Annotated in this window: 152 protein-coding genes and 2 tRNA genes (1 of these 154 running past the window's edge); 43 read left to right on the top strand and 111 right to left on the bottom strand. The window is 35.8% G+C overall.

Annotated features, from left to right (window positions below; all coding sequences use genetic code 11):
• Window positions 1-140 precede the first annotated feature (140 nt).
• Window positions 141-326, bottom strand: coding sequence for a hypothetical protein (locus ACEYOS_RS10935; protein ID WP_373709395.1), 186 nt, complete (start codon window positions 324-326; stop codon window positions 141-143).
• Between the two features lie 154 nt (window positions 327-480).
• Here ACEYOS_RS10935 and ffh point away from each other — a divergent pair, with 154 nt between their 5' ends.
• Complete coding sequence (gene ffh / locus ACEYOS_RS10930) at window positions 481-1,851, top strand: signal recognition particle protein (RefSeq protein ID WP_373709396.1); 1,371 nt, start codon at window positions 481-483, stop codon at window positions 1,849-1,851.
• A gap of 78 nt (window positions 1,852-1,929) precedes the next feature.
• On the opposite strand, the gene ACEYOS_RS10925 is transcribed toward ffh, so the two are convergent.
• The 4 genes from ACEYOS_RS10925 to ACEYOS_RS10910 form a co-directional block, all read right to left on the bottom strand.
• A complete protein-coding gene (locus tag ACEYOS_RS10925) occupies window positions 1,930-2,634 on the bottom strand; it encodes a hypothetical protein (RefSeq protein WP_373709397.1) in 705 nt (234 codons plus the stop codon).
• 292 nt (window positions 2,635-2,926) lie between these two features.
• Complete coding sequence (locus ACEYOS_RS10920; RefSeq protein WP_373709398.1) at window positions 2,927-3,412, bottom strand: outer membrane beta-barrel protein; 486 nt, start codon at window positions 3,410-3,412, stop codon at window positions 2,927-2,929.
• Between the two features lie 427 nt (window positions 3,413-3,839).
• Window positions 3,840-4,448 (bottom strand): porin family protein, encoded by a 609-nt coding sequence (locus ACEYOS_RS10915; protein ID WP_373709399.1) that lies wholly within the window; start codon window positions 4,446-4,448, stop codon window positions 3,840-3,842.
• A 172-nt stretch (window positions 4,449-4,620) separates the two neighbouring features.
• The gene (locus ACEYOS_RS10910) at window positions 4,621-5,580 is read right to left on the bottom strand and encodes a PhoH family protein (RefSeq protein WP_373709400.1); all 960 of its coding nucleotides are present in this window, start codon (window positions 5,578-5,580) and stop codon (window positions 4,621-4,623) included.
• Window positions 5,581-5,709: 129 nt separating this feature from the next.
• On the opposite strand from ACEYOS_RS10910, the gene ACEYOS_RS10905 reads away from it, so the two are divergent.
• Window positions 5,710-6,537, top strand: coding sequence for an S-adenosyl-l-methionine hydroxide adenosyltransferase family protein (locus tag ACEYOS_RS10905; RefSeq protein ID WP_373709401.1), 828 nt, complete (start codon window positions 5,710-5,712; stop codon window positions 6,535-6,537).
• A gap of 64 nt (window positions 6,538-6,601) precedes the next feature.
• On the opposite strand, the gene ACEYOS_RS10900 is transcribed toward ACEYOS_RS10905, so the two are convergent.
• Entirely contained in the window at window positions 6,602-8,770 is a 2,169-nt protein-coding gene (locus ACEYOS_RS10900) for a M12 family metallo-peptidase (protein ID WP_373709402.1), read from the bottom strand.
• 154 nt (window positions 8,771-8,924) lie between these two features.
• Here ACEYOS_RS10900 and ACEYOS_RS10895 point away from each other — a divergent pair, with 154 nt between their 5' ends.
• The 3 genes from ACEYOS_RS10895 (at window position 8,925) to gldG (ending at window position 11,968) form a co-directional block, all read left to right on the top strand.
• A complete protein-coding gene (locus ACEYOS_RS10895) occupies window positions 8,925-9,470 on the top strand; it encodes a CopD family protein (protein WP_373709403.1) in 546 nt (181 codons plus the stop codon).
• Between the two features lie 90 nt (window positions 9,471-9,560).
• On the top strand, window positions 9,561-10,289 hold the full coding sequence (locus ACEYOS_RS10890; RefSeq protein WP_373709404.1) for an ABC transporter permease: 729 nt from the start codon (window positions 9,561-9,563) through the stop codon (window positions 10,287-10,289).
• A gap of 23 nt (window positions 10,290-10,312) precedes the next feature.
• The gene (gene gldG / locus ACEYOS_RS10885; RefSeq protein WP_373747915.1) at window positions 10,313-11,968 is read left to right on the top strand and encodes a gliding motility-associated ABC transporter substrate-binding protein GldG; all 1,656 of its coding nucleotides are present in this window, start codon (window positions 10,313-10,315) and stop codon (window positions 11,966-11,968) included.
• Between the two features lie 190 nt (window positions 11,969-12,158).
• Here the strand turns inward: gldG and aspA are convergent, their stop codons facing one another.
• The 3 genes from aspA to ACEYOS_RS10870 form a co-directional block, all read right to left on the bottom strand.
• A complete protein-coding gene (gene aspA / locus ACEYOS_RS10880; protein WP_373707593.1) occupies window positions 12,159-13,565 on the bottom strand; it encodes an aspartate ammonia-lyase in 1,407 nt (468 codons plus the stop codon).
• 120 nt (window positions 13,566-13,685) lie between these two features.
• Window positions 13,686-14,846, bottom strand: a complete 1,161-nt coding sequence (locus tag ACEYOS_RS10875) for a porin (protein WP_373797573.1) — start codon at window positions 14,844-14,846, stop codon at window positions 13,686-13,688.
• Between the two features lie 19 nt (window positions 14,847-14,865).
• The gene (locus ACEYOS_RS10870; protein WP_373707595.1) at window positions 14,866-16,200 is read right to left on the bottom strand and encodes an anaerobic C4-dicarboxylate transporter family protein; all 1,335 of its coding nucleotides are present in this window, start codon (window positions 16,198-16,200) and stop codon (window positions 14,866-14,868) included.
• Window positions 16,201-16,392: 192 nt separating this feature from the next.
• Here ACEYOS_RS10870 and ACEYOS_RS10865 point away from each other — a divergent pair, with 192 nt between their 5' ends.
• Complete coding sequence (locus ACEYOS_RS10865; RefSeq protein WP_373707596.1) at window positions 16,393-17,040, top strand: Crp/Fnr family transcriptional regulator; 648 nt, start codon at window positions 16,393-16,395, stop codon at window positions 17,038-17,040.
• A 6-nt stretch (window positions 17,041-17,046) separates the two neighbouring features.
• Here the strand turns inward: ACEYOS_RS10865 and ACEYOS_RS10860 are convergent, their stop codons facing one another.
• Window positions 17,047-17,475: a DUF4268 domain-containing protein gene (locus ACEYOS_RS10860; protein WP_373707597.1), complete on the bottom strand. Its 429-nt coding sequence runs from the start codon at window positions 17,473-17,475 to the stop codon at window positions 17,047-17,049.
• Between the two features lie 218 nt (window positions 17,476-17,693).
• Between ACEYOS_RS10860 and ACEYOS_RS10855 the strand changes: the two genes are divergently transcribed.
• The 5 genes from ACEYOS_RS10855 (at window position 17,694) to ACEYOS_RS10835 (ending at window position 22,820) form a co-directional block, all read left to right on the top strand.
• Window positions 17,694-18,101, top strand: a complete 408-nt coding sequence (locus ACEYOS_RS10855; RefSeq protein WP_373707598.1) for an Rrf2 family transcriptional regulator — start codon at window positions 17,694-17,696, stop codon at window positions 18,099-18,101.
• An 89-nt stretch (window positions 18,102-18,190) separates the two neighbouring features.
• The gene (locus ACEYOS_RS10850) at window positions 18,191-18,886 is read left to right on the top strand and encodes a phosphoadenylyl-sulfate reductase (RefSeq protein ID WP_373707599.1); all 696 of its coding nucleotides are present in this window, start codon (window positions 18,191-18,193) and stop codon (window positions 18,884-18,886) included.
• A gap of 18 nt (window positions 18,887-18,904) precedes the next feature.
• Complete coding sequence (gene cysD, locus ACEYOS_RS10845; protein WP_373707600.1) at window positions 18,905-19,813, top strand: sulfate adenylyltransferase subunit CysD; 909 nt, start codon at window positions 18,905-18,907, stop codon at window positions 19,811-19,813.
• 238 nt (window positions 19,814-20,051) lie between these two features.
• Window positions 20,052-21,290, top strand: coding sequence for a sulfate adenylyltransferase subunit 1 (locus ACEYOS_RS10840; RefSeq protein ID WP_373707601.1), 1,239 nt, complete (start codon window positions 20,052-20,054; stop codon window positions 21,288-21,290).
• A gap of 3 nt (window positions 21,291-21,293) precedes the next feature.
• Window positions 21,294-22,820 carry a TSUP family transporter gene (locus ACEYOS_RS10835; RefSeq protein WP_373707602.1) on the top strand — a complete coding sequence of 509 codons (1,527 nt, stop codon included), beginning with the start codon at window positions 21,294-21,296 and terminating at the stop codon, window positions 22,818-22,820.
• 141 nt (window positions 22,821-22,961) lie between these two features.
• Here ACEYOS_RS10835 and kbl read toward each other — a convergent pair whose 3' ends face one another.
• The 5 genes from kbl to ACEYOS_RS10810 form a co-directional block, all read right to left on the bottom strand.
• Entirely contained in the window at window positions 22,962-24,155 is a 1,194-nt protein-coding gene (gene kbl / locus ACEYOS_RS10830) for a glycine C-acetyltransferase (protein WP_373707603.1), read from the bottom strand.
• Between the two features lie 97 nt (window positions 24,156-24,252).
• Window positions 24,253-26,184, bottom strand: a complete 1,932-nt coding sequence (locus ACEYOS_RS10825) for a M1 family aminopeptidase (protein ID WP_373707604.1) — start codon at window positions 26,182-26,184, stop codon at window positions 24,253-24,255.
• Between the two features lie 80 nt (window positions 26,185-26,264).
• The gene (dacB, locus tag ACEYOS_RS10820) at window positions 26,265-27,716 is read right to left on the bottom strand and encodes a D-alanyl-D-alanine carboxypeptidase/D-alanyl-D-alanine-endopeptidase (protein ID WP_373707605.1); all 1,452 of its coding nucleotides are present in this window, start codon (window positions 27,714-27,716) and stop codon (window positions 26,265-26,267) included.
• A gap of 150 nt (window positions 27,717-27,866) precedes the next feature.
• On the bottom strand, window positions 27,867-30,320 hold the full coding sequence (gene priA, locus ACEYOS_RS10815) for a primosomal protein N' (protein ID WP_373707649.1): 2,454 nt from the start codon (window positions 30,318-30,320) through the stop codon (window positions 27,867-27,869).
• Window positions 30,321-30,549: 229 nt separating this feature from the next.
• Window positions 30,550-31,719, bottom strand: a complete 1,170-nt coding sequence (locus ACEYOS_RS10810; RefSeq protein ID WP_373707606.1) for a proline dehydrogenase family protein — start codon at window positions 31,717-31,719, stop codon at window positions 30,550-30,552.
• A 90-nt stretch (window positions 31,720-31,809) separates the two neighbouring features.
• Between ACEYOS_RS10810 and aroB the strand changes: the two genes are divergently transcribed.
• Together aroB and ACEYOS_RS10800 are read left to right on the top strand one after the other, a co-directional pair.
• Window positions 31,810-32,850: a 3-dehydroquinate synthase gene (gene aroB / locus ACEYOS_RS10805; protein WP_373707607.1), complete on the top strand. Its 1,041-nt coding sequence runs from the start codon at window positions 31,810-31,812 to the stop codon at window positions 32,848-32,850.
• 297 nt (window positions 32,851-33,147) lie between these two features.
• On the top strand, window positions 33,148-33,753 hold the full coding sequence (locus ACEYOS_RS10800) for a porin family protein (RefSeq protein WP_373707608.1): 606 nt from the start codon (window positions 33,148-33,150) through the stop codon (window positions 33,751-33,753).
• 65 nt (window positions 33,754-33,818) lie between these two features.
• Here the strand turns inward: ACEYOS_RS10800 and purF are convergent, their stop codons facing one another.
• The 6 genes from purF to purB all read right to left on the bottom strand — a co-directional run bounded on the left by purF (window position 33,819) and on the right by purB (window position 42,825).
• The gene (gene purF / locus ACEYOS_RS10795; protein ID WP_373707609.1) at window positions 33,819-35,309 is read right to left on the bottom strand and encodes an amidophosphoribosyltransferase; all 1,491 of its coding nucleotides are present in this window, start codon (window positions 35,307-35,309) and stop codon (window positions 33,819-33,821) included.
• Window positions 35,310-35,357: 48 nt separating this feature from the next.
• Complete coding sequence (gene purC, locus ACEYOS_RS10790) at window positions 35,358-36,077, bottom strand: phosphoribosylaminoimidazolesuccinocarboxamide synthase (RefSeq protein ID WP_373707610.1); 720 nt, start codon at window positions 36,075-36,077, stop codon at window positions 35,358-35,360.
• A gap of 89 nt (window positions 36,078-36,166) precedes the next feature.
• On the bottom strand, window positions 36,167-36,868 hold the full coding sequence (locus tag ACEYOS_RS10785) for a DUF3307 domain-containing protein (protein ID WP_373707611.1): 702 nt from the start codon (window positions 36,866-36,868) through the stop codon (window positions 36,167-36,169).
• The gene (locus tag ACEYOS_RS10780; protein ID WP_373707612.1) at window positions 36,869-37,525 is read right to left on the bottom strand and encodes a SatD family protein; all 657 of its coding nucleotides are present in this window, start codon (window positions 37,523-37,525) and stop codon (window positions 36,869-36,871) included.
• Between the two features lie 115 nt (window positions 37,526-37,640).
• Window positions 37,641-41,330, bottom strand: a complete 3,690-nt coding sequence (locus ACEYOS_RS10775) for a phosphoribosylformylglycinamidine synthase (RefSeq protein WP_373707613.1) — start codon at window positions 41,328-41,330, stop codon at window positions 37,641-37,643.
• A 67-nt stretch (window positions 41,331-41,397) separates the two neighbouring features.
• Window positions 41,398-42,825 (bottom strand): adenylosuccinate lyase, encoded by a 1,428-nt coding sequence (gene purB, locus ACEYOS_RS10770; RefSeq protein ID WP_373707614.1) that lies wholly within the window; start codon window positions 42,823-42,825, stop codon window positions 41,398-41,400.
• Between the two features lie 171 nt (window positions 42,826-42,996).
• On the opposite strand from purB, the gene ACEYOS_RS10765 reads away from it, so the two are divergent.
• Together ACEYOS_RS10765 and ACEYOS_RS10760 are read left to right on the top strand one after the other, a co-directional pair.
• Window positions 42,997-44,595 carry a GMC family oxidoreductase gene (locus ACEYOS_RS10765; protein ID WP_373707615.1) on the top strand — a complete coding sequence of 533 codons (1,599 nt, stop codon included), beginning with the start codon at window positions 42,997-42,999 and terminating at the stop codon, window positions 44,593-44,595.
• Window positions 44,596-44,652: 57 nt separating this feature from the next.
• Window positions 44,653-46,014 (top strand): aldehyde dehydrogenase, encoded by a 1,362-nt coding sequence (locus ACEYOS_RS10760; RefSeq protein WP_373707616.1) that lies wholly within the window; start codon window positions 44,653-44,655, stop codon window positions 46,012-46,014.
• A gap of 39 nt (window positions 46,015-46,053) precedes the next feature.
• Here the strand turns inward: ACEYOS_RS10760 and ACEYOS_RS10755 are convergent, their stop codons facing one another.
• On the bottom strand, window positions 46,054-46,644 hold the full coding sequence (locus ACEYOS_RS10755; RefSeq protein ID WP_373707617.1) for a thioredoxin family protein: 591 nt from the start codon (window positions 46,642-46,644) through the stop codon (window positions 46,054-46,056).
• 89 nt (window positions 46,645-46,733) lie between these two features.
• Here ACEYOS_RS10755 and ACEYOS_RS10750 point away from each other — a divergent pair, with 89 nt between their 5' ends.
• Genes ACEYOS_RS10750 through ACEYOS_RS10725 form a run of 6 tightly spaced genes read left to right on the top strand, consistent with a single transcriptional unit; the run spans window position 46,734 to window position 52,233 of the window.
• Entirely contained in the window at window positions 46,734-47,609 is an 876-nt protein-coding gene (locus tag ACEYOS_RS10750; RefSeq protein ID WP_373707618.1) for a lysophospholipid acyltransferase family protein, read from the top strand.
• 39 nt (window positions 47,610-47,648) lie between these two features.
• Window positions 47,649-48,611: a glycosyltransferase family 2 protein gene (locus tag ACEYOS_RS10745; protein WP_373707619.1), complete on the top strand. Its 963-nt coding sequence runs from the start codon at window positions 47,649-47,651 to the stop codon at window positions 48,609-48,611.
• Between the two features lie 53 nt (window positions 48,612-48,664).
• Window positions 48,665-49,522: an alpha/beta hydrolase gene (locus ACEYOS_RS10740; protein WP_373707620.1), complete on the top strand. Its 858-nt coding sequence runs from the start codon at window positions 48,665-48,667 to the stop codon at window positions 49,520-49,522.
• A gap of 53 nt (window positions 49,523-49,575) precedes the next feature.
• Window positions 49,576-50,868 carry a hemolysin family protein gene (locus tag ACEYOS_RS10735; protein WP_373707621.1) on the top strand — a complete coding sequence of 431 codons (1,293 nt, stop codon included), beginning with the start codon at window positions 49,576-49,578 and terminating at the stop codon, window positions 50,866-50,868.
• Entirely contained in the window at window positions 50,869-51,636 is a 768-nt protein-coding gene (locus ACEYOS_RS10730; RefSeq protein ID WP_373707622.1) for an alpha/beta hydrolase, read from the top strand.
• 39 nt (window positions 51,637-51,675) lie between these two features.
• On the top strand, window positions 51,676-52,233 hold the full coding sequence (locus ACEYOS_RS10725) for a 3'-5' exonuclease (RefSeq protein WP_373707623.1): 558 nt from the start codon (window positions 51,676-51,678) through the stop codon (window positions 52,231-52,233).
• Window positions 52,234-52,407: 174 nt separating this feature from the next.
• Here ACEYOS_RS10725 and apaG read toward each other — a convergent pair whose 3' ends face one another.
• From apaG to ACEYOS_RS10590, 27 genes are all read right to left on the bottom strand, one after another.
• Complete coding sequence (gene apaG / locus ACEYOS_RS10720) at window positions 52,408-52,794, bottom strand: Co2+/Mg2+ efflux protein ApaG (protein ID WP_373707624.1); 387 nt, start codon at window positions 52,792-52,794, stop codon at window positions 52,408-52,410.
• Between the two features lie 82 nt (window positions 52,795-52,876).
• On the bottom strand, window positions 52,877-54,109 hold the full coding sequence (gene odhB, locus ACEYOS_RS10715) for a 2-oxoglutarate dehydrogenase complex dihydrolipoyllysine-residue succinyltransferase (RefSeq protein WP_373707625.1): 1,233 nt from the start codon (window positions 54,107-54,109) through the stop codon (window positions 52,877-52,879).
• Window positions 54,110-54,152: 43 nt separating this feature from the next.
• Window positions 54,153-56,960 (bottom strand): 2-oxoglutarate dehydrogenase E1 component, encoded by a 2,808-nt coding sequence (locus ACEYOS_RS10710; protein ID WP_373707626.1) that lies wholly within the window; start codon window positions 56,958-56,960, stop codon window positions 54,153-54,155.
• 101 nt (window positions 56,961-57,061) lie between these two features.
• Window positions 57,062-58,099: a polyketide cyclase gene (locus ACEYOS_RS10705; RefSeq protein WP_373707627.1), complete on the bottom strand. Its 1,038-nt coding sequence runs from the start codon at window positions 58,097-58,099 to the stop codon at window positions 57,062-57,064.
• A gap of 83 nt (window positions 58,100-58,182) precedes the next feature.
• Window positions 58,183-59,451: a glucose-1-phosphate adenylyltransferase gene (locus ACEYOS_RS10700; protein ID WP_373707628.1), complete on the bottom strand. Its 1,269-nt coding sequence runs from the start codon at window positions 59,449-59,451 to the stop codon at window positions 58,183-58,185.
• Between the two features lie 345 nt (window positions 59,452-59,796).
• Window positions 59,797-60,036 carry a GIY-YIG nuclease family protein gene (locus ACEYOS_RS10695; protein ID WP_373707629.1) on the bottom strand — a complete coding sequence of 80 codons (240 nt, stop codon included), beginning with the start codon at window positions 60,034-60,036 and terminating at the stop codon, window positions 59,797-59,799.
• A gap of 113 nt (window positions 60,037-60,149) precedes the next feature.
• On the bottom strand, window positions 60,150-60,380 hold the full coding sequence (locus tag ACEYOS_RS10690) for a GIY-YIG nuclease family protein (RefSeq protein ID WP_373707630.1): 231 nt from the start codon (window positions 60,378-60,380) through the stop codon (window positions 60,150-60,152).
• A gap of 104 nt (window positions 60,381-60,484) precedes the next feature.
• Entirely contained in the window at window positions 60,485-60,706 is a 222-nt protein-coding gene (locus tag ACEYOS_RS10685; RefSeq protein ID WP_373707650.1) for a GIY-YIG nuclease family protein, read from the bottom strand.
• A gap of 56 nt (window positions 60,707-60,762) precedes the next feature.
• Window positions 60,763-60,836, bottom strand: a tRNA-Asp gene (locus ACEYOS_RS10680).
• Window positions 60,837-60,906: 70 nt separating this feature from the next.
• Window positions 60,907-60,980, bottom strand: a tRNA-Asp gene (locus tag ACEYOS_RS10675).
• 229 nt (window positions 60,981-61,209) lie between these two features.
• A complete protein-coding gene (trxA, locus tag ACEYOS_RS10670; protein WP_305520091.1) occupies window positions 61,210-61,527 on the bottom strand; it encodes a thioredoxin in 318 nt (105 codons plus the stop codon).
• A gap of 69 nt (window positions 61,528-61,596) precedes the next feature.
• Window positions 61,597-62,772: a cysteine desulfurase family protein gene (locus ACEYOS_RS10665; RefSeq protein ID WP_373707631.1), complete on the bottom strand. Its 1,176-nt coding sequence runs from the start codon at window positions 62,770-62,772 to the stop codon at window positions 61,597-61,599.
• A gap of 39 nt (window positions 62,773-62,811) precedes the next feature.
• Window positions 62,812-63,399, bottom strand: coding sequence for an HAD-IB family hydrolase (locus ACEYOS_RS10660; RefSeq protein WP_373797572.1), 588 nt, complete (start codon window positions 63,397-63,399; stop codon window positions 62,812-62,814).
• 56 nt (window positions 63,400-63,455) lie between these two features.
• Window positions 63,456-64,181 carry an SDR family NAD(P)-dependent oxidoreductase gene (locus tag ACEYOS_RS10655; protein WP_373707633.1) on the bottom strand — a complete coding sequence of 242 codons (726 nt, stop codon included), beginning with the start codon at window positions 64,179-64,181 and terminating at the stop codon, window positions 63,456-63,458.
• Between the two features lie 41 nt (window positions 64,182-64,222).
• Entirely contained in the window at window positions 64,223-65,536 is a 1,314-nt protein-coding gene (locus ACEYOS_RS10650; protein WP_373707634.1) for an FAD-binding protein, read from the bottom strand.
• Window positions 65,533-66,420 (bottom strand): decaprenyl-phosphate phosphoribosyltransferase, encoded by an 888-nt coding sequence (locus ACEYOS_RS10645; protein ID WP_373707635.1) that lies wholly within the window; start codon window positions 66,418-66,420, stop codon window positions 65,533-65,535. Before ACEYOS_RS10645 ends, ACEYOS_RS10650 begins: the two co-directional genes overlap by 4 nt.
• 87 nt (window positions 66,421-66,507) lie before the next feature.
• Window positions 66,508-67,203 carry an OmpA family protein gene (locus ACEYOS_RS10640; protein ID WP_373707636.1) on the bottom strand — a complete coding sequence of 232 codons (696 nt, stop codon included), beginning with the start codon at window positions 67,201-67,203 and terminating at the stop codon, window positions 66,508-66,510.
• A 33-nt stretch (window positions 67,204-67,236) separates the two neighbouring features.
• The gene (locus ACEYOS_RS10635) at window positions 67,237-67,716 is read right to left on the bottom strand and encodes a lipocalin family protein (protein WP_373707637.1); all 480 of its coding nucleotides are present in this window, start codon (window positions 67,714-67,716) and stop codon (window positions 67,237-67,239) included.
• A 93-nt stretch (window positions 67,717-67,809) separates the two neighbouring features.
• Window positions 67,810-69,534: a S8 family serine peptidase gene (locus ACEYOS_RS10630; RefSeq protein WP_373739017.1), complete on the bottom strand. Its 1,725-nt coding sequence runs from the start codon at window positions 69,532-69,534 to the stop codon at window positions 67,810-67,812.
• A gap of 8 nt (window positions 69,535-69,542) precedes the next feature.
• Complete coding sequence (locus ACEYOS_RS10625; protein ID WP_373707639.1) at window positions 69,543-70,154, bottom strand: WbqC family protein; 612 nt, start codon at window positions 70,152-70,154, stop codon at window positions 69,543-69,545.
• A gap of 204 nt (window positions 70,155-70,358) precedes the next feature.
• Window positions 70,359-72,008: a signal peptidase I gene (lepB, locus tag ACEYOS_RS10620; protein ID WP_373707640.1), complete on the bottom strand. Its 1,650-nt coding sequence runs from the start codon at window positions 72,006-72,008 to the stop codon at window positions 70,359-70,361.
• An 82-nt stretch (window positions 72,009-72,090) separates the two neighbouring features.
• Window positions 72,091-72,795, bottom strand: a complete 705-nt coding sequence (gene dapB, locus ACEYOS_RS10615; RefSeq protein ID WP_373707641.1) for a 4-hydroxy-tetrahydrodipicolinate reductase — start codon at window positions 72,793-72,795, stop codon at window positions 72,091-72,093.
• A 30-nt stretch (window positions 72,796-72,825) separates the two neighbouring features.
• Window positions 72,826-73,455 carry a DUF5683 domain-containing protein gene (locus ACEYOS_RS10610; RefSeq protein ID WP_373707642.1) on the bottom strand — a complete coding sequence of 210 codons (630 nt, stop codon included), beginning with the start codon at window positions 73,453-73,455 and terminating at the stop codon, window positions 72,826-72,828.
• Window positions 73,455-74,342 (bottom strand): ParB/RepB/Spo0J family partition protein, encoded by an 888-nt coding sequence (locus tag ACEYOS_RS10605; protein ID WP_373707643.1) that lies wholly within the window; start codon window positions 74,340-74,342, stop codon window positions 73,455-73,457. The genes ACEYOS_RS10610 and ACEYOS_RS10605 overlap by 1 nt, the downstream gene beginning before the upstream one ends.
• A 60-nt stretch (window positions 74,343-74,402) precedes the next feature.
• Complete coding sequence (locus ACEYOS_RS10600; protein ID WP_373707644.1) at window positions 74,403-75,176, bottom strand: ParA family protein; 774 nt, start codon at window positions 75,174-75,176, stop codon at window positions 74,403-74,405.
• A gap of 169 nt (window positions 75,177-75,345) precedes the next feature.
• Window positions 75,346-76,164 carry an energy transducer TonB gene (locus ACEYOS_RS10595; RefSeq protein WP_373707645.1) on the bottom strand — a complete coding sequence of 273 codons (819 nt, stop codon included), beginning with the start codon at window positions 76,162-76,164 and terminating at the stop codon, window positions 75,346-75,348.
• Between the two features lie 231 nt (window positions 76,165-76,395).
• A complete protein-coding gene (locus tag ACEYOS_RS10590) occupies window positions 76,396-77,682 on the bottom strand; it encodes an adenylosuccinate synthase (protein WP_373707646.1) in 1,287 nt (428 codons plus the stop codon).
• A gap of 153 nt (window positions 77,683-77,835) precedes the next feature.
• Between ACEYOS_RS10590 and hpt the strand changes: the two genes are divergently transcribed.
• From hpt to ACEYOS_RS10560, 6 genes are all read left to right on the top strand, one after another.
• The gene (hpt, locus tag ACEYOS_RS10585; RefSeq protein WP_373707647.1) at window positions 77,836-78,393 is read left to right on the top strand and encodes a hypoxanthine phosphoribosyltransferase; all 558 of its coding nucleotides are present in this window, start codon (window positions 77,836-77,838) and stop codon (window positions 78,391-78,393) included.
• 17 nt (window positions 78,394-78,410) lie between these two features.
• A complete protein-coding gene (locus tag ACEYOS_RS10580; protein WP_373739016.1) occupies window positions 78,411-78,989 on the top strand; it encodes an adenylate kinase in 579 nt (192 codons plus the stop codon).
• 84 nt (window positions 78,990-79,073) lie between these two features.
• Window positions 79,074-80,057, top strand: a complete 984-nt coding sequence (gene obgE, locus ACEYOS_RS10575; protein ID WP_373708330.1) for a GTPase ObgE — start codon at window positions 79,074-79,076, stop codon at window positions 80,055-80,057.
• A gap of 91 nt (window positions 80,058-80,148) precedes the next feature.
• On the top strand, window positions 80,149-80,625 hold the full coding sequence (locus ACEYOS_RS10570) for a DUF6438 domain-containing protein (protein WP_373708331.1): 477 nt from the start codon (window positions 80,149-80,151) through the stop codon (window positions 80,623-80,625).
• A gap of 206 nt (window positions 80,626-80,831) precedes the next feature.
• Complete coding sequence (locus ACEYOS_RS10565) at window positions 80,832-82,085, top strand: DEAD/DEAH box helicase (protein WP_373708332.1); 1,254 nt, start codon at window positions 80,832-80,834, stop codon at window positions 82,083-82,085.
• A gap of 223 nt (window positions 82,086-82,308) precedes the next feature.
• Window positions 82,309-83,280, top strand: coding sequence for a methyltransferase domain-containing protein (locus ACEYOS_RS10560; protein WP_373708333.1), 972 nt, complete (start codon window positions 82,309-82,311; stop codon window positions 83,278-83,280).
• Window positions 83,281-83,445: 165 nt separating this feature from the next.
• Here the strand turns inward: ACEYOS_RS10560 and ACEYOS_RS10555 are convergent, their stop codons facing one another.
• The 8 genes from ACEYOS_RS10555 to ACEYOS_RS10520 form a co-directional block, all read right to left on the bottom strand.
• Entirely contained in the window at window positions 83,446-84,210 is a 765-nt protein-coding gene (locus ACEYOS_RS10555; protein WP_373708334.1) for a TatD family hydrolase, read from the bottom strand.
• A gap of 162 nt (window positions 84,211-84,372) precedes the next feature.
• Window positions 84,373-85,323, bottom strand: a complete 951-nt coding sequence (locus ACEYOS_RS10550; RefSeq protein ID WP_373708335.1) for a GSCFA domain-containing protein — start codon at window positions 85,321-85,323, stop codon at window positions 84,373-84,375.
• Window positions 85,324-85,398: 75 nt separating this feature from the next.
• Entirely contained in the window at window positions 85,399-86,370 is a 972-nt protein-coding gene (locus tag ACEYOS_RS10545) for a polyprenyl synthetase family protein (RefSeq protein WP_373708336.1), read from the bottom strand.
• Window positions 86,371-86,475: 105 nt separating this feature from the next.
• Window positions 86,476-87,618 carry an anion permease gene (locus ACEYOS_RS10540; protein ID WP_373708337.1) on the bottom strand — a complete coding sequence of 381 codons (1,143 nt, stop codon included), beginning with the start codon at window positions 87,616-87,618 and terminating at the stop codon, window positions 86,476-86,478.
• Window positions 87,619-87,651: 33 nt separating this feature from the next.
• A complete protein-coding gene (locus tag ACEYOS_RS10535) occupies window positions 87,652-88,290 on the bottom strand; it encodes a DUF47 domain-containing protein (RefSeq protein ID WP_125021678.1) in 639 nt (212 codons plus the stop codon).
• Between the two features lie 171 nt (window positions 88,291-88,461).
• On the bottom strand, window positions 88,462-88,743 hold the full coding sequence (locus ACEYOS_RS10530) for a type II toxin-antitoxin system YoeB family toxin (RefSeq protein WP_373708233.1): 282 nt from the start codon (window positions 88,741-88,743) through the stop codon (window positions 88,462-88,464).
• On the bottom strand, window positions 88,728-88,940 hold the full coding sequence (locus tag ACEYOS_RS10525) for a DUF2683 family protein (protein ID WP_373708234.1): 213 nt from the start codon (window positions 88,938-88,940) through the stop codon (window positions 88,728-88,730). Before ACEYOS_RS10525 ends, ACEYOS_RS10530 begins: the two co-directional genes overlap by 16 nt.
• A gap of 168 nt (window positions 88,941-89,108) precedes the next feature.
• Window positions 89,109-90,929, bottom strand: a complete 1,821-nt coding sequence (locus ACEYOS_RS10520; RefSeq protein ID WP_373739015.1) for a DEAD/DEAH box helicase — start codon at window positions 90,927-90,929, stop codon at window positions 89,109-89,111.
• A 305-nt stretch (window positions 90,930-91,234) separates the two neighbouring features.
• Between ACEYOS_RS10520 and ACEYOS_RS10515 the strand changes: the two genes are divergently transcribed.
• Entirely contained in the window at window positions 91,235-91,900 is a 666-nt protein-coding gene (locus ACEYOS_RS10515) for a DUF2461 domain-containing protein (RefSeq protein ID WP_373709235.1), read from the top strand.
• 206 nt (window positions 91,901-92,106) lie between these two features.
• Here ACEYOS_RS10515 and ACEYOS_RS10510 read toward each other — a convergent pair whose 3' ends face one another.
• Both ACEYOS_RS10510 and ACEYOS_RS10505 read right to left on the bottom strand, forming a co-directional pair.
• On the bottom strand, window positions 92,107-92,634 hold the full coding sequence (locus ACEYOS_RS10510; RefSeq protein ID WP_373709236.1) for a TlpA family protein disulfide reductase: 528 nt from the start codon (window positions 92,632-92,634) through the stop codon (window positions 92,107-92,109).
• Between the two features lie 10 nt (window positions 92,635-92,644).
• Window positions 92,645-94,285, bottom strand: coding sequence for an alpha-amylase family glycosyl hydrolase (locus ACEYOS_RS10505; protein WP_373709237.1), 1,641 nt, complete (start codon window positions 94,283-94,285; stop codon window positions 92,645-92,647).
• Between the two features lie 287 nt (window positions 94,286-94,572).
• On the opposite strand from ACEYOS_RS10505, the gene ACEYOS_RS10500 reads away from it, so the two are divergent.
• Window positions 94,573-96,051: a lipopolysaccharide biosynthesis protein gene (locus ACEYOS_RS10500; RefSeq protein WP_373709238.1), complete on the top strand. Its 1,479-nt coding sequence runs from the start codon at window positions 94,573-94,575 to the stop codon at window positions 96,049-96,051.
• Here ACEYOS_RS10500 and ACEYOS_RS10495 read toward each other — a convergent pair.
• The 11 genes from ACEYOS_RS10495 to ACEYOS_RS10445 all read right to left on the bottom strand — a co-directional run bounded on the left by ACEYOS_RS10495 (window position 96,048) and on the right by ACEYOS_RS10445 (window position 111,105).
• Window positions 96,048-97,106 (bottom strand): hypothetical protein, encoded by a 1,059-nt coding sequence (locus ACEYOS_RS10495; protein ID WP_373709239.1) that lies wholly within the window; start codon window positions 97,104-97,106, stop codon window positions 96,048-96,050. The genes ACEYOS_RS10500 and ACEYOS_RS10495 overlap by 4 nt on opposite strands.
• Before the next feature lie 30 nt (window positions 97,107-97,136).
• A complete protein-coding gene (locus tag ACEYOS_RS10490) occupies window positions 97,137-98,834 on the bottom strand; it encodes an amidohydrolase (protein WP_373709240.1) in 1,698 nt (565 codons plus the stop codon).
• Window positions 98,835-98,842: 8 nt separating this feature from the next.
• A complete protein-coding gene (locus ACEYOS_RS10485) occupies window positions 98,843-99,721 on the bottom strand; it encodes a glycosyltransferase family 2 protein (protein WP_373709241.1) in 879 nt (292 codons plus the stop codon).
• 96 nt (window positions 99,722-99,817) lie between these two features.
• Entirely contained in the window at window positions 99,818-100,282 is a 465-nt protein-coding gene (locus ACEYOS_RS10480; protein WP_373709242.1) for a transposase, read from the bottom strand.
• 205 nt (window positions 100,283-100,487) lie between these two features.
• On the bottom strand, window positions 100,488-103,319 hold the full coding sequence (gene polA / locus ACEYOS_RS10475) for a DNA polymerase I (protein WP_373709243.1): 2,832 nt from the start codon (window positions 103,317-103,319) through the stop codon (window positions 100,488-100,490).
• Window positions 103,320-103,860: 541 nt separating this feature from the next.
• Window positions 103,861-104,451, bottom strand: a complete 591-nt coding sequence (locus tag ACEYOS_RS10470; protein ID WP_373709244.1) for a phosphatase PAP2 family protein — start codon at window positions 104,449-104,451, stop codon at window positions 103,861-103,863.
• A gap of 1 nt (window position 104,452) precedes the next feature.
• Window positions 104,453-104,776 carry a twin-arginine translocase TatA/TatE family subunit gene (locus ACEYOS_RS10465; RefSeq protein ID WP_373709245.1) on the bottom strand — a complete coding sequence of 108 codons (324 nt, stop codon included), beginning with the start codon at window positions 104,774-104,776 and terminating at the stop codon, window positions 104,453-104,455.
• 95 nt (window positions 104,777-104,871) lie between these two features.
• Window positions 104,872-106,095: a TCR/Tet family MFS transporter gene (locus ACEYOS_RS10460; RefSeq protein ID WP_373709246.1), complete on the bottom strand. Its 1,224-nt coding sequence runs from the start codon at window positions 106,093-106,095 to the stop codon at window positions 104,872-104,874.
• Window positions 106,096-106,557: 462 nt separating this feature from the next.
• The gene (secD, locus tag ACEYOS_RS10455) at window positions 106,558-109,485 is read right to left on the bottom strand and encodes a protein translocase subunit SecD (protein ID WP_373709247.1); all 2,928 of its coding nucleotides are present in this window, start codon (window positions 109,483-109,485) and stop codon (window positions 106,558-106,560) included.
• Window positions 109,486-109,806: 321 nt separating this feature from the next.
• Window positions 109,807-110,202: a hypothetical protein gene (locus tag ACEYOS_RS10450; RefSeq protein ID WP_373709248.1), complete on the bottom strand. Its 396-nt coding sequence runs from the start codon at window positions 110,200-110,202 to the stop codon at window positions 109,807-109,809.
• Between the two features lie 255 nt (window positions 110,203-110,457).
• The gene (locus ACEYOS_RS10445; protein WP_373709249.1) at window positions 110,458-111,105 is read right to left on the bottom strand and encodes a tetratricopeptide repeat protein; all 648 of its coding nucleotides are present in this window, start codon (window positions 111,103-111,105) and stop codon (window positions 110,458-110,460) included.
• Between the two features lie 188 nt (window positions 111,106-111,293).
• Between ACEYOS_RS10445 and ACEYOS_RS10440 the strand changes: the two genes are divergently transcribed.
• Window positions 111,294-112,280, top strand: a complete 987-nt coding sequence (locus tag ACEYOS_RS10440) for an SDR family oxidoreductase (protein WP_373709250.1) — start codon at window positions 111,294-111,296, stop codon at window positions 112,278-112,280.
• Window positions 112,281-112,365: 85 nt separating this feature from the next.
• Here the strand turns inward: ACEYOS_RS10440 and ACEYOS_RS10435 are convergent, their stop codons facing one another.
• The gene (locus tag ACEYOS_RS10435; protein ID WP_373709251.1) at window positions 112,366-113,199 is read right to left on the bottom strand and encodes an arsenite methyltransferase; all 834 of its coding nucleotides are present in this window, start codon (window positions 113,197-113,199) and stop codon (window positions 112,366-112,368) included.
• Window positions 113,200-113,264: 65 nt separating this feature from the next.
• Window positions 113,265-113,594 (bottom strand): ArsR/SmtB family transcription factor, encoded by a 330-nt coding sequence (locus ACEYOS_RS10430; RefSeq protein ID WP_373709252.1) that lies wholly within the window; start codon window positions 113,592-113,594, stop codon window positions 113,265-113,267.
• Window positions 113,595-113,857: 263 nt separating this feature from the next.
• Between ACEYOS_RS10430 and ACEYOS_RS10425 the strand changes: the two genes are divergently transcribed.
• Together ACEYOS_RS10425 and ACEYOS_RS10420 are read left to right on the top strand one after the other, a co-directional pair.
• A complete protein-coding gene (locus ACEYOS_RS10425) occupies window positions 113,858-115,249 on the top strand; it encodes a mercuric reductase (protein ID WP_373709253.1) in 1,392 nt (463 codons plus the stop codon).
• A gap of 155 nt (window positions 115,250-115,404) precedes the next feature.
• Complete coding sequence (locus ACEYOS_RS10420) at window positions 115,405-115,773, top strand: glyoxalase (RefSeq protein WP_373709254.1); 369 nt, start codon at window positions 115,405-115,407, stop codon at window positions 115,771-115,773.
• Window positions 115,774-115,878: 105 nt separating this feature from the next.
• Here the strand turns inward: ACEYOS_RS10420 and ACEYOS_RS10415 are convergent, their stop codons facing one another.
• The 3 genes from ACEYOS_RS10415 to prfB form a co-directional block, all read right to left on the bottom strand.
• Window positions 115,879-116,574: a DedA family protein gene (locus tag ACEYOS_RS10415; RefSeq protein ID WP_373709255.1), complete on the bottom strand. Its 696-nt coding sequence runs from the start codon at window positions 116,572-116,574 to the stop codon at window positions 115,879-115,881.
• Between the two features lie 74 nt (window positions 116,575-116,648).
• The gene (locus tag ACEYOS_RS10410; RefSeq protein ID WP_373709256.1) at window positions 116,649-117,617 is read right to left on the bottom strand and encodes a sterol desaturase family protein; all 969 of its coding nucleotides are present in this window, start codon (window positions 117,615-117,617) and stop codon (window positions 116,649-116,651) included.
• 41 nt (window positions 117,618-117,658) lie between these two features.
• On the bottom strand, window positions 117,659-118,771 hold the full coding sequence (gene prfB, locus ACEYOS_RS10405; protein ID WP_373709257.1) for a peptide chain release factor 2: 1,113 nt from the start codon (window positions 118,769-118,771) through the stop codon (window positions 117,659-117,661).
• Between the two features lie 293 nt (window positions 118,772-119,064).
• On the opposite strand from prfB, the gene ACEYOS_RS10400 reads away from it, so the two are divergent.
• The 3 genes from ACEYOS_RS10400 to ACEYOS_RS10390 are packed head-to-tail and all read left to right on the top strand — an operon-like array spanning window position 119,065 to window position 120,083.
• Window positions 119,065-119,289 carry a hypothetical protein gene (locus tag ACEYOS_RS10400; protein ID WP_373709258.1) on the top strand — a complete coding sequence of 75 codons (225 nt, stop codon included), beginning with the start codon at window positions 119,065-119,067 and terminating at the stop codon, window positions 119,287-119,289.
• 47 nt (window positions 119,290-119,336) lie between these two features.
• Window positions 119,337-119,678, top strand: a complete 342-nt coding sequence (locus ACEYOS_RS10395; protein ID WP_373709259.1) for a hypothetical protein — start codon at window positions 119,337-119,339, stop codon at window positions 119,676-119,678.
• A gap of 9 nt (window positions 119,679-119,687) precedes the next feature.
• Complete coding sequence (locus ACEYOS_RS10390) at window positions 119,688-120,083, top strand: T9SS type A sorting domain-containing protein (RefSeq protein WP_373709260.1); 396 nt, start codon at window positions 119,688-119,690, stop codon at window positions 120,081-120,083.
• Window positions 120,084-120,151: 68 nt separating this feature from the next.
• Here ACEYOS_RS10390 and ACEYOS_RS10385 read toward each other — a convergent pair whose 3' ends face one another.
• The 3 genes from ACEYOS_RS10385 to dgt form a co-directional block, all read right to left on the bottom strand.
• Window positions 120,152-120,826: a hypothetical protein gene (locus tag ACEYOS_RS10385; RefSeq protein ID WP_373709261.1), complete on the bottom strand. Its 675-nt coding sequence runs from the start codon at window positions 120,824-120,826 to the stop codon at window positions 120,152-120,154.
• A 144-nt stretch (window positions 120,827-120,970) separates the two neighbouring features.
• A complete protein-coding gene (locus tag ACEYOS_RS10380; RefSeq protein ID WP_373709262.1) occupies window positions 120,971-121,867 on the bottom strand; it encodes an SPFH domain-containing protein in 897 nt (298 codons plus the stop codon).
• A gap of 69 nt (window positions 121,868-121,936) precedes the next feature.
• A complete protein-coding gene (gene dgt / locus ACEYOS_RS10375) occupies window positions 121,937-123,292 on the bottom strand; it encodes a dGTP triphosphohydrolase (protein WP_373709263.1) in 1,356 nt (451 codons plus the stop codon).
• Between the two features lie 50 nt (window positions 123,293-123,342).
• Between dgt and ACEYOS_RS10370 the strand changes: the two genes are divergently transcribed.
• A complete protein-coding gene (locus ACEYOS_RS10370) occupies window positions 123,343-124,440 on the top strand; it encodes a hypothetical protein (protein ID WP_373709264.1) in 1,098 nt (365 codons plus the stop codon).
• A 47-nt stretch (window positions 124,441-124,487) separates the two neighbouring features.
• Here ACEYOS_RS10370 and ACEYOS_RS10365 read toward each other — a convergent pair whose 3' ends face one another.
• From ACEYOS_RS10365 to ACEYOS_RS10250, 24 genes are all read right to left on the bottom strand, one after another.
• Complete coding sequence (locus ACEYOS_RS10365; RefSeq protein ID WP_373709265.1) at window positions 124,488-124,808, bottom strand: type II toxin-antitoxin system PemK/MazF family toxin; 321 nt, start codon at window positions 124,806-124,808, stop codon at window positions 124,488-124,490.
• The gene (locus ACEYOS_RS10360; RefSeq protein WP_373709266.1) at window positions 124,802-125,053 is read right to left on the bottom strand and encodes an AbrB/MazE/SpoVT family DNA-binding domain-containing protein; all 252 of its coding nucleotides are present in this window, start codon (window positions 125,051-125,053) and stop codon (window positions 124,802-124,804) included. Before ACEYOS_RS10360 ends, ACEYOS_RS10365 begins: the two co-directional genes overlap by 7 nt.
• A 94-nt stretch (window positions 125,054-125,147) precedes the next feature.
• Window positions 125,148-128,006 carry an aminomethyl-transferring glycine dehydrogenase gene (gcvP, locus tag ACEYOS_RS10355; RefSeq protein ID WP_373709267.1) on the bottom strand — a complete coding sequence of 953 codons (2,859 nt, stop codon included), beginning with the start codon at window positions 128,004-128,006 and terminating at the stop codon, window positions 125,148-125,150.
• A 402-nt stretch (window positions 128,007-128,408) separates the two neighbouring features.
• Window positions 128,409-129,053, bottom strand: a complete 645-nt coding sequence (locus tag ACEYOS_RS10350) for a DnaJ domain-containing protein (protein WP_373709268.1) — start codon at window positions 129,051-129,053, stop codon at window positions 128,409-128,411.
• 77 nt (window positions 129,054-129,130) lie between these two features.
• Window positions 129,131-129,589, bottom strand: a complete 459-nt coding sequence (locus ACEYOS_RS10345; protein WP_373709269.1) for a DoxX family protein — start codon at window positions 129,587-129,589, stop codon at window positions 129,131-129,133.
• Complete coding sequence (locus ACEYOS_RS10340) at window positions 129,589-130,029, bottom strand: SRPBCC domain-containing protein (protein ID WP_373709270.1); 441 nt, start codon at window positions 130,027-130,029, stop codon at window positions 129,589-129,591. Before ACEYOS_RS10340 ends, ACEYOS_RS10345 begins: the two co-directional genes overlap by 1 nt.
• A gap of 15 nt (window positions 130,030-130,044) precedes the next feature.
• Window positions 130,045-130,470, bottom strand: a complete 426-nt coding sequence (locus tag ACEYOS_RS10335) for an SRPBCC domain-containing protein (protein ID WP_373710058.1) — start codon at window positions 130,468-130,470, stop codon at window positions 130,045-130,047.
• A gap of 20 nt (window positions 130,471-130,490) precedes the next feature.
• Window positions 130,491-131,357: a VOC family protein gene (locus ACEYOS_RS10330; protein WP_373710057.1), complete on the bottom strand. Its 867-nt coding sequence runs from the start codon at window positions 131,355-131,357 to the stop codon at window positions 130,491-130,493.
• A gap of 49 nt (window positions 131,358-131,406) precedes the next feature.
• Complete coding sequence (locus ACEYOS_RS10325) at window positions 131,407-131,820, bottom strand: SRPBCC domain-containing protein (RefSeq protein WP_373710056.1); 414 nt, start codon at window positions 131,818-131,820, stop codon at window positions 131,407-131,409.
• A 64-nt stretch (window positions 131,821-131,884) separates the two neighbouring features.
• Entirely contained in the window at window positions 131,885-132,298 is a 414-nt protein-coding gene (locus ACEYOS_RS10320) for an SRPBCC domain-containing protein (protein WP_373710055.1), read from the bottom strand.
• 143 nt (window positions 132,299-132,441) lie between these two features.
• Complete coding sequence (locus ACEYOS_RS10315) at window positions 132,442-133,653, bottom strand: DUF763 domain-containing protein (protein WP_373710054.1); 1,212 nt, start codon at window positions 133,651-133,653, stop codon at window positions 132,442-132,444.
• Window positions 133,654-133,741: 88 nt separating this feature from the next.
• The gene (gene tpx / locus ACEYOS_RS10310) at window positions 133,742-134,239 is read right to left on the bottom strand and encodes a thiol peroxidase (protein ID WP_373710053.1); all 498 of its coding nucleotides are present in this window, start codon (window positions 134,237-134,239) and stop codon (window positions 133,742-133,744) included.
• Window positions 134,240-134,432: 193 nt separating this feature from the next.
• Window positions 134,433-134,912 carry a thioredoxin family protein gene (locus ACEYOS_RS10305; RefSeq protein WP_373710052.1) on the bottom strand — a complete coding sequence of 160 codons (480 nt, stop codon included), beginning with the start codon at window positions 134,910-134,912 and terminating at the stop codon, window positions 134,433-134,435.
• A gap of 10 nt (window positions 134,913-134,922) precedes the next feature.
• Window positions 134,923-137,079 (bottom strand): TonB-dependent receptor plug domain-containing protein, encoded by a 2,157-nt coding sequence (locus ACEYOS_RS10300; RefSeq protein WP_373710051.1) that lies wholly within the window; start codon window positions 137,077-137,079, stop codon window positions 134,923-134,925.
• Between the two features lie 164 nt (window positions 137,080-137,243).
• A complete protein-coding gene (locus tag ACEYOS_RS10295) occupies window positions 137,244-137,669 on the bottom strand; it encodes an META domain-containing protein (RefSeq protein ID WP_373710050.1) in 426 nt (141 codons plus the stop codon).
• A 209-nt stretch (window positions 137,670-137,878) separates the two neighbouring features.
• Entirely contained in the window at window positions 137,879-138,454 is a 576-nt protein-coding gene (locus ACEYOS_RS10290; RefSeq protein WP_373710049.1) for a pentapeptide repeat-containing protein, read from the bottom strand.
• Window positions 138,455-138,662: 208 nt separating this feature from the next.
• Window positions 138,663-138,848: a hypothetical protein gene (locus tag ACEYOS_RS10285; protein ID WP_373710048.1), complete on the bottom strand. Its 186-nt coding sequence runs from the start codon at window positions 138,846-138,848 to the stop codon at window positions 138,663-138,665.
• Window positions 138,830-139,162 (bottom strand): hypothetical protein, encoded by a 333-nt coding sequence (locus ACEYOS_RS10280; protein WP_373710047.1) that lies wholly within the window; start codon window positions 139,160-139,162, stop codon window positions 138,830-138,832. Before ACEYOS_RS10280 ends, ACEYOS_RS10285 begins: the two co-directional genes overlap by 19 nt.
• A gap of 31 nt (window positions 139,163-139,193) precedes the next feature.
• Window positions 139,194-140,411, bottom strand: a complete 1,218-nt coding sequence (locus ACEYOS_RS10275) for a tRNA modification GTPase (RefSeq protein ID WP_373710046.1) — start codon at window positions 140,409-140,411, stop codon at window positions 139,194-139,196.
• Between the two features lie 140 nt (window positions 140,412-140,551).
• Window positions 140,552-141,415, bottom strand: a complete 864-nt coding sequence (locus ACEYOS_RS10270) for a hypothetical protein (RefSeq protein WP_373710045.1) — start codon at window positions 141,413-141,415, stop codon at window positions 140,552-140,554.
• A 10-nt stretch (window positions 141,416-141,425) separates the two neighbouring features.
• On the bottom strand, window positions 141,426-141,491 hold the full coding sequence (locus ACEYOS_RS10265; RefSeq protein ID WP_373710062.1) for an LPXTG cell wall anchor domain-containing protein: 66 nt from the start codon (window positions 141,489-141,491) through the stop codon (window positions 141,426-141,428).
• A gap of 29 nt (window positions 141,492-141,520) precedes the next feature.
• Entirely contained in the window at window positions 141,521-141,697 is a 177-nt protein-coding gene (locus tag ACEYOS_RS10260; RefSeq protein ID WP_373710044.1) for a hypothetical protein, read from the bottom strand.
• 27 nt (window positions 141,698-141,724) lie between these two features.
• The gene (locus ACEYOS_RS10255; RefSeq protein ID WP_373710043.1) at window positions 141,725-142,399 is read right to left on the bottom strand and encodes a murein L,D-transpeptidase catalytic domain-containing protein; all 675 of its coding nucleotides are present in this window, start codon (window positions 142,397-142,399) and stop codon (window positions 141,725-141,727) included.
• Between the two features lie 14 nt (window positions 142,400-142,413).
• The gene (locus ACEYOS_RS10250) at window positions 142,414-142,932 is read right to left on the bottom strand and encodes a hypothetical protein (protein ID WP_373710042.1); all 519 of its coding nucleotides are present in this window, start codon (window positions 142,930-142,932) and stop codon (window positions 142,414-142,416) included.
• A 231-nt stretch (window positions 142,933-143,163) separates the two neighbouring features.
• Here ACEYOS_RS10250 and ACEYOS_RS10245 point away from each other — a divergent pair, with 231 nt between their 5' ends.
• Window positions 143,164-143,607 carry a PA2169 family four-helix-bundle protein gene (locus ACEYOS_RS10245; protein ID WP_373710041.1) on the top strand — a complete coding sequence of 148 codons (444 nt, stop codon included), beginning with the start codon at window positions 143,164-143,166 and terminating at the stop codon, window positions 143,605-143,607.
• A gap of 50 nt (window positions 143,608-143,657) precedes the next feature.
• Here ACEYOS_RS10245 and ACEYOS_RS10240 read toward each other — a convergent pair whose 3' ends face one another.
• From ACEYOS_RS10240 to rlmF, 6 genes are all read right to left on the bottom strand, one after another.
• Complete coding sequence (locus tag ACEYOS_RS10240; protein ID WP_373710040.1) at window positions 143,658-144,263, bottom strand: hypothetical protein; 606 nt, start codon at window positions 144,261-144,263, stop codon at window positions 143,658-143,660.
• Window positions 144,264-144,318: 55 nt separating this feature from the next.
• Window positions 144,319-144,534: a hypothetical protein gene (locus ACEYOS_RS10235; RefSeq protein ID WP_373797571.1), complete on the bottom strand. Its 216-nt coding sequence runs from the start codon at window positions 144,532-144,534 to the stop codon at window positions 144,319-144,321.
• 61 nt (window positions 144,535-144,595) lie between these two features.
• Window positions 144,596-145,642 (bottom strand): flavin monoamine oxidase family protein, encoded by a 1,047-nt coding sequence (locus ACEYOS_RS10230; protein ID WP_373710038.1) that lies wholly within the window; start codon window positions 145,640-145,642, stop codon window positions 144,596-144,598.
• Between the two features lie 71 nt (window positions 145,643-145,713).
• Entirely contained in the window at window positions 145,714-146,208 is a 495-nt protein-coding gene (locus ACEYOS_RS10225; RefSeq protein WP_373710037.1) for a GNAT family N-acetyltransferase, read from the bottom strand.
• A 165-nt stretch (window positions 146,209-146,373) separates the two neighbouring features.
• Complete coding sequence (locus ACEYOS_RS10220; RefSeq protein ID WP_373710036.1) at window positions 146,374-147,153, bottom strand: tetratricopeptide repeat protein; 780 nt, start codon at window positions 147,151-147,153, stop codon at window positions 146,374-146,376.
• A 20-nt stretch (window positions 147,154-147,173) separates the two neighbouring features.
• Window positions 147,174-148,157, bottom strand: coding sequence for a 23S rRNA (adenine(1618)-N(6))-methyltransferase RlmF (rlmF, locus tag ACEYOS_RS10215; RefSeq protein ID WP_373710035.1), 984 nt, complete (start codon window positions 148,155-148,157; stop codon window positions 147,174-147,176).
• 245 nt (window positions 148,158-148,402) lie between these two features.
• Here rlmF and ACEYOS_RS10210 point away from each other — a divergent pair, with 245 nt between their 5' ends.
• Window positions 148,403-149,689 (top strand): OFA family MFS transporter, encoded by a 1,287-nt coding sequence (locus ACEYOS_RS10210; RefSeq protein ID WP_373710034.1) that lies wholly within the window; start codon window positions 148,403-148,405, stop codon window positions 149,687-149,689.
• Between the two features lie 3 nt (window positions 149,690-149,692).
• Here the strand turns inward: ACEYOS_RS10210 and ACEYOS_RS10205 are convergent, their stop codons facing one another.
• Window positions 149,693-151,249 carry a bifunctional UDP-sugar hydrolase/5'-nucleotidase gene (locus ACEYOS_RS10205; protein ID WP_373710033.1) on the bottom strand — a complete coding sequence of 519 codons (1,557 nt, stop codon included), beginning with the start codon at window positions 151,247-151,249 and terminating at the stop codon, window positions 149,693-149,695.
• A gap of 218 nt (window positions 151,250-151,467) precedes the next feature.
• Window positions 151,468-152,217, bottom strand: a complete 750-nt coding sequence (locus ACEYOS_RS10200; RefSeq protein WP_373710032.1) for a helix-turn-helix domain-containing protein — start codon at window positions 152,215-152,217, stop codon at window positions 151,468-151,470.
• Window positions 152,218-152,406: 189 nt separating this feature from the next.
• Between ACEYOS_RS10200 and ACEYOS_RS10195 the strand changes: the two genes are divergently transcribed.
• The 5 genes from ACEYOS_RS10195 (at window position 152,407) to ACEYOS_RS10175 (ending at window position 161,295) form a co-directional block, all read left to right on the top strand.
• Window positions 152,407-152,805: a molecular chaperone Tir gene (locus ACEYOS_RS10195; RefSeq protein WP_373710031.1), complete on the top strand. Its 399-nt coding sequence runs from the start codon at window positions 152,407-152,409 to the stop codon at window positions 152,803-152,805.
• A 2-nt stretch (window positions 152,806-152,807) separates the two neighbouring features.
• On the top strand, window positions 152,808-153,521 hold the full coding sequence (locus tag ACEYOS_RS10190; RefSeq protein ID WP_373710030.1) for a PspA/IM30 family protein: 714 nt from the start codon (window positions 152,808-152,810) through the stop codon (window positions 153,519-153,521).
• A 10-nt stretch (window positions 153,522-153,531) separates the two neighbouring features.
• Window positions 153,532-154,194, top strand: a complete 663-nt coding sequence (locus ACEYOS_RS10185) for a hypothetical protein (protein WP_373710029.1) — start codon at window positions 153,532-153,534, stop codon at window positions 154,192-154,194.
• 79 nt (window positions 154,195-154,273) lie between these two features.
• Window positions 154,274-156,334 carry a flotillin family protein gene (locus ACEYOS_RS10180; RefSeq protein ID WP_373748039.1) on the top strand — a complete coding sequence of 687 codons (2,061 nt, stop codon included), beginning with the start codon at window positions 154,274-154,276 and terminating at the stop codon, window positions 156,332-156,334.
• 110 nt (window positions 156,335-156,444) lie between these two features.
• The gene (locus tag ACEYOS_RS10175; protein WP_373710027.1) at window positions 156,445-161,295 is read left to right on the top strand and encodes a DNA repair ATPase; all 4,851 of its coding nucleotides are present in this window, start codon (window positions 156,445-156,447) and stop codon (window positions 161,293-161,295) included.
• A gap of 258 nt (window positions 161,296-161,553) precedes the next feature.
• On the opposite strand, the gene ACEYOS_RS10170 is transcribed toward ACEYOS_RS10175, so the two are convergent.
• A protein-coding gene (locus ACEYOS_RS10170; RefSeq protein ID WP_373710026.1) for a histone deacetylase crosses the window boundary here: on the bottom strand, window positions 161,554-162,454 show its 3' portion. It continues 2 nt past the right edge of the window; the window shows 901 of its 903 coding nt (coding positions 3-903); its start codon straddles the right edge of the window (only 1 of its three bases is visible, at window position 162,454); it ends in the stop codon at window positions 161,554-161,556.

Genomic DNA, 162,454 nt, shown 5'->3' with positions numbered 1-162,454 from the left:
AAAACACTTGAAAGCGTAAGAAATAAAACGAAAAATAAAGAAGAAATTCTCTTGTTCATAGGTCAAATTTATCGGTTTGCAAATATATTGAAATTATTAAAACTTACCAATACAAAAAATTGATTTTTATCAGTTAATTTTCAGGAGCGGTTTAAGAATCGTATTACTTTAAAGTATAAGGCAAAAGAAGTCACCAAAAAGATCCCGATTAGAAATAAGAAATTGGTTTGGCTGGTTTCTAAATTAATCAACCAGTACCCTACCCAGATGATGTCTTTGAAAATATTGATGACCAGAAATAACATCGCGGGATTATCGGTTTTCATTAAATACTTTTTGAAAATGTAGAAGAGAATGACATTTAAAAAAGCCGCAGACAGGAATAATAAAGATATATTTACAATATTCATGGTGCAAAAATAAGCAAGTTTATTATAATTGAACGAAATTCCTTATTTTTGCAAATCTTAAAGATAAATTATGTTTAATAGCTTACAGGATAAATTAGATAAAGCGCTTCAGAATATTTCGGGGCGCGGGAAGATTTCAGAAATTAACGTTGCCGAAACGGTAAAGGAAATTCGACGTGCGTTGGTTGATGCCGATGTTAATTACAAAGTAGCGAAAGACCTCACCAAAAGAGTTCAGGACAAAGCACTTGGTCAAAATGTACTGACGAGTTTAACGCCGGGACAGTTGATGACCAAAATCGTTCACGACGAATTGGTAGAATTAATGGGAAGCACCCATGAAGGAATCAATCTTTCTGGAAAACCAAGTGTAATCTTAATTGCCGGTTTACAAGGTTCTGGTAAAACAACTTTCTCTGGAAAACTAGCTCATTATTTAAAACAAAAGAGAAGCAAGAAACCACTTTTGGTAGCGTGTGACGTTTACCGTCCAGCTGCTGTTGAACAATTAAAAGTTTTAGGTGGTCAGGTTGGTATTCCTGTTTATACTGAAGAAGGTGCTTTGAATCCTTCCTCTATTGCTGAAAATGCAGTGAAGTTTGCGAAAGAAAATGGTCATGACGTTATGATCGTAGATACCGCAGGACGTTTGGCTGTTGATGAAGCGATGATGAACGAGATCAAATCCATTCATTATTTCATTAAGCCAGAAGAAACATTGTTCGTTGTAGATTCCATGACCGGACAAGATGCCGTGAATACTGCAAAAGCCTTTAATGATGCTTTGAATTTCGACGGAGTTGTTCTGACGAAATTAGATGGTGATACGCGAGGTGGAGCTGCTCTAACAATTCGTTCCGTCGTTGAAAAACCAATTAAGTTTATTTCGACGGGAGAAAAGATGGAAGCACTCGATGTTTTCTATCCGGAAAGAATGGCGGATCGTATTCTTGGAATGGGTGATGTTGTTTCCTTAGTTGAAAGAGCGCAGGAACAGTTTGACGAAGAGGAAGCTAAAAAACTTCATAAAAAAATTGCCAAAAATGAATTTGGTTTTGATGATTTCTTAAAACAAATCAATCAGATCAAAAAGATGGGTAATATGAAAGATTTAATGGGCATGATTCCAGGAGTTGGTAAAGCCATTAAAGATGTTGATATTCAGGACGACGCTTTTAAACATATTGAAGCGATCATTCATTCGATGACGCCGGAAGAAAGAAGACGACCTTCGATCATCAATACTCAGCGTAAAAACAGAATTGCAAAAGGAGCCGGAAGAAAGATTGAAGATGTAAATGCTTTGATGAAACAATTCGAACAGATGGGTAAAATGATGAAAATGATGCAAGGACCGCAAGGAAAACAAATGATGGAAATGATGAGCAAAGGAATGCCGAAAGGAGCCGGAATGCCGGGCGGTAATTTATTTGGTAGATAAGACATTAAAATTTTTAAAATTGAAAAATCCTGTATAATTAATTATGCAGGATTTTTCTTGATATATAGAAATTGTGTTTTAATTGGATATTTTCTTAATAACAAATTCAGCATGACTACTACTCAAAAGACCTAAGCTTAAGCCTCCACTATTCAACTCAAAGGAGAGACGGTCTCCAGCATTTAATTGATAAACACTATTAATAGAAGTTTCTGACACAATTAAACTCAAGACAAGAGGTACGCTTACGCCACTAAATTTTCTCGAATCCAAAACATTATAGGGACCGCTGGTCGGATGCCGTAAGATGCCGATACTTGGCACTCCACCAAAATTTAAAAGAGATGCCAGCACGCCACTTCCATATCTAAATTGATAATTAATCTCATAGACTCCAGTAGAAGGTATGGTATAAAAATCCGTTGCAGCGTCAAAATTCGCATCTTGATTAATAGGAATATTAGCTGATGCAAAATTTATCTTTCGCCAGCCTGCAAATAAGCTTCCGGATAAAAGGCTCACTCCATTTCGCTCAACTCCTTTTGAAATAGTTTTTTCCGCTGTGACCGTAGCTAAATTACCATTAATTTTATGTACTTCATTGGTAGCATTGTCATGAACTAAAAAGTCGTACGCAGAACTCACAGTTGCGGGATCAACCGTTCGTATAATAACATTACCATTAACATCTAATGTTGATTGGGGATCTGTGGTGTTGATTCCAACTTGTGCATATAATAATACAGTACTTGAAATTGCTAGAAGAGCATACATCTTTTTCATATTTATTTTAATTATTTGGTTGTCGCCTCAAGTTAGAAAAAAACATCTACATAACAAAATCTACAACAATAATTCATTAAATTTAAATTAAAAATAACACAATAGCATTATTAATATTTATAGTTTATTATTAGTGTCTTTTTAACGTAAAATTTGATAATCTAGAAATATTTTAAATTTAATATTGAAAATTTAGAATCACATTCATTTTTTATATTTATATTCTCAGTTTATTCATAAAAAAACCTGAGGAAATTCCTCAGGTAAATTTTACGATCTTAAGTTGCTTACATTAAAATCTAATTCCTAAACCAACATTAAATATATTGAAGGGTAATTTATCACCCGCCGGACTTTTAAAAGCTTCATTTAACTGAAAAGCATATCTTGCTTCGATTAATAGCCCAGAAAATAAATCGGCTCCTAACCCAACAGCAGCACCGAAATTCGTTTTACTACTAGAAGAGCTGTCATTCATTCTAAAAGCGAATTGCGGACCGGCCTGAATATTTACCTTCGGAACAAAATAAAACTTCATCATTACCGGAACCTGGATGTAGGAATCGTCATGAATCTTTACATAATTTAAAGCAGGTTGTACTTTTGCAAAACCAGGAATTCCAATTTCAGAAAACAGACCGACATAATAACCCTGCGTTAAGTTATCCCATTTACTAGATACAACGGCCGATGAAAATCCACCATTGACTCCGAATTTAATTTGCGCATTCATCATTCCAAAACATCCAATAGCAAACGCTAGTACTACTCTTTTCATAAATCTTAATTTTTCACAAAAATATCAAATAATTACTAGACTACACCATGCCTACTGCTTTTTAGCTTAATTTTAAGGTGATTTTTTGTACGAAAAAATTTTATAATAAAACTTTAAACAATTCCTTATAAAAAGTACAGTTTGACATTAAATAATTATTTTACTAAAAAAAAGTAAATAATTCAGTAAACTATTTTTGCGGAAAACGGACCGTTAAGTCTACAATTTAAATTAAGTAAAGCAATCGGGAATATACACCTTTATCTGCCAGCTGAAATCTATTTTGAGTTAAAAAAAGACCTGAAAAAAAGACCAATCCTGACCTAAATTCGATCAAATGATCTTCAATCAGGAGCTGAATTAACAATAAAATCCCTCATGAAAAAATCCCGCTAAAAGCGGGATTAATAAATCGATATATTTTTATTTAGAATTTGTAAACCAATCCTAAAGAAATATTGTTTAGGTCTAAACCAATACCGAAATTATCAGTAGCGATAGCACCATCAACGTCAGGCTTTACAGATGAATAATTAATAATTCCCCAAGTAGCTTCTAAAGCAAAGTTTGGTGAAAGAAAGTAATTAATCCCTGGAGCAAGCGCGACGTTAAATCCATTTGCTTTACTATCAGTTGAAATACTTCCTGCTTTTACTGTATTTTTTGCGTTAGCATAGTTTGCAGCTAATTCACCAAAGATAGAGAATCTAGATGCAGGCATCCAGTAATATCTACCAAATGCTCCGATTGCGAAAGTATTAACCTCATTAGAGAGTTCTACATTTGCTACCGTATTTTTGTCTGTTGAATTTATGTAACCAACTCTTGCTCCAAGCGCAACGTTAGATGTTACAAAATAGCCAACACTTGGCGCTATAGTAAAGGTATTGCTTTTTACATCTCCCGTAGTTTGAGAATTAAATCCTACTGCTCCGGTAATGAATGTATCACCCATATTAAATCCAACTGTCTCAGTTTCCTGTGCATTCATGCCTGCGAAAAGTGCAATTGCACTTGCTACTAATACTTTTTTCATGTTTATTCAAATTATTTATGACGGCAAAAATAATTAAACATACGTTTAAGAACCAAGCGAAACTGATTAGGTTTTTGAAAAACTGATTTTTTTCATATTTGACTTTTTTATCACTGTATAAATTTTTTCTCTATAAATTTTTCACTTAATTGAAAGCTTTTAAAACCTATAACTATTCTTCCCGCTGCCTTTTTTCTTCTGCGCCATAGGCGTGAATAATTTTTCTAACGATTGGATGTCTCACTACATCTTCTTCTGTTAAATACACAAAACCTATTTCATCCACTTCACCAAGAATTCTCATCGACTCTTTTAAACCGGATTTCTGACGCATCGGTAAATCGACCTGACTTGGATCACCCGTGATGATGAATTTCGCATTCATTCCCATTCGGGTAAGAAACATTTTCATTTGAGAATGCGTCGTATTTTGGGCTTCATCCAGAATAACAAATGCTTCATCTAAAGTCCGTCCTCTCATAAACGCAAGCGGCGCGACTTCTATGACCTTTTTCTCAATAAAACTTTCTAATTTCTCATGCGGAATCATATCCCGCAGTGCATCATATAATGGCTGTAAATAAGGATCTAGTTTTTCTTTTAAATCTCCCGGTAAAAAGCCTAAACTCTCACCTGCTTCAACAGCTGGTCTCGTTAAGATGATTCTCTTGACTTCTTTATCTCGCAAAGCCCGTACGGCTAATGCAACACTCGTATAAGTTTTTCCGGTTCCGGCGGGTCCGATGGCGAATACCATGTCTTTGGTATCACATGCTTTCACCAATTTTTTAAGATTCGTGGTTTTCGCTTTAATGATTTTTCCACCAATTCCTTTTACAATAATGTCCTGATCGAAAACCATTTGTTTTTCAGCTTCATCTTTGATATCCAGGATGCTTTCGAAATCTTTTAAGGTAATCGAATTGTTTTTAGAAATAAAACTCACCACATCATCTAACTTAAGCTTCAAGATATCCAACACCTCGCGCGGCCCCAAAGCAAGAATAAAATGATCTCTACCCGTTATTTTCAGCGTCGGAAATTTGGACTTTAATAAATTAAAATATTGATTATTAACTCCATAAAAAGTCTTGGCATCAATGCCTTCAATTTCGTATTTCAGTTCAAACATATATCACCTGTTTTAAATATTTATTTTTATTAAATGTATCGATTTTATTTGAAATAGGAGTTTAACTTTTCCACAATGGTGCTTAAAATATTTTTTTTACGCTAAATTTGTGGTTTCCTAAAAATACAGATGGCAGTTATTACTTTTACTTCAGATTACGGATTGGTCGACCACAGAGTTGCGGCAGTGAAAGGTGCTATTTTAAAACTAAAAGAAGAGCTTACGATTGTTGATATTACGCATCAAATACAAGCCTACAATCTTCTGCAGACCGCTTATGTCGTAAGAAATGCTTATTCATTTTTTCCCAAAGGAACGGTTCATATTATCTCCGTAGATAGCTTTTACACCAAAGAAAGAAAATGTATTCTTTACAAAGCAGATGATCATTATTTTATCGCTGCTGATAATGGACTTCTAAGTTTGATTTTCTATGATATTAAACCAGAAGAAGTGTACGAAATCACGTTCAACAATCGATTTGATGATGAAGTCCGGTTTACGTCCACCGATATTTTTGCACCTGTTGCGGTACATCTTCAAAATGGAGGTTTGCCAGAAGTTATTGGCCGCAAATTTAAAGATCCGAAACAACTTTCTTTTCCAAGGGCTGTATTTAATGAAAGCGAAAAAATGCTGATCGGAGAAATAATGTACATCGATAATTTCGGCAATGTGGTATCGAATATCTCCAAGAAAAACTTTGAGAAAAGTAGTGTTGGATTTGAGAGCTTTATTGTGAAATTTAGAAATTTAGCATTGTCCAGAATTCATGATCAATATACCGACTTGGTGAATGACTGGAATAAAGAACAGGAATTTCATGGAAAAGCGGCTGCCGTATTTAATGATGCCGGTTTGTTAGAATTAACCATTTACAAAGGAAATGGTGAAAGTGGCGCCAAAACGCTATTCGGTTTACAAGTAGGCGAAAGCATCTATATTGAATTTCAATAAAAAATTGACATAAAAATAGCCGACGTTTTAAATGCCGGCTAATTGATATGTTAAAATTCTTCTTTTATTTCTTAATAATTTTCTTGATCACCGTTTCTTTTGCGGTTACAATACTTACCATATAAGTTCCAACCGGTGCAGCAGAAAGATCTAATTTTTCCTGTATGCCCGTAGTATTATTAACGGTTTTAATTAATTTTCCTGACGCATCAAAAACCTGATAAGATTGAATTTGATCTTTAGAAACAATCGTGAAAATTCCTTTGATACCGCTTGGCGAAATTGAAATTCCGTTATTACGCAAACTTTCATTGGTTGCTAAATTTGAACAGCCAAAAGTGGCCACCCAACCTGCGGCATTATTCTGACCGTTTGGCGTAAATCTAAAGGTGATTGCACCTGTTGCATGGGTTGATTCGAATGGACCAGGAATCGTATTTCCGCTGATATTGGTACCACCCGGAAATCTTGGTGAAGCTAAATTGGGTCCATTATAAATAATGACATTATCAGCACCCTGTTCTGTAGCAAATTGAGTAAATGTGAGTTTTAACTTGTCCGTAGAATTAGCTGGATAAAAAGTTTTTATCATTGATTGAGCGTCCAGGTAATTTCCATCTTCGCCACCAGAATCTGTGAATTTCACTACTGAGCACCAATCAGCATTGGTTAACAAAAGTTTTTCTGAGGCGAATGCTTGCGGACCTGAACATGCAGTACCAACAGCAATAAGATAATAAGTATTTTCTTCTAAATTATTAAAGTTAAGCACTTTATCGTTGGATATTCCTTCAGAAACAATAGTTCCATCTGGCTTCGAAAGTCTGTACTTCCAGCTAGTACCAGCATTATCGCTTATGGTTGCGGTAACAGAGGTTTTGGTTGGTTCACTCACCGTTAAACCAGAAATAGTTACTGTACATGAGGAGATACAATCACTACCCAAACATCCACTTGTATTGATTTTATTTCTAATAAGTGCTCCTGGCTGTTCACCAAATCCATTGGCAAAATTAATCCCAACACTGCTTAACAAATGACAGTAACTCATAATCGTTCCGCCTTCTGATGGTAATGGTCCTGTACAACCTTCATCATTCCCTGATTGTGGTCCGCAGCCATCAATTGCCGTATTATTACCATTCCAGAAACAGGCATGGGTGTGTGGAGAACCTAAGCTGTGTCCAAGCTCGTGCGTCATCGCTTCAATATTCCAGGAAAATGTAGGAACATTGGCATAGCTTAAAAATACATCTACATAAGAATAGTTATTATTGGTACACAAGGTATTCAAAAATGCAACTCCACCACTTACGGGACTTTGATATTTTATTAACTGCGCAACATCACCATTAAAAGTGGGTCTGCCAGATCTAAACTGATTTAATTTAGCTAAAGTTCCTGACCCAGTATAAGGATCCGCAGAAGTCCAAACAAAAACTTCGCTTAAGGCTACCGTGATTCCATCATTATTATAAAGCGTCGAAATATTATTATGCATTGCCGAAACCCAGTTGATCACATTAGCGACCGAAGAACCTTTGTTCGTATAGATCGTGTAACCCGTTTCATAATAAATTCTTACACAATTATCTGTTTTTTTAGCAGTCATGATCGCCGGATCATACGAAGGTCCTGGCGAATTTTTATTTTCTAAAATTTCATCTGCTGTACAGGCGAAAGGATTTGAGCCTTTTAATTTTTGATCATTGTAAGAAATAAAATCTTCGGAATGTTTGGCTTTACCTATGACGATATTTCCGACATTTTTAACAGAGGTTACACCAACGACATCATTATTAAAAAAACTAATGGCTACCAAAGATTCATTATCACCCTTTACAATTCCCTGGTAATAAACACCTGGCGTGTAAGCAACATATCCTTTATCGGTATTCACTTTAAAATCTCTGGTGTAAAGATCATTTTTCACCAATTCGAGCGTAATAGTTTTGCCTTCAAACGGAAAACTCATTTCTAAAGCATCAGGTCTTTCCGTTGAAATCCTGTTAATTTCAGATTTGTTGATCGTCATTACCGTGATATCTTCTGCGGCCGCCTTATATAAAGCTTGCTTTTGTGCAGATTGATTCAATGCAAATAAGTCATATTTGACAAATGATTTGTTTGCCATTTTAGCATCTTTAACTTTTTGAGGAATCGGTTTTAAATCTTGCGAAAAACCTAAAGCAAAGAATACCAAACTGAACAACAATTGGAAAACTTTTTTCATAATACGTACTATTTAATTTAATATTTTACAAAAAAACCAAAAAAATTCGGAATTAGCCCTAAATATCGAAAATTTAATTTTAATAAAAAAGTCATCCTACTCCAATTTATCAATTCTGATATAAATCCATTATCTTTGCCTCTAAATTTTTCAGATGCTTTATACCATTATCAAAGCTGTTCACATCATTTTCATGGTCAGTTATTTTGCGGGAATTTTCTATTTGGTTCGACTCTTTGTCTATTATAAAGATACTGATGAGTTTGAAGAAAATAAGAAACAGGTTCTTCGCGAACAGTATGTTTTTATGGCCAGAAGATTATGGAATATCATTACCATTCCGGCTGGCGTAATTATGCTGGTCTCAGGAATCACGTTGATCGTTCTCAATTTTGGTTTGATGAAAACTCCTTGGTTTCATTTGAAATTAACCTTCTTATTAGGACTTGCCGCTTATCATTATTGGTGCTGGAAAAAAATCCTACAGATTAAAAATCTTAATGGAAATGTTCTTCCCATTGAAAATATCAAACTACGTCAGGCGAATGAGATAGCGACTTTTATTTTATTTTCGGTCGTCTTTACCGTTATTTTAAAATCAATGGTGATTGCATTTTGGTGGCAATTAATTGTCGGATTTATCGTTTTGGCAGCTTTAATAATGATGACGGTGAAGTTGGTGAACAAAAAGAAATCTTGATAACTCTATTGTGAATGGTAAATGGTCAATTGTGAAGAGTCAATATCCTTATCATTAAACTAAAACATATTTCCTACAATCTTAAATTTTATGTTTGCACTATTTAAAAAAGAACTTTGGACTTATTTCGGAAACTGGAGCGCCTGGTTGATCATTGGTGCATTCAGTTTAATAGGAACGCTTTTCTTATTTTTCTTTGATAATGATTCAAATATTTTCGAAATTGGATCGGCAACTTTACAGAGTTATTTCGTCTTGGTCCCGTGGTTATTGATGTTTATTATTCCAGCAATTGCCATGAAAACTTTAGCTGAAGAACAACAGTCGGGAACATTGCACTGGCTATTTTCGCAACCGATTAAAATTTCAGAAATTGTTCTCGGTAAATTTCTAGCCGTTTGGTTGGTCGGAATTTTATGTTTGTTACCTTCTTTAATTTATTTATATACTGTTTACGTCTTAGGCGTTCCAGAAGGAAATATCGATTTAGGTGCAACCTTCGGAAGTTATTTTGGCTTAGCGATTTTGATTGCCGCTTTTTCTGCAGTCGGAATTTTAGCTTCATCACTTTCGAAAAATCAGATCATGGCGTATTTGCTTGGCGTCTTCTTATCCTTCTTTTTATATTTCGGAATCGAACAATTAGCGAGTTATAAATTGTTAGGCGGAGCAGATTATATTCTTTCAAATATTGGATTCTATCAACATTTTCTGACCTTTACGAGAGGACTTATTGATACCAGAGATATTTTCTATTTCCTCTTGGTGATTGGAATCTGTCTGTTTCTCGCTAAAATTTTTGTAGAAAAGAAAAAGTAATTGAATTTTTATCGCTTTTAAAAATGAACAAAAAAAACCTCATCTATAGTATTCTTGCGCTCGTTTTGTTATTAGGAACTTTCGGGATTTTTTCTATGCGTTTCGATTTAACACAAGAGAAAAGATATACGCTTTCTGATGCGACCATTATGGTATTGGAATCGGTTGAAAAACCTTTGACTTTTGATGTTTACTTGGATGGTGATTTCCCCGCAAGTTTCCGTCAGTTGCAGAACGAAACGAAATTTATTTTAGAAGAATTTCGAAAAGTAAATCCTAAAATCGATTTTAAATTCATCGATCCCATTAAGACCAAAATGTCAAAAGATACTTTGGCTGCCATGGGAATACAACCGTCGATTTTACCCGATATGAAAGAAGGGAAAATGTCTGAAATCGTAATGTTTCCGTACGCTGCCATTAAATATAATTCTAAAGGAGCTTCGATTCCTCTAATTGTAAATTTATCTGGAATTGATGCTTCTGAACAGCTCAGTAAATCGATTGAAAATTTAGAATATAACTTTGTTTCCAGTATTAAAAGAATCACAGCCGATCGCAAAAAGAATATCGGAATTCTCATTAACCAGGATGAACTTCGCCCCGATGAATTCCGTGGTTTTATGGAAATGGCTTTAGAGAATTATAATGCCGGACCCATTATTCCCAAAAATCAAACAGAACTGACCTACGAAGATGTTCTCCAACTTCATAACATGGATGCTTTGGTCATTGCAAAACCACGAAAAGCTTTTACTGAAAATGAAAAATTAATTCTGGATCAATACATCATGAATGGTGGAAAAACATTGTGGATGATCGATGCCGTGAATGCCGAAATGGACACGCTTTTTCAAGCTAAGAAAATCATGGCTTATCCGATGGAGACGAATCTAACTGATTTCTTTTTTAATTATGGAATTCGATTAAATGCAGGTTTGGTAAAGGATATGAAGAAATCTGCGCTTATCAGGATCGTGTCTGGTGAAGTTGCTGGAAATCCTCAATACAGTAGTTTCCTCTGGCCCTACTTTCCGTTAGGAATTGCTGAAAATAAAAATCCGATCACGAAAAATATCAATCCGGTAAAATTTGAATTTCCATCATCGATCGATACTTTGGGTAGAAAAAACATTAAGACTAAAGTATTGTTTGAATCCAGCGAAAGAACCAACATCAAACAAGTTCCTAATTATGTTGAGTTGGCAGAAATTGTACAAGTCGACTCCCTCAATTATCTGGAAAAGACAGCTGAACCTAAAATTTTCGCAGTGAGCTTAGAAGGAAAATTTAATTCTGCTTACGCAACCAGAAGTGAAAAAAACATATATCCGAATTTTAAGGCACAAAGTCCAGAAAATAAAATGATCATCATCGCGGATGGTGATATCGGTCGAAATCAAATATACAAAGGCAATCCTCTCCCACTCGGCGAAGATCTGCTCACCAAACAATCTTATGGCAACGAACAGTTTTTAAGAAACGCTTTAGATTTTCTTTTAGATGATTCTAATTTAATGGAACTCAGAAACCGAAATATCGAAGCCAGATTACTCGACCGACAAAGAATCGACGAAGAGAAAACCGATTGGCAATGGATCAATTTATTGGTGCCGCTGGCAGTTATTATTCTGTTAGGAGGATTCTTCTACTGGTGGCGAAAAAGAAAATTCGGCTAAATCAAAAACCTTCAAGAATACAATCTTGAAGGTTTTTTTTTCATTTTCGTGAAACATTAGTTTCTACTGAATGAACAAAAATAACGGAGCTAAGGATTTTGTCATGAAAAAAAACAATCTGGGAATACACTTTTAACAAAAAATCTAAAAGCAAACATCAAATCCTAGGCTCCATTATTAAGTTAAATATCTAACTCACTGCATCGTGAGCGCTCAACATATTTTTCGGATCTAGAATTTCATCCAGTTTTTCTTTCGAAAGAATTTTTTGTTCCAAAACTAATTCATACACAGTTTTTCCTGTTTCCATGGCTTGTTGAGCAATCTTTGTACTGGCTTTATATCCAATGTAAGGATTCAATGCAGTTACAATACCGATGCTGTTCATGACTAAATTTTTACAAACATCTCTGTTGGCAGTGATTCCATCAATACATTTTGTTCTCAAAGTATCCATCGCTCTTTGCAAATAGATCATTGATTCAACGATCGAGGCACAAAGTACGGGCTCCATTACATTCAATTGTAATTGTCCTGCTTCTGCCGCAAAAGTTACCGTTAAATCGTTACCGATCACTTTAAAACAAACCTGGTTTACCACTTCTGGAATCACAGGATTTACTTTTCCTGGCATAATAGAAGAACCGGGTTGCATGGCAGGAAGATTAATTTCATTGATACCTGTTCTCGGTCCTGAAGAAAGCAATCTTAAATCGTTACAGATTTTAGAAAGTTTCACTGCCAAACGTTTAAGAGCTGACGAGTATATTAAATAAGAACCCGTATCTGGTGTAGCTTCTACCAAGTTTGGAGCAGATACAAAAGCTTCTCCGGTAAGTTTAGCCAATTTGTCTGCACAAAGTATAGCATATCCCTGTGGAGCATTAATTCCTGTTCCGATTGCAGTACCGCCCATATTGATTTCTAAGAATAAATTAGAAATATTATTTAGAAGCGTAATCTCTTCATCTAAATTAGCAGCGAAGGCTCCAAACTCCTGACCCAAAGTCATCGGAACTGCATCTTGCAACTGCGTACGTCCCATTTTAATGACATCACTGAACTCCTCTCCTTTTTTTCTAAATGAACTATTCAGTTCAGCTAAATGTTTCACCAAAATCTGATTCATTCTGATTACCGTAAGTCGAACGGTGGTAGGATACACATCATTGGTAGACTGCGAAAGATTCAAATGATCGTTCGGATAACAGTGTTGGTAATCTCCTTTTTCGTAGCCCATGATTTCTAAAGCACGATTGGCAATAACTTCATTAGCATTCATATTCACGGACGTTCCTGCTCCACCCTGAATCATATCTACCGGAAATTGATCGTGGAATTGACCATCGATAATTTCCTGACAAGCTTGAGAAATTGCAGCCGTCATTTCATCATCTAAAAGACCCAGTTCATGATTGGTTTGCGCAGCGGCCAGTTTTACATAAGCGATCGCTTTTACAAACTCTGGATACTCTCCCATTTTGTTACCGGTGATGTAGAAATTGTCTACCGCTCTTTGAGTTTGAACTCCATAATAAGCGTCTTTAGGAACTTGTAATTCTCCTAGTAAGTCGGATTCTAATCTATAATTTTTCATAATAATTGATTTTGAAATATTAATATTTATTTATTTATTTTTAATTTTCGTTGATGCTTAAATTGAATTTGTCAGTGTTTGACAGAATTTTTAAACACCTATTGATTTCTGTTTGCTTTTTTAGAAGGCTTTAATTCTATACATCACTCCTAAACTAACTCGATCAGTTCTATAATCGTGTAGAGAAGGAATTGCTTCCGTATACACATATTTTCGACCGATGTAGGCTAAGAAAATCCGTAAGTCTTGATCTTTAAAGGGTAGATATTCAACTCCACCCATGTAACCGTAGGCTTTTCGGAAATCATCATCGTAATTCTCTACGTTTTCCACAGAGGTGGTTTCATACATTCCTTTGGCGAAAATATTCCATTCCGGTTTTGGCTGAAATTCTGCTTTCAAAATCACCGTATTATAAGTAACGTCTTGAAATACTTTCTGATTGTTAAGCGCCAACCATTCGGCTCCATCTTTTGTAGCGATTCCCAATCGGTCTATCTTTTCATCAGCATTCATATAATCTAAAGTTAACTGAAACTGCTTCAGATTATATTTGGTCCCCATGGTAATCATCGAAGAATAATTATTTTCAGCTTCTGTCTGAATACCGTACGCCCATCGGGTCTGAAAACGCTTGTCGAGAAAACTACCATTCCAGTTGACGATATAAGCAAGCGGATTGTGAGACTGTTCAATTCCCTGCGCTGACAAATCACCGTAAATATCATCTAAGTATGAGTTTCTGCTATTGGTAATTTGAAACTGAAATTCTTGATCTTTAATGGGCGTATAAATAATTGCTCCTCCCATCATACTGTTGTCCATTGCGCTAATAAAATCAGCATATTCGTGAACATTGATGGCATTCTGATCAAATTCAAATCCGCCCCAGGCCTGACGCTGTTTCCCAGTGATAATGCTAAATTTATCATTGAATTTATAACCTACATACATGTAATCAGTGGCTTTACCGATATTATCTAAAGACTGTGGATTGGTAGATCTGTTCAACCTTTGTCTGAATCGATAAAATATTTTATCTGTAAGATTACCTTTAATTTCTAATCGAAATTGTCTTGCTTTGAAGGCCATATCGGCTTTTCCATCGTCCTCTGTTATGACGTCAAAACTGGACTGTATATGGAAATAAATATTGAGTTGGTCGTTATGTCTTTCCAGAAAACTAATTTTACTGTCAGCCTCCGTGCTGGTGGGATTATCCTGTGCATAGACGCCCAGAGAGAATAAAGATGCAAGGGCGACTGTTATATATTTTTTCATGATGTTTCTCTTTTAATGTTTACATAAAACTGATGATGAGATATCCTACGGCGATGGCAACTATGGTAGATACAAATCCTGGAATCTGGAACGAGTGGTTGATTACATACTTACCAATTCTGGTGGTACCGGTCCGGTCGAAGTTAATTGCGGCGACTACGGTAGGATAATTTGGTAAGAAGAAATAACCGTTCACTGCTGGGAACATTGCCAGTAAAGCCAGTGGAGGAATTCCTAAAGCCAATCCCAGTGGGTAAAGCGTACGAACCGTCGCAGCCTGGCTGAACAAAAGGATCGACATTACAAATAGGGCAAAGGCAAATAAGAAAGGATAAGAAGTAACTACGCTTTGAATGTGCTCTTTGAAAAATGCGAGGTTACCATTAAAGAACGTATCTCCCATCCAGGCAATCCCGAAAATTGCGATTACTGCCTGCATTCCTGCGATAAATATACTGCCGTTTACAGCTTTGGTGACATCAGCTTTAGCGAATATCAGAATTAATCCAGCGGTAGACATCATCACGATCTGAATGATCTGCGCCATGGTTACTTTCACTATTTCGCCATCAATAAGAAATGAGGGACGTAAACTTGAGATTGAACCAAATAAGACTACAGAAAAAACACCCATTAAAAAAAGTACTACAGCGATAAGCGGACGCGTGTTGCTTCCTTTTTCATCAGAAACCACTGAGTGATCTTTCGTTTCAATTAAACCTTCTTGAAGTCTTTTAAGATAGATAGGATCTTTTTCCAGATCAACTCCTACAAAACTCACAGCAAAAGCTCCTGCAAGAACTCCTATGATTGTTGCTGGTACACAGACCATCAAAATGTCAATCATTTCAATTCCTTGTCCACCCAATAAACTTGTACTTAATAAAGCTGCGGTTGCTGCTGAAATAGGACTTGCGGTAATCGCTTGCTGAGAGGCAATCACCGAAATACTCATCGGGCGCTCCGGACGAACTTTACTGTCTGTTGCAATCTCCGAAATAATAGGTAATAAAGAGTATGCGATGTGTCCGGTACCTGCTAGAAAGGTAAATACATAACATACAATCGGACCTAGGAAAGTAATTGATTCCGGGTTTTTCCGAAGAATTTTTTCAGCGACCTTGACCAGATAATCTAATCCACCCGCTGACTGAAGTGCTGAAGCCGCAGTAATCACTGCAACAATCATTAGCATGACTTCTATGGGAGCTTCTCCGGGTGGAACGTTAAATACAAATACCAGAATGGCCATTCCGATCATTCCAAATATTCCTAAACCGATTCCGCCAACTTTGGCTCCTACAAATATAGCGGCTAACACTACTATAAGTTGTAAATATACTGCGTATTCCATGTGCTTGTTTTTATTTATGTAAAGGTGCGCAGGAATAAATCTGATTCAAATTTTTAGGCTATGAACTATATTTCAGTCGATTGTTAGTTTAGTCACAGAGCGGTGTTAACATTTTTTTTGTTGACTTATCTCACCTCAAGACTTTAAAATTTTTATTTTAATCAGCGTATATTGCTCCCTTATTAAAATACGATGATTGTACCCGAAGCCTATTTAGAAAATCCTATTTTTGATCACTTATCCGATCGCGAAAAGGCGGTTCTGAATTCGAATGCCTCGTTAATGCAATTTGATCAGGAAGAAATGTTTATTAAAAATGAAAGCTTATTGTTTTCAGTATTTTATATTTACAAAGGAGAGGTGAAAATTAAAGACGATAAATGTCGCCTCATCGATCTATATGGAGAGACCGATTTTATAGGATTGCGTTATTTGTTTAATGATGATCCGGTTTTTTTCTCCGCCTATGGAGTAAAAGGCACTCAGGTTATTCAGTTCGAGAAAAATGTTTTTAAGAAATTTGTCACTACCAATTCGAAATTTTTGGTCGATGTTTATAACGAGTCCTGTAATAATATAACTGCACTCACGAGAAATCTTTTGAGTTACAAAGCCCACAAGATCAATGGTGCGCTCGCAGATTTCCTTTTACATTACAATGAAAGAGGTTGCCTTCAGTTTTTGAAACAGAAAGAAATCAGCGAAGTTTTAGGATATTCAAGGGAAAATGTGAATAAATGTCTGAATGAATTTACGTCGGAAGGATACATCAAATACACAGACGAACGCATCGAAATTGTTAATGCGGAAGGATTGAAATCGATTCGGAAATTTGGATAGTTTTAATTAAACATCTTTTATAAAGTCCTCATATTCATAAAAGACTCTTTCAAACCCTTCCATTTTTTCTATAAAAAACTCAAAGATCTCCTGCCATGTATTTTTATTATAAATAGATACATTTTCTTTGGTGATCCAAAATCGAGAAATGACTTTACCGTTTTCTAAAGTATAAAACTCATCCTTGTTAATTTCACCTAATTCCTCTTCCAAGATAGATTCCAGCGACCACATCTTCTCGAAATATGCATTGCGGAAAATCTCATCGTTGATTTCTATATCTAAAGAAACTTCCGCTTTTTTAGCATCAGCATTAAATTTAAAGGAGAAATCTTTAATCTTGGTATTGTACAAAATCCATTTTCTGGGAAAACTTTTCCCAAAGGCGATCCAGAATTCTTTTCTTAATTTTTGTGCTTCTTCTTTGCTAAACATTCCACTGAATTTATGACCTGCGAACTTACTTAAAATATCACATTATAAACAATGCAGGGGGCAATTTTTAAGACAAACCATTTTGCATCTATTTTTCTACTTAAATAAATATTTTCAGTTCTATTTAAATAAATAATATACGTGAATTCGTAGCAAAGTTTGTTGTGTTTAAAACCTTACTTCTCTATCTTCTGAAAAGTTTTACTTAATTTTACATCATGCTTTCTAAAAAATCTCAGTATGCACTCAGAGCGCTTTCCTTTCTCGTGGAGAAAAAGGATCAAGGACCTGTTTTGATTTCAGATATTGCCGCTGAGAAAAAAATTCCGATCAAATTTTTAGAAAATATTCTTTTGGAACTGAAAAAAGCCGAAATCCTGGACAGCAAAAAAGGAAAAGGTGGAGGCTATTTTTTTAATGCCGATCCGAGTCAGGTTACACTTGCTACCATCATCCGTTTGGTGAATGGTCCGATTGCAATGATTCCTTGTGTGAGTCTTAATTTTCACGAACAATGTCTTAATTGCAACCATGAACACTGTGGATTGCATGATGTTCTCATCGAAGTTCGTGATGCTTCGTTAGCGATTTTAGAAAAGAAAACTTTGCTGGATATTACAGATTAAACCACTCGCTTTTTATTTGATTTATTAGTCCACTAATTTGGTAGGGTAATAAATTTATTGCAAATTTGCTGACATTAAATAACGAATTAATGTTCTCAATACCCGAAATTCAGCACATAGAAACCCTTTCTCTCGAGCAAAGTCTTTTTAAAATATGCGAGATGATTCCAGACGGAATAGTCTTTTCAACTTCTTTAGGTCAGGAAGATCAAATCATTACCGATGTTATTTTTAAAAATAAATTACCCATAAAAGTTTTTACACTGGATACGGGAAGATTATTTTATGAACATTACGACCTTCTCGCAAACAACAATTCCAAATACAAAATCAAAACGGAAGTTTACTTTCCGGAAGCACAAGATGTTGAAAAGTTTGTCAATGAAAAAGGAATTAACGGCTTTTTCCATTCTGTAGAAAATAGAAAAGAATGTTGTTACATTCGAAAAGTTAAACCACTCAATCGTGCTTTGGAAGGAGCAAAAGTTTGGATCACCGGTTTGAGAAGTGAACAGTCAGAAAACCGACATTCTTTAAAAATGCTGGATTGGGATGAAACCAGGCAACTCTATAAATTCAATCCACTACTGCATTGGACTTACGATGAGGTTTTAAAATTCATTGACGAACATCAAATTATGGATCTACCTCTTCATAAAAAAGGATTTATCAGTGTTGGGTGCAAACCCTGTACGAGAGCAATTGAACCCGGTGAAGATCCGCGTGCCGGAAGATGGTGGTGGGAAGAATCTCAGAAAGAATGCGGTCTTCATTCAGAAAAATAAAAATTCTAAAACTCAATTATGTCAAAATATCATTTAAATGATCTGGAGCAATTAGAAGCGGAAAGCATTTATATCATGCGGGAAGTTGCGGCTCAGTTTGAAAAACCTGCGCTATTATTCAGCGGTGGAAAAGATTCTATTACGCTGGTTCATTTGGCGATGAAAGCCTTTGCTCCTATGAAAATTCCGTTTCCATTGGTTCATATCGACACAGGGCATAATTTTCCTGAAGCCTTGGCTTATCGAGATTTTTTAGCAAAAGAAATCGGAGCAGAATTAATTGTAAGAAAAGTGGAAGACACCATTCACAAACAAAAACTGACGGAACCAAAAGGAAAGTTCGCTTCCCGAAACTGGCTACAAACCCACACTTTATTAGAAACGATTGAAGAATTTCAATTCGACGCCTGTATTGGTGGAGCAAGACGCGATGAAGAAAAAGCCCGAGCCAAAGAACGGTTTTTCTCTGTTCGGGATGATTTCGGACAATGGGATCCAAAACTTCAAAGACCGGAATTATGGAAAATTTACAACGGACGAATCAACAAAGGTGAAAATGTTCGCGTCTTTCCTATTTCGAACTGGACCGAACTCGATGTCTGGAATTATATTAAAAAAGAAAAAATTCAGTTGCCCTCAATCTATTTTTCACACGAAAGAGAAGTTTTGGAATATGAAGGTCAGCTGATCGCGGTTTCAGATTTCATTCAAATTGATGACAACGATGTTATTTCTACGAAAACTGTTCGATATAGAACTGTCGGCGATATGACCTGTACGGCGGCCGTAGAAAGTAATGCAGCGACTTTAGATGAAGTTGTTCAGGAAATTACCGCTTCCAGAATTTCAGAAAGAGGTGAAACCAGAATTGATGATAAAGTAACCGAAGCCGCCATGGAAGACCGAAAAAAAGGAGGATACTTTTAATGAGAAATTAATATTAAAATTAATGTCTAACAAAATTTGTACAACATATTTTTAACCGCAAAAGAAACAAGAGTATAAGTCTGAAAAAGAAGAAAATCAACAGTTTGCAAAAGTTAGAGGCTTATGTATATTGCTGTTATCAACTTTTGAATTACTTAAAGAATCACTTTTTTCTTTTGATCCTTTTGCGGTAGAAATTTTTTGTAATGTACTAAAATAACAATTGATAAAACAGAAAATGGATATATTAAGATTAATGACTGCTGGAAGTGTTGATGATGGTAAAAGCACTTTAATTGGCCGGCTTTTATACGACAGCAAAAGTATTCTGGTCGATCAACTGGAAGCCTTGGAAAAACAGTCTAAAAATAAAAACTCCGACGGAATTGATTTGGCTATTCTCACCGACGGTTTGCGCGCCGAACGAGAACAGGGAATCACCATCGATGTGGCCTACCGATATTTCTCGACGCCGAATCGAAAATTCATTATTGCAGATGCTCCGGGACACGTTCAATACACGCGTAACATGATTACGGGCGCTTCTAATTCAGATTTGATGATCATCCTCATCGATGCCCGACAAGGTGTTATTGAGCAAACCAGACGTCACAGTATTATCGCTTCTTTGTTGAAAATTAAGCACGTTGTGATCGCTGTGAACAAAATGGATCTGGCGAATTATTCGGAAGAAGTTTTTCAAAATATTAAAACTGATTATCTGCAAATTGCCCAGAAATTAAACCTCAGCAATATTCAGTTTTTCCCGATCTCGGCTTTGGATGGAGATAATATTGTCGATCGATCTACCAAAATGCCTTGGTTTGAAGAAAGTTCTTTATTGGAATATCTAGAGCAAGTCGAAATTAATAAAGAAATCAATCTGGAAGATACACGCTTTCAAGTTCAGTTCGTAATTCGTCCGCAAACAGAAGAATTCCACGATTACCGAGGTTATGCGGGTGAAATCGTAAGTGGAATTTATAAAAAAGGAGATCGGATCAAAGTCCTTCCACAAAATATTGAAACCACTATTTCTAAAGTTGAAACCGGTGGAAAAGAAGTCGACGAAGTTTTTGCACCACAACCCGCGGTAATTCATATTGCAGATGACATCGATATTTCGCGTGGTGATTATTTAGTAAAGGTTGATCAAATTCCGACCGTGGCTAATGAATTCCAAGCATTGGTTTGCTGGATGGATCATAAGGAATTAGTTCTCGGAAATAAATACTTTCTTCAACACAGAAGTAAATTGATTAGAACTATTGTCAAAGAAATCGATTATCAATTAGATGTTAATTCATTAGAGAAAACTCCGACTGATTCGGTAAAATTGAATGAAGTCGTCAAAGTTACTTTAAAAACGGCGAGTCCTTTAGTCTTTGATTCATTCGAAAAAAACAAAGGAACAGGCAGTGCGATTTTAATTGATGAAACCAGCAATTCTACTGTTGGTGCCGTAATGATTCTATAATTCATGAGCGAAATTCAACCTAATAATATGCATCCGCTATTCCTCAATTTGGAACGGATTCCCGTATTATTGGTTGGACATGATGAATTGATTTTCAGAGCCGTAAAGCAAGTCTGCCGAAATTCCATCAATTGCAAAATCAAGATTTTTGATGAAAACATTTCAGAAGAATTAATTGAATTTTCGTCGGACAAAGCCAACATCATGCTTTTCCATCGGAAAATGGGAGAAGATGATCTACAGGATTTTGGCTTATTAATTATTTCTACTGAAGATCACGAATACGAAGAACATCTTCTTCAACTTTCTCATAATAAAAACATACTCATCAATGTTATCGGGAAACCACAGATCAGTGATTTCTCTTTGGTTTCCGTCATTAAAAAAGAAAATATAAAACTGGGAATTTCTTCCAATGATTATTCACCAGAAGTTCAGGAAAGAATTAATAGAATTATCGAACACAGCATTCCATCTGACCTCGAAGAGTTTATTGTAAAGTTGAAATTCGCCCACAAAAATCCTTTAATGAATCGGGAGGAAGAATTGAAAACGCTCGATGCGATCACGGCTAATTATCTAGATCAAAAACATACACATCGACTCGCAGATTCTGAATTCGAAAATTTAGAGAAAATCACGAAAGCGGTTCGCCGTCGTTCTAATATCTATCTGGGAATTATCGGCGTACTGGTTTTAATTGGCGTTCTTTCTTATCTGGTTTTTGAATTTCAATTATTACCAGATATTAATGCATTTCTAAATGCGGACAATCATATTTTCTATAAAATGCTGGCCGTCGGTTTCATCGCAGAATTGGTGGTTGGAAGTACGGGTATGGGCTACGGAATCATTTGTACCACTATTCTTTTAATGCTGAATATTGCGCCACCAATTATTAGTGCAAGCATTCACTCGGCAGAAACATTTACGTCGGCTGCGGGAAGCATCAGTCATTTCCGGCTAAAGAATGTGAATATGAAATTGGTAAAAGCCTTGGCAATTCCTGCAATTATTGGAGCGGTTATCGGCGCATTATCACTCACCTATTTTGGACAACATTATGCGCATATTGTAAAACCAATTATTTCCTGCTACACTTTGTATCTCGGAATTAATATTTTACGAAACGCTTTTAAAAATAATAGAAAGAAAAAACGAATTCAGAAATCTGGTCGAAGTATTAAAGTTTTAGGATTGTTTGGGGGATTTGTTGATTCATTTACGGGTGGCGGTTGGGGACCAATTGTTACCGGAACTTTATTAAAAGACGGACGAACACCAAGATATGTCATCGGTAGTTCTACCCTATCCAAATTTATTTTAACGATTACCAGCGCCATTACTTTTGTAATAACAATTGGGATTCAGCATTGGAATATTGTCCTTGGACTTTTGATTGGAGGAATTGTAACGGCACCATTTGCAGCAATGCTTACGAGCAAAATACCGATTAAGAAAATGTTTGTGGTTATTGGTATTCTTATTATTACTTTGAGTATTATTTCGATTGTGAAATCATTGACTTAACAACATGTATTTTTAAACCACAAAAGTCACAAAAGTTTTTGATCAGTGAAGTTTAAAATAATACTGTTCAAAAGTTTACAATATATGGAACAAAAAAAACCTTCCATGACAGAAGGTTTTAAATATATTCTATAGAAGTTTTTAAATCACTCCTAAATCTTTTCCTACTTTTTCGAACGCAGCAATCGCTTTGTCTAAGTGCTCTCTTGTGTGAGACGCAGAAAGTTGAACTCTGATTCGCGCTTTTCCTTTTGGTACGACAGGGAAGAAAAATCCGATCACGTAAATTCCTTCTTCCATCAAATGTTCTGCCATTTTCTGGGCCAAAGGTGCATCGTATAACATTACCGGAACAATCGCTGCCTCGCCGTCAGGAATATCAAAACCTTTTGCTTTCATTTCTTTTCTGAAGTATTCTGCATTTTCCATTACCTGATCTCTCAAACTGGTGTCGTCAGAAATCATATCTAAAACTTTTATTGCAGCACCAACGATTCCGGGAGCCAAAGAATTCGAGAATAAATAAGGTCTTGAACGCTGTCTCAACATATCGATGATCTCTTTTTTACCAGAAGTAAATCCGCCCAACGCGCCACCTAACGCTTTTCCTAAAGTAGAAGTAATGATATCTACTCTACCCATTACGTCATTCGCTTCGTGCGTTCCACGGCCCGTTTTACCAATAAATCCGGTGGCGTGAGAATCATCAACCATTACTAAACAGTCGTATTTGTCTGCTAAGTCGCAAAGCCCTTTTAAATCTGCTACAATTCCGTCCATTGAGAAAACACCGTCGGTTACGATGATCTTAAAACGGTGGTCTTTTTTGGAAGCCTCGATAAGCTGCTCTTCCAAATCTGCCATATTATTATTCTTGTAACGGTATCTGGCTGCTTTACACAAACGAACACCATCAATGATTGAAGCATGGTTTAATTCATCAGAAATAATTGCATCCTGATCAGTAAACAAAGGTTCGAAAACTCCACCATTTGCGTCAAAACATGCAGCATATAAAATCGTGTCTTCCAAACCTAGAAAACTAGAGATTTTTGCTTCTAATTCTTTATGAATATCTTGAGTTCCACAAATGAAACGTACCGAAGACATTCCGTAGCCATGGCTTTCGATCATGTCCTGAGAAGCTTTCATCACTTCTTTATTATTCGACAATCCCAAATAGTTATTGGCGCAAAAATTTAAGAGTGTTTTTCCGTTGGCTTCAATCACTGCAGATTGCTGTGAAGTAATGATTCGCTCGTTTTTGAACAAGCCGTCATTTTTAATATTTTGAAGTTCGCTCTGTAAATTTTCCAGATAATTTTTAGAAATCATATTTAATTATTTTGAATCGCTAAAATACGAAAAAAAGCACTCTTGCGAGCGCTTTTTTCAGGATGTTATTGTTAACATAAGGTTAAACTTGCCTTGATTATTCTTTGATAAACTTCAAATTCTTGCCAGCAATTTTTAATAGATAAACTCCTTTCGGAAGTGCGCTCACACTGACTGAATTTTTTGATGAAAGAGTTCCCGACTTTACTAATTTCCCCTCAATACTATAAACTTCATACGACTCATCTTTAGTAATTCCAGCTACAGACAGTTGGTCTTTCACAGGATTCGGATAGATTCTAATTTCCGTAGTTGAAACGTCATTAACTGCTAAGATGCCAGTATCTTTCGTTACCGTTGAATTTTTAGTAATGATTTGATTTTCATAATTAAACTGTACTGAAGACACATTGAAAGTAAGCGCTTCAGCAAAATTTTGATTGTTTGAATTATTATTTAAAACCAGATAAGCAACTTCACCCTGAGTTCCGGTTACTTTAATAGGCAAAGGCATTTCAAAGAAACTCACCGATGAATTACTTTGCGTTTGACCTACTTTAAAACGGATAACTTTATCTGGTGTTTGGTTCCATTTAATTTGATAAGTCGGATATCCCTGACCGTAAATCCAATCGTTGAAAAATTCGGTAAAATCTGTTCCTGTAGATTGTAATAATGAAGTCTTTAAATCATCTGTTCTCACATAATTATAAGCAAGATTTGGACGGGCGTGGTAATCTTTTAATGCTTGATAAAACACGGCATCTCCTAAAATCCATTTCATCATTCTTAAAACGTATCCACCTTTTGCATAACTTAAACGTCCACTAAAAACAACATTGTTATTTCCTAAATTAGCATCAGCAACATATACGCTTCCGCCAGTGGAATCGGTAATGTAATTTATTTCTGACAAAAGATAACTCATAAACTGACTGTTGCTCATCAATAACTTCTCATTGGCAAGATGTTGACCGTAGGTTGCAAATCCTTCATTAAGCCAAATGTCATTCCAGGCGCCACAAGTTACTTTATCACCAAACCATTGATGGGCCAACTCATGCGCAATCAGACTTTTACCAAAAGAACCCATTGATGACATGGTCGCATGTTCCATACCGCCGCCCCAGCCAAACTGCATGTGTCCGTATTTTTCGTTTCTGTAAGGATAAGGACCGAAATAATCTTCGAATACCGTCATGATATTTTTGGTCCAATTAATATTAGCCATCGTTGTGCTATTCGCCGCGGTAGAAGGATAAACGTAATTGACAAAGGGGAAAGGCGGACTTCCCATGGTATCATTAAATTTGGAATAATTAGTAATTCCAAGCGCAATCAAATAAGCCGGAATAGGATAATTAGTTTGCCAGAAAGTCAGTTTTTTATTTCCTGGTAAAGTTGTTTCCGAAAATAATTTCCCATTAGAAGCGACATTATATTGAGAAGGTGTTGTGATTTTAATATCCACTTTTTCTATTTTGTCATTCATACTTTGCTTAGTGGGAAACCATTCCTGAGCACCATAAGGTTCCGAAAGCGTGTAAAGAACAGGTGTTCCATTTTGAGTAGAAGTGGTAAATGCATCGCCGGCACTTCCAGAAATATCAGGAGATCCAGAATATTTAATCGATAAAGAATCAATGGTAGAAGCAACCAGCGAAGTTGGGAAATCAATTTTTATTTCCTTGGTTGGCAACTGCGTAAACGTAAGATTGGTGCCGTGGTATTTTACTTCAGAAACCGTCAACACATTAGAGAAATCGAAATAGATACTGGATATATTTTGGTTCGGAACGAAATGGCTTGTCACCGTTCCGCTTACAAAAAATTGCGCTGGATCTAAGTCTAAATCTAAACGTTGGTATTTCAAATCATAATTCAAAGTGTTTGGATTCACATTGTAATTAATCATTTTAGCATATCGTTGAGATTCATTATGAATCATACTCTTTCTTTCTGCTTCTTCGTTTTGGGCGAAAACATGTGCGAAAGATAATATTAAAGCAAGTGTATAAAAATGTTTCATTTCTTCAATTATTAGTGTATAAAGATAAAAAAAACCTTTCAATAATTATCGAAAGGCTATTTTATTTATGAAATAAAGATTTATAGATTCAAGGTCGGCTCCAGGATTTGTTCCATTTTGCTTTTCACTTGATCTACGGAACCTGCATAATTATTAATGAGTAACGAGAAAACCAGGGTTTTACCAGAATTCGTTTTCATATAACCAGCCAAGGTTTTTACTTTATTTAAAGTTCCTGTCTTTGCAAATATCTGTCCGTTTCCGGTATCGTAAAACATTCTTTTTAAAGTTCCGGTTTGTCCACCAATTGGTAAACTTTCCTGAAAAGTTTTGTAATATTTTTCATTCATCAGATTCGCTAAAAACTTCACTTGAGAAATCGGTGTTACCACATTACTTCTCGAAAGACCGCTTCCATCATAATAGTTTAAACCTTCGGTCTCAAAACCAACTGATTTTAAATGGTTGTTCACTACTTTTCTACCAGATTCTAATGTTTGATCACCTAACTTCTGAAATCCAACCATTCTCAAAGTCGCTTCTGCTAGAGCATTATCGCTGTGTTGATTGGTATACATAATGATTTCTGCTAAAGTTGGCGATTGATAATTGGTGATCACTTCTCTTCTTTCAGGATTAGGATCTGTTACTCTCGTTACCACTTTTCCACTTACGGGCAGACCACTTTTTAACATCGTAGCTCTTAAGTTATTAGCTAAATAAGCTGGAGCATCCGGCATTTTTGTAGTCAAATATGCGCCCTCAAATTTATCTGCATAAACCATCTGTCCAATATAGGGAGAGATGTAGTAGAAGTTTTTATTTTCAGAAAACGGATTTGATTTCTTAGCAATCAGTTTTTCATTTTCCGGATTAATTTCGTGAGTTGTTCCAACAGGCAAATAGTAATTTCCGTTTTCTAACCAGACGATACTTTCCGGTAAAAGCTGCGTTTTATTTACTTTAAAAACAGCAGTTTGGATGATGATATCGCCATTAATTTTAGTAATTCCTTTGTCTTTTGTTGCTGCAATAAAATCAGAAATAATTGTTCTATAAGAATTTGCACCTGCTTTATTGGTACCTAATGATGGATCGCCACTGCCAACGATGTATAAATTTCCGTTAAGAACTCCGTCTTCAATCGCTCCGGAGTATTCTAACTGCGTGATCCACCTGAAGTTTTCCCCTAAAAGATTCATGGCCGTTTCTGTAGTCAACAATTTCGTTGTGGAAGCGGGAATCAAGGAAGCGTTTTCGTTATAAGAGCTGATTACCTTTTTGGTTTTCGGATCATAAACTACAAAACCCCAGTTTGCATTTCGCAAAACAGGATCATTCATCATTGAATTCAATTTGATGTCTACGAGTTCTTTTGCACTTAAAAGCTTTTCAGAGCTTTCTTTTGATATACTAGAATTTTGGCTTTCGAAGGATTGAGGATAATTGGAAGAAGTGAAAGTTCCCTGCGCAAATACAAATGAGGACACTGCAACTGCAGAAGAAACTAAGATTTTTTTGATGTTAATCATTTAATTTTATTATTTGATTATCGATTTTATGTTTAGGTAAAGCAAGAAGATCCTGCACAAAACATCTTTTAAACGTTCAAAAATATAAAATATTGTTGGAAGACAGTCCTTTACCCAGTATAAAAAGGTGGTAATAACTGTTAAACTTTGTTAAAAGTCAACGAATATCACCTTTTTCATGGAATTGTACGCCGTGATCTCATCAAACTCTGCTAAACTTTTGGCTACCAAACCTTTGTATTCAGAATACTTTTTTCCTTTTGGTAATTTCAATAAAAGCTGATATTGATACATCAAATTCAGTTTCCCAATTGGAGATTTCTCAGGACCAAGAATACATTCTTCCGGTAAATATTTACGAAGAACAGAACCTAAAAATTGGGAGGCGCGATTTACTTTATCTTCGCGCCGGTGCTTTAATTCAATCATAATTAATTTGACAAAAGGCGGATAAAAAAACTTCTTCCTTTCCGTCAATAAATGTTCATAAATCATCGGCGTATCATGATCTTTCAACAGTTGAAAAATAGAATGCTGTGGATTATAAGTTTGAATTAAAACCTTACCATTTCCAGACAGTCTACCAGCTCTGCCCGAAACCTGGGTGATCAATTGAAACGCTCTTTCTTCCGCCCGAAAATCCTGTACATATAATAAGGAGTCCGCTTTGGGTATTGCCACCAATTCAATATTATCAAAATCTAATCCTTTGGAAATCATCTGAGTACCAACAATAACATCTGTTTCGCCATCTTCGATTTTCTCGTATAATTTCTCGTACGCAAATTTCTTGCGCATGGAATCAACATCCATTCGATCAACTTCTGAGTCTGGAAATATCTTGCAAACTTCTTCATGAATCTGTTCTACGCCAACTCCTCTCACATTCAATTTCTCAGAATGACATTTTGGACAGGTTTTCGGTTTGCCGGCTTTTTGTCCACAATAATGACATTTCATTTCATTATTGTATTTGTGATAGGTCATGACCACATCGCAATTTGAGCAGTAATTGACGTAACCACAGGTTTCACATTCGACGACATTGGCATAACCACGACGGTTATGAAGAATCATCGTTTGTTTATGCTGATCGATTTCTTTTCTTATTTCATCAATTAAATGCAAAGAGAAACTGCCAACTAATTTTTTAGAATCCTGCGCTTCTTTAAAATTAATGAGTTCAAACTCTGGAATTTTCACATTGCCAAAACGTTCACCTAAGAAAACATATTTCAGTTTTTCTTTTTTTGCTGCATAATAGGATTCTACAGACGGAGTCGCAGAACCCAGAATAACATTAGCTTTATAGAATTTAGCTAAAACCTGCGCCGCATCTTTAGCATTGAAAAATGGAGAAGTTTCCCGCGGCTTGTAACTGGAATCGTGTTCTTCGTCAACAACGATCAAACCTAAATTTTCATAAGGTAAAAACAAAGCATTCCGTGTTCCAATCAGAATTTTGATATCATTATTTTTAATTCTCCGCCAGACTTCTACCTTTTCAAAATCGGTTAATTTTTGATGATAAAATCCTAATTGTTTGCCGTATTTTTTTTCTAAACGCTGAACAATTTGTTTCGTTATCGCAATCTCAGGAAGCAAAAATAAAACGTTTTTTCCATCTGCCACGGTTTCTTCAATCTTCTCTAAATAAACGTGGGTTTTTCCTGAAGACGTAACGCCGTGGAGCAAAACATTTTTTTCTTCTTCGAAAGCTTTATCAATTTCAGTTTTCGCTTGAAGCTGAATATCACTCAGTTTTTCTAATGCTTCAGTTTCCCCTTCATAAATTTCCAATCGATCTTTTTGAAGATAATATTCCTGAACCAAATCTTTTTCAATCAATGATTTTAATTGAGCCTGAGCATAATTTCCTTCATGAAAAACATCTGATTTTTTGATTAATTTTTCAGGATGTTCGGTTTGTTTTTCCAGAAGTAATAAAAATAATTCCTGTTGTTTAGGCGACCGTTTTAGTGATAATAGAATTTCCGGTAGGTGAGCATTTTTAATGGTTTCATCGTTGATCTTTAAATAAGCAACTTCCTTTGCTTTGTATTTTTCAGCAACTTTCTCATCAATTTCGATGTATTGTAAATCGATCAGTGACTTGATGGTTTTGACAATATCTTTTTTAGCAATAAAAGCTTCAATCTCGGTCAAATTAATAAGTTGTCGAACTTCCAACGCCTGAATCAGATACATTTCATTGACATCTAAATTCTCGAAATCAACGACAACATTCGGCTTTAATTTTAAGTATGTTTCACTTTCCAGTTTTAAAGAACCGGGAAATGAGAATCGATAAATTTCACCAATATTACAGAGATAATAGTCTGAAAGCCAATTCCAAAATTGAATTTGCTCCTTGGGTAAAATCGGAAGATCATCTAAAATATTGATGATCTCTTTCGGTACAAAAGTTTCTGGTTCCTCATCATGAAGATCGAACACAATCCCTGTATAAATTTTTTTGCCACCAAAAGCCACTAAAACGCGCATTCCAACTTGAATGGAGGACGAAAGTTCAACGGGAACTTTGTAAGTAAAAGTTCCTTTTAAATTTAAGGGAAGAATGACTTGGGCGAAAGTTGGTGTGATGATGCGGTGATTTGTTAATGGGGTGATGTGGTGATGTCTATAATCGATTTACAAATTTAGAAATAAATTTTGGCTAAAGAAAGCAGCATTTATTTAATAAAAAAGGATCGGAAGTGATTCCAATCCTTAAATTTTGTTCTCATCGGAATGAATTCCAACGCTGCAATATCGGTCGCATTGGAATGAATTCCAACGCTGCGATATCGGTCGTTCCTACGGAACTTTGGATTTATTTCCCTCTTCTTCTATCTAATTCTTTTTGAATCAAACCTAATTCTCTACCTGTTTGTCCAGCTACAGAAGTATTTTCCTGCGCTCTTCTGGTCAAGTAAGGAACTACATCTTTCACTGGTCCGTACGGAAGATATTTGCAAACGTTGTATTTTTCAGCACCTAAATAATAAGTGATATTATCGCTCATTCCGTACAATTGTCCAAAATGAATTTGGCGGTGATCATGCGGTAATCCCATTGCTTTCATTTTATCCATCACGAGTTCTGTTGATTTCTCGTTATGTGTTCCAAAAAATCCAGAAACTTTATCAAGGTTGTTTAAAACAAAATCAATTGCTGCATTATAATTATCATCAGACGCTTGTTTAGTTGGCTGAATCGGATCGGGATATTTCATCGCTAAAGCTCTTGCTCTTTCTTTTTCCATATAAGCGCCACGCACAAATTTGTAGCCCAGGAAATAGTTTTTCTCTTTGGCTCTTTCCAGATCTTCCGCCAAATATTCCATTCGTCCGGTTCTGTACATTTGAATGGTATTCCAAACAATCGCTCTTTCCTTATTGAATCGCTCCATCATATCATTCACCAAGTTGTCGGTTGAATCCTGCATCCAACTTTCTTCGGCATCGATCATGATGACAACGTTACGGTCAAATGCCATTTGGCAAACTTCTTCATATCTTTTTACCACTCTTGCCCATTCGTCTTTTTGGGAAGTCGTTAATTCTACATTTCTACCAACTTCTTCATAGATTTCAATGCGTCCAAAACCAGTTGGTTTAAAAACCACAAACGGAATTGCGGGATTGCCTTCTGCAAATTTGATGTTTTGCTTAATTTCGGTACAGGTACCGTCAAAGACTTTCTCTTCTGCTTTTCCTTCAATGGCATAATCGAAAATACTTCCGACGTGCTGTTTAAACATTTGCTTCACCACTTTCATGCTTTCTTCATGGGTTTCGCCACCGCAAAACTGTTCAAATAAAGTTTGCTTCACAATATTGGTAACAAACGGAAAATCATTCTTTACCGTAAAGTTAAGGGCCGAAATTCCAACATTGGTAATCAATGGCTGTTCGATCGCTTTAAACATCCAATACGCTTTTTTCAGTTGAGAATCGGTTTTGTCGGCGAAGGCAATTTGGGTATTATTGAAAATGCTCATAATTAAAATTAAAGTTCAACAAATTTAATATAACTCCCTGAATTGATAAAACTAAATTAAAGTTTAATTTTGTGATAAATTTCAGTACGCATGATTTCAATTTTAGACCAGAATTTCTCCCAACTCAACAACTTTATCGAAGCATTACAACCAACGCAACTTTTAATATTGGTTGACGAGAACACTCATGAACATTGTCTTCCCACCCTTTTAGGAAATTTAGAAACCGAAATTTCTTTTGAAATTATCGAGATTGAAGCTGGTGAGGAAATGAAAACTTTGGAAACTGCAGCGCAACTCTGGGAAATTTTGACTGAATTTGAGACCGATCGCAAAGCTTTGATGATCAATTTGGGTGGTGGCGTTATCACCGATATGGGCGGATTTATCGCTTCAACGTATAAGAGAGGAATTCCGTTCATTAATATTCCGACGACTCTTTTGGGAATGTGCGATGCTTCCATCGGTGGAAAAACTGGAATCGATCATCAGTTTTTAAAGAATATTATTGGGACTTTCGCGCATCCAGAACAGATTTTTGTTTTTCCTGAATTTCTTCAAACTTTACCATTCGAGGAATTAAGAAGTGGTTTTGCAGAAATGTTGAAACATGGTTTAATTACGGATGAAAGTCATTGGAGTGACTTAATTTCAATTAAAGAATTAACTCCTCAAAATATTTTTCCTTTCATTGAAAGATCGATGCAGATCAAACAAAACGTTGTTGAACAGGATTTTACAGAGCAGAACGTTCGAAAGACTTTGAATTTTGGTCATACGATTGGTCATGCTCTAGAAAGTTTATTTCTATTAAAAGGAAAACCAATTATGCATGGTGAAGCTGTAGCTTTAGGAATGATCTGCGAAACCAGAATTTCATTTTTGCAGGATTTAATTTCTGAAGATACTTCCAATGCAATTGTTTCAAATATTCAAAAGTACTATCCACACTTAGATATCAGCGAATTTTCTGTCGAAGAAATCGTTAATTTAATGAAGAACGATAAGAAAAATTCAGCCGGAAATATCAACTTCTCTTTGATAACAGGAATAGGAAGTTCGATTTTTAATTGTTCGGTTAGTCTCGAAAACATAAAAACTTCATTGCTTTATTATCAAAATATAGCTTAAAAACTGTCAAAAACACGCAACAGCATTCCTATACAATTATTGTGTAGGAATTTTTAATTTTTCATAATCACCTGATATAAAGATACTTAAATTAAGTACTATTTAAACCATTGTTTAATTTATAGGTCAAGCATATACTTTTGGCACACCATTTGTAAGTAATCCAAGCGTAAACAAAATTTAAAAATCAATAGTAATCAGGATTAATCGATTTTAGAAATTATTTAATTTCAATTTTTAGAATCAAAATAATTCAATTATTAAAAACGTAAAAATTAATCAGAAAAATTTAAGATTATGAAAAAGTTAGTATTAGGTGCAGCAATCGCAATGAGTTCATTGACATTCGCACAACAATTCGGAGTTAAAGCAGGAATGAATGTATCTTCTTTATCAAGTGAAGAAGGATTAAGCGATCAAGGATCAAAAATTGGATTTAACGCTGGTGTGTTCATGAACGCTCCGTTAGCAGAGAACTTTAGCATCCAGCCTGAGTTAATGTACTCACAAATGGGTGACAAATACAACCAAACAATAGCAGGAACTACCTATGCGAGATCAAGACATCTTGATTATGTAACATTACCAGTAATGTTCCAATACAACGCAACACCTGCATTTTATTTAGAAGCAGGTCCAGAATTCGGATTATTAGTAGGTGCTAAAAATAAATTCACGAATGAATCTACAAACAATACGATCGCAGAATCAGCAAATTACAAAGATGATTTGAACGGATTTAACGTAGGTATCGGTTTAGGAGCTGGTTATTACTTCACTCCAAAAGTTGGTTTGACTGCAAGATATGTTGCTGGATTAACTGACATCGCGAAAGACAGACCAAGTGGATCTGATTCAGTTAAAAACAATGTATTCCAAGTAGGATTGGCTTACAAATTCTAATAGAATACTTAATATATTTTATAAAAAAAGGTTGGGATTAATTTCCCAACCTTTTTATTTTTACTTTATTCGTCTGTATAATCTGGATATGGTCCTGCAGGAACAGGATATTCTTCTGTAAAGCAGCCAAAACAGTGATCGGAACTTCCCAAGATATTTTTAAGATTTTCCATACTTAAAAACTCCAAAGTATCAACGCCGAGGTAAACCCTCAATTCTTCTACACTCATATTTGCGGCAATTAAATCATCTTTCACCGGTGTATCGATTCCAAGATAACAGGGTGCAATAATTGGTGGAGAAACACTTCTAAAGTGAATTTCCTTAACGCCCGCATCTTTCAGAATTTTCACCAATCGTTTCGAAGTTGTGCCACGAACGATAGAATCATCGATGATCACCACTCTCTTTCCTTTGATTTCAGAAATAATTGGATTTAATTTAAGATTCACAATTCGTTCCCGCATTTCCTGAGTCGGAACGATAAAACTTCTACCAATATATCTGTTCTTAATTAAAACCGGCCGAAACGGAATACCAGAAGCAATTGAAAAACCGATCGCAGCAGGAACTCCAGAATCAGGAACTCCGATCACAATATCAGCTTCTACGGGCGCTTGCTCCCAAATTTTCATTCCAGATTTTTCACGAATCTCATGAACGTTAAGTCCTTCCATGATCGAATCTGGACGGGCGAAATAAATATATTCGAAAGCACAGGTTCTTTTCTCACAGTTCTCTCTGGCCATGAAACTCTGTAAACCGGTTTCATTTTCATTGGTATAAATAATTTCTCCAGGTAAAATATCACGGACATATTGTGCTCCTACAGCATCTAAAGCTACAGATTCTGAAGCTACAACATAGGTCTTTTCATCGATTGCTCCTAAGACCAACGGACGAATTCCATAAAAATCACGGAAGGCGAAGAATTTATTTCTGGTCATTCCAACTACAGAATACGCACCCTGAATTTTTTCCATGGTAGTTTTAATCGCCGCACGCAAACCTAAATCCAAGTGTTTCTGAATTAGTCGGAGAATCACTTCAGAATCAGAGGTTGCTCTAAAAACGACTCCTTCTGCTTCCAGTTCTTTTTTTAACTCTGCAGCGTTGGTTAAATTTCCATTATGTGCAATCGAAAGAATAGTCTGATCATATTCATTCTTGGCAAAAAATGGTTGGAAGTTATATTTCTTCTTGTCGCCAGCCGTCGTATATCTGGTGTGTCCGATCGCCGAATTTCCCATAAAGGTTTCAGGATCGCGAATTTCTTTGTAAACATCGAGCACCAAACCCTCATCTTTAATATTGAAGATCTTTCCCTGTTTCATTACTGAAATACCACATGCTTCCTGACCACGATGCTGCAATGCAAATAACCCAAATTGTGACATTGAAAAGGTATCGACATCGTTATTAGAATACAATCCAAAAATACCGCACTCTTCAGAAGGTGAATCAAACGGATCGTCTGTTTTCATCAGATTTCGACCGTAGGTATTTTCCTTGAACTGATTTAAATAATCTTCTCTGTGTTGTTGTAAATCTTTCATTTTTATTCTCACCCTAACCCTCTCCAACGGAAAGGGAGTAAGATTTTTTTATTTGTTAAGAACTTTTTTCAATCGTTCATAAATTTCTACATACGCTTCGGTTACTTCACCCAAATCCCGTCTAAAACGGTCTTTGTCGAGTTTCTTCATCGTATCTTTATCCCAAAGTCTGCAGGTATCCGGTGAAATTTCATCAGCCAGGATAATTTTACCGTCTGAATCTTTACCTAATTCAATTTTGAAATCAACCAGTATGATATTCATTTTATCAAAAAGATCGATCAGAATATCATTGATATCAGACGTCAATTCGTACATTTCATCCAATTCCTCATACGTTGCTGCACCTAGAAAAACGGCGTGATGATCGTTGATCAGCGGATCTCCAAGATCATCTCTTTTATAGCATATTTCAAAAATGGTTACGGGCGATTTGATCCCTTCTTCCACTCCTAATCTTTGCGCCATGCTCCCCGCAGAATAATTTCTCACGATAACTTCCAAAGGAATAATGTCAACCTTTTTGACCAACTGTTCTCTTTCGTCTACCTTTTTGATGAAGTGTGTCGGAATTCCTTTCGTGTTTAGATATTCAAAAATCAAAGTGGTGATGGCATTATTCATTTCCCCTTTCAAATCGAAATTCCCTTTTTTCTGTGCATTGAAAGCGGTGGCATCATCTTTAAAACGAACAATCACCTCGTTGGGATTATCCGTTGCAAAAACCTGCTTTGCCTTTCCTTCATAAAGCATTGCTCCTTTTGTCATTTTTACTTTTTATTAAATTTTACTTTCTATTAATTTAATAGGATTAAAAGCCTATTCTTTTTTAAATCGCCACGTCGTGGCTTGTGGAATTAAATTTTAATTAGAATTCCGGTTAGAACTGCGATGCCAAAACTTAGCAAAGTTCCTATTAATACATACTCTGTAAGTTTTCTCTGTTTTGCTTCAGCCAAATCACTGAATCTGAAAACCGACTTTGCAGCAATCATAAATCCTACTCCTTCCCAATGATCGACTAAAATAAATACGAAAACCAAAAGGCGTTCAAGAATACCAATATATTTTCCCGCATTGACCAGAGATTCTGTTTGTATTTTACTATGTTCTACGGTAACTGGCGTCCAGATCGAGATCACTGTTTTGATTAAAATGGATGATGGAACGGTGAGAAAAACTAAAGCGGTGATGAGTTGCAATGTTCTGGGATTAAAGAGATCTTCCCATCTGAAATAAGGAAAATATAAAATCGATAATGCTGCAATAACCAAAACATGTGCAATTTGATCTATAAAGAACCAGGTTCTTTTGGTCTTGGCAGTTTGAAATTGAAGTTTTGCCCAGTCAATCAAAAAATGGGTAACTCCTATGATTACAGCAACCCACCATAAATTGCGATCCCATAAAAACACAAAAGCAAGAATGGTGTGCAGCAAAACATGAATGTATAAATAAATACTGCCGCCCTTTTTCTTCTCTTTATCAGCCACCCAAGAATTAGGCTGAAGAATAAAATCTCCTAATAAATGTGCTAATATGAGAGGAATAAAAATCATTTACAATTCTGATATTTTTTTTCTGAAAAACTGATCGGTTTCGTGTATCAAGTCAAAGTTTGCTCTCTTAAGTCTTTGACTAACTGAGGATTGCGTAATATTCAATTCTTTTGCGAGGTCATCTTGTGTGAGTTCTGAATTGCATAATAACTGATGAATAATCTCTGCAGTTGCAACGGTCCAGTTATCAAAATCAATGGAAGCCCATTTGAAAAGGATATTCAGATCTCGATTCACTTTTTCATTTTCCGTTTGTATGGCTAATGTTCTTCCCTGTGTTTTGATATCCGTCAGCAATCTTCCCGAATTTACGTAAGCAGAACCATTTGATTCGGTAATTTTTTCAGAGTGAAAAACTTCATTTCCGATCCCGATCGCCAAGCGAACATCTAAATTCTCAAATGTTCTGATGAGTGATTTTAAAAGAAGCGCTCTATGAAACACTTGATCGACACTGCATTTCAATTGAAACTCATCGCCTCGATAGACTTCCCAATTTTCTGGTGTTGTTGACCATGTTCCCATTAAATCTTTCAATTTAGGTAACCATGTTTCAACATCTGATTTTTGAGAATTAATAATATCTCCGGTGATAATCGCAATCATGTGACAAATATAAGCAATAATCCTTATAAACTCTAAATATAAGGTAAACACCTTATAATGTTTTGTTAAAATTTAAACTTAATTATAAGCCAATTCACTAATATCTAATGAATATAAGCAAATTGACTTATAATTAAATCTCCTGTTTCTATAAATGAGAAGAATATTATTTAAAATATTCAACTCCGTTTTTAAAAATATTATGATAATTCGCGGTTGGAATATTCTTCATCAAACCTTCGGAATATCTTTCTGGATGACCCATTCTTCCAAATATTTTTCCGGATTTCGAAGTTAGTCCTTCAATTCCGAATAAAGAATTGTTCGGATTAAAAGGCATTCCGTGTGCGATGTTTCCGTCGTGATCTATATACTGCGTTGCGATCTGACCGTATTCGTACAATTCCTGAATTACCTGTTCTGAAGCCATAAAGCGGCCTTCACCGTGTGAAATTGGAATTGTAAACAACTGATCTTTCATTCCTTTTAACCAAGGAGAATCATCATTGATAACTTTCACATCAACCATTTGAGATATATGACGACCAATTGCGTTATGCGCTAAAGTCGGTGAATCTAAATTTAAATCCCGAATCTCACCATAAGGCAATAAACCGGATTTTACCAAAGCCTGGAAACCGTTACAGATTCCGAGAATCATTCCGTCCCGTTCTAATAATTGATGAACTGCATTTCTCATCTTCTCGTTTTTCAAAACATTGACGATGAATTTTGCAGAACCATCAGGTTCATCTCCAGCTGAAAAACCACCCGATAAAACCAAGATTTGCGATTGATTAATTTCAGAAATCCAGGCATCTAAACTTTCATTTAAAAGCTGATGATTGAGATTAATTAAAGGTAATCCTGAAACTTCAGCACCTTCTTTTCTAAAGGCATTTTGGGTTTCATATTCACAATTCGTTCCCGGGAAAATCGGTGCAAAAACTTTCGGTTTTGCTAATTGATGTTTGTTAAAATGAATGATTCTCGGCTGAATAGAATTCAATTTTGAATCAATTTCAACCACTATTTTCTTTATTTCTGCCGTTGGAAAAAGTTCTTCAAAAGTTCCTTTCCATACTTCAAGTAGTTTTTCGATATCGAACTCAAAAGCACTCATTTTCAAAATATTCAAATCTGATACCTCACCAATAACTTGAAGTAAATCACTTTCTAAATCCTCTGAACTTTCGATGATTAAACTTCCAATATTCTTTGTTAAAAGTAAATCTTCATCAACTTTAATTTCTGCTCCAAGATGATTACCAAAACTCATTTTCGCTAGGGCAACTGCAACTCCACCCTCTTTGATCGTCTTCACCGAAACAATCTTTTTAGCCTTAATATTTTCAAATATGAAATCGAAGATCTGTTTCAAATCTTCATAATTCGGCATTCCATTTTCTTGTGAAATATGGTTGAACAAGTACAATTTATTCCCTGCTTTTTTGAACTCGGGTGAAATGATATTTTTCTTTTCTCCATTCGCACAAGCGAAAGAAATCAAGGTCGGTGGAACATGAATATCCTGGAAACTTCCACTCATGGAATCTTTTCCGCCAATCGCAGCCAATTCGAAATTCATCTGCGCATCATACGCTCCAAGCAAAGAAGCCAAAGGTTTCCCCCACTTCTCAGGATTGTTTCCGAGTTTTTCAAAATACTCCTGGAAACTCAAACGGATATTTTTATAATCACCGCCCATTGCGACGATCTTGGCAACACTTTCAACCACGGCATTCGCAGCACCAACCAGGGGGTTTTGAGACGATATATCGGCATCAAATCCCCAACTCGCAAGCGATACTGTTTCAATATTTTTAGCGTTTAAAATCGGTAGCGTCTGCACACTTCCTTCCATTTCGGTCAACTGATTTTTTCCACCAAACGGCATGGCAACCGTAGTTCCGCCTACAGAAGCATCGAACATTTCTGCCAAACCTTTTTGGGAAGCCACATTTTTACTGGAAAGAATCTTTAAGAAATTCTCTTCGTTGAACTTTATGTTTTGATTTTCAACCGGTTGCAAGTGTGACACTTCCGCATGCTGTGTTTTTGCACAACCATTGGTATCTAAGAATTCCCGACTTAGATCGACAATTTTATTTCCTTGCCAAAACATTTGCATTCTACCCGAATCAGTTACTTTCGCAATTTCTACGGCTTTTATATTTTCCTTTTCACAGAATCTGATGAATTTTTCTTTGTCTTTCGCTTCAATAACCACCGCCATTCTTTCCTGAGATTCAGAGATCGCAAGTTCAGTTCCATTTAAACCGTCATATTTTAAAGGAAGAATATCGAGGTTAATCTCCAGTGAATCAGCAATTTCTCCGATCGCAACAGAAACTCCACCCGCTCCAAAATCATTTGATTTTTTAATTAAAGTGGTGACTTCAGGATTTCTAAAAAGCCTCTGAATTTTTCGTTCTTCAACTGCATTTCCTTTCTGAACCTCTGTTGACAAAGTATGAATTGAGGTTTCATCCTGTACTTTTGAACTTCCACTAGCGCCGCCTACTCCGTCTCTTCCAGTTGCGCCACCTAACAAAATAACGAGATCTCCATTTTGAGGCTGCTCTCTTTTTACCCAGTCTTTTTTCACAGCACCAACGACAAAACCAACTTCCATTCGTTTTGCTTTGTAGCCGTCGTGGTAAATTTCATTGACAGAAGTTGTGGCTAAACCAATTTGGTTTCCATAGGAAGAATAGCCGCTTGCAGCCTGTTTCGTAATCGTTCGTTGCGGAAGCTTTCCCGCTAAAGTTTCAGAAATAGGTTCTAAAACATTCGCCGCTCCGGATAAACGCATCGCTTGATAAACGAAAGCACGTCCAGACAAAGGATCGCGAATTGCGCCACCTAAACAAGTTGACGCACCACCGAAAGGTTCAATTTCCGTTGGGTGATTGTGCGTTTCGTTTTTAAATAACAAGTACCACGGTTCTTTCTTACCATCAAATTCTGCTTCGATCTCAATGGTACAGGCATTGATCTCATCGGAAACCACGAGGTTCTCTAATTTACCTGTCTTATGAAAATATCTGGCGCAAACTGTGGCTAGATCCATTAAGGAAACTGGTTTCGATTCTCTGCCTAAGAATTTTCTCTTTTCTAAATAATCATTAAATATCGTTTCTAAAGTCGATTTAAATGAATCATTAAACTGAATATCAGTCAGTTCAGTTTCAAAAGTCGTATGACGGCAATGGTCGCTCCAATAGGTATCCAAAACTTTTAATTCAGTTTCGGTTGGATTTCTATTTTCTAATTTAAAGTAGCTTTGAATAAAACCGAGATCATCAATATCTAAAGCAAAACCATGATCATCATAGAAGGCTTTTAATTCTTCCGCAGAAAAATCATTGAAACCTTCATGAACAATAACCGGATCAGGAGTTTCTTCAGCCGGAATTTCTAATTTCGACAAATCTTTGACCTGAGATTCCACCTTATTGATCAAATGATTTTTAATGGTTTCAACATCCGAATCAGAAACTCCAAACAATTCGATGAGCTTTCCACTTCTCACTTTCCCGTTCTCATTTTCAGTCAACAATGCAATACATTGCTGTGCTGAATCTGCACGCTGATCATATTGTCCCGGTAAAAATTCGGTTGCAAAATGAAGACTTCCCGCAGGATTATTTTCATGTAAAATATCGGTAACCGGATCTACAAAAGTGTTATTGATGACTTTTGAAAACTCATTATCATTAACACCGAACACATCATACACATTATAGACTTTAACATCTTTAATAGCGGGAACGATATTTTTTATTTCATTAAAAACCTGAGGACTTTCAACATCGAAAATTCCTTTTTTTTCTACGAAGATTCTTTTTTTCATTTTTCTACAGATATTTCGCTCCGATGGAGCGTAAAAAAAATGCAGCCAAAAAGACTGCAATAATAATTTATACTTTAAGGTCGGCTTTTAACCCGATTAGGTCGGCGTATTTTTCCAATATTGGATTTACCTCATTTTCGATAAACTCCTCGGTTTGAATGGGCGCGAAACCGATGAAGTTTTTCGGATCTAGCACTTCTCTTATTTTTGATTTATCCATTTTTAAAGAGGTGTCATTCATAATTCTGGCAATCAAATCATTTTCTTTGCCTTCCTCTTTCACCTTTTTACTTGCTTCCATCGAATGAACGCGGATGGTTTCGTGAATTTCCTGACGGTCACCGCCAGACTTCACTTCTTCCATAATAATATATTCGGTGGCCATAAAAGGAAGTTCATCCATTATATGTTTCTGAATTCTGTTTTCGTAAACCACTATTCCGTTCATGATATTATTCCAGATTAAAAGAATCGCATCCACCGCTAAAAACGATTGTGGGATGGTCAATCTTTTATTGGCGGAATCATCCAAAGTTCTTTCAAACCATTGTGTAGAAGCAACCATTGCGGAACTGGTAGACAATGATATCACGAATTTTGCCAAGGCGCCGATTCTTTCCGAACGCATTGGATTTCTTTTATAAGCCATGGCTGACGAACCAATTTGGCTTTTCTCGAAAGGTTCTTCAATTTCTTTTAAATTCTGTAATAATCTTAGATCGTTGGTGAATTTATGTGCTGACTGAGCGATGTTCGAAAGTAAAGCAACCACCTTCGCGTCGATTTTTCGATCATAAGTTTGTCCGGAAACACCGAATACTTTATCAAAACCAAAACGCTTTGAAAGTTCTTTATCCAAATGTTTAACCTTGGAATAATCACCATCAAACAACTCTAAAAAACTTGCGGCTGTTCCGGTAGTTCCTTTTACACCACGAAATCTTAACGTTTCGATGAAAAATTCTAATTCTTCAAAATCTAAAACCAAAGACTGCAACCATAAAGTGGCGCGTTTTCCAACGGTTGTTAACTGTGCGGGTTGATAATGTGTAAAACCGAGCGTCGGTAAATCTTTGTATTGAATCGCGAAATCAGCCAGGTTTTTCATCACATTGACCAACTGTTTTCTGATCAACAAAAGACCGTCACGCATTTGGATCAGATCGGTATTATCACCAACGAAAGCCGAAGTGGCTCCCAAGTGAATAATTCCTTTTGCCAAAGGAGCAGCATCGCCATACGTGTGAACATGCGCCATCACGTCATGACGGAATTTTTTCTCGTATTCTGCAGCCTTGACATAATCAATATCTTCTGCGTTTTCTTTAAGTTGTGTAATTTGCTCGTCGGAGATATCAAGACCGAGATCCTTTTCGATTTCAGCCAGTGAAATCCATAGTTTCCGCCAGTTTCGGAACTTATTATTAGGAGAGAAATTGTACAGCATTTCTTCACTAGAATATCGTTCTTCAAGAGGATTTTTGTAGGAATTCATTTTAAATCTTTATGGTCACAAAAGTAATATTTTAAGAGCAGAAATAAAAGTTAATCAATCTTAAATAAATTTTATTTACCAACATCTTATTTAAAGCATTATTAAAACTCAGTAATTTTTTAAAAATTTGCGCAGGAAATGATTAAATTTAGAAATTAGACTTTAAAAAAAATGAATGTAGATTATATAATTATTGGGGCAGGTTCATCCGGAAGTGTTCTAGCTAATCGCTTGAGTAAAGATTCAAAAAATTCAGTTTTATTATTAGAAGCCGGTGGAAAGCCAAGTTTCTTATCTAAAATTCCAGGTTGGTATAGTTTACTGAATCGCGGTAAAATGGACTGGGCTTTTTCAACTGAACCTCAAAAATTCGTCAATGATCGAAAAATTTATATTCCGAGAGGAAAATCATTAGGCGGTTCCAGTGCGACAAATGCAATGGCGTACGTCCGTGGAAATTCAAAAGATTACGATGACTGGCAACAAATGGGAAACCAAGGCTGGAACTACGAATCCGTTCTTCCCTATTTTAAAAAATCTGAAAACAACTATTCCTTTAATAATGAGTTTCACGGTAAGAATGGTGAATTAAAGGTGTCTTTGAGAAAAGAATACCATAAATCAACTTATCAATTTATTGAAGCTTGTAAAGAAAACGGATTAAATTTTAATGAAGATTATAACGGCGAAAAGCAGGAAGGATCTTCTTTTTTGCAGTTCACCATCTATAAAAATATTCGGCAAAGCACTTATGAAGCGTTTTTAAAGAAAATTGCTGACAGACCAAATTTAACCATCAAAACAAAAGCTTTAGTAAAAAAAATATTGATTGAAAATGGAATAGCAATTGGCGTTGAAATTTATACAGGTAAAAATACCACTGAAAAAATATTTTGCAATAAAGAAGTGATTCTATGTGCGGGTGCCATTCAATCGCCGCAGCTTTTAAAAGTTTCCGGACTTGGTCCCAAAGAGGAACTTAAAAAATTTAATATTGAAGTAATTAAAGATTTACCCGCAGTTGGCGAAAATCTTAAAGACCACGTTTGGACCGGAACCAGCGATTTTAGTAACGTAAATGGCCTCAATACCATTATTAAGAAAACGGGTTTCGTCAACAACTTATTTCAATATTTTCGAAAAAAGGAATCTTTGCTCAACCACTCTATTATTGAAACGACCTCATTTTTTAAATCTTCAGAAGAGAAAAAGATTCCAGATCTGCAGTTTCATTTTTCACCCTTACATATGGGAAGTGATTATAAAGCAGACATGTACAACCCATTTTCGCTCCCATTGACGAATGGATATACCATTTTAGTAATTTTACTTCATCCTGAAAGTATGGGTTCCATTGGCTTACAATCTAATGACAGTCGGGTTCCGCCAGTTATTCAACCGAATTTTTTATCGAAAGAAAATGATGTCAAGCGATTGTTAACTGGCTTAAAAAGAGCAATGGCAGTTTTGGATTCTGCGAGTTTTGATGATGTCCGATTAGAGAAAATGAACTGGCCGCCGAGAAATGCATCTGATGAAGAACTGATCGATCATATTAAAAAAACTTTAGAAACACTCTATCATCCTGTTGGCACGTGCAGAATGGGAAATGATGAAAATTCTGTGGTGAACGATAAGTTGCAGGTTCATGGCATTGAAAATCTCAGAGTTGCAGATGCCTCGATAATGCCTGATATTATTTCTGGAAATACCAATGCGGCATGTATTATGATTGGAGAAAAGGCGGCAGATTTTATTTTAAAGAACTAATTAATTTTTATCAAAAAACAGTTCACTAAATTTACTTCAAACTACAAATACAAAATAATGGATTTTCAAAATATTTTAAAAGAACAACGGGAATTTTTCAACAGCCAAAAAACAAAAAATCTGAGCTTCCGAAAAATGTATCTCGAAAAACTCAGAGATGTCATTCTGAAGAATGAGGAGCTATTATATGAGGCGATCTCCAAAGATTTTGGGAAATCGAAATTTGAGACTTATGCAGTAGAGATCTCTTTTGTTTTAAAAGACATCGATTATTTCTTAAAAAATCTGAAATCGTTATCAAGACCCAAAAGGGTTGGGACCAATATTGCCAATCAATTTGGATCCAGTAAAATTCATCCGGAACCTCTTGGATGTACTTTGGTGATCGGTGCGTGGAATTATCCTTATCAACTTTCGTTATCGCCTATGGTTGCTGCGTTGGCCGCGGGAAACACCTGTATTTTGAAACCGAGTGAAATCGCGGAGAATACGATGAAAGCGATGTCTAAAATTATCAATGAAAATTTCCCAAAAGAATATTTATACGTTATTGAAGGCGGAATTGAAGAAACGACCGAAATTTTAAAATTAAAGTTTGACAAAATATTTTTCACCGGAAGCACCAAAGTTGGAAAGATCGTTTACGAAGCTGCTGCAAAAAATCTAACACCTGTTATTTTGGAATTGGGTGGGAAAAGCCCCGTTATTGTTACGTCAGAAGCCAACTTTGAAGTCGCTTCTAAAAGAATCGTCTGGGGAAAATTTCTGAATTCGGGGCAAACCTGTGTTGCGCCTGATTATATTTTGGTTGATGAAAAAGTAAAAGACAGTTTCCTGGATTCTTTAAAATCCTATATTCAGAAATTTAATTACCAACCGGATTCTGAACATTATACCCGAATTATTAATGATCGAAATTTTGATCGACTGATCAATTTAATTGATCAGGACAAAGTTTTCTTCGGTGGAAAATATGATGTGGCGAAAAGATTTATTGAGCCAACCATCATGAACAACGTAACCTGGGACGACGCTGTGATGCAGGAAGAAATTTTCGGTCCGATTCTGCCGGTATTAACTTTTAAAAATTTCAATGAAGCCTTACTTCAAATTGGAGCTCACGAAAAACCACTCTCAGCTTACTTATTCACCAATGATTCGGAAGAGAAAGAAAATTTCATTTCTAAAATATCTTTTGGTGGTGGCTGTATTAATGATGTAGCGATGCATTTGAGCAACGATTCCCTGCCTTTTGGCGGTGTCGGAAATTCAGGAATGGGAAACTACCACGGTAAATTCGGCTTTGAGGCATTTTCTCATCAGAAATCAATTCTGGATCGTGCAACCTGGGGCGAACCGGATTTAAAATATCCACCGTACACTGAGAAAAAACTCAATTGGATCAAAAAATTATTATAAAAAAAAGTCCCGTCAATATTTTGACGGGACTTTTTTACTTTATGATTTCGGCGCCCATTCGGTAAAGAATGCTTTCACCTTTTCGATGCTATAACCTTTACCTTCTTCCAAAACTGCGCTGTCTTGGGTGTGAATCATTTTTCCATTTTTATCTAAAACAACGAAAACTGGATAACCGAATTTTTCCCCCGGATTGCCATATTTCGCAAAAACTTTTTCGTTTTTATTTTCCGGTGAATAATTGAGATGATAATAAATATAATTTTCATCAACAACAGTTTTTAATTCCGGCGTCGTCTGAACAAACTGATTGAATCTTAGACACCAAATACACCAGTTTCCACCTGCCTGCAAAATAATATTTTTATTTTCGGCTTGCGCTTGTTTCACCAACTCAGCAATTTTTGTTTCTGCGTTTTCCTTATCATTATAAGGTTTCGGCAGCTTAGCTTTTTCTGCAGCGGCAGCTTTTTTCTTCGCTTCTAAAACTGCTGTACTGTCAGATTCTACAACTTGTGCTGTATCACTCTTCATTACCTCTGTTTTACTATTTTCAGTTTTCTGGGAACATGCCAAAGTTGTAATTAGCAGCGAAGAGAGCGCTAAAATTTTAAAGGGACTATTTTTCATTATGATGGTTTCAAATTATTCTGTGCAAATTAACAAAAATAGAGCCAACGGTAAAGTTTATTATCGCTAAATTTGCGATATATATATATATGAACTTTATATTTCAATTTCTACTCCTTTTTTCAAGACTGCCTTTGCGTGTTTTGTATTTATTTTCAGATTTCATTTTCTTTGTCATCTACCATCTTGTTGGCTACAGACGAAAAGTCGTTTTTGAAAATCTTCAGAATTCCTTTCCCGAAAAATCGCTGGAAGAGCTGAAAAAGATCGAGAAAAAATTCTACGTTAATTTTTGCGATTATATCGTAGAAACTTTTAAATCATTTACCGTTTCATCGACTGAACTGCGTGTTCGGGTTCAACATATCAATCAAGATGTTTTTGATGATGCTAAAACGGAAGGAAAAAATATTATTCTTTTGGCAGGTCATGTTTTTAACTGGGAATGGTTCAATGCTTTAGCTTTAGGTGTTGTACAAGAAAACAGTCATCCTGTTTACAGAAAGGTTCAGAGCGGTTTTTGGGAACAGAAAATTAAAGAACTGAGAACCCGTTTCGGGAATCAACCCTTAGAAGCAAAAGAAGTAGTTCGACATATTTTCAGAAATCCTAACGATGGTAATTCTATCTATTTATTCGTTGCCGATCAAACTCCACACGTTTCAGAAGTTACTTTTGGTTTAAAGTTTTTAAATCAGAAGACGCCGGTTTTTGTGGGTTATGATAAGCTTTCAACGAGAATGGATTTGGCATTTATTTACTGCGATATGAAAAAAGTAAAGCGGGGATTTTATCAGGTTAATTATTATCGTATTCAGCCAGATGGTGAAAAATTCGTGGAACATGAAGTGGTGAAAAAATTCCATACTTTGCTGGAAAATACCATTAACAAAAGGCCAGACAATTATCTTTGGTCTCATAGAAGATGGAAATATCAGCACGCCATTAAGGTTATGGGCGAATAAAATCCCACCTTCTTTTTATAAATATTTAGCATCTAAAATTTGGATTTAGCAATCGTCATATTAAATTGGAATGGAAGGAACTGGTTAGAAAAATTTCTGCCCAATGTTATTGAACATTCTGAAAATACTTTTATATATGTCATTGATAATTCATCTACCGACGATTCCGTTCGCTTTTTAGAACAAAATTTTCCTCATGTAAAAATCGTTCATAATAAAGAAAACCACGGCTTTGCTGGAGGTTATAATGAAGGTTTAAAAGAGATCAGCCACGAATTCTACTGCTTACTCAATTCAGATGTTGAAGTGACGGAGAACTGGCTCACTCCCATTCAAAATATTTTTGCGAGCGATTCCCAAATTGCTGCGGTTCAACCCAAAATTCTTGATTTTAACAAAAGAAATTATTTTGAATTTGCGGGAGCTGCAGGCGGATTTTTGGATAATCTCGGATATCCTTATTGCCGAGGGCGCATTTTTGAAAACATCGAACAAGATCACGGACAATACAACGATGAAGTTGAAATTTTCTGGGCTTCTGGGTGTTGCTTTTTTATTCGTTCTAAAGATTTTTGGGCTCAAAATGGTTTTGATGCAAGATTCTTTGCGCATCAGGAAGAAATTGATTTGTGCTGGCGTTTAAAAAACTCGGGCAAGAAAATATTTTACACTGGAAAATCAACAGTTTATCATGTCGGAGGCGGCACCTTAAATAAACAAAGCCCGCAAAAGACTTTTTTGAATATGCGGAATAATCTTTCCATGATTTTAAAAAACATGCCTTTGCTCAATGGAATCTTTCTGGTTCTCTTCAGAATGATTTTAGACGGATTTGCTGGAATTTACTTTGGTTATAAAAATGGACTATCCCATTTTTGGGCTGTAATTTGTGCGCATTTTTCTTTTTACGGACAGATTCCACAAACGCTAAAACTTCGTCAAAAAAATCAGATCACCGATTTCTACGAAGCGAAATGGTTGGTTTTTAAAAATTTCCTTTAAAAATTTTCTATTCTTTCCATCTTGTTTGGGGTATAATTATCTAAATTTATGCTATGAATATAGATATCTACTTTATCATTTCTGTCATCGTGGTGATCATTCTTGTTATAGGAATTCTCATCTATTTTTTCCAGCATAAATTTTTCTTTCAGCCAGAAAAACTTCCAGCAGATTTTAAATTCGCTTATGATCATTTGAAAGCGGAAGAGAAATTTGTTGAAACTGAAAAAGGTGCACATATCAGTTACCTTCATTTTCAGGTTGATGATCCAAAAGGGGTCGTCATTTATTTGAAAGGGAATACAAAAAGTATCAAAGGTTGGGGGAAATTTGCCATCGATTTTACACGACTAGGTTATGAAGTAGTGATGATGGATTACCGCGGATTTGGAAAAAGTACTGGCAAAAGAACGGTTGAAGCCATGAAGCGTGATTCCCAATTCATTTATAATATTGTAAAAAAAGAATTTAGAGAAGATAAAATAGTTGTGTACGGACGTTCACTTGGGTCTGGTTTTGCAGCACGACTCGCTTCGAAAAACAATCCTCGATTGCTGATTCTTACTTCACCTCTGTATTCATTACTGAGAACGATTCACCGCTACTTACCCTTCATGCCCGCAAAACCATTCCTAAGATATAACATTCCAACTTTTCAGTATTTAAAAAATGTACGGTGTCCCATTAAAATTATTCATGGTAGCGATGACCGACTGGTTCCCATCAACACTGCCATCGATCTTTCAGAGATTAATCCTGACCTCTCGAGACTTTATGTGATCTTAAGAGCTGGCCACATCGACATCCATCAGTTCGAAGAATACCACCGGGTCATGGAAGAAATATTCGACGAAAGGAAAGTTTTCATCGACGCTGAAACAACAAGTTTAGGCTATTCTCACAGGAAATAAAAATTCTTTGATACCATCAAAAAAATTATCTTTGTGGTAATTAAAAGATTTTAATGGAATTATTGATCATTATTTTACTCGTTCTACTTAATGGAGTGTTTGCAATGTCGGAAATGTCACTCGTATCATCCCGTAAATTTAAATTAGAAAACTCTGCCAGAAGAGGAAATACATCTGCTAAAAAAGCTGTAGAGCTTTCAGAAAATCCAACCAAATTTTTATCGACCGTACAAATCGGAATCACCTTAATCGGAATTTTGCTGGGAGTTTATTCCGGTGAAAACCTTACGAATGATTTTAAAGGCTTTTTAGATCAATTCGCAATCATTCAGCCTTATTCCAAACCTTTGTCAACCATCGGAATTGTTATTTTTATTACCTACCTCTCTATTTTATTAGGAGAACTTTTACCGAAAAGAATTGCAATGACTTTTCCGGAGCGAATTATTATATTGCTCGCAAAACCGATGGATATTTTATCTAAAATAACCTCACCATTTGTTTTACTGCTTACCACCTCCAATAATGTGTTGTTGAAGGTATTGGGAATAAAAAACACCTCAGACAGCATTATCAGTGAAGAAGAAATAAAATCAATCGTAAGAGAAAGCGCCTTGGAAGGAGAGATCGATGAAATTGAACAAAATATTGTAGAACGTGTTTTTGAATTAGGAGACCGAAAAATCAATACTCTTTTGACGCACAGAACTGCCATAACATCGTTCAATATTAATGATCCTTTAGAAGAAATTCTACAGAAAATAAAAATCGAAAAACACAACGCTTATCCAGTTACAACAGGAAATAGCCTGGATGATATTGCGGGAATTGTAATGCTGAAAGATATTTTCCCTATCGAAGATCCTGTAAATTTTGATTTGAAAAAATATTTGAGGCAACCAGTTTATCTTAATGAAAATTATTATGCCTACAAAGTATTGGAAATTTTCAAAAAAGAAAAAAATCATTATGGTGTTGTCATCGATGAATATGGTAATACCGTTGGAATCATCACCATGCATGATGTTTTAGATGCATTGGTGGGAAACACTGCTACCAATGAAAACTTTGACTATAGAATCACCCAACGAAGCGAAAATACCTGGCTTGCCGATGCACAATTTCCAATCGTGGAGTTTATTAAATATTTTCAGTTGGAATATGAATTTGATAATAAGGATAACTATACCACATTGGTTGGTTTTTTCCTCAATGAACATCAAGGTTCTACCGAAATTGGAGATAAGATAAAAATAGATGATCTGGAATTGGAAATTATTGACAAGGACAGACAGCGTGTTGACAAGATATTAATTACCAGAAAGGAACCCATTTCAGAACGATAAATGAGTAGATTGCTTCAATACTTGCAGGAGAAAGTTGTTTTTTTGCCGATTATTTTGCAAAAAGACCATGAGTTTGATTTCAAGGTAGAATTTGAAGAGTATTTCTGGGAAACCCCATTTGAAGGAATAATTAATGTGCTTCATTTTAAAATTGAAAATCCTAAAGGCGTCATCGTTTATTTTCACGGGAACGCTGACAATCTCCATCGTTGGGGGAAAATTGCAAATGAATATACCAACTTTGGTTATGATGTTCTGGTTATGGACTATCGTGGATACGGAAAAAGTTCTGGTCCCAGAAATGAAGATTATCTTTATTCTGACGCTCAGTTTTTCTATGATTATGCAAAGGAATATTATAGCGAAGAAAAAGTAATTGTTTACGGACGTAGTTTGGGTGGATCTTTTGCAGTGAAAGTTGCGGCCGATAATCAGCCTAAAGCAGTAATCTTAGAAGCTACATTTTTTAATTTACAGGACATTGTTAACCGTTGGCTGCCAAAACAAGTTACTGACAAAGTTTCCCCAACCATGACCTATCATTTTTTATCCAATGAAAATATAGCTAAAGTCGAAGTGCCGCTCTACCATTTTCATGGAACAAAAGACAATGTAGTTCCGATAAGATCAGGTAAGAAATTATTCGAAATTTTCAAAAAAACACAACCTAAAATTAAAAAGAAATTTATCGAAATTTCTGGCGCTACCCACGATGATTTGATTAATTATGCAGAATTCGTGGATGAAATGAAAAAAATATTAAAATAAGATAATACTTTTGAAGTATCAAAAAAATGATAAAGTACAATGATTGATTTCTGCGCTATTGACTTTGAAACAGCCACGTCAGATAGAAATTCTGCTTGTGAGATGGGAATTTGTGTGGTTGAAAATGGCGAAATTGTTTCTACGAAAACCTGGCTGATTAAACCTCCGAGCTATCCGTATTTTAATCCCTATAATATCGCCGTTCACGGAATTACTCCGAAAGACGTTCAGGATGCTCCAACGTTTGATGAGATCTGGCATGAAGCTGAAGCTTTAATGTACGGCAATTTAATGATCGCTCATAATGCAGGTTTTGATGCTGGCGTATTAAGAAGTTGTTTAGATCACTATGGATTCTTTAAACCCAAAATGAATTATTTGTGCAGTATCTCGATCGCTAAAAAATCGTGGAAAGGTTTGCCCAAATATGGACTGAAGAGTTTAGCCGAGCAACATAATATTCAATTCAATCATCACCGGGCTGGCGCTGATGCTGAAGTATGTGCGAAGATTTCTTTACTGGGTTTTAATCAAATGATGCTCACCAGAAATGACGAAGTTCAGGAGGTGATGAAAAAGAATTTAAAAATTTTGTAAGATTAATTTTGTACGAAAGTTTAAAATTAAAACATCGATTGATATAATAACTACCTCGCAACCCGACTTGAGTGGAGCTCATTTTTTAGGCAGGCCAATTAGCGGTGGAAAAAATAGCGGGAACGGAAGGCGGATGAAGTTGCCCAAAAAAAATAACGCCAATTTACAACTGATTTAGTTACTTAACACTTCGGCAACCAAATTGAATTTAGGAACTTCAATCTCTAACATTTCTTTGGTAAGTAGATTCTTACAGAAAAATAATCCTGACATATTTCCCACTCCAGAGCGAAGTAAGACATTTGAAAAGTAGGTGAAATTATCACCAGGTTCAATGGTCGGAGTCAAACCAATAACGCCTTCGCCCGCAACTTCGGTAAAACCAAAACCCAGATCAAAGATCAACCATTTTCTTCGTAACAATTGTACCGCATCTCGACCTAAGTTTTCAATGGTAATATTGTATCGAAAGACAAAACGGTTTTCCGCCGGGAAACTATTCTTGGTATCATATTGTGGAATAACGGAAACTTTAATATCGGAAGTAGTGGTTGAAAACATATCAAAATTTTAATAAAGTCAATACAAAAATCCCGCCTTTATAGACGGGATTGATATAATTAGTGAAAATCTTTAATTGGAATTAAAGTTCCAATCCTTTTCTTTCATCTCCTCCCAATAAATGCTCAACTGGATTGTCAATTGCTTCTTTTACAGCAACTAAGAATCCTACAGATTCTTTACCATCGATAATTCTATGGTCATAAGACAAAGCCACATACATCATAGGACGAATTACTACTTGTCCGTCAATAGCCATCGGTCTTTGAAGAATGTTATGCATTCCTAAAATCGCAGATTGTGGCGGGTTGATAATTGGCGTTGACATCATGGATCCGAAAGTTCCACCATTGGTCAAGGTAAATGTTCCACCTGTCATTTCATCTACGGTAATTTTTCCGTCTCTTACTTTTTCTGCTAAAGATTTAATATTGCTTTCAACACCTCTGAAAGACATGTCTTCTGCATTTCTTAAAACCGGAACCATCAATCCTTTTGGACCTGATACCGCTACTGAAATATCGCAGAAGTCATAATTAATTTTGTAATCGCCGTCAATAGAAGCGTTCACATCTGGATATAATTTCAATGCTCTTGTTACCGCTTTGGTGAAGAAAGACATAAATCCTAATCCAACGCCGTGTTTCTGTGCAAATTCTTCTTTGTATAGCTTTCTAATTCTGAAAATCTCCGACATATCCACTTCGTTAAAAGTAGTCAACATCGCAGTTTCATTTTTCACCTGTACTAATCTTGCAGCAACTTTTCTTCTTAGTACGGAAAGTTTAGTGGTGCTGGAACCTCTTGATCCGCTTGTTGCAGTAGTCGATCCCATTGCTGGAACTGAGGCAAAATCAGCGTCTTGTTTAGTAATACGACCATCTTTCCCGGAACCGCTTACTTGAGAAGCACTAACTCCTTTTTCATCTAAAATTTTCTTAGCCGCTGGAGAAGGTGTTCCCGTTGCATAAGTTGCGGCAGGTTTCGCTTCAACTTTTGGAGCTTCTACTTTAGCAGGTTCTGCTGCCTTTACATCTGCTGTTGCAGCAGGAGCTGAATCTCCTTCAGGTTTTGCAGCTGAAGTATCAATTAAACATACCACTTGTCCTACTTCTACCACTTCACCTTCTTCCGCTTTTAGCGTGATGGTTCCGCTTTCTTCAGCAGGTAATTCAAGAGTTGCTTTATCAGAATCTACTTCTGCGATGGGTTGATCCTTTTCTACATAATCGCCGTCTTTAACTAACCACGTCGCGATTTCAACTTCTGTGATGGATTCTCCCGGAGAAGGGACTTTCATTTCTAATATTGACATCGGATATATTTTTTATTTTTTTAATTATAATTACTATTTTTTACTAAGCCGTAACAGGTCTTTTTGTTGGCGCATCATCTCTATCAAATACTCTGTTGATCACGCTGTTCTGATTATTTTCAAACATCTTATGGCTTCCTGGTGCAGGTGAACCACTTGGTACTGGAGCAATAACCTGAATTCCTGTATCTCTGAAATTTCTTAAGATATAACCCCAAGCTCCCATATTCTCTGGTTCTTCCTGAACCCAAAGCAATTGTTTTCTGTTGCTGTATTTCTCGAAAACTTCATTTATTTTGTCTTGTTGAAGTGGATACATTTGTTCCATTCTGACCAAGGCAATATTTTCACAATTCAATTCTTCTTTTTTAGCTAAAAGTTCATAATAAATTTTACCTGAACAAATAACTAATTTTTCAATCTTTTCCGCTTTTGCAGTTGCATCATCAATAATCGGCTGGAATTCTCCGGTTGCCAAATCTTCAATGGTTGAAATTACCTTTGGATGACGCAATAACGATTTTGGGGTCATTACAATTAATGGTTTTCTGAAATTCCATTTCATTTGTCTTCTTAACAAATGAAAGTAATTTGCAGGAGTTGTCGCATTGGCAACCACCATATTTTCATTGGCACAAAGTCCTAAGAATCTTTCTAATCTTGCCGAAGAGTGTTCTGCACCCTGTCCTTCATAACCATGCGGAAGTAACATCACCAAACCGGCTTGAATTTTCCATTTTTCTTCTGCAGCAACCAAATACTGGTCGATGATGATCTGTGCACCATTAACGAAATCTCCAAACTGTGCTTCCCAAATAGTTAACGTATTTGGCGAGGCCATGGCATAACCATAATCAAAACCAAGAACACCATACTCAGAAAGATGCGAGTTATAGATATCGAAACGATTATCGCTGATGTGTCTTAATGGTATGTACTCTTCTTCTGTATCTTCAGTTTTTACTAAAGCATGACGGTGAGAGAATGTTCCTCTTTCTACATCTTCTCCAGAAATTCTGATATTATTTCCTTCAGTAAGCAAAGTAGCATAGGCTAACCACTCACCAAGTGCCCAATCAATCGTATTTCCTTCAATCGATTTGATTCTGTTCTCAAAAAGACGGGTTACTTTACTAATGAATTTTTTATCCGTCGGCAAGGTTGACATTTTAATCGCCAGTTCCTTTAATTTCTTAGCATCAAATTGAGTATTAACAGGATTTAAAACTGCACCTTTTGGGGACATTGGTAAATCTTTCCAATAGCTCGCCATGAAAAGATCCATCGTATTCTTTTCAATTTCTTTTGAAGCATCATAATCAGCATCTAAAAGTTTTTTGAAGGAAACTTCCATGTCTTTCAGAACATCAGCAGAAAGAACTCCTTCTTGCATGAGTTGTTCCTTATAAATCTCTCTCGGATTGGAATGTTTAGAAATCTTTTTATATAAGTTGGGTTGCGTAAATCTCGGCTCATCACCTTCATTATGCCCATATTTTCTATATCCTAAAAGATCAAGATAAACGTCTTTACCAAATTCTGCGCGGAAATCTGCGGCAAATCGAACTGCATGTACCACTGCTTCTACATCATCTGCATTCACATGCATTACTGGAGATTCAGTTACTTTCGCAACATCTGTACAATAAACCGACGAGCGTGCATCTAAGAAATTGGTTGTAAACGAAACTTGATTATTCACCACAATGTGAATTGTTCCACCCGTTCTATAACCTTCCAAAGTCATCATTTGTGCAACTTCGTAAACGATGCCTTGTCCAGCAATTGCACCATCACCATGAATAATGATTGGTAAAACTTTTTTGAAATCTTTATAAGTATCGTCAACTTTCGCTCGACAAATACCTTCTACCAAAGCAGCAACAGTTTCTAAGTGCGATGGATTTGGCGTCAAATTGATTGAAACCTCTTGTCCATTCGCTGTTTTTATTTTCTTGGAAGAGCCTAAGTGGTATTTTACGTCACCCGAGAATACATCTTCTTCAAATTCTTTACCTTCAAATTCTGAGAAAATCTGTTTATATGACTTTCCAAAAATATTGGTCAATACATTTAATCTTCCTCTGTGCGCCATTCCCAGAACAACCTCGTCTACTCCCAAGTGTGAAGAACGGGTAATTAATTGATCTAAGGCAGGAATTAAAGATTCCCCTCCTTCAAGAGAAAATCTTTTTTGTCCAACAAATTTGGTATGAAGATAATTTTCAAATGCAACTGCTTGATTCAGTTTTTCTAAAATCTCTATCTTCTCATCCGCATTTAAGCGAGGATGATTTTCATTAACCTGCAACCATTCTCTAATGAATTTACGCTCAGCAACATTATTAATGTGCATATATTCCACACCGATTGATTTGCAATAAATCTTATCGAGATGGGCAATAAGTTCTTGTAAAGTTACCGCGGTAGCTAAGCCAGTAGTAGTGGCAGAATTAAATTTACGGGAGAGATCTGCTTTGGTTAACCCAAAGTTTTCAATATCTAAAGTAGGTTCGAAATGTCTATTTTCACGTACCGGATTGGTGTTGGTGAAAAGATGTCCACGATGTCTGTAGGCTTCGATCAGATTAAGAACCTGAAACTCTTTTTGAATATCTTCCGGAATCTGACCATTTGCAGAAGCTTGATTCGCTAACTGCACCGGCGCCGAAACCTTTGATGATTCAGAATTTTCCCTAAAATCATCACCATATCCCTCTAAAGCAAAATCAAATCCCTGAAAAAATGATTTCCAGGAAGGTTCTACCGAGTCAGGGAATTTTAAATATTGTTGATATAAGTCTTCTATTAACTGCGAATGAGCAGCGTTTAGGAATGAAAATTTGTCCATTATTTACAAATTATCTGTTTATTTTTATTTAAAGACCAAATTTAACAAAAATAAGTGAGGTACTAAAGCCAAAAAAAGGTTAAAAAGACGATTGCTGCAAATTATTTGTAAACCGGCAGCGATAATTTCATAACCGTTTTAGAATCAGATGTTGGCTCTTCTAAAAAAGTCTGCTGCAAATCACCAATTCGCATAGTATCTTTTTTTGCTTTTGTTAAAAGTTGCTGAATTGCCTTCACTCTTCCCGCATAATTACCGTCATAAAAAATAACATAATACGTAGAACTATTGATCGTTCTAAAACTGAAATTATTATCGGTAATACCTTCTTTCTTAGAAACTGGGATTCCGTAAAAGTAAGAGACTTCTTTATCTTTAAAATTATCAGCGTCGGTAATTAATACCGGTTCGCCATATTCGTCCTCTCTTTTGCCCAAATCCATTTTAATGTAGTTTGAGACTTTATTATGATTCACCACAATATTTTTAAAAAGAGCATCCTTTACATTTTTCGTAGTAACATTAATTCCTAAAAGCAATTGACTTTCTTCATTCTCGACCATCAGAGAATCAAATTTAATGCTTTCACGCTGCATTTCTTTATCTACTTTGTTCCCTAAGATTTGATAAAGATTTTTCATACTTTGGTCGATATTGTTTACCCAAAAGTCTTCCGAAATTAAATTTAACGACCGCTTAAAAAAAGTCTGTTTCGGAGTATGAATGAACCAGATCACTTTTGTTTTATCGTTTTGCGGAACAAACTTAAGATCGATGGCGTAAGGCATATTTTTTTGACCTTCGAATAACTGTAATTTCAAAGTCTTTTCTGGATTTTCATATCGAATAAATAGATCGCCGAAAATATCATTGTCCTTTTTATCGCGATAACTCATCGCACTTCCTTTACCTTCGTAAGGAGTATAGTACTGCACTGTCATATTTTTATTCTCTGAAAAGAACGCATTCCATCTTGTAAAGTTTTGCAAATTGCTGAACTGTGGATACACTTTATCAATCGGATAATTAATTTCTTTTTCAATAGTGAAGCTTTTATTTTCATCCACAAAAGTCATTGAAACAGCATAAACTACTCCGAAAAATAAAACGATAATGATTCCAAATTTTAACCAACGCATGCGGCAAAAATAGGGAAAAAGACGCGCAAAAAAAACACGGCAGTAAAAATACTGCCGTGCTTGTTTATTTGAAAGTAAATGTTTTAAGGAATCTGAGTTCCTGCTGTGATGACGGCATTCTTTTTTACAATGACGATCCCATCTTTAATGGAGTGGCTGTCAAAATCGCCATCTGGTAAATGTTGGCCACCAATGATTCTTACATTGTCGCCGATTCTACAATTTTTATCAAGAATGGCGCGTTCGATATAACAATATTTACCAACACCCAAATTAGGAGTTCCGCTATTGTCATTCGATACAATTTCCTTGGTGTCCTGATAAAAATCAGCACCCATCATATACGAATTCATGATGGTACTTCCTCGATCTACACGGCTTCTGTTTCCTACAATTGAATTTTCAATTTTATCAGCCATTATAATACAGCCATCACCAAATACTGCTTTACTAACGTACGATCCCAAAATCTTAGAAGGTGGCAGCATTCTCGCTCTTGTATAAATAGGAGATTTACTGAACAAGTTAAACTTAGGAAAATCAGTTGTTAAATCTAAATTAGCATCAAAAAATGACTGTATTGTTCCTATGTCGGTCCAATAGCCATCATATTGAAAACTTAATGTTTTATATTTTCCAATCCCGTTTGGAATTAATTCTCCACCAAAATCATCACCAGCATCTTCATCAAACATCTTTTTCAAGCCACTTTTGTTGAAAACGTAGATTCCCATGGAGGCAAGATATTCTTTTCCCTCACCTTTATTTTTTTCAGAAACTTCAGATTTCCAATCATTTAAAGCTTCACCAGAAGGTTTTTCAATAAATGATGTAATATTCCCTTCTTCATCAGATTTTAAAATACCGAATCCTGTAGCATCATGCGCATTTACTGGAATCGTAGCAATGGTAATATCGCCTTTGTTCTTACAGTGAAAGTCGATCATTTCACGGAAATCCATTTGATACAACTGATCGCCAGAAAGGATTAGAATATATTCGTAATCGTATTTATCCAAATGTTTCATGGATTGTCTCACGGCATCTGCGGTACCTTGATACCAAGCATCACTTTCTATGTTTTGTTCCGCTGCCAAAATATCCACAAAACCTTTGCTGAAAATATCGAAGTGAAATGAATTTTTAATATGAGAATTCAGGGATGCAGAATTGAACTGCGTCAGCACCAGAATACGGTTAAAACCAGAATTAAGACAGTTGGAAATAGGGATATCAACTAACCTGTACTTTCCTGCAATCGGAACTGCCGGTTTGGATCTTGTATTGGTTAAAGGAGCTAACCTGGCGCCTCTTCCTCCACCGAGAACAATTGAAATAACACTGGGTTTCATAGATGTATTTTTAAATAGATTATTAAATAATGTTGCTTAACAATATTACCATTTTTCTTGTACTAATCAAAATAAATGAGGATGATAAATGATAACATTTCTTAATTCGACACTCAGAAACCAGGAATTAATAAATTTAGGAAAAAGAAAATTGCTGAGAAAAATTAGTGTTAATTTTAATTTCCCAAGTTTCTGAAGAAGTGAATTAAATAAAAGGAAAGGGTGTAAACGTAAAATTTCATTAAAAAAAATCTCCCAAAATAATTTGAGAGATTTGTCTCCTTATAAAAACGAGAGGATTCGAACCCGTCTCGTCAGCTGCTGACGAGATGACACAGCGGCATTCTAACCAATCAATTTTTCTATGGATTTACGGTTTAGTTTCTTTAATCTTTTTTCTTCTTTCAAAGCTGCTTCTTTTTCAGCAAATTCTTGAACATACATAATCACCCAATCTTTTGTTTGAGAAGTAAATTTATGTTTTGAATTTAAATGGTAATCCAAACGCTTTTCTACATCAGTTGAAAAACCTTTGTAGTAAACATCTAATCTTGCGGAATAAAGTATGTAAACGTAAAATTTCATTAAAAAAAAATCTCTCAAAAATAATTTGAGAGATTGGTCTCGTTCCAAAAACGAGAGGATTCGAACCCGTCTCGTCAGCTGCTGACGAGATTACAGATCGGCATTCTAACCAATCAATTTTCTATGGATTTACGGTTTAGTTTCTTTAATCTTTTTTCTTCTTTCAAAGCTGCTTCTTTTTCAGCAAATTGTTGAACATACACAATCACCCAATCTGTAGTTTGGGAAGTAAATTTATGTTTTGAATTTAAATGATATTCCAGACGCGTCTCTACATCAGTCGAAAAACCTTTGTAGTAAATATCTAAGCTTGCAGAATAAAGTATGTAAACGTAAAATCTCATCAAAAAAAAATCTCTCAAAATGATTTGAGAGATTTGTCTCGTTCCAGAAACGAGAGGATTCGAACCCGTCTCGTCAGCAGCTGACGAGATGACAGATCTGCATTCTAACCAATCAAATTCTCTATAGATTTACGATTGAGTTTCTTTAATCTTTTTTCTTCTTTCAAAGCTGCTTCTTTTTCCTCAAATTGTTGAACATACACAATCACCCAATCTTTAGTTTGAGAAGTAAATTTATGTTTTGAATTTAAATAGTATTCCAGACGCTTCTCTACATCAGTCGAAAAACCTTTGTAGTAAATATCTAAGCTTGCGGAATAAAGTATGTAAACGTAAAATCACATCAAAAAAAAAATCTCTCAAAAATTATTTGAGAGATTAGCGATCCGGACGGGATTCGAACCCGCGACCTCCGCCGTGACAGGGCGGCATTCTAACCAGCTGAACTACCGGATCAATTTTTTTGAAAAAGTATTGATAAACTTTTATAGTGCATTTTACAAATTAGTAGTAATTTATAAAAAAGCGATCCGGACGGGATTCGAACCCGCGACCTCCGCCGTGACAGGGCGGCATTCTAACCAGCTGAACTACCGGATCTTTTTTATGCTTTGATAAAACCAATTTTGACTTGAACTCGATTCATCAACTCTTACGGAGGTGACTTGGTGATGCTCTAATCAATTGAGTTATCGTGTTGTCTTAGTTTCTAAAGAACGTCTTTCTTTTTGGTGAGTGCAAAAGTACATATTTTATCGTACACTACAAACAATATTCAAAAAAAATGCTCTCCTAATCAGGAAAGCACTCATTTTCAAGCAATTTATTTTTATAAATGTGCTGATAATTTTTCAGCGATCACTTCTTTTGAAGCTACACCGACAATTTTATCTACCACTTCTCCGTTTTTGAAAATTAAAACAGTAGGAATATTTCTAATTCCGTAGTCCACAGAAACCTGCTGGTTGTTATCTACATCTACTTTTCCTACGATTGCTTTTCCTTCGAAATCAGTCGCTACTTCTTCGATAATTGGTCCAAGTGTTCTACACGGTCCACACCATACTGCCCAAAAATCTACCAATACCGGTTTATCTGAATTCAAAACCATTTCCTGAAATGATTGATCTGTAATTTCTAATGCCATTTTTATGTAATTTTTAAATTAATTTTGAGTCTACAAATTTACAATATTCTTGCTAATTTACCCTTTTGTCTATCTATGTTCAACATTTACTTTTTCTATTTGAAAACTTTCAGCTATTTCTTCTACCGCATTGACTAAAGCATCAATATCTTCTTTGGTTGTAAAGTGGCTGAAAGAAACTCTTAGAGGTGTTGTTTGATCCATCTCTTCTTCATCGACGACCATCATCATTACCATTGAAGGTTTAGACGCTCCAGACGAACAGGCGCTTCCCTGAGAAATCGCTATTCCCTTCATATCTAACTTTAAGCCGATCATCGGGTCTTTGAAAGGCAGTAAAACGCTTAGGACCGTATATAAACTATTGTCCATTTCAGCACTTCTCCCGTTGAATTTAACTCCTGCAATTTTTTGCGAAAGTTGATCAGTTGTGTATTGTTTGATATCTTTAATATGATTAGCGTAAATATCCATATTTTTCAGATAGATTTCCAAAGCTTTTCCTAAACCTACGATTCCGCAAACGTTTTCTGTACCTGCTCTCAGACTTCTTTCCTGTGGACCGCCAGTGATAATTCCCTTTAATCCTGAGGCTTTTCTAATGAAAGCAAAACCGCTTCCTTTTGGACCGTGGAATTTATGAGCACTGCAAGAGGCAAAATCTACTGGAATATCAGAAAAATCTAAATCCATGTGAGCCATTGATTGAACGGTATCAGAATGGAACAAAGCATTATTTTCTTTGCACAATTGCGCAATTTTTTTGATGTCAATAAGATTTCCGATCTCGTTATTGGCGTGCATTAGGGTTACCAAAGTCTTCTTGTCAGAACTTTTCAAAAGTTTTTCTAATTGCTCTAAACTAAAATCTCCTTTTTTATCAGGACGAAGATAAGCAACTTCTACTCCTCTTCGTTTCTTCATGTCCATAACCGTTTCTGCCACACATTTGTGCTCAAGAGGTGACGAAATAATCCGCTCCACAGCCAAATGATCAACACACGATTTTATAATCATATTATTGGATTCTGTTCCGCAAGACGTGAAAATAATTTCAGCCGGACTTACTTTCAGATACTCAGCAACATCTCTTCTTACATTTTCGATGAGTATTTTAGCCTCTTGACCAAGACTGTGTGTGGAAGATGGATTCCCATAATTGTTTTTTAACACACCGACCATTGCATCAATAACCTCCTCAGATAGCGGCGTAGTCGCAGCATTATCCAAATAAATTTTATTCATTTTTACTTTTACTTTTTTAGATTTTTTCAGAGTTTAAAATTAATGAAAAAATTTAAACTGACCTTCATTTGCCCAATCCAACATTTGTTGATCGCCAGAAGTATCGCCGAAAGCGATGGCTTTATCGAATTTTTTGCCAGAAATCTCTTCTTTTATTCTATTCACTTTCTCGGGTCCATTACAATTTTTTCCAACGAAATTTCCAGTAAAGACCTCATTTTTGAACTCTGCTTTTGTGGCTATCAGATTCATTTTAAATTTTTCGGCAAAAGGTTTTACCCAAATATCCAAGGAGGCGGAAACGATGTAGCAATCTGTCTGTGAATAATCAATATTTTTAATAAAATCTAAAGCATTCTCCCGAAAGATCTCTGGATAATATTGCTCAAAAAATTCTTGTGCTTTTTTTTCAATTTTTGCTTTACTCTGACCTTTAAGAATCGACGAAATAAAACTTTTTTTCACTTTCTCTGCATCTAAAAGATTTAATTTAAGTAAAGTAAAAAGTGGAATATGTTTAATAAACTGAATTCGGAATTTCGAAGCATTATAGAATTTAAGATACAAAAACATGGTGTCTTTGTAGGTTAAAGTTCCATCAAAATCAAAGCAATATAATTTTTTCATCTTCTTAAAAATTCAATATTTATTCTCGGTAAACTACAAATTAAAATGTTAAAGTTTTAAAGTTTTAATTTTTTAAAAATAAATTCTGGAATATTTCTGATAATCAACATAATGACGCTCCAAACTGGCAGAACATAAACGACGTTTTTCTTACTTTTATACGCGTTATATATTCCTTCAGCAGCTTGTTTTGGGCTTGCTGTTAATTTAGGATTGAGTGGCAAACCTTCTGTCATTTTCGTTTCCATAAATCCAGGCTTCACCGTGAGCACATGAACTTTCTTACTGAACAGATAATTTCTTAATCCACTTAGGAAAGCTGTTAAACCCGCTTTTGCACTTCCATAAATAAAATTGCTTTGCCGTCCGCGTTCTCCTGCAACAGACGAAAGAACGATCATCGTTCCAGATCTTTGCCTCTCCATTTTATTGGCGAAAAAATTAAGAACAGGAACTAATTTTCCGTAATTAACATCGATGATTTTCTCCGTATTTTTGTTGTCATACAGTCCTTCTTCTGTCCCTTCACCAAGATATCCTGTGGCGCAAAAAAGGAGTTCAGAATCTATTTCATCAAAAGTAGTGTAGTCAATCGGTTTCAATAAATCGAGGTCAATAATCTCTGATTGCTGAACATATTTCACCTCCAAATGTTTCGCAAATTTCTCTGTGGTTTCTTTATTTGAAGTGAAGAGATATATTTTCGAAAATTTCTCACCCGCACTTAAAGTCTTCTCAACAAATGCCTGTGCAACCTCTGAATTGCTTCCTAAAACGATCATAATTTATGGTATAATTTCTGAATGGGATTATCTCAAGAAGATTAATTATTTTGAATTCTCTTTTGCTGCATTGAAATAAATTTCGGGTTTTGAACATTTTGCAGATAGTTGGTCAATGATGATTTACTCATCGAATCTTTGGTTAAATAAATTCTGCCGCCAAATTCTTCTACGATATCGTCAAGTTGAGCCACTAACTTTTTCAGTTTCTTATTGACTTTAAAATCCAATGCCAACGTATAACCTTCCATCGGGAAGGAGTTGTATGCTTCGGGATTGTCTTTACCGAACAATTTTAAAACCGCAAGAAAAGATCCGTTTCCACTTTTGGCAATGGTCTCCAGAATTCTTTTCATTCCTTCTTTGCCTTTCTCCTTTGGAATCACCATTTGATATTGAATAAAACCACTTTTACCATAAATTCTGTTCCAATCATTTACAATATCTAATGGATAAAAAAATGATTCATAATGAACAAAGTTTTTAACTTCCTTCTTAGTCTGTTTACTGTAATATAAAAAGTTGAATAATTTAACGGTTAAATTATTTAGTACAAAATTTGGAAAATAGAAAGGAATTGAAGGACTGGTGTTTTTCTTGACCAGCAAAGGATTATCCTGTAATTTTTTTGGTAATTCATGCTTAAAGGCATGTTCGCCACGCATCATGATGCTTCTTCCTAAATTTTTATCTTTTTGAAGACAATCGATCCAAGCAACATTATAAGTCCAGGATTCACTTTCGGCAAATAATTTAAAAATCTCATCTAAATTTTCAGCTTTGATGCTTTCCTGACGAATATAAGAGCTTTCAATATTTTTTAATTTGAATTTAGCGGAAAGAATAATTCCGGTTAAGCCCATTCCACCAATTGTGGACCAGAACTTATCCGCGTTTTCAGTTTTTGAACAGGCCAGGATCTCTCCTTTTTCATTCATTAAAGAAAATTCAATAACGTACTCTGAAAAACAACCTTCTGCATGATGATTTTTACCATGAACATCAGAAGCGATTGCACCACCAACAGTAATAAATTTAGTACCTGGAGTTACAAAAAGAAAGTAACCTTGAGGAACAATGACCTCTAAAACATCAGAAAGCAAAACACCAGATTCACATTCAATTATTCCATTTAATCGATCGAAACTGATAAACTTATTAAGTCTTTTGGTCGAAAATATATTTTCGGAAAGGGCTGCATCGCCATAACATCTGCCGTTTCCTCTAGCGATGATGTCGTGGTTATCGCGAATATATTTCTGTATTTTCGCAGACGAGTCTTCGGACTTCATTTCTTTTTCCACCACTGGAAAATTTCCCCAGTTCGTTACCGTCTGTTTATAATCTGGTTTCATTTCTTAAAATAAATTTGTAATAAAAACGCTGCCAACCAAAGCACTAACGTCACCTGAATGTATCTGTCCTTATAAATAATTTTGGTAGGAGATTCGGTTTTGTTATAGACCAAAGTCTGTTGCAAATAGCGTAAAAAAGCAAAAACAACAAAGATCACCGTATAAAAAACGCGAGGATGAAATCGCTGCTGAACTTCTGGAGATAATGTAAACATTAAATAACACACAATTGCCAAAGCACAACTGATTGAAAGTGCGATGTCGGCAAACTGTACATTATAGCCATCTAATGATTTTCTTGTACGACCCGAAATTTGAGCGTTAATCAATTCTCCTCTTCTTTTACCTATTGCTAAAACCAATGCTAAAACGAAGGTCAGTAAGATCGCCCATTGTGAAATTAGAATTCCAGTGGCGTAACCTCCTGCTAAAACACGAAGAACGAACCCAATAGAAATGATCATCACATCTACAATCGCGACATGTTTTAATTTGAAAGTGTACGCTAAATTCATGACGAAATAAAAGCCTACAATCGTTCCAAATTTCCACAAATTATCAAGTAAAAAATCTTTAGCAAAAAATACTGCAACACCAATTAAAGCCAGGAGAATAATTAAAATAATCTTCGCAGTTCCTTTAGAAATTACACCACTTGCAAGGGGACGGTTCTTTTTTTCAGGATGTTTCCGATCGGACTCAATATCTGAATAATCATTGATGATATAAATACTACTTGCGACGAGGGAGAATACAATAAAAGCAAAAACGCTTTTTAGTAATAAGTCAAAATGGGTAATGTTTCCCGAAAAAAACAGTGGTAAAAAAACAAAGAGATTCTTAACCCACTGCTCTACGCGAAGCAGTTTTAAATATTTCATCATTCATATAAAATTCAACGGTAAAATTAGTGAATTTTAAATAAAAAAAATCCGCCGAAGCGGATCTTATATCAGTATATTTATATTGATTTACTGAGCAGTTTTTGCATCGTTAATCATATCTTCATTTGCAGTAATTGCAAATTCTACTCTTCTGTTTTCTGCTCTACCTGCATCGGTACTGTTTGATGCAATAGGAGAAGCTTCACCCATTCCCATTGTATTCATTCTCATTGAAGAAACTCCTTTCGATGCAAGGTAGCTTTTCACAGCTGCAGCTCTTCTATCAGAAAGTGAAAGGTTGTAAGAATCAGTTCCTTTACTATCTGTGTAGCCATAAATATTAATGTTCGTGTCTACATTATCTACTAAAACTTGAGCCAGTTTATCAAGATTTGCTTTTGCACTAGCAGTTAGATCTGAAGAGTCAAAACCGAAGTTAACCATGTTTTCTTTCATCGTTACCTTAATTCCTTCACCTACTCTTTCAACTTCTGCACCTGGCAAAGTTTCTTTAATCGCTTTAGCCTGCTTATCCATTTTGTTACCGATAACGTTACCAGCAACTCCACCAACTACACCACCTAGGACTGCTCCTAAAGGCGCGTTTTTACCTTTTCCTAAATTATTCCCAAGGACACCACCTAAAATTGCTCCTGCTGCAGTTCCGATTACAGTTCCTTTTTGTTGATTGTTTGAGTTTTTTACAGCTTCACAACTTGTCATTGTCAACATTGATGCTGAGATAAACAAAGCTGCGATATTTGTTTTGTTAAAAATTTTCATAATTTTTTATTTAATATTTTAATTTTAATAGTATTATTTCATTCCTGTTCTTTCGAAGTTGTAAACAACTCTTACATTTTCCCCACCTGAAGGAATGTTTTGTTCTAAACTGAATCCATCTGCCGTTTGACTCACTAAATTAAGAGAATAACCAGCAGTTACTGCTTTCGCTTTTGAACCTTCCATCAATTTCTTGAATTTAAATTCATTTCCATTTGATACTTCGAATTTGATTGGTTGAATTACACTTGGACAATCGCCACCACCATTGATGGTATAAGATCCGGTCCAGTTATTGGGAATTAATCTCCACTGACTTCCAACGAAACATTGAGCATCTGCGTTTTCATCAAATGGCTTAACTTTATAATTATTGTCATAATTAACACTGGTAATTTGCCAGTCGCCTTTTAATTTCAAAAATTCTGCACGGTTAGACTGCGCTGTTTTGGCTGTAGAACATGAAACAGTTAATGCTGCTCCAACTATTCCTGCTAATAATAAATTTTTCATAGTAGTATAATTAATTATTCTATCTGTACAAAAAACCATGCCATTCGGACCAAAATAAAAAAAAACCCGAGCAATCGGGTTTTAATTTAAAGTCTATTTCTTTTTGTAAACGGGCTTTTTCTTGTACGTTTTTTTCTTAACCGGTGTTGATGTGGAAGCTTTTACCTTCGAATCTTTATAAAAATTCGTATAGGCATATTCTGCCGCCTTTCTTACATCAATCACACCGCCAGCTTCAGAAATCATATCAAATCTGTTATTGGTGTTGGAACTGATCATGGCATTCACCGTTGATTTATTAGAAGTTTTCACCAATGCTTCGATGATTTGAGCTGGAGTCAAATTCGGCATGTATGCTAACAAAACAGAAGCTGCACCGGCAACTACCGGAGAAGCCATCGATGTTCCCTGGAGATATTCGTATTTTCCTTTTGGAACAGTAGAATAAATCTTATCGCCTGGCGCAAACACGTTAACTAATTTCTGATTATAATTAGAGAAGCTCGCTCGTAAAAATTCGTTATCGTTGGTTGATGCACCAACAACAATCATATTGTTAACAAAAGGTTTGGCGTCCTCGACATTTTTATAATTAGTTGGGAAATAAACATTTTCTGCGATGTCTTCGTTTTCGTTTCCGGCAGCTTTTACTAAAAGAACACCTTTCGATTCTGCATGTTTGAAAGCATCCCAAACCACATATTTTCCTGGAGAAACCGGTTTCCCGAAACTCATATTTAAAATTCTCGCTCCATTGTCTACAGCATATCTAATGGCATTTGCAATATCTTTATCTCTCTCGTCACCATTTGGAACGGCGCGAACAGTCATTATTTTTGCAGTTTTATAACCTACTCCATATTGCACTTCAGTTCCTTGCGGAAGACCTGCAATAATTCCGGCAACGTGAGTTCCATGCTGTGCATCTGGACCTTCGTAATGATTATTACCGTATTTTTTTTCTGAATAATCATCATAATTATCACCAACAATAGAAGCTCTTGGATCGAACTCCAAATTATATTGTTTGGTCGCTTGTGGTTCATAGTAATCCAAAGCTTCTTTCATTTGCGCCTCTAAAAACTTCTGAACTTCGGCAGGTGATTTTCCAATAACGGAAGGATCTCTGCTGATCTGTCCCAAAACGGAAGCAGCCATTGCCTGCTCTGATGTAGTTGGTTTAATCGCTGAAATTACTTCTGGTGTAAGATTCTGGCCACCCAGCATTGCAATCATCGATGGAATCATTCCCTGAATTCTCTTATAAGTCTCGTAGTTCTGTTTGGCTTCGACACTTTTTTTAGTGAAAATTTCTTTGGACTTCATGTACATCACAAATTCTTCAGGCATTTTAGCTTGATTGGCTTTATTCTCTGTAGAGTTCGGTCCTTCAAAAATGGACTGGTATTTTTTAACAACCCGAGTTACTTCCATATTGTCGATGTCGATATCACCGTTTTTTCCACCACTGAAATTCCAACCGTGGATATCATCAATGTAGCCATTTCCATCATCATCTTTTCCGTTGTTAGGAACTTCGTTGACGTTCTTCCACATATTTTTGATGAGTCCTGGATGGTCAACATCTACACCACTATCTAAAACTCCAACAATTACCGGTTTGATTTTCAAACCTTTGGAATCTAAATATTTATAAGCATTTTGAGTGTTGACACCGTAAATATTGGTAGATCCAAAATCCTGATGATACCACGTCATCAGATTTTTATCCTGCATAGGATCTAAAGCTGTTTCTGCTTTTTGCGCAAAAGAAACAAAGCCTGTTATAAAACAAGCTGCAATTAATATTTTATTCATATTGATTTTTATTTTGTTTTGACATTCTTAATATAGGTCAAAGCTTCTGGGCCTTTGTTACAGAGAAGATCAATTATGGACAAATCTTTCAAATAGCCAAATTTATCAGAAAATGACTGATAATACTCTACCATTTGAAAATTAGTTTCTGTTTTGGCGGATAATTGATCGCGGTAATTGAGATACTCAGGTTCTTTGAAGTACTCGTTATTCAAAGAATATGCCTTTTCTGTTTTCAGTAATTTTTGAACGATCTTTAAAGCATTTAAATTGAATTCTACCAGAGACGCCGTTTTAAAAGAAAAAATCTTTTCTAACTTATCTTCGTAATATTCAAAATAAGGCGAAGTCTGATAAGCCGTTTTTATCGATTTCCAGTGGATGTGTTGCCATTTTTCCCGCGTGGAAGTTTGGATCTCTTTCAGCAATCTTGTTCCATTGTGGTTCATTGGAATGATCAAAGAGAGTTTTCCGTTGGCTCCGTAAATATTAGTTCTATTGCGATAGGTTTGCTTCGGAAAATTCTCATACTGTTCGAAAATGATTTCAGCATCATCCTGCAAAAAGACGGCAAACCATGAAATTGGCGGAAGATAAAATATAGGTAATAGAATCTGCATTTTTATAAAACTTTATTTTGAAAATAATAAACAGGACTGCTTTGATGATGGATCAACTGAAGCAACTATCTCTTATTTTTATGGGGCAACCTGAATCCTAGCCCCGATTGCAACGGCATCCTTTTTTGAGGAGGAACGACGAAAAAAAGACCTGCCTGCCGGCAGGCAGGTATAGTGGAAAGCGGGATGAAGCTCCTGAAAACATTAATCTTCTTTCTCTTTCTTTCTAAATAATTTCATAATGAAATCCCAACCGAAAAACAGGACCAGAATAATCGCGGCGATCCACCAGTACGAGGTTTTATGTAATTCGCCAGTATTGGTTGCTTTAAACATTCTGTCCCAACGCACTTTCTTGTCCGCCTGATACGTGGAACCACTATCCGGGAACAATCCCTCCACACTTAACCAAGTAAACATAGGCGATCCCACAATATTTTCCTCTGGTACGAAACCGAAAAATCGTGCATCCAAGGAAGCATCACGGTTGTCACCGATCATCATGTAATAATCCTGCTGAATCGTATATTGCGTAGCTTCTTTGCCATCGATAAAGATCTTTCCGTTATTATTTTCTAAATGATGATGCTCATATTCAGAAATGATCCACTGATATTCTGGCAAAGTTTCCTGGTTCAAAGTAACCACATCACCTTTCTTTGGAATTCGCAAAGGACCGTACCAATCCTGATTCCATTTTTTGTTGACTGGAAAAACAGATTGTGTAGTATCGATATTTTTGGTGTAGGCATCTCTGGCGCCATTCACTTTAAACGAAATCGCGGCAGAATCTTTTTCCCAGATATGTTCTTTAAGTTCAATGATCTGTGGAAGTTCTCTAATTTCCTTGGCTGTTTTATCAGTCAATCCCTGGAAATCATAGATGAAACCATTTTGAGTTTGAGTTTCCTGAACCGGCAAAAAGCCGTAGATCTTGTATAAGGCAGGAATATCCAACTGACTTCCGGTAGTCGCTATATATTTATGTTGTTTCTGCTGGTCGCCCAAAATGACTTCTGGTTTCCCGTTGACGAAAAGTCGACCGGCACGCATCTCCAGAACATCACCGGCAACAGCGACACATCTTTTTACGTACGGATCTTTTCGGTCAATCGCAGTATGAACTGAATCTTGTGGATAATTGAAAACAACGATATCGTTTTTCTGCGGTTTCTTTAATTGTAAAAGTCTGGTGTACGGAAGTTTTATGGCATCGACATAGGATTTGGGATCATCTTTAGGATTTCCTTTTTGTCCAGTATCCATGATGGTTCCTTGCAAGAAAGGAAGAGCGACTGGTCTCATTGGCATTCTGAAACCGTAAGTCCATTTGTTAACAAATAAGAAATCTCCTACTAACAATGTTCTTTCCATCGAACCTGTTGGAATCCCAAATGGCTGCGTGAAAAATACGTGAATAATCGTGGCAAAAACCACTGCAAAAGTAATAGAGCCAGCGAAAGTATCTTTTCTTTTGGCCGCTTTTTCTTCGTCTGTTAAATATAGATCTTCCTCTACTTCAACTTCGGTGTCTTTGGAATAATTCACCACCGCCATATAAACAAAGGGCAGGAAAATGGTTAACAAAGTTTGCATCAAAGATCTTTTGCCGAAATGCTTCATTAAAAAAACATGGAAAACCGTTATCATTATCGGCCCGATGATTGGGATATAAGAAAGTATTGCCCACCATTTGGAATGGTTGGTTTCCTTGAGGATAATGAAATAATTGTAAAAAGGGACAAACGCAAAAAGCGGATTGTAACCCATTTTTTTGAAAAGCTTCCACGTAGAAACTCCCATGATCACAGAGAGAATTAATACGTAAATTAAATAAGTAAGAAAGTAATTCATATTGTAATGCTTATCGCTATTAGTTTATTTTATTTGAAAATTGTTACAAAGTAATGAGTGATCCATAATAAGTAAAGAGTAATTATTTACTGAAAAGAACATCATTCATAGTGAAGTTGCCCTGCTTCCCGATGATCCACTCCGCGGCAACGATGGCTCCTACGGCAAAGCCGTTCCTGTTAAAAGCGGTGTGTTTGATCTCGATTTCATCGACGTCACTTTTGTAATAAACGCTGTGAGTTCCCGGAACTTCGTTTTCTCTGATCGCAAAAATACCGAGTTCTTGATTTTGTGTTTCTTCCAATTTCCAGGCATCGAATCGAGGATCATTTTTAATAATTCCCTCTGCGATTGAAATGGCTGTTCCACTTGGAGCGTCTTTTTTTTGGGTATGGTGGATTTCTTCTAACTGGACATTATATTCAGAAAAATCTTTCATCAAGTTGGCAAGTTTTTCATTTAAAGCAAAAAATAAATTTACGCCTAAAGAGAAATTAGAGCCGTATAAAAAAGCGGTATTATTTTGAAGAGCAATTTCCTCGATCTCCGGTTTTTGATCTAACCAACCGGTCGTTCCACAGATCACTGGGATCTTATTTTCCAGACAAATTTTAATATTATTAAAAGCTACTTCCGGGTTCGAGAATTCGATGACGACATCTGGGCTGTTTAGATTTTCGGCAGTCGGCGTTTCATTAAGTCTAGCAACGATCTCATGACCCTTCTTGGTCGCAAGCTTATCGATGATATGCCCCATTTTCCCGTAACCAACCAGTGCTATTTTCATATTTCAAAACGCTGCAGCGTCGATATTTTATTAAAAATTATAACTTAAACTTAAACCTGCTTTAGAATTAGCCTTTCCAAATTCATCAAAAATGATGGTTGGTTTCAAAGCCAAATCAGGATCTTTTCTACCTTCGTACAAATGTGCATCTACGACTGCATCTACGATTCCAAGAATATAAACCAAACTTGTAATTGCAATGGCATAATCTCTTTGTCTTTTGACTCGATCTTGGGTTCGGCCTAAAACTTCTTTGGTCACGCCAGGAATATTGGAAAACTCATGTTCTTGCCCATTCAGTTCGGCCACAAATGCATCTCTGTATCGGTTATACTGTTTTTGATTCCAAAGTGTAACGCCAACTCCAGTTCCTATTCCGCCCCAAACGATTGGAATCTTCCAGTACTTTTTATTGTAATATTGTCCTAATCCAGGTAATATTGCTGAATACAAACCTGCTTTCGTAGGATTGAATTTCATGGCTTTAACCGGAGCATTAGATTCTTTAATATCGGTCAATACTTCAATTTCAGACGGAACTTGTTTTGTACTAACTGAATCTGTAGGATAATTTTCAACACGAATGGTGTCTTTCGGACTGATCTGCGCGAAAGTCGAAATTGAAAATAAAACCAAAAATATAATCGTAAACTTTTGCATTATTTAAAGTGTGCAAGAATTTGTTCTAATTCTTCTTCGTTTTTAAAATCCAGAACGATCTTTCCTTTTTTTCCGTTAGCCGCAGATTTTATTTCTACTTTGACGTCTAAAATATCGGCCAGACTCTTCTCGACTCTTTTGAAATTATTAGAAAGTTCTGTTTTGGCCTTTTTAACTTCAACTTTAGGGTTTTTCAGCAAATTAGCTTCCTGCTCGGTTTGACGAACACTTAGGCCTTGTTTAACAATCTTGTCAAAAAGCTCTTTTTGTTTTTGCTCATCCTCGATACTGATGATGGCTCTACCGTGACCGGCAGAAATCTCACCACTCCTGATCGCATTCTGAAAATCAGGATCCAGTCTTAATAATCGAATGGAATTGGTGATGGTAGATCTTTCTTTCCCAACTCTTTGACTTAAATTCTCTTGAGTCATTCCGATCTCTTCTAATAATCTTTGATAAGTTAAGGCAATTTCGATGGCATCTAAATCTTCTCTTTGAATATTTTCAACCAAAGCCATTTCCAACAATTCCTGATCATTGACCAAACGAATATATGCCGGAACGCTTTTTAAACCAGCAATTTTACTGGCTCGGAAACGTCTTTCTCCAGAAATGATTTCAAATCTGTTTCCTTCTTTTCTTAAAGTAATGGGCTGGATAACTCCTAAAGCTTTGATAGAAAGCGCAAGATCATTCAGAGCTTTTTCATCAAAATAGGTTCTTGGCTGCGTGGCATTCGGATCAATATCTTCTAAAGAGACCTCCATAATATTACCGACAAACTTGTCTGCACCTTCATCTGTGGCGGAGTTAACAGACGCTTTCGATTCAGCGCTTAATATCGCACCCAATCCACGTCCCATTGCTCTTTTCTTATCTTTCATTCTTAAAATATTTTCTGGATTTTTAAAGTTTAAATACAATTAAACCTCGAAAATCATTTCTTAATTATTAATTAAATTTTCATTTTTAAGTAAAACCTCTTCAGCTAATTGAAGATACTGAATCGCCCCTTTACTTTCTGCATCGTAATTTAAAATACTCTCACCAAAACTTGGCGCTTCACTTAAACGAACATTTCTGCTGATAATTGTTTCAAAAACCATTTCAGGGAAATGCAGGTGGACTTCTTCTACCACTTGATTTGATAATCTCAAACGAGAATCAAACATGGTTAAAAGCAAACCTTCAATATCTAAATCTTTATTGTGGATTTTCTGAACATTTTTAATGGTATTCAATAATTTACCCAATCCTTCTAATGCAAAATATTCACACTGGATTGGAATAATCACAGAGTCTGCCGCAGTAAGCGCGTTCACAGTGATCAATCCTAAACTTGGTGCACAATCAATAATGATATAGTCGTAATTATCTTTAATAGAAGCTAATGCTTTTTTGAGCATGTACTCCCGATTTTCACGGTCGACCAATTCAATTTCAGCAGCGACCAAATCAATATGAGATGGGATCATATCCAAATTTGGAGAAGCTGTTTTTTGAATGCATTTCTCCACCTCTACACTATGCTCCAGCAAGTGATAGGTGGAATAATTGGCATCTTCAATCCCTAAACCAGAAGTCGCATTCGCTTGCGGATCTGCATCAATCAAAAGAATCTTTTTTTCTAAAACTCCCAATGCAGCAGCCAAATTTACTGCCGTTGTAGTTTTACCTACGCCTCCTTTTTGATTAGCAACTCCTATGATTTTACCCATTATATAAAATTTAATCCCCAAAAATACACTTTTTTATCATTTTCAAACGATTGGTAAAGTTTAAAATAAAGTTAAAGTATTGCATCTGATGGAGTTACCTTAAAATAAAATTATCCACAAAACAAGGTATTTTGTGGATAAGTCTGTTATGGTTTAAATAGAACGTTTTTTATTCAAATTGCATTGAAATTGGGAACTTGAAGTAACTTCTTACATTCTCCCCATTTAATTTTGCAGGCACCCATTTTCCTTTTACCGATTTAATGGTTTTAATGGCTTCCCGATTAAATGTAGCATCTGGGCCAGTTGCTTTGACCTCACTGATGGTTCCATCTTTTTCAACAATGAAAACAACAGTTGTTTTAGCAACTTCTCCTGTTCCGTCCATCACCGAAGTATCAAACTGATTGATGACTTTATTTCTAAAGACGTTGATTCCGCCCATGAAATTAGCTTGAACGTCTACCGCTGTTTTCGGTGTATTATCAACAGGTTTTGGTGCCGTTATTGGCGGACCAGTTGTTGGAGCAACATTAATAACCGGCGGAACTGTTGTTATGATTGGCGGATCTCCGACGATATCTTGAGTTCCGATAACCGCTTTATCATAATCAGTTTGTGTTGGCATTACCTTCTCAATCTTAGCATCTCTGGTCGGAGTGGGAACTCTGGAATCCAAAGTGTTTACTGGAGCAACTGCTGGAGGTGCGACAGGAGTAACAGGAACAACCTCTGGCGGTTCATTCACATGAGTAATCACATACGGAGGCGGTAATTCTTTCTCGATTGGTGCATCGGTTGCATTAAAAACGTTGATCAACAATGGAGTTATCGCAATCATGGCAAAAACGCCTATTCCTATGAACATTGATTTTGTTAGAATTCGGTCTGCTTCGTTTCTTAAAGCATAAGCACCATAATTTTTGTTTCTGTTTTCGAAAAGAATTTCATCAAGTTGAAATTCTTTGTTTTGAAGTAGATTTTTCATCACTAAATTATTTTAATTGGTTAAGTTGCAAAACGCCTTTAATGATTATTAGTTTTATATTTAATTATTCTTATTGATAATTTTATATCAAAATTAAAGCCAATAAATTGCTAATAATTAAAAGAAACCATTCAAAACATAACACAAAAATAATTTTAACTTTTGAACGCAAAAAACCACTCTGTGCAGAGTGGTTTCGCTTTATTTATTTCCGAAAAAGGATGTTTAAAATTAAAATAATTCTTTTCGAATAATATTCTGAGTTCTTTCTGGTCCAACTGAAACCAAATAAACATTGATTCCCAGATGTTTCTCAATAAACTCGATGTATTTTTTTGCATTAGCCGGAAGTTCATCATAAGTTCTGGCGTGCGTAATATCTTCCTCCCAACCATCTAACTCTTCATAAACTGGTTCGTAGTTATATAACTTAGTTGTTGAAGAAGTAAAGTAATCAATAATTTTACCGTCTTCGGTTTTATACTTTGTTGCAATTTTTAAAGGAGAGATTCCAGATAGAACATCCAGTTTGGTAATAACTAAATTGTTAATTCCATTGATCATGGTTGCATGTTTTAATGAAACTAAATCCAACCAACCGCATCTTCTAGGTCTACCAGTGGTTGCACCGAATTCGTGACCAACCTTTCTCATTTCTTCACCGATCTCGTCATTCAGTTCTGTAGGAAAAGGACCATTTCCAACTCTCGTTGTATACGCTTTTGCTACTCCGATTAGGTTCTGAAGACTTGTTGGTGGAACTCCAGCTCCAGAACAAACTCCACCTGTCGTTGGCGAAGATGATGTTACATAAGGGTACGTTCCGAAATCAATATCCAACATTGCAGCCTGTGCACCTTCAAATAAAATGTTTTTTCCGTCGTGAATTGCTTCATTCAATTCCACTTCCGTATCAACGATTCTGTCTTTCAATGTTTCACCCAAGGCTAAAAACTCATTGTAAATTTCATCAAAATCTAACTTTGGCTTTTCAAAATATTTTTCGAAAAGTGAATTTTTAGTTTTCAGATTTTTTTTGATCTTCTCGGCTAAAACTTCAGGATTCAACAAATCAACCATCCGAATTCCGACTCTTGCGATCTTATCTTCATAACAAGGTCCGATTCCTTTCTTGGTGGTTCCGATCTGCGTTCCTCCTTCTTCCTCTTCACGATAAGTATCGAGCAAGATGTGATACGGCATGATGACATGCGCTCTTCTGCTGATAAAAACGTGATCGGTACGCATTCCTTTCTCTTCGATCTGACCGATTTCTTTTAAGAATGCTTTTGGATTTACAACGACTCCATTGGCGATAATGCATTTTCCTTTACACTGCAAAACTCCTGAGGGAAGTAAATGTAAAACAAATTTTTCCTCACCGGCATACACCGTGTGACCTGCATTATCACCTCCTTGAAAGCGCACCACATAGTCTGATTTCGCAGAGAGTACATCCGTAATTTTTCCTTTGCCTTCGTCGCCATACTGAAGACCAACCACAACGTAAGTTGCCATATTTTACTTTTTTTTTAGATTTCTACAAAAATAGTTTTAAAAATAATCTTGAACAATATTTAGACAGAAAATATTTACATCCTTATTATATGGTGTTGATTAATCCCATTCTCTTTCGAATTATTTCCTTAAATTTGCACTTTAGAAAAACCTATGGATATAGTAAAAATTCACGATAAAGAGTTCGTTCCGTACATGAAAAACGACGAAATCCAAGAACTCATCAAAGCCCTTGCACTGAAAGTTCATGAAGATTATAAGGATGAAATCCCTGTTTTCATAGGAGTTCTTAATGGAGTGATTATGTTTTTTTCAGACTTTTTAAGACACTATCCAGGACAATGCGAAATTGCATTTATCCAGATGAGTTCTTATGTAGGAGGACTTCAATCAACCGGAATTGTCTACAAAAAAATGGACTTAACCAAAGAAGTAGAAGGTCGCCATATCATCTTAATGGAAGATATCGTAGATACCGGAAACACTATTGAAAGCCTGTTCGAGTACTTTAAAAACACCCAGCGTCCGAAATCTTTGAAAGTAGCCTCTTTATTACTAAAGCCAGATGTTTACCAAAAAGAATTTAAAATCGATTACGTGGCTAAAGAAATTCCGAATAAGTTTGTCTTAGGTTATGGTTTGGATTACGATGAATTGGGAAGAAACCTACCGGATCTATATCAATTATCTGAAGGAAGAATAAATCACTAAAAATAAATCTGATAAAAATGATAAACATTGTTCTATTCGGTCCTCCAGGAAGCGGAAAAGGTACACAAGCGCAGAATTTGATCGAAAAGTTTAATCTTAAACAAATTTCTACCGGCGACCTATTTCGTTTCAATATGAAAAACGATACCGAACTTGGTCAATTGGCAAAATCATACATCGATAAAGGCGAGTTGGTTCCAGACCAAGTAACGATCGATATGTTGACCGATGAATTAAAAAAGCCATGTGACGCACAAGGATTTATTTTCGACGGATTTCCCAGAACCGCAAACCAAACAGAAGCTTTAGAAAAAATTGTTAAAGAAATTTTAAACAGCGATATCAACGTTTGTCTTTCTTTAATTGTAGAAGATCAAGTTTTAGTGGAGCGTCTTTTAAAAAGAGGAAAAACCAGTGGAAGAACGGATGATTCTAATCAGGAGATCATCAGCAATAGAATTAAAGAATATTACGCAAAAACTGCAGAAGTTGCCGAATTGTACAAACAACAAGGCAAATATGTAGAAGTAAACGGAGTTGGCGCGATCGACGAAATCTCTGAAAAACTTTTTGCGGAAGTAGAAAAAATAAAATAAAAAATCGCTATTGCGAGGCAGTAAAGCAATCTGTTGAATTGGATTGCTTTGTCGTTTTCGCTCGTGATAACTAAGAACTCAATTATGTCAAATTTCGTAGATTACGTAAAAATCCATTGTACAAGTGGTCATGGCGGTGCTGGATCAGCACACCTTAACCGTGAAAAATATGTCCCAAAAGGTGGGCCAGATGGTGGAGATGGTGGACGCGGTGGTCACATAATTTTAAAAGGAGATTCCCACGAGTGGACTTTACTTCCTTTGCGTTATACGCGACATGTGAAAGCAGAACGCGGTAAAAACGGAAGTAAAAACCAGTTGACCGGAGCGTATGGTGAAGATGTATATATTGAAGTTCCGTTAGGAACTATCGCTAAAAATGAGGAAGGAGAAATCGTTGCCGAAATTTTAGAACACGGTCAGGAGATCATCTTGAAAAAAGGTGGTAAAGGTGGTAAAGGAAATGAACATTTTAAGTCTTCTACCAACCAAACGCCAAGATATGCACAACCTGGCTTGCCTGGTGAAGAAGGCTATATAACTTTTGAATTAAAATTATTGGCTGATGTTGGTTTAGTTGGATTTCCAAATGCTGGAAAATCAACCTTACTGGCAGCAGTTTCAGCGGCGAAACCAAAAATTGCGAACTACGCTTTTACAACGTTGACGCCAAATTTAGGAATTGTAGATTACCGAAATTACAAATCTTTTGTAATGGCAGATATTCCTGGAATTATCGAAGGTGCAGCGGAAGGTAAAGGACTAGGGCATCGATTCTTGAGACATATTGAAAGAAACTCGATTCTTTTATTCTTAATTCCGGCCGATTCAGAAAGTCATTTTCAGGAGTTTAAAATTTTGGAAAATGAATTGCAGCAGTACAATCCAGAGCTTTTAGATAAAGATTACATTATTTCCGTTTCTAAAGCAGATCTATTAGACGATGAATTAAAAGCTGAGATTTCAAAAGAATTTCCGGAAAATAAAAAACCAATTTACTTTTCAGCCGTTACGCAGGAAGGTTTAATGGAATTGAAGGATGCGATCTGGAAACAGTTGCACGGATAATATTTAATACATACTCATAAAAAATAATAGATTTGCTTTTAGCAGATCTATTTTTTTGGAATAGTTATTGAAACCTAATGAAAAAAAATCTATGAAATATTTATTTAGTCTTCTCGCAATGTTCTTATTGCTTAACTGCTCGACCAACAAAGTTAATTCGAAATACTCAACCATTACCTATGAAGCTGGTGCCTGTTTTGGATTTTGTCCAGTTTACAAAATGACCCTCAATGCTGATCGAACTGCAATTTTTGAAGCAAAAAGATTTAACTTTTCGAGAGATACGTCCTCCGAAAAGGATGAAGGTACTTTTAAAGGAACCATTAATGAAATTCAGTACGAAGAGTTAGTATCCATATTAAATTCATTAAATCCTAAAGAATTAAAAGATAATTATGGCAACCAGAACGTAAGCGACTTGCCGACTTCTTATCTGACACTCAATTATGAAGATGGTAGCGTGAAAAAAATCAAGGATTATGGAAAACATGGAACTCCAGGACTGGAAAAACTATATCAATTCATTGATGATCTAAAGACCAATCAAAATTGGACTAAAATTGAATAATTCGTAAATATCCATTGCTAAAAATAATTAAACTATATTTGCAGAACTAAATTCCTTCTTCACGGAAGGTTTTTTTATGGACGTAGTCATTCTAGATGAATCCGCTTCCTGCGGAACTGAAAACTCGCAAAGTTTTTTTACTTCATTTTCTTCGTTACATATATTATAGAATGACACGAGTTTCATTTTAATTAAAAACATTTCATTTGAATTTTACCGACTTAAACTTAATTGATCCTATCGCAAAAGCGCTTAAGGAAGAGGGTTACACCCAACCAACACCTATTCAACAAAAATCGATTCCCCATATTTTACAAGGCAGAGATTTATTAGGAACTGCCCAAACTGGAACAGGAAAAACTGCAGCATTTGCTATTCCGATCCTGCAAAATCTAGCCATTAAAAACCAAAAAAACAATCACATCAAAGTATTGATTCTGACTCCAACAAGAGAGTTAGCCATTCAAATTGATGAAAGTTTTAAATCGTACGGAAGACACCTAAGATTAAGAAATCTGGTTGTTTTCGGTGGTGTTAAACAAGCGGCTCAAGAAAACGCATTAAGAAGAGGCGTGGATATTCTTGTAGCAACTCCAGGAAGATTACTGGATTTTATTTCTCAAGGAATTATTTCCTTAAAGCATTTAGAAGTTTTCGTGTTAGACGAAGCAGACAGAATGCTCGATATGGGATTTGTTCATGATGTGAAGAGAATTATTAAATTACTTCCGCAAAAAAGACAAACCCTTTTCTTCTCGGCAACGTTCCCGGAAGAGATCAATAAACTGGCAAGCTCGATGTTGACCAATCCGATCCAGGTTGAAGTAGCACCAGTTTCTGCAACTGCAGATACGATTCAGCAGAAAGTTTATTTTGTAGATAAAGACAACAAACTGGATCTGTTAACGCACATTTTACAGAACGATATTAGAGAATCTGTTCTTGTATTTTCACGCACGAAACATGGTGCTGATAAAATTGCCAGAAAACTGCAGAGTCATAAAATTTCTGCAGAAGCGATTCACGGAAATAAATCTCAGAATCAACGTCAGAATGCGCTTTCTAATTTCAAATCTGGAAAAACAAGAATCTTGGTCGCAACTGATATTGCAGCGAGAGGAATCGATATTGATGAATTGAAATATGTAGTCAACTTTGAATTATCTGATGTTTCTGAAACTTACGTTCACCGAATCGGTAGAACTGGAAGAGCAGGCTCAGAAGGAAGTTCGATCTCTTTCGTTGATGGTTTAGATCTATTGAATCTAAAGAATACCGAAAAATTAATCGGTAAGAAAATTCCAGTTGAAAAGGAGCATCCTTTTCATACTGAAAACTTGGTAGCTGAAAAAAGAGATTCGAACAATAAACCTTTCAGACCGAGACCACCTCAAGGAAATTCTGCGAGCGGTCATAGTAAAAAGCCAAATAACAAAAGTAATTTTACGAGAAATAGATAATTCTTTCACGGAAAGATTCTTTCACGCAAAGACGTGAAAAAAACAAAAAGACCGCAAAATTTGAATTTTGTGGTCTTTTTGTATTTATCTTTTGAAAGACCACTTTAAAAAATATTTTCACTTTAAAAAAAACAATAAATACAGTAAACACTTTAATTTTTTTTTATCAATATTAAAATTATAATTTTACACAGACACAACATTTAAATTATATTAATCTTTAATGAGAATCATAACCAGAGAAGATATTTCTGACATTTACATTAAATTTCACCAAAGAGGTTTACCGTTCTTGCTTTCAAAAATTAATAGCGATTCTTTTCAGCGTACAAAAAGCGCATTTAATGATAATATATTAGAAACTTCAAGTTTTTGGATCGTACCAGCGGTTGCAAAAAGATGGAACAAACTCATCACCGGAAATGAAAACACCCTTTACGAAGAATACCTTACTGAAAAATATTTTAAGAATAAAGACAAGATCAAAATTTTAGCATTGGGAACCGGAGTGTGCAGTCATGAAATTCGACTTGCAGAAATGAATCAAAACTGTGAAATTGATTGCTATGATTTCTCAGATGAATTATTACAAAAAGGAAAAATAATTTCAGATAAAAAAGGATTAAAAAACATTTCCTATTTCGCTACAAATATTTTGCAGCACAACTTTCAAAATAAAAAATATGATGTGATTTTCTTCCATGCTTCGCTGCATCATTTTGACCGTATTTCTGAATTTCTAGATCAAGTTGTTATTAAAAACCTGGAGCCGAAAGGTTTGTTGATCATCAATGAATATGTGGGTGCAACGCGTTTACAATATTCTAAAATGCAGTTGGAATATATTAACAAAGCTATTTCTATTATCCCGAAAGAATATAGAAAAATATTCAAGACCAACATTTACAAAAACAAATATTACGGTTCTGGAGTTTTACGGATGATCATTGCCGACCCCTCAGAATGTGTAGATTCAGCTTCTATCATTCCTTCAATTCATGAAAAATTTAATATTTTGGAAGAAAAATTTTATGGTAATAATATTCTGCAGAGTGCACTAAAAGAGATCTCTCATCATTTCGTAGAATTGACTCCAGAAAAAAAAGAAGTTTTAGAACGGATTTTTCAACTTGAGGATGAATTCCTGGAAAAACATCCGAGTGATTATGTATTTGGGGTTTATCAATTAAAATAGTATTAATAAAACCTCCGACTTCTCAGACGAGTCTTTTTCACGCAAAGACGCAAAGACCGCAGTATTGAGCATTGCGGTCTTTTTTTTGAAATCATCTGTATAATATTTAAAAAACTTTGCGGCAACACAGAAAAACTTCGCGTCTTTGCGTGAAAAATATCTTGCTTAAATTGAGAACATTTTCTCCGCGTTTTCTGTGGTGATTCTATCAATTTCAGAAAAGTCTTTACCATAAATATTCACCAATTTTCCCACGACCAAATCCAAGAAAGAACTTTCGTTTCTTTTCCCTCGATGTGGGACAGGCGCTAAGTAAGGAGAATCTGTTTCTAAGACGATCTTGTCTAAAGGGATCTCATTTAAGAATTGATCGATCTTTCCATTTTTAAATGTGACTACTCCACCGACCCCTAAGATGAAATTCAAATCAATTGCTCGTTGGGCGTGCTGTAAATCGCCTGAAAAACAATGAAAAATTCCACGTAATTTTGGATGTTTTTTTCGGTCTAGGACTTCGAAGACTTCATCAAAACTTTCTCGGGTGTGAATCACAATCGGTAGATCTTTTTCAATTGCCCAATCGATTTGCTGTTCAAAAGCTTTTACCTGAATATCTAAAGTAGTTTTATCCCAATGTAAATCAATCCCGATTTCACCGATGGCGGCGAACGGTCTTTTATCCAAATACTCTTCAACTAATTTTAATTCCTGTTCCCACGATTCCGGCTGTACATAGCACGGGTGAAGACCCATCATTGATATAATCTGAGATGGATATTCAGTTTCTAAAGCCAGCATTTTTTCATGAGTCTCCGAATTAATTGCCGGAAGATAAAACTTAGAAACGCCTTTTCCGATTGCTCTGGAAATCATTTCTTTTCGATCCTCGTCGAATTCTTCGGAATATAAATGGGTATGAGTATCAATCATTTTTGTGGTAATTTTTAGGTGACAGATATTAGATTTTAAATTAACAAACCAAAGTTTCTATTGAGTTCCCCGCTGCAGCCCGACTTGAGCGGAGCTCTTTTTGTGTAGCGCAGCGAAATAAAAAAGCGGGAGCGGAAGGCGGAAATGTCTGCCCAAATGATTTTAAAATATTTTATGCTTCACTTTCGATTGTTGGATCGAAATTCTTTCTTTTAACTTTCCCAAAAATTCCTGATATTTTGGATCTTTATCATCGGCGGTTTTATGGTCTAGAGATCTTGCAATTTTTAAATTTTCTTCAATAAAATCCATGGTTTCATCGGAGAAATAAGCATTCCCAAATTTTTCCCAGATGTAATTGATCGCCTGATTATTGGGATGAATTAAATCTTCTTTGTAAAAACGGTAATCCCGTAAATCATCCATTAGAATTTCATAAGCCGGCAGATAATGACAGTTTTCAAATTGTGGAAGAATCTCATGGATTGCGGTAATCAACTTCGCTTTACTCAAATTATTTTCAACCATCCCGTCTTTCGTATGACGAACAGGCGAAACTGTGAATAAAATCTGGACGTCGTCTTTTGCAATGTCGGTAAGATTAACAACGGTTTCGTAAATGGAATCTGTCAGTTCTAAATGAGTGAGAAATCTTTTTTCGAAATACTTGGCTGGAATTTTGTGACAATTGGAGACCAGTTTTTTCTTCGGCAGAAATTCATAAATATGGGAAGTTCCGTACGTAATGATAATCCAACTGGTCTTCCTTAAAAACTGATTCCCAGCTTCTATCTGACTATTAATCTTGTCTAGAGTCTGATGTACAAATCGCGTATTAAACGACGTGTGATGATCCAAAGAAATTACTTCTTCGTTAAAACTAATCAAATCTCCTTCTTCGTAAAATTCGGCATTGTGCAATTTAGAAACTGCATGGTTGATCGAAAAAGGATTGAAAAGTGTTCCAAAAGGATTATTGAAAGTCTGCAATTGTCCGTCTTTTAAAAGATCGGTCATTTCGGTTGAAAAGCAGGAGCCGATTGAAAAGATTTGATCTTCAATATCTATTTTTTTGCTAGAATTTGGAATTTCTACTTCTGTTCTAAATTTCATGGTCGATCTGACGATGGGATGATTTTATAATATGCTGAGATGATTTGATGATGCGGAAGTTCAAGAAAACATCTACTAGCTTTCTCTTCTCAATAAGTAATTCGCCAGTTCAATAAATGGCTTTTTCTTCGCATCTGAAACACTAATTTTATTAAGATATTGTTGAGCAAGTTCATTGTGTTCCTGAATGAGCAGCAATGTTTTTTCGTCCACTTTGGTACGTCTGAAAATCTTTTCTACGCTGTACACTTTATCAACATTGTCGGTTTTCTTGGAGTACCAGAATTCCAGTTCTTTTCTTTCTTCCTCTGTTCCGTGTTCTTTGGCTAAAAGGTATAGTACGGTTTTCTTATTTTCATAAATATCTCCAGCGTGTTTCTTACCAAACTGTTCCTGGTTTCCAAAAACATCTAAATAATCGTCCATAATCTGGAAGGCGATTCCGACATGTTTACCGAAATTGAAAATCGCTTTGGCATCTTTAAAATCTGCACCAGCGATCAAGGCACCGATCTCAAAAGAAGAGGCACTTAAAATTCCAGTTTTATAGGTGATCATTCTGATGTAATCATTAAAGGTCACTTCGTCCTGCGTTTCAAAGTTGATATCGTACTGTTGACCTTCACAAAGCAATAAGCCCGTATGAATGAAAACACGCATACATGCTTTGTACAAATTGGGTTCCAGGTCTTCAAAAAACTTAATGGCTTTGAACATTAAAGCGTCACCAGAGAGAATTCCAGTATTTATTCCGTGCAAAGTATGAATAGTCGGCTTTCCGCGACGAAGTGGCGCTTCATCCATAATATCATCATGAATCAGCGTGAAATTATGGAAAAACTCGATAGCCAAAGCTGGCTTTAGTGCCTTTTGCAAATCACCATCAAACATTTCACACGCCATTAAAACCATCATCGGACGAAGTCGTTTTCCACCATGTGAAATAATATAATTCATCGGAGCATACAGTTCCTCTGGTTTATCTTTAAAAATATATTTTTCGATCGCGGTGGCAACCATCTCCTGATATTCATCTAAAAACTGCATAAATTTTCTGTTTGGGCAAAAATACGATTTAAAAATCTTTGACGAAGAAAATAAACCAAAAAAAGCCATCTCTCCCGAGATGGCTTCCATTATATAAAAGACTTTCTATTTTACAAAGACAACAACCAAATAAGTGAGTCCTGCAACCATTGCAGAAATTGGTATGGTTAAAATCCAAGCCCATAATAAACTTACGGTGATTCCCCATCTTACGGCGGAAACTCTTTTGGTAACTCCTACCCCGATGATGGCACCGGTGATGGTATGAGTTGTAGAAACTGGAATTCCGAAATGCTCTGAAATGAAAAGCGTGATTGCTCCAGCAGTTTCAGCAGCAACTCCCTCTAAAGGCGTTACTTTAGTAATTCTGGTACCCATTGTTTTTACAATTTTCCAGCCACCACTCATCGTTCCTAAAGAAATCATTAAGAAAGATACAAAGGGAACCCAAAAATAATGATCTACGAAATAATTAAATTGGTGAGAGCTATCTAATGCCAGATAAACAGGATCCTGCAGAGTTTTGGTGTGGTGAAATATGATCGCCGCACCAATGATCCCCATGACTTTCTGAGCATCATTCAAACCGTGTCCTAAACTGAACGCCGCAGAAGAAAGCAACTGTAATTTTTTGAAAGCATTATCTGCTTTTCGCGGACTTGATCTTTTCGAAACATTGACAATGAACAAGGTAATTACAATTGAGATCGCAGACCCAATTAACGGTGCTAAGAAAATGAATAAAAAGATTGGAATCACTTTATCGTACCTGACGACATTCTGCGTAAAGAGCTGCTTAAAGGCCAATATGAGTTTGTCAAAGATCTCCAGATTCGGCTGTGCCAAAGCAATAAGATGATAATCGGTAACTAAGGCGTGCATTAAAGCGGCTCCTAAAAAACCACCGATCAAAGTGTGTGAGGACGAAGATGGAATCCCAAACCACCAGGTTAACAAATTCCAGGCGATCGCAGCCACCAAGCCGGCAAAGATGACTTCAAGATTGATGAAATCGGTATTGACGGATTTGGCAATGGTATTCCCAATTTTAAATTCTCCAATTACATAAGCAGCGAGGAAGAAGGCTGCGAAATTCCAGACGGCAGCCCAAAGAACTGCTTGAAAAGGCGTTAAAACTTTTGTTGAAACAATGGTCGCAATCGAGTTTGCGGCATCGTGAAAACCATTGATATAGTCGAATATAAGCGCTAATACAATGATGATGATGAGTAGAATTGGTAAATCCATTCTTCTTTTGTTTGTACTAAATTAGGGAATAGATTAAGCGTATTTAATCAAAATACTGTCGATGGTATTAGCCACATCTTCTGCTTTGTCGGTAACCGTTTCCAGATATTCCAAAACTGATTTTACTTTAATGATCAAAAGTGCATCATTGGTATCAAACAATTTAACAATCGCCTGACTTAAAACGTCATCTGCAATATTTTCGAAAGAGTTGATCTTGATACACGATTCTTTCACTGCTTTCGGATCTTTGAAGTCGTTCAGGTTTTTAAGTGCTGACTGAACTTCCAAACAAGATTTGTAAATTAAAAGGGTAAATTCGGTGTAAGCTGGATCCAGTGGTGCTTTGTATAAATAAATATATTTGGCTGACGCATACATGAAATCCGCAATATCATCTAACCCACTGGCTAAATGACTGATGTCTTCTCTATCAAACGGAGTAATAAAGTTTTCTCCTAACTGTACGAATATTTCATGGGTTAAATCATCCATACGGTGTTCGTAGTCGCTCATGTGTTGCAACATGGTGTCGTCGTTGATGTCAAAGTCCAAAAGACTTTCATGAAATTCTTTTGACATCGCTACCAGTTCTTCAGCAACTTTTTCAAACAGTACAAAAAACACTTTGTCTTTCGGCTGGAACATTTTAAAAATATTTCCGATTCCCATTATAATTCATTTAATAATTAGTGGTGCAAATTTCCGAAAAAGACTGGTAAGTTTCTCTATTTAATATTAATCTTTATTAACATTGTGAAAATACTTCTTAACAAAAAAAAATCCCATTAATTTTAATGAAATTAGATTAAATGAATGATTATTTTAGAAAGGAATTTAAATCTATCGATCGTCGTAATGACCCAATGACTGTATTACAATTACCAGCAAATCTTCGTCGAAAATCTCGTACACCAATCTGTCTTTTTTATTGACTTCTCTACTCCATACTTCGCCTTCATAATACCGTAATTTTTCTGGAGAACCGGTGCCAGATTTTGGATGAAGTTCTAATTCTAGAAATAAAAGTTCCAGTTTTTTCATATCAAGTTTACGTCCTGATTTTTTTATCGCTTGTAAATCTCTAAATGCTCTTTTCGAAAGCTGAATTATATATTTTCCCATAGCTGACGTGGGTCTACGGTAATCAATTCTCCATTTTCCTTTTCTTCACGCGCTTTTTGAATTTTCAAAGACAGATCGTCTTGAAAACTTTTTTTGTACGATTTTTCAATTTTAAATTTTATTTTCATTTCCTGCAATAATTTCTTCACTAATAAAAGTTGTTTTTCATTTTCCGGAATTACGATAAGATTTTCCATGTCCTCATTTTTAACAAAGTTATACAAAATATTGAATTCATCATTTTATCTCCTTTAAAATTAACGATCTACGTCTTATGAAAATTGTTAACACAAAAAGTTTACGAACAAAAAAAAAGTCCCACTAAAAAGTGAGACTTGTGTATAATCGATTACAAGATTGAAAAATTAGTTAGATTCTTCAGCTCTCATATCTTTTCCTTTAAATTTCTGAGTTTCTAATCCTTTAAGAACTTCGTCTTTAAATGATTTTTCTACTTCAAAGAAAGAGAATTTTTCTAAAATCTCGATATTCCCAATATCTGGTCTTTTTCTTGATTTTTCAGTAGACTTGTTAATAATTTCCAACATGTCAATTTTTTTCAAATTGTCTCTTTTTCCTAAGTTAAAGAAGAACCGAACCATGTCTTCACTATTTTTTCTTGGCTTTCTATCTCTAGATTCCCCTCTGTTTCCACCATCTCTATCTCTAGAATCACGGTTTCCACCATCACGGTCACGTCCGAAATCTCTGCTTCCACCGTCACGGTTATTACCGAATCTGTTTCCACCATCTCTGTTTCCGCTATCTCTTCTGTCGCCTCTATCACGATCTCTTCCTCTTCCATCACGGTCTCTACCGCGATCTCTGTCTCTGCCTCGATCGTTTCCACCTCTATCATCGCTGAATTTCTGATCAACCAAATCGTCTTTATCTTTGTAATAAAGCGCCATGTCTCTCAATTGCAACTGTAACATTTGGTGAACCAACTCTTCTTTGGTAAAAGCAGATAGATCTGGAATTAATTCGTCACCGAATTCCACCAAATTTTCGTGCTCTGTAAATAATTTTTCGAAAACGCCAGCAACCTGCGCTTCGATAATTGTTTTACCTGTTGGAATTTTCTTCTCAACAATATCAATTTTCGTTACCGATTTGATCTGCTTCAGTTTTCTTGATTCTTCAGGTTTAATTAAAGAGATCGAGATTCCATCTTTCCCAGCACGTCCAGTTCTACCACTACGGTGAACAAAAACTTCTGGATCATCTGGTAAAGAGAAGTGAATAACGTGCGTTAATGAATCAACATCTAAACCTCTTGCCGCAACATCAGTCGCAACTAAAATATCGATGTTTTTCAAACGGAATTTTTTCATTACCGTATCACGCTGTGCCTGAGACAAATCACCATGAAGTGCATCTGCAGCATACCCATTCTGCATCAAAAAGTCAGCGACTTCCTGAGTTTCCATACGGGTTCTGCAGAAAAGAATTGAATATTGATTTGGATTTGCATCGATCAATCTTTTCAAAGCTTCTTTTTTGTTTCTGTATCCAACCACGTAATATTCGTGTTTGATATTTTTCTTCACTTCATTGATCGATCCAACCGCAATACGGTGTGGATTCGTCAAATAGTTTTTAGAAATACGTTCAACTTCTTTATTCATCGTTGCCGAGAATAAAAGAGTTTGTTTTGTATCAGGAGTTTCACGTAGAATTGTTGCCAAATCTTCTTTGAAACCCATTGATAACATTTCATCAGCTTCATCAAGAATTAACCATTGAATTTCTGAGAAATCAAGGGCTTTTCTGTTGATCAGGTCAATAACTCTACCTGGAGTTCCCACAATAATCTGTGGTTTCTCGCGAAGAGATCTGATTTGATCAGTAATACTGCTACCACCATAAACCGCTGTAGTTTTGATGTTTTTTAAGTATTTCGAATAATTAGTAATGTCTTTGGTAATTTGCAAACAAAGTTCTCTGGTTGGACAAAGCACCAATAATTGGATTTTGCGACTCCCGTCGTCAATCATATCCAAAATCGGAAGCGTAAACGCTGCTGTTTTGCCTGTTCCCGTCTGCGCAAGTGCGATTAGATCGCGTGTATCTGTAGAGATAAAAGGAATAGTCTGTTTTTGGATTTCTGTTGGACTAACAAAGCCCATTTCGCCAATTGCCTTCAAAACTTCAGGACTTAGATTGGTCTCCGTAAATAAATTCATGTAAAAGATCGTCTATAAATTGGGTGCAAAGATACGTTTTTTATTTATCATAATTATATCGATGGTTTATTAAATTATTGTTAATAATAGCCAATCGCGTTTTAGGGGCGATTAAAACTATAATACAGGTGTTTTTTAAAAATAAATTAAAATTGACTCTACCTGAAATCTTCTATTGCAGTAGTTTAATTTCATTATTAAAAGAAACGAAGTGCTGAAAAATACCGCCAAAGCTTTTGATTAATCCGATAACTACTTCTTTTTAAAAATTAAATTTGATTAAATTTGAGTTTAATTTACAAGTAATGAAAAACAATATCTCCACCTCTACCCTACAATTTCTGAATACTTTAGAAAAGAATAACAACCGCGAGTGGTTCAATGAAAATAAGAATCTTTATTTGGAAGCGAAGGAAGACGTAGAATTATTTGTTGAAAGTTTGATCCAGGAGATCGCCCCATTTGATGAGGAAATTCTGAAGATTGATCCGAAGAAAGCCGTCTTTAGAATTTACCGTGACGTTCGTTTTTCTAAAAATAAAATTCCCTATAAAATTCATTTCGGCGCCAGTTTAGGCATGGGAAAAGGTGCTAAAATTTCGGGATATTATTTGCACATTGAACCCGGAAAATCATTTTTGGCGGGCGGCGTTTACAATCCGGAACCTGCCGTTTTAAAACAAATACGAAATGAAATTAGAGCAAGCGGCGACGATTTATTAAAGATCATCAAACATAAAGATTTCCGAAATAATTTCCGTGGATTAAGCATAGAACACAAATTACAAAGAGTGCCAGCTGGTTTTGAAAAAGACCATCCGATGGCAGAATATCTGAAACTGAAAAGCTTTACCGTGAGTCACCCCATTTCTGATGAAGCTTTATTGGATCCGCAAGCAGCTAAAAATTTCGCTAAAATACTAAAGAGCATTAAACCGCTGAATGACTTTTTAGAGTTGCCTTTTCTTTAATTTTAAAAACTCGATTAGTCGAACACAACTTTTAATTTGAAACATTGATAGAATATAATTTTCAAGCAAATTGATATCTACTAAAAGTAGAATCCTTTGTAAGAAGAACATTGCTCCTTTAATGAAGATATCAAAAAGTATAAATTTTTAAAAAGTCCAGCGAATCTGTCCCAATATGTTTTTAAGAAGAAGCGAAAAGGAAAGTTTTAGTCTTCATCGTTTCTTAAAAGTGCAAAAATCGTTTTCTGAATATCGGGATCATTTGGATGAATGGCGTAATATTTAGCGATTTTTCCGGTTTGGCCAACCACCATAAATCGTGGCACCCAATTCAGATCGATGTAATTATTGAAATCATTTTTCCAACCTTCATCAAACCAGTAATTTTCCTGATCCGTAATTTGGTATTTATCCAGACCTTTTTTCCACTGAGCATGCGAACGGTCTAAAGAAAAGTACACGAAATCCAGCTCTGGATTATTCTCCTGAAGCTTCTTCGCTGCGGGCAAAGCGAGAATACAATCCTGGCACCAGCTTGCCCAGAAATCAATAATGAGGATTCTCCCTTCATGCTTTTTCAAGACATCAGCGATGGAAGTTTTCTTTCCTTCAAGCGACATTACTTTTTGACTTAAAGCCTCTTTTGAAAATTCGGTTTTGTTGATTTCCGGAGCTTTTTGCGCAAAAGCCAGCAACGAAATCGAGCATAATGCGAGTTGAATTAGTTTTTTCATGGTTGTGTTTTTAGTTTATTTTTTCTAATAAAATGATTGGCGAATTGGAAGAGAAAGAAACTTTCCCATTAATAACGGACATTGACGCACCAGAATAAAAATCTCTTAATTGAGTTCCCTCTGCAAAAACTCCAGCTACATTCACTTCTTTTAATTGTTCTTTTACATCAAGTCCAATGATTACTTTATCTGTAAATTGGCCTTTGGTTAAGATTCTGGAAAAGTAATAAGGTTGGTTAGAAATCATTTGATGAACGCCCGCTCCGACCGCAGGATGGTTCGCTCTGAATTTTCCTAATTTCTGATAATGTTTTGCTAATTTTTGCGTCGCTGAATTATTTTCAACGTCATTCCAATTCATGTTAGAACGAAGATTGGCATCACCATCTGCTCCAGCGACGGTCAAGGTTCTGGCGGTTTCATCTCCATAATAGACCTGTGAAATTCCTGGCGCCAAAAGTAATTTTGTTCCCGCTTCGTACGTTCTTTTTCGGTCTTTATCAAATGGAGATCCATCATCATGCGACGTCAGATAATTCATTACCGTTTTTCCGTTTAAATCAGAATGCAACAGATTTGAATAGTTTGAAAATAACTCTTCATACGGTTTATTCGCATCACCTTTAAAGTCAAAATTAATCAATGACTTAAAGCCATTTTGATAATAATTGACCTTTTTATCACCGAAATTATAATCCTGTTTTTGAGAGATTCCGTAGCCATAAACTTCCCCAACGGTAAAAAAGAGATTGTTATCAAGAACTTTAGAAGGATTTTTTCTTTTGTAAATATCAAACGATCCCTGACAAACCTGCTGAAAATCTTTCCAGACATCTTCGTTGGTATGTTTTACGGTATCAACTCGATAACCGTCAATCCCATATTCCTCCACATAATCGGCCAGCCATTTCATAATATAATACTTTGGCGCTTTTGGATATCCTGTTCGGGCAAAAAACGCTTCTAAAGATTTCATTTCAGCTTCATATTTCCCTTCCTTCTTCCATTTTTCAACCAGCATCTGCGGCAATTCGGCAGGTTGATTAGATTCTGTTAAAATATCCGGAAGATTTGCGACCAATGTACAAGCGGTTGTATTTTCGTAATTCTGGTAATTACAAGTGGGCGAAGTTCTTACCCAAGAATTTGGATAAACAGCATCCTTTTCGGTAACAGGTCCTGTGTGATTAATCACGGCATCCAGAACAATTCGTATTCCTTTTTTGTGGGCCTTTTCCACCAATTCTTTCAAATCGTTTTTTGTGCCAAAATTAGGATCGAGTTCCGTCCAGTCTTTAGTCCAATAGCCATGAAAACCGTATGTATTGCCGGTTCCTTCATTCGTTGCGCCGTGAATCTGCTCTACAACTGGCGTCATCCAGATCGCATTAATTCCTAGATCAGAAAAATAATTATCGTCTATTTTTTGAATAATCCCTCTCAGATCTCCGCCTTCAAAACCACGTAGAACAGCGGCTTTTTCTGTTCTATCAAAATTGAGATCATTAGTCGCATCTCCATTTTTGAACCGATCTGTTAACAGAAAATAAACATTTGCTCCTTCCCACAGGAATGGTTTTTCCTGACTGTTTTTAACGGAACTACAAGCGGTCAATAAACTAAAACCGAGGAGAATAAGAACTTTTTTCATACTTTTTAATAAAATGAGAAATTGCAGTTCAATGAATTTTAAGCAATTTTTTCTTCAATTGTTAAATTTAAAACAAAACGAGGTGACCTTCTAATCATTTCTTACTCTTTAATAATTTTAACATTTATTTAACATATTTTACTATCTTTGTTTTCTTGAATTTGAAAAAACGCTTGATGATTTAAAAATTTACTCCAGAATTTTATTTAAAAACTATTTCCCGTAAAAAATATGGTGCGAAATTTCATATTCAACCAATACCTAAAAACCCGTAAAACCAATAATCAATGAGTGTCATTGCACGTCAGGGTTTTAAATATTCCTTAATCGGATATTTCGGTTTTTTACTCGGAACTATTTCTGCGATTTTTATTTTCCCGTACGACATGGAGTTTTACGGAAAGTTGCGCTACATCATGCCAACCGCAGAAATGCTTTTACCTATCGTAGTTTTTGGACTTTCTTTTTCGACCGTGAAATTTTTTCATCAAACACAGAAAGACGGTAAACATCAAAATTTATTATCCCTTTCTTTAGGAGGCATCGTTCTGAATTTCATTATTTTCTCGGTTTTATTTTTCGGTTTCTTTCATTTTTTCCCAGAATTTAAAAGTTTACAGTTATGGAAAATGAAACTTTTAATTTTGCCTCTTATTTTAGTAATGGCTTTATCGGCGGTCTTTAATAAATACATCACCAACTTTAAGCGAATCGCGGTACCGAATATTTTCGAAAATCTCTTTCCGAAAATTGCCAATGTAGGAGCTTTCACTTTATTTTTCTTTTTAGGAGTTACGGAAAAAGGCTCGTACGGATTTTTCTTAGGAATGTTTCTATTATCACTTTTGGGATATTTTTTTTATGCCAATAAACTGGAAAAAATAACGCCGGACTTTAATACCGATTACGTCAGAAAAGATAATCTCTGGAAGGAAATTCTGAACTATAGTTTTTACGGATTTTTAGGGAACATCGGAAATTACATCGCCTTCCGGGTTGATAATTTTATGATCGGAGAATTTCTGAATTTCGAGGAAAATGGAGTTTACAGTATTATTTTATCGATTCTGTCTTTCATCTTAATTCCGCAAATGGGGCTTTATAATATATCGGCACCGATGATCAATAAAACCATTGCGGAAGGAGAATTTGATGAACTCGACCGTTTCCATAAGAAAACATCTTTGACCTTGTTTTTTCTGGGTTCAATTTTGTTTTCATGTATTTTGGTTGGATTTCCGTACCTCAGTAATCTCATCAAAAACGGCGAACAATTGCGACAAGCCGAACCTGTTGTCTGGATTTTAGGTTTCGCCATGATATTCGACTTGGCAACCGGTTTCAACGGACATATCATTTCGCTGTCCAAACATTACCGATTTAATATTGTTGTCATGTTATTTCTGGCAGTTACAACGATTGGTCTCAATTATCTTTTCCTTACCAAAACTCAATTCGGAATTATCGGAATTGCAATGGCTACAGCAATCTCGCTCACTTTATTCAACATGATCAAAATTTACTTTAATTATGTGAAGTTCAAAGTTTTCCCGCTAACCATCGAGATGATGTATGTTTTGATTATCTGCACTTTAGCCATTAACATCGCGATCATGCTGCCCGAAACGAAAAGCAATCTACTCAATCTTACCTACAAACCAGCTTTTGTGCTACTTGTTATTTTTGGAGCGAATCACGTGATGAAGATCTTTCCATTGGAAGAATATCTGAACAAGAAGTTTTTTAAAAGTCTATTCAAATTTTAAAGATGAGATTCCAAAAGTTTTTCAAGATCAGCCAGAATTTTATTTTTGTTGAATTCTTTTTGAAAATCATAAGAATTTTCAGGTTCAAAGTCAAAAACTTCACCACCGGAATTTACTTTCTCATTAATGACAAACTCAAAATCTGATCGATAATTCTCGGGAAAGAAAGCCATCTTTCCGTATTTAATGGCATCACCAATATTTCCGCTCATTTTGGTTTTTCCATAGATTTCTTTATGGCTAAAGAATTCGGTTTCACTTTGAATCGGACACCATAAAACGTCGGCTTTGTTCATCCATTCATCGAATAGAGACTGTGAAACTTTTTCAGTAAAATATTGAATTGAAATATTTTCAGCTTCTTCGTTGTCAAAATCTTTCAACCATTGAAGTTCTTTCCCCTGTGCTTTTCCGAGAAAAACGATTCTAAAAGATTTTTGAGATTGACCTTGATCGAGATTCAGCTTCGTTAGTTCCTGAAGCACTTTTTTATAATCTCTCCTCTGCTGTGAAACTGCACCAGGAATAACTATCGTGAAAATTTCTGATTGATTACTGTCTTGAAATTGATTATAGAAAACAGGTAAATATTTCAAACGGCCTTTTGCTAAACCTTTATCTAAAACCAAAAGATTTTTAGCTTTGGTAAAAACTTCAGGAGCAGCAAGCAGATCTTCTTTTAACCATAATTTCAACCGATACTTAAAGTCTTTCTTAAAGATATTTCTAAAAAGTTGAAACCGAGAAATTCTTGTAAAATTTAGATTATGAACGATAACCGAAGTATTAAATTTCTTGGTGATCTCATTAAATAAATTAAAATACCGATGCGCCGTTCCGATGATGACCAGATCATATTTTTGGTCATTTAATTGGTTTAAAAGCTCCGTACTTTCACTTAAGTGAATATTGGAATGATTCTTCCCAATTCTTTTGATAATCCTTTCTACGAAATAATAATCGACTTCAAACTCTTTAGAATCAGCCATTAATTCCATAAAATTATCTGCAATTTCTGCATGAGTATCAAGTTCTATGTAAGCGATTTTTTTCAAGATTAAGTTTAAGGGTAAAGAATTCGGGAATTATTTAGAAGATGATATTCCGTGAGTTGTTCTACCTGATAATTTCTTAGCTAAATCATCATTATACTCCTTGTTAAAGAACACTTTTTTTCCGTTGCTATACGTTTCCAAAACTTTCGTTTCTAAAATTTTCACTTCTGGAACAGTCATTAGATCCTGATCAACAATAATAAAGTCCGCCGATTTTCCCGGTTCTAAACTCCCGATCTCATTTTCCTGAAAGGCGGCTTTTGCTGCCCATATCGTCATTCCCCGAATCGCTTGCTCTCTCGTTAAAGCATTTTCTTTTTGAAATCCCTCAGCAGGATAATGCTTAGAATCTTTTCTTGCTACCGCAGAATAAAAAGTTTTGAGTGGGCTAATTTCTTCCACCGGGAAATCTGTTCCCAAAGGAAGCCAGCCATTTTGTTTCAGTAAATCTTCATAAGCATAAGAATACTTCAAACGTTCTTTTCCTAAGCGATCTTCCGCCCAATACATGTCGGAAGTCGCATGAGTCGGTTGTACGGATGGAATAATTGAATATTTTCCGAACAGATCGAAATCGTTTTTATCAACAATTTGCGCGTGTTCAATTCTCCATCTTCGATCATTCTTTACGCCTAAAATATCACCATAAATTTGCAGAATTGTTCTATTTGCAGAATCACCAATGGCGTGTGTACACATTTGAAGATCACTGTTTTTTAATTTTTTTGCTAAACTTTCAAAATGTTTTCTTTCACTTAAAAGAAATCCTTTCCAGCCTTTTTTATCCGAATAATCGTGGATAAGGCAAGCTCCTCTGGAACCTAACGCTCCATCTGAATAAACTTTAAATCCACCTACTGTAATATTTTTATTGGTATATCTTCCCTTCTTGATCCAACGGTCATAATAATCCGGATTGTCTTCCAGCAAAGCGAAAATCTTCATTTGCAATTGACCTTGCGTTTGTGCCTTTTCTAAACGATCTAAAGTTCTTTCGGTAATCCCACAATCGTGAAGTGAAGTTAATCCGTAAGAAAAACACTCTTTCTGCAAATCTGAAAAATACTGAATTGCCTCACTATCCTCAATTTCCGGAATATGTTTTTCAACCAATAACATGGCATTATCCACTAAAATTCCAGTCAATTTTCCGTTTTTTACCTCAATTTCTCCTCCCAATATTTTTGAATCTTTCGTCACTCCAGCAATATCCAAAGCTTTCTGATTCGCAACTGCCGCGTGACCATCAATCCTTTTTAAATAAACCGGTCGGTTCGGAAAGAGCTGATCCAATTTTTCTTTGTTTGGAAATTCTTTAACTGGCCAGTCATTTTGATCCCAGCTTCTTCCGTACAACCATTCTTTGGGTGCCGTCTTCGCGTATTCCGAAATTCTGGCAATGATCTCATCCCAGGATTTTGTTCCCCACAATTCGCATTTCCATTTATCTGTCGCAAAACCCGTGAAATGGCAATGCGCGTCGATCAATCCAGGGAAAACAGTTTTTCCTTGTAAATCTTGGACTTTTGAAGATTTATAATTTTTAAGAATGTCCGCAGATTTTCCAACCGCGACAATTTTTCCGTTTGAAATCACCATCGATTCAGCCGTATCAAAATTTTGATTGACCGTGTAAATTTTTGCATTGGTGATAATGAGATCGGCGTTTTTTTGTGCAAATAAAACGATCGTTGAGAAAACCATTAAAATGGAAATTATTTTTTTCATGTTTCTTTTTAATTCCTGTTAAACATTTGTTGCCAGCGTAAATTACGGATATATTTTATTTCTTCCGTTGATAATGATCGTTCTGCTTTTTGTTTCAAAAAAGATTTCATGGTCGTAAAGAATTCTACCAATGATTTATTCTTAAATGATGATTTTCCAGATGAAATCATGGTCAAAGGTAGATTCAAACCGATATTATAAAAATATTCACCCAGTTTTTCGGCTTTTTGATTTTGATACTGATAAGCAGTCGGACGCAAATGTTTAACCCATAAATCTTTAATAGTAACGGTTTCCCAACCATTTTTCTTCGCCAACATGACATCGATATTATCCCAGCCTAAAACCGGACGCAAACCGTTCATGTCTAAAAAGCATTCTTTTCGATAAGATTTTATAGGTCCTCGAATATGGTTTTTAGACGAGATATTTTCAAATTTCCATTGGTGCTTTTCGTCTTTAAAATCAAAAATCAAGGCTTGCTCAAAAATGGATTTCTTTATTTTAACAATTCCAGAAACCATTCCGGCTTTTGGTTGCGTTTCGTAAACCTGATTAACTTTCTTTAAATAATCTGATGGAAAAATAATATCTGCATCAAATTTACAGATGATATCAAATTCTTTTAAATCTACAGAATTTAAACCTTGATTAAAAGTCCGAACTACTTTTGCGCCGGGTTCATGCGCTGATACCGCTAAATTTTCAATTTTAAATTTTAAATTATCTTTAATAAATTCTTCAACAATTTCTTGGGTTTTGTCCGTGGAACCATCATTAACAACGACACAGAAAAAATCCTGAAATTTTTGTTGATCCAGAGATTTCAAAGTGAAAAGAATATTCTTCTCTTCGTTGTGCGTGGGAATGATGATCAGGAATTTCATAAAATAATTGTTGCAAGAGATTCCAGAGGAATCTTATCTCTGTAGTTAATAATTAACAGGTAGAAAGGTGCGTTCCGGAGGAACGCTATCTATTTGTTATTCAAAAAATTCAAATAGATATTCATTTTTAAATTCTATTTCAAACTTTTTCAAAAAATCGATATATTCATTTTTAAAACTTTGCTTTTGATGATGTTCTTTTTGATTCAAAACATATTTGATCACATTTTCTTTCTGGCTTTTTGAATAAGAAAAAGCACCATATCCTTCCTGCCAGGAAAAATGACTTTCTAAATATTTTTTTTCATTGATAAAATTAGTGGATTCAACCTTAACTACTTTTACTAAATCCGCAATTGAAATTTGAATATTTCTGTAACAAAAGAAAATATGAATATGATCCGGATTTGCATAAATGGCTAAAACACTTTGTTTTTTATGACTGAAAATTCCGCAAATATATTTTTCTATCTCCTCTCTAATTTCTTCGGAAATTTTACTTTCCCGAAATTTTACGGCAAAAATCAGTTGAATGTAAATTTGTGTATACGTATTTGCCATTTTCAAATAAATTTTTCGATATGAATTTAATAAATAAGATATACAACAATTCTGGTTTTTTAGATAGCGTTCCTACGGAACGCTGCATTATGATTCTATATTTTGCTACAGGGATTAAACTCCGCTGGAGTTTATTTAATCGTTAAATTACAAAAGCGACTGTTTTATTTATTGAGTTTTTGTCAGCTACCATTTCTTTGTAAAATTAATGTGCTTCCAACCAATTATCTCCTACTCCCACTTCGACTATTAAAGGAACGGTGGTTTCGTAAGCCGATTCCATTTCTTTTTTAATTAAAGCGGTTACGGTTTCTAATTCTTCTTCCGGTGCTTCAAAAACAAGTTCATCATGAACCTGCAAAAGCATTTTCGTTTTTAAATTCTGTTCAGAAAGTTGTTCATCAATTTTAATCATCGCTAATTTAATAACATCGGCGGCACTTCCCTGAATTGGTGCGTTTACGGCGTTTCTTTCGGCGTGTGCTTTTACGACAAAGTTCGCAGAGTTAATATCTTTTAAATGTCTTTTACGATGTAATATCGTTTCAACATAGCCCATTTCCTGCGCTTTCACGACTTGATCTGCCATGTATTTTTTCAACTTTGGATAGGTTTCAAAATAAGAAGTAATCATCTCTTTGGCTTCTTTCCGGGAAAGACCAGTTTGTTCGGCTAATCCGAAAGCACCTTGTCCGTAAAGGATTCCGAAGTTTACCGTTTTCGCTTGTGAGCGTTGGGTTTTAGTCACTTCTTCTAAAGGAACATCAAATAATTTCGAGGCGGTAGAAGCGTGAATATCTTCTCCATTTTGAAAGGCTTTGATCATATTTTCCTCTTCTGAAATCGCTGCAATTAAACGCAATTCAATTTGGGAATAATCTGCTGCAATTAATTTATTTCCAGGATTGGCAACAAATGCACCACGAATTTGTTGACCTCTTAAAGTTCGGATCGGAATGTTTTGTAGATTTGGATTTAAACTCGACAATCGCCCTGTCGCTGCGGTTGTTTGCGAGAAATTGGTATGTACGCGATGATCGTTATTATCAATTTGCAACGGCAAAGCATCGACGTATGTTGACTTTAATTTTTGATAGGTTCTGTACTCTAAAATATGCTGAATAATTTCGTGTTTTGCAGCAAGCTTTTGTAAAATATCTTCGCCAGTAGCGTATTGACCGGATTTAGTTTTTTTGGCTTTGGGATCGAGTTGCATCTTTTCAAATAAAACTTCGCCCAACTGTTTCGGAGAATTCATATTAAATTCCTCGCCTGACAATTCAAATATCGTTTTCTCCAGTTGACGTAAATCGTTTTCTAAATCCAAACTTTCCTGCGCTAACCATTTTTTATCGAGGGAAATTCCTTCGAGTTCCATCTTCGCAAGAACTTTCATTAAAGGCATTTCGACTTTAAAAAACAAATCTTCGAGGTTTTCTAATTTTAATTGTGGTGCGAAAAGTTGATACAATCGGAAAGCCAAATCTGCATCTTCACTGGCATATTCTGTTTGATCTGCTAAAGGGACTGATCGTAAACTTTCTTGATTCTTTCCTTTCTTACCAACTAAGGATTCCAGCGCAATCGGTTTGTAGTTCAAATACATTTCGGAAAGATATTCCATCGCATGTCTTCCGTCTGGATTGAGTAGATAATGCGCGATCATGGTATCAAAGAGCAATCCTTCTACATTAATTCCATATTGTTTTAAAACTTTGTAGTCGAACTTGATATTGTGTCCGATTTTCAAAACTTCTTGCTTCTCAAAAAATAGCCGGAAAATTTCAAGTGTTTCTAAAACTTCCTCACGATTTTCTGATAAAGGAATATAATAGGCCAAACCATTTTTGTAAGAAAAACTCATTCCGATTAATTCAGCATTCATTTCATCTTCAGTAGTGGTTTCAATGTCAAAAGAAACAGCGGTTTGAGCCATTAAATTTTGAACTAAAATATACTGCGCTTTTGGAGAATCGATGTATTGATACAAATGATCGTTATCAAAAACCGTTTCTTTGATTGTGGTTGCTTGTTCTAATTCTTCGAAGTTGGCAAAAAGATCCAATTGCATCGATTGATCTCCACCTTTTGCAGGTTGAGGATTTGAAAGTGACGGTTTACTGCTTGAATTTCCGTTTTCAATTGACGGAGCAAACGCACGATATAAATTTTCGTACAAACGTCGGAATTCAATTTCGTCAAAAACTTCTTTTACTTTCTCGAAATCAGGCGTATCTAAATCATACTGTTCCTGATGAAACTCAATTGGAGCATCACAAATGATGGTCGCTAATTTTTTAGAAAGGATTCCACGCTCAGCAGAATTTTCTACTTTTTCTTTGAGTTTACCTTTTAAATCTGCAGTGTTAGCCAAAAGATTTTCAATGCTGCCGTATTCTTTCAGGAATTTCTTCGCAGTTTTTTCTCCAACTCCTTCCAAACCGGGAATATTATCTACAGCGTCACCCATCATAGCAAGAAAATCGATAACCTGTTTTGGATCTTCAATTTCGTATTTCGCTTTGACTTCTTCTACACCTAAAATTTCAAATTCAGCGCCCTTCAAACCTGGTTTATAGATCTTAACTCTATCCGTTACCAATTGGGCAAAATCTTTATCTGGTGTGACCATAAAAACTTCATATCCTTCTTTTTCTGCTTTTACAGAGAGGGTTCCGATCAAGTCATCAGCTTCATAACCTTCCAAACCTAAGATGGGAACGTGCATGGCTTCTAAAATTCGGTGGATATAAGGAATGGCCAGTTTAATTGCTTCTGGAGTTTCGCTTCGGTTGGCTTTGTAATCGGCAAAATCTGCAGTTCTTACACTGGCTTGTCCGACATCAAAAACGACTGCTAAATGCGTTGGTCTTTCTCTGCGAATCAATTCAATTAATGAGTTAGTAAAACCAAATATTGCGGAAGTATCGATTCCAGTACTAGTGATACGCGGACTTCTGATCAATGCATAATATCCCCGGAAGATCATCGCATACGCATCGATGAGGAAAAGACGTTTATCGTTGTTTTCTGACATAGAAGCAAAGATATAAAAAAGATAGGAGGAGTTATATCTTCAAAGTAAGTTTTGATGGAATGTAAAAGAGTAGAAAAGTTTAAATAAAGTAAAATTTTTTAAACAAAAATTGCACGGATGGTTTGACAAATACCACCATTTGACTATTGACTGCTAAAATCCAACCATTAAGATTTTGGTTAAGGAACTAAGAGAATTAAGATTTCCTTCGGAAATTGAGCGCTTTAAAAATAGAAAATGGTTTTACACACCAATTGTACAAATGGTTTGACAAATTTTCACGATTTGACTATTGACTGCTGAAATTTAACCATTAAGATTTTGGTTAAGGAGTTAAGAAAATTAAGATTTCCTTCGGAATTGAATGGTTTAAAAAAAAATGATTTTAAACACCAATTGTACAAATGTTTCCACTAATGTCATGATTTGACTATTAGCTATTGACTGCTAAGGTTAAACCATTAAGGTTGTGGTTAAGGAGGTAAGAGGATTAAGATTTCCTACGGGAATTGAATGCTGCGAACAGATTATTAAAAATCTATTATGAAGTGCTGGTTGTAGCAGTTGGAGTCGAGTTGTTCTGGTTGCGAATGACTTTTAGCGCTAAAGAAGCGAAGAAACCACCAGCAAAAAAGCCCATCAAGCTACCCATTACAATATCTAAAGGAAAATGAACACCCAGATATATTCGGCTGTAAGATACAATGATTGCCCAAACGAATAGAATATAGGGTAAGAATCGGAATTTCTTGTACAAAAGTAAGGACATGAAAGTAGCGATAAAGAAAGTGTTTGCCGCGTGACTGGAATAGAATCCAAACTGTCCGCCACATTTTACATCACGCATTAATCCAGTTAAAGTGGGATCGTGACAAGGTCGTAACCGAGAAACGCCTGTTTTAAAAACGCCCGCCAACTGATCGGAGAATGTCACGCCTAAAGCAATGAATATAAGGATGAAAATTAAGTTTCGAAGTTGAAAGTTTTTGAATAAAAGATAGAGAAAAATAACGTAAAGTGGCACCCAGATCCAGGTGGCCGATATCATGATCCACAATTGGTCAAAGGGAGAACTCCCCAAATTATTGAGAAAAAGAAACAAGGATCTGTCTTCCTGAATAAGTTCGTGCATCTTAACGGCTTACAGGTCCTTCGTGGGTATCGCTTTCAGACAAGTCGATTTTGGGTTCGCTTCTTTTGGCTAAAGCTTCTTTTTCAAGATCGCCCATTGGATTAAAATCCATAGCTGCTTTCTTTACTTTATCGATTTCTCGCTTGATTTCCGAAACTGGATTATCGGTCTCTTTTAGAATTTCAGTTTTTACGTCTTCCATGGCACCACGCATTTTACGTACGCCTTGCCCCAAATCACGCGCAATCTGCGGTAATTTATTGGGTCCGAACAAAACTACGATCGCCAAAGCAACCATCATCATTTCACCTATACTTAATTCCATGGCGTAAAATTACAAAAGATTATGTTATCGTTTTTCATTTTTAAAATTAATTTATTACTAAAATTGAAGTGTAATTAAATACGATAGATTAGTAGTTACAGTTTTTTCTTTCTGGGGAACATCCTATTCACGATGATAACACTTATGGCCATCAATATAAATCCCAGGAAAAAGGGTGCGCCTGGAAACTTAAATGGAGCGGAATCATGGGTGAAATAATAAAAAGTATTCGTCATTAATGGTGGACCGATAATCGCCGTAAAACTAATTAAACTCGCTAAGGCGCCCTGCAGTTCTCCCTGCTCATTTTTCGGAACCTGGGAAGAGATCACTGATTGTAAAGCCGGTCCGGCAATTCCACCTAAGCCATAAGGAACCAGAAAGGCGAACATCATCCAGCTTTCACTGGCAAAGGCGAACAGGATTAAGCCGACTGCATAAAGAGCCAAGCCATAAACGATGGTTCTTTCGTTGCCTAATTTCGGTTGAATAAACCTGATTAAATAGCCTTGAACCAAAGCCGCCATGATCCCAACAAATCCTAAGGAAAGTCCAACTATTTTTTCACTCCAACCAAATTTGTACATCGTAAAGAAAGTCCAGTTGGTTTGCACGGCATGTCCGGCAATGTAAACCAAAACCAAGGTGGAAATTAAGCCTAAAATTTCAGGATGTTTCTTTAGCTGTAATAAAGAGCCCACGGGATTTGCCCGTCGCCAATCGAAAGGTCTTCGGTGTTCTTTATCGAGACTTTCCGGCAGAATAAACCAACCGTAAAGAAAGTTCACCAAACACAACGCAGAGGCGGCATAGAATGGAACTCTTGCGCCGTATTGTCCTAAGAAACCACCGATCACAGGACCGATAATAAATCCTACTCCAAAGGCAGCACCGATCATTCCGAAGTTTTTCGCACGGTCTTCATCATTGGAGATATCAGCAATATAGGCACTTGCGGTGGTAATACTCGCACCGCTTACTCCAGATAGAATTCTACCGACAAAAAGCCACATGATTGTTGGTGCAATTGCCTGTATGAAAAAATTCATCGAGAATCCTAATAAGGATAAAAGGATAATGGGTCTTCGACCAAATTTATCACTTAGTCCACCTAACACCGAAGCAAAAATAAATTGCGTTCCGGCATAAGCGAAACTGATCCAACCACCATACTGCGCGGCAACACTTAGATCATTGCTGCCAATTAATTCCTGTATCAATTTCGGGACTACTGGAATCACAATTCCCCACCCTGTAATATCAATTAACAGCGTGATGAAGATGAAACCGATGGCTGCTGATTTTTGCTTTTTTTTCATTGCGGGTGTAAAGATAGTTTTTTTGTGGTTTTTTTTAAGAATAAAGCTTAAAGATGAAAATTTAATTGAGGGACAAAGTGAATTTTAAACGCAATGACGCAAAGGTTAAAATGATGATGCTGTATAAATTACGGACGCAAAGGCATTTCACTCAGCAAAGGGAAAATATTATGAGATAAAGAATTATTTGAACTATATAAATTTTGCGTACTCTCTCAATTATATCGGGAAAAGATGTTTGTAGAATTGTATGATCTTTAAATTTATGAACTGGTTGAATAGAATCTGGGTTTGCAGCCCGACTTGAACGGAGCTCTTTTTTGCGGATCCGCCGAGGCGGAGGAGCAAAAAAAGCGGGAGTGGAAGGCGGAAATGTCTGCCCAAATAAAAGTAATAATAGATGTTCAAAACAAAAAAAATGTCCCTCTTTCGAAGGACATTTGATATATAAATATTGGATACTTATTTTTTAGTTCTGTTGTCAACTACTTCTACATCGACTGAAGTTCTGCCATGTAGCTTTTCTTCCGGGCCTTTGCCTTTACCTTTCAAGAAATCGTAAGCGATTGCGGAGGAGATAAAGATCGATGAGTACGTACCGAACGCAATACCTAATAGTAAGGCGAACATGAATCCTCTTAAGTTTTCTCCACCGAAGATGAAGATGGCTAAAATTACCAAAATCGTGGTGAATGAAGTATTGAACGTTCTTCCCAAAGTACTTGAAATAGAATCATCAAATAATCCAGCTAACGTCAACGATTTTTTCTCTCTTAAATACTCCCGAATCCTGTCAAATACAATCACCGTATCATTGATGGAATAACCGAGAACGGTTAGAATCGCAGCAATGAAATCCTGATTGATCTCCATATTAAACGGCATGTATTTATGCAACAAGGAATAAACTCCTAAAATAATAATAGCATCGTGTGCTAGACCGACAATTGCTCCTAAAGAGAACTGCCATTTGGTAAATCGCACCAAGATGTAAAGGAAGATCCCTGCAAGTGCCGCAATTACGGCAAACATTCCACCTCTTTGGATATCGTCTGCAACCGTTGGTCCTACCTTCGTTGAAGATACGATCCCGCCATGTTCGGAATCTGCAGATTTAAATTGCTGCAAAGTCATATCAGCTGGAAGACTTTCTTTCAATCCTTCGAAAAGCTTTTGCTCTATGGTTTGATCGGCTTGTAGCGATTCATCATCAATTAAATAATCGGTAGATATTTTCAACTGATTCCCTGTTCCGAAAGTTTTGGCTTCTACGGCAGATAATTTACCGTCTTCTGTCTTAAACATGGCTACTAAAGCCTTCTCTGTTTTATCAGCATCAATTGGTTTGTCAAATTTTACAACGTAGTTACGACCACCTGTAAAGTCAATACCATATTTAAAACCATTAACGTAGATGGAAACTAAACTCGCTACCGTAAGGAAAGCAGAAATCATGTAGGCATATTCTCTTTTTCCGATAAAGTCGATCCAAACATTTCTGAATAAATTCTTGGTTAAAGGAGTCCAAACTGATAATCCTTTTCCTTTGTTCAATCTTGCAAAAATCATTACTCTCGATAATAATACCGACGTAAAGAAGGTCATCAAGATACCAATGATCAACGTAACGGCAAATCCTTTAATTGGACCTGTACCAAAAATATATAATACAATTGCAGTCAAAATCGTAGTTGAGTGACCATCGATAATTGCAGAAAGTGCGTGTTTGAAACCGTCTTTATAAGCCTCGAGAATATTTTTACCAGCGAAGAGTTCTTCCTTGGTCCGTTCATAAATAATTACGTTGGTATCCACCGCCATCGCCATCGAGAGGACGATACCCGCAATACCAGGCAATGTTAATGTCGCATCTACAGAATCCATGATTCCGAAAATGTAGAATAAGTTAATGATCATCGCGATCACCGCATAAACTCCTGCTCCACCGTAGTAGAAAATGATATACGCTACAATTACCAAGAAGGCAATTAGGAAGGAAAGCATACCAGCGTCAATCGATTGTTGTCCTAATGAAGGTCCAACAACATCAGCCTGTACTACTTTCGCACTTGCAGGAAGTTTACCCGCTCCAAGTACATTTACTAAATCCTGAGCTTCTTCCTGAGAGAAATTTCCAGAGATCTGGGTTCTACCATTAGGAATTTCATTCACAACATTTGGTGCAGTGTAAACCACATTATCCAAAGAAACCGCTACTGACTTGTTCACGTTTTTAGCAGTCATGGCTTTCCATTCTTTCGAACCTTTAGAGTCCATTTGCATGTCAACCACTACTCTACCCATTTCGTCATAATTAACTCTGGCAGATTCTACCGCACCATCAACAGGTGCTTTTTGGTTAATGTTTCCACGGATCGCGTAAAGAACTAAATTGTTTACATCGTTCGATTCAGGTTTATAACCCCACATGAACTGGGTATATTTAATATTCGTCGGACGAAGATCTTTTGCAACTTCTGAATTTAAAATTTTATTAATTGCAGCAGTATCTGATAATTTAATGTTTCCAACTCCACTTGATCTCAGTGAATTCAATTGAAGCATGTTCATTAAATCAGTATTTTTAGCCACACCGATCGAGTCTGCTTTCAAAGGAACAATCGTTGACAATTGCTCTAAGTATGGAAGAACTTCCTGAATCGTCTGTACTTCCCAAAACTGCAGTTTTGCAGAGGTAGCCAGCATTTTCTTTACTCGGTCAATATCTTTACTTCCCGGCATTTCCACGGAAATACGACCGGTTCCAGGTACACGCTGAACGTTTGGCTGGGTAACTCCCATTTTGTCGATACGCGTTCTGATCACTTCATAGGCAGAACCTTCTGAAGCATTAATTTTACGACGAATGATATTTCTAACCTCGTCATCAGAGGTGTTGTATTTAATTTCTGTAATGTTGGTATTACCGAAAAGTTCTGGATCAGCCAATTTAAGGTTGGTTCCTTTTTCTTTATTCACGGCGTCGAATTCCTTGAAGAAGTTATCGATATACGTTCCGGCAGCAGTTTTTTGTGCTTTATCGGTACGCGCGAGTGCTTCTAAAAGAATTGGGTTGGTAGAATATTGGGTTAAATCATTGACCAAATCTCTCTGGTTGATTTCCAAAAGTACGTTGATCCCTCCTTTCAAATCCAGACCTAGCTTCATTTCTCTTTCTTTCGCTCTTGAATAATACAATTTTGTAAATCCTAGATTCAGAGTGTCTTTCGACAGGCGAGCCATTTCTTGATTATATTTTTCGGGGTTGTTTCCCGCAATAGCAGTGGCTTGTCTTTCAACTTTACCAGCATACCATGTTGGTAACAATTCGTTAAGACAAATAAGTCCCAGAATAACCGCAACCAGCGTAATAAGTCCTTTTCCTTGCATTGTTAATAGTTTACAACATTAAAATTATAGTCGGCAAATATAATGATTTTCAATATAATTAAGAATTTTTTAACAACTCATTTTGAAAATTTCGCAAAGTGTGGATGCCAAAGCGTTTCAATCGTGACAAAATCTTAAATAGGTTCATGAATAATCGATAGCGTTTTCGAAAAAACAACGCTATTTATGAAATTAAACGCTTGTGGAATTATACAGAGAAGTCCTGTTTTTCTTTGAATTTTTTGATGGTCTTCACTAAATATTCGCGGTTTTTTGCGCTGGATGCCCAAACTGGAAGTCGACTTGCGATACTTTTATTTTTTAATGCGATACCGTTTCGACTGCGTATTTTGTCTGCAATAAAATTTTCGATAACGTAAGATGGTCCTCGTTATACGCCCACAAAGATCCGTGAGTGGTTGGAATCTCATACCAGACCGGCAATTGGAAGAACGGATCACACGGACTGTTGAAATAAAGTACATGTGATTTTACCGGAACGTCCCGACTGTTGACAAATACCGTTGATTTCGACGCCTCATTTAGAACTGCAACAAAACCGCAATGCGCACAGGCACCCCGAATGTTCTGCTCGTCTTCAACTAAATACTGATTGGGTTTGCCACCTGTCACGACCGCTCTCTTGGCACATTTAGGACAGACCACAACGATATGATCCAGAAAATCTGCGTTTTGTAAAGCGTAAGCATTCGACATTTTAGTTAATTGTTTTTAGTACAGGTATTTTGATCATTGTTTGATGGTGATCCCGTTTTCTTTGGCAATCCTATAAAACTCTTTTTCATTTCCTTTTTCTTTCATGAGACCATAAAGAATTCCAATCATTTGTAGAGAATGTTTTTCATAATCAGATTTTTCAAAAATATAGATTTTATGAGCCTTAATAATATGTAATAAGGCATTCTCATAATCTTCTAAAAAACTTAGATTTCTACCAAATCCATACTAGCCTTACGCATTATGAGGCTGATACTGCATGAGTTGAGCGTAATATTCATTGGAGGTTTTATAATCCTCTTTTAAATTATAAACTACTGCAATATTCATTAAGGCAAAATCACCTTCCGGAAAAACAGCCAACGATTTTTTATAATAGGTGATCGCTTCATCAAATTGATTTAACTGTCGATAAGAAATAGCAATATCATCCAGAGCTAGAACAAAATTTTCATCATTTTCCAAAGCTTTTTCAAATGATTTTATGGCCAGCTGATAGTTTCCCTGTTCCATAAAATCTTTCCCCATATTATAGGAAATATTAGCCTCGTAATTTGGAGAGGCGGAATAATACACTTCTCTTTTTTGTTTAAGTTCTTTGTTTGCGTTGAGTGAACAGCTCTCTGCTAAAATACCATACACTTTCTCTAAAGTGCTTTTCATTCCTTTAACAGTACCGATCTGCTTCATATTTCTTTTCACATCTCCTTTCACTAAGGCTTCGGTTAAAGAGGTTGAAATACAGTTTTTATAATTCTCATCCGTAAGGTCTGGTAATTCCTGAATACATTCACACGATGCGTCGGCAACGGTCTGCTCAAATGTTTGTCCATAAGAAATGAAGCCAAGCAGTAAAATCGAAAGAGTTAAAAATTTTTTCATCGCAGATATTTCGTTATTGTTAAAAAGAGCAGAATCTCAAATTTATAAAATTAACAGATACCATTTAACAAATGATTTCATTTTTACACAGAATCCTTCATTAATATGATTCGGATTTAGTTGACGAAATGAATTGCATAATAATTGATAGTAGTAAAGCATCAATCTAACATTTACAATTTATTATTATGGAAAATCAAGAAATAAAATACGGAGAATTACGTGGCAAAACAGTAGTGATCACCGGTGGAACAAGTGGCGTTGGTAGAGCTGCCGCAGAAGCGTTTGCGTTGGAAGGTTGCAATGTAGTAGTTGCTGCCAGAGGACAAGAAGGATTAGATGAAACTGTTGCTTTATGTCACGATTTAGAAGTTGTTGCCTTGGGAGTTCAAACCGATGTATCTGATGCACAGCAAGTTCAGCATTTAGCAGAAAAAGCTTTACAATTTAACGGAAGAATCGATATTTGGGTGAATAATGCCGGAGTAATGGCAAGTGGTAAGTTTGAAGAAATCCCGATTGAAACCATGGATCAAATAGTGAAGACTAATTTACTGGGATTTTTACACGGTGCTCATGCCGTACTGCCAATCTTCAAAAAACAGAAAGAAGGAATTTTAATTAATAATGTTTCGATTGGCGGATGGATGCCAGCTCCATATTCTACAGCCTATTCAAGCACAAAGTTTGGAATCCGTGGAATGGTAGAAGGTTTGCAGGGTGAAGTTTCTGATGAACCGAATATTCATATTGTAGGTTTATATCCAGGAATCCAAAGATCAACAGGAAATACCCACTCCGCAAAATATTCTGGGTTGGATTTCAAGATTCCACCATTTTCAGTAGATCCGCGCGAACTGGCAGCGCAAATGGTTGAGGCCGCAAAAAATCCAAAGAAAAGCATCATTACGGATGGTTATGCACAAGTATCTAAAATACTCTACGGTTTATTTCCGAAAGCAATTATAAATACCGCGTCTGCAGCATTGAGATTAGTGATGAAAGAAGATGCTACCACGAATACCGACGGTAATGTTAATTATCCATCAAAAGATCCGATGAGAATTTATGGTGAAATGGCCCTTCCCGTTCCAACAAAAAAACAGAAAACGATTTTGATGATGGTTACCGGAATCGCCATCGGATTTCTATATATGAAATCTAAAAAGAAATAATAGATCACGGTCTTTTAAAAACAAAAAAAAGCAAGAAGTTAGTCTTGCTTTTTTTATTAAAGCGATTTTCACTAGAAATAGAATTTTAGCAACAAGTCGGACCACAACATTCATCTAGTTTCTCGGCGTAAACCGTAATGCTGAAAATAATATTTTTATTAGAATTATAGGTTTCAATCTCGTCTTCGTTCAGATAGTTTTTCAAAATATCATTTGGAATAATGATCGGTTTTTCTTTTTGAAGCGTTATGTTTTTAAATCCAGAATTTTTAATAATGTCTAAATATTCGTCTTTCTGAATCGCACTTGCCACACAACCTGCGTACATTTCTGCCGCATTTTTAATTTTTTCCGGAAGATCACCGGTCAGCACAATATCTGAAATACTGAAATGTCCGCCCACTTTTAAAATACGGTGAACCTCACTAAATGCTTTTGATTTATTGGGCACCAGATTCATCACACAATTACTCACGACAACATCAGCGATATTACTCATAGTCGGAATATTTTCAATGTCACCTAATCTGAATTCAACATTATTATATTTCAGTTTATCAGCATTCAGTCTGGCTTTATCAATCATTTCTGGTGTGAAGTCAATTCCGATCACTTTCCCGGTTTCACCCGTTTCATGTCTAGCTACGAAACAATCATTTCCTGCTCCACTTCCTAAATCAACCACCGTATTTCCGGGTTGAATCTTGGCAAATTCAGTTGGTAAACCACAACCTAATTTTAAATCAGCATCTGCGCTGTAACCTTCCAAATGATCATATTCATCGCTCATGACATTGTAAACTTCAGTGGTGCAGCCGCCACTTCCACAGCAAGAAGAAGCATTGGTTTCCTGATCCTGCAAAGCAATTTCACTGTATTTCTGCTTTACCATTTCTTTGATTTTTTCGTTGGTATCCATTATTTTAGGTGTTGGGTGTTAGGTGTTGGGTGTTGGGTAATAAATGATTGGATATTTTTCTATAATTAACAACACGAGCTTCTGTTGGACAACTTTGTTGAAATTTCTTTGAAATAAAGATGAAGTTTTTCGATGGTCTTCTCGTCCGCACAATAGCAAACAGAATTGCCGTCGATCGTTCCTTTGATGATTCCAGCGTTTTTCATTTCTTTCAAATGTTGAGAAACGGTTGGTTGTGCCAACGGAAGTTCGGAAACGATATCGCCACAAATACATTCATTGACTTTTAAAAGATGTTCCAGAATCGCAATTCTGGCCGGATGTGACAACGCTTTTGCAATCTTTGCCATTTCATTTTGATCTTCTGTAAAGTGTTCTGTTTTACTCGCTCCCATATTGTTATTTCTATATTGCAATATTACGATAAAGAATTAAAGTGATGTAAATATTTCTGTATTAATTTTAAAATTTTTCCTTCTGATGTTAAAAATGTTTATCAAAAACACCCTCTACTTTGTTTAAAATCAATTGAGTAGCTCAAAGCGTTTCAATTTACACGATAACATTTTTAAATTCTGTATATTGGTTGGTCTTCAAATTGGACTAACGAACTCAGTTACTTCAACCATAATTTCAAAACAAATTTAAAAATAGACCAATGATCAAAAAAGATGCAATTATAATTGGGTCCGGACAAGCCGCCAAACCGCTTTCGGAAAAACTGTCAGAAGCAGGCTGGAAAACGGTTATGATTGAAAAGTCTGAAGTGGAGCTCGGCGGATCTTGTTTGAACGTTGGCTGCACCCCGACAAAAACGTTAATAGCTTCCGCGAAAGTAATGCACGCTATTAATACCGCAGAAAAACACGGAATTTCAGTTTCTGATCTTAAAATAGATTTTGGAACGACTCAAAAAAGAAAAGATAAAATTGTTGATGATTCTAAAGAAGGTGTGCTGAAACGGACTGCTACTGCAGAAAACCTGGAGCTTGTCTATGGAACTGCTTCTTTTAGCAGCAAGAAAAAAGTGATTGTTAAAAAGAAAGATGGTACGACACAAGAGTTTACCGCACCTTATATATTTATTGATGCAGGTGCCCGTCCAGCGGTGCCAAAAATTAAAGGTTTGGATGAAGTAAAATGGTATGACTCCAGTGGAATTCTTGCTCTTGAAGAAATACCGGAAAAATTAATTGTAATCGGTGCGGGTTATATCGGATTGGAACTTGGACAAATGTACAGTCGATTCGGCAGTGACGTAACGATCATTGAAACCGCTGCACAAATTATGTCTGGCGAAGATCAGGATATTGCTGAATCATTGCAAGAGCTTTTGGAAGCGGACGGACTTCATTTCTTACTGAATTGTTCCGTTCAGATGGTAGAAAAAGCCGGTAAAGAAGTCAAGGTAACTTACAGTACAGATGATAAAAAAACGTCTATTTCCGGAACTCATCTTTTGGTTGCAACTGGACGGGAATCCAATGCTGATGGTCTCAATGTAAAAGCTGCCGGAATAAAACTGGACAAAAAAGGATATATAAAAGTAAATAAAAAACTGGAAACGAATATCGAAGGAATTTATGCTTTAGGTGATATTAATGGCGGTCCGCAATTTACCCATATTGCCTATAACGATTTCGTGATCCTTCAAACCAATCTTTTACACAAAGGAAACGCATCTACAAAAGGCAGAATTGTTCCGTATACCATGTTTACGGATCCACAATTAGGAAGGGGCGGTTTATCTGAAGATCAGGCAATAAAAAAAGGCTTGAATTTTAAAGTGATAAAAATTGAAGGCAAAAGAATTACGCGAGGTATTGAAACAGGTGAGCCGCAAGGACTTTGGAAAGCGATTGTAGATAAAGAAACTGGATTAATTTTAGGTGCGAGCATTGTCTGCAGCGAAGGTGGAGAAATTGCTTCGGTCATCCAAATGGCGATGCACGGTAAAATTCCTGCTAAATATTTATCGACAACCATATTTTCACATCCTACTTATTCAGAATCGCTCAACACTCTATTTACGGAAATGTATAAGGAATAAATATCACTACCATTCTAACAAGCTCAAAAAACTTTCATTAAAAGTGATATTAAAATTGCATTTAAGTATTAATTCCTATGCGAGAATTGCTTATCAATTTAAGAGAAAATCACTTAAATTTACACTGTTAAAAACAACTTAGTCCAAAAATACCAATGATTAACAAATTAGACCTAAGACCAACTTTAGATATTCCAATTTCAGAAGAAAGTACCGAAGTAGAAAACTTTCAAAACCAAACTTTAAGACCGATTTTGAAATTACAAAACGACCTTTATGTGGCTTTATTTGAAAGTTACGCAATGCGTCAAAAATCAGATTATGAAACGTTGTCTGGAGCGAAGAAGAGAACTTTTATCGAACAAAGTCTTCAGAAAGACATGGTTCTTAAAAACACCTTTATCGGCATTACGATTGGTCTATTTACAATCGACGAGATTGCAGTTTATGCGACTCAAAGTAAAGATTATAATAGAAGAATTATCACCATGCTTATTGAGCGACTTAAAAGTCATACCAAATAATTTTGCTTATCATTTCCAGCAAACGAAATTATTTGACCTACAACCTTAAAACAAAAAAAACAGCATTCCGAAAAGAATGCTGTTTTAATTTATGTGAAGATATTTTTATCCGTGCGTATCAATTTCATCATCAACAACCTCTTTCTTTTTTCCGAAGAAGAATTTAGCGATAATTGGAACGGTTGTAATCAATACGATAATAATGATGATCATTTCTAAATGCGATTTCAAATCAATATCAAATTGAGTTTTAAATAATGCATCTAAATAATGTCCGGCGAAAATTAAAGAGAATGACCACAGGAAAGCACCGATCACATTGTCGATAAAAAATCGACCCTTATCCATTTTCACGATTCCAGCTACAATTGGGGTGAAAGTTCTTACGATTGGTAAGAATCTCGCCATGATTACAGCCAACGCACCATGTTCTTCGAAAAAATCATGTGCCTGGAAAAGATATTTCTTTTTGAAAAGGAATGAATCTTCTCTTTTATATAAAGCAGGACCTGCTTTTAAACCAAACCAGTAACCGATTTCGTTGCCGATCACGGCAGCGATTGCGACAGACGTTGCTAAAATAGTGGTGTCTAATAAATCACTTCCCGTAGACCCGAAAGTTTCTTTAATAATTTCTACGGCATAAATTCCGGATACAAAAAGTAAACTGTCACCTGGCAGGAAAAATCCTACGAATAAACCAGTTTCTGCGAAGATAATGAACAAGATCAGCCAAAAACCGCCCATCTGTATATAAAATTCAGGATTTAAAAGATCCTTCCAACTTTCAAAGTTTTCCATATATTTTCTAAAAAAAACAAAAATACTTTATTAAAATCGGTAATGAAAATTATTTAAGATGATTTAACATATATTTAATTTGAATTCTTTTGCAAGGTGGCGATCCGCTCATCTTTTCCGGTGTGATTCCAACCAGGAGCTTTGAAAATATAGTTCAGTTTCGCGCGAAAATCAGGCGCAGATTTCACATCTCTTACTAAATTTCCAAATTCATCGAAAACGATATGAAAAACATTGTGCGTTTGAATGTTACGCAGAATTCCGTACTCTTCAATTTTTTGATCTTCAGATTTATAAGTTCCAAATAGATGATCCCACACCATCAATATTCCACCATAATTTTTGTCTAAATCTTCAATTTTCCGAGAGTGATGAACGCGATGATTTGACGGTGAATTGAAAATTTTATCGAACCACCCGAGTTTTCCAATCGCATTGGTATGCGGCCAAAACTGATAAATTAAATTAATCTGATGCATCATCACAATCATAATCGGATGAAAACCGACCAAAACAAAAGGAATATACCAAATATCACGGTAGACAATTTCGAACCAACCTTGTCGCAGAGCAATCGCAAAACTGAGGTGCGTCGCAGAGTGATGGTTAACATGTCCCGTCCAAAGAAGCCGAATTTTATGACTCAAACGATGGTGCCAATAAAAGCCAAAATCCTGAACGATCAAAACCAAAATCCATAACCACCAGTGTTCGAGCTGCCATTTTAAAGTGAAAAATTCTGAAAAATTTTCAATTCCAAAAATATTGGTCAATCTGAGATGATTGTAAATCCAGAAAAAATAGGAAAGCGAAATAGCCTTCATTCCAAAATCCAAAAACATGGCGCCTAAACCTAATCCAACGCTGGAAAGTTCATCTTTTACGAGTTTTTTGGTGAATAATTTCTGAGGAATTTGATACAAAAATGTTTCACCCAAAATCAAAAGGATAAATCCGGGAACAAAATAAGTAACCGGATCCGTAAAATCCAACGGACTAAACAAACCATAGTTATTGAAAAATTGAGTGATTGTTTCTTTCAAAATTTTAATATTATTTTAAATCTTAAAACTTTCAATATAATTTAAAGTGTAAAATCGTCTTCAGAAACTGCAGTTCCATCCGCCATTAGGAAGGCTTTTAGAAACGGTGTTAAATCTCCATTCATTACGCCATCAACGTCCGAAGTTTCATGGCCAGACCGAACGTCTTTCACCAATTTATACGGATGCATCACGTAATTCCGGATCTGACTTCCCCACTCGATTTTCATCTTTCCGGCTTCGATCTCAGTTCTGGCTTTCATACGTTCTTCGAGTTCCATTTCATATAATCGGGAGCGCAACAATTGCATTGCTTTCTCCTTATTTTGAAGCTGTGAACGGGATTCGGAGTTTTCGATAATAATTCCAGTTGGCGCGTGACGCAATCGAACTGCGGTTTCTACTTTATTCACGTTTTGCCCACCTGCTCCACTGGAACGCATGGTTTCAAAAGAGATATCAGCTGGATTAATATTAATTTCAATGGTATCATCAACCAGCGGATACACATAAACCGAGACAAAACTGGTGTGTCTTTTTGCGTTGGAATCAAAAGGCGAAATTCTCACCAAACGGTGGACGCCATTTTCACCGCGCAAATACCCGAACGCAAATTCACCGTCAATTTCTAAAGTCACTGTTTTAATTCCAGCAACCTCACCGTCCTGGTAATTCAGTTCACGTATTTTATAACCTTGGTTATCGGCCCACATGGTGTACATTCTCATGAGCATTGACGCCCAATCGCAACTTTCTGTACCACCTGCTCCAGCTGTGATCTGCAATACCGCAGAAAGTTCATCGCCTTCATTAGAAAGCATATTTTTAAATTCTAAATCTTCAATCTTTTGTAGAAGCACTGGGAAAGATTCGTTCAGTTCTTTCTCAGAATCTGGATCTTCTTTGGCAAAATCCATTAAAACCTGAATATCTTCAAAACGTGCAAAAATTTCCTCGTAATCGTTGACCCATTTTTTCTTGGACCGGAGTTGCTTCATAAAAATTTCAGCTGCTTTCGGATTATCCCAAAATTCAGGAGAGACGGTTTTTTCTTCGTCGTTAGAAATTTCAATTTGCTTGCGTTCGATTTGTAAATATTTATACAATTCGCCAATTCTGGCTTGAACGTCTTTTATTTGGTCGCTGTTGATCATAAGTATTGCAAAAATAACTAAAAATGTTGAAAATGAAATTCCATTTCACCTGTTTAAATGTTTGATGACTTTTTATACTTACTTAAGGAAATTACATTAAGCCGACCGACGTACTACTTTCCCTAATTCATTCTTCAACACCTGATTTAAAGATTATTCATAAAAATCATATTAATATTAAAAATGATAGATGATTACAATAAAACTATTAAATAAGTTATAAAATTTAATTATTAACAATATTCATTTATAGTTATTGTAAATTTACCTTAACACAATTAAAAACTTTTATCATGAAAAAACTTCTATTCTCTGCGATTGCTTTAATTAGCATGCAACTTGCCCAATCGCAAACCTACAACAACGGTGCACTAAGCACAGGAGCTACTAGTAACAGTAGCGTCGCAGCACCAGCGAGCAATACCTGGTCGGAAGTTCAAAACGAAACGGGAACACAACAGAATCAAACTCCAATGCGGGAATTGCAGCAGCCGCTACAACTACAGCGTTTTTTGTAGCAGATGATTTTGTAGTTCCAGCAGGTGAACAGTGGAACATAACCGAAATGCAGTTTTATATATATAGAACCGGTTACACTGGAGCGACTCCACCTTTTGATATTGTTAGAGTCAATATTTTTAATGGAATACCATCGAATCCGGCGAGTATAAGTGTTTTTGGTGACGACACTTCCAATCGTTTTGTATCTGGTACTGATTCTCAAATGTATCGAATTTTTAATTCCTCCGTACCGGCTCCTGGAACCGTTCCTGGAACTACGCGAAAGATTTGGAATATAAAAGCAAATGTGATCACCACCTTGAATCCTGGAACGTACTGGATAAAATATCAATTTGCAGATGCAGCGATGAATCCAGGATTTGCCCCTTCTGTTACCATTCCGTGAAGCAGAGGATTGCCAACTTTTAATGCAGTTCAATATCACGGAGCTGTAACGGGTTGGGTACCAATTATTGACGCGGGAAATCCTGCTACTGCACCAGATTTTACGATTGATATGCCATTTATCATCACTTATACCGCAGTAGCGTTGGGTACTGTAGAAACCAGACAAATGGATAACCGAGTTCGTGTTTATCCTAACCCAACTGTTGATTATTTTAAACTGGCTTTGCCGAGTGAAACAGATAAATCAAAAACTACTATTTCTTTATATGATATGAGTGGAAAAATGGTCAAAGAATTTAAAGTTGCAGAGCAATACGATATTTCTTCTTTAATCAAAGGAGCATACATGGTAAAAGTGAAAGATGGCTCTACCATTAAGGTTACCAAATTACTCAAAAATTAGCACTACCCGTTTAAACTAAAAAAATCCCGATTAAATTCGGGCTTTTCTATTATTTGGAACGAGATTTATTATTTGAAAATAGTTTTCTCAACCTCAACCGCTTTATTTAAGGCTTCTTCAATTTTGCTTTTTGCATTGTCAAAGTTGGGTGGCGTATTCCATTTTCCTTTGATTACAACCGCCTGAGGATTGTCATTAGAAAAATACAAAGAGTTATCATTCAAATTAATCACACGATTAGAAATAAGCGCGTAACCAGCTCTGCCAGTTTCAACCATACTATAATAACTAATGATGACGCCCCAATTTACATTGACAAAGACAACATCATCTACATTATATTTTTCTTTAAGGTAACGCATATCGTAGGTTCCATATTTTTTACCTTCTGCTTTATCACCTTTAAATTTTGCAGCTGTTTTGTAATCGAAGTTTTCATCAATTATAACCACTTCTTTTCCTTTGGCTTTTAAAGTTTCAGCGTAAATTGCTATCAACTCCTCTTTACGGTCGATTTCTTTTTTAGCTACATCTAAAAGAGGCTGGTATTTATCTCCAGAAGTTACGGCAAGATCCAATAATCCTTGAGATCCTTCTCTAAATTTTTGTGGTTCGGTAAAGTTCACCAGGATGCCAACTTTAGAAGGTTTTTGAAAATACTCTGAATTCATGGGCACATTTGACACACAAGATACCATAACAGAAAGCATAGCGATTAAGCCTAGAAAGTTAATTTTTTTCATATAATTTTTTTATCAAAAATATTCTTTTTTTTGAATAAATAACTTGTTTTCAGAAAAATAAATGAGAAATAACTAGTTGAGATACACTAAATAAAAAAGCCAACTATGAAGTTGGCTTTGTCGTGAAAATAATTAATTAACTATTTATTCTTTAATATGCTCCAATTGCTGGCTTGCAGCCATTGAAACCATTAGATCATTCAATAAAGTACTTGCCGAATTTGGTGAATTTGGTAATAATACCAAACTGCTCTTATTGGTAGAACCAATTGCCTGTAACGTGTCATAATGCTGAGTTACTACAATTAAGGCAGAAGCTTCCTGCGCATTAATATTCGCCTCATTCAACATTTTTACAGATTCAACTAAACCGGCAGCGATTTCTCTACGCTGATCTGCAATACCTTGACCTTGCAATTTTTTAGATTCTGCTTCTGCTTTCGCAACGGCTACAATTCTAATTTTCTGTGCTTCAGATTCGTATTCTGCAGCAGTTTTTTCACGTTCCGCCGCATTAATTCTGTTCATTGCATGTTTCACCTGTTCGTCTGGATCGATATCCGTTACCAAAGCTTTGATGATGTCGTAACCGTAACTTTGCATCGCTTCCTGAAGTTCTCCTTTTACAGCAATTGCAACGTCATCTTTTCTTACGAAAACATCATCCAGTTTTAACTTTGGAACTTCCGCTCTTACCACATCAAATACATAAGAGGTAATCTGGTTTTCCGGATTTTCTAATCGGTAAAATGAATCGGCAACTTGCGAAGCAATAACCTGATACTGAACAGAAACTTTCATTCTGATAAACACGTTATCCAAAGTTTTTGTATCAATAATTACATCTAATTGCTGAATTCTTAAGTTCATTCTTTTAGCAACCTGATCGATGAACGGAATTTTTAAATGCAAACCTGATTGGCGTACCACATGAAATTTTCCTAATCGCTCTACAATTGCTGCTGTTGCTTGCTTCACCGTAAAGAAGGAAGCGAACAGAACTACTAAAGCGAAAAAGATAATAAATCCTAAATAAGTCATTAGTCTAATTTTTTTGGTTTTAATTAAATCATTTTGATTTCGGATAAAGATAATTAAAATTTACCTAATTTACATGGTCATTCCGATATCAATTCCTTTGATTTTTCGGTAAAGATCGGTAGCAAAATTATCGGTCATTCCGGAGACAAAGTCGATCACGCCAAGAACTTTTTGGTAATCACTTCCGTCTTCATAAAGAAATTGTTTTGGCAAAAGTTTCAACGCCATTTTATCATAAGATTTACGCTCCTCTTTGCTTGTTAAAATGGAGGGAATAAAATGATCTAATAATTCATACATCACATTATAACCTGCATTTTCAATCTCAATTACATTTTTATGATTGTAAATTTTATCAATCGAAAAGTTTTCAATCTCCTGTAAAGATGGATTATCAATTTTGAAAATGTCGAGAAGTGCTTTATCTAAAGTTCCATCTAAAATATCGATAAAACAATCCTGGTAAATTTGGATTGATTTATTGATCAAGGCATTAATTACTTTCGCTCTCAGATAAGAAATTCGTTCGTTCGCGTTAGTCAAAATAGCCAATTTATCTTCTACTCTTTTGGCATTGCCATCCTCAGATTTAATGAGTTCAAGAAATAAATTCTCACAGTCTGAAGTAGAAACAATCCCCAACCGATGCGCATCTTCCATATCAATGATATTGTAGCAAATGTCATCTGCCGCTTCTACCAACCAAACAAATGGATGCCTTTTAAAAATCGTCGGGTCCTCACTTTCCTGTTTTAAATCAACTGATTTTGCAATATTTAGAAAGGTTTCTTTTTCATTTTGAAAGAAGCCGAACTTCTTGCGATGAATTACCCCTTTTTTTTTCGCAATCGCTTCACACGGATATTTTGCAATGCTCGCCAAAGTCGTATAAGTTAACTGAGTTCCACCTTCATCTTTTCCTGTTTGCTGATGGGTCAAAACTCTGATGGCATTGGCATTCCCTTCGAAATTCACCAGATCGGCCCATTCCTTTTCATTAAATTTTCCTTTTAAATCCTTTTCATTTTTTTCAAAATAACTGGCAATGGCATCTTCACCAGAATGTCCGAAAGCCGGATTCCCGACATCATGACAAAGGCAAGCCGCCGCAATCACGTTGTGTAAATTATGTTGATAGAAATTCTGCGCGTTGTCATCCAAATCACCTTTAAAATTATTAAAGATAAAATCTCCCATTGCAGATCCCAAACTTCTACCTACGGAAGAAACCTCCAGAGAATGGGTCAATCGGTTGTGCACAAAGACACTTCCCGGAAGAGGAAAAACCTGGGTTTTATTCTGTAATCTTCGAAAAGAGGCGGAAAAAATAATGCGGTCAAAATCTCTTTGAAAATCCGTTCTTGAGGCAGAGGTTGCCGGATGATTTCCGGTGCGTTGATGGGTAAATAGACTGTTTAATATCATAATACGATACCAAAAATAAGTCTTAAATTTAACTAATAAAAGTTTTTGATATGAAAGTTTATTTTTTACTGTTGCCCTTATTTATTTTGTCTTGTAATAAAAGTGACAAGTCCGATGAAAAAGCTGAAGAAAGCACAGAACAGCAATGCTTTATACTGAATGAAGGCGCCAATTACGATCATATTACAAAACCTGTCGCAAAGCTTACGCACGCTGAAATTCTTAAAAATCTACCCGCACCTATTCAAATGAAAGAAGTGAGCGACTTTACAGCATTCAACTACGATTTAAAAATAACGGAAGATCTGCAGGAGAAAGAAAAAAACTATTTCAAGTCACCAGAATATCAAAAAAAGTTTGGCGAATGGATCTCCGCTTTACCGGAATTCAGTTATTTATCGATTCAAGAAAATTATGCATTGGCAAAAAACAAATACGGTTTGTGGATTATTGAAAAAAGCAGCAGCGATTTTAGACCTTACTTTTTAGGACTAACGCAAAACATTTACATTGCGGACATTTATAAAAAAGACCAAAAGTTTTTAGACAACAATCAATTTGTAATGAACGGAACTTTAGTTGACATTCAACGATTATCGCGCGTTCCTATGTTGCCGAAATATGAAGTGATTAAAAATGGCGTTCAGTTTGTCATCAATTTAGACGAAATTAAAAAAGACAGTGATAAAGATGGTTTCAATGATCTATTTGAAAAATTTATTGGACTGAATCCTAATTCTGCTGACACAGATGATGATGGAATTGCTGACTTCACCGATCCAAATCCGAAATTTAAATCTGGAACAGATAAATACACAGCGATGTATGAAACACTGGTTGACCATCCGAAAGCGGTTACCAAATATTCGTTCACAGAAATTCTGACAGACTGTGATTATTTTCAAGCCATTAATCCAAAAAATATTAAAGTCTTGATGTACAACACAACGGAAAAAGCTCCTATAAAAGAGGATGTCCTTGACCACTTTTTCCCTGGAAAATACAGCAAAATGAAAATGTACAAAGGATATCCTGAAGTTTATTTTACTGATTTCTCAGATCAAAGCGGCGACGGAACTTTATCTGCAGAATTTGTCAATGGCAAATGGAAATTTGATAAAAAGTATACGGTGGAATTTGGGATGTGAGGAAGATTAATGAGCAATGAATAATAAGTAATGAGTAATGTTGTGAATTACTTTGAAAACATTTTTTGCAATACTTCAAGAACGTCATTCTGTTCTTTTTGTGATAGTTTCGCTAATCTATTTTTAAGTCGGGATTTATCAACGCACCGAATTTGATCTAATGCGATTTGACCATCCTTATTTTTTACGGTACAATTTATTCTGGAAGGATAGTTTTTTAGAGTAGATGTTAAAGGTGCGATGATCACTGTATTTAAAGCATCATTCATTTCATCAGGTGAAAGAACTACGCCGGGTCTGGTTTTGTTAATTTCAGAACCTTTTGTAGGATCGAACTCTACAAAATAAATTTCAAATCTTTTTACCATGTCCATTCTTCTTCATCAAATTGATTAGAAAACGTCATTTCGAGATCATGATCTGTCACAGATCCCGCCTGTAAAAATTGCTCTTTCCAGTTCGCTCTACCTTCTGAGACTTTTTCGATTAAAATTTTGCCGTCTTTTACTGCTAACTTTAATTCATCATTTTCTTCAATATCGAGTTGCTCCAAAATTCTTTTGCTCAATATAATTCCAGAAGAATTTCCTATTTTTCTAAGCTTCGTTTTCATAAAATGATTTTATCAAAGTTATAACAAAATTATAACAAGTCCAAAAAAAATCCTGAAGTTGAACTTCAGGATCTCTATTTTTATGTTTTTTTGATTAGATATAACTTTCAATTGGTGCGCAAGTACAAATAAGATTTCTGTCGCCATATGCCTCGTCAACACGAGAAACGGACGCAAAGAATTTATTATCGCGAACCCAATCTAAAGGGTAAGCTGCTTTTTCGCGGCTGTATGGTCGGTCCCAATCGTCAGAGATAACAACTTCTTGCGTATGTGGCGCATTTTTCAAAACGTTATTGGCCGTATCATATTTACCTTCAGCGATTTCATCGATCTCTCTCTTAATAGAAATTAATGCTTCAGCGAAACGGTCTAATTCTGCTTTACTTTCCGATTCAGTTGGCTCGATCATTAAAGTACCAGCAACGGGGAAACTTACTGTCGGAGCATGGTAACCGTAATCCATCAAACGTTTTGCAACATCAGCAACTTCAATTCCCAGTGGCTTAAACTGTCGGAAATCGATGATACATTCGTGAGCAACACGTCCTTTGTTGTTCGAGTACAATACTGGAAAATGTTCTCCCAAAACCTCTTTCAAATAATTGGCATTAAGAATTGCGTATTCAGTGGCTTTCTTCAAACCAGAAGTTCCGAGCATTTTAATGTAAGCGTAAGAAATATTTAACACCAAAGAAGAACCGTACGGCGCTCCAGAAATGGCATCAATGGATTCCTTCGTTCCGATCTTAATATTGGGATTGCTTGGTAAGAATTTTACCAAATGTTCTGCAACACAGATCGGACCAACGCCAGGTCCACCACCACCATGTGGAATCGCAAAAGTTTTATGCAGATTCAAGTGACAAACATCTGCTCCAATATTTCCAGGAGAAGTGTAGCCAACTTGAGCGTTCATATTCGCACCGTCCATATAAATTTGCCCACCATGCTGGTGAATCAAATCAGTAATTTCGATAATGTTGTCATCAAAGAAACCGTACGTTGACGGATAAGTAATCATTACCGCAGCAAGATTATCACTGTGCAACTCTGCTTTTGCTTTTAAATCTTCGAAATCAATTTCACCCGTTTCGATGTTTTTTACAACAACCACTTTCATTCCGGCAAGTACCGCAGAAGCAGGATTCGTCCCGTGTGCAGATTGTGGAATTAAAGCGATATTACGGTGACCTTCGCCACGTGATTTATGATACTGGCGAATGACCATTAAACCAGCATATTCTCCTTGAGCACCAGAATTGGGCTGTAAAGAAGTTCCGGCAAATCCAGTAATTTCTGATAAGTCTTTTTCTAATTCCTTGATGAGCGCTTGGTAACCACCAGCTTGTTCCGTCGGTACAAATGGATGTACACTTCCCCATTCTGCCCAGGATAACGGCAACATTTGGGTTGCAGCATTTAGCTTCATGGTACAAGAACCTAGCGAAATCATCGAATGGGTAAGAGATAGATCTTTTCTTTCCAAACGTTTGATATAGCGCATCAACTCGGTTTCTGTATGGTATCTGTTGAAAACTTCTTCTTTCAGAATTTCATCAGTTCTCAAAAACTCCTGTGGAATTTGAACTTCTTCTTTAAAGATTAATTTAAAACTTTGTTTATCTAAAAAGCCAGCGAAAGCATCAAATAAATATTGAACTTTAGCGGTTGTTGATGATTCATTAAGTGCAATACTCACGATTCCTTCGGAAAAATAATTCAGATTGACTTTCTGGTCACGCATGGTGCGCATCAATCTGTTTTTATCATCTTCATGAATTCTAAATTTCACTGTATCGAAAATAGGTTCTTCAACAATATCGTAACCTAAAATTTTCAAACCTTCATGCAAGCCCAACGCTTTAAAATGAATTTGATCAGCGATAAAATTCAAACCTTTTGGTCCGTGATATACAGCGTACATTCCAGCCATAACGGCGAGAAGCACTTGTGCGGTACAGATATTTGAAGTTGCTTTTTCTCTTTTGATATGCTGCTCTCTGGTTTGAAGCGCCATTCTTAGCGCACGCTTTCCGTAAGCATCTTGAGAAACTCCGATAATTCTACCTGGAAGATCACGTTTGTATTCGTCTTTACAAGAAAAGAATGCTGCATGAGGACCACCGTAACCCATGGGAATTCCGAATCGCTGCGTAGTTCCCACGGCACAGTCTGCACCCATGTCTGCTGGTGATTTCAGTTTCACCAAAGCCATTGGATCACAAGCTACAACAACCTGTAAATCAAATTCTTTATAATATTGAATATTTTCAGAATAGTCTAAAACGATTCCGTTTTTTCCTGGATATTGTAAAAGAACGCCAAAATAAGAATCGTTAAACTGATGTGTTTTATGATTTCCAACAATCACATCGATTCCTAAACCTTCCGCTTTCGTTTTTAAAACAGCAACAGTTTGAGGAAACACTAAATCTGAAACGAAGAATTTTTGCGCTCCCGCTTTCTTCTGTACTTTAGTCCGGCTTTCAAAGAACATGTGCATCGCTTCAGCAGCCGCAGTAGATTCATCTAAAAGTGAAGCATTCGCCAGTTTAAATCCAGTTAAATCGCAAACTACCGTTTGAAAATTTAAAAGTGCTTCTAATCTTCCTTGTGCAATTTCTGCCTGGTAAGGTGTGTAAGCGGTGTACCAGGAAGGATTTTCCAAAATATTACGTTGGATGACACTTGGTAAAACAGTGTTGTGATATCCGAAACCGATATAGTTATCGAACATTAAATTTTTTGCAGCCAATTCTTTTGAATGAGCTAACATTTCCTGCTCCGAAAGTGGGTCTGAAATGTTGAGTTCTTGCTTTAACCGAATAGAATCTGGAATGGTTTGACCAATTAGTTCTTCCATACTCGCAACGCCTACTTTCTCTAACATTGCCTGTGTATCGGCTTCATTCATAGAAATGTGGCGATTAACAAATTGTGTGGTATTCATATATATTTACTAGATTTATTTCTAAAATAAAGGTCAGTAAAAATACAAATTTTTGCGCAGTACCGCAATTGATAAATCTCATTTAATTATGATGATAGACTACTTCGATAACTCATTATTTAGTGCACTCAAAAGAATACTGCCACTTCAAAATGCTCACTGCTACAACTTTAATAAAATTTAACATCCTTATTTTGATTTATTCTAAATTAAATTTATCTTTGCAAGATGAATGGTCAGATTATCCCTTTTAAAGTACCGCCGCTGATGCCCTTTAGTGAAATCAAAGAGGAACTATCTTGTGGTAAAAAAAATTGCTGTAAAAAATTTAAGAAAGGAAAACGTTGTAAAAAATGTCCAGGCCGACTAAAAATGGTCTAATATTCCTGATTAAATTACCTCTTAGCTGTTCTGAAATATTGCGAAAATTACAATCGCAATAAAAAGAAAGAACAGAAAAATTCTCGTACCTCTAGACATTCCGGTTGGATTGTTCATCGTTGGTTTTTCAGGTTTGAATAAATCTTCTACCTCACTTCTAAACTCTTCACTTTTATTGTCGAAGATCTCTGTAATCGTAAGCCCCTGAACAATTGTTTTATTTAAAAGAGAATTGGTCACATGCAGGAGCAGTTGAAACTTTCCATCCTGAAACTCTGTAATCCGAATAACTTTTTCTCCATATCCTTTCTGCAAGCCAAACGGTAAGACTTTTACAATATCAGCATTCTGCGTTTGCCAGGTAATAATAACTTCTTCTCCTTTCTGAACCCGTATTTTATTCACGGAGAAAGACTTAATGGTAGGCGGAAGATTGGGTCGGTAGCTTCGTTGCTGGTGGCTCAAATTGTCATCGTAGATTCTTCGTTTCTCAGCATCAATCAACATTTCATACGCTTCCTTGATCTCCATAAAACGAAATTCGAAAAAATCATCGTCTGGATTTTTGTCGGGATGGTACTTTAAGGAAAGTTTACGGTACGCTTTTTTGATGTCTTCTTCAGAAGCATTTTCTTTAACACCGAGAAAATAATAATAATTTTTCATTCGAATCGAGAAAGCCAGTCAAGGCTGCGCAGTTTGAAAGGCAAAAGTAAGAAATTAAAAGTTTTTAGTCTTTAATATCACGCTAAATAAATGCCGAAAAACCAAGTCCAAGCAATGAGAATGATCTGCATTGGAAGTCGTTCTTTATAAAGATAACCGAGGCCAGGACCGGTGAAATCTCCTTTAAATAGATTGATTCGTTTTTTAGAAGAATTGATATTGGCGAAAAATATGATAATGAAAAACAAAATTAATAATAGGGCTGTAATTTCTCGAATGGAAGGAATCATCAAACCTATTCCGGCCGCTATTTCTAATATTCCAGTGAAGTAAACTAAAAACATTTTTGCTGGAAAAAAATCAGGAATCATCATCGCCATTCCTTTCTGATATTTAAAATGTGCAACACCGGTGAAGATCACAAAAACCGCCAAAGCTAAATTTCCAGAGAATAAAAAGTTCCAAAAACCTTCAAATAATCGCGTAGCAATTAATGACAGGATAAATGTGATGCCAATGATCGATAATAGTTTCATTAATTTTCTGCCAGACTTTTAAGCATTGCAAAACCTTGATTGAAGCCATTATTCATATATTCTTCATGATCACCATTGACGTGCGTTATGGCGCGAACTTCTGTCGTATTTTCATCGATGGCGCGTAGGAAGTATTTTTCTTCTGCTCCACTCCATTCTTTAACTTCTTTACTTTCAATATCTTCTACTCCATCCTTCACGGTTCCCAAATGTCTAAAAACAACTTCATGAGGCTCGTTTAAACTTTCAATGGTAGATAACATTCCATCTCCAGCTTTGTCAATAAAATAGGTTTTCCCACCAATTTCCCAGTCTGATTTCAATTGAGAACCAGGCATAAAAAACTGAGTCCAGATGGAATATGTTTCCGGGTGCCACAGCAAATCCCAAACTTTTTGAATGGGTGCGTTGATGTGAATTTCGTAATTTTTAGTTTCCATACTTTTAAATTTTAATTAGGATTTTTCGGAAAGTATTTTTACTTTTTCGAAATTCTGCGGATATTTAGAATTGAAGAAATCTACAAATTCATCCAGAGAATTTACTTTTGCGTGTAACATAGTTCCGTTTTCATTAGGCTCTAAAATATAGGTTACTGTAGAATCTTCCCAATCCTGTGGACTAAATTCTCCATCTAAAATCCAACCTAGATGTTTCATAGCCAACACACTTCCATGGCTGTTTTTCACCACAAAATTATACATTCCGTTATTTTCTTGATCCAGAAACCTCATCGTACTTCCTTGTTCCCAATTCCCTTCAAAATAAGTATTTTCATTTAATGCCGAAGGCCAGCGCTTATTTGAATCCTGCGTAAACAGAACTTCCCAAACTTTTTCAGCGGGAGCATCAATTTGTATTTGATAATGTAAAAGTATCATGTTTTGTTTTTTACTAATTTTCAAGAATTATAAGCGTGTTCTAAATCTGCAATTACAATTTTCTGCATTCCCATCATGGCTTCTACCACTTTCTGGGCTTTCTGAGGTTGATCGAAATCATTCATTAATTCTAATAATCGTTTAGGAACAATTTGCCAACTGACGCCAAACTGATCTTTAAGCCAACCGCACATTGATTCTCGTCCTCCATCTAAAAGTAGTGAGTTCCACAGGTGATCGGTTTGAATTTGATCATCGGTCATCACTACCATTGAAATACCTTCATTAAAATCGAATTGATGATCGTGGGAATTATCCATACAGAACATGGTATAATGATCAATCTCGAAATCTGCGTGCTGTATATTTTCAGAAATTTCATGATTTTCGTTTCCGACTCCTTCACCATATTTTAAAATTCCGCCTACTTTAGAATTGGGGAAAATGGACGTGTAAAATTCTATTGCTTTTTTGGCTTGACCATTATTTTGATGAATAAACATTAAGGTAGGAATGATTCTTTGGTCGCCCTTGCTTTCACCTAAATAAATTTGCCATGTTACGCCGAATTGATCGCGAACCCAACCGTATTTTTTGGACCATGGATATTCAGCTAAATCCATTAAAATGATTCCATTCTTTATCAGATTATTCCAGTATTGCTGAACCTCATCTTCTGATTCGCATAAGATGGTAAATGAAATAGAGGCGTTTTTCTCAAATTGTGGTCCGGCATTTAGAAACATTAATTTCTGACCGAACAATTTGATATTGAGTACAACTGGTGTATCTGCCGTAATTTTTCCGTTAAAAATTTCGCAGTAAAAATCAGCTGCTTCTTTACCGTCGCCATTAAACCAAAGACATGGAAATATATTATTGTTCATCTTGTAAAAATGCTAGGAAATGAGTAATACTAAATGTGAAAATTGAAATTTAATTATTCTCTACATATTTATGAAAGCGGTCTAAAATCGCATACCAACCTGTACGTTGCATTTCCCTGGAATACTGTTCTTCGGGTTCAAAAACCTGTATAACCTCAGTGGTATTTTCGTCGACTTTTTTAAAGATCACTTCAATGGTTCTGCCATCTGTTAAAGTGCTTCTTACGTATTCTTTATCTTTAATTTCCAGAATGTCACCAGAAAAATTATAACCGAAACTTTTATCTTTAAATTCTAAGCGATAATCAAAAGACCCACCTTCGCGGAAATCAATTTCTGCTTTTGGGCAATGCCAATTCGGGGTGGTATAATTCCACTTTACAATATGCTTCGGATTATAAAAATAATCCCATACTTTTTGAATGGGTTTTAGAATCGTAATGTTAATAGTTATGGGCTCCATATAGTTTATTTTTTATAAAAATACGGAATAATTTTTAAAATCCTAATGAGCTTTTAAATGCACCCTAATTGTTCTCCACATGTTTGTGAAAATTATCGAGAATCGAATACCAACCTTCCCGTTGCATTTCTGCTGGTTGCTCTAAATCTGGCTCGAAAATCTCAGTTACTTTTGTGGTAGTTTCATCAATTCTTTCAAAAAGAACTTTCACTTTTCGACCGTCATCCAAATGGTATTTTATTTTTTCGAACGGCGCGACCTCATCGTAGATCCCTTTGAAATCAAATCCAAAGCTTTCGTCTTTTGCTTCCATTCGATAATTGAAAGCTCCACCGATTTGTAGATCATTTTCAGCGTTTGGGCAAGTCCAGGTATCATTAGCAAAATTCCATTGGGTGATATGTTCTGGATCCGTAAAAAATTCCCAAACTTTGGTAATCGGTTTTAAAATCGTTATTTCAAGTGTGATAGGTTCCATATTTTTTTATTTAAATTAGTAGATGAAGAATAATTGGAGCAATTGATTCTTTTTTCGAGATTCGAAGGCAAATTCCGAACCATCTGTATTAATTTAATTCTAAGTGATCCATTCTATTTTATAGAAATTTATTTAAAATGGAATTAAAACAAAGATAGCTGAATAGCCTGTTGACTTTTTGGTTTCTCAGCGTCTCCGAAAACAGTCTTGCCACCATATTTCCACGAATTAGCACGCTCTTCTTCTATGACATTATTAATATCAAAATCAGGTTGAAAGTTTTCTTCAGCTTTTGCGATCATTCGGTGTAATTTCTCCACCGATTTTAGTTGATCTGCGTTTCCGAGTTTCGATTTTTCTATTCCTTTTTGTAGAATTGAAATCGTTTCATCATAAATTTTTAAAGGAACAGGAAATGGATGTCCGTCTTTTCCGCCATGTGCAAAAGCAAACCTCGCAGGATCCTGAAATCTTGACGGTGCACCATGAATTACTTCGCTGACCAATGCTAAACTCTGCAACGTTCTTGGACCAACTCCTTTTAGTAATAACAATTCTTCGAAATTTTCTGGTTGAGTTTCCCTGGTGATATGAAGTAAAGCTCCTAATCTTTTCAAATTTACGTCAGATGCCTGAATATCGTGATGCGCAGGTAAAATTAAACGGGCAAAATCCGACATTATTTTTTCAGAATTGGTGTGCGAAATCTCTAAAATTCCGGATCGGTTTTCTTTAGCACCGTGGGCAGTGAGATTTAAAATTCTTCCCTGATTGACTCCTTCAATCCCAGTATGTGGTTCTTCAATAAAAGATTTTAAGTTTTCGGAATGCCAATGGTAGCGTCGAGCGGTTTTATCTTTCACATTCATTCCCTGCTGAATGACGGCCCATTTGCCTTCATCGGTCAACATGAAATTATGCGTGTACAATTGGTAACCGTCTTGTAAAGCAGTATTATCAACTTTCGCTGAAAGTCTACTGGCTCGGATCAATTCGGTTGCATTGAGGCCAGTGCCTTCAGAAATTTTTAAAAGTTCATGAGGCGTTTCTAAGGATTGCTTTCCTTTTCCACCTGCAATATAAAGTCCGAGTGTTTTTGAATTTGGATTAATCGCTCTCTTTAAAGCGCCCATGACAGAAGTGGTCACCCCGGAAGAATGCCAGTCCATTCCCATCACTGCGCCAAAACACTGAAACCAGAAAGGATCGCTCATGCGCCGAATGACTTCATCTTTTCCGTAATCGCTAAGCATTACTTCAATCACCGAAAGACCAAGTGTAGACATACGTTCATACAGCCATTGTGGAACATAGCCGTAATGTAGCGGTAAATCTGCCGATCCTGAACGTTTCATTATTGTAAGTAGTTTAAATTTAAAAATAAAAAACCTTGTCAAGAATAAAATCTGTGACAAGGTTCAATCTTTATTTTGAATAAAAAAATTATTTCAAAGCATTCAAAGCTGCTTCATAATTCGGTTCTTGTGCGATTTCTGGAACTTGTTCTGTGTAAAGTACTTTTCCATCTGCATCTGCTACAATTACAGCACGACTTAACAATCCTTCCATCGGAGAATCTGCTATTTTTACGCCATAATCATCTCCAAAAGTCCCACGGTAATCTGATAAACTTTCTACGTTATCTAAACCCTCAGCGGCACAAAAACGATTCAACGCAAAAGGTAAATCTTTGGATACGTTGAGAACAATGGTATTATCGAGCTTAGCAGCTTCTTCATTAAATTTTCTCGCCGCAGCCTGACAAACTCCCGTATCGATACTTGGGAAAATATTGAAAATCATTTTTTTACCAGCGTAGTCTTGATTGCTTTTCGGTTTTAATTCAACATTCACCAAATTGAAATCTTTCACGTTGCTTCCTACATCTGGTAAGTTGCCTACTGTAGTTACTGGATTGTCATGTAATGTAATATTTGCCATAATTTTATTTATTTATATTGATTCAAAATTAGGAAAAAATAAACCAAGTCCCGAAGGATGAAAGTTAAATTAATCTTAATAATTTAGGTTGAGTTTATTTAATTAGCCCTAAACAAACATAACTGCTTAAATAAAATGATGCAAAAAGTACCGACCTCTAAATATCAACTTAAATAATTAACACTTAAAAAAATTACTCAATAATCTTTAAGAAAGCCGGCACGTCTAAATATTGAAAATATCTTGCTTCTGCCTCAAAATTCTCGTTAAATACAATATAAGCAGGCAATGAAAAAGGTTTATTTTTTCGACTCGCTAACAAGAGCGCAATCTCATGAATAGGATTCACCCTTTTGGTTCTCTTATTCACGAAAGTTTCGGCGCCAAAAACGATTTTTTCATCCGTTTCTATATTCATTTTTACTGCGTAATAACTTTCATTGAGTTTTTTAATTACCTCATCATCTCGAAAAGTGGTACGATCCATTTCTTTGCAGTACACGCACCAATCAGCGTAGAAATTGACAAATACTTTTTTGGGATGAACCTTCAGAGAATCATTGAGCTGATTAAAACTGATCCAGTTAATGTTTTCCGTGGACTGTCCGTTAATGCTTATCGCAGTTGAGAAGTACAATAATAAAATACTAATAAGTAAACTCTTGCTCTTCACGTTTTAAAATTTAAATCGATTTTAATCGTAGTCCTAAAAAAAATGTTCTTGGCATATTCGGCCCATATATAAAGTTGCTATCACGGTTTTTGCCGGTGTCAAAGTTTTTTTGATAGGCATCAAGAATATTTTTCATCCCGCCAAATACTTCAATACCAGATTTCATTTTTGGAATATTGAAAGTATGACCTGCTCTTATACCGATGTCTGTAAAGGAGCTTGCCTTGAAATATTCGTCAACATTTTGTCCGGTTCCATCTCCTGCAACGTGAGCGAGCAACATGCTGCCGGTGAAAACTCCGTTGGCGGTGATCGCCCAGTTTTTTGTCGGATTATAAGTGATAGTGGCATATCCATAATGATCAGGCGTTCGCAAAAATTCTCGTTTGGCTTCTAAACCTGCAATATTTTCGACAGAAGTTCTGAACTGACTTTTCTGAAAAGTAAATCCAGCATCTAAAGTAACTACGTAATCAAAATTGGCTCTGGCTTCAATGGTTATTCCTTTAACAACAGCTTCATCACCGTTTCTTTTTTGAAAGATCTGTCCGAATTCATCTTGTCCCAAAGGAAACTGAAAAAACGCATCTTTTAATTTGGTGTAAAAAGCTTCGATCGTAAAACCTGCAATAAAATGCTCCGTTGCTTTGTCATAATTTACAGAACCTGTAAAACTGTTGGATCGCTCTTCTTTCAGATCATCTGCGAGACCAATTCTAGAAACTCCACCGCCGGCAAAAGCGATGTGCAGATCGGTATCAAAAGCTTGTGGAGCTCTAAATCCAGTTCCCCAACCAGCTCGAAACTGAGTGTTTGTTAATCCTTTATACAAGAGCGATAATCTTGGACTGAAAATAGCGTGATCGACCATATTATGTTTATCTAACCTTGCACCCGCCAGAAAATTGACGTCATCGGATAGATCCCAGTCATTTTGAATGTAGGCACCGAAATTTCTGGTAGTTTGGTCGATCTCATATCGGTAGGTTGGAATTTCATCAAAAACGTAATCATAAACATATTCTGCACCTGCCGTTAAAGTAGAACTTCCTATTAAAAACTTTTCAAATTTGTTATTAAACTGAACGCCGCCCTGATGCGTAACTACATCTGAAACTCCGTAAGGCGGATTGGCGAAAAATGCAGCCAGCTCATCGGGATCATCCGGATTAATGCCGGTGTAATGTTGACGATCGGTCTTTTGCCCACCGTAATAAACACTTAAGGAATTTTTATTATCATTAAAACTAAAGGAGTAATCAGCACTTCCCATCAAGATATTATGCGTTCTTTCCTCGGATTGTTTCGCTAAATAAGCAGCTTTTTCTACCATTTCTCCACCATAACGGTATTCGTTAATACTGCTAAAGCTTAATTCCAGTTTATGATTTTTAGCTGGTTTAAAAAAGAAATTTGCTCCAAATGTGTTGTCTTTTAATTGTGGTAATTCTGAATAGTTATCGCCATTCGCATCGTACATTTCTCTGTTTCTATTATTAACAAACAGACTGACGCCTAGATTTCTTTCCGGATTCACGAAGGAAGCGTTTCCAGTAATGATGTTATCTGTGGTTTTTCCTTTGATGCTTTGTAAAGTATTGGTGAAACTGAAGTTGTTTCCGTCGGGGATTTTAGTAATGACGTTAACTGTTCCACCAATAGCGCTCGATCCATAAAGAGCTGAAACTCCTCCGCGAACCACTTCAATTCTATCGATCATATTGGTTGGTATTTGTTCCATTCCATATAAACCCATCAAGGGACTGAAGAGCGGACGACTGTTAATTAATATTTGAGAATAACCTCCTTGCAAACCATTAATTCTGAGCTGGGTGTAATTACAGGTTTGACAATCTGTTTCTACCCGCAAGCCGGGTTGATATTTCAATCCTTCAGACAAAGTTGTAGCGACGACCTGATCCAGTATTTTGCTGTTGATCAAGTTGACGATCACGGGCGAATCCGTTTTTCTTTTTGGAGTTCTGGTTCCTGTAATAACGACCTGATCGATATCTTTTATTCTACCGCGGATGGTGTCAGAAGAAACTGCTGAATTGAAATCGATACTAAGTTCATTTTGAGAATCTGTTATCTCCTGTGCATAAAGCAGATTCATCGTCGGGAAAAGAAAAACGGCACTGATTAAAGTAAATTTATTGCATTTCATATATCTAATAATAATTGTTACAAATTCAAACTTACAAAAGTTAGACTAGTCTAACAATTATTACTAGAAAAATTTCACCTTGTTTTTAAAGCAAAAAAAAGCAGGAAATAATTCCTGCTTTACTATATATCTAATGAAAAAAGATATTTGATATGAATTTAAAATTACATTCCTTTTTTGAATCTCATCATTACAACGTCGTTCATCAAAAGTTCTAACTTCCCGTCAGTAGTCATTCTGTAATTGGTAATTTGTTGCATTGTTTTAGTAAATACTGCTTCACCATCACCACAATATCTCATGGTCGTCATTGCCGGAACTTCGAAGGAAATCATTTTACCGTTCATCTTGTATTGGGTATTGTAACCATTGCAACCAGTTGTTCCGGTAACCATGTTTGTACTTTTGTTAAAAGAAATGACTGGTTTTTCATCGGGAAATAATCCTTGAAAAGTAATTCTTGGTCCAGTAATATATTCTAATTCCCAACCGTTGTCATACAATTTTGAATTGTCGCCCATCATATTGGTTGAACATGACATCAGAAATACTGAAAGTAGTGCGAATAATAGTAGCGTTTGCTTTTTCATAATGATTTTATTTTATTGATTAATTATTACAGTTGAATTACAGAATCATTCTTTATTTTAAAGTAAAATGATCATTCTATAATCTAAGTGTTGCAACTACTGTGCTACTTCAACCTAAAAAAAAGAAAAACGTAACAAATTTTTGTCTGAAAAAGCTAAATAAATGATACTGAGAATATTAAACAACTGTTTAATTTTTAATTATTTTTTTAATTTTCAATAATAAGATCATATTTATCCAAAAGTCCAGAAATGCCTAATATTGAAAACTTTGCTTTTTTAAGACGGTTGCTTTCCGGATCGATGGAATAGTTGTAAGCGGTCCGAAAATCTGCCTTATCTAAAACCGTATTGATAAAAATAGCCTGTGCAAGATCACAGTTGTCAAAAATCACATTGCTTAAGTTAGATTCTGAAAAATCAATCTCCCGCAACTGACAGTTTCGAAAGATGGTTTTCTTAATATTCATTTGGAAAAAAGTGGAATGATTCAACTGGCAATTTTCAAACGAAAACGATAGTCCGAAATCATTACAGGTTTCAAATTGAAGTCCGAGCATTTTACAATCTTTGAATTTTACTTCCCGTAAGACTGTTCCGTTAAGTTGAACCAAGCTCCAGTTACAATCCTGAAAGTTACAATCCATAAATTTAATATCGTTCAGATTGGTTTCTTCGAAATTGCAGTTGGTAAACTTACAGTTTTCATATTCGCCTTTGGTTAAAGGTTCTTGGGTAAAATCGAGTTTGTCAAAAATTTGGTCTTGAGTGAATGCTTGCGACATAGTTCTGCTTCGTTATTTTAAATACTATTTTATAAATATGCGGCAAAATTAGTGTTTTACTTCCATTCGCGGCATAAGGCAACTTAGATCAACTCACAATGGGTTGCCCTTAAAAACTATTATTAATAATCGTATTGATATTTTCTAAAGTATAATTTGCGACGTTAACGGCGATGGTATCGTCAGTCTTTAACATATAAGATCAGCTTTATTTCTGCACCGCTTTTAAATAGTAATATTTCTGAAACCTACTTTTATACAGATTGTAACCACCATCATAAATCGTTTTGATTTTCCGGTTTTGATTGTAATGTAAAGTATCCTGATCGATAATGAATTGCGTATTTATATTAAATTTCTCTTCTTCATTTTTTACTATTTTAAAGTTTTCCACCTTTTCAGAAAAAGATAATCCACTCTGTTATAATCATGGTAACTAATGAAAATCAGATTGAAAATAAATACTGTCACGAAAATCCAGGCAAAATTAAAAACGGTCCAAAAACCCAGTCTTCTTTCAAAGAAAATAATAACCAATAAGCTTACAATTAAACTTACCATGGCGACAAAAGGCATTTTGTTCAACTCTAATTTTTCAGCAGAGTAAAAGTAAAGGTCATCTAAACTACTTAATTTTAATAGCGTTAAAAAAAATAATATTAAGATGAAAAAGGTGAAAGAAAGTGCTTTTATTTTCAAATTTTTCATTCCATAAATTTACGGTGCGCCTATAAAGGTTTTAGAAAACAGTATAACTTAAAATGAGCGACACATTTTTATAAGAAGTACCGAAACTAGGATATCCTCGCACTATATTACGGGTCGTAAAATACCTGAGTTCAACTCCATATTTAGAATTATAGCTATAACCTGCGCCCAATGCGAAATTAGCAAATGAATCTACCTCAAGATCTGTACTAACGAAACCATCAGAGCGTCTTATTTCCAGCGAGGAACCTAAATTTAAATCAAATACATATTGAGCGTTAACAAAAATTCTTGATTTAGAATCTAGATACATATAATGACGAATCCCAATTGGCACTTCAACCGATTGATAATCTGCGAACGCAAATAGTTTATTTCCGGCCATATAGAAAGGTTCAATTACTGTTTCTCCTTTGTACGTTCTATAAGTAGGCTCTAATATAAATGCCCATTTATTTTTGTTGAACGGAAGTATATATTCAAGCTCTAACCCAATTCCAAATGATGTTTTAACACCGAACTCAAAAAGGTCTCTGGTCGTAGAATTTGAAAGATCAAGAGAAGATAAATTAGCTCTTGGTCGAACGGATAAGTTAAGTTCTCCCTTCTTTTTCGCTACAGCTACATTCTCATAATCAGGATCCATACATTGATTAAACTTTGTAAATAGATCAATCATATTTTTCTCTTTGTAAATAGTATTTTCAATTTGATTTTTACTGATTGAATTGCAGACTAACAATTTGATTAACTGTTGCTTGTAAGTATCATTGTAACCAATTTGAAACAGTTCAAGCTGGTAAGGTTTGTATATTAATTGTTCAAATTCGTTATCTGCTTTTTGATAAAAAAACTTGATTCCATTTCCCTCATCGTACTTATATAAATTGACAGATCCATTCACGATTTGTTTTAAAAACAATTGTCGCTGCACGAATTCTGGTTCGCTGGTTTCACTTAAATTATTGATGTTAATGCTTGATTTATCAAAATCTACATTGCCTCGAACAAATTTATTTTGATTATAAATTTCAAACGCCTTAACTTCTTTGACAGAAGCAGTTTTGATTTCAGATTCTTCAGATAATTTATAATTGAAAAAATCGGGATTATTTTTCCAGTCGGCATTTTTAATGAAGCACTCGATTCTGTTATCATTATTATCAATAAAATAGGCTTTTTCAAATTTTATTTGAGCGGAAATGGTAAACGAAAGAAAGAGGACAATTAGTAAAAGTATTTTCTTCATAAAACTGGATTTTTAAGTAAAAAGATTATTAATTAATTTAATGTAGTAAAATGTAGGGCTGTAAATTGCATCTCCTAACGAGCTTGGCGAAAATACTACTATTAACCGATAAAAAAGCATTTACATTTGACATTAAGTAACTATTTCTCCCATTCTTTATAGAAACCCATTTTAATATATTCTTGATCTCTTTCGCTGACTGACTTCTCTATATAATCAGCAAATATCTCATAGGCATCTTCCACTGTATTGACACCAATTTCAAAACAAGCTCTACCCCATTTGTAAAGTGCGACACTTTGTTTGGTGGTGAAAACTCCAGGTTTAATTTGAACTCCATCATTTTCCTTTCCTTTAATTTCCGTGAAGAAATCGAACTTCCCTCCTTTTTTGGTTTCGGAAATTATGAAAGTTTTGATTTCATTTTTAGACGGTAAAATCAAATCAGATGGTTTCTTTTTGTCAAGTTTTTCTTTTTTAATTAAAGCCAAAACACGGTCTTCTATTTCTTGGGTTGAAATAATTTTAAATTCCTTACCGTTAAACTTTAATTGACCGTTTTCTATACTCGCTGTAGGATCATATTTCTCTTTAATCATTTCTTTGGCTCTATTCTCCGTGATAGCGCCTTCTAATTTTACAGGAAAATCTGACTGCTTATTGTTTTTCATTTCAATTACCAAAAACTGTCTTTCAGGATCATTTTGAAGCATTACCATGACGACCATTTTGTTATGTCTTGTGATCATAAAAAAGTCTGAAGGAAGATACATCGCTGCATTTTCGATTTGGTCAAGCGTTGGAGTTTCTGATATAAAAACAGAAGATCTTTTATTTTCTATATTGTGTTTAAGCGTATAATAATTAGAAATGAGCGTTACTCCATCAAATGATTTTTCGTTAGTCGACACAGAATTAAAAACGGGATTCCCATTTTGATCGGTTTGTGCAAAAGACGAGGTTACTAATACGATTGTAAAAGTGAATATCAATAGGTTCTTCATTATTTCTTTATTAATTCTTTTTTCTTTTCAACACTAAGATAACTAAACTAACGATGAGCAAAACACCCAAAATAATTAAATAGATTTTGAACTGTTCGTTTTCTGTTAAACCTGTTTTTTCTCCAGCTTCAATTCATTGATGATTTTATCTGGTGATTTAAATTCAATAGAATAAACAAAATCTGCCGATTCAAAAGATGATCTTATCTTTGGTTCGTTACATTTGCAGCCGAAAACTGCTATCGAAAAAAATACGGTTAAAAACAATAAAGTTCTTTTCATTAATTTTTTATTAGATATTTCTCAGTATTAATCTTTACCATTATAAATCCACATTAGAACAGGTTTTGTAGCAGCTTTCAATAAAGGATCAATGGTTGTGAAACTGGCATTCGAAATGGTCGGACAACCCCAACCTTCCGGCGTTCCGTTTGGATAAACTTCCTCATCAGAAACTGCTTCCCAGGAATGAAAAACAATGATACGTTTCAGAGCGTTATTATTGGAAGGTTCTAAACCATGCATTAAATATTTGGTATGAACGCCCCAATTGCTGTAGCCACGTTCCCCGATTTTATATTTCCCCAATGAAGATCGGTGGCTGTCTTCGGTATTGCTAAAAGTTGGATTGTCTTTAGTTTCATCACCACTCCAAGTGTTATCACCGCAACCATGTCCAACCAAAAACTGATGAATGATTTCTTTCTTATTAAAATCCCAAACGAAGAATCGTTTCTTACCAGAATGAATTCCGAAGTCGATCAGAAGACAAAAATCCTGATTCATATTGTTTGATTTACAAAATGCTAACGCCTCTTCAGCTTTGGATTCTATGAATTGAGCGGTTGGTAAGTAAGGAGAAATTGCAGCTGACGTATTATTTAAATCAGATGATCTTTCAGGTCCACTCAATTCATCGCTGGAACCTTTGCAACTGAATAGCGAAAAAATATAGAGTAGAAATAAAAATTGGTAGAACTTCATGAATTCTGGATTTATTAAAAGAAACTGAAAATTCTGCTTTCAAAAAATTTGACTACTAAAGCAACAACTAAGGCGACAAAAAGTAAAACGAAATGACGATTCTTTGCCTGTGGTTTAAATAATTCTGTAAACACATTTTTCACTTTTTTAAAATCGAAAAGCAGAATTAAAAGCACCAAAACTTGATAAAACACCGCGGTCATTAAAGCAAAAACATCATACAGATAATCTTGAATAATAATGTTGCTCAAAATAACGGTCAGCAAAATACATCCAAAAACACGCGTTCGGTTAAAAAGAATAGCAACAGCGCCAATGACTTCAAAAGCTCCAATAATAATTGGATATGCTTTGGTATAACTATAAAAAGTCCACATGATTTGGTGACCTTCTGAAAGATTAGAATTGGCGGTCGCCGAGAAATTTTGAAACTGAATCGGTTTGGCTATTCCGTAAACCAACATTGATCCCGACACTACGAAAATCGCAGTCCAGTAAACGAAGTAGAGAAATTTCTGTTGTGCTGTTTCCATTAAATTCGCTTTACGTTGTCTTTATAAATCTATTGTATTCCTTTCAAAAACTAAAGTACTGAATTTATTGATTGCTCCGTATCAAATTTAGATATCTAAAGCCGAAAATGTTGAAAAATATAAATCAAAGCAAATTCATAACAGTTGTTAAACTGTGTTAAATCTTACTATTTTCCAATTAATGGAATGTTTTCTGTATTAAATCATTCAATAACATTAAAAATTTAAAAAATGGAAAATGACAAAGTAGTTAGCATTTTAAACGATTTACTAACAAAAAATTACGACGCAGAAAAAGGATATAAAGAAGCAGCTGAAAAAATCGAACACACTTCATTACGAGGTTATTTTGAAAATCAAGCTAAAAATAGATATGATTTTGGACATGAAATTAAAGGTCTAATCTCTAAATATGGTGGCGAACCAGACAAAGGAACAAGTGTTGTAGGTGATTTGCACCGAACTTGGATCTCAATCAGAGATGCATTTGCTTCGGGAGATCAATCAATTTATGACGAATGTATCCGTGGAGAAGAAGCTTTCTCCGAAGAATACGGCGAAGTTTTAGCCGATGAAGTTTTACCACAAGACGTTAGAGATACCGTTGTTAAACAGAAACTTTCTGTTGACAAAGCCTTAGCTTCACTGAGAGTGATGGAAGGATTTACTTCTTAATCAACCTCATCAATATAAATAAAATGGTTTCCCACATCGGGAGGCCATTTTTATTTTAAACCTGTAATTATCTTGAGGGTCGAAACGATTACGAGGAGTAAATATCCGAAAATTAAATAGGAGGATTCTACAGTGAAACTATCCAATAATTTCTCCCACTTAATTTGCGCCAATTTCCGGTCATCTTGTTTATAAATAAATACTTGATCTCCCGTTCCACACCGTTCCACATTGTAATAATTAGGCTCAAATGTCTGGTTTAAGATGTACAAACTGTTTGAAGAATCCAAATCCACACCATAAACTTCTTGTTTTGTTTTGAGGGTTAAATTCAGAATTCTCACCAAATCACCATAGGTATTGGCGTCTGAAAACTGAAACTGAATTCCTGATTTAGGAACATTTTTCGACGCCATTTCAAGAATTAAATTTTCAAAATGCTGTTCCTGTTCTCCCTTGAAGTTAGATGGTACAGAAATTAGTTTATAGGTCATTCCCTCTTTGGGAACGGTGGCATAAATTGGAGCTGGTTTGCCTTCTCTCGCCTTTGCAGGAAGACCAATGTCGATAGCTCGAACGTCGAGAGTTTTAAGATAACTATTCCCAAAATACCAAAACAGAAGTGGAATGAAAATCAAACTGATCATTCCGCTCACATAATATATTTTTTCTCTTTTGTGCAAGTTAGATTCTTATTTAAAATTAGTATCGTTAGAATAGTTTGCTGAGAAATTTGAGAATCACCTCCGCAACAACCTGAAAAGCATTCTCATTTCCTAAATTTTTTAATTCCTGAACTCCTTGTTTCTTTTCGCTAAATCTGCTGCTTTTAATTTTTCTTTTTGTTTTGAACATTGAATAAAATGTCCAACTCATTAAGATTAGAAATGCTAAAATTATTAAAACCAAATGTAAATTTTCACTCATATTAAAATCTTCATTATAAAAATTTAAATCTACAAAAAGATTTGGAATTCAGTCTTAGACCTTATTTCAGAATCGAGATCAGTTTCTCAGCCGTCTTATTTCCAGCATCAACTGCACCTTCCATATATCCGGGAGATTTTCCTGCAGATTCAGAACCAGAGATCAATAATCGATTATTAAAATAAGTTTTCCTAAAAACCGGGTTACCATTATTTTGATGGGGAATAAGAGAATTTTGATCTGCTTCAAAAGTATATTGTTCCTGGCTCCAGACACATTCTTCGTAATCTAGGAATGATTCCACTCTTTTACCGAAAGCACTTTTAAGTTGGCTTAGAGCAAGACCTTTCCTTTCGTCAAAAGATAAATTTTTAAAGGACGAATTCATGAATCCGCAAAGCGCAAACTTTGTTCTTTCAACGTCAGAATGATCATAAAATTCAGTTATGGGACCAGCGTTGCTGAAGAATGTTGCGGGCAAACTTTCTTCCTGCCAGAAAGGTTGATTAAACGTTAAAGCAACTTTAATAGAATCTTCCATCCAAGTTTGGGTTTGTTCTGCAATAGTGATTAAATCATCTGGTAAATTGGGTTCAAACAAAATTCTCTTGGCCCACAGTTTGGGCGGAATGGCTAAAACGACATGACTGGCTTCAAATGTTTCATCGGCAATCACCTGAACTGAGTTTTCGTGAAAAATAATCTTGGTCACCCTTTGGTTCAATACAATATCCTCCGAATCTAAAGTCTGATACAAAGTATTGATCAGATTTAAAGTTCCTCCTGCGATTCGATAACTTGGCGATTGTTTGCCTATGGTCATCATTTGAACAGGCGAATTTGTCTGCTGTTGAAACAAAACAGTTTCATCCATGAATTGTTCAAAAGCATGTAAACCTAACTCATGTAAAAGCGTTATTAAATTCTGATGATGATTTTGCAACCAAGTGGCGCCCATTTCCACAGGAGTTTCGTCTGTTCCCAAAACAGTATTAATTCTGCCACCAATTCTGTTTCGTGCTTCTACTATTTTAAAGGGAATTCCTTCTTTCTTCAGACGGAAAGCAGTTAGCAAGCCCGATAAACCTGCGCCAATTATTACAATCATTTTGCAAATATATTCTTTGTAAAAGCTGCAGGGAATTTATTGAAAGAGATTTCACCAATTACGGTGATCAGTTATTTTACAAAAAAATATTCAACCTCATCATCGTCGAGATCTTTTGCTTTGACAAAACTCAATCGTTCCAAAAGCTGAATTGCAGGTTTGTTTTCTCTGGAGGTTATCGCACCGATTTTCCTAAGCTTCATTTCGTTAATTCCAAATTCGATAGCCAATTTCATGGCTTCGGTCATCAACCCTTTTCTTTGAAATTCAGGTTTTAGAACACATCCAAGTTCTCCGGTTCTATTTTCAAATCCACGATAATAACCAACCGTTCCTATGATCTTATTCGATTTTTTATCTGCAATGCCCCAATGAATCGAGGAGCCGTTTTGATAATCCAGATTAGTTCGCTCCTGCATTTCCGCTGCATCTTCAACGGTCAAAGCTGGAAGCGCATTGTAGAAGGATATTTCGACAAGACTCTCGATATCGTCCTTTACAATCTGTCTTAAAATTAAAGTGTCAGAAATTAACTCTGGAAAATTTTGATACGGTGGAAGATTCATTTATCAAATTATTTTTAAATTTAAACAAACGCCTTTATGATCAGATAATTTTTTATCAACGTTCCATTCTGTTATTTCATAATTGAATTGGTTTGCAAAACTTTCAGTCAACACGATGTGATCAATATTTCCTGAAAGACTTCCGATTAAATTTAAAATGAATTTCTACAGAGAATTTTTGTACAACTCACCACTGTTATTTAAGCTTCGACCCAATAAATTAGCAGCGTCATTTTTAGAATTTTTGATTTGCTCGTTTGAAAGATTTTTCTCTAGATCTTTTATCTCACTAATAATTTGATCTTGCTGTAAAAGACTAAAATCTTTTTTAAATTCATTGTAAATTAAATACCATAAATAACTTTGATAAAGGTCCTTTTCGAAATGGAGCCCTTCTCTGTAAAATTGCGCAAGTTGTAATCTAGCAGAAGTAATATTTGCACTTTGAATTAAATTATCAGAATTTTGAAGCTTTGCTAACTTTACAGTCCATATTTTAAATTCTTCAATATTCTTTTCAACACCACTTCCTGTTAAATAACAAAACACCACATTCAACATACAGGTCGAATCATAATTCTCAGAGCATTTCAAAGCATAGTTAAATGCCTTTTCAGAATCTTGTTCAATTCCATCGCCATTACCATAAACCATCATCATCGCATAATGACCATCATTAAAATTGCTATCAGAAGATTTTCTGTACCATTGAATTGCTTCCGGTATATTCTTCTCCGTTCCAACTCCATGCTGTAAAGCATAACCTAAATTATATTGCGCTTCACCGCTGCCCATAGTAGCTGCTTGTTTTAAAATAGGGAAGGCTTCTTCATACTTTCCTTTTTGAATTAAATCTCTGGATTTAATATTGAGTTCATCCGCATTTTGTGAAAAGAAAAACTGATTAAAAAGAATTGAGAGGAGTAAAATTAAAAAAATTCTCATAGTAAAATTCTATTGTAAACTTAAATTTCGGACTTTTCTTCCGCGATTCTCCATCTTGTTTCACGCCATTCTTTTTGCTCTTCTTTAGATAAAAATGACCAGGCGATGATTCGGCTCGATTTGTTACCAGTTCCGATCGGAATGGTTTTAACCTGAGCAACTTCCATTTCGTTCAGAGATTTATAAATCCCTTTCAAAGTCGATTGCTTCGAAACGAGCGTGGTAAACCAAAAACAATTTTTCGCGAAATCCTGACTTTCCGTAATCATATTGTGAATAAACTTAGCTTCGCCACCTTCGCAAATAAGCTCATTGCTGATTCCAGCGAAATTAAGTTCTACTTTCGCTGACTTTTTACCTGAAAGATTTTTCACTTTTCGGTGACTTACTTTCTGAGCTTCTTCCGTGGAAGAATGAAAAGGAGGATTACACATGGAGAAATCAATTTTCTCGTCATTGCTTAATATTCCAGTAAAAAAAGCTTTCGGATCTTCCTGTAATCTGCACTCTACTTTACCTTCCAAAGATGGATTTGAATTAATAATATTTGTGGAAGACTCAATCGATTGCGTATCGATATCTGATCCAATAAAATTCCAGCCGTATTCTGTAGCACCAATGATCGGATAAATACAGCTCGCTCCTACGCCAATATCTAAAACCTTAATGGTATCACCTTCTGGCAGATCACCAAAATTACTTTGACCTAACAGATCTGCCATGTAATGCAGATAATCAGCTCTACCAGGAATTGGCGGAACTAAATTCTCAGCTGGAAACTCCCAGTTTTTAATACCGTAATAATGATTTAGTAAAGCTTTGTTAAGTAATTTCACCGCAACAGGATTTGCAAAGTCAACAGATTCAGCATCATATTTATTAATCGTAATATGATCTGCTAATTCAGGAACAGCGACCTTGAGCGCTTCTAAATCATAACGTTCCCGATTTTTATTACGAATATGAAGTCTTACTTTTTCTTGTATATTTTTTTCTGTTGACATAATTGAGGTGATTTTTTAAATGAAATTCTGCTGATTTTAAATCTTCAAATTTCTACTTGCAAAGAACGAAAAAAGTATTTACGAATCCTAACGAACCCGTTCGCAATATTTTCGGTGTATTTCAAAAAATACCGCAGTTTAAAACGCACGTTAACATGCCTAAAATCATATTAAATAAAAATGGTTTTGCATGAATTAAAGGTAAATTTAAACTTGAATTAAATGCCGGAATAAAAGCTTTTTTGATGCGGAATAAAAACTCAAACCGTTGGTTTATCGCCATCATGGGAACACTTCTTCAGGTTGTACTGGGAACGGTTTACGCCTGGAGTTTTTTTCAAAAACCAATCATGCTCGAATACGGTTGGACCAACGTTCAGACGATGTGGATTTTCAGCATCGCCATTCTTTTCCTTGGCTTATCCGCCGCAGTCGGAGGAATGATTCTGCCAAAATTCGGTCCTCGAAAACTCGCAACGACCGGCGCAATACTTTACAGTTTTGGATATTTAATAAGTGCCTATGCGATGTCAATTGGCAGTTTACCTCTTTTCTATTTTGGATTTGGCGTAGTTGGAGGAATTGGATTGGGCTTGGGGTATGTAACTCCAGTCGCAACGGTCTCCAAATGGTTTCCGGATAAGAAAGGCTTGATCACTGGAATGGTCGTCATGGGATTCGGACTTGGAGCTTTAATAATGTCAAAAGTTGTTGCGCCCATTTTTATAAAATTGGCAGAAGGAAATATGGTTTTCGTTTTCTTATATATTTCCGTTGTTCTTTTTGCGATTGGGATTCCAGCAGCATTGTCAATGAAGAATCCGCCAAATGGATTTGTCCCGAAAGCATTTATCGCTCCTGAAAACAGTAATTTTAATCACGATGCTAAAAATGAATTAACCTTGAAACAGAGTTTGATTTCTACTCAATTTATTGGAATGTGGCTCGTCTTTTTCTTAAATATATCAGCCGGAATTATGTTTATCAGTATGCAATCGCCCATGATTCAGGATCTATTGGTTCAGAAAGACCCGACAATAAGCACAGAAAATCTAGCAATCGCTGGGGGAACATTAATCGCGATCAGTTCTTTATTTAATGGACTTGGCAGATTTCTTTGGGGCGGACTTTCTGATCGATTAGGAAGAATTCAGGTTTTTCGTTTGATTCTGGGTTCGCAAATAATTGTATTTATTTTATTAATGTTTACCACTAATACCTATCTTTTCGGAGCATTGGTTTGCTATATTCTGCTTTGCTATGGTGGAGGATTTGGCGCAATGCCATCTTATATCCTCGATGTTTTCCATGAAAAATTAATGGCGGTGATGTATGGCGTTATTTTAACCGCCTGGTCAATTGGTGGAATTGTCGGGCCACCGATCGCTGCCTTTATTCGTGATTTTTACGCAGAACGTCCTGAGTTAATCGGACCAACCACTTATGGAACTGGAATTGTTTTATTGAGCATAGGATTTTTAATCACATTATTTCTGAGCAATAAACCGATTATTTCTAAAAAAATTAAATAGAAATTATTTCCCTAATTCCGCCATATATTTAATAATAGCCAATCTTGAATCAGATCTCAGATCAGAAGAACTGGTTGGAGTTGGATAAATTTTAATAATATCTGCATTGTCTTTATTTAAAAAGCCCATGTTTGCTTCACCACCTGTCATTAAGAAATCTGCAAGGCCGACATTATAGATTTTTTTCGGATCAATAGTATTCTCTTTCAAAGTCCAGACTTTTGTTTGAGGATTATAATTTACGGCAGATGAGTATTGAAGAAAACCGCCGGAACCGACATTATTTCGGCCAGCTTCTAGAACTTTTATTAATAAACTTCCTTTCATATCAACTTCCATAATAGAACCACCATAAGGTAACGTGCGGATAATATCATATTCAGTGATCGGCATTTGCAGAATATCATCTACGCGAATAGAACCAGAATTTAACAACACTACATCAGCCGTTGGAACTGCTCTTTCCATCGCCGAAACTGCAATCCTCGTTAAGTTGGTCTTTCCACTTCGAATCATTTCTTCCCGACCATCTAATGGTTCACCAGCTTCCCGGATTACTCTTTGGGCATTAAATCCGAGCGCCTCATAATTCGTTTCACCAATGTCCATCCACTTTTTCACAACCGAAGCAGTCGCAGGATCTTGTTCAATTGTATTATCAATCATCCGCAATTCAGGAACAACAAATTGAGTTTTATTCTTAATATCGATGGTCAGAGAATTAACATAAGCTGACTTTGCGTTGGCATGAGCTTTCGTAATATAGATGTCGCCAATTTTTTTAAACTGCATATCATGTTCATGACCACCCATTATTAAAGCCAAATCCGGAAGACGACGAGCCAGAATACTATCTTCGTCTATTGAGAGATGCGTAATTGCGACCACCGCATCACAGGAATTTTTTAATTCATTGTATAATTTTTCAGCGGCCTCAAAATGATCAGTATAACTCACAAATTCTGCTTTGTTAAACGGCAAAGTCAAACCAATAAACCCGATTTTTGCCTTGGTACCATCTTCATCCTGAACGTCCATGATATAGGTTTCGGGAAAAGCTTCCTTACTGGAAGAGGTCGTTTTTACAAACGGTGCGACGCCTGATTTGGTTTGATGAAAAGTATTAGACGCAATCCAGTTGAAGGTAGATTCGTTGATTCTGTCCTGCAATTCGTCTTCTTTAATGTCAAACTCATGATTTCCAAAAACTGCTAAATCTAATCCGGCAGCATTTAATGATTCCACCATTTGTTTTCCGCGAATACGTTTGCCTTCATATTTTAAACTGTTATAAACGGAAGGACTTAAAAAATCGCCTGCCATTACCATGAAAGTATTCGGATTTTTAGCTAACTCTTGTTTTTTTAAAGTTGCCACTCGTGCTACTCCACCCACTTTTCCACCTTGCATTGCTGCGATCTCATAAACATCATTGATCTGGACAAAAGTGACAGTTATTTTTCCATCATCTTTCAGAGTAGTTGAGGCTGAATTGACGGTTTTACACGAGAATAAAACCAACGCTATAATGGAAGCGTAGAAAAGAAATTGTGTTTTCATAATTAATAGTTTGAGACACAAGTTATTACTAATTAACTAATTGCACAAATTAATCGCTTTATCGCCTTTGGAATTAACGGCTATTTAAAGAAATGTTCAGTGTTATTTCTATTCGATAATAAACTTGTGCGCAAACAGATAAAGCTAAATAATTGCGAATCGTAATTGACAATGGTAAAGTATGGTGATAAGCGGTTTGAACCTATTTTCAAATCAAATTACTTTTTCTTCTCCAGTGAAGCAATACTCTGTTCAATAGTTGCCAAACGATTTTCCAGCAGAATCTCTTTTGAACGGAGATTGTAATTAAAGACATGCTCAATTTTCCAAATGGCAATTAACTCATCTGCCGAAAGTTTTACGTCTTCCACACCATGATGATCAGCTTTAAGAATGAAATGCTTGCCCTCTTTTAATAATCTCCGCAGAATCAAATCATCTTTGGTTAATGCCATAATTAAACTGTTTTCCTCTACAGAATTGCAATCAGTTTTGAATCCTATCACAATATCTTTGGGCAAAAATTCAATGATACCACTCGTCATTGACAGATCATCTACAGAAAAAGCAAAACTATTTTCACTGTCGATATAAGGAAGCTTGATTTCAGAAAGTTTAGATAAATCAAATCCGTTCACATAACTAGCGATAAAATTTGCTTTATCTGCAGGCAGAACACACTTAATTCCTGTAAAATCAATGACTTTAAAAGAATCACTTTCGACCGCAAGGCGCTCATTAAATTTCAGAAGTTTATTAACCGTCAACTCAGAAATAAGCAAATCCTCTAACCCAATGCTAAAATGATTAGCAATTTTAATCACCGTTTCCAGCTTCGGATTACTTCTGTTTTCTTCGTAAGCACCCAATGTACCACGCTTTAGGTCAAAGATATCCGCAAATTCCTGCTGACTCAAACCATGAACATTTCTTATCTTTTTTACATTCTTTCCAAATAGTAATAACATTTTGCTAATTATATTTGCATTATTAAAATAATTTTGTACATTTGCCTAACGCACTTAGCAAATATAGTAAATTTTACTAAGCGTTTTAGATTTAGATTTTCGGACCTAATGATTTTATTAAAGATTTGCTTTTTTATGTATATTGGTATTCGAAAATAAACGATTTTTAACTAAACCTAATTTTAGGATATGAAAGACTATTATTCATTAATTAAAAGCTTCCTGCAAAATCTGCAACTGGAAATTAAACAGGAAAATCCGAAAGAAGGAATTTTCATTGTCAGCAATGAACCCGAAGGAATTAGCAATTTGATCATTTGTGTAGCCTCACCGATTGTTATTTTCGAACAGTTTATTTTCGAAATTAAAGAACAGGGAGATCACGTTTACAAATCGCTGTTGCAAAAAAACCGAGACATTATTCATGGAGCATTTGTTCTGGATGATTCAGGTCGCAAAGCCATTTTTCGGGATTCTTTACAGGTCGAAAATTTAGATCAAAACGAATTCGAAGCCACTATCAATTCACTAAGTGTTTTACTCAGCGAGTATTCAGAACAGATTATTAACTTTTCAAAAAACAAGTAATTATGCAATTTTTAAAGCGATTATTAAAAATAGGAACAGCAGAAGTCCATTCTGCAATTGACGGAATTGAAGATCCAATCACGATGACCGAGCAAGGGCTTCGCGACATGAAACAAGATCTTGATAAAAGTTTAGAAGCTTTGGCTCAAGTAAAAGCTATGAGTATCCGCTCCAAAAACGAGGTGCAGGAATTTGCGACCAAAGGAGAAGATTATAACGAAAAAGCCATGTTGATTTTGAAAAAAGCGCAGTCTGGCGAATTAAGTTCTTCAGAAGCCGATCGTTTAGCAACAGAGGCTTTAATTAAAAAGGAAGAAGCTGCTGCAAGTCAAAAAAGAGCCCTTGAAGATAAAGAAAAATTTGATTTAAATGTGTCTCAAATGGAAAGCAATGTTCAAAACATCAAGCAGAACATCTCCAAATGGGAGAATGAGTTGAAGATCTTGAAATCCAGAGTAAAAGTGGCTGATGCTACCAAAACTTTGAATAAACAAATGGCTCAGATCGATAGCAATGGAACGGTGGCGCTTTTGGAAAGAATGAAAGAAAAAGTAGCGCAGGAAGAAGCTTTATCTGAAGCTTATGGTGAAATTGCCCACAATGCAAAATCAGTTGACGACGAGATTGACAAAGCCATCGATGTTTCCAAAACCAAAGCTAAAAGTAAGCTTGAAAAATTAAAAGAAGAAATGGGAATCAGCGATTCTAAAGAATAAAACAAAACTCATGAAAGAACTTTTAGAACTTTCCTTTTCGCCGGTCAATGCTTTTTTCAGCATCATGTCGATCATCATGGTTTTGTACTGGATGCTGGTTATTATTGCTGGTCTTGATCCTGATTTGTTCAGTATCGATTTTGATTCTTCCGATATGGAGACCAATTTTGATCATCATGGAAAAGACCTTCCTGACCGAGCCGAAACTTCGGAAGCCAGTGGCTTTATGAAAGTGTTGCAATTCTTTAATTTTGATGAATTACCACTGATGTTTATTTTAACGATCATGTTTATCAGCATGTGGTTGGTAAGCATCAATGTAACTTATTATCTTGGCATTGAAAGTACTTTGCTTGGTTTTATTTTACTTATTCCAAACTTAATTTTAAGTCTTTTCATTGTTAAAATATTCAGTAAACCCCTCGCCTATATTTACAAACAAGTCAATCATAAAGGCGAACCGGTCATTGACTTTTTAGGTAGAAGATGTGTGGTATTCTCTACTTTAAATGACTTAAAAACAGGACAAATTCAACTCAATGTCAATGGTGATCCTATTAGATTATCAGCTCGAAGCAATACGGACGAACAATTAAACTCAGGTCAACAAGCCGTAATTGTAGCCGAAAGCGAAGACAAAAAATATTATCTTGTCGAAAAATTTGACTACTGATTTTTAACTAGCTCAAATTTTACTACTTTCACAAAATCTTTATTTTAAAAAAAACACCCCTTAATTAACACATAAAAATATGTTAGGAAATTCTTTACTTATTACAATGATCGTCACAATTGTGGTCATTATCGGACTTCTCGTTTGGATCGTTTCGATGTACAAAAAAATCATCCAGGGAAAAGTGATCGTGAGAACGGGCGCCGGAGGCACCAAAGTTTTTTACAATGCAGGACTGGTCGTTCCAGTTTTGCACAAAATGGAAATCATGGATATTTCTGTGAAAAAACTGGATGTAGAACGGACAGGCTCCAATGGTTTAATCTGTAAAGACAATATTCGGGCAGATATTAAAGTGACCTTTTTTATTAAAATTAATAAGTCAACGGCAGACATTATCAACGTAGCGCAAACCATTGGATGTGAAAGAGCTTCTGATATGGAGGTACTTCGCACTTTGTTTGATGCTAAGTTTTCTGAAGCTTTAAAAACGGTGGGGAAAAAATTTGACTTTGTTGAATTGTATGAAGCGAGAAGTGAATTCCGCGCAGAGATTATCGCAATCATCGGAACCGATTTAAATGGTTATATTTTAGATGACTGTGCTATTGATGATTTGGAACAAACTCCTTTGTCATTTTTAAAGGCAGACAATATCTTAGATTCTGAAGGGATCAAAAAGATTATTGAACTGACGGCGGCTCAAAATATCAAATCTAATTTAATTAGAAGAGACGAAGAAAAAACAATTCGCAAGCAGGACGTAGAAGCCAAAGAAGCTATTTTGGCCTTAGACAGACAATTGGCAGAAAAAGATGAGCAACAGAAAAGAGAAATCGCCAACATCAAATCCAGAGAATTGGCTGAAACTTTAAAGGTTGATGAGGAAGAAAGACTGAAATCTGAAACAGCGAGAATCAACACCGCCGAGAAAGTGGCTGTGGCGGAAGAAAACAAAGACCGTTTGGTGATCGTTGCTTTAAAAAATAAAGAAAGAACCGAAGCGGTTGAAACCGAAAGAGTAGAAAAAGACCGCGCTTTGGAACAAACAGAACGCGAAAGAATTGTGACTTTAGCACAAATCGAAAAAGATAAAGCCGTAGAGATTGAACGCAAAAATATTCAGGATGTCATCCGTGAAAGAGTTGTGCTGGAAAAAGGCGTCGTTCAAGAGCAGGAAAACATGAAAGATATCGAAGCTTTCAAAACTGCCGACAGAGAGAAAAAAGTAGCCATTACATTAGCAGAGAAATCGAGCGAAGAATTATTCATTAAACGAATAAGAGCTGCTGAAGCAGAAAAAGAAGCAGCGGTTCAGAAAGCAGCAGAAATCAATATCGATGCAGAAGCGCAGATGGCTGCGAGCGAAAAACAAGCTCAAGCCAGAAAAATGTTAGCCGAAGCGAAAGCAAAAGAAGATGCAACCTTTGGACTTTCTGAAGCACAGGTAATGTACGCAAAAGCAGATGCTAACGAAAGACAGGGAATTGTTGATGCCGTAGTTGTTGAAAAAATGGCAATGGCAGAAGCTGCCGGCATGACGGCGAAAGCAACTTCTTCCAGAGATTTAGGATTTGCAGAAGCAGAAGTGATTCGCGAGAAAGCGATGGCAGAAGCAAAAGGCATCGAAGAGAAAGCCAACGCGATGAAAAAACTGGACGGTGTTGGAAAAGAACACGAAGAATTCAAATTACGTTTGAATAAAGAATTACAGGTTGATCTGGCGGAAATTAATATTCAGAAAGATATCGCAGATGCTCAGGCAAGCGTAATTGGTGAAGCTTTGAAAGCTGCGAAAATTGATATCGTTGGTGGTGAAACCATGTTCTTCGATCAAATTGTCGGACAGATCACCAAGGCGAAAGGGTTTGACAGATTGGTCAACCATTCTGAACACATTACCGAAATTAAAGATTCCATTCTTGGAGACGGATCGATGGAAGGTGGAAATCTTTTGGAAAAAATAAAAGGTTTCGCAGACAAATACGGAATTTCTTCAGAAGATATTAAAAACTTAACGGTTGCCGGTTTGTTGATCGAATTGCAAAACAGAAGCAAAGATGAAAGCGAGCAAGGCTTATTTTCTAACTTAATGTCGATGGCAAAAAATCTTGGCTTGACCGACAAAAAATTAGGATAAAAATTCCACTTAAATTCCTGCAGAACTTACGAAACTCCTGCAGGAAATTTTTCGATTTGATCTTGACACATCAGGTTTTCTCACATTAACCACTAGCTATACTTTTTAGAATGAATTCATTGGAAGGCGGCACTTACGAAATTATACAGAGTCGATTAGAAGCTCAAAAAAAGGATTTGATCGAACGGTTAAATTCACTGAACAGTGCGCGTAAAGAAGTTTTCGGAAGTATCGAGACCAAACTGATCGCCAACAAAAGAATTATCACCGAGAACAGCTGTACATCCAGTGACATTGTGACCATCGGAGATCTTTCTATTTTTGGATACAACGTCTATTTTGGGCTGAGAACCGATATTAAAATTGAAGATGTTTTCAGCATTTTTAAATATGAGAATGAAGAATTTAAGACTCAAAACCTAGACTTACTCAATGACGAGACTTTTCTTTTTGACTTTTTAAATTTATACAAATACTATCGAGATACTGAATTCAGAAAGTTCTTTGTTTCTGGGAATTATCTGCACATGGTTTTTCAACTGAGTGATCGCGTTTCCGATATTAAAACATTTAAATGGTTGATTCGGGAAGACACTCTGGAGTATATTGATAACAGAAGCGACCACGAATACAAATTTCCAAAACAGCATGATTTCCTGTGGCAGGAAGTGACCAGAGAAATGCAGAAATATGGGAAACATCCACATATTTCAATTCTTGATAAGGTTTTTGTAGAAACAATTGGCGGAACCTTAACCATTAAAATTGAAGACAACACAGAGTCTGGTAAAGGAATTTTGGATGAAGAAGTTGCATTTCCAGATCAAACTCTAGATGATGGCGATTATAAATTTGCCGACCTCGGAAATTTAATTGCGCTACAGATCAAACCTTTTCAGGAAGAACCGCGCTTCTTTGTTTACAATCATAAACTACAGGAAGTTCAGAAAATTGACAGCATTAAAGACGCCGCGATTTTACTACCCGATAATCATGGTTTGATATTTTCAAACGGCTATTATTTACAAACCGGAGAATATAAAATCTTTGAAAACACACTGGAAGGTTTACAATTTCAAGAACGTATTGCCTCACCGAATGGGGAAGATTTTATGTATGTTTTTTATGAAGACACTTCTGGCCAATATGTTTTGATTTCTTATAACTTGATTTCTCACGAAGTTAAAAATCCGATTATCTGCAACGGATTTACGATTTTGACGGATGGTGAATTGTGTTATTTTAAATCAGAAAACGAGCAGACTAAGAATCATGTCATCCAGATCTGGCAAACTCCATTTGTGAAAGGCGATATTATTCCCTCGGTTCACAAAGACAGTTTCATCTATAAAATTGGGAATAAAGACATTGTAAAAGCAATGGCCGATTCCAATTCGATCATTACGCTACTTAATAAAAATGATAACTATGACGGTCTTTACAATGATCTGTTTAAGTTATCCCAAAATATTTTAGATGGATATTACTGGATCGACTCAAAGGAAACTTTTGAATTAGACGTCCCACTTTTAGAAATTAAAAATACGGCTAATGCTGCCATCGATGAATTTGAAAAAGTCGTTCAGCTACGTTTGCATGCGCAGGAAATTATTGCACAAACTCAGGAAAAGGCCAATAAACTTTTCAGCACCATAAAATCTTCGCCACTCGATAATATTGATGTTTTTGTAAGCAATCTTGCACAACTGCGCTCTTTGCGTGGAGAAGTCATCAGTTTAAAAGAAGTAAGATATGTTGATGAGTCGTTCATTGTAAATCTTGAAAAAGAAATCGTTGAGCAGACCGAACGTATTTCTCAATATTGCGTCACTTTTTTATTGGATGAAAAAGCGCTTGAACCTTATCATGTAAGAGTTCAGGAAAAACAGGCCGAAATTGAAGCCATTTCTAAAGTTGCAGAAGGTAAAAAACTGGAAGAGGAAGTTAATCAAATTACGACGGACCTTGAAATGTTGATCGATATCGTATCTAATTTAAAGATCGACGATACTTCTCATGCGACCCAGATCATCAATAATATTTCTTTGATTTTCGCGACTTTAAATAAAGTAAAAGCAGAAATTAAAAATAAGATCGGAACGCTTGGTGGTGAAGAAGCCAAAGCTGATTTTGCTGCACAGATGAAATTGATCGATCAAAGTATCGTGAATGCCATCGACCGTGCAAATACGCCGGATAAGATCGGTGAATCACTCAATAAAATGTCTGTTCAACTGGAAGATCTTGAGGCTCGTTTTGCGGATTATGAAGATTTCACCGAACTGATCATCGAAAAGCGGGAAGAAATTTACACCGCTTTTGAAACCAAGAAAAACAGTCTAGTAGAAGCCAGAAACAAAAAAGCAATTGCAGTTGAAAATGCGTCCAAAAGAATTTTAAAAAGTGTGGCGAGTAAAGCCATGACGTTCAATTCTGGGGAAGAAATTAATGGGTATTTCGCCTCAGATTTAATGATCTCTAAACTTCGTGATCTCGTGAAGCAATTAATTGAGCTCGAAGATGTTGGTAAAGCGGAATCGATAGAAACAGAGTTAAAATCTGCAAAAGAAGATGCTTTACGAAAGTTGAAAGACAAGCAGGAATTATACGAGGACGGCGAAAACATCATCAAACTCGGCAAGCATAAATTTGCGGTCAATAAACAGAATTTAGATCTAACAATCGTTTTCAAAGACGGCAAATTAAATTATCATTTAACAGGCACCGATTTCTATCAACCTTTAAAAAATGACATTTTAAACTCAGGTAAAAAATATTGGGATCAGGATTTGATTTCAGAAAATAATGAAATTTACAGAGCTTCTTTTCTTGTCTACAAAATTTTTAAAAAATATAAAGTTAAAGACTTATCGGCAATGACGCCTGACCAAATTCAGGCCATCGTCACTGATGAAACTTCCAAAAATTATTCTGAAGGATACATCAAAGGCGTTCATGATGCTGATACTTTGTTGATCTTAAAAACCTTGTTAGAAAAACACAATGCACTTGGAATGCTCAGATTCGATTCGAAGATCCGAGCTTTTGCACAGTTTTTTTGGCACCATTTAGAAACGGACAGACAGAAAATTTTAAATCAGAAAATAAAATCTGCCGGAGAAGTTTTAGAGACGTTCCCAAACAGCAGCCAGTTTAACTACATTATCGTTGATGTTGAAAAAGAATTGCAAACGCTTTCTCAACAAGTCAACATTATTAAAAAAGCTGATCTCGACTACAACGCCGTCGCTACTTATCTTTTTCAGGAGCTGATGAACGACAATTCATTTGTAATCAGTTTTAAAGCAAAACAGCTGGCGGAAGATTTTCAAAAATTTCTTGCCAGAAAAAAAACGGATCTAAAATTTAAACAGGGAATCGAAAAAGCTTCTGACTTTGAGGCCAAAATTCAGCTTGCCTTTCAATGGGTTTCTTCCTATTTGCATGACGCAAAAAATGAAAGTGATCAGGAGTACGTTTATGAAATGATCGCTATCTTGTTATTTCCACATGAAAGCAGTGAGAAAACTATTTCCATTGATGCTGATCAGGAAATTACCGGATTGTCGGGTTCTCATCCGACGATTAACAACGGAATTTTCCACTTCAATTACCATCGTTTTATTAATTTACTGGAAAACTATTTTGAGATCGACGTTCCAGCATTTGAGAAATTTAGAAATGAAAGACATCAGTTAACACTGAAATTAAAAGAAGATTTAAGACTGCATGAATTCGAGCCAAAAGTCTTGACTTCTTTTGTTCGTAATAAATTAATTGATCAGGTTTATCTGCCGTTATTCGGAGATAATCTGGCCAAACAATTAGGAAGCGCCGGAGAAAACCGACGTACAGACCGGTCCGGAATGTTGCTTTTAGTTTCGCCTCCAGGGTATGGAAAAACCACTTTGATGGAATATCTGGCCAACAGGTTAGGCTTGGTTTTCGTGAAAATAAATGGACCCGCAATTGGTCACGAAATCACTTCCGTCGATCCAGAATCTGCCACGAATTCTGCCGCTAGAGAAGAATTAAAAAAACTGAATCTGGCTTTAGAAATGGGAAACAACGTGATGCTATATCTGGATGATATTCAACATTGCAATCCCGAATTTTTACAGAAGTTTATTTCCCTCGCCGATGGAACCCGAAAGATGGAAGGCGTTTTCAACGGAAATGCAAAAACTTACGACATGAAAACCAAAAAGTTTTGTGTGGTCATGGCCGGAAATCCCTACACCGAAACTGGTGAGAAATTTAGAATTCCAGACATGCTTGCGAACAGAGCAGATATCTATAATCTTGGTGATGTCATTGGCAATACCGCCGATCTATTTGAATTGAGTTTAATTGAAAACTCACTCACCTCTCACCCACTTTTGACACAATTGATCTCTAAAAATCCGGAAGATTTATATCCTTTAATTCAGATGGCACAAACTGGAAAGAAGGAAGGTTTCGAATTAAAAGGCAATCATTCCAAACAGGATATTGAATCGTACGTGGCCGTTTTAGACAAAGTGATCAAGATAAGAAACGTCGTTCTCAAAGCCAATTCAGCATATATTACGTCCGCGGCGATGGAGGATTCTTACCGTGTGGAACCGCCATTTAGACTGCAGGGTTCTTACCGTGACATGAATAAACTGGTCTCTAAAATTGTTCCGATGATGAACGATGCCGAGATTGAAACGGTCCTTCTTTCCCATTATCAAAATGAAACGCAAACGTTGACTAATGCTGCGGAAGCCAACCTTTTGAAGTTTAAAGAAATGACCAATATGTTAACTGATGAAGAAGCAAAACGCTGGGAAAGCATCAAGGCTACCTTCTTGAAAAACAATAAATTAAAAGCATTTGGTGACACGAATAATATGGCCCAGGTCTTATCGCAAATCACCGAATTCACCGATCATATTGAAGGAATTAAAGAAATTTTACGACAGGGATTAGGAAAGTAGTTTCGTAATTTTAGAAGCTAATCGCGCTATCCGTTGCAATCCCTTGTAGCAGATCTTTTTTTCTGAAAACACAAAAAGGAGCTTCCGTTGGTCGCTCTTTTTGCGTTAGAAAAAATAGACCTGCTGCCGGCGGCATTTCCACTCCTATCACGGCTAGGAGATTGGGTTCTATTTTAAAGATTGGGTGTAAAAAGAAAATTAGAATCGCAAAACACACTCAACAATCTTATTGGTGAATTTAGAAAAAGCGACTTTAAATTAACTAAATAAGTCTGCACCCACACGATAGGTATTGGTGTGAGCAGCGATAATGATTTTAATTTCTGGAGAATAACCGCCGCCCATACTGACTTGTACTGGAATTTGAAATTTTTTGCAATTTGACAAAACAATTTCATCTCTTTTTTTGCAACCCTCCACAGAAACGCTCAAATTTCCTAATTTATCCGATTCCAAAATATCGACGCCGCTTAGATAAAAAATAAAATCAGGCTTTTCTCTGTTGATTAATTGAGGAACATATTCTTTAACGATCTTTAAATATTCATCGTCAGCAGTTCCATTCGGAAGACCGATATCTAAATCAGAAACTTCTTTCTTGAACGGATAATTGGTTTGACCATGCACAGAGAAAGTAAAGACGTTTGAATTATTCTGAAAAATTTCTGCCGTTCCATTTCCCTGATGAACATCTAAATCGATGATTAAAATTTTAGAAGCCAATTTTTGATCTAATAAATAGTTCGCTGCAATTGCCTGATCATTCAACATGCAGAAACCTTCGCCCAGATTCGTAAATGCGTGATGGGTTCCACCCGCAATATTAAAGGCGACTCCAGTTTCAAAAGCTTTTTCACAACCTGAAATGGTTCCTTGTGCAATTCGAAGTTCTCTTTCAATTAATTCAGCTGATAATGGAAAACCTATTTTACGTTGCGCTTTTGCATCCAAAGTTAAATTCAATAAACTGTTAACGTACTCTTTATCGTGAATTGCATAAACATGTTGTAGTTCTGCGGGTTCTGGAGCGAAAAAATCGCTTTCTTCTGCGATACCTTCTAAGAGTAATTGTTGGGGCAATAATTCATATTTCAACATCGGAAATTTATGACCTTCTGGTAGAGGATGTTTGTATATAGGATGGAAGGCAATCGGCAGC

This window comes from Kaistella sp. (genome assembly GCF_041824135.1).
Taxonomy (GTDB): Bacteria; Bacteroidota; Bacteroidia; order Flavobacteriales; family Weeksellaceae; genus Kaistella.
This window is presented reverse-complemented; position numbering and strand designations above follow the sequence as displayed.

Excerpts from the sequence above, each read along its gene's own strand:
- ACEYOS_RS10935 (WP_373709395.1), bottom strand. The coding sequence starts at position 326 with ATGAAAACCGATAATCCCGCGATGTTATTTCTGGTCATCAATATTTTC.
- ffh (WP_373709396.1), top strand. The coding sequence starts at position 481 with ATGTTTAATAGCTTACAGGATAAATTAGATAAAGCGCTTCAGAATATT.
- ACEYOS_RS10925 (WP_373709397.1), bottom strand. The coding sequence starts at position 2,634 with ATGAAAAAGATGTATGCTCTTCTAGCAATTTCAAGTACTGTATTATTA.
- ACEYOS_RS10920 (WP_373709398.1), bottom strand. The coding sequence starts at position 3,412 with ATGAAAAGAGTAGTACTAGCGTTTGCTATTGGATGTTTTGGAATGATG.
- ACEYOS_RS10915 (WP_373709399.1), bottom strand. The coding sequence starts at position 4,448 with ATGAAAAAAGTATTAGTAGCAAGTGCAATTGCACTTTTCGCAGGCATG.
- ACEYOS_RS10910 (WP_373709400.1), bottom strand. The coding sequence starts at position 5,580 with ATGTTTGAACTGAAATACGAAATTGAAGGCATTGATGCCAAGACTTTT.
- ACEYOS_RS10905 (WP_373709401.1), top strand. The coding sequence starts at position 5,710 with ATGGCAGTTATTACTTTTACTTCAGATTACGGATTGGTCGACCACAGA.
- ACEYOS_RS10900 (WP_373709402.1), bottom strand. The coding sequence starts at position 8,770 with ATGAAAAAAGTTTTCCAATTGTTGTTCAGTTTGGTATTCTTTGCTTTA.
- ACEYOS_RS10895 (WP_373709403.1), top strand. The coding sequence starts at position 8,925 with ATGCTTTATACCATTATCAAAGCTGTTCACATCATTTTCATGGTCAGT.
- ACEYOS_RS10890 (WP_373709404.1), top strand. The coding sequence starts at position 9,561 with ATGTTTGCACTATTTAAAAAAGAACTTTGGACTTATTTCGGAAACTGG.
- gldG (WP_373747915.1), top strand. The coding sequence starts at position 10,313 with ATGAACAAAAAAAACCTCATCTATAGTATTCTTGCGCTCGTTTTGTTA.
- aspA (WP_373707593.1), bottom strand. The coding sequence starts at position 13,565 with ATGAAAAATTATAGATTAGAATCCGACTTACTAGGAGAATTACAAGTT.
- ACEYOS_RS10875 (WP_373797573.1), bottom strand. The coding sequence starts at position 14,846 with ATGAAAAAATATATAACAGTCGCCCTTGCATCTTTATTCTCTCTGGGC.
- ACEYOS_RS10870 (WP_373707595.1), bottom strand. The coding sequence starts at position 16,200 with ATGGAATACGCAGTATATTTACAACTTATAGTAGTGTTAGCCGCTATA.
- ACEYOS_RS10865 (WP_373707596.1), top strand. The coding sequence starts at position 16,393 with ATGATTGTACCCGAAGCCTATTTAGAAAATCCTATTTTTGATCACTTA.
- ACEYOS_RS10860 (WP_373707597.1), bottom strand. The coding sequence starts at position 17,475 with ATGTTTAGCAAAGAAGAAGCACAAAAATTAAGAAAAGAATTCTGGATC.
- ACEYOS_RS10855 (WP_373707598.1), top strand. The coding sequence starts at position 17,694 with ATGCTTTCTAAAAAATCTCAGTATGCACTCAGAGCGCTTTCCTTTCTC.
- ACEYOS_RS10850 (WP_373707599.1), top strand. The coding sequence starts at position 18,191 with ATGTTCTCAATACCCGAAATTCAGCACATAGAAACCCTTTCTCTCGAG.
- cysD (WP_373707600.1), top strand. The coding sequence starts at position 18,905 with ATGTCAAAATATCATTTAAATGATCTGGAGCAATTAGAAGCGGAAAGC.
- ACEYOS_RS10840 (WP_373707601.1), top strand. The coding sequence starts at position 20,052 with ATGGATATATTAAGATTAATGACTGCTGGAAGTGTTGATGATGGTAAA.
- ACEYOS_RS10835 (WP_373707602.1), top strand. The coding sequence starts at position 21,294 with ATGAGCGAAATTCAACCTAATAATATGCATCCGCTATTCCTCAATTTG.
- kbl (WP_373707603.1), bottom strand. The coding sequence starts at position 24,155 with ATGATTTCTAAAAATTATCTGGAAAATTTACAGAGCGAACTTCAAAAT.
- ACEYOS_RS10825 (WP_373707604.1), bottom strand. The coding sequence starts at position 26,184 with ATGAAACATTTTTATACACTTGCTTTAATATTATCTTTCGCACATGTT.
- dacB (WP_373707605.1), bottom strand. The coding sequence starts at position 27,716 with ATGATTAACATCAAAAAAATCTTAGTTTCTTCTGCAGTTGCAGTGTCC.
- ACEYOS_RS10810 (WP_373707606.1), bottom strand. The coding sequence starts at position 31,719 with ATGAGCATTTTCAATAATACCCAAATTGCCTTCGCCGACAAAACCGAT.
- aroB (WP_373707607.1), top strand. The coding sequence starts at position 31,810 with ATGATTTCAATTTTAGACCAGAATTTCTCCCAACTCAACAACTTTATC.
- ACEYOS_RS10800 (WP_373707608.1), top strand. The coding sequence starts at position 33,148 with ATGAAAAAGTTAGTATTAGGTGCAGCAATCGCAATGAGTTCATTGACA.
- purF (WP_373707609.1), bottom strand. The coding sequence starts at position 35,309 with ATGAAAGATTTACAACAACACAGAGAAGATTATTTAAATCAGTTCAAG.
- purC (WP_373707610.1), bottom strand. The coding sequence starts at position 36,077 with ATGACAAAAGGAGCAATGCTTTATGAAGGAAAGGCAAAGCAGGTTTTT.
- ACEYOS_RS10785 (WP_373707611.1), bottom strand. The coding sequence starts at position 36,868 with ATGATTTTTATTCCTCTCATATTAGCACATTTATTAGGAGATTTTATT.
- ACEYOS_RS10775 (WP_373707613.1), bottom strand. The coding sequence starts at position 41,330 with ATGAAAAAAAGAATCTTCGTAGAAAAAAAAGGAATTTTCGATGTTGAA.
- purB (WP_373707614.1), bottom strand. The coding sequence starts at position 42,825 with ATGAATTCCTACAAAAATCCTCTTGAAGAACGATATTCTAGTGAAGAA.
- ACEYOS_RS10765 (WP_373707615.1), top strand. The coding sequence starts at position 42,997 with ATGAATGTAGATTATATAATTATTGGGGCAGGTTCATCCGGAAGTGTT.
- ACEYOS_RS10760 (WP_373707616.1), top strand. The coding sequence starts at position 44,653 with ATGGATTTTCAAAATATTTTAAAAGAACAACGGGAATTTTTCAACAGC.
- ACEYOS_RS10755 (WP_373707617.1), bottom strand. The coding sequence starts at position 46,644 with ATGAAAAATAGTCCCTTTAAAATTTTAGCGCTCTCTTCGCTGCTAATT.
- ACEYOS_RS10750 (WP_373707618.1), top strand. The coding sequence starts at position 46,734 with ATGAACTTTATATTTCAATTTCTACTCCTTTTTTCAAGACTGCCTTTG.
- ACEYOS_RS10740 (WP_373707620.1), top strand. The coding sequence starts at position 48,665 with ATGAATATAGATATCTACTTTATCATTTCTGTCATCGTGGTGATCATT.
- ACEYOS_RS10735 (WP_373707621.1), top strand. The coding sequence starts at position 49,576 with ATGGAATTATTGATCATTATTTTACTCGTTCTACTTAATGGAGTGTTT.
- ACEYOS_RS10730 (WP_373707622.1), top strand. The coding sequence starts at position 50,869 with ATGAGTAGATTGCTTCAATACTTGCAGGAGAAAGTTGTTTTTTTGCCG.
- ACEYOS_RS10725 (WP_373707623.1), top strand. The coding sequence starts at position 51,676 with ATGATTGATTTCTGCGCTATTGACTTTGAAACAGCCACGTCAGATAGA.
- apaG (WP_373707624.1), bottom strand. The coding sequence starts at position 52,794 with ATGTTTTCAACCACTACTTCCGATATTAAAGTTTCCGTTATTCCACAA.
- odhB (WP_373707625.1), bottom strand. The coding sequence starts at position 54,109 with ATGTCAATATTAGAAATGAAAGTCCCTTCTCCGGGAGAATCCATCACA.
- ACEYOS_RS10710 (WP_373707626.1), bottom strand. The coding sequence starts at position 56,960 with ATGGACAAATTTTCATTCCTAAACGCTGCTCATTCGCAGTTAATAGAA.
- ACEYOS_RS10705 (WP_373707627.1), bottom strand. The coding sequence starts at position 58,099 with ATGCGTTGGTTAAAATTTGGAATCATTATCGTTTTATTTTTCGGAGTA.
- ACEYOS_RS10700 (WP_373707628.1), bottom strand. The coding sequence starts at position 59,451 with ATGAAACCCAGTGTTATTTCAATTGTTCTCGGTGGAGGAAGAGGCGCC.
- ACEYOS_RS10695 (WP_373707629.1), bottom strand. The coding sequence starts at position 60,036 with ATGAAATTTTACGTTTACATACTTTATTCCGCAAGATTAGATGTTTAC.
- ACEYOS_RS10690 (WP_373707630.1), bottom strand. The coding sequence starts at position 60,380 with ATGAGATTTTACGTTTACATACTTTATTCTGCAAGCTTAGATATTTAC.
- trxA (WP_305520091.1), bottom strand. The coding sequence starts at position 61,527 with ATGGCATTAGAAATTACAGATCAATCATTTCAGGAAATGGTTTTGAAT.
- ACEYOS_RS10665 (WP_373707631.1), bottom strand. The coding sequence starts at position 62,772 with ATGAATAAAATTTATTTGGATAATGCTGCGACTACGCCGCTATCTGAG.
- ACEYOS_RS10660 (WP_373797572.1), bottom strand. The coding sequence starts at position 63,399 with ATGAAAAAATTATATTGCTTTGATTTTGATGGAACTTTAACCTACAAA.
- ACEYOS_RS10655 (WP_373707633.1), bottom strand. The coding sequence starts at position 64,181 with ATGATCGTTTTAGGAAGCAATTCAGAGGTTGCACAGGCATTTGTTGAG.
- ACEYOS_RS10650 (WP_373707634.1), bottom strand. The coding sequence starts at position 65,536 with ATGAAACCAGATTATAAACAGACGGTAACGAACTGGGGAAATTTTCCA.
- ACEYOS_RS10645 (WP_373707635.1), bottom strand. The coding sequence starts at position 66,420 with ATGATGAAATATTTAAAACTGCTTCGCGTAGAGCAGTGGGTTAAGAAT.
- ACEYOS_RS10640 (WP_373707636.1), bottom strand. The coding sequence starts at position 67,203 with ATGAAAATTTTTAACAAAACAAATATCGCAGCTTTGTTTATCTCAGCA.
- ACEYOS_RS10635 (WP_373707637.1), bottom strand. The coding sequence starts at position 67,716 with ATGAAAAATTTATTATTAGCAGGAATAGTTGGAGCAGCATTAACTGTT.
- ACEYOS_RS10630 (WP_373739017.1), bottom strand. The coding sequence starts at position 69,534 with ATGAATAAAATATTAATTGCAGCTTGTTTTATAACAGGCTTTGTTTCT.
- ACEYOS_RS10625 (WP_373707639.1), bottom strand. The coding sequence starts at position 70,154 with ATGCAGATTCTATTACCTATATTTTATCTTCCGCCAATTTCATGGTTT.
- lepB (WP_373707640.1), bottom strand. The coding sequence starts at position 72,008 with ATGAATTACTTTCTTACTTATTTAATTTACGTATTAATTCTCTCTGTG.
- dapB (WP_373707641.1), bottom strand. The coding sequence starts at position 72,795 with ATGAAAATAGCACTGGTTGGTTACGGGAAAATGGGGCATATCATCGAT.
- ACEYOS_RS10610 (WP_373707642.1), bottom strand. The coding sequence starts at position 73,455 with ATGCAAAAGTTTACGATTATATTTTTGGTTTTATTTTCAATTTCGACT.
- ACEYOS_RS10605 (WP_373707643.1), bottom strand. The coding sequence starts at position 74,342 with ATGAAAGATAAGAAAAGAGCAATGGGACGTGGATTGGGTGCGATATTA.
- ACEYOS_RS10600 (WP_373707644.1), bottom strand. The coding sequence starts at position 75,176 with ATGGGTAAAATCATAGGAGTTGCTAATCAAAAAGGAGGCGTAGGTAAA.
- ACEYOS_RS10595 (WP_373707645.1), bottom strand. The coding sequence starts at position 76,164 with ATGAAAAATCTACTTCAAAACAAAGAATTTCAACTTGATGAAATTCTT.
- ACEYOS_RS10590 (WP_373707646.1), bottom strand. The coding sequence starts at position 77,682 with ATGGCAACTTACGTTGTGGTTGGTCTTCAGTATGGCGACGAAGGCAAA.
- hpt (WP_373707647.1), top strand. The coding sequence starts at position 77,836 with ATGGATATAGTAAAAATTCACGATAAAGAGTTCGTTCCGTACATGAAA.
- ACEYOS_RS10580 (WP_373739016.1), top strand. The coding sequence starts at position 78,411 with ATGATAAACATTGTTCTATTCGGTCCTCCAGGAAGCGGAAAAGGTACA.
- obgE (WP_373708330.1), top strand. The coding sequence starts at position 79,074 with ATGTCAAATTTCGTAGATTACGTAAAAATCCATTGTACAAGTGGTCAT.
- ACEYOS_RS10570 (WP_373708331.1), top strand. The coding sequence starts at position 80,149 with ATGAAATATTTATTTAGTCTTCTCGCAATGTTCTTATTGCTTAACTGC.
- ACEYOS_RS10560 (WP_373708333.1), top strand. The coding sequence starts at position 82,309 with ATGAGAATCATAACCAGAGAAGATATTTCTGACATTTACATTAAATTT.
- ACEYOS_RS10555 (WP_373708334.1), bottom strand. The coding sequence starts at position 84,210 with ATGATTGATACTCATACCCATTTATATTCCGAAGAATTCGACGAGGAT.
- ACEYOS_RS10550 (WP_373708335.1), bottom strand. The coding sequence starts at position 85,323 with ATGAAATTTAGAACAGAAGTAGAAATTCCAAATTCTAGCAAAAAAATA.
- ACEYOS_RS10545 (WP_373708336.1), bottom strand. The coding sequence starts at position 86,370 with ATGCAGTTTTTAGATGAATATCAGGAGATGGTTGCCACCGCGATCGAA.
- ACEYOS_RS10540 (WP_373708337.1), bottom strand. The coding sequence starts at position 87,618 with ATGGATTTACCAATTCTACTCATCATCATCATTGTATTAGCGCTTATA.
- ACEYOS_RS10535 (WP_125021678.1), bottom strand. The coding sequence starts at position 88,290 with ATGGGAATCGGAAATATTTTTAAAATGTTCCAGCCGAAAGACAAAGTG.
- ACEYOS_RS10530 (WP_373708233.1), bottom strand. The coding sequence starts at position 88,743 with ATGGGAAAATATATAATTCAGCTTTCGAAAAGAGCATTTAGAGATTTA.
- ACEYOS_RS10525 (WP_373708234.1), bottom strand. The coding sequence starts at position 88,940 with ATGGAAAATCTTATCGTAATTCCGGAAAATGAAAAACAACTTTTATTA.
- ACEYOS_RS10520 (WP_373739015.1), bottom strand. The coding sequence starts at position 90,929 with ATGAATTTATTTACGGAGACCAATCTAAGTCCTGAAGTTTTGAAGGCA.
- ACEYOS_RS10515 (WP_373709235.1), top strand. The coding sequence starts at position 91,235 with ATGAAAAACAATATCTCCACCTCTACCCTACAATTTCTGAATACTTTA.
- ACEYOS_RS10510 (WP_373709236.1), bottom strand. The coding sequence starts at position 92,634 with ATGAAAAAACTAATTCAACTCGCATTATGCTCGATTTCGTTGCTGGCT.
- ACEYOS_RS10505 (WP_373709237.1), bottom strand. The coding sequence starts at position 94,285 with ATGAAAAAAGTTCTTATTCTCCTCGGTTTTAGTTTATTGACCGCTTGT.
- ACEYOS_RS10500 (WP_373709238.1), top strand. The coding sequence starts at position 94,573 with ATGAGTGTCATTGCACGTCAGGGTTTTAAATATTCCTTAATCGGATAT.
- ACEYOS_RS10490 (WP_373709240.1), bottom strand. The coding sequence starts at position 98,834 with ATGAAAAAAATAATTTCCATTTTAATGGTTTTCTCAACGATCGTTTTA.
- ACEYOS_RS10485 (WP_373709241.1), bottom strand. The coding sequence starts at position 99,721 with ATGAAATTCCTGATCATCATTCCCACGCACAACGAAGAGAAGAATATT.
- ACEYOS_RS10480 (WP_373709242.1), bottom strand. The coding sequence starts at position 100,282 with ATGGCAAATACGTATACACAAATTTACATTCAACTGATTTTTGCCGTA.
- polA (WP_373709243.1), bottom strand. The coding sequence starts at position 103,319 with ATGTCAGAAAACAACGATAAACGTCTTTTCCTCATCGATGCGTATGCG.
- ACEYOS_RS10470 (WP_373709244.1), bottom strand. The coding sequence starts at position 104,451 with ATGCACGAACTTATTCAGGAAGACAGATCCTTGTTTCTTTTTCTCAAT.
- ACEYOS_RS10465 (WP_373709245.1), bottom strand. The coding sequence starts at position 104,776 with ATGGAATTAAGTATAGGTGAAATGATGATGGTTGCTTTGGCGATCGTA.
- ACEYOS_RS10460 (WP_373709246.1), bottom strand. The coding sequence starts at position 106,095 with ATGAAAAAAAAGCAAAAATCAGCAGCCATCGGTTTCATCTTCATCACG.
- secD (WP_373709247.1), bottom strand. The coding sequence starts at position 109,485 with ATGCAAGGAAAAGGACTTATTACGCTGGTTGCGGTTATTCTGGGACTT.
- ACEYOS_RS10450 (WP_373709248.1), bottom strand. The coding sequence starts at position 110,202 with ATGTCGAATGCTTACGCTTTACAAAACGCAGATTTTCTGGATCATATC.
- ACEYOS_RS10445 (WP_373709249.1), bottom strand. The coding sequence starts at position 111,105 with ATGAAAAAATTTTTAACTCTTTCGATTTTACTGCTTGGCTTCATTTCT.
- ACEYOS_RS10440 (WP_373709250.1), top strand. The coding sequence starts at position 111,294 with ATGGAAAATCAAGAAATAAAATACGGAGAATTACGTGGCAAAACAGTA.
- ACEYOS_RS10435 (WP_373709251.1), bottom strand. The coding sequence starts at position 113,199 with ATGGATACCAACGAAAAAATCAAAGAAATGGTAAAGCAGAAATACAGT.
- ACEYOS_RS10430 (WP_373709252.1), bottom strand. The coding sequence starts at position 113,594 with ATGGGAGCGAGTAAAACAGAACACTTTACAGAAGATCAAAATGAAATG.
- ACEYOS_RS10425 (WP_373709253.1), top strand. The coding sequence starts at position 113,858 with ATGATCAAAAAAGATGCAATTATAATTGGGTCCGGACAAGCCGCCAAA.
- ACEYOS_RS10420 (WP_373709254.1), top strand. The coding sequence starts at position 115,405 with ATGATTAACAAATTAGACCTAAGACCAACTTTAGATATTCCAATTTCA.
- ACEYOS_RS10415 (WP_373709255.1), bottom strand. The coding sequence starts at position 116,574 with ATGGAAAACTTTGAAAGTTGGAAGGATCTTTTAAATCCTGAATTTTAT.
- prfB (WP_373709257.1), bottom strand. The coding sequence starts at position 118,771 with ATGATCAACAGCGACCAAATAAAAGACGTTCAAGCCAGAATTGGCGAA.
- ACEYOS_RS10400 (WP_373709258.1), top strand. The coding sequence starts at position 119,065 with ATGAAAAAACTTCTATTCTCTGCGATTGCTTTAATTAGCATGCAACTT.
- ACEYOS_RS10395 (WP_373709259.1), top strand. The coding sequence starts at position 119,337 with ATGCAGTTTTATATATATAGAACCGGTTACACTGGAGCGACTCCACCT.
- ACEYOS_RS10385 (WP_373709261.1), bottom strand. The coding sequence starts at position 120,826 with ATGAAAAAAATTAACTTTCTAGGCTTAATCGCTATGCTTTCTGTTATG.
- ACEYOS_RS10380 (WP_373709262.1), bottom strand. The coding sequence starts at position 121,867 with ATGACTTATTTAGGATTTATTATCTTTTTCGCTTTAGTAGTTCTGTTC.
- dgt (WP_373709263.1), bottom strand. The coding sequence starts at position 123,292 with ATGATATTAAACAGTCTATTTACCCATCAACGCACCGGAAATCATCCG.
- ACEYOS_RS10370 (WP_373709264.1), top strand. The coding sequence starts at position 123,343 with ATGAAAGTTTATTTTTTACTGTTGCCCTTATTTATTTTGTCTTGTAAT.
- ACEYOS_RS10365 (WP_373709265.1), bottom strand. The coding sequence starts at position 124,808 with ATGGTAAAAAGATTTGAAATTTATTTTGTAGAGTTCGATCCTACAAAA.
- ACEYOS_RS10360 (WP_373709266.1), bottom strand. The coding sequence starts at position 125,053 with ATGAAAACGAAGCTTAGAAAAATAGGAAATTCTTCTGGAATTATATTG.
- gcvP (WP_373709267.1), bottom strand. The coding sequence starts at position 128,006 with ATGAATACCACACAATTTGTTAATCGCCACATTTCTATGAATGAAGCC.
- ACEYOS_RS10350 (WP_373709268.1), bottom strand. The coding sequence starts at position 129,053 with ATGAAAAATTATTATTATTTTCTCGGTGTTAAAGAAAATGCTTCTGAA.
- ACEYOS_RS10345 (WP_373709269.1), bottom strand. The coding sequence starts at position 129,589 with ATGAAACTATTATCGATCATTGGCATCACATTTATCCTGTCATTAATT.
- ACEYOS_RS10340 (WP_373709270.1), bottom strand. The coding sequence starts at position 130,029 with ATGGAAACTAAAAATTACGAAATTCACATCAACGCACCCATTCAAAAA.
- ACEYOS_RS10335 (WP_373710058.1), bottom strand. The coding sequence starts at position 130,470 with ATGATACTTTTACATTATCAAATACAAATTGATGCTCCCGCTGAAAAA.
- ACEYOS_RS10330 (WP_373710057.1), bottom strand. The coding sequence starts at position 131,357 with ATGAACAATAATATATTTCCATGTCTTTGGTTTAATGGCGACGGTAAA.
- ACEYOS_RS10325 (WP_373710056.1), bottom strand. The coding sequence starts at position 131,820 with ATGGAGCCCATAACTATTAACATTACGATTCTAAAACCCATTCAAAAA.
- ACEYOS_RS10320 (WP_373710055.1), bottom strand. The coding sequence starts at position 132,298 with ATGGAACCTATCACACTTGAAATAACGATTTTAAAACCGATTACCAAA.
- ACEYOS_RS10315 (WP_373710054.1), bottom strand. The coding sequence starts at position 133,653 with ATGAAACGTTCAGGATCGGCAGATTTACCGCTACATTACGGCTATGTT.
- tpx (WP_373710053.1), bottom strand. The coding sequence starts at position 134,239 with ATGGCAAATATTACATTACATGACAATCCAGTAACTACAGTAGGCAAC.
- ACEYOS_RS10300 (WP_373710051.1), bottom strand. The coding sequence starts at position 137,079 with ATGAAATGCAATAAATTTACTTTAATCAGTGCCGTTTTTCTTTTCCCG.
- ACEYOS_RS10295 (WP_373710050.1), bottom strand. The coding sequence starts at position 137,669 with ATGAAAAAGCAAACGCTACTATTATTCGCACTACTTTCAGTATTTCTG.
- ACEYOS_RS10290 (WP_373710049.1), bottom strand. The coding sequence starts at position 138,454 with ATGTCGCAAGCATTCACTCAAGACCAAATTTTTGACAAACTCGATTTT.
- ACEYOS_RS10280 (WP_373710047.1), bottom strand. The coding sequence starts at position 139,162 with ATGAAAAATTTGAAAATAAAAGCACTTTCTTTCACCTTTTTCATCTTA.
- ACEYOS_RS10275 (WP_373710046.1), bottom strand. The coding sequence starts at position 140,411 with ATGAAGAAAATACTTTTACTAATTGTCCTCTTTCTTTCGTTTACCATT.
- ACEYOS_RS10270 (WP_373710045.1), bottom strand. The coding sequence starts at position 141,415 with ATGAAGAACCTATTGATATTCACTTTTACAATCGTATTAGTAACCTCG.
- ACEYOS_RS10260 (WP_373710044.1), bottom strand. The coding sequence starts at position 141,697 with ATGAAAAGAACTTTATTGTTTTTAACCGTATTTTTTTCGATAGCAGTT.
- ACEYOS_RS10255 (WP_373710043.1), bottom strand. The coding sequence starts at position 142,399 with ATGAAGTTCTACCAATTTTTATTTCTACTCTATATTTTTTCGCTATTC.
- ACEYOS_RS10250 (WP_373710042.1), bottom strand. The coding sequence starts at position 142,932 with ATGGAAACAGCACAACAGAAATTTCTCTACTTCGTTTACTGGACTGCG.
- ACEYOS_RS10245 (WP_373710041.1), top strand. The coding sequence starts at position 143,164 with ATGGAAAATGACAAAGTAGTTAGCATTTTAAACGATTTACTAACAAAA.
- ACEYOS_RS10235 (WP_373797571.1), bottom strand. The coding sequence starts at position 144,534 with ATGAGTGAAAATTTACATTTGGTTTTAATAATTTTAGCATTTCTAATC.
- ACEYOS_RS10230 (WP_373710038.1), bottom strand. The coding sequence starts at position 145,642 with ATGATTGTAATAATTGGCGCAGGTTTATCGGGCTTGCTAACTGCTTTC.
- ACEYOS_RS10225 (WP_373710037.1), bottom strand. The coding sequence starts at position 146,208 with ATGAATCTTCCACCGTATCAAAATTTTCCAGAGTTAATTTCTGACACT.
- ACEYOS_RS10220 (WP_373710036.1), bottom strand. The coding sequence starts at position 147,153 with ATGAGAATTTTTTTAATTTTACTCCTCTCAATTCTTTTTAATCAGTTT.
- rlmF (WP_373710035.1), bottom strand. The coding sequence starts at position 148,157 with ATGTCAACAGAAAAAAATATACAAGAAAAAGTAAGACTTCATATTCGT.
- ACEYOS_RS10210 (WP_373710034.1), top strand. The coding sequence starts at position 148,403 with ATGCGGAATAAAAACTCAAACCGTTGGTTTATCGCCATCATGGGAACA.
- ACEYOS_RS10205 (WP_373710033.1), bottom strand. The coding sequence starts at position 151,249 with ATGAAAACACAATTTCTTTTCTACGCTTCCATTATAGCGTTGGTTTTA.
- ACEYOS_RS10200 (WP_373710032.1), bottom strand. The coding sequence starts at position 152,217 with ATGTTATTACTATTTGGAAAGAATGTAAAAAAGATAAGAAATGTTCAT.
- ACEYOS_RS10195 (WP_373710031.1), top strand. The coding sequence starts at position 152,407 with ATGAAAGACTATTATTCATTAATTAAAAGCTTCCTGCAAAATCTGCAA.
- ACEYOS_RS10190 (WP_373710030.1), top strand. The coding sequence starts at position 152,808 with ATGCAATTTTTAAAGCGATTATTAAAAATAGGAACAGCAGAAGTCCAT.
- ACEYOS_RS10185 (WP_373710029.1), top strand. The coding sequence starts at position 153,532 with ATGAAAGAACTTTTAGAACTTTCCTTTTCGCCGGTCAATGCTTTTTTC.
- ACEYOS_RS10180 (WP_373748039.1), top strand. The coding sequence starts at position 154,274 with ATGTTAGGAAATTCTTTACTTATTACAATGATCGTCACAATTGTGGTC.
- ACEYOS_RS10175 (WP_373710027.1), top strand. The coding sequence starts at position 156,445 with ATGAATTCATTGGAAGGCGGCACTTACGAAATTATACAGAGTCGATTA.